Annotated in this window: 223 protein-coding genes, 6 tRNA genes, 10 pseudogenes and 1 riboswitch (2 of these 240 cut by a window edge); of the genes and pseudogenes, 92 read left to right on the top strand and 147 right to left on the bottom strand. The window is 68.9% G+C overall.

From position 1 onward, the window contains the following. From ntrX to dusB, 5 genes are all read right to left on the bottom strand, one after another. A protein-coding gene (gene ntrX, locus LV780_RS06690) for a nitrogen assimilation response regulator NtrX (protein ID WP_011908515.1) crosses the window boundary here: on the bottom strand, nucleotides 1-89 show its beginning. Its footprint begins 1,342 nt before the window's first position; only the first 89 of its 1,431 coding nucleotides appear in the window; its start codon is at nucleotides 87-89; its stop codon lies off the left edge, out of view. Beyond that, nucleotides 86-2,347, bottom strand: coding sequence for a sensor histidine kinase NtrY-like (locus LV780_RS06685; protein ID WP_108220169.1), 2,262 nt, complete (start codon nucleotides 2,345-2,347; stop codon nucleotides 86-88). Before LV780_RS06685 ends, ntrX begins: the two co-directional genes overlap by 4 nt. 99 nt (nucleotides 2,348-2,446) lie before the next feature. Continuing rightward, nucleotides 2,447-3,814, bottom strand: a complete 1,368-nt coding sequence (locus LV780_RS06680) for a response regulator (protein ID WP_011908513.1) — start codon at nucleotides 3,812-3,814, stop codon at nucleotides 2,447-2,449. Continuing rightward, nucleotides 3,814-4,920, bottom strand: coding sequence for a two-component system sensor histidine kinase NtrB (locus tag LV780_RS06675; RefSeq protein WP_101340678.1), 1,107 nt, complete (start codon nucleotides 4,918-4,920; stop codon nucleotides 3,814-3,816). Before LV780_RS06675 ends, LV780_RS06680 begins: the two co-directional genes overlap by 1 nt. Continuing rightward, the gene (dusB, locus tag LV780_RS06670; protein WP_101340679.1) at nucleotides 4,917-5,897 is read right to left on the bottom strand and encodes a tRNA dihydrouridine synthase DusB; all 981 of its coding nucleotides are present in this window, start codon (nucleotides 5,895-5,897) and stop codon (nucleotides 4,917-4,919) included. Before dusB ends, LV780_RS06675 begins: the two co-directional genes overlap by 4 nt. Nucleotides 5,898-6,110: 213 nt before the next feature. Between dusB and ispD the strand changes: the two genes are divergently transcribed. The 4 genes from ispD (at nucleotide 6,111) to LV780_RS06650 (ending at nucleotide 8,350) form a co-directional block, all read left to right on the top strand. Continuing rightward, nucleotides 6,111-6,788 (top strand): 2-C-methyl-D-erythritol 4-phosphate cytidylyltransferase, encoded by a 678-nt coding sequence (gene ispD, locus LV780_RS06665; protein ID WP_108220168.1) that lies wholly within the window; start codon nucleotides 6,111-6,113, stop codon nucleotides 6,786-6,788. Between the two features lie 118 nt (nucleotides 6,789-6,906). Beyond that, a complete protein-coding gene (ispF, locus tag LV780_RS06660) occupies nucleotides 6,907-7,386 on the top strand; it encodes a 2-C-methyl-D-erythritol 2,4-cyclodiphosphate synthase (RefSeq protein ID WP_011908509.1) in 480 nt (159 codons plus the stop codon). Continuing rightward, complete coding sequence (locus LV780_RS06655; protein ID WP_108220167.1) at nucleotides 7,383-7,880, top strand: phosphatidylglycerophosphatase A family protein; 498 nt, start codon at nucleotides 7,383-7,385, stop codon at nucleotides 7,878-7,880. Before ispF ends, LV780_RS06655 begins: the two co-directional genes overlap by 4 nt. After that, nucleotides 7,877-8,350 carry a CinA family protein gene (locus LV780_RS06650; RefSeq protein ID WP_108220166.1) on the top strand — a complete coding sequence of 158 codons (474 nt, stop codon included), beginning with the start codon at nucleotides 7,877-7,879 and terminating at the stop codon, nucleotides 8,348-8,350. Before LV780_RS06655 ends, LV780_RS06650 begins: the two co-directional genes overlap by 4 nt. Nucleotides 8,351-8,470: 120 nt before the next feature. Here the strand turns inward: LV780_RS06650 and LV780_RS06645 are convergent. The 3 genes from LV780_RS06645 to LV780_RS06635 form a co-directional block, all read right to left on the bottom strand. Then, nucleotides 8,471-8,545: transfer RNA gene (locus LV780_RS06645), tRNA-Thr, on the bottom strand. Between the two features lie 121 nt (nucleotides 8,546-8,666). Beyond that, nucleotides 8,667-10,340: an ABC transporter permease gene (locus LV780_RS06640; protein WP_108220165.1), complete on the bottom strand. Its 1,674-nt coding sequence runs from the start codon at nucleotides 10,338-10,340 to the stop codon at nucleotides 8,667-8,669. Between the two features lie 173 nt (nucleotides 10,341-10,513). Then, complete coding sequence (locus tag LV780_RS06635; RefSeq protein ID WP_011908505.1) at nucleotides 10,514-10,768, bottom strand: DUF2312 domain-containing protein; 255 nt, start codon at nucleotides 10,766-10,768, stop codon at nucleotides 10,514-10,516. A gap of 159 nt (nucleotides 10,769-10,927) precedes the next feature. On the opposite strand from LV780_RS06635, the gene LV780_RS06630 reads away from it, so the two are divergent. Then, complete coding sequence (locus tag LV780_RS06630; RefSeq protein ID WP_108220164.1) at nucleotides 10,928-11,143, top strand: hypothetical protein; 216 nt, start codon at nucleotides 10,928-10,930, stop codon at nucleotides 11,141-11,143. A gap of 78 nt (nucleotides 11,144-11,221) precedes the next feature. Here the strand turns inward: LV780_RS06630 and LV780_RS06625 are convergent, their stop codons facing one another. Then, complete coding sequence (locus tag LV780_RS06625; RefSeq protein WP_108220163.1) at nucleotides 11,222-11,410, bottom strand: hypothetical protein; 189 nt, start codon at nucleotides 11,408-11,410, stop codon at nucleotides 11,222-11,224. Between the two features lie 17 nt (nucleotides 11,411-11,427). After that, entirely contained in the window at nucleotides 11,428-11,745 is a 318-nt protein-coding gene (locus LV780_RS06620; RefSeq protein ID WP_011908502.1) for a TraR/DksA family transcriptional regulator, read from the bottom strand. 169 nt (nucleotides 11,746-11,914) lie between these two features. Here LV780_RS06620 and LV780_RS06615 point away from each other — a divergent pair, with 169 nt between their 5' ends. Beyond that, nucleotides 11,915-12,346, top strand: coding sequence for a TIGR01244 family sulfur transferase (locus tag LV780_RS06615; protein ID WP_101340685.1), 432 nt, complete (start codon nucleotides 11,915-11,917; stop codon nucleotides 12,344-12,346). A 10-nt stretch (nucleotides 12,347-12,356) separates the two neighbouring features. Here the strand turns inward: LV780_RS06615 and LV780_RS06610 are convergent, their stop codons facing one another. The 7 genes from LV780_RS06610 to LV780_RS06580 all read right to left on the bottom strand — a co-directional run bounded on the left by LV780_RS06610 (nucleotide 12,357) and on the right by LV780_RS06580 (nucleotide 19,833). Then, on the bottom strand, nucleotides 12,357-13,292 hold the full coding sequence (locus LV780_RS06610) for a FliM/FliN family flagellar motor switch protein (RefSeq protein WP_108220162.1): 936 nt from the start codon (nucleotides 13,290-13,292) through the stop codon (nucleotides 12,357-12,359). 69 nt (nucleotides 13,293-13,361) lie between these two features. Beyond that, nucleotides 13,362-16,046, bottom strand: a complete 2,685-nt coding sequence (locus LV780_RS06605) for a sodium:solute symporter family transporter (protein WP_011908499.1) — start codon at nucleotides 16,044-16,046, stop codon at nucleotides 13,362-13,364. Then, the gene (locus LV780_RS06600; protein WP_108220161.1) at nucleotides 16,046-16,336 is read right to left on the bottom strand and encodes a hypothetical protein; all 291 of its coding nucleotides are present in this window, start codon (nucleotides 16,334-16,336) and stop codon (nucleotides 16,046-16,048) included. Before LV780_RS06600 ends, LV780_RS06605 begins: the two co-directional genes overlap by 1 nt. Next, a complete protein-coding gene (locus LV780_RS06595) occupies nucleotides 16,333-16,701 on the bottom strand; it encodes a response regulator transcription factor (RefSeq protein WP_011908497.1) in 369 nt (122 codons plus the stop codon). The genes LV780_RS06600 and LV780_RS06595 overlap by 4 nt, the downstream gene beginning before the upstream one ends. Nucleotides 16,702-16,828: 127 nt before the next feature. Next, entirely contained in the window at nucleotides 16,829-18,115 is a 1,287-nt protein-coding gene (locus tag LV780_RS06590) for a helix-turn-helix domain-containing protein (RefSeq protein ID WP_108220160.1), read from the bottom strand. Nucleotides 18,116-18,234: 119 nt separating this feature from the next. Then, complete coding sequence (locus LV780_RS06585; RefSeq protein WP_108220159.1) at nucleotides 18,235-19,080, bottom strand: fumarylacetoacetate hydrolase family protein; 846 nt, start codon at nucleotides 19,078-19,080, stop codon at nucleotides 18,235-18,237. Between the two features lie 9 nt (nucleotides 19,081-19,089). Beyond that, nucleotides 19,090-19,833, bottom strand: a complete 744-nt coding sequence (locus LV780_RS06580; protein WP_108220289.1) for an SDR family oxidoreductase — start codon at nucleotides 19,831-19,833, stop codon at nucleotides 19,090-19,092. Nucleotides 19,834-20,048: 215 nt separating this feature from the next. Here LV780_RS06580 and LV780_RS06575 point away from each other — a divergent pair, with 215 nt between their 5' ends. After that, a complete protein-coding gene (locus tag LV780_RS06575; protein WP_117344960.1) occupies nucleotides 20,049-20,990 on the top strand; it encodes a 2-hydroxyacid dehydrogenase in 942 nt (313 codons plus the stop codon). Nucleotides 20,991-21,058: 68 nt separating this feature from the next. Here the strand turns inward: LV780_RS06575 and LV780_RS06570 are convergent, their stop codons facing one another. The 7 genes from LV780_RS06570 to LV780_RS06540 all read right to left on the bottom strand — a co-directional run bounded on the left by LV780_RS06570 (nucleotide 21,059) and on the right by LV780_RS06540 (nucleotide 29,338). Next, entirely contained in the window at nucleotides 21,059-22,840 is a 1,782-nt protein-coding gene (locus LV780_RS06570) for an IlvD/Edd family dehydratase (RefSeq protein ID WP_108220157.1), read from the bottom strand. Between the two features lie 133 nt (nucleotides 22,841-22,973). Continuing rightward, on the bottom strand, nucleotides 22,974-23,954 hold the full coding sequence (locus LV780_RS06565; protein WP_108220156.1) for an ABC transporter substrate-binding protein: 981 nt from the start codon (nucleotides 23,952-23,954) through the stop codon (nucleotides 22,974-22,976). A 28-nt stretch (nucleotides 23,955-23,982) separates the two neighbouring features. Further along, nucleotides 23,983-24,834, bottom strand: coding sequence for an ABC transporter permease (locus LV780_RS06560; protein WP_108220155.1), 852 nt, complete (start codon nucleotides 24,832-24,834; stop codon nucleotides 23,983-23,985). Further along, a complete protein-coding gene (locus tag LV780_RS06555) occupies nucleotides 24,831-25,694 on the bottom strand; it encodes an ABC transporter permease (RefSeq protein ID WP_108220154.1) in 864 nt (287 codons plus the stop codon). Before LV780_RS06555 ends, LV780_RS06560 begins: the two co-directional genes overlap by 4 nt. A 9-nt stretch (nucleotides 25,695-25,703) precedes the next feature. After that, a complete protein-coding gene (locus LV780_RS06550) occupies nucleotides 25,704-26,501 on the bottom strand; it encodes an ABC transporter ATP-binding protein (protein WP_101340695.1) in 798 nt (265 codons plus the stop codon). Continuing rightward, on the bottom strand, nucleotides 26,501-27,952 hold the full coding sequence (gene hydA / locus LV780_RS06545) for a dihydropyrimidinase (RefSeq protein WP_101340696.1): 1,452 nt from the start codon (nucleotides 27,950-27,952) through the stop codon (nucleotides 26,501-26,503). The genes LV780_RS06550 and hydA overlap by 1 nt, the downstream gene beginning before the upstream one ends. Nucleotides 27,953-28,078: 126 nt before the next feature. Continuing rightward, nucleotides 28,079-29,338 (bottom strand): Zn-dependent hydrolase, encoded by a 1,260-nt coding sequence (locus tag LV780_RS06540; protein WP_101340697.1) that lies wholly within the window; start codon nucleotides 29,336-29,338, stop codon nucleotides 28,079-28,081. Between the two features lie 137 nt (nucleotides 29,339-29,475). Here LV780_RS06540 and LV780_RS06535 point away from each other — a divergent pair, with 137 nt between their 5' ends. Together LV780_RS06535 and LV780_RS06530 are read left to right on the top strand one after the other, a co-directional pair. After that, a complete protein-coding gene (locus LV780_RS06535; protein WP_108220153.1) occupies nucleotides 29,476-30,108 on the top strand; it encodes a TetR/AcrR family transcriptional regulator in 633 nt (210 codons plus the stop codon). A gap of 165 nt (nucleotides 30,109-30,273) precedes the next feature. Further along, nucleotides 30,274-30,885 (top strand): TetR family transcriptional regulator C-terminal domain-containing protein, encoded by a 612-nt coding sequence (locus tag LV780_RS06530; RefSeq protein ID WP_011908484.1) that lies wholly within the window; start codon nucleotides 30,274-30,276, stop codon nucleotides 30,883-30,885. 12 nt (nucleotides 30,886-30,897) lie between these two features. On the opposite strand, the gene preA is transcribed toward LV780_RS06530, so the two are convergent. From preA to LV780_RS06515, 3 genes are all read right to left on the bottom strand, one after another. Next, entirely contained in the window at nucleotides 30,898-32,202 is a 1,305-nt protein-coding gene (preA, locus tag LV780_RS06525) for an NAD-dependent dihydropyrimidine dehydrogenase subunit PreA (protein ID WP_108220152.1), read from the bottom strand. Between the two features lie 72 nt (nucleotides 32,203-32,274). Beyond that, nucleotides 32,275-32,814: a DedA family protein gene (locus tag LV780_RS06520; protein ID WP_108220151.1), complete on the bottom strand. Its 540-nt coding sequence runs from the start codon at nucleotides 32,812-32,814 to the stop codon at nucleotides 32,275-32,277. A 63-nt stretch (nucleotides 32,815-32,877) separates the two neighbouring features. After that, nucleotides 32,878-34,209: an NAD(P)-dependent oxidoreductase gene (locus LV780_RS06515; RefSeq protein WP_181318443.1), complete on the bottom strand. Its 1,332-nt coding sequence runs from the start codon at nucleotides 34,207-34,209 to the stop codon at nucleotides 32,878-32,880. 276 nt (nucleotides 34,210-34,485) lie between these two features. Here LV780_RS06515 and accB point away from each other — a divergent pair, with 276 nt between their 5' ends. Genes accB through aat form a run of 3 tightly spaced genes read left to right on the top strand, consistent with a single transcriptional unit; the run spans nucleotide 34,486 to nucleotide 36,995 of the window. After that, nucleotides 34,486-34,977: an acetyl-CoA carboxylase biotin carboxyl carrier protein gene (gene accB, locus LV780_RS06510; protein ID WP_011908480.1), complete on the top strand. Its 492-nt coding sequence runs from the start codon at nucleotides 34,486-34,488 to the stop codon at nucleotides 34,975-34,977. Nucleotides 34,978-34,984: 7 nt separating this feature from the next. Beyond that, the gene (gene accC / locus LV780_RS06505; protein ID WP_108220149.1) at nucleotides 34,985-36,331 is read left to right on the top strand and encodes an acetyl-CoA carboxylase biotin carboxylase subunit; all 1,347 of its coding nucleotides are present in this window, start codon (nucleotides 34,985-34,987) and stop codon (nucleotides 36,329-36,331) included. A gap of 19 nt (nucleotides 36,332-36,350) precedes the next feature. Then, nucleotides 36,351-36,995, top strand: coding sequence for a leucyl/phenylalanyl-tRNA--protein transferase (gene aat / locus LV780_RS06500; protein WP_108220148.1), 645 nt, complete (start codon nucleotides 36,351-36,353; stop codon nucleotides 36,993-36,995). Here the strand turns inward: aat and LV780_RS06495 are convergent. From LV780_RS06495 to LV780_RS06470, 6 genes are all read right to left on the bottom strand, one after another. Next, nucleotides 36,944-37,315, bottom strand: coding sequence for a DUF2155 domain-containing protein (locus LV780_RS06495; protein WP_011908477.1), 372 nt, complete (start codon nucleotides 37,313-37,315; stop codon nucleotides 36,944-36,946). The two genes, aat and LV780_RS06495, sit on opposite strands and share 52 nt — an antisense overlap. Beyond that, nucleotides 37,312-37,782, bottom strand: a complete 471-nt coding sequence (mlaD, locus tag LV780_RS06490; RefSeq protein WP_011908476.1) for an outer membrane lipid asymmetry maintenance protein MlaD — start codon at nucleotides 37,780-37,782, stop codon at nucleotides 37,312-37,314. Before mlaD ends, LV780_RS06495 begins: the two co-directional genes overlap by 4 nt. Continuing rightward, nucleotides 37,782-38,156, bottom strand: coding sequence for an NADH:ubiquinone oxidoreductase subunit NDUFA12 (locus LV780_RS06485; RefSeq protein WP_011908475.1), 375 nt, complete (start codon nucleotides 38,154-38,156; stop codon nucleotides 37,782-37,784). Before LV780_RS06485 ends, mlaD begins: the two co-directional genes overlap by 1 nt. Nucleotides 38,157-38,281: 125 nt before the next feature. Continuing rightward, nucleotides 38,282-39,547, bottom strand: a complete 1,266-nt coding sequence (gene clpX, locus LV780_RS06480; protein WP_011908474.1) for an ATP-dependent Clp protease ATP-binding subunit ClpX — start codon at nucleotides 39,545-39,547, stop codon at nucleotides 38,282-38,284. 124 nt (nucleotides 39,548-39,671) lie between these two features. Next, nucleotides 39,672-40,304: an ATP-dependent Clp protease proteolytic subunit gene (locus tag LV780_RS06475; protein WP_011908473.1), complete on the bottom strand. Its 633-nt coding sequence runs from the start codon at nucleotides 40,302-40,304 to the stop codon at nucleotides 39,672-39,674. A gap of 143 nt (nucleotides 40,305-40,447) precedes the next feature. Beyond that, entirely contained in the window at nucleotides 40,448-41,056 is a 609-nt protein-coding gene (locus tag LV780_RS06470; protein WP_108220147.1) for a CDP-alcohol phosphatidyltransferase family protein, read from the bottom strand. Between the two features lie 113 nt (nucleotides 41,057-41,169). Between LV780_RS06470 and LV780_RS06465 the strand changes: the two genes are divergently transcribed. The 4 genes from LV780_RS06465 (at nucleotide 41,170) to LV780_RS06450 (ending at nucleotide 45,249) form a co-directional block, all read left to right on the top strand. After that, on the top strand, nucleotides 41,170-42,375 hold the full coding sequence (locus LV780_RS06465) for an ABC transporter substrate-binding protein (RefSeq protein WP_108220146.1): 1,206 nt from the start codon (nucleotides 41,170-41,172) through the stop codon (nucleotides 42,373-42,375). Beyond that, nucleotides 42,372-44,060 carry an ABC transporter permease gene (locus tag LV780_RS06460; protein WP_108220145.1) on the top strand — a complete coding sequence of 563 codons (1,689 nt, stop codon included), beginning with the start codon at nucleotides 42,372-42,374 and terminating at the stop codon, nucleotides 44,058-44,060. The genes LV780_RS06465 and LV780_RS06460 overlap by 4 nt, the downstream gene beginning before the upstream one ends. Continuing rightward, nucleotides 44,057-44,716 (top strand): ATP-binding cassette domain-containing protein, encoded by a 660-nt coding sequence (locus tag LV780_RS06455; protein ID WP_108220144.1) that lies wholly within the window; start codon nucleotides 44,057-44,059, stop codon nucleotides 44,714-44,716. Before LV780_RS06460 ends, LV780_RS06455 begins: the two co-directional genes overlap by 4 nt. 65 nt (nucleotides 44,717-44,781) lie before the next feature. Next, entirely contained in the window at nucleotides 44,782-45,249 is a 468-nt protein-coding gene (locus LV780_RS06450) for a CAP domain-containing protein (protein ID WP_044248024.1), read from the top strand. Nucleotides 45,250-45,334: 85 nt separating this feature from the next. Here the strand turns inward: LV780_RS06450 and LV780_RS06445 are convergent, their stop codons facing one another. After that, nucleotides 45,335-46,654 carry an ATP-binding protein gene (locus LV780_RS06445; protein WP_108220143.1) on the bottom strand — a complete coding sequence of 440 codons (1,320 nt, stop codon included), beginning with the start codon at nucleotides 46,652-46,654 and terminating at the stop codon, nucleotides 45,335-45,337. Between the two features lie 40 nt (nucleotides 46,655-46,694). Here LV780_RS06445 and LV780_RS06440 point away from each other — a divergent pair, with 40 nt between their 5' ends. Further along, nucleotides 46,695-47,636: an MBL fold metallo-hydrolase gene (locus tag LV780_RS06440; protein ID WP_108220142.1), complete on the top strand. Its 942-nt coding sequence runs from the start codon at nucleotides 46,695-46,697 to the stop codon at nucleotides 47,634-47,636. Nucleotides 47,637-47,684: 48 nt separating this feature from the next. On the opposite strand, the pseudogene LV780_RS06435 reads toward LV780_RS06440, so the two are convergent. Both LV780_RS06435 and LV780_RS06430 read right to left on the bottom strand, forming a co-directional pair. Beyond that, nucleotides 47,685-47,858, bottom strand: a pseudogene (locus LV780_RS06435) (IS5/IS1182 family transposase); the annotation flags it as partial. A gap of 124 nt (nucleotides 47,859-47,982) precedes the next feature. Further along, nucleotides 47,983-48,215 (bottom strand): annotated as a pseudogene (locus LV780_RS06430) (transposase); the annotation flags it as partial. Nucleotides 48,216-48,366: 151 nt separating this feature from the next. Between LV780_RS06430 and LV780_RS06425 the strand changes: the two are divergent. Further along, nucleotides 48,367-48,826, top strand: a pseudogene (locus LV780_RS06425) (transposase); the annotation flags it as partial. A 46-nt stretch (nucleotides 48,827-48,872) separates the two neighbouring features. Here the strand turns inward: LV780_RS06425 and LV780_RS06420 are convergent. Next, the gene (locus LV780_RS06420; protein WP_233863936.1) at nucleotides 48,873-49,379 is read right to left on the bottom strand and encodes a transposase; all 507 of its coding nucleotides are present in this window, start codon (nucleotides 49,377-49,379) and stop codon (nucleotides 48,873-48,875) included. 28 nt (nucleotides 49,380-49,407) lie between these two features. On the opposite strand from LV780_RS06420, the gene LV780_RS06415 reads away from it, so the two are divergent. Further along, entirely contained in the window at nucleotides 49,408-49,992 is a 585-nt protein-coding gene (locus LV780_RS06415; RefSeq protein ID WP_205029383.1) for a hypothetical protein, read from the top strand. A 221-nt stretch (nucleotides 49,993-50,213) separates the two neighbouring features. Here LV780_RS06415 and LV780_RS06410 read toward each other — a convergent pair. Then, a pseudogene (locus LV780_RS06410) lies at nucleotides 50,214-51,299 on the bottom strand (IS110 family RNA-guided transposase). Between the two features lie 686 nt (nucleotides 51,300-51,985). On the opposite strand from LV780_RS06410, the pseudogene LV780_RS06405 reads away from it, so the two are divergent. Continuing rightward, nucleotides 51,986-53,245: pseudogene (locus LV780_RS06405) on the top strand (transposase). Nucleotides 53,246-53,668: 423 nt separating this feature from the next. Here LV780_RS06405 and LV780_RS06400 read toward each other — a convergent pair. Then, nucleotides 53,669-55,157 (bottom strand): annotated as a pseudogene (locus LV780_RS06400) (IS3 family transposase); the annotation flags it as partial. A 168-nt stretch (nucleotides 55,158-55,325) separates the two neighbouring features. Here LV780_RS06400 and LV780_RS06395 point away from each other — a divergent pair. After that, nucleotides 55,326-56,413, top strand: a protein-coding gene (locus LV780_RS06395; protein WP_117345046.1) for an IS3 family transposase whose coding sequence is annotated in 2 segments (ribosomal slippage) — nucleotides 55,326-55,587 and nucleotides 55,587-56,413 — 1,089 coding nt in all. Because the reading frame shifts where the segments join, the coding sequence is not laid out codon by codon here. 447 nt (nucleotides 56,414-56,860) lie between these two features. On the opposite strand, the gene LV780_RS06390 is transcribed toward LV780_RS06395, so the two are convergent. Then, nucleotides 56,861-56,937: transfer RNA gene (locus LV780_RS06390), tRNA-Arg, on the bottom strand. A gap of 243 nt (nucleotides 56,938-57,180) precedes the next feature. Here LV780_RS06390 and LV780_RS06385 point away from each other — a divergent pair. After that, a pseudogene (locus LV780_RS06385) lies at nucleotides 57,181-57,309 on the top strand (IS5/IS1182 family transposase); the annotation flags it as partial. A 41-nt stretch (nucleotides 57,310-57,350) separates the two neighbouring features. On the opposite strand, the pseudogene LV780_RS06380 reads toward LV780_RS06385, so the two are convergent. The 7 genes and pseudogenes from LV780_RS06380 to LV780_RS06350 all read right to left on the bottom strand — a co-directional run bounded on the left by LV780_RS06380 (nucleotide 57,351) and on the right by LV780_RS06350 (nucleotide 63,679). Next, nucleotides 57,351-58,402 (bottom strand): annotated as a pseudogene (locus LV780_RS06380) (IS3 family transposase). Nucleotides 58,403-58,884: 482 nt separating this feature from the next. Then, nucleotides 58,885-60,120 carry an organoarsenical effux MFS transporter ArsJ gene (gene arsJ / locus LV780_RS06375; protein WP_044248683.1) on the bottom strand — a complete coding sequence of 412 codons (1,236 nt, stop codon included), beginning with the start codon at nucleotides 60,118-60,120 and terminating at the stop codon, nucleotides 58,885-58,887. A 109-nt stretch (nucleotides 60,121-60,229) separates the two neighbouring features. After that, the gene (locus LV780_RS06370) at nucleotides 60,230-61,237 is read right to left on the bottom strand and encodes an ArsJ-associated glyceraldehyde-3-phosphate dehydrogenase (protein ID WP_108222285.1); all 1,008 of its coding nucleotides are present in this window, start codon (nucleotides 61,235-61,237) and stop codon (nucleotides 60,230-60,232) included. Then, nucleotides 61,237-62,049 carry a metalloregulator ArsR/SmtB family transcription factor gene (locus tag LV780_RS06365; protein ID WP_101340047.1) on the bottom strand — a complete coding sequence of 271 codons (813 nt, stop codon included), beginning with the start codon at nucleotides 62,047-62,049 and terminating at the stop codon, nucleotides 61,237-61,239. The genes LV780_RS06370 and LV780_RS06365 overlap by 1 nt, the downstream gene beginning before the upstream one ends. Before the next feature lie 113 nt (nucleotides 62,050-62,162). Continuing rightward, complete coding sequence (locus LV780_RS06360) at nucleotides 62,163-62,390, bottom strand: thioredoxin family protein (protein ID WP_011908441.1); 228 nt, start codon at nucleotides 62,388-62,390, stop codon at nucleotides 62,163-62,165. A 15-nt stretch (nucleotides 62,391-62,405) separates the two neighbouring features. Then, the gene (locus LV780_RS06355) at nucleotides 62,406-63,404 is read right to left on the bottom strand and encodes a permease (protein ID WP_108222284.1); all 999 of its coding nucleotides are present in this window, start codon (nucleotides 63,402-63,404) and stop codon (nucleotides 62,406-62,408) included. After that, nucleotides 63,401-63,679: an ArsR/SmtB family transcription factor gene (locus LV780_RS06350; protein ID WP_108222283.1), complete on the bottom strand. Its 279-nt coding sequence runs from the start codon at nucleotides 63,677-63,679 to the stop codon at nucleotides 63,401-63,403. Before LV780_RS06350 ends, LV780_RS06355 begins: the two co-directional genes overlap by 4 nt. A 231-nt stretch (nucleotides 63,680-63,910) precedes the next feature. Here LV780_RS06350 and LV780_RS06345 point away from each other — a divergent pair, with 231 nt between their 5' ends. The 6 genes from LV780_RS06345 to LV780_RS06320 all read left to right on the top strand — a co-directional run bounded on the left by LV780_RS06345 (nucleotide 63,911) and on the right by LV780_RS06320 (nucleotide 68,584). Beyond that, a complete protein-coding gene (locus tag LV780_RS06345) occupies nucleotides 63,911-64,243 on the top strand; it encodes an ArsR/SmtB family transcription factor (protein WP_101340045.1) in 333 nt (110 codons plus the stop codon). Then, nucleotides 64,236-64,679, top strand: a complete 444-nt coding sequence (arsN2, locus tag LV780_RS06340; RefSeq protein ID WP_108222282.1) for an arsenic resistance N-acetyltransferase ArsN2 — start codon at nucleotides 64,236-64,238, stop codon at nucleotides 64,677-64,679. The genes LV780_RS06345 and arsN2 overlap by 8 nt, the downstream gene beginning before the upstream one ends. Then, nucleotides 64,679-65,716 carry an ACR3 family arsenite efflux transporter gene (gene arsB / locus LV780_RS06335; protein ID WP_011908436.1) on the top strand — a complete coding sequence of 346 codons (1,038 nt, stop codon included), beginning with the start codon at nucleotides 64,679-64,681 and terminating at the stop codon, nucleotides 65,714-65,716. The genes arsN2 and arsB overlap by 1 nt, the downstream gene beginning before the upstream one ends. Then, nucleotides 65,713-66,426 (top strand): arsenical resistance protein ArsH, encoded by a 714-nt coding sequence (arsH, locus tag LV780_RS06330; protein WP_108222281.1) that lies wholly within the window; start codon nucleotides 65,713-65,715, stop codon nucleotides 66,424-66,426. The genes arsB and arsH overlap by 4 nt, the downstream gene beginning before the upstream one ends. Continuing rightward, the gene (locus LV780_RS06325) at nucleotides 66,423-67,586 is read left to right on the top strand and encodes an MFS transporter (protein ID WP_108222280.1); all 1,164 of its coding nucleotides are present in this window, start codon (nucleotides 66,423-66,425) and stop codon (nucleotides 67,584-67,586) included. Before arsH ends, LV780_RS06325 begins: the two co-directional genes overlap by 4 nt. Before the next feature lie 425 nt (nucleotides 67,587-68,011). Beyond that, nucleotides 68,012-68,584: a YceI family protein gene (locus tag LV780_RS06320; protein ID WP_011908433.1), complete on the top strand. Its 573-nt coding sequence runs from the start codon at nucleotides 68,012-68,014 to the stop codon at nucleotides 68,582-68,584. A gap of 113 nt (nucleotides 68,585-68,697) precedes the next feature. On the opposite strand, the gene LV780_RS06315 is transcribed toward LV780_RS06320, so the two are convergent. The 7 genes from LV780_RS06315 to LV780_RS06285 form a co-directional block, all read right to left on the bottom strand. Continuing rightward, entirely contained in the window at nucleotides 68,698-69,891 is a 1,194-nt protein-coding gene (locus tag LV780_RS06315; protein WP_108222279.1) for a cytochrome b/b6 domain-containing protein, read from the bottom strand. A 112-nt stretch (nucleotides 69,892-70,003) separates the two neighbouring features. Next, nucleotides 70,004-70,225, bottom strand: coding sequence for a hypothetical protein (locus LV780_RS06310; protein WP_044248009.1), 222 nt, complete (start codon nucleotides 70,223-70,225; stop codon nucleotides 70,004-70,006). A gap of 183 nt (nucleotides 70,226-70,408) precedes the next feature. Next, nucleotides 70,409-71,395: a ChuX/HutX family heme-like substrate-binding protein gene (locus LV780_RS06305; protein WP_108222278.1), complete on the bottom strand. Its 987-nt coding sequence runs from the start codon at nucleotides 71,393-71,395 to the stop codon at nucleotides 70,409-70,411. Between the two features lie 123 nt (nucleotides 71,396-71,518). After that, nucleotides 71,519-73,363, bottom strand: a complete 1,845-nt coding sequence (locus LV780_RS06300) for a M10 family metallopeptidase (RefSeq protein WP_108222277.1) — start codon at nucleotides 73,361-73,363, stop codon at nucleotides 71,519-71,521. A gap of 19 nt (nucleotides 73,364-73,382) precedes the next feature. Then, nucleotides 73,383-73,790 (bottom strand): hypothetical protein, encoded by a 408-nt coding sequence (locus tag LV780_RS06295; RefSeq protein ID WP_108222276.1) that lies wholly within the window; start codon nucleotides 73,788-73,790, stop codon nucleotides 73,383-73,385. Nucleotides 73,791-73,994: 204 nt separating this feature from the next. Beyond that, a complete protein-coding gene (locus LV780_RS06290; protein ID WP_101340037.1) occupies nucleotides 73,995-75,098 on the bottom strand; it encodes an OmpA family protein in 1,104 nt (367 codons plus the stop codon). 7 nt (nucleotides 75,099-75,105) lie between these two features. After that, nucleotides 75,106-75,867, bottom strand: a complete 762-nt coding sequence (locus LV780_RS06285; RefSeq protein WP_011908426.1) for a motility protein A — start codon at nucleotides 75,865-75,867, stop codon at nucleotides 75,106-75,108. Nucleotides 75,868-76,106: 239 nt separating this feature from the next. Here LV780_RS06285 and LV780_RS06280 point away from each other — a divergent pair, with 239 nt between their 5' ends. Then, nucleotides 76,107-76,262 (top strand): DUF1127 domain-containing protein, encoded by a 156-nt coding sequence (locus LV780_RS06280; RefSeq protein WP_011908425.1) that lies wholly within the window; start codon nucleotides 76,107-76,109, stop codon nucleotides 76,260-76,262. Between the two features lie 85 nt (nucleotides 76,263-76,347). On the opposite strand, the gene coaD is transcribed toward LV780_RS06280, so the two are convergent. From coaD to LV780_RS06265, 3 genes are all read right to left on the bottom strand, one after another. Then, on the bottom strand, nucleotides 76,348-76,836 hold the full coding sequence (coaD, locus tag LV780_RS06275; RefSeq protein WP_011908424.1) for a pantetheine-phosphate adenylyltransferase: 489 nt from the start codon (nucleotides 76,834-76,836) through the stop codon (nucleotides 76,348-76,350). 69 nt (nucleotides 76,837-76,905) lie between these two features. After that, on the bottom strand, nucleotides 76,906-77,340 hold the full coding sequence (locus LV780_RS06270; RefSeq protein WP_011908423.1) for a CBS domain-containing protein: 435 nt from the start codon (nucleotides 77,338-77,340) through the stop codon (nucleotides 76,906-76,908). A 50-nt stretch (nucleotides 77,341-77,390) separates the two neighbouring features. After that, complete coding sequence (locus tag LV780_RS06265) at nucleotides 77,391-78,284, bottom strand: LysR family transcriptional regulator (RefSeq protein ID WP_108222275.1); 894 nt, start codon at nucleotides 78,282-78,284, stop codon at nucleotides 77,391-77,393. A 102-nt stretch (nucleotides 78,285-78,386) separates the two neighbouring features. Here LV780_RS06265 and LV780_RS06260 point away from each other — a divergent pair, with 102 nt between their 5' ends. Continuing rightward, a complete protein-coding gene (locus LV780_RS06260; RefSeq protein ID WP_108222274.1) occupies nucleotides 78,387-79,886 on the top strand; it encodes a CoA-acylating methylmalonate-semialdehyde dehydrogenase in 1,500 nt (499 codons plus the stop codon). 119 nt (nucleotides 79,887-80,005) lie between these two features. Further along, nucleotides 80,006-80,137: pseudogene (locus LV780_RS06255) on the top strand (IS110 family transposase); the annotation flags it as partial. Nucleotides 80,138-80,355: 218 nt separating this feature from the next. Here the strand turns inward: LV780_RS06255 and LV780_RS06250 are convergent. After that, nucleotides 80,356-81,327 (bottom strand): DUF808 domain-containing protein, encoded by a 972-nt coding sequence (locus LV780_RS06250; protein WP_108222287.1) that lies wholly within the window; start codon nucleotides 81,325-81,327, stop codon nucleotides 80,356-80,358. Between the two features lie 353 nt (nucleotides 81,328-81,680). On the opposite strand from LV780_RS06250, the gene gap reads away from it, so the two are divergent. Continuing rightward, complete coding sequence (gene gap, locus LV780_RS06245) at nucleotides 81,681-82,682, top strand: type I glyceraldehyde-3-phosphate dehydrogenase (RefSeq protein ID WP_101340036.1); 1,002 nt, start codon at nucleotides 81,681-81,683, stop codon at nucleotides 82,680-82,682. A 66-nt stretch (nucleotides 82,683-82,748) separates the two neighbouring features. On the opposite strand, the gene LV780_RS06240 is transcribed toward gap, so the two are convergent. From LV780_RS06240 to LV780_RS06220, 5 genes are read right to left on the bottom strand one after another with little or no spacing between them, the layout of a single operon-like run. Beyond that, nucleotides 82,749-83,393, bottom strand: a complete 645-nt coding sequence (locus LV780_RS06240; protein ID WP_108222270.1) for an adenosylcobinamide amidohydrolase — start codon at nucleotides 83,391-83,393, stop codon at nucleotides 82,749-82,751. After that, nucleotides 83,390-84,142 (bottom strand): ABC transporter ATP-binding protein, encoded by a 753-nt coding sequence (locus LV780_RS06235; RefSeq protein WP_108222269.1) that lies wholly within the window; start codon nucleotides 84,140-84,142, stop codon nucleotides 83,390-83,392. The genes LV780_RS06240 and LV780_RS06235 overlap by 4 nt, the downstream gene beginning before the upstream one ends. After that, the gene (locus LV780_RS06230; protein WP_011908416.1) at nucleotides 84,139-85,128 is read right to left on the bottom strand and encodes a FecCD family ABC transporter permease; all 990 of its coding nucleotides are present in this window, start codon (nucleotides 85,126-85,128) and stop codon (nucleotides 84,139-84,141) included. The genes LV780_RS06235 and LV780_RS06230 overlap by 4 nt, the downstream gene beginning before the upstream one ends. Then, entirely contained in the window at nucleotides 85,125-85,997 is an 873-nt protein-coding gene (locus LV780_RS06225; RefSeq protein ID WP_108222267.1) for an ABC transporter substrate-binding protein, read from the bottom strand. The genes LV780_RS06230 and LV780_RS06225 overlap by 4 nt, the downstream gene beginning before the upstream one ends. Continuing rightward, complete coding sequence (locus LV780_RS06220; RefSeq protein ID WP_108222265.1) at nucleotides 85,972-87,849, bottom strand: TonB-dependent receptor plug domain-containing protein; 1,878 nt, start codon at nucleotides 87,847-87,849, stop codon at nucleotides 85,972-85,974. Before LV780_RS06220 ends, LV780_RS06225 begins: the two co-directional genes overlap by 26 nt. Nucleotides 87,850-87,977: 128 nt before the next feature. Further along, nucleotides 87,978-88,175, bottom strand: a riboswitch (cobalamin riboswitch). Nucleotides 88,176-88,440: 265 nt separating this feature from the next. Between LV780_RS06220 and LV780_RS06215 the strand changes: the two genes are divergently transcribed. From LV780_RS06215 to LV780_RS06200, 4 genes are read left to right on the top strand one after another with little or no spacing between them, the layout of a single operon-like run. Then, entirely contained in the window at nucleotides 88,441-89,505 is a 1,065-nt protein-coding gene (locus LV780_RS06215) for an ABC transporter ATP-binding protein (protein ID WP_108222263.1), read from the top strand. A gap of 1 nt (nucleotide 89,506) precedes the next feature. Next, a complete protein-coding gene (locus tag LV780_RS06210) occupies nucleotides 89,507-90,397 on the top strand; it encodes an ABC transporter permease (RefSeq protein ID WP_108222262.1) in 891 nt (296 codons plus the stop codon). Beyond that, nucleotides 90,390-91,190: an ABC transporter permease gene (locus tag LV780_RS06205; RefSeq protein ID WP_101340032.1), complete on the top strand. Its 801-nt coding sequence runs from the start codon at nucleotides 90,390-90,392 to the stop codon at nucleotides 91,188-91,190. The genes LV780_RS06210 and LV780_RS06205 overlap by 8 nt, the downstream gene beginning before the upstream one ends. Before the next feature lie 27 nt (nucleotides 91,191-91,217). Beyond that, entirely contained in the window at nucleotides 91,218-92,237 is a 1,020-nt protein-coding gene (locus tag LV780_RS06200) for an extracellular solute-binding protein (protein WP_108222261.1), read from the top strand. A gap of 102 nt (nucleotides 92,238-92,339) precedes the next feature. Here the strand turns inward: LV780_RS06200 and LV780_RS06195 are convergent, their stop codons facing one another. Beyond that, entirely contained in the window at nucleotides 92,340-93,383 is a 1,044-nt protein-coding gene (locus tag LV780_RS06195) for a cytochrome-c peroxidase (protein WP_108222259.1), read from the bottom strand. A gap of 169 nt (nucleotides 93,384-93,552) precedes the next feature. Between LV780_RS06195 and LV780_RS06190 the strand changes: the two genes are divergently transcribed. Then, entirely contained in the window at nucleotides 93,553-94,776 is a 1,224-nt protein-coding gene (locus tag LV780_RS06190) for a 3-deoxy-D-manno-octulosonic acid transferase (RefSeq protein ID WP_108222257.1), read from the top strand. Nucleotides 94,777-95,092: 316 nt separating this feature from the next. Here LV780_RS06190 and LV780_RS06185 read toward each other — a convergent pair. Continuing rightward, nucleotides 95,093-95,166, bottom strand: a tRNA-Cys gene (locus tag LV780_RS06185). A gap of 195 nt (nucleotides 95,167-95,361) precedes the next feature. Between LV780_RS06185 and rpsF the strand changes: the two genes are divergently transcribed. From rpsF to rplI, 3 genes are read left to right on the top strand one after another with little or no spacing between them, the layout of a single operon-like run. Next, nucleotides 95,362-95,760 (top strand): 30S ribosomal protein S6, encoded by a 399-nt coding sequence (gene rpsF / locus LV780_RS06180; protein ID WP_011908384.1) that lies wholly within the window; start codon nucleotides 95,362-95,364, stop codon nucleotides 95,758-95,760. Nucleotides 95,761-95,780: 20 nt separating this feature from the next. Beyond that, the gene (gene rpsR / locus LV780_RS06175; RefSeq protein ID WP_002720283.1) at nucleotides 95,781-96,008 is read left to right on the top strand and encodes a 30S ribosomal protein S18; all 228 of its coding nucleotides are present in this window, start codon (nucleotides 95,781-95,783) and stop codon (nucleotides 96,006-96,008) included. A gap of 10 nt (nucleotides 96,009-96,018) precedes the next feature. Beyond that, the gene (gene rplI, locus LV780_RS06170; RefSeq protein WP_011908383.1) at nucleotides 96,019-96,588 is read left to right on the top strand and encodes a 50S ribosomal protein L9; all 570 of its coding nucleotides are present in this window, start codon (nucleotides 96,019-96,021) and stop codon (nucleotides 96,586-96,588) included. 202 nt (nucleotides 96,589-96,790) lie between these two features. Here rplI and tig read toward each other — a convergent pair whose 3' ends face one another. Both tig and LV780_RS06160 read right to left on the bottom strand, forming a co-directional pair. Beyond that, nucleotides 96,791-98,125, bottom strand: coding sequence for a trigger factor (gene tig / locus LV780_RS06165; protein WP_011908382.1), 1,335 nt, complete (start codon nucleotides 98,123-98,125; stop codon nucleotides 96,791-96,793). 24 nt (nucleotides 98,126-98,149) lie between these two features. Next, a tRNA-Leu gene (locus LV780_RS06160) sits at nucleotides 98,150-98,234 on the bottom strand. 200 nt (nucleotides 98,235-98,434) lie between these two features. Between LV780_RS06160 and LV780_RS06155 the strand changes: the two genes are divergently transcribed. Then, entirely contained in the window at nucleotides 98,435-98,905 is a 471-nt protein-coding gene (locus LV780_RS06155) for a Hint domain-containing protein (protein WP_108222255.1), read from the top strand. Nucleotides 98,906-98,921: 16 nt separating this feature from the next. On the opposite strand, the gene LV780_RS06150 is transcribed toward LV780_RS06155, so the two are convergent. Both LV780_RS06150 and LV780_RS06145 read right to left on the bottom strand, forming a co-directional pair. Continuing rightward, nucleotides 98,922-99,749 carry an NAD(P)H-hydrate dehydratase gene (locus LV780_RS06150; RefSeq protein ID WP_108222253.1) on the bottom strand — a complete coding sequence of 276 codons (828 nt, stop codon included), beginning with the start codon at nucleotides 99,747-99,749 and terminating at the stop codon, nucleotides 98,922-98,924. Continuing rightward, entirely contained in the window at nucleotides 99,746-100,426 is a 681-nt protein-coding gene (locus LV780_RS06145; RefSeq protein ID WP_108222251.1) for an NAD(P)H-hydrate epimerase, read from the bottom strand. Before LV780_RS06145 ends, LV780_RS06150 begins: the two co-directional genes overlap by 4 nt. A 198-nt stretch (nucleotides 100,427-100,624) precedes the next feature. Here LV780_RS06145 and LV780_RS06140 point away from each other — a divergent pair, with 198 nt between their 5' ends. Together LV780_RS06140 and glnA are read left to right on the top strand one after the other, a co-directional pair. Further along, entirely contained in the window at nucleotides 100,625-100,963 is a 339-nt protein-coding gene (locus tag LV780_RS06140; RefSeq protein WP_011908380.1) for a P-II family nitrogen regulator, read from the top strand. A gap of 81 nt (nucleotides 100,964-101,044) precedes the next feature. Beyond that, entirely contained in the window at nucleotides 101,045-102,454 is a 1,410-nt protein-coding gene (gene glnA, locus LV780_RS06135; protein ID WP_011908379.1) for a type I glutamate--ammonia ligase, read from the top strand. Between the two features lie 82 nt (nucleotides 102,455-102,536). Here glnA and LV780_RS06130 read toward each other — a convergent pair whose 3' ends face one another. From LV780_RS06130 to LV780_RS06120, 3 genes are read right to left on the bottom strand one after another with little or no spacing between them, the layout of a single operon-like run. Further along, nucleotides 102,537-103,589, bottom strand: a complete 1,053-nt coding sequence (locus LV780_RS06130) for a sensor histidine kinase (RefSeq protein ID WP_101340301.1) — start codon at nucleotides 103,587-103,589, stop codon at nucleotides 102,537-102,539. Further along, the gene (locus LV780_RS06125) at nucleotides 103,586-104,023 is read right to left on the bottom strand and encodes a response regulator (RefSeq protein ID WP_011908377.1); all 438 of its coding nucleotides are present in this window, start codon (nucleotides 104,021-104,023) and stop codon (nucleotides 103,586-103,588) included. Before LV780_RS06125 ends, LV780_RS06130 begins: the two co-directional genes overlap by 4 nt. Beyond that, nucleotides 104,020-105,507 carry a sensor histidine kinase gene (locus LV780_RS06120; RefSeq protein ID WP_108222249.1) on the bottom strand — a complete coding sequence of 496 codons (1,488 nt, stop codon included), beginning with the start codon at nucleotides 105,505-105,507 and terminating at the stop codon, nucleotides 104,020-104,022. The genes LV780_RS06125 and LV780_RS06120 overlap by 4 nt, the downstream gene beginning before the upstream one ends. A gap of 310 nt (nucleotides 105,508-105,817) precedes the next feature. Between LV780_RS06120 and LV780_RS06115 the strand changes: the two genes are divergently transcribed. Together LV780_RS06115 and LV780_RS06110 are read left to right on the top strand one after the other, a co-directional pair. After that, nucleotides 105,818-106,936 carry an ATP-binding protein gene (locus LV780_RS06115; protein ID WP_011908375.1) on the top strand — a complete coding sequence of 373 codons (1,119 nt, stop codon included), beginning with the start codon at nucleotides 105,818-105,820 and terminating at the stop codon, nucleotides 106,934-106,936. After that, a complete protein-coding gene (locus LV780_RS06110; RefSeq protein WP_011908374.1) occupies nucleotides 106,933-108,243 on the top strand; it encodes a vWA domain-containing protein in 1,311 nt (436 codons plus the stop codon). The genes LV780_RS06115 and LV780_RS06110 overlap by 4 nt, the downstream gene beginning before the upstream one ends. Before the next feature lie 113 nt (nucleotides 108,244-108,356). Here LV780_RS06110 and LV780_RS06105 read toward each other — a convergent pair whose 3' ends face one another. The 9 genes from LV780_RS06105 to LV780_RS06065 form a co-directional block, all read right to left on the bottom strand. Beyond that, the gene (locus LV780_RS06105) at nucleotides 108,357-109,034 is read right to left on the bottom strand and encodes a hypothetical protein (RefSeq protein WP_011908373.1); all 678 of its coding nucleotides are present in this window, start codon (nucleotides 109,032-109,034) and stop codon (nucleotides 108,357-108,359) included. A gap of 187 nt (nucleotides 109,035-109,221) precedes the next feature. Beyond that, nucleotides 109,222-110,094: a 3-hydroxyisobutyrate dehydrogenase gene (gene mmsB, locus LV780_RS06100; protein ID WP_108222247.1), complete on the bottom strand. Its 873-nt coding sequence runs from the start codon at nucleotides 110,092-110,094 to the stop codon at nucleotides 109,222-109,224. Next, nucleotides 110,091-111,125, bottom strand: coding sequence for an enoyl-CoA hydratase/isomerase family protein (locus LV780_RS06095; protein ID WP_108222245.1), 1,035 nt, complete (start codon nucleotides 111,123-111,125; stop codon nucleotides 110,091-110,093). Before LV780_RS06095 ends, mmsB begins: the two co-directional genes overlap by 4 nt. Beyond that, on the bottom strand, nucleotides 111,122-112,261 hold the full coding sequence (locus LV780_RS06090; RefSeq protein WP_108222243.1) for an acyl-CoA dehydrogenase family protein: 1,140 nt from the start codon (nucleotides 112,259-112,261) through the stop codon (nucleotides 111,122-111,124). Before LV780_RS06090 ends, LV780_RS06095 begins: the two co-directional genes overlap by 4 nt. 101 nt (nucleotides 112,262-112,362) lie before the next feature. Beyond that, nucleotides 112,363-112,647, bottom strand: coding sequence for a hypothetical protein (locus tag LV780_RS06085; RefSeq protein ID WP_044247992.1), 285 nt, complete (start codon nucleotides 112,645-112,647; stop codon nucleotides 112,363-112,365). Between the two features lie 220 nt (nucleotides 112,648-112,867). Next, complete coding sequence (locus LV780_RS06080) at nucleotides 112,868-113,791, bottom strand: glycoside hydrolase family 26 protein (RefSeq protein ID WP_011908369.1); 924 nt, start codon at nucleotides 113,789-113,791, stop codon at nucleotides 112,868-112,870. Nucleotides 113,792-113,794: 3 nt separating this feature from the next. Then, the gene (locus LV780_RS06075) at nucleotides 113,795-115,678 is read right to left on the bottom strand and encodes a glycosyltransferase family 2 protein (RefSeq protein WP_108222241.1); all 1,884 of its coding nucleotides are present in this window, start codon (nucleotides 115,676-115,678) and stop codon (nucleotides 113,795-113,797) included. Beyond that, nucleotides 115,662-116,654 carry a UDP-glucose 4-epimerase GalE gene (gene galE / locus LV780_RS06070; protein ID WP_108222239.1) on the bottom strand — a complete coding sequence of 331 codons (993 nt, stop codon included), beginning with the start codon at nucleotides 116,652-116,654 and terminating at the stop codon, nucleotides 115,662-115,664. The genes LV780_RS06075 and galE overlap by 17 nt, the downstream gene beginning before the upstream one ends. Further along, on the bottom strand, nucleotides 116,647-117,684 hold the full coding sequence (locus LV780_RS06065; protein WP_108222236.1) for a UDP-glucuronic acid decarboxylase family protein: 1,038 nt from the start codon (nucleotides 117,682-117,684) through the stop codon (nucleotides 116,647-116,649). Before LV780_RS06065 ends, galE begins: the two co-directional genes overlap by 8 nt. A gap of 607 nt (nucleotides 117,685-118,291) precedes the next feature. Here LV780_RS06065 and LV780_RS06060 point away from each other — a divergent pair. Then, nucleotides 118,292-119,341, top strand: coding sequence for an ABC transporter substrate-binding protein (locus tag LV780_RS06060; RefSeq protein ID WP_044248662.1), 1,050 nt, complete (start codon nucleotides 118,292-118,294; stop codon nucleotides 119,339-119,341). 212 nt (nucleotides 119,342-119,553) lie between these two features. Beyond that, nucleotides 119,554-119,745 (top strand): hypothetical protein, encoded by a 192-nt coding sequence (locus tag LV780_RS06055; protein ID WP_011908364.1) that lies wholly within the window; start codon nucleotides 119,554-119,556, stop codon nucleotides 119,743-119,745. Between the two features lie 152 nt (nucleotides 119,746-119,897). On the opposite strand, the gene LV780_RS06050 is transcribed toward LV780_RS06055, so the two are convergent. From LV780_RS06050 to ku, 20 genes and pseudogenes are all read right to left on the bottom strand, one after another. Then, nucleotides 119,898-119,973 (bottom strand) — tRNA-Ala (locus LV780_RS06050). Nucleotides 119,974-120,333: 360 nt separating this feature from the next. Next, entirely contained in the window at nucleotides 120,334-121,281 is a 948-nt protein-coding gene (locus tag LV780_RS06045) for a 2-hydroxyacid dehydrogenase (RefSeq protein ID WP_101340310.1), read from the bottom strand. Next, the gene (locus tag LV780_RS06040) at nucleotides 121,278-121,610 is read right to left on the bottom strand and encodes a tRNA-binding protein (protein WP_117344959.1); all 333 of its coding nucleotides are present in this window, start codon (nucleotides 121,608-121,610) and stop codon (nucleotides 121,278-121,280) included. The genes LV780_RS06045 and LV780_RS06040 overlap by 4 nt, the downstream gene beginning before the upstream one ends. Next, a complete protein-coding gene (gene proC / locus LV780_RS06035) occupies nucleotides 121,607-122,428 on the bottom strand; it encodes a pyrroline-5-carboxylate reductase (protein ID WP_108222687.1) in 822 nt (273 codons plus the stop codon). Before proC ends, LV780_RS06040 begins: the two co-directional genes overlap by 4 nt. A gap of 27 nt (nucleotides 122,429-122,455) precedes the next feature. Then, nucleotides 122,456-122,959, bottom strand: a complete 504-nt coding sequence (locus LV780_RS06030; RefSeq protein WP_011908360.1) for a type III secretion system chaperone family protein — start codon at nucleotides 122,957-122,959, stop codon at nucleotides 122,456-122,458. 496 nt (nucleotides 122,960-123,455) lie between these two features. Then, complete coding sequence (locus LV780_RS06025; RefSeq protein WP_117344958.1) at nucleotides 123,456-123,773, bottom strand: hypothetical protein; 318 nt, start codon at nucleotides 123,771-123,773, stop codon at nucleotides 123,456-123,458. After that, the gene (locus LV780_RS06020; protein WP_117344957.1) at nucleotides 123,770-125,200 is read right to left on the bottom strand and encodes a hypothetical protein; all 1,431 of its coding nucleotides are present in this window, start codon (nucleotides 125,198-125,200) and stop codon (nucleotides 123,770-123,772) included. Before LV780_RS06020 ends, LV780_RS06025 begins: the two co-directional genes overlap by 4 nt. Nucleotides 125,201-125,212: 12 nt before the next feature. After that, on the bottom strand, nucleotides 125,213-125,602 hold the full coding sequence (locus tag LV780_RS06015; RefSeq protein WP_011908308.1) for a hypothetical protein: 390 nt from the start codon (nucleotides 125,600-125,602) through the stop codon (nucleotides 125,213-125,215). Between the two features lie 11 nt (nucleotides 125,603-125,613). Next, a complete protein-coding gene (locus LV780_RS06010) occupies nucleotides 125,614-125,994 on the bottom strand; it encodes a hypothetical protein (protein ID WP_117344956.1) in 381 nt (126 codons plus the stop codon). Then, complete coding sequence (locus LV780_RS06005) at nucleotides 125,991-126,644, bottom strand: hypothetical protein (RefSeq protein WP_117344955.1); 654 nt, start codon at nucleotides 126,642-126,644, stop codon at nucleotides 125,991-125,993. Before LV780_RS06005 ends, LV780_RS06010 begins: the two co-directional genes overlap by 4 nt. After that, nucleotides 126,641-128,704 (bottom strand): hypothetical protein, encoded by a 2,064-nt coding sequence (locus LV780_RS06000; RefSeq protein ID WP_233863922.1) that lies wholly within the window; start codon nucleotides 128,702-128,704, stop codon nucleotides 126,641-126,643. The genes LV780_RS06005 and LV780_RS06000 overlap by 4 nt, the downstream gene beginning before the upstream one ends. A gap of 755 nt (nucleotides 128,705-129,459) precedes the next feature. Further along, a tRNA-Ser gene (locus LV780_RS05995) sits at nucleotides 129,460-129,550 on the bottom strand. A 566-nt stretch (nucleotides 129,551-130,116) separates the two neighbouring features. Continuing rightward, nucleotides 130,117-131,148 carry an IS110 family RNA-guided transposase gene (locus LV780_RS05990; RefSeq protein ID WP_108222813.1) on the bottom strand — a complete coding sequence of 344 codons (1,032 nt, stop codon included), beginning with the start codon at nucleotides 131,146-131,148 and terminating at the stop codon, nucleotides 130,117-130,119. 86 nt (nucleotides 131,149-131,234) lie between these two features. Continuing rightward, complete coding sequence (gene tnpB, locus LV780_RS05985; RefSeq protein ID WP_233863920.1) at nucleotides 131,235-131,414, bottom strand: transposase; 180 nt, start codon at nucleotides 131,412-131,414, stop codon at nucleotides 131,235-131,237. A gap of 179 nt (nucleotides 131,415-131,593) precedes the next feature. Continuing rightward, nucleotides 131,594-131,773, bottom strand: a complete 180-nt coding sequence (locus LV780_RS05980) for a hypothetical protein (protein ID WP_152334765.1) — start codon at nucleotides 131,771-131,773, stop codon at nucleotides 131,594-131,596. A 512-nt stretch (nucleotides 131,774-132,285) separates the two neighbouring features. Next, the gene (locus LV780_RS05975) at nucleotides 132,286-132,771 is read right to left on the bottom strand and encodes a hypothetical protein (RefSeq protein WP_233863918.1); all 486 of its coding nucleotides are present in this window, start codon (nucleotides 132,769-132,771) and stop codon (nucleotides 132,286-132,288) included. 22 nt (nucleotides 132,772-132,793) lie between these two features. Further along, nucleotides 132,794-133,069: pseudogene (locus tag LV780_RS22075) on the bottom strand (DUF6950 family protein); the annotation flags it as partial. 38 nt (nucleotides 133,070-133,107) lie between these two features. Then, nucleotides 133,108-133,764 (bottom strand): hypothetical protein, encoded by a 657-nt coding sequence (locus LV780_RS05970; RefSeq protein WP_117344953.1) that lies wholly within the window; start codon nucleotides 133,762-133,764, stop codon nucleotides 133,108-133,110. A gap of 4 nt (nucleotides 133,765-133,768) precedes the next feature. Then, a complete protein-coding gene (locus tag LV780_RS05965) occupies nucleotides 133,769-134,203 on the bottom strand; it encodes a hypothetical protein (RefSeq protein ID WP_181969637.1) in 435 nt (144 codons plus the stop codon). 273 nt (nucleotides 134,204-134,476) lie between these two features. Beyond that, complete coding sequence (ku, locus tag LV780_RS05960; RefSeq protein WP_117344952.1) at nucleotides 134,477-135,280, bottom strand: non-homologous end joining protein Ku; 804 nt, start codon at nucleotides 135,278-135,280, stop codon at nucleotides 134,477-134,479. A 150-nt stretch (nucleotides 135,281-135,430) separates the two neighbouring features. Between ku and trhA the strand changes: the two genes are divergently transcribed. Both trhA and LV780_RS05950 read left to right on the top strand, forming a co-directional pair. Next, nucleotides 135,431-136,090 (top strand): PAQR family membrane homeostasis protein TrhA, encoded by a 660-nt coding sequence (gene trhA / locus LV780_RS05955; RefSeq protein WP_011908300.1) that lies wholly within the window; start codon nucleotides 135,431-135,433, stop codon nucleotides 136,088-136,090. 10 nt (nucleotides 136,091-136,100) lie between these two features. Then, nucleotides 136,101-136,532, top strand: a complete 432-nt coding sequence (locus tag LV780_RS05950; protein WP_101340824.1) for a DUF1810 domain-containing protein — start codon at nucleotides 136,101-136,103, stop codon at nucleotides 136,530-136,532. 7 nt (nucleotides 136,533-136,539) lie between these two features. On the opposite strand, the gene rpoN is transcribed toward LV780_RS05950, so the two are convergent. From rpoN to LV780_RS05835, 23 genes are all read right to left on the bottom strand, one after another. Then, a complete protein-coding gene (gene rpoN, locus LV780_RS05945; protein ID WP_101340825.1) occupies nucleotides 136,540-137,844 on the bottom strand; it encodes an RNA polymerase factor sigma-54 in 1,305 nt (434 codons plus the stop codon). Nucleotides 137,845-137,922: 78 nt separating this feature from the next. Continuing rightward, a complete protein-coding gene (gene nifW / locus LV780_RS05940; protein WP_011908297.1) occupies nucleotides 137,923-138,249 on the bottom strand; it encodes a nitrogenase stabilizing/protective protein NifW in 327 nt (108 codons plus the stop codon). 11 nt (nucleotides 138,250-138,260) lie between these two features. Next, the gene (nifV, locus tag LV780_RS05935; protein WP_108220740.1) at nucleotides 138,261-139,433 is read right to left on the bottom strand and encodes a homocitrate synthase; all 1,173 of its coding nucleotides are present in this window, start codon (nucleotides 139,431-139,433) and stop codon (nucleotides 138,261-138,263) included. After that, the gene (gene nifS, locus LV780_RS05930) at nucleotides 139,433-140,596 is read right to left on the bottom strand and encodes a cysteine desulfurase NifS (RefSeq protein ID WP_181318481.1); all 1,164 of its coding nucleotides are present in this window, start codon (nucleotides 140,594-140,596) and stop codon (nucleotides 139,433-139,435) included. The genes nifV and nifS overlap by 1 nt, the downstream gene beginning before the upstream one ends. Beyond that, nucleotides 140,596-141,321: an iron-sulfur cluster assembly scaffold protein gene (locus LV780_RS05925; RefSeq protein ID WP_108220742.1), complete on the bottom strand. Its 726-nt coding sequence runs from the start codon at nucleotides 141,319-141,321 to the stop codon at nucleotides 140,596-140,598. Before LV780_RS05925 ends, nifS begins: the two co-directional genes overlap by 1 nt. A 9-nt stretch (nucleotides 141,322-141,330) precedes the next feature. Next, complete coding sequence (locus LV780_RS05920) at nucleotides 141,331-141,651, bottom strand: HesB/IscA family protein (protein ID WP_011908293.1); 321 nt, start codon at nucleotides 141,649-141,651, stop codon at nucleotides 141,331-141,333. Between the two features lie 167 nt (nucleotides 141,652-141,818). Next, on the bottom strand, nucleotides 141,819-142,358 hold the full coding sequence (locus tag LV780_RS05915) for a nitrogen fixation protein NifQ (protein ID WP_108220743.1): 540 nt from the start codon (nucleotides 142,356-142,358) through the stop codon (nucleotides 141,819-141,821). Beyond that, the gene (gene fdxB, locus LV780_RS05910; RefSeq protein ID WP_011908291.1) at nucleotides 142,339-142,644 is read right to left on the bottom strand and encodes a ferredoxin III, nif-specific; all 306 of its coding nucleotides are present in this window, start codon (nucleotides 142,642-142,644) and stop codon (nucleotides 142,339-142,341) included. The genes LV780_RS05915 and fdxB overlap by 20 nt, the downstream gene beginning before the upstream one ends. A 78-nt stretch (nucleotides 142,645-142,722) precedes the next feature. After that, a complete protein-coding gene (locus LV780_RS05905) occupies nucleotides 142,723-143,193 on the bottom strand; it encodes a NifX-associated nitrogen fixation protein (RefSeq protein ID WP_108220744.1) in 471 nt (156 codons plus the stop codon). Next, nucleotides 143,193-143,624, bottom strand: a complete 432-nt coding sequence (gene nifX / locus LV780_RS05900) for a nitrogen fixation protein NifX (RefSeq protein WP_181318482.1) — start codon at nucleotides 143,622-143,624, stop codon at nucleotides 143,193-143,195. Before nifX ends, LV780_RS05905 begins: the two co-directional genes overlap by 1 nt. A 13-nt stretch (nucleotides 143,625-143,637) precedes the next feature. Then, a complete protein-coding gene (gene nifN, locus LV780_RS05895) occupies nucleotides 143,638-145,005 on the bottom strand; it encodes a nitrogenase iron-molybdenum cofactor biosynthesis protein NifN (RefSeq protein ID WP_101340831.1) in 1,368 nt (455 codons plus the stop codon). Then, a complete protein-coding gene (nifE, locus tag LV780_RS05890) occupies nucleotides 145,005-146,468 on the bottom strand; it encodes a nitrogenase iron-molybdenum cofactor biosynthesis protein NifE (RefSeq protein ID WP_108220746.1) in 1,464 nt (487 codons plus the stop codon). Before nifE ends, nifN begins: the two co-directional genes overlap by 1 nt. Nucleotides 146,469-146,733: 265 nt before the next feature. Then, nucleotides 146,734-148,254, bottom strand: a complete 1,521-nt coding sequence (nifK, locus tag LV780_RS05885; protein ID WP_117344951.1) for a nitrogenase molybdenum-iron protein subunit beta — start codon at nucleotides 148,252-148,254, stop codon at nucleotides 146,734-146,736. 99 nt (nucleotides 148,255-148,353) lie between these two features. Next, nucleotides 148,354-149,835: a nitrogenase molybdenum-iron protein alpha chain gene (gene nifD, locus LV780_RS05880; RefSeq protein WP_117344950.1), complete on the bottom strand. Its 1,482-nt coding sequence runs from the start codon at nucleotides 149,833-149,835 to the stop codon at nucleotides 148,354-148,356. A gap of 61 nt (nucleotides 149,836-149,896) precedes the next feature. Further along, nucleotides 149,897-150,772 (bottom strand): nitrogenase iron protein, encoded by an 876-nt coding sequence (nifH, locus tag LV780_RS05875; protein ID WP_044248637.1) that lies wholly within the window; start codon nucleotides 150,770-150,772, stop codon nucleotides 149,897-149,899. 474 nt (nucleotides 150,773-151,246) lie between these two features. Further along, on the bottom strand, nucleotides 151,247-152,080 hold the full coding sequence (locus tag LV780_RS05870) for an SIR2 family NAD-dependent protein deacylase (RefSeq protein WP_101340835.1): 834 nt from the start codon (nucleotides 152,078-152,080) through the stop codon (nucleotides 151,247-151,249). A 4-nt stretch (nucleotides 152,081-152,084) separates the two neighbouring features. Continuing rightward, nucleotides 152,085-152,300, bottom strand: a complete 216-nt coding sequence (nifT, locus tag LV780_RS05865; RefSeq protein WP_011908282.1) for a putative nitrogen fixation protein NifT — start codon at nucleotides 152,298-152,300, stop codon at nucleotides 152,085-152,087. Then, nucleotides 152,297-152,581, bottom strand: a complete 285-nt coding sequence (locus LV780_RS05860; RefSeq protein WP_011908281.1) for a nitrogen fixation protein NifZ — start codon at nucleotides 152,579-152,581, stop codon at nucleotides 152,297-152,299. Before LV780_RS05860 ends, nifT begins: the two co-directional genes overlap by 4 nt. Beyond that, nucleotides 152,574-153,335, bottom strand: coding sequence for a 4Fe4S-binding leucine-rich repeat protein (locus tag LV780_RS05855; RefSeq protein WP_108220748.1), 762 nt, complete (start codon nucleotides 153,333-153,335; stop codon nucleotides 152,574-152,576). Before LV780_RS05855 ends, LV780_RS05860 begins: the two co-directional genes overlap by 8 nt. After that, nucleotides 153,335-153,529: a 4Fe-4S binding protein gene (locus LV780_RS05850; protein ID WP_044247961.1), complete on the bottom strand. Its 195-nt coding sequence runs from the start codon at nucleotides 153,527-153,529 to the stop codon at nucleotides 153,335-153,337. The genes LV780_RS05855 and LV780_RS05850 overlap by 1 nt, the downstream gene beginning before the upstream one ends. Nucleotides 153,530-153,544: 15 nt before the next feature. Then, the gene (gene nifB / locus LV780_RS05845) at nucleotides 153,545-155,020 is read right to left on the bottom strand and encodes a nitrogenase cofactor biosynthesis protein NifB (RefSeq protein WP_108220749.1); all 1,476 of its coding nucleotides are present in this window, start codon (nucleotides 155,018-155,020) and stop codon (nucleotides 153,545-153,547) included. Nucleotides 155,021-155,214: 194 nt separating this feature from the next. Continuing rightward, nucleotides 155,215-156,963 (bottom strand): nif-specific transcriptional activator NifA, encoded by a 1,749-nt coding sequence (gene nifA / locus LV780_RS05840; protein WP_108220750.1) that lies wholly within the window; start codon nucleotides 156,961-156,963, stop codon nucleotides 155,215-155,217. 291 nt (nucleotides 156,964-157,254) lie between these two features. Continuing rightward, on the bottom strand, nucleotides 157,255-157,650 hold the full coding sequence (locus tag LV780_RS05835; protein WP_011908277.1) for a rhodanese-like domain-containing protein: 396 nt from the start codon (nucleotides 157,648-157,650) through the stop codon (nucleotides 157,255-157,257). 300 nt (nucleotides 157,651-157,950) lie between these two features. Here LV780_RS05835 and LV780_RS05830 point away from each other — a divergent pair, with 300 nt between their 5' ends. From LV780_RS05830 to tmk, 3 genes are read left to right on the top strand one after another with little or no spacing between them, the layout of a single operon-like run. Next, entirely contained in the window at nucleotides 157,951-158,733 is a 783-nt protein-coding gene (locus tag LV780_RS05830) for an SPOR domain-containing protein (protein WP_108220751.1), read from the top strand. Nucleotides 158,734-158,750: 17 nt separating this feature from the next. Then, nucleotides 158,751-159,920, top strand: coding sequence for a D-alanyl-D-alanine carboxypeptidase family protein (locus LV780_RS05825; RefSeq protein WP_108220752.1), 1,170 nt, complete (start codon nucleotides 158,751-158,753; stop codon nucleotides 159,918-159,920). Nucleotides 159,921-159,932: 12 nt separating this feature from the next. Then, on the top strand, nucleotides 159,933-160,586 hold the full coding sequence (tmk, locus tag LV780_RS05820) for a dTMP kinase (protein WP_108220753.1): 654 nt from the start codon (nucleotides 159,933-159,935) through the stop codon (nucleotides 160,584-160,586). A 12-nt stretch (nucleotides 160,587-160,598) separates the two neighbouring features. Here tmk and LV780_RS05815 read toward each other — a convergent pair whose 3' ends face one another. After that, nucleotides 160,599-161,213, bottom strand: a complete 615-nt coding sequence (locus LV780_RS05815; RefSeq protein ID WP_108220754.1) for a hypothetical protein — start codon at nucleotides 161,211-161,213, stop codon at nucleotides 160,599-160,601. A gap of 218 nt (nucleotides 161,214-161,431) precedes the next feature. Here LV780_RS05815 and LV780_RS05810 point away from each other — a divergent pair, with 218 nt between their 5' ends. Further along, entirely contained in the window at nucleotides 161,432-161,773 is a 342-nt protein-coding gene (locus LV780_RS05810; protein WP_101340717.1) for an SMR family transporter, read from the top strand. A gap of 21 nt (nucleotides 161,774-161,794) precedes the next feature. Here LV780_RS05810 and ruvB read toward each other — a convergent pair whose 3' ends face one another. From ruvB to ruvC, 4 genes are all read right to left on the bottom strand, one after another. Then, the gene (gene ruvB / locus LV780_RS05805) at nucleotides 161,795-162,820 is read right to left on the bottom strand and encodes a Holliday junction branch migration DNA helicase RuvB (protein ID WP_108220830.1); all 1,026 of its coding nucleotides are present in this window, start codon (nucleotides 162,818-162,820) and stop codon (nucleotides 161,795-161,797) included. A 73-nt stretch (nucleotides 162,821-162,893) separates the two neighbouring features. Beyond that, nucleotides 162,894-163,793: a zinc metalloprotease HtpX gene (htpX, locus tag LV780_RS05800; RefSeq protein ID WP_108220755.1), complete on the bottom strand. Its 900-nt coding sequence runs from the start codon at nucleotides 163,791-163,793 to the stop codon at nucleotides 162,894-162,896. A gap of 88 nt (nucleotides 163,794-163,881) precedes the next feature. Next, nucleotides 163,882-164,556 (bottom strand): Holliday junction branch migration protein RuvA, encoded by a 675-nt coding sequence (gene ruvA, locus LV780_RS05795; RefSeq protein WP_108220756.1) that lies wholly within the window; start codon nucleotides 164,554-164,556, stop codon nucleotides 163,882-163,884. Beyond that, nucleotides 164,553-165,059: a crossover junction endodeoxyribonuclease RuvC gene (ruvC, locus tag LV780_RS05790; protein WP_011908268.1), complete on the bottom strand. Its 507-nt coding sequence runs from the start codon at nucleotides 165,057-165,059 to the stop codon at nucleotides 164,553-164,555. The genes ruvA and ruvC overlap by 4 nt, the downstream gene beginning before the upstream one ends. A 307-nt stretch (nucleotides 165,060-165,366) precedes the next feature. Between ruvC and LV780_RS05785 the strand changes: the two genes are divergently transcribed. Continuing rightward, on the top strand, nucleotides 165,367-165,579 hold the full coding sequence (locus LV780_RS05785) for a DUF1127 domain-containing protein (protein ID WP_101340720.1): 213 nt from the start codon (nucleotides 165,367-165,369) through the stop codon (nucleotides 165,577-165,579). A gap of 129 nt (nucleotides 165,580-165,708) precedes the next feature. Here the strand turns inward: LV780_RS05785 and LV780_RS05780 are convergent, their stop codons facing one another. The 4 genes from LV780_RS05780 to LV780_RS05765 all read right to left on the bottom strand — a co-directional run bounded on the left by LV780_RS05780 (nucleotide 165,709) and on the right by LV780_RS05765 (nucleotide 170,099). Then, a complete protein-coding gene (locus LV780_RS05780; protein ID WP_011908266.1) occupies nucleotides 165,709-166,053 on the bottom strand; it encodes a hypothetical protein in 345 nt (114 codons plus the stop codon). A gap of 115 nt (nucleotides 166,054-166,168) precedes the next feature. Further along, the gene (locus tag LV780_RS05775; protein ID WP_108220757.1) at nucleotides 166,169-167,044 is read right to left on the bottom strand and encodes a 50S ribosomal protein L11 methyltransferase; all 876 of its coding nucleotides are present in this window, start codon (nucleotides 167,042-167,044) and stop codon (nucleotides 166,169-166,171) included. 63 nt (nucleotides 167,045-167,107) lie between these two features. Beyond that, nucleotides 167,108-167,782 (bottom strand): peptide-methionine (S)-S-oxide reductase MsrA, encoded by a 675-nt coding sequence (gene msrA / locus LV780_RS05770; protein WP_101340722.1) that lies wholly within the window; start codon nucleotides 167,780-167,782, stop codon nucleotides 167,108-167,110. Between the two features lie 124 nt (nucleotides 167,783-167,906). After that, nucleotides 167,907-170,099, bottom strand: a complete 2,193-nt coding sequence (locus LV780_RS05765) for a primosomal protein N' (protein ID WP_108220758.1) — start codon at nucleotides 170,097-170,099, stop codon at nucleotides 167,907-167,909. 95 nt (nucleotides 170,100-170,194) lie between these two features. On the opposite strand from LV780_RS05765, the gene fsa reads away from it, so the two are divergent. From fsa to LV780_RS05750, 3 genes are read left to right on the top strand one after another with little or no spacing between them, the layout of a single operon-like run. Further along, a complete protein-coding gene (fsa, locus tag LV780_RS05760) occupies nucleotides 170,195-170,854 on the top strand; it encodes a fructose-6-phosphate aldolase (protein ID WP_108220759.1) in 660 nt (219 codons plus the stop codon). 22 nt (nucleotides 170,855-170,876) lie between these two features. Next, a complete protein-coding gene (locus tag LV780_RS05755; protein WP_011908261.1) occupies nucleotides 170,877-171,566 on the top strand; it encodes a DUF484 family protein in 690 nt (229 codons plus the stop codon). Continuing rightward, a complete protein-coding gene (locus LV780_RS05750; RefSeq protein ID WP_108220760.1) occupies nucleotides 171,563-172,483 on the top strand; it encodes a tyrosine recombinase XerC in 921 nt (306 codons plus the stop codon). The genes LV780_RS05755 and LV780_RS05750 overlap by 4 nt, the downstream gene beginning before the upstream one ends. 107 nt (nucleotides 172,484-172,590) lie before the next feature. On the opposite strand, the gene fabD is transcribed toward LV780_RS05750, so the two are convergent. Then, entirely contained in the window at nucleotides 172,591-173,523 is a 933-nt protein-coding gene (fabD, locus tag LV780_RS05745) for an ACP S-malonyltransferase (RefSeq protein WP_011908259.1), read from the bottom strand. Nucleotides 173,524-173,831: 308 nt separating this feature from the next. Further along, nucleotides 173,832-174,335: a sigma-70 family RNA polymerase sigma factor gene (locus LV780_RS05740; RefSeq protein ID WP_011908258.1), complete on the bottom strand. Its 504-nt coding sequence runs from the start codon at nucleotides 174,333-174,335 to the stop codon at nucleotides 173,832-173,834. A 159-nt stretch (nucleotides 174,336-174,494) separates the two neighbouring features. Between LV780_RS05740 and LV780_RS05735 the strand changes: the two genes are divergently transcribed. Then, nucleotides 174,495-174,674, top strand: a complete 180-nt coding sequence (locus LV780_RS05735; protein ID WP_101340726.1) for a hypothetical protein — start codon at nucleotides 174,495-174,497, stop codon at nucleotides 174,672-174,674. Nucleotides 174,675-174,718: 44 nt separating this feature from the next. Here the strand turns inward: LV780_RS05735 and LV780_RS05730 are convergent, their stop codons facing one another. Further along, complete coding sequence (locus tag LV780_RS05730; RefSeq protein ID WP_143542816.1) at nucleotides 174,719-175,042, bottom strand: hypothetical protein; 324 nt, start codon at nucleotides 175,040-175,042, stop codon at nucleotides 174,719-174,721. 279 nt (nucleotides 175,043-175,321) lie between these two features. Here LV780_RS05730 and ligD point away from each other — a divergent pair, with 279 nt between their 5' ends. Continuing rightward, the gene (gene ligD / locus LV780_RS05725) at nucleotides 175,322-177,871 is read left to right on the top strand and encodes a DNA ligase D (RefSeq protein WP_108220761.1); all 2,550 of its coding nucleotides are present in this window, start codon (nucleotides 175,322-175,324) and stop codon (nucleotides 177,869-177,871) included. Then, entirely contained in the window at nucleotides 177,868-178,125 is a 258-nt protein-coding gene (locus tag LV780_RS05720) for a hypothetical protein (protein WP_108220762.1), read from the top strand. The genes ligD and LV780_RS05720 overlap by 4 nt, the downstream gene beginning before the upstream one ends. Nucleotides 178,126-178,144: 19 nt before the next feature. On the opposite strand, the gene LV780_RS05715 is transcribed toward LV780_RS05720, so the two are convergent. Further along, entirely contained in the window at nucleotides 178,145-178,897 is a 753-nt protein-coding gene (locus tag LV780_RS05715) for an MgtC/SapB family protein (RefSeq protein WP_108220831.1), read from the bottom strand. A 142-nt stretch (nucleotides 178,898-179,039) separates the two neighbouring features. Between LV780_RS05715 and LV780_RS05710 the strand changes: the two genes are divergently transcribed. The 5 genes from LV780_RS05710 to LV780_RS05690 all read left to right on the top strand — a co-directional run bounded on the left by LV780_RS05710 (nucleotide 179,040) and on the right by LV780_RS05690 (nucleotide 185,574). Next, nucleotides 179,040-179,414, top strand: a complete 375-nt coding sequence (locus tag LV780_RS05710) for a response regulator (RefSeq protein WP_108220763.1) — start codon at nucleotides 179,040-179,042, stop codon at nucleotides 179,412-179,414. 799 nt (nucleotides 179,415-180,213) lie between these two features. Then, nucleotides 180,214-181,161, top strand: coding sequence for a BON domain-containing protein (locus LV780_RS05705; RefSeq protein ID WP_108220764.1), 948 nt, complete (start codon nucleotides 180,214-180,216; stop codon nucleotides 181,159-181,161). 64 nt (nucleotides 181,162-181,225) lie between these two features. Next, nucleotides 181,226-182,053: a hypothetical protein gene (locus LV780_RS05700; RefSeq protein WP_108220765.1), complete on the top strand. Its 828-nt coding sequence runs from the start codon at nucleotides 181,226-181,228 to the stop codon at nucleotides 182,051-182,053. 420 nt (nucleotides 182,054-182,473) lie between these two features. Further along, on the top strand, nucleotides 182,474-183,088 hold the full coding sequence (locus tag LV780_RS05695; RefSeq protein WP_108220766.1) for a PRC-barrel domain-containing protein: 615 nt from the start codon (nucleotides 182,474-182,476) through the stop codon (nucleotides 183,086-183,088). A 152-nt stretch (nucleotides 183,089-183,240) separates the two neighbouring features. Then, a complete protein-coding gene (locus LV780_RS05690) occupies nucleotides 183,241-185,574 on the top strand; it encodes a glucose/quinate/shikimate family membrane-bound PQQ-dependent dehydrogenase (protein ID WP_108220767.1) in 2,334 nt (777 codons plus the stop codon). A 41-nt stretch (nucleotides 185,575-185,615) separates the two neighbouring features. Here LV780_RS05690 and LV780_RS05685 read toward each other — a convergent pair whose 3' ends face one another. After that, on the bottom strand, nucleotides 185,616-185,993 hold the full coding sequence (locus LV780_RS05685; RefSeq protein ID WP_117344949.1) for a hypothetical protein: 378 nt from the start codon (nucleotides 185,991-185,993) through the stop codon (nucleotides 185,616-185,618). A gap of 190 nt (nucleotides 185,994-186,183) precedes the next feature. Here LV780_RS05685 and LV780_RS05680 point away from each other — a divergent pair, with 190 nt between their 5' ends. The 11 genes from LV780_RS05680 (at nucleotide 186,184) to LV780_RS05630 (ending at nucleotide 197,389) form a co-directional block, all read left to right on the top strand. Next, nucleotides 186,184-186,459, top strand: a complete 276-nt coding sequence (locus LV780_RS05680) for a hypothetical protein (RefSeq protein WP_011908247.1) — start codon at nucleotides 186,184-186,186, stop codon at nucleotides 186,457-186,459. A gap of 146 nt (nucleotides 186,460-186,605) precedes the next feature. Beyond that, on the top strand, nucleotides 186,606-188,210 hold the full coding sequence (glpD, locus tag LV780_RS05675; protein ID WP_117344948.1) for a glycerol-3-phosphate dehydrogenase: 1,605 nt from the start codon (nucleotides 186,606-186,608) through the stop codon (nucleotides 188,208-188,210). A 121-nt stretch (nucleotides 188,211-188,331) separates the two neighbouring features. Then, complete coding sequence (locus LV780_RS05670; RefSeq protein WP_117344947.1) at nucleotides 188,332-189,420, top strand: ABC transporter ATP-binding protein; 1,089 nt, start codon at nucleotides 188,332-188,334, stop codon at nucleotides 189,418-189,420. Between the two features lie 10 nt (nucleotides 189,421-189,430). Continuing rightward, a complete protein-coding gene (locus LV780_RS05665) occupies nucleotides 189,431-190,516 on the top strand; it encodes an ABC transporter ATP-binding protein (RefSeq protein WP_011908244.1) in 1,086 nt (361 codons plus the stop codon). Next, complete coding sequence (locus LV780_RS05660; protein ID WP_108220770.1) at nucleotides 190,516-191,388, top strand: carbohydrate ABC transporter permease; 873 nt, start codon at nucleotides 190,516-190,518, stop codon at nucleotides 191,386-191,388. Before LV780_RS05665 ends, LV780_RS05660 begins: the two co-directional genes overlap by 1 nt. A gap of 37 nt (nucleotides 191,389-191,425) precedes the next feature. Beyond that, nucleotides 191,426-192,229, top strand: a complete 804-nt coding sequence (locus tag LV780_RS05655; protein ID WP_011908242.1) for a carbohydrate ABC transporter permease — start codon at nucleotides 191,426-191,428, stop codon at nucleotides 192,227-192,229. Further along, the gene (locus LV780_RS05650; RefSeq protein WP_011908241.1) at nucleotides 192,229-192,552 is read left to right on the top strand and encodes a hypothetical protein; all 324 of its coding nucleotides are present in this window, start codon (nucleotides 192,229-192,231) and stop codon (nucleotides 192,550-192,552) included. The genes LV780_RS05655 and LV780_RS05650 overlap by 1 nt, the downstream gene beginning before the upstream one ends. A 12-nt stretch (nucleotides 192,553-192,564) precedes the next feature. Next, complete coding sequence (locus LV780_RS05645) at nucleotides 192,565-192,837, top strand: DUF2160 domain-containing protein (RefSeq protein WP_108220772.1); 273 nt, start codon at nucleotides 192,565-192,567, stop codon at nucleotides 192,835-192,837. A 55-nt stretch (nucleotides 192,838-192,892) separates the two neighbouring features. After that, nucleotides 192,893-194,611: an ABC transporter substrate-binding protein gene (locus LV780_RS05640; protein WP_011908239.1), complete on the top strand. Its 1,719-nt coding sequence runs from the start codon at nucleotides 192,893-192,895 to the stop codon at nucleotides 194,609-194,611. Nucleotides 194,612-194,768: 157 nt separating this feature from the next. Then, a complete protein-coding gene (glpK, locus tag LV780_RS05635; RefSeq protein ID WP_108220773.1) occupies nucleotides 194,769-196,250 on the top strand; it encodes a glycerol kinase GlpK in 1,482 nt (493 codons plus the stop codon). Then, a complete protein-coding gene (locus tag LV780_RS05630) occupies nucleotides 196,247-197,389 on the top strand; it encodes an iron-containing alcohol dehydrogenase (RefSeq protein ID WP_108220774.1) in 1,143 nt (380 codons plus the stop codon). The genes glpK and LV780_RS05630 overlap by 4 nt, the downstream gene beginning before the upstream one ends. An 8-nt stretch (nucleotides 197,390-197,397) precedes the next feature. Here the strand turns inward: LV780_RS05630 and LV780_RS05625 are convergent, their stop codons facing one another. Both LV780_RS05625 and LV780_RS05620 read right to left on the bottom strand, forming a co-directional pair. After that, complete coding sequence (locus LV780_RS05625) at nucleotides 197,398-198,366, bottom strand: YihY/virulence factor BrkB family protein (protein ID WP_101341446.1); 969 nt, start codon at nucleotides 198,364-198,366, stop codon at nucleotides 197,398-197,400. Between the two features lie 105 nt (nucleotides 198,367-198,471). Further along, the gene (locus tag LV780_RS05620; RefSeq protein ID WP_101341447.1) at nucleotides 198,472-199,608 is read right to left on the bottom strand and encodes a deoxyguanosinetriphosphate triphosphohydrolase; all 1,137 of its coding nucleotides are present in this window, start codon (nucleotides 199,606-199,608) and stop codon (nucleotides 198,472-198,474) included. Between the two features lie 74 nt (nucleotides 199,609-199,682). On the opposite strand from LV780_RS05620, the gene erpA reads away from it, so the two are divergent. From erpA to LV780_RS05605, 3 genes are all read left to right on the top strand, one after another. Then, nucleotides 199,683-200,009 (top strand): iron-sulfur cluster insertion protein ErpA, encoded by a 327-nt coding sequence (gene erpA, locus LV780_RS05615; protein ID WP_011908234.1) that lies wholly within the window; start codon nucleotides 199,683-199,685, stop codon nucleotides 200,007-200,009. Nucleotides 200,010-200,081: 72 nt separating this feature from the next. Next, a complete protein-coding gene (gene xth / locus LV780_RS05610) occupies nucleotides 200,082-200,861 on the top strand; it encodes an exodeoxyribonuclease III (protein WP_108220775.1) in 780 nt (259 codons plus the stop codon). Nucleotides 200,862-200,998: 137 nt separating this feature from the next. Beyond that, a complete protein-coding gene (locus LV780_RS05605; protein WP_205025746.1) occupies nucleotides 200,999-201,397 on the top strand; it encodes a PaaI family thioesterase in 399 nt (132 codons plus the stop codon). Between the two features lie 12 nt (nucleotides 201,398-201,409). Here the strand turns inward: LV780_RS05605 and LV780_RS05600 are convergent, their stop codons facing one another. Both LV780_RS05600 and dksA read right to left on the bottom strand, forming a co-directional pair. Next, entirely contained in the window at nucleotides 201,410-202,582 is a 1,173-nt protein-coding gene (locus LV780_RS05600; protein WP_011908231.1) for an FAD-dependent monooxygenase, read from the bottom strand. 97 nt (nucleotides 202,583-202,679) lie between these two features. Beyond that, a complete protein-coding gene (gene dksA / locus LV780_RS05595; protein WP_044247956.1) occupies nucleotides 202,680-203,102 on the bottom strand; it encodes an RNA polymerase-binding protein DksA in 423 nt (140 codons plus the stop codon). A gap of 186 nt (nucleotides 203,103-203,288) precedes the next feature. On the opposite strand from dksA, the gene LV780_RS05590 reads away from it, so the two are divergent. The 7 genes from LV780_RS05590 to LV780_RS05560 all read left to right on the top strand — a co-directional run bounded on the left by LV780_RS05590 (nucleotide 203,289) and on the right by LV780_RS05560 (nucleotide 208,743). Continuing rightward, nucleotides 203,289-204,128, top strand: coding sequence for an AAA family ATPase (locus LV780_RS05590; RefSeq protein ID WP_011908229.1), 840 nt, complete (start codon nucleotides 203,289-203,291; stop codon nucleotides 204,126-204,128). Nucleotides 204,129-204,151: 23 nt separating this feature from the next. After that, on the top strand, nucleotides 204,152-204,604 hold the full coding sequence (locus LV780_RS05585) for a GNAT family N-acetyltransferase (protein ID WP_101341456.1): 453 nt from the start codon (nucleotides 204,152-204,154) through the stop codon (nucleotides 204,602-204,604). Next, the gene (locus LV780_RS05580) at nucleotides 204,604-205,998 is read left to right on the top strand and encodes a DUF2927 domain-containing protein (RefSeq protein ID WP_108220777.1); all 1,395 of its coding nucleotides are present in this window, start codon (nucleotides 204,604-204,606) and stop codon (nucleotides 205,996-205,998) included. Before LV780_RS05585 ends, LV780_RS05580 begins: the two co-directional genes overlap by 1 nt. After that, on the top strand, nucleotides 205,995-206,159 hold the full coding sequence (locus LV780_RS05575; RefSeq protein WP_011908226.1) for a hypothetical protein: 165 nt from the start codon (nucleotides 205,995-205,997) through the stop codon (nucleotides 206,157-206,159). Before LV780_RS05580 ends, LV780_RS05575 begins: the two co-directional genes overlap by 4 nt. A gap of 19 nt (nucleotides 206,160-206,178) precedes the next feature. Next, nucleotides 206,179-207,363, top strand: a complete 1,185-nt coding sequence (locus tag LV780_RS05570; protein ID WP_108220778.1) for a vWA domain-containing protein — start codon at nucleotides 206,179-206,181, stop codon at nucleotides 207,361-207,363. Between the two features lie 186 nt (nucleotides 207,364-207,549). Continuing rightward, nucleotides 207,550-207,948, top strand: a complete 399-nt coding sequence (locus LV780_RS05565) for a c-type cytochrome (protein WP_233863915.1) — start codon at nucleotides 207,550-207,552, stop codon at nucleotides 207,946-207,948. Between the two features lie 108 nt (nucleotides 207,949-208,056). Beyond that, nucleotides 208,057-208,743 (top strand): M48 family metalloprotease, encoded by a 687-nt coding sequence (locus LV780_RS05560; protein ID WP_011908223.1) that lies wholly within the window; start codon nucleotides 208,057-208,059, stop codon nucleotides 208,741-208,743. Between the two features lie 38 nt (nucleotides 208,744-208,781). Here LV780_RS05560 and LV780_RS05555 read toward each other — a convergent pair whose 3' ends face one another. The 3 genes from LV780_RS05555 to LV780_RS05545 form a co-directional block, all read right to left on the bottom strand. Further along, on the bottom strand, nucleotides 208,782-209,324 hold the full coding sequence (locus LV780_RS05555) for an RSP_2648 family PIN domain-containing protein (protein WP_108220779.1): 543 nt from the start codon (nucleotides 209,322-209,324) through the stop codon (nucleotides 208,782-208,784). Further along, complete coding sequence (locus LV780_RS05550; protein ID WP_108220780.1) at nucleotides 209,321-210,511, bottom strand: RSP_2647 family RNA methyltransferase; 1,191 nt, start codon at nucleotides 210,509-210,511, stop codon at nucleotides 209,321-209,323. Before LV780_RS05550 ends, LV780_RS05555 begins: the two co-directional genes overlap by 4 nt. A gap of 149 nt (nucleotides 210,512-210,660) precedes the next feature. Further along, nucleotides 210,661-210,834 carry an RSP_7527 family protein gene (locus LV780_RS05545; protein WP_085996557.1) on the bottom strand — a complete coding sequence of 58 codons (174 nt, stop codon included), beginning with the start codon at nucleotides 210,832-210,834 and terminating at the stop codon, nucleotides 210,661-210,663. Between the two features lie 282 nt (nucleotides 210,835-211,116). Between LV780_RS05545 and edd the strand changes: the two genes are divergently transcribed. Together edd and eda are read left to right on the top strand one after the other, a co-directional pair. Then, complete coding sequence (edd, locus tag LV780_RS05540) at nucleotides 211,117-212,922, top strand: phosphogluconate dehydratase (RefSeq protein ID WP_117344946.1); 1,806 nt, start codon at nucleotides 211,117-211,119, stop codon at nucleotides 212,920-212,922. A 258-nt stretch (nucleotides 212,923-213,180) separates the two neighbouring features. After that, nucleotides 213,181-213,819 (top strand): bifunctional 4-hydroxy-2-oxoglutarate aldolase/2-dehydro-3-deoxy-phosphogluconate aldolase, encoded by a 639-nt coding sequence (gene eda / locus LV780_RS05535; RefSeq protein ID WP_108220782.1) that lies wholly within the window; start codon nucleotides 213,181-213,183, stop codon nucleotides 213,817-213,819. A gap of 19 nt (nucleotides 213,820-213,838) precedes the next feature. Here the strand turns inward: eda and LV780_RS05530 are convergent, their stop codons facing one another. Beyond that, nucleotides 213,839-214,108: a hypothetical protein gene (locus tag LV780_RS05530; RefSeq protein WP_011908217.1), complete on the bottom strand. Its 270-nt coding sequence runs from the start codon at nucleotides 214,106-214,108 to the stop codon at nucleotides 213,839-213,841. Further along, nucleotides 214,095-216,908 (bottom strand): [protein-PII] uridylyltransferase family protein, encoded by a 2,814-nt coding sequence (locus tag LV780_RS05525; protein WP_456151798.1) that lies wholly within the window; start codon nucleotides 216,906-216,908, stop codon nucleotides 214,095-214,097. Before LV780_RS05525 ends, LV780_RS05530 begins: the two co-directional genes overlap by 14 nt. Nucleotides 216,909-217,147: 239 nt before the next feature. On the opposite strand from LV780_RS05525, the gene LV780_RS05520 reads away from it, so the two are divergent. From LV780_RS05520 to LV780_RS05505, 4 genes are all read left to right on the top strand, one after another. Further along, complete coding sequence (locus LV780_RS05520; protein WP_011908215.1) at nucleotides 217,148-217,558, top strand: DUF2852 domain-containing protein; 411 nt, start codon at nucleotides 217,148-217,150, stop codon at nucleotides 217,556-217,558. A 75-nt stretch (nucleotides 217,559-217,633) separates the two neighbouring features. Next, a complete protein-coding gene (locus LV780_RS05515; RefSeq protein ID WP_108220784.1) occupies nucleotides 217,634-218,086 on the top strand; it encodes an RDD family protein in 453 nt (150 codons plus the stop codon). 102 nt (nucleotides 218,087-218,188) lie between these two features. Next, a complete protein-coding gene (locus LV780_RS05510) occupies nucleotides 218,189-219,031 on the top strand; it encodes an arginyltransferase (RefSeq protein ID WP_011908213.1) in 843 nt (280 codons plus the stop codon). 230 nt (nucleotides 219,032-219,261) lie between these two features. Next, nucleotides 219,262-219,427 carry the 5' end (the start) of a calcium/sodium antiporter gene (locus LV780_RS05505; protein WP_011908212.1) on the top strand. Its footprint extends 749 nt past the window's final position, so the window shows 166 of its 915 coding nt (coding positions 1-166); it begins with the start codon at nucleotides 219,262-219,264; its stop codon lies beyond the right edge, outside the window.

Below are 219,427 nucleotides of genomic sequence, written 5' to 3'. Positions count from 1 at the left end.
AGGCGGATCTGGAAGCCCTCGTCGCGCAGGATATCCCCGACAAGTTCGCGGATGTCGCGCTCGTCATCGACGATCAGAATGCTGCTCATTTTTCCTCCAGTATCGCTTCGCTGGCCCTTGCGGCCCGCGCCCGGCTGCGCAGGATGCGGGGCAGCCGGATCTCCGCCATGGCCCCGCGGTGCCCGTCCTCGAAAAAGGCTTCGGCATCGGCAAGGGTCAGGATGCCGCCATGTTCCTCGATGATCTTCTTGACGATGGGCAGGCCGAGGCCCGTGCCCTTCTCGCGCGTCGTCACATAGGGCTCGAACAGCCGCGTCCGGTCGGGCGGCAGGCCCGTGCCATTGTCCGAGATGCGGATCAGGGCCTGATCCTCGTCCACCGCAAGGCTCACCCGGATTTCGCCCCGCCAGTCCGCTTGCTCATTTTCCGATCGTGCTTCAATGGCTTCTCCGGCGTTCTTCATCAGGTTTGTCAACGCCTGCCCGATCATGGTCGTGTCGATGTCGATCAGCCAGGCCTCGGCGGGCAGCGCGGCCCGGATCCGCACGCCGGGTTGGCCCGCCTCCTGCAACAGCACCGCGTCGCGGACCAGCTTCACCAGATCCGCCTCGCGCCGGTCCGGCTCGGGCATCCGCGCGAACTTCGAGAATTCGTCCACGATCCGCCGCAGATCGTTGGTCTGGCGGATGATCACATCGGCATACTGGTCGAGATCGCCCGCCTGCTCTCCGACCAGCGGGCGGAACTTGCGCTTGATCCGCTCGGCCGAGAGTTGGATCGGCGTCAGCGGGTTCTTGATCTCGTGCGCGATGCGCCGCGCCACGTCGCCCCAGGCCGCCATCCGCTGCGCCGAGACCAGATCGGTCACATCGTCAAAGGCCACCACATAGCCCTCGAGCCGCCCGCTCTCGGTGCGCCGCGGGCTCATGCGGACCAGAAGGCTCTCCATCCGGCCCTTGCGGATCAGGCGGATCTCTTCCTGCACGGCCGCCCCCGTCTCGCGCAGCCGCTCGAAGAGCGCGGCGAACTCGGGGACCGCGACCGAGAGCGGCAGGTTCCCCGCCTCGGGCAGCTCCAGCAGCCGCTCGGCCGCGCGGTTGATGAAATCGACCTGCCCCACGGCATCGAGCCCGATCACCCCCGCCGTCACCGACGAGAGCACCGAATCGAACAGCCGCCGCCTCCGCTCGGTCTGGCGGTTGTTGTCCATCAGCGCGTCGCGCTGGCCCTTGAGCTGCCGGGTCATCTGGTTGAAGAGCCGCCCCAGCATGGCGATCTCGTCGTCGCCCTCCTCCTCGACCACCTGCACGTCGAGATCCCCCGCCCCCACGCGCTGCGCGGCGCCGGCCAGCCGGCCCACCGGACGCGAGAGGCGCTCGGCGAACCACAGGCCCAGCCAGACCGCCGCGAGGATCAGGATCAGCGCGAACCCGAGGTAGAGCAGTCCGAACTCGAACAGCATCCGGCCGCGTTCGGCCTCGAGCTGGTGGTAGAGCACGACGGTCTCGCGCGTGTCGTCGAGAAGGCTCAGGATCGAGCCGTCCACCGTGCGCGAGACATAGAGGAAGCGGTCCGGGAAGGCCTCGAGATGCACCAGAGCGCGGAACTCGTTGTTGGCCCAGTCCTGGATCAGGGCGGTTTCGCCGGAACGGGCGCGTTCGATATCCTCGGCTGCGGGTTTCTCGAAGTCGAAGAGATAGCTGCGCTCGCCGCGCGTGCGCAGCTCGCCGCCGCCGTCGATCAGGAAGGCCTCGCGCAGGCCGCGCTGGATCCGGTCCTGGCCCTGCGACAGCAGCGGGCGCAACTGGTCGTCGCGCAGGAAGAAGGTCGATTGCTTGGCCACGTTGAGATAGGCCGCCAGCGCCTCGGCATCCTCGATCAGGTCGCGCCGGTGCTCTTCCTGATAGGCTTCGGCCGCGTTCAGCGACGCCCCCACCACCTGCCGCACCCGGTCCGAGAACCAGCCCTCGATGCCCACGTTCACCGTCAGCATGGCGAAGACCGCCACCAGCACCGTGGGCACCAGCGCCAGCACCGCGAAAGTTCCCACGAGCCGCAGATGCAGCCGCGACCCCGCCGACTGGCTGCGCCGGTCCGAGACCATGCGCGCGATCCGCGCGATCACCAGCGCCGCCACCACGAGCACATAGACGAGATCGGCCAGCAGCACGAACCGCAGGCCGGGCGAGTTCGCCCCCTGGTTCATCGGCCCCAGAGCAAGGAAGGTCGCCAACGCCAGAACCGGCCCCAGCATGACCAGCCCGAAGGCCGCCGCATTCTGGAAACGCCGCTGCCGGCGCCAGCGCGCCAGCTTGATCCAGGTGTTGCTGCGCGCAGCAGTCCGCACGGATGGTCTGTCCTGCCTCTCGGGGGGCGGTTGGGCCGCCCTCCCCGTTTCAGGCGCTGACCGGGTTCGTGCCCGCGTGCAACGCCGCCTGTTGCCGTTTTACATCAGCTTGCGGCGGCGTGTCACGCGAATATCGAGATCGGTGATCTTCTTGCGCAAGGTATTGCGGTTGATCCCCAGCAGATCGGCACATTTCGCCTGGTTGCCGGCCGTCGCATCCAACGCGATCTCGATCAGCGGCGCCTCGACCTCGCGCAGGATGCGCTGATAGACGCCGGGCGGCGGCAGCGCGCCTCCGTGCAGGTCGAAATAGCGCCGCAGATGCCGCGCGACCGAGGACGAGAGCTTCTCGCCCTCGCCGCCGCCCTTCAAGGGCTCCATCGCGGGCTGGTTGCCCAGCACCGCCTCGACCTCGATCCGGGTGATCTCGGCCTCGGCCGAGGTGACCATCAGCCGCCGGAGCGTGTTTTCCAGCTGTCGGACGTTGCCGGGCCAGCTGTAGGCGCGCACCAGGTCGCGCGCGTCGTTCGACAGACGCCGCGTCGTGCCCAGATCGCGCTCGCCGCGGGCCAGGAAGTGATCGGCCAGAAGCGGGATGTCGTCCACCCGCTCGCGCAGCGAGGGCACTTGGAGCGTGACCCCGCCCAGCCGGTAATAGAGATCCTGCCGGAACGACCCGCCCTCCAGCCGCGAGGCCAGATCCACCTGGCTCGTGGACATGATCCGGGGGGCATTGTCGCCCATCATGTCGAGCATCCGCACGATCCGGGCCTGCGTCTCCTCGTCGTAGTCGGCCACCTCGTCGAAGACCAGACTGCCGCCCTTGGCGCGGGCCAGCAGCGAGGCCGGCCCCTCGACCCCCTGCAGGTCCGCCGCCTGCGCCACCACGAAGGGCAGCGTCCGGCGGTCCGAGAAATCGTGGATCGCGCGCGCGATCAGCGACTTTCCGGTCCCCGACTCGCCGGTGATCAGCACCGGCAGGTCCGTATTCATCACCCGCGCCACGAGGCGGTAGAGCGCCTGCATCGCCTGCGTGCGGCCGACAAGCGGCAGGTCGTCGCCCGCCTCGCGCGGAGGGGCGGCTTTGTTGACCGGCGCACGGCGCTTCATGTCGAGCGCGCGGGCCGAACGTTTCATCAGGTCGGGCAGGTCGAAGGGCTTGGGCAGGTAGTCGTAGGCCTCGGCCTCGGCCGCCTGGATCGCCGTCATGATCGTGTTCTGCGCCGAGATCACGATCACCGGCAGGCCGGGGCGCAGCTTCGAGATCCGCGGCAGCGCCTCGAGCCCGTTGCCGTCGGGCATGACGACGTCCGAGATCACGAGGTCGCCCTTGCCCTCCTCGACCCAGCGCATCAGCGTCATGAGGCTGGAGGTCGCGTGCACCTTGCACCCCGCCCGCGTGAGCGCCTGCGTCAGCACCGTGCGGATCGTGCGATCGTCGTCCGCCACCAGAACAGTGCCGTCCATCACTTCACCTCCATGTCATTCAGCGCCGCTTCCCGGGGCGCGACCGGCAGCGAAACCCGGAAGACGGTGCGTCCGGGCGCTGAATCGACGGAAATCAGCCCGCCGTGATCCGATATGATCTTGTTGACCAGCGCGAGGCCCAGCCCCGTGCCATTCTCGCGCCCCGAAACGAAGGGCTCGAAGATCTCCTTGGCGATGTCGGGCGAGATGCCCGGCCCGTCGTCGATGATCTCGACCTGCAGGGGCAGCGCCCCGCCCGATCCGTCGCTCCGCCGCAGCCGGAGCGAGATGTCGTAGAAGGTGCGCAGCCGGATGCGGCCGCCCTGCGGGCCCGCCGCCTCGGATGCGTTCTTGATCAGGTTGAGAAAGACCTGCATCAGCTGGTCGGGATCGGCGTAGGTCGCGGGCAGCGAGGGGTCATATTCCTCGGTGATCCGCATCCGGGCCGCAAAGCCCACCGCCGCCGAACGCCGCGCGCGGTCGAGCGCGTCATGGATGTTCACCGGCCGCCGCTCGGGCGGACGCAGATTGCCGAACTGTTCCACCTGCTCCAGCAGCTTCACGATGCGGCGCGTCTCCTCGACGATCAGATCGGCCAGTTCCCGGTCCTCGGGGGCGAGGTTCATGGCGATCAGCTGCGCCGCGCCCGAAATGCCCGCCAGCGGGTTCTTGATCTCGTGCGCCAGCATCTCGGCCATGCCGATGGCGGATTTCGCCGCCGACTTGGCGGCCGTCGCCCGCCCCAGCCGGTCGGCGATCTCGCGCGGCGAGATGAGCAGCATGACGACCTCGGCATTGTCGTGCAACGGCGCGATCTGGATGTTGCACTGGACCGGCGGACGCTCGCCGGAGGTCACGTCCACGTCGTTGATGAAGATCGGCGACTGGTTGATCCGGGCCCGCGTGACCGCCTCTTCCACCGGCGCGTCGATCGTCAGCCGGTCGAAGGCGGGTTGGCCCTGCAGGCTTCGCGACGAGGCATTCAGGAAGGCCTCCGCCGCCGGGTTCGATTCGATAATCAGGCCCTCGGGATTGATCAGCACCGCCGGCAGCGGCAGGCTGGCCCAGATCACGCCGGGGACCGGATAGGGCGAACGAAAGCTCATGCGGCAACCCTTTCCTGCGCACCGAACGCCTGCCGCAGCAGCCGGACCACCTGCGCCGGGTCGGTGCCGGTCACGATGGGGCCGCGGTGCGCGGCGAGGCCCGCGGCCTCGAGATACCAGTTCAGATGCTTGCGCGCGACGCGCAGCCCGAGGTCACGGCCGTAGAAGGAGAGCATCTCCTCGTAATGGGCCACGACCAGATCGGCGAGCGCGGCCCCGAAGGGCGCATCGGGCAACGCCCGGCCCTCGAGCGCGGCCGCAATGCGGCCGAGCAGCCACGGACGGCCCTGCGCCCCGCGCCCGACCATGACCCCCGCCGCCTCCGAGGCCTCGAGCGCCGCCCGCGCCTCCTCCGGCCCGGTGATGTCGCCGTTGGCCACCACCGGCACCGAGACCGCCTCGACCACCGGGCGGATCGCGGCCCAGTCGGCGCGGCCGGTGTAGAACTGGCAGCGCGTGCGGCCGTGGATCGTGATCATCGCCACGCCCGCGGCTTCGGCCCGGCGCGCGATCTCGGGCGCGTTCAGCATCCCCTCGTCCCAGCCGAGCCGCATCTTGAGCGTGACCGGCACCGTCACCGCCGCCACCACCGCCTCGACCAGCGCGAGCGCCCGGTCCGGCTCGCGCATCAGCGCCGAGCCCGACCAGCCGTTCGTGACCCGTTTGGCCGGGCAGCCCATGTTGATGTCGATGATCCGCGCGCCCTGCGCCTCGACCAGCCGCGCGGCCTCGGCCATCCAGTGCGGATCGCAGCCCGCCAGCTGCACCGCCGTCCGGCCCTCGGCCGCGCCGATCTCGGCCCGCGCCCGCGCCTCGGTGCCCGCGCAGACCATCTCGCGGCTGGCCACCATCTCGGACACGACGAGCCCCGCGCCGAAGCGCACGGCCAGCCGCCGAAAGGGAAGATCCGTTATTCCCGCCATCGGCGCGAGGAGCACCGGCGGATCCACCGGAAGCTGAGCGATGCGAAGGGCCAATTGCCTATTCCTTGTGCGTCAGCCCTCAGTTACGGCCAGCTGAGGCAGAAGACAATTCGGCGCGTCGCGGGCCTGCCGGAAAAGCGTGCTTTGCATAATTTTTAGGCGTCTTTGATGAAACTGCTGACTCTCCGTAGCCGGGCCGCGACAGGAGGGTCGATTGTCTCGGGCGGCGCCTTCGCATAGAGGTTCGGGCAGAGGGATGACGGGATCATGACGACAGCCGCAATCATCGTGGCCGCCGGACGCGGCACAAGGGCGGGCGGAGACCTGCCCAAGCAGTGGCAGCTTCTGGCCGGGCAGCCCGTGGTGGCCCGCACGCTCGCGGCCTTTCGCGCCGCGCCGGGCGTGCACCGGACGCTTCTCGTGATCCACCCGGACGATCGCGCACGGGCCGAGGCCCTGCCCGACGTGGCCGAGGGGGCCGTCGAGCTGGTCGAGGGCGGCGCCTCGCGGGATGCCTCGGTGCGCAACGCGCTCGAGGCGCTGGCGGGCCGCGGCGTCAAACACGTGCTGATCCATGACGGCGCGCGCCCGCTGGTGGCACAGGCGCTCATCGCCCGGATGATCGAGGCGCTGGACGCCTCTCCCGGTGCGGCCCCCGCCGTGCCGGTGAGCGATGCGCTCTGGCGCGGTGAGGGCGGGCGCGTCGTGGGCACGCAGGACCGCACCGGCCTCTTCCGGGCCCAGACGCCGCAAGCCTTCCGCTTCGAGGCGATCCTTGCGGCCCACCGTGCCCATCCGGGCGGCGCGGCCGACGATGTCGAGGTGGCGCGCGCCGCAGGCCTCGAGGTCGCCATCGTCGAAGGCTGCGAGGACAATCTGAAAGTGACCTACCCCGGCGATTTCGCGCGGGCCGAGCGGCTGCTGACCGCGCGCCCGGCCCCCTGACGCCGCCGGACCTCCGGCCTTCGCGGGCGGAGGTCGGCCGAGACACCGCCGGCCCCGATGGGTCGGCCCATGACCCCGCCGGTCCGACCGGCGGCCCCAGACGAACGAGGAGACTGGAATGGACATCCGCACCGGCAATGGCTTTGACGTGCACGCCTTCGGCCCCGGCGACCATGTGTGGCTCTGCGGGGTGCGCGTGCCGCATCACCGTGGCCTGATCGGCCATTCGGACGCCGATGTGGGGATGCACGCGCTCACGGATGCGATCTATGGCGCGCTGGCCGAGGGCGACATCGGCGTTCATTTCCCGCCTTCGGATCCGCAATGGAAAGGCGCCGCCTCGCGCATCTTCCTCGAACATGCCATGGGCCGGATCGCGGCCCGCGGCTTCACGCTGGCCAACTGCGACGTGACGCTGATCTGCGAGCGCCCGAAGATCGGCCCGATGGCCCCCGCCATGCGCGAGGCCCTCGCCGCGATCATGGGGGTCGAGGTGGGCCGGATCTCGGTCAAGGCCACCACCTCGGAAAAGCTGGGCTTCACGGGCCGCGAGGAAGGCATTGCCTGCATCGCCACCGCCACGCTCCTGCAGGCATGAGGGTCTCGCACGCGATCTGCATCGGGGGCGGGATCGGCCTGCTGAAGCCCGCGCCCGGCACCTGGGCCGCCGCCCTCGCGGTGGCGGCGGGGCTGGTGCTGCACGGGCTCGGCAGCTTCCCCCTGCTGCTGGCCGCCACGCTCGCCGCCTGCGCGCTCGGTCTCTGGGCCGCGCGGCAAGAGCTGAAGCTGCGCCCCCACGCCGACCCGCCCGAGTTCGTCATCGACGAGATCGCGGGCCAGTGGATCGCGCTCTCGTTTCCCTCCTTCGGCTTCTGGCTGATGGGGCTCGACAGCTGGAACTTCCCCTATCCGGGGTGGCTGGCGGCCTTCCTGTTCTTCCGCCTCTTCGATATCTGGAAACCGGGCCCGATCGGGCGGCTCGACCGGCGCGAGGACTGGGTGGGGTTGATGGCCGACGACCTGCTGGCGGGCGTCTTCGCGGGCGTGGCGACCATGATCGCGGCCGGCATCGCCCATGGGGTGCTGATGTGAGCCCGGCCGAACTCCTCGCGCTCGCGCGGGCGAAGTCGGCCCGGATCGCCACCGCCGAGAGCTGCACGGGCGGCATGATCTCGGCCGCGCTGACCGATGTGGCAGGCTCGTCCGACGTGTTCGACCGGGGGTTCGTGACCTACTCCAACGCCGCGAAGGTGGCGATGCTGGGCGTGGCCCCCGAGACGCTCGCGCGCGTCGGCGCCGTATCCGAGGAGGTTGCGCGCGAGATGGCCGAGGGCGCGCTGGCGCGCTCGCAGGCCACGCTGGCGGTGGCGGTCACCGGCATCGCCGGCCCCGGCGGGTCCGAGTTCAAGCCCGAGGGGCGGGTCTGCTTCGGCCTCGCGCGTTGCGGCGGCCCGACCTTCGTGGAAACGGTGGAGTTCGGCCCCCTCGGACGGGCCGAGGTGCGGCGTGCGTCGGTCGAACGGGCGCTGGCCCTGCTCGCCACTGCGCTTGCCGAAGTCTGAGACGTCACCCTTGCCGGCGCACCAGCCGCGGCACGCAACCTCCGCAACGGATGCGCTGATCCGGCAACCGTAGTGCGAGACATCGGGCGACGCGAACCTGCCCTCTGGCAGAGAGGAGAATGGTGCCGGCGGAGGGGATCGAACCCCCGACCTTCGGTTTACAAAACCGCTGCACTACCGCTGTGCTACACCGGCCAAGGCGGATACCTCCGCTCGGACCGCGTGGCAGGAACGATCTGCCGGCCGCTGTCCGGCGCCACGGGCGAGCCCGCAGCACCCGCTTCCGATAGCGCGCCGCGGCGGGCGGCGCAAGACCTCACCGCACGCGGTTGGCCCGCGCCAGAAGCGCCACCGCGGCAATCCCCACCAGCATCACAAGCAACGCGGCCGGCGCAGCCTCGCCCAGCCGCTCGAGGCTCGCCTGCTCGTGCGCGCGCGTGGCGAGCGTGTTGTAGTTGAACGGCCGCAGAAGCAGCGTCGCGGGCAACTCCTTCACGCAATCGACGAAGACCACCAGCAGCGCCGTCGCCACCGAACCGCGCATCAGCGGCAGATAGACCCGGCCCAGCACCGCTCCCGGCCCCCGCCCGAGCGACCGCGCCGCCATCGGCAGGCTGGGCGAGATCCGGCCAAAGGCCGAATCCACCGCGCCCTGGGCCACCCCGAAGAAGCGCACCATGTAGGCCAGCACCAGCGCCGCCGCCGTCCCCGTCAGCAGAAGGCCCGGATCGCGGCCCGTCACCGCGGCCACCGCATCGGCAAGCCGGTGATCGAGGGCGGCCAGCGGGATCAGCAGGCCAAGGGCAAGCACGGCACCCGGCGCGGCGTAGCCCAGCAGCGTGAGCGGCAGCACCAGCCGCGGCAACCCCCGACGCGCGAGACGCACGCCATAGACGAGAAACACCGCCCCACCCACGGTCAGGACCGCGGCGACCCCTCCCACCGTCAGCGTGTTGGCCAGCGCGCGCGTCAGGCCCGGCGAGGTCCAGGCGTCCGGCTTGCGCAGCGCATGGTTCAGCATGACCCCCACCGGCAGCAGGAAGCCCATCGCCACCGGCAGGGCGCAGAGCGCAGAGGCCCCCCACCCGCGCACGCCCCGCAGGCGCACGGGCTGGATCGGACGCGCCCCCCGCGACATGCGGTGAAAGCGCGCGTTCCGGCGCCCGATCCGCTCGAGCGCCAGCAGCAGGAAGATCAGCACCAGCACCACGCCCGCGATCTGCGCCGCTCCGCCCGCGTTGCCGGCTGTCAACCAGACCGAGAAGATGCCGGTGGTCAGCGTCTGCACACCGAAATGCTCGACCGTGCCGAAGTCGGCGACGGTCTCCATCATGGCCAGCGCCACGCCCGCGGCGATGGCGGGCCGGGCCAGCGGCAGGCCCACGCGGAAGAAGAGCCCCCACGGGCCCTTGCCCAACGCCCGCGCCACCTCGTAGGAGGCGCCCGACTGCTCGCGGAAGGCCGCCCGCGCCAGGAGATAGACGTAAGGGTAAAGCGCCGAGGACAGGACGAGGATCGCGGCCCACCGCGACCGGACCTCGGGGAACCAGTAGTCGCGCGCCGACTGCCAGCCGGCCAGCCCGCGAAGCGTGGTCTGCAGCGCGCCCGAATAGTCGAAGAAATCCGCCAGCGCATAGGCGCCGATGTAGGCGGGAATGGCCAGCGGAAACAGCAGCGCATGATCCAGGACGCGCGCGCCGGGAAAGCGATACATGGTGACAAGCCAGGCCGCACCCGTTCCGACCGCCGCCGTCAGCGCCGCCACCCCCGTCATCAGCACGAGCGTGTTGGTCAGGTAGCGCGGCAGAACCGACGACAGCAGGTGCGGCCAGATGTTCTCGACCGGATGAAAGGCAATCCACACGATCGAGACGATCGGCATCAGCACGAGCGTCGCGATGACCAGCGCGCCCAGGGACCAACCGTCAGGCCGAGGCAGCCGCAGGCTCTTGCGCGGGGCGCGCAGATCCGAGGGGCGGGGGTCGATCATGCCTGCCGCATAGCCGAAAGCCGTTTTCCTGTCCAGAAAAGCCCGCGCGATTCCCGATCGTCTTCACGCGCAGCCGGTTGCGGATCCTGTCGCGATCTGCAACCCGGCCATGTCGCTTCGCTGCCCGGGGGCGCCTTGCTCGCCCGAGACGGGCGCACGGCCCCGCCGGCCGCTCAGGCCATCCCGAGGGCGTTCTTGTAGAGTTCAAGGATGGTCTCTTCCTCGGCGATGTCGTCGGGCTTGCGCTTGCGCAGCGCCACGACCTTCTTCATCACCTTGGTGTCGTAGCCGCGGCCCTTGGCCTCCGCCATCAGCTCCTTTTGCTGCTCGGTGACATCCTTCTTCTCGGCCTCGAGCTGCTCGTACCGCTCGATGAACTGGCGCAGTTCGTCGGCGGTGACGTTGTAGGAATCCAGCGGGTCGCTCATCTCTCTGCCTCTTGGTCTCGTTTGCGCCCCTCCTATCGCGGGCCGGGGTGCCGGATCAAGCGGCACAAGGACGGTGCCGGTCACGACCGCCGGGCGAGCACCCTTGCCAGCGGCCGTCCGCTCGGCTAGGCCCGCCTCGCAATCCAGCGGGAGACAGGCATGGAATGGATGATCTGGATCGGAGCCGCGATCTCGCTCGCCGGTGTCGGCGGGCTCGTCTGGTGCATCTGGCTGGCGCTGTCGGCGCGTCGCTCGGGCCTGCCCGATGCCGAGATGCGCGATCGTCTGCAGCGCGTCGTGGTGCTGAACCTCGCCGCGCTGGGGGTTTCGGCCATCGGCCTCATGTGTGTGGTCGTGGGCATCCTGCTCGGCTGACGGCCTGACGGCCGCCGCGAAGAGGCGGCCCGCATTCGGGCGAGAGTGCCTTTCGGGATCCCCCCGCAGGGCCCGCCGTCACACCGGCATGTTGTCGAAGCCGGCCTCGATTTCGGCGTCGGTGCGATCCACGGGCGGAAGCACAAGCGCCAGCCCCTGCATCTCGGCCAGCAGGTGGGCCAGCCCCTCCGTCGCGGTGTCGGCCGGATCGGCAGCGGGGGTCTCGGGCACGGGCTGAACCAGGGCCGGTTTTCTCGCGGTCAACATCTTTCCTCCTTCGCCGGTCATCCGGCGCAGTTGCGGCAGAACGGCGTGTAGGGCAGCACGTCCAGCCGGGCGTCGCCGATCGGGGCGCCGCACTTCATGCAGTAGCCATATTCATCCGCCTCGATGCGGGCGAGCGCCGCCATGATCGCGCGGATCTCCTGCTGTCCCGAGTTCCCCATGCTCTCGAGCACCTCCTCGGTCTCGCGCTCGGTGGCGAGTTCCTCCCAGTCGCGGGAGTTGTGCGAGTCGAGCTCGGCCTCGATCCCCTCAAGCCGCGCACCCAGATCGGCAAGCCGGGCCTCGAGTTGGCTCTTGCGTCTGGCGATGTCGATCATGGCGCACCTCCTGTGGTGGAGCGAGGTTAGGCGAAGGTCCGGGATGCCTCCTTGATGCAGGTCAATGATTTAAGCTCGGCGGGGCGCCCACGGCGCCACTCGCCGCCGACGGCTTTCCTCTTTCGGCGCCGGGCGCTATGGTCGCAGGCACCGTTTCGAGAGGATCTCCATGACGTTCCGCCCCCTCACCGATGGCTATGCCGTCGCGCCGCAGATCACGCCCGAGGATCTGGCCGCCCTCCGCGCCGCGGGCTTCACGACGATCATCGACAACCGGCCGGACGGCGAGATCCCGGCGGCCCTTCACGCCGCCGGGATGCGCCGGGCGGCCGAGGCGGAGGGGTTCACCTTCGTCGAGAACCCGGTGGTCGGCGGGGCGATCACGCTGGAAAACGTGCACCGGCAGCGTGAGGCCATCGACGCGGCCACGGGGCCCGTCCTGGCCTATTGCGCCTCGGGCAACCGTTCCTCGGTGGTCTGGGCGCTGGCGAATGCGGGCCGGATGCCGACCGACGATCTGATCGCCCTGCCGGCCCGGCACGGCTACCAGCTGGAAGGGTTCCGGCGCGAGATCGACCGGCTGGCCCAGCAAGGGACCTGATCACCGGGAGCTAATCGTCGGTTCCGGTCATGGCGAAGGGCACCACGCCTCCCGGCGAAGCGGCGGGCACGGACGCCGGGGCAAGGCGGATCGCCCGCATCCCGCGATGCTGGCCCAGCCGCCCCTCGGCCACCTGACGCCCGTCGAGAGCCACGAAGGCCACATCCTCGAGCGTGGCCTTGGAGAGGTCCACCACGTCCCCGACCTGCCAGCCCATCACCGTTCCGAGCGGGAGGGTGACGCGGGCCAGCACGGCGTCAAGCAGGCACTCGGCGCCCATCACCTGTTCAGCCAGCGCCAGGCCGAAGTCCGAGCCGGGGGTCCCGGTCTCCTCGGGCGCCTCGGGCCGGAGCGGCGGCTCACCGCGCCCCTCGGCCGGCAGCGCAAGAAGCAGCGGACCCGATTTGGCGCCGAGCGCCAGATCCACATTCACCGTCAGGACGCGGTAGGCACAATCCTCGAGCAGCAGCCCGAGCGGCCGTGGATCATCGAGAAACGAGGCGTAGCGGAAGCCGCCGGCCCAGATCCGGTCCTCATCCTCGGCCAGAAGGACCTCCAGTTCCGCAAGCGTCTGGTCGATGAAGCCCGACACCATGGCCGCATCCGTGCGCGTGGGCTTGCGGCTGGCCGGAGGCTGCGCGCTGACGCGGCCGATGGTCTGCACCTCGATCAGCGCCGACAGGACGGGCGGCGACAGGGCGACAAGGCCAAGGCCTTCCCCCGGCCCCTCGACGATGGCGTAGAGCGAGCGTTCTTCGGGCATCTCGAGCAGTTCGGCCAGCGACCGGCGCGCGGACGCAAGCCCCGCCACATCGAGCGCCAGCGCAAAGGCATCCCGCGCCGCCCGCGCCAGCGACAGGCGCAGGGCACGCTCGGCCCCCGCGGCCTGCGCCACCACCGGCCGAGCCTTTGCCTCGATCTTTCGCCTGAGCACGCCGTCCGTCACAGCCCTGTCCCGCAACCGCCTAAGTGCTTCTGGCATGGCAGGGTTGAGAAAGGGTTGACGTCCGCGCCCTCAGGCCGCGCGTTGCAGGCGCAGCGGCAGCGTCACGCGGAAGGCGGCCCCGCCCTGCCCCGGCAGGTAGGTGATCGTGCCGCCAAGGTTCGCCATCACCTCGCGGCAGATCGCAAGGCCGAGGCCCGCGCCCCCGGCCCGCGTCTGGTCCGACAGGCGGGCGAACTTCTCGAAGATCAGCTCCTGGCTCTCCTTCGAGATGCCCGAGCCGTTGTCGGCGAAATCCACCGTCACCCGCCCGCCCTTCTGGCGGACCGAGATCCGCAGCTCGGGATGGGCCGCGTCGCAATATTTGCGCGCGTTCGAGATCAGGTTGATGAAGACCTGCGCCAGCCGGTCGCTGTCGGTGTAGAGGAAGATGTTCTCGACGGCGGGATCGCGATGGATGGTGAAGCTGCGCTCGGGCCGTGTGTGGGCCGCGGATTGAAGCGCGCGGTCGATCATCTGCTGAAGATTGGCGAGCCCGAGGTTCAGTTGCACCGACCCGTTCTCGAGCACCGACAGGTCGAGCAGGTCGTCGAGCAGCCGGGTCAGACGGATCGCCTCCTCGTGGATGATCCGGGCGTGACGCGCGGCCATCTCGGGCGGAAGGTCGCCCTCCATCAGGATCTCGGAGAAGGCCCGGATCGAGGTCATGGGCGTGCGAAGCTCGTGGCTGATCTGGCTGAGGAAGGCGTCCTTCTGCACCGACAGGCGCGTGAGCTTGTCGTTGGCCTCGCGCAGCTGGCGCGCAGTGCGGGTCAGTTCCTCCTGCTGCGCCTCGAGGCGGGCGGAATATTCCATGATCTGGGCGGTCTCGTTGGCCACCGCCATCAGATCCTCGACCGACACCGCCGCACGGCCCGCCAGCTGGGCCAGCATCGCATGGGCCGTGGCCGCGCCGACCGACCCCGCAAGCCGCCGCTCGAGCCGCTCGACGAAGGCGGGGATCGGGTCGGGCAGGTAGCCCTCCTTGCCCTGCAACCGCGCCTCGGACTGAAAGAGCGCCAGCGCCTCCTCCTCGCCGAGGATGCGCTGGGCCATCACCAGCAGCTCCTCGGCCTCGGCCTTGCCCTCCGCCCAGCCCTGCGGGCCGCGGTTTCCGGTCTCGAAGACATTGACGAAGGCCGCGCCCTGCAACCGCTCGAGCGGGCGCGGAAAGCTCACCAGCGAGGCGGCGCAGAAGACGGTGCCGTTCAGCACAAGCGACCAGAACATCGCATGGATCAGCGGATCCATCCCCTCGACCCCGAACAGCGCCTGCGGCCGCAGCCACGCGATGCCGAACGGGCCCTCGAGCAGCATCCGCGCAGGGATCACGGCGTCGGGTCCGAAGGAAGGCAGGAAGAGCGTATAGGCCCAGACCGCAAAGCCCAGCGTCAGCCCCCAGAGGGCGCCGGTGCGGGTGGCGCCGCGCCAGAAGATCCCGCCGAGCATCGCGGGCAGCATCTGCGCCACCCCCACGAAGGAGATCAGCCCGATGGTGGCCAGCGCGCTCGACCCGCCCGAGAGGCGGTAATAGCCATAGCCCAGCCCCAGCACGCCCGCGATCGAGATCCGCCGGGCGAGCAGCACGATGCCGCGCACGTCCCCCGCCACCCCCGGCGTCGCCCGGAGCGACAGCCACAGCGGCATGACGATGTGGTTCGACACCATCGTCGCCAGCGCCACCGCGGCCACGATCACCATGGCCGTGGCCGAGGAGAAGCCGCCGAGGAAGGCCAGCATGGCCAGCCCGCCCTGCCCCTGATCGAGCGGCACCGTCAGCACGAAGAGGTCGGGGTTCGCCCCCTCGGGCATGATCTCGAGCCCCACGACCGCGATCGGCACGACGAAGAGGCTCATGAGGAACATGTAGAGCGGGAAGGCCCAGCTTGCGGTGGCGAGGTGGCGCTCGTCTCGGGTCTCGACCACCAGCACCTGGAACATCCGCGGCAGGCAGATCACGGCCGCGGCGGAGAGCATGGTCAACCCGGCCCAGCGGGAGGGCACCAGATCCCAGTCGGCGATGACCGAGCGGTCGATGCGCGCGATCACGTCGGCCGGGCCGTCGGCCACGCCCCAGACCACGAAGGCCCCCACCGCCACCAGCGCCACGAGCTTGACGACGCCCTCGACCGCAATGGCGGTGACGATGCCGGTGTGCTGCTCGTTGGCATCGAGCTTGCGGGTGCCGAACAGGATGGTGAAGAGCGCCAGCCCCGCCGCCACCCAGATCGAGGTGCTGTCGTGGTCGGGCATCTGCCAGCCCTCGTGCGGGCCGCTGGCAAAGACGCTGAAGCTCAGCGTGACGGACTGGAGCTGAAGCGCGATGTAGGGCGTGGCCGCCACCACGCAGAGCAGCGTCACCAGAACCCCGAGCAGGTTCGACTTGCCATAGCGCGACGAGATCAGGTCGGCGATCGAGGTCACGCGCTGCTGTCGCCCGATCCGCACCAGCTTGCGCAGCACCCACCACCAGCCCACGAAGACCAGCGTCGGCCCGAGATAGATGGTCAGATATTCCAGCCCCGAGCGGGCGGCGTATCCGACCGCGCCGTAGAAGGTCCAGGCGGTGCAGTAGATCGAGAGCGAGAGCGTATAGACCAGGGGCGAGCGCAGCCAGGGCAGCGCCTCACCCACCGAGCGGCGCTCGACGAGGAAGGCCACGAGGAACAGAAGGATCACATAGCAGAGGCAGGCCAGGACGAGGATGTCAAACGGCATCAGTCCGCCCCGCCTCCGCCGACGCCCTCGTCGCCCGCGCCATCCTCGCGCGGCTCGGCCCGCAGGCCCGGCGCCATGACCGCGGCCGCCAGGATGAGCAGCGCCCAGATCACGAAGAGATAGATCCCGTCCGGCGCCGTGTCGCGGCGGTCGGTGGCGGCGGGCTCCCACAGGATCGGCAGCAGGAACAGGAAGGCGCCCAGCACCGGCAGCATCCGCGCCGCATCCCGCAGCCGCCGCTTGCGGTAGGATCGCCGCGCCAGAAAGAGCGGCGAGCGCCGGCGGCTCATCGCGGCACCAGGGCCCGGACCGACGCCAGCATCTCGGTGTTGGAAAAGGGCTTCGACATGAAGGCATCCACCCCGGCCCGTTCGGCGGCGGCCCGGTCGCGCACCTGCCCCTTGGCCGTCAGCATCAGCACCGGCAGATCCTCGGTCTGGGGATCGGCCCGCAGCGCCGAGAGGATGTCAAAGCCGCTCATGCCGGGCAGCATCAGGTCGAGGATCAGAAGGTCGGGCTGCGTGCTTCGCACCGCTTCGATCGCATCGGCGCCGCTAGAGTGGGTCGAGACCTTCAACCCGTCGCGCATCAGGATGAACCGGATCGCTTCGGCAATGTTCGGCTCGTCCTCGATCAGCAGCACATGCGCCGTCATGCAACATTCCCCCCGCAACCCGCACCCGGAGCCTCCCCGCCCCGTGTCAACTTACGATGCAAGACGCGTTGCTGTCAAAGCGGGAGGTCGCCGATCACGCCCCCTGCGCCGCCGGAAACGGCTGCCGTCACGAGCCTTCCAGCAGGATCGAGGGCTCGCGCCGGGCGGGGCATCCCGCGCGCGGACAGATCCGGCACGAGGTTCCCACGGGGCGCGGCTCGAAGGACGGGTCGGGCACCGCCGGCTCGATCAGCATTCCCGCCTCGCGCAGTTCGGGCCCGGAAAAGCCCGCCGGATGGCGCGGCTCGCAGAAGGCTCGGGCGCGGTAGGAGCGGCGGGCGCGGGCCGCAGGCTCGATCACCGCCTCGACCGGGCTCATCGGATGGGCCAGCGCCTCGAAGAGCGGCCAGAGCGGACAGGCGGCGCCGAACCGCGGCAGCAGGAACCCCTCGGGCGGCTTGCGGAAGACCAGCGTCCCCGACCCGTCGCAGATCACGAGGCCCGCAAGCGCGCCCGGCAGCGTCGCCATCCGCCGGAAGACGGCGAGAACCCCCACGCCGAACCGGCGGGCCACCAGCAGCGGATCGCCTTCGGCCCGGATCGCGGCGCGGAAGGCATCGAGCGGCATCACCGCCGCATCCGCCTCGGCCCGCAGGATCCAGTCGCGCGCCATCGCCCGGCCCGCCGCCGACGCCAGACCCTCGAGTTCCGGCTCGAGCAGCGCCCGCCCGCCCGGCTCCTCCAGTTCGGCCAGATGCCAGCCGCGGGCGGCAAGCCAGCCCTCCACCTCCTCCTGCGGCGCGGCGAGGCCCTGCTCCTCGTCCTCGGCGGCCGCGTCGAGATAGGCCACCAGCGCCTCGGCCCCCACCGCCAGCCGCTCGCTGTCGGTGTGGATGTTGGCATGGAAGCGCGCCCGCCAGTCCGGGTCGATGTCCTCGGTTTCGGCCAGGATCGCCGCGGTCGAGCGCACCGCGCTCACCGCCGAAAGCACCTCGTGCAGCGCCTGGCTGAGATGGGTGTCGTGGGTCAGGCGGTCGTTCAGCGCGGTGACGGTGCGTTCGAGCAGGCCCAGCCTTCGATGCTGCGCGGCCAGCATCCGCGCCCAGCCCGGAAAGCGGCCGACGAAATCCTCGACCCGGTCCAGTTCGGGCTGCTCGTCGCCGCCCGACGCGGCCGCGGCGCGCAGATCCTCGACCAGCACCCACTCGGCCCCGGCCGAGAGCGTCTGGGCCTCGATCTTCAGCGCGCGCGCCAGCCGTCCCAGCACCTCGTCGCCGATCCGGCGGCGGTTGTGCTCGATCAGGTTGAGATACGAGGCCGAGATCCCCGCCGACCGCGCGAGATCGGCCTGCCGGAGCCCCAGCTGCAGGCGCCGCTCGCGCACCCGGCTGCCCGTGAGCGCCGTCATCGGCATGGTTCATCCCTCCCGGCTTTACAGGATCATCCTGCATTATCCGGGGGAAGCACAGGGCTTTTCAACCCCGCCTCGCACCGCCGTCGAGGCCGGACATTGCCGGCCCCGATGCGGCGCGCTCAGGCGTCGGCGATCACGTCCTGCCGCTGCCGGCCCAGCCCCTCGACACCCAGCTCGACCACGTCCCCGGCCTTCAGGAACCGGGGCGGCTTCATCCCCAGCCCCACCCCCGGAGGCGTCCCGGTCGAGATCACGTCGCCCGGATGCAGCGTCATGAACTGCGAGAGGTAGCTGACCAGAAAGGCCACGCCATAGACCATCGTCCGCGTCGTGCCGTCCTGCATCTTCTGCCCGTTCACCGACAGCCAGAGCGACAGGTCCTGCGGATCGGCCACCTCGTCCCGGGTCACGAGCCAGGGCCCGAGCTGGCCGAAGTTGTCGCAGCTCTTGCCCTTGGTCCACTGGCCCGACCGTTCGGCCTGGAAGGCCCGCTCGGAGACATCGTTGGCCACCGCATAGCCCGCGACATGGGTCAGCGCCTCGGCCTCAGAGACATACTTGGCCTTCCGGCCGATGATCACGGCCAGTTCCACCTCCCAGTCGGTCTTGACCGACCCGCGCGGAATGATGATCGGATCGTTCGGGCCGCAGATCGCCGAATTGGCCTTCATGAAGATGATCGGCTCGGGCGGGACCTGCGCGCCGGTCTCGGCCGCATGGTCGGAATAGTTCAGGCCGATGCAGATGAACTTGCCGATCCCGCCCACGCAGGGGCCGAGGCGCGCATCCTCGGCCACGACCGGCAGGCCCGCCCCGTCGATCTCGCGCAGCCTGGCCAGACCCTCGTCCGACAGCGCGTCGCCCCCCACGTCCGGCAGGATGCCCGAGAGGTCGCGGATGGTGCCGTCGGTCCAGACGAGCCCGGGTCGTTCGGCCCCGGCGGGCCCATGGCGCAGCAGTTTCATGGTCTCTCCTCAGATATTGGACCAGCCCCCGTCGATGACATGGGCGACCCCGGTGGTGTAGGCGGATTCGTCCGAGGCGAGATAGACGACGAGCGCCGCGATCTCCTCGGGGCGGCCGATGCGGCCGATGGGCTGGCGCGCCACGAAGGCGCGCCGCGCGGCCTCGTAGTCGCCGGTCGCGCGGAGTCGCTCTTCGAGCGAGGGGCTCTCGACCGTGCCGGGGCAGATCGCGTTGCAGCGGATGCCCTGCCCGATGAAGTCGGCCGCGATGGATTTGGTCAGCCCCACGACGCCCGCCTTGGTGGTGCCATAGACGAAGCGGTTCGGCGCGGCGATGGCCGCCGAGACGACCGAGGCCATGTTGACGATCGACCCGCCGCCGCCCGCGATCATGCCGGGCAGGAAGGCGCGGCACATGCGGTACATGCCCGTCAGGTTCAGCCCGACCGAGACCTCCCAGCTCTCCTCGTCGCAGTCGAGGATCGTGCCGGAGGCGACGAATCCCGCGCAATTGAAGAGCACATCGAGCGGCCCCGCCGCCTCGACGGCATCGGCGATCGAGGCCGGATCGCGCACGTCCAGACGGCGCACCTCCAGCCCCTCGGCGGCGAGGCTTTCGAGTGCGGCCGCGTTCACATCGGTCGCCAGCACCCGCGCCCCTTCGCGCGCCATGGCGAGAGCCGAGGCCCTGCCGATCCCCTGACCCGCCGCCGTCACCAGCGCGCGCTTTCCGGTCAGCCGGCCTGAGCCCATGGTCTCCTCCGCTCGCAGTTCCGCCTCAGCAAAGAGCATTCCCGATGCAAGAACAAGCCTTGCCGGCGCAAAAGGGCCGGCTGATCGAAGGGCGCGCAAGAGGAACTTCTGGCTGAGACGGGATGATGCTCGGCAGGCTGGCCGATCCGTTCGTGATATGCCAGCCTTTCGCCGCGGCCCCCGGGGCCGCAGGCAACGGACCGAAAGGAGACGGGATGAAACGGCAACGGGTGATCGCAGTGGGCTCCTACCCCGAATGGGACAATGAGGCGATGACGCAGAGCTTTTCCCTCACCACGGTCGCGCGGCTTGCGGATCTGGCCGACCTCGATCCCTCTCTCCGGCACGAGACCATCGCGGTGGCCTACAAGGGCGGCGCGGCTTTCGGGGCCGAGACGATGGACCTGTTGCCCGCCCTCGGGGTGATCGCGAACTTTGGCGTGGGCTACGATGCGATCGACGTTGACGCCGCCCGCGCCCGCGGCATCCGCGTGACCAACACGCCCGATGTTCTGAACGACGACGTGGCCGATACGGCGCTGGCCATGATGCTCGCCCTCTGCCGCCGCATCCCGGACGGAGACCGCTTCGTGCGCGAAGGGCGGTGGCCAAAGGAGGACTTTCCGCTGAACCGCAAGTTCTCGGGCGGGCGGGCGGGCATCATGGGACTGGGGCGCATCGGGCGGGCCATCGCCGACCGCCTCGTGGGCTTCGGCATGGAGATCCACTACCATTCGCGCAGCGCCAAGGAGGTGCCCGCCGGCTGGATCTTCCACGCGACCCCCGAGGGGCTGGCGGCCGAGGTGGACTGGCTGGTGGTGGCCCTGGTCGGCGGAGCGGCCACCGAACGCTATGTCTCGGCCGAGGTCATCGCCTGCATGCCGCAGGACGCCGTCCTGGTGAACATCTCGCGCGGCACGACGGTGGACGAGGCCGCCCTCATCGAGGCGCTCGAGGCCGGGCGGATCGGGGCGGCGCTCGACGTCTTCCGCAACGAGCCCGACATCGACCCGCGGTTCCTGTCGCTGCCCAACGTGCTGCTGCAACCGCACCAGGGCTCGGGCACGGTCGAGACGCGCCGCGCGATGGGAGAGCTGCAACGCGCCAACATCCGCGCCTTCCTGACGGGCGAGCCGCTGCTGACCCCCGTCGCCTGAACGCGGGGTTCGTGGCATGCAGGGCGAGGCTCATGCAGAACATGAACCTCGCCGTGTAACCCGATGTTTCAATGGTTGTCCCGCGGAAGATCTCGCGCCACACGGCGGTAAGTGGTGGCCAGCTCGATGCACCCCCCGTCGGCCAGCTGGCCCGAGAGGCGGCGATAGATTTCCTGCCACGGGGTCTGGTTGTGAAGCTCGGGCGGCTGCCATGCGGCCCGCCGCGCCTCCCATTCGGCCTCGTCCACCAGCGCATCGAGCCGGCAGCGGTTGAGGTCGAGCCGCACCCGGTCCCCGGTCTGCAGAAACGCAAGACCCCCGCCGGCCACCGCCTCGGGCGAGGCGTTGAGGATCGAGGGGCTTTCCGACGTGCCCGACTGCCGCCCGTCGCCCACCGTCGGCAGATGCGTGACGCCCTCGCGCAGCAGCGCGTCGGGCGGCTGCATGTTCACCACCTCGGCCGATCCGGGGTAGCCGATGCAGCCCACACCGCGGATGAAGAGGATCGTCGTCTCGTCGATGCCGAGCGCGGGGTCGTTGATGCGGGCGTGATAATCCTCGGGCCCCTCGAAGACCACGGCGCGGGCCTCGTGGATGCCCTCCTGTCCCGGCCGCGCGAGGAAGCGGTGCCGGAACTCGGCCGAGATCACCGAGGTCTTCATCAGAGCCGAGTCGAAGAGATTGCCCGAAAGCACGAGAAATCCAGCCTTTTCGCGCAGCGGCTCATCAACCGGGCGGATCACGCGCCGGTCGCGGCTGCGCTCGCCCTGAAGGTTGTGGCCCACGCTTTGGCCGGTGACCGTCAGCGCATCCTCATGCAGAAGCCCCGCAGCGATCAGTTCGCCCATCACGGCCGGAACCCCGCCCGCGCGAAAGAAGCTCTCGCCCAGATACTCGCCCGCGGGCTGCATGTTCACCAGCAGCGGCACGTCGAACCCCACCTCCTGCCAGTCCTGCACCGCAAGCTCGACCCCGACATGGCGCGCGATCGCCTGCAGATGCGGCGGCGCGTTGGTCGAGCCACCGATCGCCGAATTGACCCGGATGGCGTTCTCGAAGGCCTTGCGGGTGAGGATGTCCGACGGCTTGAGATCCTCGAGCACCATCTCGACGATCCGTCGCCCCGTGGCATAGGCCATGTTCATCCGCTCGCGGAACGGCGCGGGAATGGCCGAACAGCCCGGCAGCGACATGCCGAGCGCCTCGGCCAGCGCGTTCAGCGTCGAGGCGGTGCCCATCGTGTTGCAATGGCCGAGCGAGGGCGCCGAGGCGCAGGCGCGCTCCATGAACTCGGCATAGTCGATCTCGCCCTCGGCCAGAAGCCGGCGGCTCTCCCAGATGATCGTGCCCGACCCGGCGAGCTTGCCCTCCCACCAGCCATCCAGCATCGGGCCGCCCGAGAGGACGATCGAGGGAAGGTCCACCGTCGCCGCCGCCATCAGCTGCGCCGGAGTGGTCTTGTCGCAGCCCGTGGTCAGCACCACGCCGTCGATCGGATAGCCGTGCAGCACCTCGACCAGACCCAGATAGGCCAGGTTGCGGTCGAGCGCCGCCGTCGGGCGCCGCCCGGTCTCCTGGATCGGATGGACGGGAAACTCCATCGGCACCCCGCCCGCGTCGCGGATCCCCGCCTTGATCCGGTCGGCCAGGAACAGGTGGATCTTGTTGCAGGGCGCGAGGTCCGATCCCGACTGCGCGATGCCGATGATCGGCCGATCGCCCTGCAATTCGCGCCGCGTGAATCCCTGGTTCTGGTATCGCTCGACATAGAGCGCGGTCATGCCGGGGTTGTCGGGATTGTCGAACCACTCCTGCGAGCGGAACCGCCTTCTGTCCCGGGTGTCGGTCATCGTTCTGAGGCCTCCTGTCGCGAACCTTCAGCTTGGGCGCTGGGGCCGCCGAGGACAAGGCCCCGCTCCCGCCCTTCGCGACGCGGGAACGGAGCAGGAGGGTGCGGCAGGGGCGCCCCCCCCCGGGATGCCGTCAGTTCAGCGCCTTGCCGCTCACCTCGTGGGTCCAGGCGCCCTCGGGCTCCTTCGAGATCACCGGGTCCGAGCCGCCCCCGAGCAGCGCCTCGACGGTGCGCTGGTAGTCGGCCACGTCCAGCGCGCCGTTCGAGCCCGCCGTGAGCTTGGCGATCTCGCCCATCATCCGCTTCTGGTGCTCTTCGGTCTGCGCGCCGGTGTCGTCATTTTCCAGCACGATCATCGCGGCTTCGTCGGGGTTCTCCTCGGCCCATTTCCAGCCCTTCATCGAGGCGCGAACGAACTTGGCCATCGTCTCGACGAAGGCCGGATCCTGCAGCTTCGGCGCCATGACGTAAAGCCCGTCCTCGAGCGTCGCCACGCCCTGATCCTCGTACTTGAAGGTCACGAGGTCGTCGGGCGAAAGGCCCGCGTCGATCACCTGCCAGTATTCGTTGTAGGTCATGGTGGAGATGCAGGCCGCCTGCTTCTGCAAGAGCGGATCGACGTTGAAGCCCTGCTTCAGCACCGTCACCCCCTCGGGCGAGCCGTCGGTGGGCAGGCCCAGCTTCGACATCCAGTTCAGGAACGGATATTCGTTGCCGCCGAACCAGACGCCCAGCGTCTTGCCCTTGAAGTCCTCGGGGCTCGCCACGCCCCATTCCTTGAGGCAGGTCAGCATCATGCCCGAAGACTTGAAGGGCTGGGCGATGTTGACGATGTCGGCGCCCTGCTCGCGCGCGGCCAGCGCCGAGGGCATCCAGTCCACCATCACGTCGGCGCCGCCGCCCAGCAGCACCTGCACCGGCGCGATGTCGGGCCCGCCCGGCTTGATCGTGACGTTCAGCCCCTCTTCCTCGTAGAAGCCCTGGTCCTTGGCGACGTAGTAGCCCGCGAACTGGGCCTGCGTCACCCATTTCAGCTGCAGCGTCACATCCTCGGCCGAGGCCGTTCCCGCGGCGAGCGCGAGAAGCGCCGCTCCGGTCAGAAGTCCTTTCATCCTTACCTCCGTGTTGAGCCCGTTCGGGCTATCGTTGACGTCTCTGGGACGGGTGCCAGAAGGTCACCCCCCGCTCGACCAGCGCCACCACTCCATAGAAGGCCGAGCCCGCCAGTGCGGCAACCGTTATCTCGGCCCAGACCATGTCGAGGCCGAGCCGGCCCACCTCGGTCGAGATGCGAAAGCCCATGCCGCGGATGGGGCTGCCGAAAAACTCGGCAACGATGGCGCCGATCAGCGCGAGCGTGGTGGCGATCTTCAGCCCGTTGAAGATGAAGGGCATCGCCGCCGGCAGCCGCAGCTTCAGAAGCGTCTGGGCGTAGCTGGCGGAATAGGTCTTCATCAGGTCGCGCTGCATGGCCTCGGTCGCGGCCAGGCCCGCCACCGTGTTCACCAGCACCGGGAAGAAGACCATCACCACCACCACCGCCGCCTTCGACTGCCAGTCAAAGCCGAACCACATCACCAGGATCGGCGCGATCCCCACGATCGGCAGCGCGGCCACGAAATTGCCCACCGGCATGAGGCCCCGCTGCAGGAAGGGCGAGCGGTCGATGGCGATGGCGGTCAGCACCGCCGCGCCGCAGCCGATCAGCCAGCCGGTCAGCGCGCCCTTGACGAAGGTCTGGACGAAGTCGCCCCAAAGCACCGGCAGGCTTGTCGAGATCCGCGCCCCGATGGCGGTCGGCGGCGGCAGGATGATGGGCGAGACCTGAAGGCCGCGCACCATCAGCTCCCACACGACCAGCACGGTCAGGCCGAAGATCGCCGGCACCACCAGCCGCCCGGCCCGCGTCTCGGAAAAGCGCGAATGCGAAATGCGGATGTTCAGCGCCAGCGTGGCGACCCAGAAGACCAGCGCGAGAAGGACGAGGTTCATCGCGCCATCCCCATCCGCTTCAGCACCACGGCCTGCACCGCCCCCACGATCCCCACCAGCGCCGCGGCGACGATGGCGGCGGTGAAGAGCGCGGCCCAGATCTGGATGGTCTGTCCGTAATAGCTGCCCTGCAGGAGCCGCGCGCCGAGGCCCGCGACCGCGCCCGTGGGAAGCTCGCCGACGATGGCGCCGACGAGGCTGGCCGCGATCCCCACCTTCAGCGAGGCGAAGAGGTAGGGCATCGAGGCCGGCAGCCGCAGCTTCCAGAAGGTCTGGCTGCGGCTGGCGTTGTAGGTGGACAGCAGGTCCAGCTGCATCCGGTCGGGGCTGCGCAGGCCCGTCACCATGCCGACCACGACCGGGAAGAAGCTGAGATAGGCCGAGATGATCGCCTTCGGCAGCAGCCCCGAGACGCCGATGGAATTCATCACCACGATGATCATCGGCGCGATGGCGAGGATCGGGATGGTCTGGCTGGCGATGGCCCAGGGCATCACGCTCTGGTCCATCGCGCGGTTGTGGATGATGCCCACCGCCAGCAGAATGCCCAGCCCGGTGCCGATGCCAAAGCCCACCAGCGTCGCCGAGAGCGTGATCCAGGCGTGATAGACAAGGCTGCGCCGCGAGGTGACGGCCTGCCCGGCCCACCCGTCCCACAGGCCCTTGGCCACCTGATGCGGGGCAGGCAACACCGGGCGATCCTGCGCCAGTGTGCGGGGGACAAGCTCCTGAAAGCTGACCTCTGTGCCCGCGCGCGCCGCCTGATCGCGCACCCATGTCGCGTTCATCGCAACCGCCGCGGCATACCAGAGCGCCACGATCACCGCGACGACCGTCAGGACCGGCAGGATGGACCTCATGGGCGCCTCTCAGTCGTCATAGGAATGGCCAGCGCGCAGGCCCTCGCGGACGCGGTGGGCGATGGCGATGAACTCGGCGCTGTCGCGGATGTCCAGCGGACGCTCGCGCGGCAGGGGGCTTTCGATCACGTCGGTGATCCGGCCCGGGCGGGGCGACATGACCACGATCTTCGTGGACAGATAGACCGCCTCGGGGATCGAATGGGTCACGAAGCCGATGGTCTTGCCGGTCTGCGCCCAGAGCTTCAGAAGCGCCTCGTTCAGACGGTCGCGCACGATCTCGTCCAGAGCGCCGAAGGGCTCGTCCATCAAGAGGATGTCGGCGTCAAAAGCCAGGGCCCGCGCGATCGAGGCGCGCTGCTGCATCCCCCCCGACAGCTGCCAAGGGTATTTCTTGCCGAACCCTTCCAGTTCAACCAGTTGCAGAACGTCCTTCACACGCCGATCCTGCTCGGGCTTCGGGAAGCCCATGATCTCCAGCGGCAGGCGGATGTTGCCCGCGATGGTGCGCCACGGATAAAGCCCCGCGGCCTGGAAGACATAGCCGTAAGCCCTTCGCTTCCTTGCTTCATCCGGCGTCATGCCATTGACGCGCAGGTCGCCTTCGGTGGGATGCTCCAGCGCCGCGATGGCGCGCAGGAAGGTGGTCTTGCCGCAGCCCGAGGGGCCGATGAAGGACACGAAGTCGCCCTTCATCACCGAGAGATTAACGTCCTTCAGCGCATGGACCGGGCCGTCCGCCGTCTGGAAAGTCAGGCCCACCTTCCGCGCGTCGATCACGGGCCGGCCGGTCGCAGCGTCCGACATCACACCCCCGTCGCCGGGATGCCCGACCGCTCGACCGGCCGAGGCGCCGTCAGTTCCTTCCAGGCCGAAAGCGCGCGGTTCACCGCCGGCCGCGGCTCGCGGGCGACGAACTGGCCGTGGCCTTCCTGCGTGCGGATTTCGCCATCCGCCACTGCCACTTGCCCGCGGGTCAGCGTGTAGCGTGGCAGGCCCTTGACCTCCTTGCCCTCGAACACGTTGTAGTCGATCGCCGACTGCTGCGAGCCGGCCGAGATCACCTTGGTCTTCTCGGGGTCCCAGACCACCAGATCGGCATCCGCCCCCACCAGAACTGCGCCCTTCTTCGGGTAGCAGTTCAGGATCTTCGCGATATTCGTTGAGGTTACGGCCACAAATTCATTCGGCGTGAGACGCCCGGTGTTCACCCCATGCGTCCAGAGCATCGGCATCCGGTCCTCGAGCCCGCCGGTGCCGTTCGGGATCCTGGTAAAATCATTCATTCCGAAGCGTTTCTGATCCGTCGTGAAGGCGCAGTGATCGGTCGCCACCACCGACAGCGAGCCCGACTGCAACCCCGCCCAGAGCGAGTCCTGGTGCTGCTTGTTGCGGAACGGCGGGCTCATCACCCGGCGCGCGGCATGGTCCCAGTCGGGATGGAGATACTCGCTCTCGTCCAGCGTCAGGTGCTGGATCAAGGGCTCGCCCCAGACGCGCTTGCCCAGCATCCGGGCGCGCCGGATCGCCTCGTGCGCCTCCTCGCAGGAGGTATGGACGACATAGAGCGGCACCGCCGCCATGTCGGCGATCATGATAGCGCGGTTCGTGGCCTCGCCCTCGACCTGCGGCGGACGGGAATAGGCGTGCGCCTCCGGCCCGCAGTTGCCTTCGGCCAGAAGGCGGGCCGACAGTTCGGCCACCACGTCGCCGTTCTCGGCATGGACCATCGCCAGCGCCCCCAGATCGGCGCAGCGGCGGAAGCTGGCAAACAGCTCGTCGTCGTTCACCATCAGGGCGCCCTTGTAGGCCATGAAATGCTTGAACGAGGTGATGCCCTGATCGACCACCGCCTTCATCTCGTCGAAGACCTGCTCGCCCCACCAGGTGATCGCCATGTGGTAGGAATAGTCGCAGTTCGCCCGGCCCGACTTGTTGTGCCACATGGAAAGCGCATCGAGCAGCCCCTGACCCGGCGCGGGGAGCGCGAAATCCACCACCATCGTCGTGCCGCCCGCCAGCGCCGCCCGCGTGCCGCTCTCGAAATCGTCCGAGGAATAGGTGCCCATGAAGGGCATTTCGAGATGGGTGTGCGGGTCGATGCCCCCCGGCATGACATAACAGCCGGTGGCGTCCAGCACCTCGTCGCCCCTCAGGTCCGGCCCGATGGCGGTGATGACGCCGCCTTCAATCAGCACATCCGCCTGATAGGTCAGGTCCGCCGTGACGATCGTTCCGTTCTTGATGACTGTGCTCATGATCCCTCTCCTTGGCCCGCGGCCGTCGGCTCCGGCCTCCGGCAATCGGCGCCACCTCCCGCCGGTCGCCCTTTCACTCTGCCCAAATATCCTCGGGGGGTCCGGGGGGCAGACAGCCCCCCGGCGTCAGCCCACCACACCCGCCGTTTCCAGCACGGCGTGAAACAGCACGTTCGTCCCGGCGGTGGCCCATTCCGGCGAAATCTCCTCGGCCTCGTTGTGCGAGAGCCCGCCCACGCAGGGGCACATGACCATCGTGGCGGGCGCGATCCGTGCCGCCCAGCAGGCATCGTGACCGGCGCCCGAGATCAGGTCCATGTGGCTCAGCCCCAGCTTCTCGGCCGCGGCCCGGACGTGGGCCACCAGCTCGGGCGCGAAGGTGACGGGGTCGAAATGGCCCACCGGCTCGACCGAGCAGCCCACGCCCAGCTCGGCGCAGATGTCGGCCGCGCGGGCCTCGATCTCGGCGCGCATCCCGTCGAGCTTGCCCTGATCGGGCGAGCGGATGTCCACGGTGAAGACCACCTTGCCCGGCAGAACGTTGCGCGAGTTGGGCGAGAAGGTCACCTGCCCCACGCCGCCCACGGCGCCGGGCTGGGCGGCCATCGCCACCTCCTGCACCATCTCGAAGATCCGCGCCATGGCGAGGCCCGCGTTCGTGCGCATCGTCATGGGGGTGGAGCCGGTGTGCGCCTCGCGCCCCGTCAGGGTGAACTCGAGCCACCAGAGACCCTGGCAATGGGTCACGACGCCGATCTGCCGGCCCTCGGCCTCGAGGATGGGACCCTGCTCGATGTGCAACTCGTAATAGGCGTGCATCTTTCGCGCACCCACCGGCTCCTCGCCCTTCCAGCCGATCCGCGCCAGCTCCTCGCCGAAGCTGCGCCCTTCCAGATCGCGGCGGGCATAGGCGTAGTCGAGCGTATGGACCCCCGCGAAGACGCCCGAGGCCAGCATCGCCGGGGCGAAACGCGCACCCTCCTCGTTGGTCCAGTTGGTCACGACGATCGGATGTTTCGTGCGGATGCCCAGGTCGTTCATCGACCGCACCACCTCAAGCGCGCCCAGAACCCCCAGAACGCCGTCGAACTTGCCGCCCGTGGGCTGGGTGTCGAGGTGGCTTCCGACATAGACCGGCAGCGCCTCGGAGTCGGTGCCGGCGCGGGTTGCGAACATCGTGCCCATCCCGTCCACGCCCAGGGTGCAGCCCGCCTCCTCGCACCAGCGGGCGAAGAGCGCGCGCCCCTCGGCATCGGCGTCGGTCAGCGTCTGGCGATTGTTGCCCCCCGCGACGCCGGGTCCGATCTTCGCCATCTCCATCAGGCTGTCCCACAGACGCTCGCCATTGATGCGCAGGTTCTCACCCGCGGCCACCGTGTCGGCCATGCCGTTCTCCCTGTCCGGGGTCGCGGCAGGAACTCCGGCGCGCGCGCCCCGACTCTTCTGTTGCTCTTTCTTCGACCATCCGGTCAGATCGAAGCGCACCATAACCTGACCAACCGGTCAATGAATATCTCGGAGCCATGCCCGAAACCGCCCGTCCCTCGAAACGCGAGGAAACCCGCCGCGAGACCGAGCGGGCGATCCTGATCGCCGCCGAAAAAGTCTTTGCCGAGGCCGGGTTTGGTGGCGCGACCATGCAGCTCATCGCCGATATGGCGGGGCTGCCGAAGGCCAATCTGCACTATTACTTCCCCACCAAGGAGGCGCTCTACCGACGCGTCGTCGAAGATATCTTCGAGATCTGGCTCCGGGCGGCAGAGGCCCTTGATACGGCGGATTGCCCCGTGCGGGGCATCGGTGCCTATATCGACGCCAAGATGGAAATCTCGCGCCGCCATCCGTTCGGCTCGAAGGTCTGGGCCTCCGAGGTGATGCACGGCGCGCCGGTGATCCAGGACTACCTCGAGACCACGTTGCGCGAATGGACCGAAGGCCGCGCGCAGGCGATCCGCCGCTGGATCGCGGACGGGCGGATGCGGCCGGTCGATCCCCACCACCTGCTCTATATGCTCTGGGCCACGACCCAGCATTACGCGGACTTCGGGCATCAGATCGAGACCCTGAACGACGGGCGCCCCCTGTCGGACGAGGAGTGGGCCGCCGCCACCGAGAGCGTCAAGGAGATCATCCTGCGCGGCATCGGCGCGATCTGACGGCCTCGGCGCGCCGCCCGCGCCGTGTGGCGTCGCGATCATGCCACAGGTGCCCTGCGGATCTTCCGGCCGGGATGGAGATTTGACCAAACGGTCAAGGCCGGACTAGGATCCCGGCGAGAAGGAGTGCGCCCCCATGTCCCCTGCCCGCCGAGACCCCCGCCCATGACCAGCCCGCGGCAGACGCGCATCCAGCGGCGCAACTCCGAGGCGATCTTCGAGGCCGCGCTGGAGGTCTTTTCGGCCCACGGGTTCCGCGGGGCCACGCTCGACCAGATCGCCGAGGCCGCCGGCCTGTCGAAGCCGAACCTGCTCTATTACTTTCCGTCGAAGGAGGCGATCCATGTGGCCCTGCTGTCGCGGCTGCTCGCGACCTGGCTTGATCCGCTGAAGGCGATGAACCCCGCGGGCGACCCGGTGGCCGAGATCCTCGGCTATGTCCGGCGCAAGCTGGAGCTGTCGCGCGACTTTCCGCGCGAGAGCCGGCTGTTTGCCAACGAGATCCTGCAGGGCGCGCCGCGAATGCGCGCCGTGATCGAGACGGACCTCAAGGAACTGGTGGCGGACAAGGCCGCCGTCCTGACCCGCTGGATGGACGAGGGGCGGATCGCGCGCCTGCATCCGGTGCATCTGATCTTCTCGATCTGGGCCATGACGCAGCATTACGCCGATTTCGAGGTGCAGGTGCGGGCGGTGCTGGGAGAGGGCGAGCCCGACCCCTTCCCCGAGGCCGGGCTCTATCTCGAGACGCTGTTCAGGCGCCTTCTGGCCGTCTGAGGCCGGCGCCGGTCACTCGGCCGCTTCGCGCACCGACGGGTTGTTCGGATGGCTGAGCCAGTTGGCATAATCGCCCACCGTGCGGCCCGTGCGCGGATCGACCGCGCCTTTCGGCAGTTCCCGCATGGTGATGCAGTTCTCGACCGGGCAGACATCGACGCAGAGGTTGCAGGCCACGCATTCCTCGTCCTTCACGCTGAAGGTGCGGTCGGGCGACATGGCGATGGCCTGATGGCTCGTGTCCTCGCAGGCGGCGTAGCAGCGGCCGCACTTGATGCAGAGGTCCTGGTCGATCTGGGCCTTGGTGACGTAGTTGAGGTTCAGATACTGCCAGTCGGTGACGTTGGGCACCGCACGTCCCACCAGATCCGCGGTCGTCTCGAACCCCTTGGCGTCCATGTAGTCCGAGAGGCCCGAGATCATCTCCTCCACGATGCGGAAGCCGTAGGTCATCACCGCGGTGCAGACCTGCACGTTGCCCGCGCCGAGCAGCATGAACTCCACCGCGTCGCGCCAGGTGGTGACGCCGCCGATGCCCGAGATCGGCAGCCCGTGCGTCTCGGGGTTGCGGGCGATCTCGGCCACCATGTTCAGCGCGATGGGCTTCACCGCGGGGCCGCAATAGCCGCCGTGGGTGCCCTTGCCGTCGATCATGGGCATCGGCGCGAAGGCGTCGATATCCACGCCGGTGATCGAGTTGATCGTGTTGATCAGGCTGACCGCGTCCGCCCCGCCCCGCTTCGCGGCCTCGGCGGGCTTGCGGATGTCGGTGACGTTGGGCGTGAGTTTCACGATGCAGGGCATGCGCGAGTGCGTCTTCACCCAGCGCGTGACCATCTCGATATATTCCGGCACCTGCCCCACGGCCGAGCCCATGCCGCGCTCGGCCATGCCGTGCGGGCAGCCGAAGTTCAGCTCGACCCCGTCGGCCTCGGTGTCCTCGATCCGGGCGAGGATGTCCTTCCACGAGTCCTCGTCGCAGGGAACCATCAGCGAGATCACCAGCGCCCGGTCGGGATAGTCGCGCTTGACCGACTTGATCTCGCGCAGGTTCACCTCGAGCGGCCGGTCGGTGATGAGTTCGATGTTGTTCAGGCCCAGAAGCCGCCGGTCGGCGCCCCAGATCGCGCCGTAGCGGGGGCCGTTCACGTTGACGACCGGCGGGCCTTCGCTGCCCAGCGTCTTCCAGACCACACCGCCCCAGCCGGCCTCGAAGGCGCGGCGGACGTTGTATTCCTTGTCGGTGGGCGGCGCCGAGGCCAGCCAGAACGGGTTGGGCGACCGGATTCCGATGAAGTCGGACTGAAGATTGGCCATGGGATGCTCCTCAGAAACGGGGAACGGGCCGCGGTGCGGCCTGAACGGGTGCCATGGAACGGGCGGAAAGGGTCAGCCGCCCGTGACGAGGTTCCAGAGATAGCCCAGGACGTTGCCGCCGATCTCGCCGGACTTGGGCGTGGCCCAGGCCCAGGCGATGCAGCCCAGGATGTTGACCGGCGCGAATTTCCAGACGCTCAGGCGCGAGACACCGGCCAGCACGAAGACCACCGCCCGCAGCGGGCCGAAGAAATGGCCGATGAGCACCGCCAGCGTGCCCCACCGCGCGAAGGCGTCGGTCCCGCGATGGATCAGCGCGCGATGGTCGCGCATCGGCGGCATCTCCAGCGCCCGGGGCCCGAAGCGCCAGCCGAGCCAGAAGGAGAAGAACGACCCCAGCATGGCGCCGATGCTCGCCCCGATCCAGATCGGCGTGAAGTCGAGGCCCCCGGTCGCGACCAGCGCCCCCACCCCGAACAGGATCGCGGTGGAGGGGATGAGGATCGACAGGAAGGCCGTCGTCTCTGCCGCTGCGAAGATCATCGCGATCCAGAGCGCCCAGTCGCTGTTGTCGCGGATGAAGCCCACGATCGTCTCGACGATGCCGTCCATCCGCCTCTCCGCTTCTGACCGGCCGAAGGCCTAACCCGAAGCCCTGATGCTTGCAAGGCGCGCTCATGACCCGACCAGCTCGGCATGGATGTCCATGGCCGCGTCCCGGCCCTGCGCCACCGCGGTCACGGTGAGATCCTCGCCGCCCGTGGCGCAGTCGCCGCCCGCCCAGACGCCCTCGAGGCTCGTCCGCCCCGCGGCATCCACCGCGATCTTGCCGCCCTGAAGCGCGATCCCCTCGGGCACCTCGCCCAGCGTCTGGCCGATCGCCTTGAAGAGCTGGTCCGCCTTCAGCCGGAAGGTCTCGGACAGAAGCTTCAGCCCGCCGGGCCCGTCCTCGGTGTAGGCGAACTCCACCTCGCGCACCGCGCCGTTGCCATGCACCTTCACCGGCGCCGCGTTGCAGATGATGCGGACACCGTGGGAGGTGGCATGATCCTGTTCGTGGCGCGAGGCGCTCATCCTCTCCTGCCCGCGGCGATAGACGATGGTGACCGTCTCGGCCCCCAGCAGCTTCGACTGCACCGCCGCGTCGATGGCGGTCATGCCGCCGCCGATCACCACCACGTCGCGCCCGATGGGCAGGGCCGAGAGATCCTCGGCCTGGCGCAGCGCCGCGATGAAATCCACCGCCGGATGGACATTGTCGCGCTCCTCGCCCTCGGCCCGGAGCGCATTGACGCCCGAGAGCCCCATGCCGAGGAACACCGCGTCGAACCCGGCCCGCAGCCCCTCGAGGGTGATGTCGCGCCCGAGCGCCTGCCCGGTTCGGAGCGTGATTCCCCCGATCATCAGCAGCCAGTCCACCTCGGCCTGCGCGAAGTTGCCCGGCGTCTTGTAGCTGGCGATGCCATATTCGTTCAGGCCGCCGGGCTTGGGATGCGCGTCGAAGATCGTGACCTCATGGCCCAGCATCGCCAGCCGGTGCGCGGCGGCAAGACCCGCCGGCCCCGCGCCCACCACCGCAACCCGCTTGCCCGTGGGCGCGGCGCGCTGGAAGGGATGGACGTTCTTCGCCATCAGCGTGTCGGTGGCGTGGCGCTGGAGACGGGCGATCTCGACCGGCTTGCCCTCGGCCACCTCGCGCACGCAGACCTCCTCGCAGAGCTGCTCGGTCGGGCAGACGCGGGCGCACATGCCGCCCAGGATGTTCTGGTTGAAGATCGTCCGCGCCGCGGCCTCGGGCGTGCCGGTCGCGATCTGGCGGATGAAGAGCGGAATGTCGATCGCCGTCGGACAGGCGGTCACGCAGGGCGCGTCGTGGCAGAAGTAGCATCGGTCCGCCGCCACCTTCGCCTCGTGGCGGTCGAGCGGCGGCTCCACATCGGCGAAGTTCCGACAGTAGGCTTCCGCTGGCAGACGCCCCGGCACGACGCCGGGCGTAAGCTGGCTCATGGTCAAGGTCGCACCCTCCCCTGGGTTGTTGTTTGTGGAGCAAGGCTGACACGGCTCTTATTTTTTACCAAACGATAAATAATGCGGGGCGCCGCCCGACCGTCCGGCCGCGCGGGGAACCGCCGCGGACGCCCGAAAAAGCGGCACGGCCCCGCCTTCTCGCGACGAACTGGCGCTTTTCTCCTCCGCGCCCATTGCGTATAAGCCTGCGAAACCGCGCGCCGGTCAGGGCCGCGGGCCCTTCCCCATCCGGCAGCAAGCCAATCCGAGGACGTCATGAGCAAGAACAACACCGAGGCCGATGTCGCCTTCATCCAGGCCCTTGCCGAACTGCTGAACAGCAACGAGCTGACGGAACTCTCGGTGAAGCGGGAATATGGCGAGGATGACAGCCTCGAGGTTCGGGTGGTCAAGCAGGCCAACATCGTGACGACGCAGGTGGCGGCGGCTCCGATGATGGCCGCCCCCATGGCCGCCCCGATGATGTCCTCGGCGCCCGCCGCATCGCCCGCCATCGAGGATCCGGCCCAGCATCCGGGCGCCGTCACCTCGCCGATGGTGGGCACCGCCTATCTCGCGCCCGAGCCGGGCGCCACGCCCTTCGTCACCGTCGGCGCCACCGTGGCTGAGGGCCAGACGGTCCTGATCATCGAGGCGATGAAGACCATGAACCACATTCCGGCGCCGCGGGCGGGCACGGTCAAGCGCGTTCTCGTGTCGGACGGCACGGCCGTCGAATACGGCGCGCCCCTCATGATCATCGAGTGAGGCGGCGATGTTCGAGAAGATCCTGATCGCCAACCGCGGCGAGATCGCCTTGCGCGTGATCCGCGCCTGCCAGGAGATGGGGATCAAGTCGGTCGCCGTCCATTCCACCGCGGATGCCGACGCCATGCACGTCCGCATGGCCGATGAAAGCGTCTGCATCGGCCCGGCCTCGTCGGCGGAAAGCTATCTCAACAAGGCCTCGATCATCTCGGCCTGCGAGATCACCGGCGCCGAGGCGGTCCATCCCGGCTACGGCTTCCTCTCGGAGAACGCAGCCTTCGCCCAGGCCCTGCAGGACCACGGGATCGAATTCATCGGCCCGACCGCGGACCATATCCGCATCATGGGCGACAAGATCACCGCCAAGGACACGATGAAGGCGCTCGGCGTGCCCTGCGTGCCCGGTTCGGACGGCGGCGTGCCCGACTACGAGGCGGCGATCACCACGGCCCGTGCGATCGGCTTCCCGGTCATCATCAAGGCCACCGCCGGCGGCGGCGGGCGCGGGATGAAGGTGGCGCGGAACGAGGAAGAGCTGGAGGTCGCCTTCCGCACCGCCCGCTCCGAAGCCAAGGCCGCCTTCGGCAATGACGAAGTCTATATGGAGAAATACCTCCAGAAGCCGCGGCACATCGAGATCCAGGTCTTTGGCGACGGCAAGGGCCGCGCGGTCCATCTGGGCGAGCGCGACTGCTCGCTGCAGCGCCGCCACCAGAAGGTGTTCGAGGAGGCCCCCGGCCCCGTCATCACCCCCGAGATGCGCGCCCGGATCGGCAAGATCTGCGCCGAGGCGGTGGGCCGGATCAACTACATCGGCGCGGGAACGATCGAGTTCCTCTACGAGGACGGCGAGTTCTACTTCATCGAGATGAACACCCGCCTGCAGGTGGAGCATCCGGTGACCGAGGCGATCTTCGGCGTCGATCTGGTGCGCGAGCAGATCCGGGTGGCAGCCGGCCTGCCGATGTCCTTCGAGCAGGACGCGCTCGAGATCAACGGCCACGCGATCGAGGTACGGATCAACGCCGAAAAGCTGCCGAACTTCTCGCCCTGCCCCGGCAAGGTCCGCGTCTTTCACGCGCCCGGCGGCCTCGGCGTGCGGATGGATTCGGCGCTCTATGGCGGCTATTCGATCCCGCCCTATTACGACAGCCTGATCGGCAAGCTGATCGTGCACGGGCGCGACCGGCCCGAGGCGCTGGCTCGCCTCCACCGCGCGCTGGGCGAGCTGATCGTGGACGGAATCGACACGACCGTGCCGCTGTTCCACGCGCTGCTGGCCGAGCCCGACATCCAGCACGGCGATTACAACATCCACTGGCTGGAAAAATGGCTGGCCGCCCAGTTCGGCTGATGCCCGGTGCGGGCGGCCCATGACGCCGCCCGCGCTGACACCCCGGCTTCTGCTCCGCGCCTATGCGCTCGGCATCTTCCCGATGGCCGAGTCGCGCGACGATCCCGAGATCCACTGGGTGGATCCGCGGCGGCGGGGCATCTTCCCCCTCGACGGTTTCCATATCTCGCGCAGCCTCGCGCGGCGGATCCGCCGAATGGATTGGACGGTCACGGTCAACGAGGATTTCGCCGGCACCGTCCGGGCCTGCGCCGATCGCGAGGACACCTGGATCAACCCGACCATCTTCCGGCTCTATGTCGGGCTCCATGCCCTCGGACACGCCCATTCGCTGGAAGTGCGTGAGGGCGATGCTCTGGTCGGCGGGGTCTACGGGGTGACGCTCGGCCGGGCCTTCTTCGGCGAGAGCATGTTCTCGCGGCGCACCGACGCCTCGAAGGTCGCCCTCGCCTTCCTGATCGACAGGCTGCGCGCGGGCGGGTTCACGCTCTTTGATACACAGTTCCTGACCCCGCATCTCGCCTCGCTCGGCGCCATCGAGATCCCGCGCGCGGACTATCACCGCAGGCTCGGCGAGGCGCTTGCCGGCAAGGCCGAGTTCGCGCCCCCCGGCTACTCGCCGGATCCGGCCTCGGTCGTGCAGCGCAGCAGCCAGACGTCGTAGCGCGGATGATCGAGCGACGACAGAGCCGGGCTCGACGCAATCATCCAGCCATCGAAGACGGGTTCCGCCGCACGCGAGTCGCGGATCGTCAGGTGGGCGAAAGCGTCCGAGGCCGGGTCTCCGGCCGGATAGCGGCACTCGTCCAGTTCGATGGTCAGGTGCCCGCTGACCGCCGACTGGCCGCGCATCAGCTCGGCATCGGCGGTTTCGCCCGACATCTTGTCGAGCCAGCGCAGCAGCGCCCCGCTGCCCTCGGCCGTGCGGAGATCCTGCGCGAGGGCCGGCGCCGCCATCAGCAGAAGCGCCGCCAGGACCCTCATCCTTCCTCGCCCTGGATGGCGCTCTCGGCGCCCGAGCCGACGAACTTCATCAGAAGCGAGATCAGGCTGACCGAGCCCTGGGTGTCCTCGATCTCCTCGCCCGGAGCGAGGTTTTCCAGCGCGCCGCCCGGCATCAGCTCGACGTAGTTGCCGCCGAGGAGCCCCTCGGACGAGATCAGGATCGCCGAGTCGGTCGGCAGCTCGATCCCCTGCTTCACCGAGATCGTGGCGTCGGCAAAGAAGGTCTGCGGGTTGAGCGCGAGGGCGGTCACCGTGCCGACCTTGACGCCTGCAAGGCGCACGTCGGTGCCGACCGAGATTCCCTCGGCCGAGCGGAAGCTGGCCGTCAGCGGGTAGGATCCGCTGTCGCGCGTGATGCCGGCGGTTTGCCCAGCATAGACGAGGAAGCCGATGGCGGCTGCCAGAACCGCCGCTCCGGCCAGGATTTCCGAACGATTCTCGGCCATTATTCGGGCTGCCATGCCTCGTAGTCGCGCCGGGCGATCGGCTCGGCGCGCCGGATCGAGCCGGGTGGCGCATAGGCGCCCTCGGTCCCGGTCAGGTTCTCGACGTGGGGCTTCTCCCAGGGCTTGTGCGCGAGCGGCCGGGCCGTCGGCGGATCTTCCCAGGTTCTGTGCAGCCAGCCGTGCCAGTCCGGGCTGATGCGGCTCGCCTCGATCTCGCCGTTGTAGATCACCCAGCGCCGCTTGCCGTCCTTCGAGGTGTAGAAGGTGTTGCCCTGCTCATCCTCGCCCACCTTGACGCCTTGCCGCCAGGTGAAGAACTGGGTGCCGAGGGTCTGGCCGTCCCACCAGGTCACCGCGCGCTTGAGTATCGACATCCGCAAGCCTCCGAAAGCTGTTGCCCCGATATGGCAAATGCCGCAGCCGAGGTCCAGCGGGATCGGCGGAAAAGCGAAAGGCGGGCACCGGACCCGCCTTCACATTCTCGTCCGCGGCCGGCTCTTCAGCTTGCCGTCGCGTCCTTCTTCTTCGTGACCTCGGTGTAGATCAGAAGTGGCTTCGCGCCGGAATTGACCGCCTCCTCGTTCACGACGACCTCTTCCACGCCCTCGAGGCCCGGAAGCTCGAACATCGTGTCGAGCAGGATGTCTTCCATGATCGAACGCAGGCCCCGCGCGCCCGTCTTGCGCTTGATCGCCCGCTTGGCGATGGCGGTCAGCGCGTCGGCGGTGAAAGTCAGCTTCACGCCCTCGATCTCGAACAGGCGCTGGTACTGCTTGACGAGCGCGTTCTTCGGCTCGGTCAGGATCGTGACCAGGGCCGCCTCATCGAGGTCCGTCAGCGTCGCGATCACCGGCAGACGGCCGACGAACTCGGGGATCAGGCCGAACTTCAGCAGGTCCTCAGGCTCGAGTTCGGTGAAGAGCTCACCCACCCCACGCGAGTCCGGATCCTTGACCTCGGCGCCGAAACCGATGCCCGAGCCCTTGCCGCGCTGCGCGATGATCTTTTCCAGCCCCGCGAAGGCGCCGCCGCAGATGAACAGGATGTTCGTCGTGTCCACCTGCAGGAACTCCTGCTGCGGATGCTTGCGCCCGCCCTGCGGGGGCACGCTCGCCACCGTGCCTTCCATGATCTTCAGAAGCGCCTGCTGCACCCCCTCGCCCGAGACGTCCCGGGTGATCGAGGGATTGTCCGATTTGCGGGTGATCTTGTCGACCTCGTCGATATAGACGATGCCGCGCTGCGCCCGCTCGACATTGTATTCCGAGGCCTGAAGCAGTTTCAGGATGATGTTCTCGACATCCTCGCCGACATAGCCCGCTTCGGTGAGCGTCGTCGCATCCGCCATGGTGAAGGGCACGTCAAGGATGCGGGCCAGCGTCTGCGCGAGCAGCGTCTTGCCGCAGCCGGTCGGGCCGATCAGCAGGATGTTCGACTTCGACAGCTCGATGTCGTTCTTCGAGCTGTGGTTGAGCCGCTTGTAGTGGTTGTGCACCGCGACCGAGAGCACGCGCTTGGCATGCATCTGCCCGATCACGTAATCATCGAGAACCTTGCAGATCTCGCGCGGGGTGGGCACGCCATCGGCCGACTTGAGGCCGGTGGACTTGGTTTCCTCGCGGATGATGTCCATGCAGAGCTCGACGCACTCATCGCAGATGAACACGGTCGGCCCTGCGATCAGCTTGCGCACCTCATGCTGGCTCTTGCCGCAGAAAGAGCAGTAGAGCGTGTTCTTGCTGTCGCTGCCAGAATTGTTCGCCATCGTCGTCCTCTGCCGTGCGCCTTTGGGCCTGCCCTGCCGGCCTGAAGCGAAAGTCTAGGCCAAGCCCCCGACCTTCACAACGCCAAATCGCCCCTCGCCGGTCCGCCCGGCGAGGGGCCCGTTTTCACTTCGCCGTGTCGTCCGTCTTGCCGCGGCTTTCCAGGATCTCGTCGATCAGACCCCAGGCCTTGGCATCCTCGGCGGACATGAAATTGTCGCGTTCGAGCGCCGCCTCGACCGTATCGAGATCCTGGCCGGTGTGCTTGACATAGATCTCGTTCAGCCGGCGCTTGAGCTTTTCCGTCTCGCGCGCGTGGATCATGATGTCGGTCGCCTGGCCTTGGTAGCCGCCCGAGGGCTGGTGCACCATCACGCGGCTGTTCGGCAGCGAGAAGCGCATTCCCTTCTCGCCCGCCGTCAGCAGGAGCGAGCCCATCGAGGCCGCCTGCCCGATCACGAGGGTCGAGACCTTGGGACGGATGTACTGCATCGTGTCGTAGATCGAGAGACCGCTGGTCACCACGCCGCCGGGCGAGTTGATGTACATCGCGATTTCCTTCGAGGGGTTTTCCGCCTCGAGGAACAGCAGCTGCGCGCAGATCAGCGACGACATCCCGTCATGCACGGGGCCGGAGAGGAAGATGATCCGCTCCTTCAGCATGCGGCTGAAGATGTCATAGGCCCGTTCGCCACGGCTGGTCTGTTCGACCACCATCGGCACGAGCGTGTTCATGTAGAGATCGATAGGGTCTTTCATGTGCGCCTGCTGTCCCGTCACATTTGCAAGGATTATCGTCCAGCTGTTACCCGAGTCTTAGTGGCCAGCCCCGCCCCCCGCAAGGGCGGCCGGAAAAATGCGCGGCGGGATGACCCCGCGTGAGCGACAGGCCGGCCGAGCGGTCACTCGCGGAACAGGCGCCGCGCCAGCAGCACCCGGCTCGTGGCCGTCACGAAGCAGAGCGCGCCGAAAATCCAGGCGGCCGGCGCGAAAAGCTGCGGAAAGAGGCAGAGAAACAGGAAGAACAGGATGGTTTCGCTGCCCTCGAGCAATCCGGCGGTGAAATAGAGCGACTTCTCGCCGCGCGCGCGCGTCTCCATCCCGCGCCGTGCGGCAAGCACCGCAAAACCGAGAAATGTCGCGCCATTCACATAAAAGGAGGCCAGCAGGAACGCCCCGGCCGCGCCGACTTCGGGATCGCGCAGCACGAAGGCGAGCGGAAAGGCCGCGTAGAAGAGGAAATCGCAGGTGATGTCGAGATAGCCGCCGAAGTCCGTCCTGCGGGTGGCCCGTGCGATGGCCCCGTCGAGCCCGTCCGCGAACCGTCCCGCCAGAAGCGGCAGGATCGCCCAGACGGGCGGCAGGCCGAGCGCCACGATCCCCGCCGCCAGCAGCCCGAGGCCCAGCCCGGCCAGCGTCACCGCATCCGCGCTCCAGCCGCGCCGGGCGAGCGCGCGGCCCGCCCGGTCGAGCGGCGGGTCGATGAGGCGTCGCATCAGGCCGTCAAGCATGGAGGTCTCCCTTGCGCGCTGTGTGGCGCAAGCGGCGGCGCTCTGCAACGCCGGCGATTGCGGCGGGGCCACGCCTCACGCTAAGCGGAAGAGGTCACGGATGGGAGGGTCGGATGTTCGGACGGATCATGGGGACGGCGCTGGCCTGCCTCGCGGCACTGGCGCCGGCAGCGGGCGCCGAGGAGGCCTGGGATCGCGTGCTGGCCGAGGCCGAGGGCCAGACGGTCTATTGGCACGCCTGGGGCGGCGACTCGAAGATCAACGCCTTCATCGCCTGGGTGGGCGAGGAGGCGCAGGCCCGTCATGGCGTCCGGCTCGAACAGGTGAAGCTTGCCGACACGACGGACGCGGTGGCGCGGGTGCTGGCCGAGAAGCAGGCCGGACGCACGACGGGTGGCGCGGTCGATCTCATCTGGATCAACGGCGAGAACTTTGCGGCGATGAAGGCGCAGGGCCTTCTGTCGGGGCCCTTCGCCGAAAGCCTGCCCAACTGGCGCTACGTCGATGTGGCGGGCAAACCCGCGACCGTCACCGACTTCACCGAGCCCACAGAGGGGCTCGAAAGCCCCTGGGCGATGGCGCAACTCGTGTTCGAGCATGACAGCGCCCGCCTGCCCTCGCCGCCGCGCACGCTCGCGGGGCTGCTCGACTGGATCGAGGCCAACCCCGGACGGTTCACCTTCCCGCAGCCGCCGGACTATCTGGGCACGACCTTCCTCAAGCAGGTCCTGCATGGCGTGATCGAGGATCCGGCCCAGCTTCAGCGGCCGGTGGATCCCGCGACCTACGAGGCGGCGACGGCGCCGCTCTGGGACTGGCTCGACCGGGCCGAGCCGCATCTGTGGCGCGAGGGGCGCGCCTATCCGGCCAATGAGCCGGCGATGGGCCAGCTTTTTGCCGACGGCGAGATCGCGATCTCCTTCGCCTTCAATCCGGGCCGCGCCTCGGCCGCCATCGCGGCGGGCGAACTGGCCGAGACGGTGCGCACCTTCACGCTCGAGGGCGGCACCATCGGCAATGCAAGCTTCGTGGCGATCCCGTTCAATGCGGCCCATGCGGCCGGGGCACGGGTGATCGCGAATCTCCTTCTCGATCCGGCGGTTCAGGCGCGGGCGCAGGATCCGGCCGTGCTGGGCTTTCAGACGGTGCTCGATCTGGACCGACTGCCCGATGAGGACCGGGCGCGGTTCGAGGCGCTCGATCTGGGGGTGGCGACGCTCGCGCCGGAGGATCTCGGCCCCGCACTTCTCGAGCCGCACGCGAGCTGGATGGAGCGCATCGCCGAGGACTGGGTGCGCCGCTACGGAACCGCACCTTGAGGCAGCGCGCGGGCGGGCTTCTGCGGCAGGCGCCGAGGCTGACGCTCGCGCTCATGCTGGTGCCGGTGGCGGCGGGGCTTGCGGGCACCATTGCGCCGGCCTTCGGGCTCGGCGGGACGCCGGGGCTGCAGTCCTTCCGGGCGTTGGCCGACTGGCCGGGCCTCGGGGCGGCGGTGCGGCTGTCGCTGGTGACGGGGCTTGCCGCGACGGGTCTTTCGCTCGCGCTGACGCTGCTCATCCTGGCGCTGCTGCCGGGCGGACGGATCTTCGGGGCGGTGCTGAGACTGCTCTCGCCGCTCCTGGCGGTGCCCCATGCGGCCGTGGCCCTGGGGCTGGCCTTCCTGATCGCGCCCTCGGGCTGGATCGTGCGGGCCCTCTCGCCCTGGGCCACCGGCTGGGACACGCCCCCCGACCTGCTCACGCTGAACGATCCTGCGGGGCTCGCGCTGATCGCGGGGCTGGTCGCCAAGGAGGTGCCCTTCCTCCTGCTCATGTCGCTGGCCGCCCTGCCCCAGACCGACGCGCCGCGGCGGACCATGCTGGCGCAGACGCTGGGCTACGGACGCGCGGCCGGCTGGGCCTTTGCGGTCCTGCCCGCGCTCTATGCCCAGATCCGCCTGCCCTGCTACGCCGTGCTCGCCTATTCCATGACGGCGGTCGAGATGGCGATGATCCTCGGCCCGACGCGCCCGCCGACGCTGGCGGTGCAGATCGCCCTCTGGATGGCCGATCCCGCGCTGGCCGAGCGCGGCCGCGCCGCCGCCGCGGCCCTGCTGCAACTGACGCTGGTGCTGGGCGCGCTGGCCCTGTGGCGGACGGGAGAGCTGGTGGTGCGCAGGGTCCTTCTCGGCGCAGCCGCGCGGGGCTGGCGGGGCGCGCGGCTCGACCGGCTGCTTCGCCCGCTCACGCTGGCGGCCACGGCGCTGGTGCTGGCGGCCGTGGGCGTGGGGCTCGCCGGGCTGGCGCTCTGGTCGGTCGCGGGGCTCTGGAGCTTTCCCGACAGCCTGCCCCAGACCATGAGCCTGCGCATCTGGCGCGAGGCGGCCCCCGATCTGGCCCGGCACGCGGCCCTGACGCTCGGCCTCGGAGCCGCGGTGGCCGGAGTGGCGCTGATCCTCGCCCTCGCCTGTCTCGAGGCCGAGCAGCGCCACGCGCTCAGCCCCTCGTCCCGCGCGATGGCGGTGCTCTATCTGCCGCTGATCGTGCCGCAGGTGGCCTTCCTGCCGGGACTGCAGGTGGCGGCGCTGGGTCTCGGGCTCGACGGCACGCCGTTGGCGGTGGCGGCGGCCCATCTGATCTTCGTGCTGCCCTATGTGTTCCTGTCGCTCTCGGCGCCCTGGCGGGCGTGGGACGCGCGGATCGGCACGGTGGGCGCGGCCCTTGGCGCATCGCCCGGCCGGATCTTCTGGCGGCTCCGCCTGCCCATGTTGATGCGCCCCGTGCTGACCGCCTTTGCGGTGGGGCTCGCCGTCTCGGTCGGACAATATCTGCCGACGCTCCTGATCGGAGGCGGACGGGTGACGACCCTCACCACCGAGGCGGTGGCGCTGTCCTCGGGGGGAAACCGGCGGGTGGTGGGGGCCTACGCGCTGCTTCAGATGCTGCTGCCCGCCGCCGGTTTCGCCGCAGCCCTCGTGCTGCCGGCGCTGGTCTTTCGTCGCCGCCGCGGGATGAGGGCCGCATGAGGGGGCTGCGTCTGGACAGGCTGAGGGTGATGCGGGGCGGCACGCTGCTGGTCGATCTCGATCTCGATGTGGCTCCGGGCGAGGTGCTGACCATCATGGGCCCGTCGGGCTCGGGCAAATCCACGGCCCTCGCCGCCATCATGGGCACGCTCGGGCCGGGGGTCCGGCAGAGCGGGCGGATCTGGCTCGACGGGCGCGACGTGACCGGGCTGCCCACGCGCGAGCGGCGAATCGGCCTGCTGTTTCAGGAGGACGTGCTCTTTCCGCATCTGTCCGTGGCGGGCAACCTCGGCTTCGGCCTGCCCGCCGGTGTTCGCGGCGCCGAGCGTCGCGCGCGGATCGAGACGGCGCTGGAGCAGGCCGATCTTGCCGGCTTTGCCGACCGGGATCCGGCGACGCTCTCGGGCGGCCAGCGCGCCCGGGTGGCGCTGCTGCGGACGCTGCTGGCCGAGCCTGCGGCCCTGCTTCTGGACGAGCCCTTCTCGCGGCTGGACGCGACCCTCCGCGCCCAGATCCGCACCTTCGTGCTGGAGCGCGCACGGCAGAAGGGGCTGCCGGTGATCCTCGTGTCGCACGACCCCGAGGATGCCGCGGCGGCCGGTGGCCGCGTCGTCGCGCCGGCGGAAGGCCGCGGATCGACCCCGGAAGGAACATGATTGCGCCTCGAAGATTGCAACCGGAACGTGCAATACACCCAGACCACAACGAACAGATGAGTCCCATGCGCACAATCCTCGCAAGCCTCCTGCTGCTGATCGCGGCCCCGCTTCACGCCCAGCCCTGCGCCGCCCCGCAGGGGGCCGATCAGGCCCGGAGCGAGGTGATCCGCCTCGTGAGCGCGGAACGGCGCCAGAAGGGCCTGCCGCCGCTCGATTTCTCGGCCAGGCTTCAGCGTGCGGCACAGGTGCAGGCCTGCAGCAACGCCCGCCGCTCGGTCCTGTCGCACGAACTGCCCAACGGGGCGGGCCTCACCGAGCGGCTGCGCTCGGAGGGCTACCGCTACCGGACCGCCGCCGAGAACATCGCCCGCGGCCCCTCCAGCGCGCAGCGGGTGGTGGAACTCTGGATGAACTCCTCAGGGCATCGGAAGAACATCCTGATGCAGGGGGTGCGCGAGGCGGGCGTGGGGATCGCGCCGGGCACGGACGGGCGGGCCCAGTGGTCGCTGGTGCTCGGCGCCCGGAGGTGAGGGGACACGCGGGGCTCTGCCCCGCACCCCGGGATATTTACCCCAGAATGAAGGGGCGCCGGGCATGACGGCACCTTGAATGTTGTCAGCGGGCGAGCGTCAGTTCGGCCCGGAGACCGCCGAGGGTCGGGCTTTCGCCGAGACGCAGCGTGCCGCCGTGGTTGCGCGCGATGTCCATCGCGATCGTGAGGCCGAGGCCGACACCCCCGCCGCGGTTCTGGTTGCGCGCCTGGTCGAGCCGGGTGAAGGGGCGCAGCGCCTCGTCGCGCCGGTCCCGCGGAATGCCCGGCCCGTCATCCTCGACCGTGATGCGCAGCGCCCGCTCGCCGAGCGCAACCGAGACCTCGGCCCGGCTGCCGTAGCGCACCGCATTGCCGACGAGATTCTCGAGCGCCCGCCCGACCGCGGCCGGACGCAGCACCATCGTGCCTTCGCCGTCGGCCCGCACGAGCGTCACCTTCTGCCCTGCGCGCTGCGCATTCTCGACCACGCGCGCCACGAGGGCCAGCGGATCGACCTGCTCGGCCTCTTCGAGCGCATCGCCCCGCACGAAGGAGAGGAACTCGTCCACCAGCCGCTCCATGTCGGCCACGTCGCGCAGAAGCTCTTCGGCTTCCTCGGGGTCGGACAGCATCGACAGCCCCAGCCGCAGCCGCGTCAGCGGTGTGCGCAGGTCGTGGCTCACGCCCGACAGCATCAGCGTCCGCTGCTCGATCTGCCGCTCGATCCGGGCGCGCATCTCGAGGAAGGCCTGCCCCGCCGCCCGCACCTCGAGCGCCCCGCGCGGCCGATAGGCGATGTGCTGGCCCTTGCCGAACGCCTCGGCCGCGTCCGCCAGCCGCTTGATCGGCCGGAGCTGGTTGGACAGGAACAGGTAGGCGATCACCGTCATCAGGATCGAGGTCACGATCATCAGGACGAGCAGCTGGTGCGGATTGGAGGCGGAGACGCGCCGGCGCTCCACCGCCACGGACAAGGGCCCGGCCGCCGTTTCAAACAGAAGCCGCACCTCGTTGTCCGTGTTCACGAGATCGACGGCGGCAAGTTCCGGAAGACCCCCGTGCAGGGCCGGGATGAGCTGGCGGCCCGACAGGTCCCAGAAGTCCCTCCGGTCTCGCACCTCGCCCCACTCGGCCGGCAGCGCCACCCGGAACTCCAGCGCCTGCGCCACGGCCGCGGCGCGCGCCTCGGCCTCGGCCGGACTGGGTGCGCGGTTGACCACGTCGATCAGATGGCGAAGCTCGATCATCAGTCCGCGCGCCATCTGCCGGGTGACGCCCTCGTAATGGCGCTGGATGAAGGATATGGAAATCACGAGCTGGATCGTGACGATGGGCACGATCAGGATGAGGGCGGCGCGACCATAGAGGCTGCGCGGAACGACGGACTTGAGCGGCGCGAACATGAACCGAGCCTAGCCGCGCACCGGATGAGAGGAAAGAGCGATGGAGAGGCCCGAACCCGGCCGCTGCGTAACGCTGGAGCCAGGTCTCCGGCGCGTGCTGGCGCCGAACCCGTCGCCCATGACGCATTGGGGAACCAACAGCTACATCCTGGGCGAGGGAGAGGTCGCGCTGATCGACCCGGGCCCGGATCACGCGGCCCATCGCGAAGCCCTGCTCGCCGCCCTCGCCCCCGGCGAACGGATCACGACGATCTTCGTCACCCACGCCCATCGCGACCATTCCCCTCTCGCCCGTCCGCTCGCGACCCTGACCGGGGCCGAGATCCTGGCGTTCGGCACGGCGGTCGCTGGCCGCAGCCCGCTCATGAGCGCCTTTGCCGGGGAGCTGGGCGGCGGCGAAGGGGTGGACGACGGGTTCGTCCCGGATCGGTGCCTGGGCGATGGCGAGCGGATCGCGGGACCGGGGTGGGAGATCGAGGCGATCCACACGCCGGGCCATTTCGGCAATCACCTCTGCCTTGCATGGGGGGACCGGTGCTTCTCGGGAGATCACGTCATGGGTTGGGCAACGTCGCTGGTCTCGCCTCCCGACGGCGACATGGGGGCGTATCTGTCGTCTCTCGACCGCCTGGGCGCGCGTCCCTGGCGCATCTTCCATCCCGGTCACGGCGCTCCGGTGACACGGCCTGCGGACCGCATCGCCTGGCTGGCCGCGCACCGGCGGGAACGCGAGGCCTCGATCCTGCGGGAATTGTCGGCCGAGGCGGCGCATCTGTCGGCGTTGACGGCCCGGGTCTATCGCGACACGCCCCCCGCGCTTCATCCACAGGCGAGCCGGAACCTTCTCGCACATCTTCTCGATCTCTGGCACCGGGGCCTTGTGGTCGCCACCCCAGGCCCATCGCCGGAGGCTGTCTTCGCGATCGCGGGCCCCCTTGCCGGGGGAGTTGTCGCCCGCTCTGATCGTGGACCTTCATTCTGAGGCAGGCAGGCTCTGTCGCTCTGAGATGTCCCCATTCCCCGGACTGACTCAGCCCACGACGTCCGTGACGGGTATGCCGAGCGCGGTGAAGCCGTTCCGGACGGCCACACGGATCTGGAACCCGGCGACCTGACGGTTGAAGTCCCTTGCGCTCAGCCGCCAGCCCAGCCATTTCCGACAGTGCATCTTGGTTTCGATGCGGCTTCGGCGGAGGTAACCGCTCGGCTCTGTTGCACGAATCCTGTGAATGATACGTCGGCTGAATCCAGCCTGATAGCTGGGCCGCATGAACAGCCCCATACCGGCGACCTACAAGATCCGGACTCCGCTTGTCGTATCACATCGGCTTCCTGCGGGTCTTCCTGCCGGGATGCAGACCTTCATCCCCTTGTCTTTCGACGCATCTCGCAGCCAGTCCGCGTCGCAGCCCCGATCGGCCAGCAGCCAGTCGGCCTTCGGCAGGCTGCCCAGCAGGGCGGCTCCCCCGGTGTAGTCGCTGACCGGACCGGCCGAAATGAAGAACCCGATGGGCCGGCTGTTCGCATCGGCGACCGCGTGCAGCTTGGTGTTCATGCCGCCCGTTCTCAAGCGCGTGATCCGGACGCTGAAGGAGCAGTGCGTCCACCGCCATGCGCGAGTGACGTGCCGGGTGGTGGTGTAGCTGGCGTTGGCCATCGGGTTTCTCGGTAGGGTCGGGCTTCTGAGCCAACCTGAACCGAGAGATGCCCCGATGACCAAACCGATGATGGACCTGCGGGCGCTCGTCGAGAAGCGCGGCGATGCGGATTTGGTGCGCGCGAGATGATCGGCTTTGCCGCCGAACGGCTGATGGAGCTGGAGGTCGGCGCCAGGACCGGTGCCGAATATGGCGAGAAGAGCGGCGATCGGCGGCACAGCGCAACGGCTATCGCGAGCGGGACTGGCTGACCCGTGCAGGCAGCGTCGAGTTGCGGATCCCCCGCCTTCGGACCGGTTCCTGCTTTCCGTCCTTTCTCGAGCAGCGGCGCTCGGTCGAGAAGGCGCTGACGGCCGTCATACAGGAGGCCTGCGTTCATGGCGTCTCGACGCGATCGATGGATAACCTCGTGCAGGCGATGGGTGGCACCGGTATCTCCAAGAGCCAGGTCAGTCGGCTCTGCGAAGAGATCGATGAGCGGGTGGATGCCTTCCTGACCCGACCGATCGAGGGCGGCCGGTTGTGTCGGGTCAGTCGGCCCATCTTGGGCAAGGCGGCGTTTACTGGGACCCTCGGGCAGAGTCCTGCGGGCCCGGCGGAGTCCTCGGCGGTTGCGTCTTCCAGCGCGCCACGAACTGCTCGTAGCTTCGCTCGGCTTGCCGCGCCAGATCCGCTTCCCGCTCCCGCAGCTCCTTCACGTTGTAGGCGTAGGCCGGGCCGCGTCGGTTGCCCTTCTTCTGCGGCAGCCCGGCTCGGAGTTCCATGTCGCGGGTCTTCCTGGCCACCAGCGCCGGGCGCGCCCAGAGATAGTCCTGCTCCTTCGTGAGCAGATGCCAGCGCAGCACCGTCAGCTTGCGCGCCAGCGCGACCGCCGCGACCTGATGCCCGCGCCTCGCCCGGATGCGGACGAAGAAGGCATGCAGCGGCCCCGGCGCCTTCGCCGCGGCCCACGCCGCCTCGACCAGCATGGCGCGCGCGTGGCTGCGCCCGACCTTGCTGATGCGGCCATGATGCGCCGCACCCAGCCCCGACTGACGATCCCGGGGATCGAGGCCAAAGCAGCTCACCAGCTTCTGTGGGGTCTTGAAGCGGCGTATGTCGCCGATCCGCCATGAGGCCGGTGGCGACCGTCACGTTGACGCCGGTGATGGTCAGCAACCGACGCACCTCCGCGCTGTCCAGCGTGCCCTGTGCGATGGCGCGATCGAGCTCCTGCAGATCCTCGCCGAGCCGGTCGAGTTCACGGACATGCCGGTCGATGGCCGCCCGCTCGTCGTCCGGCAAAGGCTGGAGCGACAGCCAGTCCCGTCCGTGGCCATTGAACAGGTCGGCGTGCGGACACTTCGGGATCAGGTGGCTGTGAAGGATGGAATGCACCTCGTTCTTGATCCGGGTGAGATGGCGCACGACCTGACAGCGCCGCGCCACCAGGCGATGCATGCGTTCGGTCGCAGGATACGGTGTCCAGATCTTGGGCAGGAAGCCCGCGGCATGCAGGCTCGCCAGAGTGCCCGCGTCCACCTTGTCCGTCTTCACATGGGCATGGGCGATCGCGCTCGCCATTGTCCTCGGACCATGTATGGATGGCTCCCGCGTGACGAGGGGGTCGGCGTCTTCGGCAACTGGTCGGGTGCGGCCATGTATTCGGCGTCTCGATTGCGGCTTGCCCGCGCGCCCTGATGAAGTGAACGCCGGTCCGCGAAGCGGCAAACTGTCCGGTGGACAGTTTGAGGCGGGAACGGGCGGAGCCCTTGCGTGAAGATTGGGTCCCTGTCAATGGCGCGCGCTTGGTGCGCTTCGGTCCGAACGGGGTATCCCTCCTCGTTTCCGTCAGTGTGCCATCATCTCACCTTGCCCTCGCCAGTTCGATCAGGCCGCTATCGGCCCGGGCTTCCCTGCCCTCAGGCCGCCCGCCAGGCTTCGCCTGTTCTCAGCATTGCCCAGACCTGTCGCGCCATGCGGTTGGCCAATGCGATGGCCACGACCTTCAGCGGCTTCTTCGCCAGCATGCGCCCCAGCCAATCCTCGCCGGGATCGGTGCGTTTGCGGGTTGAGATCACCCCATGGCCCCGAGGGAGAGCAGCCGTCGGATATATCGATTGCCCATCTTCGAGATCGCCCCCAGCCGTTCCTTGCCGCCGCTCGAATGCGGTTTCGGCGTCAGCCCGAGCCAGGCAGGCAGATCGCGGGCCGAGCGGAAGGCCGACACGTCCGGCAGTGTGGCCGCCAGAACGCTGGCCGTGATGGGGCCAATGCCCGGCATTGCCTGCAGCCGCCGCGCGGTCTCGTCCGCCTCCGCCGTGCGGCGGAGATCGGCGGTGATGGCATCGATGCGCGTCTTGGTATCGCGGAACTGCTGCGCAAGCAGGTCAAGCGGCACGCGGGCTTCAGCCGGCAGATCGGCGGCCTCGGCTTCGGTGACAAGGCGGTTCGTTCGTCGGGAAAACGATCCCCCGGATCGTTTTCTGGCCCGCCTCACTGTGGACGCCCTTCGGCACGACCAGGCCGAATTCGCCGAGATGGGCGCGGATCGCATTTGCAAGCTGGGTCAACTGGCGGACTAGGAAGTCCCGCGCCCGATGGCTCATCAGCACCGCCTGTTGCGCCGCGGTCTTGACCGAAACGAAACGCATGGTGGCTGGGTCACGGCCGTGCAGATGGCCTCGGCATCGTTCGTCGGCTTACGCGGCGCCACTGGCGCCACGGTCCTCCTCACCATCCGTCTTGCCGCGCCGGACGAAGGGCTTGACGTAGGACGGCGGGATCAGCCGGACATCATGACCGAACTTGGCCAGTTCGCGCGCCCAATAATGCGCTCCGGCGCAGGCCTCCATGCCGATCAGACAGGGCCGCAGCCGTGAAAAGAACAGCAAAACCTGCGCCCGCCTCACCTGGCGCCGCACCACCACCGCGCCCTCCGCATCGACGCCGTGAACCTGAAAGACGTTCTTGGCCAGGTCCAGCCCGACCGTGGTAATCTCCTTCATGGATGGCTCCCTTCATGGGTCCGTGTGACAGCACCCAATGTGGCACATCGCGATGCCGGGAGCGGGAGCCATCCACTCCATCAATGGCGCAAAATGGCGACCCTGGAGCGGATTGGCGATCACCACGCGGGCCAAGAAGGGCGACAGCACCCGCGCTACCGCCATGCAGTTGCCGTTCGGCGGGCGGGCCGTCCACCGGACGCCTCGCTGTCCGCCTCACCCTCCACGACCACCTCGTCCGTCGCAAGAAGGGTTTTTTCCAAACCCCTCCAGCCCCGTGCGGGTCATGTCGACCCGTCCGGCGTGCCGCAGCACGCCATTCTCCCAAATCACCACCTCCCCGAAGGTCCGGTGGATGTCGATGCCGATCCCGCGTCGCATGCTCACCTCCGTCGCGCCTCAGGATGGGAGCGGCGGGGGCGACACGACACCTCTCATGAGCGGATGTGATTTCCCCGGCACGACAAGATTATCCCGCTGCCGCTGGTTGGGTCAATGATGGCGCCTGTGCAGGCGCTGAAGACGGCGGCCGGAATCGATGATTGTCATACTCTCATCCGCGGTTGGTTACCGCCTGACCCTGTCCGATGCGGGCTCGCCTCTCTCTAACAGGTTGCTGAAAAACCCGGCCTCGACGCGGGTTCAGAACGTGATTCACCCTTCCGGGAAGCACGGGGGGTCTCTTGATGCGCGGGACGGACGAGACGAGCGGGTCGCTCTTCAGCTACGTCGACCTTGAGGAGCGCATTCCGGCCCGTCACCCGCTTCGCAAGATACGCCGCGTCGTGAACGACGCGCTGGTCAGCATGAACGCCGAATTCGACCGGCTCTACGCCTCCGACGGCCGCCCCTCGATCGCACCCGAGCGTCTGCTGCGCGCCAGCCTGATCCAGATCCTGTTTTCCGTCCGGTCCGAGCGGCAGCTGATGGAGCAGATGCAGTACAACCTGCTGTTCCGCTGGTTCGTCGGGCTGGGCATCGACGATGCCGGTCTGGGTGGCCACGGTGTTCAGCAAGAACCGCGACCGGCTGCTGACGACGGATATCGCGCAGAAGTTCCTGGCCGCGATCCTCGCTCATCGCGAGATCGCGCCGCTCCTGTCGGAGAGCATTTCTCGGTCGATGGGACCCTGATCAAGGCCTGGGCGTCGATGAAGAGCTTCCAGCCGAAGCCGGAGCAGGAAGCGACAGAGCCCGGTGACGGCGGTCCCCATGATCCGCCAGCCCCTCCGCCCTCCGCCGAAGCTGACCCCACCGAGACGCAGCCCGAGCCCGCCCCGATGACCCCGCCGAAACCCAGAACCCGAAATGCCGAGGTCGACTTCCGGGGCCAGAAGCGCTCGAACGCCACTCACGCTTCGGTCACCGATCCGGAGGCCCGGCTTTACAAGAAATCTCCCGGCGCCGGCGCGGTCCTGTGTTTCATGGGAGGAGGATAAGGAGACCGTCCAGTGGACCGTTTTCCCGACGCAAGCCCGATGGAGAACCGGCACGGTTTCGTGGTGCAGGCCGAGGTCACGCAGGCGGACGGTCATGCCGAGCGGAAGGCCGCGCTCGACATGGTCCACCGCCACTCGCGCGGCTCGACGAAACGGCTGACGCTCGGCGCCGACAAGGCCTATGACGCCGAGGAGTTCGTCCAGGACCTGCGGCAGGCCTGCGTCACGCCTCATGTCGCGCAAAAGGCGCGCTTCTCGGCGATCAACGGCCGGACCACCCGGCACGAGGGATACGCCCTCTCGCAGCGCTGCCGGAAGAAGATCGACTTGCGTCGGGGCAACGATCCACTGGATCGTTGCCTGATCCTCCTCACCTTCGGCTGGGCCAAGACCGTGGGGCCGATGGAGCAGACCATGCTGCGCGGCGTCAAGCGCGTCGGTGCGCAGTTCACCTTCACGATGGCGGCCTGCAACCTCGCCCGGCTGCCGAGATTGCTTGCCGCTTGACGACAGGCGGCGGAATGGCGCGCGATACCTTGGGCCAGCCCCGCCTTCGACCGGTGTGCCCAAGAACAATATTCCGGGCGGTCGACTATTTCAGCGGCCTGCTACATGACCCAAGCCGACATCGCCGCGTTCCACCTGCGCTTTGCAACCACGACCACGCTGGAGGTCGAGCGTGGAGAGCACAGGAAGACGATCCTGGCAAGCCTGACCTCGGCCGGCATCGCGCCATACCGGCCAGATGAGCAGGGCTATGGCCCGATTTACCTCCGCGATGACATCAAGTGCGCGCTCCGCGGTGTTCGTCAAGCTAGTTGTCCCGGTCTCTCGTTTTCAGGCTGCCTGTACGGCCGACCCGGCCATGGGTCCGCCGCCGCCAGCTTGATGGGGGAGCGCGGCGGCGAACCCATGGCCTCCGCGCCCGGCATCGGGCCGTTCCGGGTTCAGCCAGACCGGGCCGATGGGCTGCCAGTTGCGGATCTGGCCTGACCAGCGTTCGGGGTGTGCGGCGCGGGCCAGCTGGTAGACGCGGTGGCGCTCGGCCAGCAGCGCCTTGTCCTCGCCGCGGTGGCGCTGGTCGGGGGTGACGAAGCGGATCGCGCTGTGACGGTGCTCGAGATTGTACCAACGCACGAAGCTCTGGACCCAGGTCCGCGCCTCCTCGATCGTGGCGAAGCCCCGGGTCGGCCAGCGGGGCGTGTACTTGCAGGTGCGGAACAGCGCCTCGGAGAAGGCATTGTCGTTGCTGACGCGGGGCCGGCTGAAGGAGGCGATGACGCCCAGCCGCTCCATCGTCACCTTCATCGTCGCGCCCTTCATCGGGCTGCCATTGTCCGCATGGAGTACGAGCGGGCTGGTCAGGCACCGCTCCGACCAGACGGCGCGCCTGAGCACCTCGGCCGCGAACTCCGAGGTCTCGCGGTCGTGGACCTCCCAGCCGACAATCTTCCGGCTGAAGATGTCGACGATGAGGTAGAGGTAGAAGAAGGTCCCCGCGATCGACCCTGGAAGCCACGTTATATCCCAACTCCACACCTGGCACGGCCCCTTCGCCTCGAAGCTCGTCGGTGGTTTCCGGCGCGCAGCGGGGCGGGCGCGGCCACGGCGATGGTTCTGCCCGCGCTCGCGCAACACCCTGTAGAAGCTGGATTCCGAGGCGATCCAGATGTTTCGGTCGGCCAGCCGGGGCACGATCTGGCTCGGCGGAAGGCTCGCGAATTCCGGCGTGGCGCAGGTCGCCACGATCCGGTCGCCCTCCTCCTCGGTGAGCTTGTTGGCCGGCGCCGGGCGGTCGGCAGAGGGGCGGCGATCCTCGCGGATCCCGCCGTCGGGGCCCTGCCAGCGGCGCAGGGTGCGCGGGCTGAGGCCCGCTGCGGCGCAGGCGGCCGAGGGCCGGGCCCCGGCCTCCGTGGCGGCAGCGACGAGGGCGGCAATCTCCTGGCGATCCGGGGCTGAGGTCATTCGTCCTCGCCCTCCCTGCGGTCCCAGATCGCCTCGACCTTTTTTCGCAGGATCATCAGCGCGGCCGCCTCGGCCAGCGCCTTCTCCTTGCGCGCCAACTCACGCTCCAGCTGCTGGATCCGTTTCTTGTCGTCGCGCGTCTCGCGGGCGATCCGGCTCGCGGCTGCCCGCTCCCAGTCGTTGGCGCGCGCGCAGGCTTCGCGCCAGACAGCGAGTGCTCGGGGTAGATGCCACGGCGGCGGCAGTACTCAGCCAGCTCCGCCTCGTTCATCGAAGCGGTCTCGATCACCGCCGCCAGCTTGTCCTGGGAGGTCCAGCCCTCAGGCCCGGCGTTCGCATCCGGCAGGAGCTGGCCCTTCGCCCGAGCCTCCGCCCGCCACTTAGCGAGCGTCGCGACACTGATCCCTTCCTCCTTGGCCAACTGGCCCAGGGGCATGTTGTTCGGCGGCAGCATCTTCGTAAGAACCGCCGCCTTTCGTTCCGGTGAGTAAGCCAAACCCGTCGTCCTGTCCCGCCCGCCTCAGGATACACTTCCAGATCCAGAACCGGTGACAACTACCCTGACGGGGCGGGAGGGATGCGGAAGTAGAATTTTCTCGGCAGGATGGACGAGGAGATTCCGATGAAGAAGAGCCGTTTCACCGAAGCCCAGATCATGGGCGTGCTGCGTCAGGCGGAGGGCGGTTTGGCCGTGGCCGAACTGTGCCGCGAGCATGGGATCAGCACTGCGACGTTCTACAAGTGGCGGGCGAAGTATGGCGGCATGGACGCGTCCATGATGAGCCAGATGAAGGCCCTCGAGGACGAGAACCGGCGGCTGAAGCGCATGTTCGCCGACCTGAGTATGCAGGCCGACCTGCTTCGCGAGGCCCTTGGAAAAAAGTGACGCGGCCAGCTCAGCGCCGCGAGCTGGCCGAGAAGGCGGTGGCGACGAAGGGTGTGAGCATCGCGCTGGCCTGCCGGGCGTTTGGCGTCAGCGAGACCTGTTTCCGCTACAGCCCGAAGCGCGACGAAGAGAACGAGATGATCGCAGACCTGCTGGTCGGGCTGACCAATGTCCACAAGACCTGGGGGTTCGGGCTGTGTTTCCTGCACCTGCGGAACGTCAAAGGGCACGTCTGGAACCACAAGCGGGTCCATCGGATCTACTGCGAACTGGAACTGAACCTGCGCATCAAGCCGCGGCGACGGCTGAAGCGGGAGAAGCCCGAGGAACTGGCCGTGCCCGAGGCGCCGAACCTGGTCTGGTCGATGGATTTCATGGCCGATCGGCTGGCGGATGGGCGGCAGTTCCGGCTGTTGAACGTGCTGGACGACTTCAACCGCGAAGGTCTGGGTATCGAGGTCGACTTCTCGCTGCCCGCCGAGCGGGTCGTCCGGTCGCTGAACCAGATCATCGAGTGGCGCGGCAAGCCCTTGGCGATCAGGGTGGACAACGGCCCGGAATACGTCAGTTCCACGCTGATGACCTGGGCTTCGAAGCAGGGCATCGCCCTGACCTACATCCAGCCCGGCAAGCCGCAGCAGAACGCTTACGTCGAGCGCTACAACCGGACGGTCCGGCATGAATGGCTGGACCTCTACATCTTTGAAACCATCGAGGAAGTGCAGCAGATCGCCACCGAATGGCTCTGGAACTACAACAACGAACGCCCCAACATGGGCATCGGCGGGGTCACACCTGCCATGAAGCTGAAGATGGCCGCGTGAATTCTACGGCCGGATCCCGCTAAAACCGGGAGGATTACCCAGGGGCATGTTGTTCGGCGGCAGCATCTTCGTAAGAACCGCCGCCTTTCGTTCCGGTGAGTAAGCCAAACCCGTCGTCCTGTCCCGCCCGCCTCAGGATACACTTCCAGATCCAGAACCGGTGACAACTACCCTGACGGGGGGGTCCGCCTGAAGCAGAAGCTTCCATCGGCATTTCCACCTTGACCTATGTGCGGCCGAGTCGTAGGTGACGACCGTTTGCGGCCCGCGCCTGAAGGCCCGGGGCAACGGACGAGGATCTCAAGCTCTTGGACCCGGCCACAGCAGTACCCATCTCACCCAAAGCATTCGGATGCCCCAGTATTCGCTGCCAGCGCGCTCAGGACGCCGGCTTTTCTCGAAAAGTCGGTGTTTGGATGTCGAACTTTAGCAATAAAAACAATATTTTGGCGACCCCGCCGCGACTCGAACGCGGAACCTGCGGTTTAGAAGACCGCTGCACTATCCAGTTGTGCTACGGGGCCGCGAAAGCGGTTCGGAAAACGGTTCGCCGCGAGCAGCTAAGCGCATTTCCTATTTTGTTTCAACACCATATCACCGCTTGACAAGATGCTTAGAAGTCAGGTGCTCTATCCAGTTGAGCTACGGAGCTATGATCCTTCTGATAACGGTTAAAACAGCGGCTCGCAAGGGATCCATTTCTAGGCTCCAGTTCCATTGATTTCGGGCAGTTGGGGTGATTCAGGGCTCGCAAGGAGACCTGACCGATGAGCAACCTCTACTGCCTGTCAGAGGCGCAAGTGGATCGCCTGAAGCCGTTCTTTCGAAAGAGCCATGACAAGCCGCGCGTCGACGATCGGCGCGTGCTGAGGTTAACGCCGAGAAGCTGGTGTGACTTGGTAATCCTCCCCACTTTAACGGGGCGCGACCGTAGAACTCACGCGGCCATTTTCAGCTTCATGGCGGGTGTGACCCCGCCGATGCCCATGTTGGGGCGTTCGTTGTTATAGGTCCATAGCCATTCGGTGGCGGTCCGCTGCACCTCCTCGATGGTTTCGAAGATGTAGAGGTCCAGCCATTCGTGCCGGACCGTCCGGTTGTAGCGCTCGACATAGGCGTTCTGCTGCGGCTTGCCGGGCTGGATGTAGGTCAGCGCGATGCCCTGCCTCTCGGCCCAGGTCATCAGTGTGGAACTGACATATTCGGGGCCATTGTCGACCCTGATCGCAAAGGGCTTGCCGCGCCACTCGATGATCTGGTTCAGCGACCGGACGACCCGCTCGGCGGGCAGCGAGAAGTCGGCCTCGATCCCCAGGCCCTCACGGTTGAAATCGTCCAGCACGTTCAGAAGCCGGAACTGGCGCGTCGGCCAGGCGATCGGCCATGAAGTCCATGGACCAGACCAGGTTCGGGGCTTCAGGAACCGCCAGTTCCTCAGGCCTCTCGCGCTTGAGCCTGCGTCGAGGCTTGATGCGCAGGTTCAGCTCCAGCGCGCAGTAGATCCGGTGGACCCGCTTGTGGGTCCAGACATGCCCCTTCACGTTGCGCAGGTGCAGGAAACACAGCCCGAAGCCCCAGGTCTTGTGGACATTCCTCAGCCCGACCAGCAGATCGGCGATCATCTCGTTCTCGTCGTCGCGCTTCGGGCAGTAACGGAAACAGGTCTCGCTGACCCCGAACGCCCGGCAGGCGAGCGCGATGCTGACCCCCTTCGTCGCCACCGCCTTCTCGGCCAACTCTCGGCGCTGAGCTGGCCGCGTCACTTTTTCCAAGCGCCTCTCGCAGCAGATCGGCCTGCATGCTCAGGTCCGCGAACATGCGCTTCAGGCGCCGGTTCTCGTCCTCCAAGGCCTTCATCTGGCTCATCATGGACGCGTCCATGCCGCCATACCTGGCCCGCCACTTGTAGAACGTCGCGCTGCTGATCCCATGCTCGCGGCATAGCTCGGGCACGGGTATCCCGCCCTCAGCCTGACGCAGCACGCTCATGATCTGGGCCTCGGTGATCCCCAGGACGTCGGCACGCCGCTTCACTTCCTTGTTCAGCCGTTCGATGGGATTGCTAACCGGTATGAGACGATCGGGGCTCCGTTCCGGCTGGCGGCCTTTCTTGCTGACGGCGTATGCTGCGAGCATCCGGGACAGAGGCTCCGGGAGCACGAAGGTGCGGGCAGGCCGATGCACAGGATGAGCTTCGAGCTCGCGTTAGTAGCTGGCCGCCTCTGCGACTCGCCCGGTTGCGCCGCGCGGGCGGATCCGTAGACCCGATGAGCGGCGTCGGCCCTTTGGTCATGTGGTTTCCTTGGCGAAGACATTCGAGACATACGCAGCGATTGACGCGACACGCAGAGTGCGACCGCCAAAGGTCGAGGCCGCTCGAAGTGGACGACGTGCCACGTCGCAGCTTTCGCAAACTGGCCACCGATGCTCACCCAAGGAGCCTTGCCGCAGCATCGGAGCGGGGGCCGCCATCAGACGTCCCTCGACCCGATCCGCCGCGCGGCGAGCCAGCTCGCGGCGGCCATGGCTCCGGCGGTGGCGAGGCAGAGGGGCAGCCCGCCCCACTGGTAGCTGAGGCCCGAGAGCAGCGTGCCGACCAGCCGGCCGGCGGCGTTCGCCATGTAGTAGAAGCCCACGTCCATCGTCACCCGCTCGGCCTTCGAGAAGGCCAGAATCAGGTAGGAGTGCAGCGACGAGTTCACCGCGAACACGAAGCCGAAGAGCAGAAGCCCCGCGACCAGCGTCAGCGTCAGCCACATGGCCGGCTCTCCCGCCGCCACGGAGAGCGCCGCGAGCGCGAACGGGATCGGCGTGAGCCATCCGGCCCAGCGGCGGGCCTGGGCTGCGGCGTCGCCGCGGATCAGCCGCGGGGCCATGCCCTGAACCGCGCCGTAGCCGATGATCCAGAGGGCCATGAACCCGCCGATCAGGAAGAAGGCCTCGCGCCTTCCCTCGGCCGTGCCGTCCGACAGGACCGACTGGAAATAGACCGGGATGCCCACCACGAACCACACGTCGCGCGCGCCGAACAGGAACATCCGCGCCAGCGACAACCGGTTGATCGCCGGATCGCGCGACCAGACCGAGGCGATCTTCGTGCCCTTCACCCCGCGCGGCAGGCCCTCGGGCATCCAGAGCACCACGGCCAGCAGGATCAGCGCCAGCACCGCCGCCATCCCCCAGACGGCGGCCTGGAACCCCGCCAGCGCCAAGAGCGCCGCGCCGAGGAAGAAGCCCGCCCCCTTCACCGCGTTCTTCGATCCGGTGAGCAGCGCCACCCAGCGGAAGAGCCCGTCGCCCGCCGGCGCGAGGATCTTCACCGCGCTCTTCGAGGACATCTTGGCGAGATCCTTCGCCACGCCCGAGACCCCCTGCACCGCCATGACGAAGGCGACCGAGGCCGGGATGCTCCACGCCGGATCCAGCATGGCCAGCGCGCCGAGCGCGCCGATCTGCAACCCGAGGCCTGCGTAAAGCGTCGAGGTCAGCCCGAAACGCGCGGCAAGCCAGCCCGCCGAGAGGTTGGTCACGATCCCCGCCAGCTCGTAGAGCAGGAACAGCCAGGCCAGTTGCACCGGCGAGAAGCCCAGCCCGTTGAAATGCAGCAGCACCAGCATCCGCAGCGCGCCATCGCTGAGCATGAAGGCCCAGTAGGCGGCGGTGACGGCGGCATAGGCGCGGAGACCCGAGGGGGCGGCGACGCTCACGGCCGGGCCCCGTCGCCGCGCAGGCTGCGGGTCATCGGATGCCTCCGCCGAACGCCGCTGCAACCCCTGGCGCAGCGGGAGCAGGAACACAACTTACGCCCCCGCACAGTCATGCCGGACTCTCCGCCACCATCCGGGTGATGTCGGCCAGCCGGCAGACATAGCCCCATTCGTTGTCATACCAGGCGTAGAGCTTCACCTGCGTCCCTCCGATGACCATCGTCGAGGCCGCATCCACCACCGCCGAGCGCGGATCGTTCAGGAAATCCGACGAGACCAGTGGCCGTTCCTCATATCCCAGGATCCCCCGCAGCGGACCCGCTGCGGCCCTGGCGAGAAGCCCGTTGACCTCTTCCGCCGTCGTGGGCCGCGCGACCTCGAAGACGCAATCGGTCAGCGAGGCGTTCAGAAGCGGCACCCGCACCGCATGGCCGTTCAGCCGCCCCTTCAGTTCCGGGTAAATCAGCCCGATCGCGGTGGCCGAGCCGGTCGTGGTCGGGATCAGGTTCATCAGCGCCGAGCGCGCCCGGCGCATGTCCTTGGCGGGGCGGTCCACGATGGTTTGCGTGTTCGTCACGTCATGGATCGTGGTGATCGAGCCATGCCGGATGCCGATTGCCTCATGGAGCACCTTCACCACCGGGGCGAGGCAGTTCGTCGTGCAGGAGGCCGCCGTCACCAGCCGCTGGCTGCCGTCGTAGAGGTGATGGTTGATGCCATAGACGAGGTTCAGCGCGCCGCCGTCCTTGACCGGCGCCGAGACCACCACCTTGCCCACCGCCTCGAAATAGGGCGCGATCTTCGCCGCCGTCTTGAAGACCCCGGTGCAATCGACCACCAGATCGACGCCCAGATCGGCAAGCGGCAGGTCCTCGATCCGCCGGGCGCGCCTCAGGGGCACGCGGTGGCCAGCCAGCGTCAGGCTCTCGGCATCATGGGCCACCGGCGTCGGCCAGCGGCCGTGAACGCTGTCGAACTCCAGCAGCAGCGCGTGCTGCGCCGGATCACCCTCGGCGTCGTTCAAGAGCACGATGTCACCGCCCATGCCACGGTCGATCAGTTCACGCAGCAGAAGCTTGCCCATCCGGCCGAGGCCGTTGATCGCGATGCGCGCCATCAGGCCTCTCCCAGCCGGTCGAGGTGCTGCTGCAGCGCCAGCCGCTCCAGCTGGTCGAAGGGCAGCTGGGTGAAGGCCGAGATCCGGCGGTGCAACTCGCCGAAGGCCTTGGCGAAGGCGAGGCCCTTTTCGGCATCCGTCCCCTCGACCTTCGCCGGGTCCGGCATCCCCCAATGCGCGGTCAGCGGCTGCCCCGGCCAGGGCGCGCATTCGTCCGACGCCGCCTGCGCGCAGACGGTGAAGACGAAATCCATCTTCGGCGCGTCCGGCCCCTCGAACTCGGCGACATGCTTCGAGCGCAGGCCCGACGTGTCGAGACCGTTGCGATCCAGCACCTCGAGCGCGAAGGGGTTCAGCCGGCTGTTCGGTCGCGTGCCGGCCGAGAAGGCGCGGAAACGCTGGCCGGGGGCGGCGTTCAGGATCGCCTCGGCGAAGATGGACCGGGCCGAGTTGCCCGAGCAGATGAAGAGCACGTTGAAGGGGTGGTCCATGGCGATCTCCGTTGGATGCGTGGGCATCAGGTCGGGGCGACCCCGGCCGCAATCCTGGCCGAGGTAGGCAATGAGCGCCGCCACTTCGGGCAGCCGCACGCTGTAGAACAGCGACCGCCCCTCGCGCGTCGAACCGATCAGCCCCGCCACCTCCAGTTCGGCCAGATGGTGCGAAAGCGTGTTCGGCCTCATCCCGAGCGTCGCCGCGATCTCGGTCGGCCGCACGCCCCGCGGCGCGTGCCGCAGAAGCAGGCGAACGACGGCAAGGCGGCCGGGATGGCCAAGGGCTGCAAAATGACGGACGGCGGCTTCATGTTCCATAATTCGGGATTTATGGAATCTAAAGGCCGCGCGTCAAGCGAAGCTTTTGTGACAGCCGGCTTTGCGGCCAACATCGGGCCCGATCCCGCGCCGGCAGGATCCGCGGCCGTCGCTCAAAGCAGCTTGGCGATCTCCTCCGCCGTGAGCACCTTGCCCGAGGAGACGAGCTTTCCGTCCACGACGAGCGCCGGGGTGGACATCACCCCGTAGGCCGCGATCTCGGCGAGGTCCGTCACCTTGACGATCTCGGCCGGCTTGCCGGCAGCGGCCGCCGCGGCGCGGGCGTTCTCGGCCAGCGTCACGCATTTCCTGCAGCCCGAACCGAGGATGCTGATGATCATGGGCGTCTCCCTTCGTCAGATGAACCAGTCGGAAATCGCGTTGAAGACGAGGCCGATCGACAGGATGCCGACCGTGACGACGCCGGTGAAGGTGACGAGCAGCGGCAGCTTCACCACCCGCCGCAGCAGGATCAGCGACGGCAGCGACAGGGCCGTGACGGCCATCATGAACGCAAGCACCGTGCCCAGTCCCACGCCCTTGCCCACCAGCGCCTCGGCGATCGGCAGCGTGCCGAAGATGTCGGCGTACATCGGAATCCCCACCAGCACCGCCACCGGGACGGACCACCACTTGTCCTGCCCGATCAGGGCCGAGATCACCTCGGCGGGGATCCAGTTGTGGATCGCGGCCCCGATGCCCACGCCGATCAGCACATAGGGCCAGACCCGGCGGAGGATCTCGGCCAGCTGATCGCGCGCATAGGCCAGCCGTTCGCGCTGCGTGAGCGTCGCGGCCTCGCCCGAGACCGGGACCGTCCGCACGAAGGCCGCCACCTGATCCTCCATCCCCAGCCGGCCGATCACCGTGCCGCCGACGACCGCCACCACCAGCCCGACCGCGACATAGGCGAGCGCGATCGGCCAGTTGAAGATCGAGGCCAGCAGGATCACGGATGCAAGGTCCACCAGCGGCGACGAGATCAGGAAGGAGAAGGTGACCGAGAGCGGCAGGCCAGCAGCCGTGAAGCCGATGAAGAGCGGGATCGACGAGCAGGAACAGAAGGGCGTCAACGTGCCCAGGAGCGCGGCCATCGTGTTTGCGTCAAGCCCCGAGCGGCCGCCCAGCATCGCGCGGGTGCGCTCAGGCGGGAAATGGCTCTGGACCCAGGAGATGACGAAGATCAGCACCGACAGCAGCGCGAAGATCTTGATCACGTCATAGAGGAAGAACTGGATCGACCCACCCAGCCGCGAGGCCGGGTCGAGGCCCACGGCCCGCACCCCCTCCCCCACGAGATCGTTCAGCCAGTCCATCCGCAGGATCTGATCGTTCATCCAGCCGAAGACGCTCATGCCGGGACCTCCTCCGCCGACAGCGCGGCATCGAGCAGCCGGGACAGCGGGGGCGGAAGGTCGGGGTTGATCCGGTAGCGCACCCATTGCGCATCCCGGCGATCGACCACGAGGCCCGCCTGCTTCAGCACCTGCATGTGCCGCGACATCCGGCTTTGCGTCGCGCCGAGCTTGCGCATGAGTTCACAGACGCAATGCCCCGACCCATCGGCCAGAAGGCGCATCGCCCCAAGGCGGGTCGGTTCGGCAAGGGCCGAGAGGACGGTCACGATCATCAGCTTGCTCCCCAATATGCGCATTGGCGCATGTGTGGGGTGGAGCGCCCTGATCTGTGTCAAGATGGGCGGCGAAGTCGCGGCCTGTCCGACCGCCACACGGGCTCGGCGGCCATTCATCCGCAGGCGGGCGCGCATTGCTCGCGTGCGCGCGGTGGGTCTCTTGCCGTCAGGCTTGACCCTCGGGTGACGCCGGGGGTAACGTTGCAACCATTCTTGAGATGTTGAGATATGGACGACCGAACCGCCCTGACCGCCTTTGCCGGCCTCTCGCAGGAGACGCGGCTGCAGATCGTGCGGCTTCTGGTGCGCGCCGGCCCGGAGGGTTTGCCGGCCGGCGAGATCGGCGCAGCGATCGGGGCGAGTTCCTCCCGCCTCTCGTTCCATCTCGCGCACCTCGAACAGGCGCGCCTCGTCACCTCGCGCCGCGAGGGGCGCTTCGTGATCTATGCGGCAGCCTATCCGGTGCTGTCGGATCTCGTGGCCTTCCTGATGCGCGACTGCTGCGACGGGCGGCCCGAGATCTGCGCGCCGTCACCGCAGGCCGAGACGCGCCATGGCTGAGACCCGCCGCCTCGACGCCCGCCCGGTGGCCGGCAACGACCCGGCGCTGATCGCCGCTCTGACGGCCGCCGGCCTGCCCACGGACGACCTGACCGAGCCGGGCCGCGGCTTCTTCGCCTATCGCAGCGGGGACCGGCCGGCGGGCTTCGGCGGGATCGAGCGGCACGGAGCCCATGCGCTGCTGCGCTCGATCGTGGTGCCCGAAGGGCGGCGTGGCGAAGGTCTGGGCGGGGCCATCCTTTCCCATCTGATGACCGAGGCGGCGGGAGCCGCGGCGGTCTGGCTCCTAACCACGACCGCCGCCCCGTTCTTCGCCCGCCACGGCTTCCACACCGTGCCGCGCGGCAACGCGCCGGCCGAAATCCTTGCCACCCGGCAGGCCGCGGCGATCTGCCCGGCCTCGGCCACCCTGATGACCTGCGGACCGGAGATCTGATGCACCGTCTTTCCTTCCTTGACCGCTGGCTCACGCTCTGGATCTTCGCCGCCATGGCGCTGGGGCTGCTGCTGGGCCGGATCTTCCCCAGCCTTCCCGGCGCGCTCGACGCGGCCTCGGTCGGCACCACCAACCTGCCGATCGCGGCGGGGCTGATCCTGATGATGTATCCCCCGCTCGCCCGCGTCCGCTACGAGGAGCTTCCGCGCGTCTTCCGCGACGGGAGGGTGCTTGCATTGTCGCTGGTGCAAAACTGGCTGATCGGGCCGGTGCTCATGTTCGCGCTGGCGGTGATCTTCCTGCACGACCATCCCGACTACATGACCGGCGTGATCCTGATCGGGCTTGCCCGCTGCATCGCCATGGTGCTGGTCTGGAACCAGCTGGCGGAGGGAGACAACCAGTATGTCGCGGGCCTCGTGGCCTTCAACTCGATCTTCCAGATCCTGTTCTTCCCACTTTACGCCTGGATCTTCCTCGGGCTGCTGCCGCCGTTGTTCGGGATTGAGGGCAGCGTGATCGACGTGAGCTTCGCGACCATCGCGCAGGCGGTGCTGATCTATCTGGGCATCCCCTTCGCCGCCGGTTTCCTGACGCGGCGGGTGCTGATCACGCGGAAAGGCGCGGGCTGGTACGAGGAGAAGTTCCTGCCGCGGATCGGGCCGCTGACGCTGGCGGCGCTTCTCTTCACCATCGTCGCCATGTTCAGCCTGAAGGGTGGCGAGATCCTGCGTCTGCCCGCGGATGCCGTGCGGATCGCGCTGCCGCTCGCGCTCTACTTCGCGATCATGTTCGGGGTGAGCTTCGTCCTCGGCCGGCTGATCGCCCGCGACTATCCCCGCACCACGGCCATCGCCTTCACCGCCGCCGGCAACAATTTCGAACTCGCCATCGCGGTCGCCATCGCGGCCTTCGGCCTCGCCTCGCCGGTGGCTTTTGCCACGGTCATCGGCCCGCTGGTCGAGGTGCCGGTGCTGGTTCTGCTGGTGCATGTGGCGCTGCGGCTCCGGTCGCGCTGGTTCGAGGTGCGGGCATGAGCGACCTGCCGAACCTCGATGCCGGGTCGGTGCGGTTTCCCGATCCGACGGCGCTGGCCGGGCCGCGCTCCACCCATCCGCCGCGCATCCTGCTGCTCTACGGATCTCTGCGCGAACGGAGTTACAGCCGCTTCCTGACGCTCGAGGCGGAGCGCCTGCTGCGCCTCTTTGGCTGCGAGACGCGGATCTTTCACGCGGATGGCCTGCCTCTCCCCGATGATGCCGAGGCGAGCCATCCCAAGGTCGCCGAACTGCGCGAGGCCTGCCTCTGGTCGGAGGGGCAGGTCTGGTGCTCGCCCGAGCGGCATGGCGCGATGACCGGGGTGATGAAGGCGCAGATCGACTGGATTCCGCTGAGCATGGGCGCGATCCGGCCGACGCAGGGGCGGACGCTGGCGCTGATGCAGGTCTCGGGCGGCTCGCAGAGCTTCAACGCGCTGAATCAGATGCGGGTGCTGGGGCGCTGGATGCGGATGGTGACGATCCCGAACCAGTCCTCGGTCCCGAAGGCCTTCGCCGAGTTCGACGAGGCGGGGCGGATGCGGGCCTCGCCGCTCTACGACCGGGTGGTGGACGTGATGGAGGAGCTGGTGAAGTTCACGCTTCTCACCCGCGATGTCTCGGCCCACCTCACCGACCGCTACTCCGAGCGGAAGGAGGCGGCGAAGGCGCTGGAGGCGCGGGTGAACCTCTCGGCGGCCGTGCGGTGAGTTCGCAGGCGAGGCTCGCGGCGGCGCTGGGGGTGGTTCAGATCCTCGCCTGGGGCAGCAGCTACTACCTGATGGCGGTGCTGGCCACGCCGATCGCTGCGGACACGGGCTGGCCGCTGCCCTGGGTGGTGGGATCGCTCTCGGTCGGGCTGCTGGTCGCGGGGCTCGCCTCGCCGCTGGTCGGCCGCACCATTGCGCGCCATGGCGGGCGGCCGGTTCTGGTGGCGGGTTGTCTGGCGATCTCGGCCGGCCTGATGATGCTGGCGCTGGCGCCGAACCTCGCGGTGTTCGTCGCCGGCTGGATGCTCATGGGAGCGGGCATGGCCGCGGGGCTCTACGATCCCGCCTTCGCCACGCTGGGCCAGATCTACGGGCGCGAGGCGCGGCGGGCGATCACGCTGCTGACGCTCTGGGGCGGGTTTGCGAGCACGGTCTGCTGGCCGCTCTCGGCGCTGATGCTGGAGAGCGTCGGCTGGCGCGGGACGACCGCCGCCTATGCGGGGCTGCATCTGGCGATCTCGGTACCGCTGCTGCTGCGAGCGACCCCGAAGGCGCCGAGGCTTGAGGCGCGCGACCATGTTCCGCCGGCCGAGCTGGCGGGCGACGAGCGCGCGGCCTTCCGCATCATGGCGGCGATCCAGACGCTCGCGGGCCTCGCGGTCACCATCATCGCGGTGCATCTGATCGGGCTGCTGGGCGCGCGGGGGCTGCCGCTGGCGGCGGCGGTGGCACTTGGCGCGCTGATCGGCCCGGCGCAGGTCGGCGGGCGGCTGGTCGAGATGGCGGGCGGCACCCGCCATCACCCGGTCTGGACGCTGCTCGCTGCGGTGAGTGCCACCGCGGCCGGGCTGGTCCTGCTGGCGGCGTCGGAGTGGCCGGCGCTGGCGCTGATCCTCTATGGCGCGGGCAACGGCGTCTATTCGATCGCCCGCGGCGCGCTGCCGATGGCGCTGTTCGGCCCCGAGCGCTATCCGAGCGTGATGGGTCGTCTGGCCCGGCCGTCGCTCGTGGCGCAGGCCGCGGCACCGCTGGTGGGCGCGGGGCTGATCGCCCTTGTCGGCGCGGAAGGCACGCTCGCCGTGCTGGCGGGGATCGCCGCCACCAATCTTGCGCTGGCCGCGGTCCTGTTCCGCCGGACGGCGACCCTGCGGGTGACGTGACGGCATGCCTTCGGCGGCACGCGGCCCGGACGGAACCGGGCCGAGGCGGATCAGCCGGGTTCGACCTCCTGCGACTTGAACGTCAGGTGGCGGACGGAAGCCGGCGGGTCCGATATCTTGCGGATGCTGGCCCAGGTCTGCTTGTGGTTCGGCAGCACACCGCGGACTGGCAGGACGACCTTGGACCGCTGGCAGCGCCGTAACCTCGGCGCGCCGCTCTGTCTACGTCCGGGCCAACGGCGTCCCCCCCGGGATGCGCTTCATGCGACGGGCTCGCCACGGACCATGCGGCCTGTCGATGGTCGTCTCGCGCTGCAGCGGCCACCTCCCATGTTCCTCCATGCACATCGGTTGTTGATGGCTGTGCATTGTGATCCCGGCATCGGCGGGCGACTGTCCTGCATCATCCAGAAAGGAAAATCCGAATGAAGCACATCGCCCTTGCAACCGCCCTCGCCTTCTCCGCCTCGGCCGCCGTCGCCGCCCCCGAGGCCTATGTCCTCGATCCGAGCCACAGCCAGATCGTCTTCAGCTACAACCACCTCGGCTTCTCGACCGGAAGCGGCATGTTCTCGGGCTTCGAGGGCGAGATCGCGTTCGACCAGGACGATCCGGCCGCCTCGTCGGTCACGGTCTCCTTCCCGGTTCGGTCGATGCTGACCGGCTGGGAAGCGCGGTTCGAACATTTCATGTCGGCCGACTTCTTCGATGCGAGCGAGGACGAGATGGTGACCTTCACCTCCACCGACATCGAGGTGACCGGCGAGAAGACGGCGAAGATCACCGGCGACCTGACGCTGAACGGCGTGACGAAGCCCGTGGTGCTCGACGCGACGCTGAACCAGGCCGGAATGCACCCGATGGAGAACAAGCCCTGGGCCGGGTTCGACGCCACCACCACGGTCCTGCGGTCGGACTTCGAGCTTGGCAAGTTCGCGCCCTTCGTGTCCGACGAGGTGCAGATCCAGATCTCGATCGAGGCGATGAAGGCCGAGTGAGGCGCATCGGTTCGCGTCGGGCGGCACGTTTGCCCTTGGCGCGATGGAATCAAAGGAAGGGCCGCCATTGGCGGCCCTTTTCGCATCGCATCCCGTCGCCCGCGCGGCCCGGATCACTCCACCGCGGCTGCGCGCCGCGCCGTCAGCGCCACATCAACGCGCACGTCATGGCCGACGGTCGCTTCGTCCGCGTAGCTCTGTCCGATCGCAAAGTCGCGACGGTCCAACGTGACCGAGCCCTTCATCCGCGCCGTCTCGCCGTCGATCTCGAGGTCAAAGGGCAGATCGACCGGCACCTCGACCCCCCGCAGATCGAGCACGCCCCGCGCGACATGGCCAGCGCCCTCCGGCAGGATGTCGGCGGCGAAGACGGCCTCGGGATGGCCAGCCACGTTGAAGAACTCCTCCTCCTGCGCCTGGCTGGTCACCGAGCCGATGGTCACGCTCGGCATTGCGATCGTCACCCGGACATCGCCGTTCCGTCCTGCAACCGGCTCCTGCTCGAAGCGGATGGCGGCGGTCCACTCGCCAAAGGAGCCGGTGACCTCGCTGCCCATCTGGCGCACCGTGAAGGTCAGAGCCCCCTCCTCGACCACCCAATCCGATGCGACTTCGGCCAGCCTCGGCGGCGAAGCGGGCCTGTCGGAGGGCATCAGGGCCAGCGCGGCGCCCGCAGCGACCGCATAGACGGCAAGCGCGGCAAGGGCCGGGCCCCGGTGGCGGGCAGCCTGCCCCCGCCCTCCCTCGACGCCCCGGACCATCCGCGCGAGCGTCGCGTCTCGGTCCACCAGCGCATGTTTGACGACGCCCGCCAGATGGAGCCCGATGGCCCCGATCAGGCCCCATGCGAAGGTCACATGCAGCGTGGCGGCCACCTCGGCCACCGCGGGCGACTTGGGCACCAGCGGCAGCGATTGCCCCAACGGCCAGAGGATCGGCGCGAAGCCGTCGGTCGCGGCATGCTCCACCCACCCCGCGAGGGGCACCAGCACCAGCGAGAGATAGAGGAACCCGTGCACCCAACCCGCCAGTGCCGTCTCGAGCCGCCGCTCGGGATGAAGCGGCGCGGGCCGCGGCTGGATCGCCACCCAGACGAGACGGGCCAGCGCCAGCAGGAAGATCGTGACCCCGAGGGTCTTGTGCAGCGAGAAGAGCAGCGCCTTTCGCGCCACCGCCTCGGCTGTGTCATGGGGAAGCCCTTCGGCCAGAATGCCGAGGGGCGCAACGCTCAGGATCATGAGCGCCATCAGCCAGTGGAAGGTGCGCTCAACCGTTCCGTAGCTGCGGGGTGTGTTGCCGAGGGCCATTGGGGATCTCCTTTCGCGCCGAGAGCTAGAGGAAATCCCGCAGGGCGGAAACGAGAAGACACGCACAGGCGCTGTGCAGAAGGTGCGGACCCCGGCACCCGTGCGCGCGGGCTCAGCCGCCTTGCACCAGGCGGAACTGGTCCTCGGGCCGGAGCCTGTATTCGCCCATCATCATGTAGACCGGGCGGCCCCGGCGAAGGTGGCGCAGCAAAGCGGCCTCGTCGGGAAATTCGTCATCGTTCGTGGCGAGGAGCGCCGCGAGTCGCGTCTCGTCGAGCGGCACCTCGCTGGCCGGACAGCCACGGATGGAACGGACGATGATGGCAGGGCGCATGACAGTCTCCGTGGTGCGCGAACGACGAGCGGCGGCCGCGGGCGCCCACCGGGTCAGAGCCGCAGCGTCTGCTGATGGCCTAGCGCGCGCGGCGGGGCTGCGTCCACGTCTCAAACGGCCGCAACCCCCTCCGAAGGAGAGCGCGCCATGCGCCTGAGCCCGTCGCGGGGCCGATCCCGCGGGTCAGGGCACGGCCGAAAGCCCGTGGGCCACCAGATCCCATCCCTCCTCGCCCGTGACGGCAAGGATCAGGCTGCCGGCCGCATCATAGGCCTCGACCGTCAGGCCGCCCGCAGGGCCCCGGTCGGTCAGATACACCGAGGCGAGGTGGTCGGTGCGCAGATGCAGGTTGTAGCCGGGATCCATGACGTTGATCCAGTAGCCGGCCGGCAGGATACGCTCCACCCGGCCGCGGAAGATCTGCAGGCACCCGGGGTTGCCTCCGCGGATCTCCAGCGGCACTCCGCCCGCGGCCGCCCGCTCAAGCAGTTCGGTCATCGCGACAGGCCGAAGCGGCCGGGCCCTCGGCGCCCCCAGTTCCTTGAGGACATCGGGCGGCGAGATCCCCGCGGCTGCCAACCGGGGGCCAAGGGCCTCCGGCGAGGGCGATTCATCCCACAGCTGCGTCAGGCCGGCGTCGGCCGGGCTGCCCGACGGGGCGGCCGGGCCCGCGGGAACGAGCGGAAGATCGTCGCTCTGCTTCGCCAGCCGCAGTTCCTCGATCAGGCGCCCGAAGGCCGCCACGTCGCTGGTCCCGGTCAGGTGGATCTTGTGCACCGCCTCGCCGGCCGCGTCGAAGACCTGGATCGAGCGTTTGGCCCCTTTCGCCGTTTCCTCGGTCACGGCAAAGGCATGAACCCAATGCCGCGGATCGATCTGCAGCTCGATCCCGTCGCCCGTCAGGGTCCATCCCTCGCCGGGGGGCGCAAGCGGGCCATAGCGGCCCTCGCGCTCCTGCACGGCCGAGGCGTTGCGGGTCAGGGCCAGGCTCTCGCCCAGCTGGCGCACAGGCGGCAGTAGCCTCTCGGGCCCGGCCTCCACCGCCACGACCCCCTTCCCTGTGAAGGCCGCGACCAGTGCCGCCTCGGCAAGACCGTGGCTGTCGGCAAAGTCGCGGGCACGGGCGCGGTGATTGGCGGCGCGGGCCTTGCGGATCTCGGCAGGGGTCATCGGCTCATCTCCTCTCGGTGGCCAGTCCGGCGGGCGGCCCTGCATGGGTGCCACGACCTGCCGCCCGTCCGAAAGGCGCAATTTGCCGCCACGGCCGCCCCGCAGGCAGCCATCGCTCGCCCCTCAGATGACGAGGAAGTCCGCCGCCGTGACGGAGAGGCCCGGCGCAAGCACGGCGAACCGGATCGGCGCCGCGCCGCCCGTGCCGTCCGCGTCGTACCAGAGCGAGCCGGTGTCGGTTTCGTAGATGATCCGGTCGGTCGCATCCTTCGCCCGGCCGGCCGCGTTCGCGCTGAAGGCAGAGCCTGCGAGGCGCCCCGGTGCAAGGGCCCGGAAGATCGCGTCGTCCAGCCGGATCGTGTCATCGACCACGTTGAAATCCGTGATCCGGTCCACATTGCCGCCGCCGAGGGCGGTGGAGAAGACAAAGCTGTCGGCCCCTCCCCGCCCGGTGAGCACATTGGCCGCGCCATTGCCAACGATCACATTGGCCAGATCGTTCCCCGTGCCGTTGATCGCGCGGTTCCCCGTCAGCGTCAGGTTCTCGACATGCGCGCCAAGCTGGAAGCTCGCGCTCGAGATCACGCGGTCGATGCCGTTGCCCGCAAGCTCGATCACGCGGTCGCCTCCGTCCACGCGGTAGATGTCATTGCCCGCCCCGCCGCGCAGCGTGTCCGAGCCGCCCCCGCCGCTCAGGTCGTTGTGGGCCGAATTCCCGATGATGACGTCATTGCCCTTGCCGCCCCGCGCCACCTCGATCACCGTTCCCTGCGCGATGGAGAGGTTGCCCACGGCGCCATAGACGTTCGAGACGCTGCCCGGCCGGAGGTCGATCACCTGCGCCGCCGTCGCGGACCGCAGGTCGAGGATGTCGCGGCCGCCCTGATCATAGATGGTCCAGGCGACCTCGCGCCCCGGCAGGCTCGCGATCCGGTCATACATGCCGCCGGCGTTCGAGTTGTCGCCGTAGGTGGTGTTTCCCGCGCGGAGGCCGCTGGGCGTGCCGTAGATCATCTGGACCGCCACGATGTCCGCGATCATCGGCGTGACGACGAAGGCCCGGTCGGCCTTGATGGTGGTGTTCTCGGTCTGGCTGAAATAGGACATGACCGTGGCCTGCCAGCTGTCGTTGAGGAACAGGTTGTCGGTGCCGTAGTTGGCCCAGCCGTTGTAGTTCCCCGGATGGCCCAGACCCAGCGCGTGGCCAAGTTCGTGAATGTAGGTCTGCAGCGAATAGCTGTTGACGTCGGTCCCGTAGTCCGAGAGCCATTTCGTGCCGATGTTGACATGGGATTTCAGGATCTTGCTGCCCATGTACGTCGTGGACGTGCTTGCCCCGGGTTCGACATCATCCATCGTGATATGGACCGTCGCCAGCCGCGCCGGGTTGGTGTTGAAGCGGATGCCGGTCACGTCCGACCAGCTCTGCAGCGCAAGGGTCGCGAGACGCTTGCCGTCGGCGGTGAGGCCCGAGAAGTCCACGTTGAGCGTGTCGCCCGGCTTCACGTCGTAAGCGCGAGCCGGCGCGCCTTTCCACTGCCAGTAACCGCTCACGAGCTGCGTCGCGATCTGCTGCACGGAGCCGAAGGATGGCGCGAACGACGTGCCGGACGTTGCCGACGGACCGAGCGTGAAGGCGAAGGCCTCGTCCCGCTGGACCGAGATTGCCGCAGGCTCACTGTCTGGGGATGCGGAAGCCTCATCCGCAGGCCCGCTGAACAGGCCCCGGTCAAAAACCCTCGCCTCGTGCGAGCGGCCTTCCGGGCCGTCCTCCTCGGGTCCGGGCGCGGCCACCGCCTTGAGGTCAGGACCGCCCCGGTCCCCTGCCCGATCGGGTTTTCCGGCTGGCCAGAGAAGCTCCGGCCCCTCATCGGCTGAGGGCACCAGATACCGCGAGACGGTCGCGGCCACGGCCTTCGGCCAATCGGCAGGTCCGACCGCCCACGGGAACAGGGATGACAGGTTCATGGGGCGGTTCCTTCTTCGGTCATTCGTTTGGCCGGTTAGCCGGAGGAAGCGGAGGGTCCACAAGCTCCACAAGGCTTCTCAGGAAGCCCGGCAGGGCGGATGCGGGGATGGCATCACTGTCTTCGACCGTCAGGTCGAGAACCGGACTTTCACCGCCGGCGTCGCCCGAGGACCAGTGCAACTGCGCCGAGAGCGCCGTCGGCCGCGACGCGACCAGCCGGAGGTGCAGGGCGACCGGCGCCGCCTCGTCCCCCAGCGGGTCGAGCCCGTGGCGATCCCGAACCACCTCCTCCAGCGTCCGGCAGAGCTGTTCGACCATGTCTTCCGCGCCGGCCGGCCCCTCGCAGGAGAGGCTGGCCTGCCCGCCCGCCGTCGCCGCTGTCGCAACCCACAGCGTCAGTATGCCGGTTCTCAGATCGGGAGGCACGGGCCCATCCTATGTCAAACGGCGTATGGTTACCCGAAGGCACGGCATTGCGGCAAGCGTCACATCCGGCGGATTGAACATGTTGGGCCTGGTGCGCTTCTGCGGGCGCCCTTACGGCGCCGCTTCGGGCCTGGCCGTTCCTAAACACCGTGCCCGAGGCCCGGCGCCGCGCCTGTGCCTCGGGCAAGTCACTTTCATCCCACGCTAGTCGTCATAGGTGATCTCGATCTCGATCCGGCGATTCTGGGTGCGGCCGGCCTCTGTCGCATTGTCCGCGACCGGATCGAACTCGCCCCGGCTCACGGCCGTGATGCGGCCGGGATCGACCCCGCCCGTGGCCACCAGCTCGCGCACCACGCTCGCCGCCCGGCCCGCCGCGAGCGCGATGTTGTCCCGGAAGGCGCCGCCCGCGACCGGCACGTTGTCGGTGTGCCCGGTGACGGTGATCGTCCGCTCGGGATGCTGCGTCGCCTCGGCGATCCTCGACATGACCGCCCGCGCGTCCTCGGACAGCACGTCGGAGCCCGAGGTGAAGGAGCCGCCCGCGCCGAGGCTGACGAAGACCTTGCCATCCATCTGCTCGACCTTCACCAGCCCCTCGGCCACCTCGCGGTCAAGCGCATTGCGCAGCCGCAGCGTGTCCAGCTCGGCCCGCACCGACTTGCGCAGCGCCGCCCCGTCCTCTCCGCCCATCGGCGGACCGGCCGGCGCGCCTGTGCCCTCTCCCGGACCGGCAGGGCCCGCCTGAGGCTCCGGCCGCGGCTGGGCCGTGGTCTGCGGCTCGGGCAAGGGGCCGGTTCCGACACCCGCGGCCTCGGCCAGCGCCTGCGCGAGCGCCTGCGCCGCCTGCTTGCCCGGCAGTTCGATCACGACCGAACCATCTTCCGACCGGACCTGCAGCTCGCCCTGCTCGAGCGCCTCGCGCAGCGCCTCGGCCACCCGCTCGGGCGCATCGCCCCCCGGCTCTTCGCTGCCGCCCATGTCCGACCGTTCGTCGGGATGCAGCCCGTCAGGGTCCGCCGGCGGCATACCCAGCTCGATCACCGTGTTGCCCGAGGTCGCGTCGCGGATCGAGTGGAAGCCGAAGGTCTCGCGCATCGCCCCCGCCATCTTGCTGAAGGAGGGCTCGTCGAACTTGGCAAATCCCAGGATCAGCACGAAGAAGGCCATGAGGTTCGTCGCGATGTCGGCGAAGGTCGCAAGCCAGGCCGGCGCCCCCGGAGGCGGGCATTTCGGGCATTCGTCGCCGTCCTCGTCATCGTCGGGAACCGGAGGCTGAAATCGGACGACCTTGGGTTTGGCTGCCATGACGTCCTCAGGCGGCCTTGCGCTTCAGCTGCTGCTTGCGGTCGAGGGCGCAGACCATCTGATCCTCGATCACCCGCGCGGACTCGCCGCGCGCGATCCCGCGCAGCCCCTCGATCACCAGCTCGCGGTAGGTCACCTCATCGGCCGAGTAGCCCTCGAGCTTGTTGAGGATCGGCGCGAAGATCACATTGGCCATCAGCGCGCCGTAAAGCGTCGTCAGCAGCGCGACGGCCATGGCGGGGCCGATGGACTTCGGGTCGGTCATGTTGCCCAGCATCAGCACGAGCCCGATCAGCGTCCCCACCATCCCCATCGCGGGGCCGATGTCGATCCAGGCCTTGACCGCGCCCTGATAGGCCTCGTGCCGGACCTTCATCGCCTTGATCTCGTACTTGAGCTGCTTGACGAGCTTGGCCTCGTCCGTGCCGTCCACCAGAAGCTGCAGGCCCTTCTCGAAGAAGGGATCGGGCACCGCCTTGCCCTCGAGCGCCATGATCCCGTCCTTGCGCGCGGTGTTGGACAGTTCGACCATGATCGAGATCACCTCGTTCGTGTCGAAGCGCGTCGGCTTGAACACCTTCGACATCGCCTTGAAATGACCGAGAAAGACCGGAAACGGCTTCATGGCGAGGACGATGAAGGCCGTGCCCACCACCACGATGAAGAAGGACGGAATGTCCACGAAGGGCGTTACGCCGCCCGCATAGATCATCGAGCCCACGACCATGACGACGGCCCCGATCAGTCCGATGATTGCTGCGATGTCCATGCCGGCCCTCTGGTCCCACCATCTGCGGCAGGAGCGGCAAGAAACATGCCAGCCAGAGACGCCCTTTGATGCTTCCGCGCGCGATCACGAGAGCGTGCGCGGATGCGCCTCCCGGCGGCGTCGGTTTCGCGCCTTGCGCATGCTGCATGGCAGCACGGCGATAACGGCCGTTGTTAGCGCCAACATTCGACGCCAATTAGAGCGCGAGGAGGAAAGGAACTCTCGAAGGACACATGACAATGAAAACCCTGATCCAACCGATTTTCGCCGCGCTGCGCGACCATGCCCGCTATCGGCGCACCCGCGCCGAACTGGCCCGCCTGCCGATCGACACCCGGCTCGACCTCGACATCTACGACGTGGACGCCTTTGCCCGGCGCGCCGTCTGGGGCTGACGCAGGATACGGCCGTCCATCCGCCGCGATGCGGGCTGTGCATCCGCCAGCCCCTCCGGCGGCCGGGCCGCCGGGCCCGCCGATTTCAGCGATACTTGGCCATCAGCGCCGCGCCCACATCGGGCGTGACGAAACTCGACACATCCCCGCCGAGCCGGGCGATCTCCTTGACCAGCTTCGAGGCAATGGCCTGACGGCGGGCGTCGGCCATCAGGAACACGGTCTCGATGCCCGCATCGAGCGCCCGGTTCATGCCGACCATCTGGAACTCGTATTCGAAATCGGCCACCGCGCGCAGTCCGCGCAGGATCACCGAGGCCCCCACGTCGCGGGCGCAGTCGATCAGCAGATTCTCGAACGGATGCACCACGATCTCGCCACCGTTGGCGGCGATGGCGCGGCACTCGCTCTCGACCATGCGCACGCGCTCTTCGAGCGAGAACAGCGGCCCCTTGTCCCGGTTGATGGCGACGCCGATCACCAGACGGTCCACCAGCGCCATGGCCCGCTGGATGATGTCGAGATGGCCGAGCGTCAGCGGATCGAAGGTGCCGGGATATAGACCGATGCGCATGATGCCTCCCACTTGGTCGGAAGGCACGCAAACGCATCGCGAAGCGGGATGCAAGCCCGAAACGCCGCGTCAGAATCCCTTGATCATCCCTTCCAGCGCATCCTTCTCCATCGACAGCTCCGACAGGCGCGCCTTCACGACGTCTCCGATCGAGATCAGCCCGACCATCTCGCCCTCGGCCATCACCGGCAGGTGGCGGAAGCGGCCCTCGGTCATGATCTGCATGATCCCGTCCGCCTCGTCCGAACAGGCGCAGGTCACGATCTTCGAGGTCATGATCGATTCGACCGTGTCCGAGAGGCAGCCGGGCCCGCGCCGCCCCAGCTCGCGCACGATGTCGCGCTCGGAGAGCATCCCGTCCGGCCGCTTGCCGTCGCGCGACACCACGACCGCGCCGATCCGGCGCGAAGACAGCACCTCGGCCGCCTGCGCGACGCTCGACCCCGGCGGCACCGTCACCACACCATCATCGGACTTGGTCTTCAGTATCTGCTGAACGAGCATCTTGCGGGCCTCCTCCCGAATTCTCCATCCGAGAATCAGTCTAACGCAATTTACGGGCGAGTCATGTCCTCCAGTCGTAGGACTTCCCGCTTCAGCCCCTGCGCCAGCGCGTCGGCGAACCTGTTCAGCCGCTCGAGCCGGGCATCGTCCTGATGCCGGATGAGCCAGAAGCTGCGGCGGAGGCTGAGCGCCTCCGGCAGGATCTTCACCAGTTCGGGGGCCGAAGGCATGGCGAAATCATGCACGATCCCCACCCCGGCCCCGGCCCGGAGCCAGTTGAGCTGCACCGACACCGAGTTCGAGGCGAAGGGCACCGCCCCCGAGCCGAGCCCCGTCAGGTAATCCAGCTCCTTGTCGAAGATCATGTCGGGGATGTAGCCCACCATCCGGTGCGCCACGAGATCCTCGAGCGTGGCGATCGGCGGGTGGCGCGCCAGATAGTCCCGGCTGGCCGCCAGATGCAGATGGTAGTCGGCCAGCTTCTGCACCCGCAGCCGCCCGGCCTCGGGCCGGCTCACCCCGATCGCCATGTCGGCTTCGCGCTTCGAGAGGTTGAAGACCCGCGGAAGGGCCACGATCTGCACCTCGAGCCCGGGGTTCCCGTCGCAGATCGCAGCCAGCACCTGCGGCAGCAGGTAGTTCGCGCAGCCATCCGGCGCCCCGATGCGGATCTGCCCCGAGAGCCCTGCGGCGCCCTGAAGATCCTCGGCCGCCTCGGTCACCGCCTGCTCGGCCCGCTCGGCATGGGCCAGCAGGCGCTGCCCCGCCTCGGTCAGCGCGTAGCCCTGCGGGCTCTTGGCGAAGAGCGGCGCCCCCAGCGCCTCCTCGAGCCGCGCCACGCGGCGGCCCACCGTCGCCGGATCCAGCCTCAGGCCGCGACCCGCCCCCGACAGGCTCTCGACGCGCGCCACGGCAAGGAAGATGCGCAGGTCGTCCCAGTCCAAAGCGGCCTCCGTTCGGGCATTTCTGCAAGACGCTTTTGAAGTCTTGCCGCTTTCTCACCGGGAATTGCAAGCTATCCTGCCGCCCAACCAAGGGAGGATTCCATGGTAGAACTGAGCCACTGGATCGACGGCAAGCACGTCAAGGGCAGCTCGGGCCGCTTTGCCGATGTCTTCAACCCCGCCACCGGCGAGGTGCAGGCCCGGGTGCCGCTCGCCTCGAAGGCCGAGCTGGACGCCGCCGTGGCCTCGGCCGCCGAGGCGCAGGTGAAATGGGGCGCCACCAATCCGCAGCGCCGCGCCCGCGTGATGATGGAGGTGGTGCGCCTTCTGAACCGCGACATGGACAAGCTGGCCGAGGCGCTGAGCCGCGAGCACGGCAAGACCCTGCCCGACGCCAAGGGCGACGTGCAGCGCGGGCTTGAGGTGATCGAGTTCTGCATCGGCGCGCCGCACCTTCTGAAGGGCGAGTTCACCGACAGCGCGGGCCCCGGCATCGACATGTATTCGATGCGCCAGCCGCTGGGCGTGGCCGCGGGCATCACGCCGTTCAACTTCCCGGCCATGATCCCGCTCTGGAAGATGGGCCCGGCGCTGGCCGCGGGCAACGCCTTCATCCTGAAGCCCTCCGAGCGCGACCCCTCGGTTCCCCTGATGCTGGCCGAGATCTTCCAGGAGGCCGGCCTGCCCGACGGCGTCCTGCAGGTGGTGAACGGCGACAAGGAGGCGGTGGACGCCATCCTCGACAATCCCACGATCGCCGCCGTGGGCTTCGTCGGCTCGACCCCGATTGCGGAATACATCTATTCCCGCGGCTGCGCGAACGGCAAGCGCGTGCAGTGCTTCGGCGGCGCCAAGAACCACATGATCATCATGCCGGACGCCGACCTGGATCAGGCGGCCGATGCGCTGGTGGGCGCGGGCTATGGCGCGGCCGGCGAACGCTGCATGGCGATCTCGGTCGCGGTGCCGGTGGGCGACGACACCGCCGACGCGCTGATCGAGCGGCTGATCCCGCGGATCGAGAAGCTGAAGGTCGGCCCCTATACGGGCGGCAACGACGTGGACTACGGCCCGGTGGTCACCGCGGCGGCGAAGGAGAACATTCTGCGCCTCGTGAACTCGGGCATCGAGCAGGGCGCGAAGCTGGTGGTGGACGGGCGCAACTTCGCGCTCCAGGGCTACGAGAGCGGCTTCTTCGTCGGCCCGCATCTCTTCGACCACGTCACGCCCGAGATGGACATCTACCGCAAGGAGATCTTCGGCCCGGTGCTTTCGACCGTCCGCGCGGCCTCCTACGAAGAGGCGTTGAGCCTTGCGATGCACCACGAGTACGGCAACGGCACGGCGATCTTCACGCGCGACGGCGACGCGGCGCGCGACTTCGCCAACCGGGTGAATGTGGGGATGATCGGGATCAACGTGCCGATCCCGGTGCCGCTGGCCTATCACACCTTTGGCGGCTGGAAGAAATCGGCCTTCGGCGACCTGAACCAGCACGGGCCGGACGCCTTCCGCTTCTACACCCGCACCAAGACCATCACCTCGCGCTGGCCGAGCGGGATCAAGGAAGGCTCGGCCTTCAACTTCAAGGCGATGGACTGAAACGGCGACGGGGGACGGGGTCGGCTGACGCATCCGACACGGCTCTGATGATGTGACCGCTCCGCGACGGCATTGATGTGTCAGGGTGGGTCTGCGAGGATCCACAGAGGGGAGCGGTCATGTCGGAGACCGTCACGGTCGGGTTCGACCTGCCGAAGACTGTGTTTCACGCGCATGGCTCGACCGCCTCGGGGCGGACGGCTCTGCGCAAGACGCTGAGACGGGATCAGGCGCTGGCGTTCTTCGGGCAGCAGCTCACACGGCAAGTGCGCCATGGTCGAGCACTTCCACTACGACAGCCCCGATCAACTGCAAACCACGTCGCGGATGTCATGGCAGAGCACGACTTCGCCCGGCGGCTCAAGACCCTCAGGGACCTCACAGCCTACGAATAGACCTGCTAGGTCCGGACCTCGGAGCCAGATGGATTGGTCCTCGACCCGATCCACCAGATGCCGGGCCTGAACAGCTACCGGTGCGGCCTGGCTCGGGGCCGGAGGCGGGCGACGAGCCTCCAGGCGGGCGCGATGATCCGGGTTGCCACCGGAATCAGCGCGAGGCCGAGGGCCAGCCCGAAAAGCCCGTCGAAGAAGGCCGTAACGATCCATTCCACCAGGCCCGGCGCCTGTGGAACCCGTGCGGCCACGGCCACCGCAATGTCGTGGATGTGGTGGTGCAGCCAGCCCCAACCCAGCTCGTAGAGCCCGTGGATCACGATGGCCCCGCCGACCCAGATCATCGCGGCCGTGCCGACCGCGGCCAGGAGCTTCAGGAAGCGCGGCATGCCGTGCACGATCCCGCGCCCGAGGGCGCGCGTCACGGCAAGCCGGCCGCGCAGGCTCATCAGCACGCCCAGGTCATCGGCCTTCACGATGGCCGCAACCCCGCCATAGACCAGCACCGTGATGCCGGAGCCCGCCGCAGCCAGCGAGGCCGCCTTCATGACAATCCCGCCCGGCGGCAGGGCCGCCAGCACGATGGTCATGATCTCGGCCGAGAGGATGAAGTCGGTCTTGATCGCCCCCGCAACCTTCTGCTCCTCGAGATGGGTGGGATCGCCCGAGGCCGCCTCGTCCGCCTCGTGGTGGCCGCCGAACAGATGGGCCACCTTCTCGGCCCCTTCAAAACAGAGGTAGGCGCCGCCGAGCATCAGCAGCGGCGGGATCGCCCAGGGCGCGAAGGCCGACAGCAGGAGCGCCGCGGGCAACAGGATCACCAGCTTGTTGAAGAACGAGCCCTTGGCGATGCGCCACACGATCGGGATCTCGCGGGAGGCGTCGAAGCCCTGCACATATTTCGGCGTCACGGCCGCATCGTCGATGACGGCGCCCGCGGCCTTGGCACCCGCCTTGGCGGCCTGCCCGATCACATCGTCCACCGATGCCGCGGCGACCTTGGCGATCGAGGCCACATCGTCCAGCAAGGCCAGCAAGCCGCTCATGGTCATCCCTCTGGCTGTTCACGCCGCACAGTTGTGGCAGAAGCCGCGAGCCGCCGGAAGGGCCGTGGCTGCGGCCGGCTTGCGCCGGTCGCCCTGCCCGCTCGACGGGCCCGACCGCATCCCCCGTTCCCGACGATCCCGCTTGCGCTCTCCCCCGACCTCTGGCTCAACGGGGCCGCCGCGATCCTGGTTCTGCCGCGCAAACTCTTCCGTCTGGTAAATCTTCCCGTCCTCTGGCGCTGGTTTCCTCGTTTCTTAGGTTGAATTGCGTTCGGATCTGGGGTCGTTAGCCTGAAGACCATCCGCGTGCGCGCGACTCGTCGCTTGCGCCCGCCAAATGCTGGGAGAGCTCTATGACCGTGAAAGTGGCAATCAACGGCTTCGGCCGCATCGGGCGCAACGTGCTTCGCGCCATCATCGAATCGGGCCGGACCGACATCGAGGTGGTGGCGATCAACGATCTCGGCCCGGTCGAGACGAACGCGCACCTGCTGCGCTTTGACAGCGTGCATGGCCGCTTCCCTGCCACCGTCACCACGACCGCGGACTCGATCGACGTGGGCCGCGGCCCGATGCAGGTCACCGCGATCCGCAACCCGGCGGAACTGCCCTGGGGCCATGTCGACATCGTCATGGAATGCACCGGCATCTTCACCGACAAGGAGAAGGCCAAGATCCACCTCGAGAACGGCGCCAAGCGCGTGCTGGTCTCGGCCCCCTCGACGGGCGCCGACAAGACCATCGTCTATGGCGTGAACCACGAGACGCTGACCGGGGAGGATCTCGTCGTCTCGAACGCCTCCTGCACGACGAACTGCCTGTCGCCGGTGGCCAAGGTGCTGAACGACACGATCGGCATCACCAAGGGCTTCATGACCACGATCCACTCCTACACCGGCGACCAGCCGACGCTCGACACGATGCACAAGGATCTCTATCGCGCCCGCGCCGCGGCGCTCAGCATGATCCCGACCTCGACGGGCGCGGCCAAGGCCGTGGGGCTCGTGCTGCCGGAACTGAAGGGCAAGCTCGACGGCGTGGCGATCCGCGTGCCGACCCCGAACGTCTCGGTGGTGGACCTCGTGTTCGAAGCGAGCCGCGCGACCAGCGTCGAGGAAGTGAACGCCGCGATCCGCGAGGCCGCCGACGGCACGCTGAAGGGCATCCTCGGCTATACCGACCAGCCGAACGTCTCGATGGACTTCAACCACGATCCGCATTCGTCGATCTTCCACCTCGACCAGACCAAGGTCATGGAAGGCAACATGGTGCGCATCCTGACCTGGTATGACAACGAATGGGGCTTCTCGAACCGCATGGCCGACACGGCCGTGGCGATGGGCAAGCTGATCTGAACCGGGCGGGATCGCCTGTCGGGGCCGACCTTCGGGTCGGCCCTTTCCTTTGCGCAAGCGGCGGTCTCAGCCGCCGTCGCGCTCGGCGAGCCACTGGCGCGCGCCGCCGAGAACCGCCTCGCGCACCGCCGCCCCCACGGCTTCGCCCACCGCGGTGTGAAGCCCGGCATACCGCCCCTCGCCCGGCTGGCAGGCCATGACCAGACAGTCGGTCCCGGTGCCGGTGGCAAGCCCGGTCGGCAGGACCAGACCCGCCTCCAGCAACGCGGCCGTCCGGGCCTCGACCGCGATCGACAGCGCCTCGAGCTGTGCCGCCTCGGTCAGTCCGGTCTCGGCCACGACCAGCAGGTTGATGGTTCCCGCCACCCGCTCGGACACAAGCCGCCGGCCCACCGCCTCGGCATTGCCAAGCCCGACGGTGGCCAGACAGGCGGCCCGCACCCCCTCGACCGCGGCCGACGCAGAATGGTGCCGGCGGACATCGCGCGAGGTCAGCATCCCGACCGCAAGGCCAAGCCCCCGCGCGGACATCTGCTCTCCGAGCCACAGCTCGGCATCGAGACCCGGCCCCAGATCCCGGTCGCGCACCTCCCGCCAGACCACCCGATCGGCCGTAACCCAGCCCGGACGGTGGGGCGCCCAACTCAGCAGGCGCATCGGGACCGGCAGCCGGGCGATCAACCAGGGCCGATCGAGCGCGACCTCGATCACCGCGTGACGCCCAGCGGCTGGAACACCGGCCCGTCCGGCGTGTCGGCGAAGAAGGCGCGGACCCCGAACACGTCCGAGAGATTGGCCGCCGTCAGCACGAGCCCCGGAGAGCCGTCCGCCACGATGCGCCCCCGCGCCATCAGAAGAAGCCGCGTGCAGTGCCGCGCCGCAAGCCCCAGATCATGGATCGAGGCCACCACCGCCCGCCCCTCGGCGGCCAGGTCGCCGAAGACCTGCATGGCGCGGATCTGGCTCTCGGGATCGAGGCCCGCCACCGGCTCGTCCGCCAGGAGCAGCGGCGCCTCCTGCGCCAGCGCACGGGCGATCAGCACCCGCGCCTGCTCCCCTCCCGAAAGGGCCGTGGCGATGCGCTCACGGTAGCCCGAAAGTCCCATCCGTCCCAGCGCACGCGTCACCGCCTCGCGGTCGGCCGGCGTCAGCTTGCGCCCCATGTGGGGCACGCGGCCCAGCGTCACCAGCGTCTCGACATCGACGGGCCAGGCGATCTCGCGCGCCTGCGGCAGGAAGGCGGCCGCCCGCGCGCGCGCCCGTGGCGGAAGGGCCGCGAGGCTGCTGTCGCCCGAAGCCGGCAGAAGGCCCATCGCCGCGCGCAGAAGCGTGGTCTTGCCGGCCCCGTTCGGGCCGATGAGCCCGACGAACTCACCCGGCGCGACCAGCAGCGTCACATGATCCACCACCGGACATTCGCCGCGCCGCACCGTCAGGTCCGTCAGGGAAAGCAGGCTCATGCCTCGACCCTCCGCATCCGCCAGATCAGATGCAGGAAGAACGGGGACCCCACGATCGCCGTCAGCACCCCGAGCTTGAGATCCCGGTCCGGCGCGATCACCCGAACGGCGATGTCGGCGGCCAGCAGCATGGCCGCCCCGCCCAGGGCCGCAGCCGGCAGCAGCCGCGAGGGCCGCGCCCCCACGAGCGGCCGCAGGATATGGGGCACCACGAGGCCCACGAAGCCCACCGCCCCCGCCACGGCCACCGCCGCGCCGACCGACAGCGCCGTGCCGAGGATCAGCGTCAGCCGCAGCCGCCCGAGCCGCACCCCCAGCGCCTCGGCGGCATCCTCGCCCAGCGTCAGCGCGTCAAGCCCGCGCCCGAGCGTCAGCAGCAGCACGGTCCCCGCGATCATGAACGGCAGGGCCAGCGCGACGTGGCTCATGGATCGGTCCGCGAGCGAGCCCATCATCCAGAAGACGATCTCCATCGCGGCGAACGGGTTGGGCGAGAGATTGAGGATCAGCGCGACCCCCGCCGCCGCCAGCGCCGAGATCGCGACCCCCGCAAGGATCAGCGCCAGCGCGCCGCCGCGCGGTCCGGCCAGCCCCAGGATGAGCAGCACCGACAGCGCCGCCCCCGCCAGCGCCGACAGCGGCAGCGCCAGCGTGAAGGCCGCCGCAAGCCCGGTCTGAAGCGCGATCACCGCCCCAAGAGCGGCGGATGAGGAAACGCCGACAAGACCAGGTTCTGCCAAGGGATTTCTCAGGAATCCTTGCAGCGCCGCGCCCGAGATGCCCAGCACCGCGCCCACCGCCAGCCCGAGGATTGCCCGCGGCAGCCGGATCTCGCGCATCACGAGAACGACGGCCTCGCCGCGCCCGGCCAGCAGGGCCTGCAGCGACTCGCCCAGGCCGAGCGCCGCAGGCCCGACCAGCAGCGACACCGTGAAAAGAAGCGCCACCACGAGGGCCAGCGCGCCGAGAAGAAGGGGATATCTCACCGGGTTCCGTCCCACTGGGTCAGGCGCTCGCTCTCGAGCCCCCGGCGCGACTCGGCCATGGTGCGCAGCGCGGGCAGGATCGCCGGCGTGCCGCAGATCCAGTCGGCATCCGATACCTCGGCCGCGCCCGCGTCGCTCTGCACCGCGCGCAGGGCGGGATGGGCCAGAAGCTCCTCGGCCCGCGAGGCGCCGGGATAGGCGGCCGAGGTCACGATCATGTCCGGCGCGGCCATCACCAGCCGCTCGAGAGGCAGGTTCCCACCCCCGTCGAGCCCCAGTTCGGCCGCCACGTTGGAAAAGCCCGCGTGGCGCAGGATCGCGTCGGCCAACGTGCCCGAGCCGGTCGTGTAGCCTGACGGGTAATACATCGCGGCCCGCGCAGGCGGCAGGTCCGACCGCAGCCGCTCGAGCCCCGCCTCATAGTCCCGCACCAGCCCTTCCGCCTGAGCCTCGCGGCCGAGCGCGCGGCCCACGATGCGCAGATGCTCGCTGACGTCGGCCAGCCCATTGGCGGGTGGAAGTTCGACCACCTCGACCCCCAGCCGGCGGAGAAGATCGACGCTCGACCGGGCGGTGAAGGTGCCGGCCAGCACGAGGTCGGGCTGCAAGAGGAACACCTGCTCGGCCTGGCCCCGGTTGGCCGGATAGGCCCGCGCCTCCTCGACCATGGCGGACGTCTGAGGCTCGCTTGCCAGGTGCGAGACCGACAGGAGCTGTCCGGGCGCCGCCAGCAGCATGGCGAGCTGATCGGTGCAGAGATTGATCGACACCACCCGCCGTGGCCCCTCGGCCACGGCGGGTGCGGCGGCGGTCATCCCCGCCACCAACGCCAGCGCAAGCCGCCTAGAAGCTCTTGCGCAAGCCGACATAGACCGCACGCTCGGATGTGCCATAGCCGGCAACCTCCTGATAGCTCTTGTCGAGCAGGTTCTCGAGGCGCAGCGTCACGCTTGTGTCGAGCGCCAGGTCCCAAGCGAGTGCCGCATTGACCACAGTGAAGCTGTCACCGTCGCCTGTCGGACGACCAGATATATGCGTCAGCCCCAGTTGCCCGCTCACGTCCTCGACGAGTGCCGCCTGAAGCGTGAGCGAAGCATCATGGTAGGGCACGCGGCTCCGGCGGTTGCCCGAGGGATCACGGGCATCCGTATAGGTGTAGGATCCGGCAAGGCTGAGCCTCTCGGTTAGAGGAACTGATGCCTCCAGCTCGACCCCGCGATTTCGAGACAGGCCTTCCCGGTTCTCGTAGCGGTTGGTGAAGCCGTCGGGCAATTCCGAGTCGCAGGTCAGCGAGGTGAATTTGCCACAATAGGTGATCGCATTGTCGATCTCGAGCTGGAAGAACGTCAATCCGACGGACGCCCCTGAAGCGAGATCCAGATCCGCACCCAACTCGTAGCTCAGGCTCCGTTCCGGATCGAGATCGGACGCAGGTGCAATGCCCCATTCCGCGGCGCCCGCACGCTGGTAGAAGGACGGCGCGAGAAAACCACGTGCCACGGCACCTCTCAGGGCCAACGTCTCGGTGGGGCGCCACACGCCCGACAGGCGACCGCTGGCAAAGTTGCCAAACTCGCTGTTGTGATCGCCACGCACTGCCAGCGACAGATCGAGATCCGAGGTAGCGGCCCACTGAGCTTGGCCGTAGAGGCCTGTGGTACGCGCATCCATCCCGTCGACCATGCCGGCAGTCCTGCCGGTCTCCCGCATGCTGTCCACGCCGTAGACAAACTGCAGCCGCGTGCCAACATCGGTTACGCCCTTGTAACCAAATGTGGTGCGGGTTGAATGGTAGAAGTCGGCGCCCGGCGCGCCTTCGAACAGGTCGCGGTCCAGCTCGTAGCGACTGACCTCGAACGTATGGACGCTCGCGCCATGCGCCCATTCAGCATAAAGGCGCGCGCCGGCTTCGTGCCGCTTCTGCACTGCATCTTCCTGCCACCATCCATCATAGTCCGCGGTGGTTCGTTGGCCGAAGGCATCAAGGCCGACAACCATCTCATCGGTCAGGTCATAGCGCAGCCCGAACCCAAGCCGGTTTGCCTCGATCCCGTCAGAATCGAGCGACGGGTCTCGGGGCAACGTGTCGACAGCCGAGAACCCGTCACTCTTGACATGGCCGAGAGAGAGGCGCGCCTCCAACCTGTCAGAGAGATAGCCAAGGTCATAAGCGAGCCGTCGCGTATTGTAGCTCCCACCCTCAACCTGGATCCTTTGGCTGAAGCCCTCGCTCACGGGGCGCAGGCTCTGAACACTGACGATGCCCGCAACCGCAGATCCACCATAAAGGGCTGATTGCGTTCCACGCAGCACCTCGACGCGCCCCACCCCGACACCGGTCAGGCTGCCGAAGTCGAAGGAGGGCGCGATGTTGGTCGGATCGTCCACCCGTATGCCATCGACGAACACCGCAACGTAGCGCGGCGCGGCCCCTCGGATGCGAACCTCGGTCGCAGACCCTGCCGGCCCACTGGCCGTCGTGCTGACGCCGGGAAGGCGCGAAAGTTGATCGGCCAGAAGAAGGTCACCGCCGGCATCGAGATCCTCCGAGGTCAGCACAGCAACCGCGGACCCTACGCGGTTGGCGCTGGTCTCGGTGCGGTTGGCGGTGACGATGATACGGTCAAGCGGGATCACCGTCTCGTCCTCGGCCGGCTCGGCCACCGTCTGGATCGGTATCGCCGCAACCAGCGCGATCATTGAAATGCCGGTCTTCCTCATTTTGTCTTCATTCCTTCCCGGCAGCACGCTGCCTCTGTCGCAATGTCGTGGGAAGGAGGCCCCTCCGCCGACGGTGAAAGCGTCACCTGAAGCGGCTGGACCGCCTCCCGCACGCGCCCCGCGCGCAGGAAAGGGTGATCGCTCCGGCAGGTCTCCTGACTCGCGGGTCTTCGCTCGGACCGGCCTTCCCGGGGAACCCCAGTGGCGTGATCGGTCGTCGCTCGCCGCCTACAGTTGCGGGGGCAGCCGCGGATTTGGAGGGGCACCCCTCACCGCGTTCCCTTTTCATCCGGCATGACGCCGGAACCGAAGCCGTTTCTCAATAGGACAAGTGTCGCCGCTGTCAAGCGCGCCATGTGCAGCGGCCGCAGGCCAATCCTCGCCGCTCCGTATCGACGCGGGCACCTCCGGCTGCGGTCCGGTGCGCCCCGAAGGCCACGGGAGCGTCGCTCACACGCTGCGCAGAAAGCGTGCGCGCGGCGGCCCGGCCGAGGCAGCTTCCTGCCCCTTTGGTCGATTTCCGAGCACGACGGTTGCTTTCGCGCCGAGCCGCCGCCTAACCTCGCAGGAAGACCTGCACGGAGGCCCTCCTTGACCGCACCCACAGCCGTCGAAGCGCGCAATGTCGTCAAGGCCTTCGGGCAGGGAGAGGTGGCCGTTCGCGCATTGGACGATGTGTCGGTCGGGATCCGCAGGGGCGAGTTCTTCACCCTGCTCGGGCCCTCGGGCTGCGGCAAGACCACGCTTCTGCGCCTGATCGCGGGCTTCGAGGCGCCCACCTCGGGCACGATCCTGCTCGACGGGCGCGACATCACGGCCGATCCGCCGAACCGCCGCCCGATCAACACCGTCTTCCAGAGCTACGCGCTCTTTCCGCACCTGACGGTGGCCGAGAACGTGGGCTTCGGGCTCAGGATGCAGGGCAAGCCGCGGGCCGAGATCGGGAATGTCACCGCGCGGATGCTGGCGCTTGTGCGCCTCGAGGCGCTGGCGGGGCGGAGGGTGGCGCAACTGTCGGGCGGGCAGCAGCAGCGCGTGGCGCTGGCGCGCGCGCTGGCGCCGCAGCCGCGGGTTCTGTTGCTGGACGAGCCGCTCTCGGCGCTCGATCTCAAGCTGCGCAAGGAGATGCAGATCGAGCTGAAGCGGCTCCAGCACGAGACGGGCATCACCTTCGTCTTCGTGACCCACGATCAGGAGGAGGCGCTGACCATGTCGGACCGGATCGGGGTGATGAGTGCGGGCCGGATCCTCCAGATCGGCCCCCCGCGCGAGATCTACACGCGGCCCGCCAACCGCTTCGTGGCCAGCTTCATCGGCGAGACGAACTTCCTGCCCGCGCGTCACGCGGGAGGGCGCGTCACGCTCGAGGCGGGGGGCGAACTCGCGGTCGAGGGCGGGCCCGAAGGGCAGGTGACGGTCGCGGTGCGCCCCGAACAGGTGCGTCTCGTGCCGCCGGACGAGCCGGGCGCCCTGCGCGCCACGATCCGCAATCTGGTCTATTTCGGCACCGACACCCATTGCCACCTTGCGCTGGCCGACGGAACCGAGGTGGTGGCGCGGCTGCAGAGCAGCGCCTCGGACGATCCGGGGCTTGAGCCCGGCCAGCCCGCGGGCCTGCGCTTTGCGCCGGGCGCCGTGCAGCTTCTGGGGGACTGAGATGGCCCGCCGCGACAGCGCGCGCAGCGGCTGGCTCCTTTCGGCGCCCGCGCTTGCGATCCTCTTCCTCGCGGCCTCAGGGCCTCTTCTGGTGGTGCTGATCTACAGCTTCCTCGTGAAGGGCCAGTATGGCGGCGTGATCTGGGAGTTCTCGTCCGACGCCTGGTTCGAGGTGTTCTTCACCCGCGACATCTTCTCGGATGAGGTCAGCCTTGCGGACGCCCATCTCGCGATCTTCTGGCGCTCGGTGAAGCTGTCCTTGATGACGACGGCCATCACCTTCGCCGTGGGCTTCCCCACCGCCTGGTTCATCGCGACGCGCCCGCCAAACCGGCGGGCGCTCTGGCTCTTCCTCATCACCATTCCGTTCTGGACCAACCTGCTGATCCGCACCTTCGCCATCAACGAGGTGATCCGCAACGAGGGCATCCTGAACACGCTGCTGATCCGCGCGGGCCTGATCGGGCGGCCGATCCAGATCCTCTACACCGACACGGCGGTGCTGATCGGCATGACCTACGTCTATCTGCCGCTGATGGTGCTGCCGCTTTTCGCCGCGATCGACCGGTTTGACATGCGGCTGCTGGAGGCGGCCTACGACCTCTATGCCAGCCGCTGGCAGGTGCTGCGCCGGATCATCCTGCCGCTGGTCAGGCCCGGCATCGTCGCGGGCTCGATCCTGGTCTTCGTGCCCTCGCTCGGCGCCTATGTCACGCCGCGGGTGCTGGGCGGCGGCAAGAACATGATGATCGGCAACTTCATCGAGCTGCAGTTCGGGCAGGGCCGCAACTGGCCGCTGGGGGCCGCGCTCTCGATGCTGCTGCTGGCCATCGTGATGGTGGCGCTTCTGATCTATGTCCGCGCCGCAAGCCGGGAGAGCGGCCATGGGTAGGAGCTTCGACGTGACCAGCCTGCCCGGCGTGACATTCGTGGCCGGGCTCGCCTTCCTCGCGCTCTATGCGCCGATCGTCACGCTGGTGGCCTATTCCTTCAACGACGCGAACGCGATCTCGGTCTGGGGCGGCTTCTCCTTCCGCTGGTACGAGGCGGCCTGGGCCAACCGCGAGGTGCAGTCGGCCACCGCCCGCTCGCTGGTGATCGCCTCGGCGGCTTCGGTCATCGCGACGTCGGTCGCCACGATGGCGGCCCTCGGCACCACCCGAAGGGCCGCCTTCCGCGGGCAGACCTTCATCTATGTCGCGATCAACCAGCCGCTGATGGTGCCCGAGATCGTCACCGCCGTGGCGCTGCTGATCGTCTTCGCCAGCGTGAAGGTCGCGACGGGCTATGCGGGGCTCGGCTACCTGATCCTCGCCCATTCCGCCTTCTGCATCCCCTTCGCCTACCTGCCGATCCGGGCCCGGCTCGAGGGGATGGATCTCAGCCTCGAGACGGCGGCGGCGGATCTCTATGCGAACCCCTGGCAGACGTTCCGCCATGTCACCCTGCCCCTGCTGGCGCCGGGGATCGTGGCGGGCGCGATGCTCGCCTTCGTCATCTCGCTCGATGATGTCGTCATCACCGAGTTCGTGAAATCGGCCGGGCAGGATACATTGCCGACCTACATGCTGGGCCAGATGCGCCGGGCCATCACACCCGAAGTCAATGCGATCTCGACCGCGCTTCTCGGGCTGACCGTGGCGCTGCTGACCGTCTTCTTCCTGCTCACCCGAAAGCGGGGGTGAACCCGCCGACCCAACAAGGAGAGACCGATGACACATCTCGCAGCCACAGCCCTGCTCCTCGCCTCGACCGGCCTCGCGGGGGCGGCCGAGTTGAACCTCTACAACTGGGGCAACTACACGAGCGCCGAGTTGCTGGCGAAGTTCGAGCAGGAGACCGGCATCAAGGTCACGGTGACCGACTACGACAGCAACGACACGGCGCTGGCCAAGATCGAGGCGGGCGGGCACGGGTTCGACCTCGTGGTGCCCTCGGCCAACTATGTGGGCATCTTCCGCGACAAGGGCCTCCTGACCGAGCTGGACCTGTCGAGGATCCCGAACCACGCCAACATCGCCCCCGAATGGAAGGATGTGGAGTGGGATCCGGGCCGCACCCATACGGTGCCATGGCAGTGGGGCACCACCGCAATCTCGGTCAATACCGCCGTCTACAAGGGCGACATCCACACGTCGGCGGTCTGGCTCGAGGTGCCGGACGAGCTGAAGGGCAAGGTCAATGTCGTGCCCGAGATGAACGATGTGGTGGCGCTGGCCACGATGTATGCCGGCGGCGAGCCCTGCACCGAGGATCTCGAGGTGCTCAAGAAGGCGCGCGACCTGCTGCTTGCCGCCAAGCCGCACTGGATCTCGATGGATTACGGCGCCACCGAAAAGCTCTCGAACAACGACTGGGCGGCCTCGGTGAACTGGTCCGGCTCGTCGATGCGCGCGCGGCTCGCCAATCCCGAGGTGGCCTATGGCTATCCCCGGGAGGGCTTCATCACCTTCATGGACTCGGCGGCGCTGCTGCGCGATGCCCGCAATGTCGAAGAGGCTTACCAGTTCCTGAACTTCATCCTCGAGCCGGAGAATGCGGCGCTGATCTCGGCCTTTGCGCGCTATTCGCCCGGTGTCAGCGGGGCCGAAGAGTTCCTGCCCGAGGACATGAAGACGGCGCCCGAAGTGGTGATCCCGGACGAGTTCGCCGACAAGGGCGTGTTCCTGCCGGCCTGCGGGCCGAAGGCGCAGGAATACATCACCGCGATCTGGACCGAGCTTCAGAAATAGGCCCGCCCAGTCGCGGCGCTGGAAACCGCGGAAACAAGAGAGGGCGGCCCCAAGGCCGCCCCCCGTTCCGTGTGACCGGCTGGACGCCCGCCCGGCGCGCCGTCAATCCACCTTCACTTCCGCGGTCGGGCGCGGCGTGCTGGCGGTTTCCGGCGGCAGCACGGGGGTCGTCACGGTCGGCATGGTGCCGGTCAGGCTGTCAAGGAAGGCCACGACATGACCGACTTCCTCATCCGTCATGGTCTCGCCAAGCTGGCTCTCGGCCATGATCGTGACGGCCGTCTTCAGATCCCAGACCTTGCCCGAGTGGAAGTAGGGGGCGGTCACCCCTACGTTGCGCAGCGGAGCGGCACGGAAGACATATTCGTCATCCACCGTCGCCGTGACGGCAAAGCGGCCCTTGTCGCCTTCGGGCAGAATGTCGGCGCCGGGCTTCTCGATCAGGCCGAACGGATAGTAGCCATGCCCGCCCACGTTCACGCCCGAGTGACAGGTCGAGCAACCCTTGTCGATGAAAAGCTCGAGCCCTGCGCGTTGTTCGGCCGTCAGTGCCTCGTCGTCGCCGTTCAGGAAGGCATCGAACGGCGCCGGCGTGATCAGCGTCGCTTCAAAGGCCTCGATCGCCATGGCCATGTTGTCGAAGTTGGTCGGCTCGGCTTCGTCGGGGAAGGCTCCGCTGAACCACTCCACATATTGCGGCATCGAGCGGAGCGTCCGTTCGACCTGCTCCGGCGTGTTGGCCATCTCGACACCCGCCTGCACAGGGCCCTTGGCCTGCGCCTTCAGGTCCTCGGCGCGGCCGTCCCAGAATTGCGCCTCGTTCAGCACCGCGTTGAGCACGGTGGGCGAGTTCCGCGGGCCCTTCTGCCAGCCGTGGCCGACCGAGGTTTCCATGTTGTCGTCGCCGCCCGTCGTCAGGTTGTGGCAGGAGTAGCAGGAGAACACACCCGAAGCCGAGAGCCGCGGATCGAAGAAGAGCGCCTTGCCGAGCTCGATCTTCTCGGGGGTGATCCGGTTGCCCTTCACGGCCGGGACCGTCGAGGGCAGCGGGGCGAAATATTCCAGCGCCTTGTCCCGGAGGACGTCGGCCTGTGCCGCGCCGGCAAGCGCCGTGGTCGCGATCAGTGCGGTGAGGATCAGGCGCATGGGGGTCTCCTGTGCAATCGTTTACGCGCTGATCGCAGGCTAACCGGAGCAAGCGAGCTTTCCTTGATTTAGATCAATTCTAATATGCCAGTGTCGTACGACTTCGGATGTGCCGCTTGCTTCCGGATGGGTCCGGGGCCACAAGGCGCGGCAAGGAAAGGGCTCCCGCGTGACCTTCTACCGTCTCATCCTGATGCTGCTCCTGCCGTTCCTGCTGATGGGCGCGGGCTGGCGACGGCTGCGCGGAAGGGCCGTCGGGGGCGAGATCGCGGAGCGGCTCGCGCTGCGCGGCGGCAGCCGGGACCGGCCGCTCTGGCTGCACGGCGCCAGCAATGGCGAGATCACCTCGGCACGCTGGCTGGTCGAGGAGATCCTGGCGCGCGACCCGTCGCTCAGGATACTGATTTCCTGCAACAATCCGACAGCCCGGCAGATGGTCCGGGGCTGGGGCATCCCGCGAACCGAGGCCGTTCTCGCTCCCTGGGACACGCTGGGCGCCACCCGGCGCTTTCTGGCGCGGTGGCAGCCACGCGCGCTCCTCGTGCTCGAGAACGAGCTCTGGCCCGAGCGGATCGCAAGCTGCGCCGCCGGTGGCATCCCGGTGCTGGCCATCGGGGCGCGTCTGTCGGAGGGTTCGGCGCGCAACTGGCGGCGCGTGGCCCCCGCCCTCCTGCGGCGGACGCTCGCCCGGATCGACTGGCTCTCGGCACAGGACGAGGAGTCGGAGCGACGGTTCGTCGCGGCGGGCCTGCCGCGCGAGCGGTTGGGGCCGCGGCTCGTGCTCAAGGCCGGCGTGCGCCCCGCCGCGGTCGAGCCCCCCTTTCCCGCGCCGCCGCGCGCGCGCTGCCTGCTGGCCGCCTCGACCCACGAGGGCGAGGACGAGCCGGTGCTCGACGCCTTTCTCGCCGCCCGCCACCTCTTCGATCTGCTCGTGATCGCGCCCCGGCACCCCCGGAGAGGCCCCGAGATCGCCGGGCTCGCCTCCGCCCGTGGCCTGCGGGCCAGCCTCCGCTCGCGCGGCGAGCCCCCGGATGCGCCGGTCTATGTCGCGGACACGCTGGGCGAGATGGCGCTCTGGTATCGGCTCTGTGGAACGACCTTCATCGGCGGCACACTGGCCCCCCGCGGAGGCCACACGCCCTTCGAGCCGATGGAGGCGGGCTCCGCCCTCATCCACGGCCCGTCCGTCCACAATTTTGCCGAGATCTTCGCCACCCTCGACAGGATGGGTGCGGCCCTCTTCGTCGCCGGTCCGGTCGAGCTTGCAGCGACGCTCGCCGACCTCGGGCCCGAGCAGCAGGAGGCCCTGACCGCGGCCGCCCGTCGGCTGCCACGCTCGGCCGATCCCGAACCGATCCTCTCGGCCCTCGCCCGCCTCACGTCGAGGCCGTAGAACTGGTAGTTTCGGCGCTCGAGGCCGTGGGCGCAGTGTGAGAGACGGCCGAGCATCCCGTTCCCACCGGAAACCGCCCCCGGCCGCGGATGCCTGTGTTCGCCGCCAACTCCACCGGCCGCAGGGCTGGCTCGGCCGGGGGGGGCCTGTCGGAATTCTGAAGATCGCCTTGGGACCACGGCTGACGGGACGGACCAGTCTCGTAGGTTCCCGTCGTGCTTCGTGCACCTCGCCCGCCCGATCCCGGCCGCGGATCAGCAGGATGGGCGGCATGTGCCCCACTCACAATCCCGTGACTGCGCGGCAGGAAATATCATGGAGGCGGGTACCGGAATCGAACCGGTCTTCACGGATTTGCAATCCGCTGCGTAACCTCTCCGCCAACCCGCCGGAGCGCGTTTCGTGTAGTGGCTTGCGCCGGGGAGGTCAAGGGGCTCTGTGCAGCCTTGGCGCTTGCGTCCGGCGCAAAGACCGCTATAAGGCCGCATCCTTCCGCACTCATGCGAACCGGCGCAGACTCTCGTGGACGGGCCGCGGAAGGCAAGGCTCGACCTATGAAATGCGCCCGACAGAACTGGAGACCGCATGCCTCTCTACGAGCATGTCTTCATCTCGCGTCAGGATCTTTCCAACGCGCAGGCCGAAGGCCTCATCGAACATTTCTCGACGGTCCTCGCGGACAACGGCGGCAAGGTCGTGGATCGCGAATACTGGGGCGTCAAGACGATGGCCTACAAGATCAACAAGAACCGCAAGGGCCACTATGCCTTCCTGAAGTCGGACGCCCCCTCGGCGGCCGTGCAGGAGATGGAGCGCCTGATGCGCCTCCATGACGACGTGATGCGCGTCCTCACCATCAAGGTGGACAAGCACGCCGAGGGCCCCTCGATCCAGATGCAGAAGCGCGACGAGCGCGAGCGCGGCGACCGGGGCGACCGTCCCGACCGCGGTGACCGCGGCGAGCGCGGCGGCTTCCGTCGCTGATCGGGCAGAGGAGAGATCACATGGCCAACAAACCCTTCTTCCGTCGCCGCAAAGTCTGCCCCTTCTCGGGCGACAATGCTCCCGCGATCGACTACAAGGACACCCGTCTGCTGCAGCGCTACATTTCCGAGCGCGGCAAGATCGTGCCCTCGCGCATCACCGCCGTCTCGGCCAAGAAGCAGCGTGAACTCGCCGCCGCCATCAAGCGTGCGCGTTTCCTCGCCCTGCTCCCCTACGCCGTGAAGTGAGGAGCTGAACATGCAAGTCATCCTTCTCCAGCGTGTGGCCAAGCTTGGCCAGATGGGCGAGGTCGTGAACGTCAAGGACGGTTACGCCCGCAACTACCTGCTGCCGCAGGGCAAGGCGCTGCGCGCCAACGAGTCGAACATCAAGTCGTTCGAGGCCCGCAAGGCCCAGCTCGAAGCGCAGAACCTCGAGACCAAGAAAGAGGCCGCCGCCGTCGCCGAGAAACTCGACGGCCAGAGCTTCGTCGTGATCCGCTCGGCCTCGGACGCCGGCGCGCTTTACGGCTCGGTCACCACCCGTGACGCGGCCGATGCCGCCACCGAGGCCGGCTTCACCGTGGACCGCGGCCAGGTCGTCCTCGATCGTCCGATCAAGGAACTGGGCCTGCACACCGTCACCGTGACGCTGCACCCGGAAGTCGCGGTCAAGATCACGCTGAACGTGGCTCGCTCGCCGGAAGAAGCCGAGCTGCAGGCGTCGGGCAAGTCGATCCAGGAGCTTGCCGCCGAGGCGGAAGCCGCGGCCGACTTCGAGATCGCCGAACTGTTCGACGAGATCGGCGCCGCCTCGCAGGACGAGTAATCGGGTCACATCGCCCTAGGAAAGCCGCGCCTTCGGGCGCGGCTTTTTTCATGCGCCAAGGCAACGGGCTGGGCCCGCCACCACACCGGATCGTCGCCGAGCGCAGACCCATTCCTCGAACGGCGTCGCCGGAGCCGGTTCAGGCGCCCACGAAAAAGGCCGCCCCCGAAGGAGCGGCCCGGTGCCTCGCGGTGGCGAGGGATCACATCTCGTCGAGCGCCTCGATGGCCTTCTGCAGGTCGTCCTTGCCGACCTCCTTCTCGGTCACGGTCGCGCCCTCGAGGATCAGGTCCACGACCTTGTCCTCGAAGATCGGAGCGCGAAGCTGCTGCTGGATCTGCGGGTTCTTCTGGACGAACTCGAAATAGGCCCGCTCCTGCCCCGGATACTGGCGGGCCTGGGCGAGCACCGCCTGGGTCATCTCGGCATCCGTCACGGTCACTTCGGCCTTGCGGCCGATCTCGGCCAGCAGCAGCCCGAGGCGCACGCGACGCTCGGCCAGCGCCTTGTGCTCGTCGGTGGGCTCGATGGTGCCGTGGTTGTGGCCATGCTCTTCGGGGTGCTCCTCGTGCCAGAGCTGGTGCGCGATCTGATGCGCCTCGGCCTCGACGAGCTTCGAGGGCAGCTCGAAGCTGACCATCGTGTCGAGCTGGTCAAGCAGGGCGCGCTTGAGCACCGCGCGCGAGGCGCCCTTGTATTCGGCCTCGAGCCGCTCGGCGATCTGCGCCTTGAGCGCGGCGAGATCCTCGGCGCCGTATTTCTTCGCCAGCTCGTCGTCGATCTCGGCGGGCTTCGGCGCCTTGACCGCCTTCACGGTGCAGGCAAACTCCGCTTCCTTGCCGGCAAGGTGCTTCGCGCCGTATTCGGTCGGGAAGGTCACCTTCACCGTCACCTCGTCCTCGACCTTGGCGCCGACGAGCTGCTCCTCGAAGCCGGGAATGAACGAGCCCGAGCCCAGCACCAGCGGATAATCCTCGGCCGAGCCGCCCTCGAACAGCTCGCCATCGACGGAGCCCTTGAAGTCGATCACGATCTGGTCGCCGTCCTTGGCCTTCGAGCCCTTGCGGCGGTCGTCGAAGTTCTGGGCCGACTCGGCCAGGTTCTTCAGCGCCTCGTCAACGGCGGCCTCGTCGGCCTTCACCACCAGACGCTCGAGCGTGACTTTCGAGGTCTCGATCTCGGGGATCTCGGGCAGCGCCTCGTATTTCATCTCGACGACGACGTCGGTGCCTTCCTGCCAGGTCTCGCCATCGACCATGCGGACTTCCGGCTGCATCGCCGGACGGTCGCCCGAGGTCTCGAGATGGTCGCGCATGGCGCCATCGATGGCGTCCTGCATGGCATCGCCGAGAAGGCGCGGCCCGAACTGCTTCCTGAGCATCGCGAGCGGAACCTTACCCTTGCGGAAGCCCTTCATCTCGATGTCGGGCTGCGCCTCGACGAGCTTTTCCTGGACCTTCGCGTCCAGTTCGGCGGCGGTCACCGTGATGGTGTACGCGCGCTTCAGACCTTCCTTCAGGGTCTCGGTGACCTGCATGTCTTTCCGTCCTCTTTGTTCCTCTGGTGCGGGTGAAGGGATTTGAACCCCCACGCCTCTCGGCGCCAGAACCTAAATCTGGTGCGTCTACCAGTTTCGCCACACCCGCCTTCGGGGGTCGCGCCAGAGGCACGCCCCGAAAATCCGCGCCCTTCTAGCAAAGGGGCCGCGCCGATGCGAGAGGAAAAGCGAGCATCGGCGGGCCGAGGTGCCCTCTCTTCGCCCCAAACTTCCGCCTCCCTGCCTTAGAAATGCTCCATCCTCCGTGATTCATCGCCGACGCGACCGAAACGGTGGAAAGGAACGACCATGGGCGCCACTCCTCGCGGCGAGACCGCACTTCGGCATCTTGTGCGGCTTGCCGCCGGAACAGCCGTCCACACCCTGCGCGGCACCCTGCCGGTCGAGGCGCTGCGCGAGGGAGACCGGGTGATCGCGCGCTCGGGGGCCATCCGGCTGGAGCGCGTGTGGCTCGAGGCGCCGCGGGATGTCGAGGTGGTGCATGTGGGGGCCGGCACGGTGGCGCATGGCCGACCGGAAGGGGCGCAACGGATACCGGCGGACCAGCCGCTGCTTCTGCGGGGCGAGCGGGCGGATCTCGTCTATGGCCGCAGTCCCGTCACGGTGCCCGCCCGGCGGATCGTGGACGGGCGGCTGACGCGGCTCCTTCGCGTGCCGGACCTGCGGCTGGTGACGCTTGCCTTCGCCGCACCGGCCGCGATCCAGGCGGGCGATCTCGAGCCGGTGACCTGCCCCGAGAGTGCCGCCGCAAGCGCGTGACTTTGACGCTGCCGCCTCAGAGCCCGAGGCTTCGGAAGACGGCGGGAAGCGCCTCGGGCAGATCCTCTGCGATCAGGCCCGGACCCACGCGGCGCGCAGCCTCGGCGTGAAGCCAGACGCCCGTCTCGGCCGCCTCCTGCGGTGGCAGGCCACGGGCGAGCAACCCGGCGATGAGGCCCGCGAGCACGTCGCCCGCGCCGGCGGTTGCAAGCCACGGGGCGGAGGCCGCCCCCGTGGCCGCGTGCAGCGCCAGCCCGTCCGGCCCCGCGATCAGCGTCTCGGCCCCCTTCAGCAGCACCACGCAGCCCGAACGGGTCGCGGCCGCCACCACGGCATCGGGGCGTGGCACCGACGCGAGGTCCGGGAAGAGCCTCTGGAACTCGCCCCCGTGCGGGGTCAGGACGCAGGAGGGGTGGAGATGGGCGGCAAGGCACGGGTCGCGCGCCAGAAGTGTCAGCGCATCGGCATCGAGCACCGCCGGACGCCCCGAGGCCAGAGTTGCGGCCACCAGTTCGGCCCGCACCGGCTCGAGCCCCAGCCCCGGCCCGAGACAGATCGCGTTCAGGCGCCGGTCCTCGAGCAGCCGCTCGAGATCCTCGGCCGCATCGACCGCACGCAGCATCACCGCATCGAGCCGCGCCGCATTCTCACCCACCGCCGCGCGGGGACAGCCGAGCGTGACAAGCCCCGCCCCCACCCGGAGCGCCGCCCGCGCCGCCAGCCGCGCCGCACCGCCATGACCGGGCGGGCCGGACAGCACCAGCGCATGGCCGTGGTCATACTTGTGCTGCCCCTCGTGCTTGGCGAGGCGCTGCGGATCGGGGGCGCGGACCGCGCGGATCATGCCGGCAGGCCGATGTCGGCCACGACGATGCGCACGCCCCCGGCCCGGAGCCGGGCGTGAACGGGCTTTTCCGCATGGAAGGTCACGACAAGGTCGGGTTCGAACGGACGCTGGCCCAGCGGCTCGCCCGTGTCGCAATCACAGCCCGTCGGCACGTCCACGCTGACCCTGCGGATCTCGGTCCCGCTCTCGCTCTCGCTCCAGCGACCCCACGCCGTCCAGAACGGGCGCAGCAGATCGTCCGCCGGGCGGGTCTGCCCGATCCCAAGGAGGGCATCGACCACCAGAAGCCGCTCGGGCACGTCGCGCGCCCTATCGGGCAAGCTCTCGAGGGGAAGACAGCGCCCCCCAAGGTCGCGCCAGCGCCGCGCGTTGGTCCAGGCATCGCCGCCGGAACGGGCCGCCGGTTCGCGCGCCACGTCATCGGGCGGAAAAAGCGCCTCCCACCCCTTGGCACAGACCGTGACCTTCCAGCCGCGCGCCCGGAGCAGCCGCGCCACGACAAAGCCGTCACCCCCGTTGTTGCCGGGTCCGCAGAGCACGAGTGCCTCGGCCGCATGGTCAAGATGCGGCCATTGCGCGAGAACAGCCTGCACGACGCCCTCGCCCGCCCTCTCCATCAGTTGCAGCCCGGTGACCGTCCCTGCCTCCATAGCAGCCGCTTCGATGGCGCGCATTTGGGCAGATGTGACAGTTTGAACCGTTTTGCGCTCCGCCGCGTTCTTATCCTGCATATCGCCTGATCGCCTTGCTGCATTTTTGTGCGTTGCCGCCAGATTCCCCGGCCTTCCTGTCGCTGCCCGATCCTAGCCAATTGTTCCTGTCGGCGAGAAGTGGTCAGTGGCTCTCGGACCAGGCAAAGGGGGAGTCGAGCCGTGAAGAAGATCGAGGCGATCATCAAGCCGTTCAAGCTCGACGAAGTGAAAGAGGCGCTGCAGGCCGCCGGCGTGCAGGGGCTTTCCGTCACCGAGGTCAAGGGCTTCGGACGGCAGAAGGGCCACACCGAGCTCTATCGCGGGGCGGAGTATGTCGTCGATTTCCTGCCGAAGGTGAAGATCGAGGTCGTCCTCGCCGACGACATGGTCGAGACCGCCGTCGAGGCGATCGTCTCGGCCGCCCGCACCGACAAGATCGGTGACGGCAAGATCTTCATCAGCCCCGTCGAGCAGGCCATCCGCATCCGCACCGGCGAGACCGGCGAGGACGCGGTCTGACCCCGAACGGGGCCCCAAGGAACAGCGGCCGGCGCGGCAGAACCGGCCCATCGACAGCGATCCTTCAGCAAAGGGAAGACTATGAGCAAAGTAGCTGATGCTCTCAAACTGATGAAAGACGAGGAGGTCGAATATGTCGACATCCGCTTCACCGATCCGCGCGGCAAGCTCCAGCATGTGACGCTGGTGGCCGACCTCGTCGATGAGGACTTCTTCGAGGAAGGCTTCATGTTCGACGGCTCGTCCATCGCCGGCTGGAAGTCGATCGACCAGTCGGACATGAAGCTGATCCCGGACGCGGGCTCGGTCTATATCGACCCGTTCTATGCGGAAAAGACGCTCTGCGTGCATTGCAACGTCGTCGAGCCGGACACGGGCGAAGCCTACAGCCGCGACCCGCGCGGCACGGCCGTCAAGGCCGAGGCCTACCTGAAGGCGTCGGGCATCGGTGACGTGGCCTACTTCGGGCCGGAAGCCGAGTTCTTCATCTTCGACGACGTGCGCTATTCGGTGACGCCGGCGAAGGTCGCCTATCAGATCGACGCCGATGCGGCGGCCTGGAACACCGACTCGGAATACGAGATGGGCAACCTCGCCCACCGCGCCGGCCACAAGGGCGGCTACTTCCCGGTGAACCCGATCGACGAGGCCCAGGACCTGCGCGGCGAGATGCTCTCGACCATGAAGCGCATGGGCATGAAGGTCGACAAGCACCACCACGAAGTGGCGACCTGCCAGCATGAACTCGGGCTGATCTTCGGCGGGCTCACCGAGCAGGCCGACAACATCCTGAAGTACAAGTATGTCATCCAGAACGTCGCGGCCGCCTATGGCAAGACCGTGACCTTCATGCCGAAGCCCATGAAGGGCGACAACGGCTCGGGCATGCACGTCAACATGTCGATCTGGAAGGACGGCAAGCCGCTCTTCGCCGGCGACAAGTACGCCGACCTCTCGCAAGAGGCCCTGTGGTTCATCGGCGGCATCCTGAAGCACGCCAAGGCGCTGAACGCGCTGACGAACCCGGCGACCAACAGCTACAAGCGCCTGATCCCGGGCTTCGAGGCCCCGGTTCTGCGCGCCTACTCGGCCCGCAACCGCTCGGGCTGCGTCCGTATTCCGTGGACCGAATCGCCGAAGGCCAAGCGCGTCGAAGCCCGCTTCCCCGATCCGTCGGCGAACCCGTATCTCGCCTTTGCCGCGCTGCTGATGGCCGGCCTCGACGGGATCAAGAACAAGATCGACCCGGGCCCGGCTTCGGACAAGGACCTCTACGACCTGCCGCCGGAAGAACTGGCCGCCATCCCGACCGTCTGCGGCTCGCTCCGCGAGGCGCTCGAGGAGCTGGAGAAGGACCACGACTTCCTGCTCGCCGGCGACGTCTTCACCAAGGACCAGCTCGAGGGCTACATGGCCCTCAAGTGGGAAGAGGTCTATGCCTACGAGCACACGCCGCACCCGGTGGAATATCAGATGTACTACAGCTGCTGATCAAGGCGGCGAGGGACAGGAAGGGCGCCTCCGGGCGCCCTTTTTCCATGCCACGCTGCGCTTGAGGCGGGCGGACCGTTGGTCAGTCCGCCGTCTCGCTCTCGGCCTCGAAATCGATGACGACGCAGGTGCCCGCGGCCGTTGCCGGCTGCTCCACCGTGCCGCCCAGCTGATCCACCATCGCGCGCATGAGACGCCGGCCAAGGCCCGTCCCGCGGCTCTCGGTGAGAGGCGAGGATCCGATGCCGTCGTCGCACACCTCGAGCCGCCCGCGGCCCGGTTCGCTGACCGCCAGCCGCACCGACAGCTGGCCGCCATTCCCCGACGGCCAGGCGTATTTGGCCGCGTTGGTCACAAGCTCGGACACCACGACCCCCAGGCAGACCGCACGATCCGCGCCGACATGCACGGTCTCGGTGGAGACATCGAGCTGCACGCCCGGCGGCAGTGTGGCGGTGAAATCGTCGAGCATCGTGCGCAGGTAGGTGCCCAGCTCGACCTGCCGCCCCTCGTTGCCGAGATAGAGGCTGCGGTGGACCGCCGCGACCGCGCCGATCCGGCCCTGGGCCTCGGCCAGCGCGGTCTTCACCTCGTCCGAGCCCGAAGCCTGGGCCTGCAGGCGCAACAGCGATTGCACCATGGCGAGGCTGTTGGCGACGCGGTGATGCACCTCCGAGAGCAGCATCTCGGCCCGCGCCCGCGCGGCGCGGGTCTCGGCATCGGCGCGCGCCTTGGCCTGCTCCAGCTCGACCTTGGCAATGGCCTGGCGGATCGAGCGTTGCAGCAGCGGCAGGAACTCGTCCGTCGCGCTCTTGATGACATAGTCATCCGCACCCGCCTTCAGCGCCGCCACCGCGATCGTCGCCTCGCTCGAGCCCGTCACATAGATGGCGGGAACGCGGCTTCCCCCCGCGCGCATCCGCCCGAGGATCTCGAGCCCCGTGCCGCTCGGCAGGTAGTGGTCGAGCACCACGGCATGAAAAGGTTCGGCCGCGAGAAGCCGATTGGCCTCGTCCGCGTCGGGCGCATGGATCACCTCCATGCCCGCACGGGCCAGAGCCTTCTGAATCAGGCGCGCAAGGACCGGGTCATCATCGATGTAGAGGATCCGCGGCCGTTCCGGCGCGTCGTTCATGGGACCTGGATCACCGAGAAGAACAGGCCGAGCTGGCGGATCGCATTGGCGAAGCTCTCGTATTCCACGGGCTTCGTGATATAGACGTTGGCTCCCAGATCGTAGCATCGCTTGATCTCGCGCTCGTCGTCGGTTGTGGTGAGGATCACGACCGGCAGGTGCTTGACGTTCGGGTTGGTCTTGATCTTCTCGAGGATGTCGATGCCGGTCATGTCCGGCAGGTTCAGGTCGAGCAGGACCAGAAGATAGCGGTCGCTCATGCCGTCGCCAGTGTGGTCCGGGCCGAGAATGTAGTCGAGCGCCGCACCGCCATAGACGAACGGCACGATCTCGTTGTGCACCCCTGCCCTTCGGATGTTCTTCTCGATCAGCCGGGCGTGGCCCTCGTCATCCTCGACCATCACGATGGTCACTTCGCGACCGAGCGCCTTCATGCCTTCACCTCATCCAGAACCCGGCGCAGATCGGTCGGAACATGCAGGGTGAAGGTCGCTCCCTGACCCTCGACCGACCGCAAGGTGATCTCGCCGCCGATATTTCGCATCAGTGTGCGGACATGCGCAAGGCCAATTCCCTCTCCGGGCTTGTCCTGGGCGCCCGACCGGCGAAAGAGGTCGAACACGCGGTCATGATCCTCGGCCCGGATGCCACGCCCGTTGTCCTCGACCTCGATGGCGATCATCCGCGGGCCTTCGGACGTCACGCGCACCGACAGACGCAGCGGCCGGCCGGGCTTCGCATATTTCACGGCGTTGTCGAACAGATTTCCAAGCGCCTGTTCAAGCGCGAGACGGTCCGAGACGATGCCGGGCGCGCGCACCGACATGGAGGCCTCGCCCCCGGTCTCGGCAATCTGGTGCTGCACGCTGTCAAGCGACTGACGGATCAGGTCCTCGAGATCGACCGGCACCGGACGCAGCTCGCGCCGGCCATCGCGCGAGATCTTCAGGATGGCGTTGATCAGCCCGTCCATCTTGCGCGTGGACGAGCGGATGAACTCCAGCGCCTCGGGCAGATCCTCGGCCGCGGCGGTGCGCGCATCGCGGATGTCGCTTTCGCTGACCGGGGCTCCGTCGGCCAGCACATAGGCCTGCAACGGCTTCAGCGCGGCTTCCAGTTCGCTCGTGAAGCCCATGATGTTCACGAGCGGCGCGCGCAGGTCGTGCGTGACGATGTAGGCGAATCGTTGCACCTCCTGGTTGGCGGCGATCAGGTCGATGGTGCGCTGCTGCACACGTTCCTCGAGGCTGGCGTTTAGCCGGCGCATGTCCTCGTCGGCCCGGCGAAGCGCCGCGATCTGGCGCCGCAGCACGAGCACCGCGGCCCCGATCACCCCGATCGCGGCAAGCCCGCCCGCCACCGACAGGATCTGGAGGATCACGTTCAGCCGGTGCTGCGCCGCGATGGCTGCGGCGTTGCGCGCATCCGAGGCCTCGATCATTCCGCTGAGGATGGCGCGGATCCTGTCCATCGTCGCGCGCCCCTCACCGGCCGCAACGATGGCCCGCCCCGCCTCCGCGTTGCCGGCACGGGCGGCCGCAACGGTCTCGGCCGCGATCTCGAGGCGGCGCCCGACCAGCGCGCGAAGCTCCCCATCCAGTTCGCCGGCGACGCGCGGAATATCCTCCGCCAGCGCCTCGAGTTCGACCGGCACACGTGCCAGCGCATCCTCGTAGGGCTCCAGGTACGACGGGTCGAGCGTGATGAGAAAGCCGCGCTGGCCGATCTCGACGTCCTGAAGGACGGACAGCAGATCCGCCGCATGCCGGCGCATGGCGCGTTCATCGACGATGTCCTGAAAGGTCTGCTCGGCCCGGATGCTGATGAACGTGGCCAGGGATGCCAAAACCGCGATCAGCACCGCCCCCAACAGAAAGAGCCAGGTGGTCGTGCCGTCGCGTCCTGTCCTTGCGGTCAATTGAAAGGTCCTGTCCGTGTTCTAGATGGCAAGGAGGCTAGCGCCAAATCGCGCCCTGCCAATGGGGGAAGCAGAAGATGATGCCTCCGTGCAGGAAACGCCTGTCGTCCGGGCGCTCGCCCCTCCGTTGGCCCATTTTCCGCTCATAGCTCGTCGCCATTGTCAATGCGTCAAAAGCGCACATGACAAGGGAACCTTTTGCACCATCTGATCTTGTGGATCTGAATGGCCCTGTGGCTCCGGCAGCCGGGTCGCACTCCCCCGGCGTTGCCGTGGCGGTCCCTGTGCTTCGGAAGTGAAAGGAATAGTAATGACCGTCAATACCCTGGAAGTCTCGGCAGGTCAGGCGCAGCAGGTGCTTCGCGAGGGGTGGGCCGCCCAGCGGGCAGGCGCCCTCACCACCTCCTGGATGCTGCATGGCCGCCCCGGCGTGGGGAAGACCGAGATCGTCCGCCAGCTTGCCGCCGAACAGGAGGCGCATTTCTTCGACCTGCGACTCACCACCATCGAGAGCCAGGACCTGCGGGGCCTGCCCTACTACGACCACGAGACCCGAAAGACCCAGTGGTATCGGCCCGAGGATCTGCCCGACGATCCGGTTCGTCCCTCGCTTCTGTTTCTCGACGAGCTGACGGCGGCGCCGCCCCACCTTCATCCCGCCGTCTATGGCCTGTTGCTGGAACGGCGTGTGGGTCCGCATCACTTGCCCGACAATGTCTTCGTGGTGGCGGCCGGCAACATGATCGAGGACGGCGCCGTGGCTTACGAGATGGGCACCGCCCTGTCTGACCGGCTGGTGCATCTGCAGGTCCGGGCGACCGCGAAGGACTGGCTGGAAAACTATGCCATTCCCCGCACGCTCCATCCCGCGGTGCTGGCCTTCATCCGCATGCGCCCCGATCTGCTCGAGACCACCGCCGAGGCGCTCGATCGCGGGTTGATGATCTCGACGACACCGCGCAGCTGGGAGAGGGTGAGCCGGATCATGGCCGCCGTGCGCGACCGCGAGCTTCGCCGCATCATGGTGGCGGGCACCGTGGGCGAGGCGGTGGCGGCCGAGTTCATGCTGGTGGCGGACGACATCGAGGCCTCGGTCTCGGTCGAGCGGCTGCTGAATGCCGCGCCGAGCGAGCGGATCATGCTCTACCCCGATTCCATGCACGGGCTGCATGCGCTGATCTACGGCCTCGTCGGCGCGCTTGGCCCGCAGACGGCGGCTCCGGTGATCGACGTGATGGCCGGCATCCGCACCCTCGACGTTCACCGCACCGACAGCAGCTTTGCGCGCATGCCGCTGGCCGAGCTGTGCACCCACGGGTTCGAGATGGCGATCCGCCGCGGGCTCGAGCAGGGTCTGGCCGAGGACTTCCTCGGGCATCCGGCCTATGCCGCCTACGCCAGCGAACGCCAGGCGATGGGTCTCGAATGAGCGCGCGCCATTCCCGGCGCGCCGGGGCGGCGCTGCGACGGCTGTCGGAAGAGGATCCGGCCCTGGGGGCGCTGGCGCTGTGGTGCCCCCACCGCGACAGCGACGAACGTGCGCAGGCGGCCTGGACCGACGGCCGGTCGATCTTCTACGGACGTGGGTTCGAGGATCTGGCGCCCCACGAACAGGTGGGGCTTGCCGGGCATCAGGTGCTGCATCTGGCGCTTCGCCACGGCCCGCGCGCGCAGGAGATGCGCTCGCGCTTCGGCGATCGTTATGACGACGAGCTGTTCAACATCGCCTGCGACGCGATCCTCAACCAGACGCTGGTCGAGGCCGGCCATTGCATTCCCCGCCCCGCCATCCTGCTGCCGGATCTGCTGAAGGCGGCCCTGCCGGAAGAGACGCGGACCTGTCAGTGGGATGCCGAGGGGCTCTACATCCGGTTGCAGTCCGACTCCTCGCGCGCCGGCAAGGGCAAGGGGGGCGGCGACGGCAAGGGCAAGGGATCGGACGACAGTGAGAACGCCCGCCCGGACGCCGCCGAGGCGGCGAAGGAGTTTGCCCGCCAGAAGGGCTTTGACGCCGATCTGGAGCCCTGCCCCGGCCCGGTCGAGGGCGACGAGGATGAATGTCCCGATGCCTCGGACTGGCAGGACCGCATCACGCGCGCGATGGAGGCCGGACGCTCGGCCGGCCGCGGCATCGGCACCCTGTCGCACAAACTCCTCGACTTGCCGCAGGTGGGCCTTCCCCACTGGGAGCGGCTGCTGCGCCGGATGATCTCGAAGGCGGTGACGCAGGTACCGCGGCCCGACTGGGGCGTGCCTGCCCGCCGTTGGCTCGCCGCCGACAGCGTCGCCCGCGCCGAGGGACGGTATCAGCCGCCCTTCCAGCCCTCGCGTCGCCCCGAACGCAACCGCATCCGCGTCGCGATCGGCGTGGACACCTCCACCTCGATCGACGACGCCCGCCTCTCGCTCTTTGCCGCACAGGTGGCCGGGATCGGGCGCCGCACCGGGGCTGAGGTTCATGTGCTGGCCTTCGACACCGTGGTGAGCGGCCACACGAAGATGCAGGGCATGGCTTGGGAAAGCGAGATCCAGCGGGTGAGTTTCGCGCGGGGTGGTGGCACGGACTTCCGCCCTGTGATCCAGAGCGCGCTGGAACTCGACCCGTCGGTGATCGTGATGCTGACCGATCTCGATGGCCCCTGCGGGCCCGCCCCGAAGGTGCCGGTGATCTGGGCCGTGCCGCAGGATGATGCGCCCGAACCGCCCTTCGGCCGGGTGATCAGCCTCGCCCGCTGACAGGCTTGCCCCCTTGATACGGACCCGATCCAGGACCGGCCCTTGCCGGTCCTGGATTCTTCCATGAAAAAAGCGCCCGTTTCGCGGGCGCCTTCAGGCAGGTGGTCCGACAGTCAGGCTTTGGCGACCGTCCGGGCCATCGCCGCAAGCCGCGAGTGGGCCGAAACGCTGTGCGCCTCGAGCGACACCTCACGCATGGGCTTCTTCTCGACCAGGTTGACGCGGAGAAGCGCCGATTCCGCGAGCCCGTCTGTAAAAAGCGTTTCACGTACCATCTGCTGTTCCTCGGCGCTCAGGTCCAGCACGCGCCCGTCGGCCGAGCTCTGGATCGAGACCAGCGTGATCGGGGGCAGACGGGCGAGCGTGGATTGCTCGATCACCAGCGTGAGCCGGCCCTTCAGGATGCCGCGCTCGGCCGCGATCCGGGTAAGCACGCTGCGGCCCCGCAGCCGCAACAGATCGAGCACGCGCGCCACCTCGTCCTCGTCGCCGGTCCGGGGGCGGACGGGCACGAGATGCCCCTCGGCAAAGAGCAGAAGGAAGAGCAGGATCGGCGACAGGGCGAGCGACGCCGTGACGAGATCGGGCGCGACCAGCACCGCCGCCGGAATGGGCGCGACGACGGCCCCGTTGCGGAGCATGGCCGACTCGGCCGCCATCCGCCAGAAGGCGGTCGAGAGCATCAGCCGGCGCGGAAGAGGCCGCTGCGGCTCGGCGAAGCGACCCGGAAAGCGGCGCGCCTTGAGGGTTCTGCGATTGAAGGTGGTGGAGGGAGCGAGAACGAAAATCATGTTTGTCACCTGCCTTTGACCCTCAATGCTGACAGGGCCCCGAGGTTCCCGGCCGCCGTTGGATGAGCCTGTCACTGATACGGGATCGGCAGAAGTTGGATCATCGGTCGCGCGCGGGTGCACGCGCCCGTGACCGGATCCCGTCAGGGGCGCAGGCGCGCCCCCGACGGCTGCGGTCGCTCGGGCGTCAGCTCCGCCCGCGGCCCTCGAACCGGGGCAGCATGGCCGAGAAGTCCCGCCCTCGCCCGCCCTCCTCCTCGACGAAGCGGGCATAGAGATCGGCCGCGAGGCGGCCCATCGGCGTGTCGGCATCCGCGCCTTCGGCGGCCTGCTGCGACAGGCGCAGGTCCTTCAGCATCAGCTCGGCCGCGAATCCGGGCTTGTAGCCGTTGTCCGCCGGGCTCTGCGGACCGACGCCGGGGGCCGGGCAGTAGGCGTTCATCGACCAGCTGTAGCCCGACGAGGTCGAGACCACATCGAACATCTTCTGCCGGTCGAGCCCCAGCTTGTCGGCCAGCGCAAAGGCTTCGCAGGTGGCGATCATGGTCACGCCGAGGATCATGTTGTTGCAGATCTTGGCCGCCTGCCCCGCGCCCGGCCCGCCGCAATGGACGGCCTTCTGGCCCATGATCTCGAACAGGGGCCGCACGGTGACGAAGGCCGCGTCGCTGCCGCCCACCATGAAGGTCAGCGTGCCCGCCGCAGCCCCGCCGACGCCGCCCGACACCGGCGCATCGAGCGCGCCAAGCCCGGCCGCCTCGGCCTGCGCCGCCACTTCGCGGGCGCTTTGGACATCGACGGTCGAGCAGTCGCAGAGAACGGCGCCCGCGGCCATCGCCGGCACCAGCTCATCGGCGACGGTGCGGAGGATCTGGCCGTTCGGCAGCATGGTGAAGACCACCTCGGCGCCCGCCGCCGCATCGGCGGCCGAGGGGGCCATCGTCACGCCCTCGGGCGCAGGCGCCGCCGTATCGAATCCCGTGACCTTGTGCCCGGCGGCGGCCAGGTTGCGGGCCATCGGCGCGCCCATGTTGCCCAGCCCGATGAATGCGATTTTCATGTTCTCTCCTCCTCGAAGGTCAGGGCGTGCGGGCCGAGCGGCTCGAGCAGGGCCGCGACCTCGTCCGGGCGCACGGCCGCCGCATGATCGTGACGCCAGCGCGGCGAGCGGTCCTTGTCGATGATCGCCGCGCGGATCCCCTCCAGAAAGTCCGCCTGCCCCTGCGCGCGCCAGGTGAAACGATATTCCAGAGCGAGCGCCTGCCGGATCGTCGGCTGGGGCCCCAGCCGGCGCAGGATCTCGAGCGTCACCGCCATCGCGAGGGGCGAACTGCGCCGGATCGCCTTGAGCGCCTCCTCCGCAAGTCCGGTTCCGGCCTGCTCCAGACGGCCGATGATATCCGCAAGCGCGAAGCCCTCGAACAGGCGGTCGATCTCCGCCTGCGCCTCCGGCAGGCGGCCTGCGGGCGGCTCGTGCGCGGGGATCGCTTCCGTTCCGGATTCCAGACGGGCGATCAACTCCGGCCACTCGGCTTCGGGCACGAAATGGTCGGCAAAGCCCGCGCGGATCGCGTCGCCGGGCCCCATGCGGCTGCCGGTGAGACCGAGCCACACCCCGACCCTTCCGGGCGCATGGGCCAGAAGATGCGTGCCGCCGACGTCCGGCACGAGGCCGATGGCGCATTCCGGCATCGCGATCTGGCTGCTTTCGCCCACGATCCGATGGCTCGCATGGCAACCGAGCCCCACGCCGCCGCCCATGGTGAACCCCTGCATAAGACTCACCACCGGCTTCGGATATTCCGCGATCCGCGCGTTCATCCGGTATTCGTCGCGCCAGAAGCCCTGCCCGAAGGCATGATCCCCCGCGGTGCCACGGGCGTGAAGCTCGGCGATGTCGCCCCCCGCGCAGAAGGCTCGCGGCCCATTGGCATCCATCACCACCCGGTCGATCTCCGGGTCCTGCGCCCAGTCGCGCAGCGCCGCGTCGATCCCAAGACACATGTCGTAGCTCAGCGCATTCAGCGCCGCCGGACGGTTCAGTGTGATGCGGCCCGCGCGTCCGGCCTTGCGGATCAGCACGTCGCTCATGCCGTACCCAGGGACCGGGCGATGATCACCCGCATGATCTCATTGGTGCCCTCGAGGATCTGATGCACCCGCAGGTCGCGCACGATCTTCTCGATCCCGTAATCGGCGAGGTAGCCGTAGCCGCCGTGCAGCTGGAGGCACTGGTTCGCCACCTCGAAGGCGGCGTCGGTCACCGACAGCTTCGCCATCGCGCAGAACCGGGTGGCGTCGGGCGCGCCCTGGTCGAGCTTCCACGCCGCCTGCCGCAGGAAGATGCGCGCCTGCTGCAGCTTGACCTCCATCTCGGCAAGGCGGAACTGCAGCGCCTGGAACTCGTCGAGGCGCCGGCCGAAGGCTCGCCGTTCGCTCATGTAGGACAGGGTCGCGTCGAAGGCCGCCTGCGCCCCCCCCAGCGCGGTGGCCGCGATGTTGAGCCGCCCGCCATCGAGGCCGGCCATCGCATAGCTGAAGCCGCGTCCCTCCTCACCCACCAGATTTTCCGCCGGCACGGCGCAGTCGTCGAACTGGACCTGCCGCGTCTCCTGCGCGCGCCAGCCCATCTTGTCCTCGAGCCCGCCAAAGCTCAGGCCCGGTGTCCCGGCCGGAACGAGCAGTGTCGAGATGCCCTTGGGACCCTCGGCGCCGGTGCGGCACATGGTGAGGTAGGCATCCGAATAGCCGCCGCCCGAAATGAAGGCCTTGGTCCCGCTCAGGCGGTAGCCTTCAGGGCCGGCCACTGCCCGCGTTCGCAGGGCGGCGGCGTCCGACCCTGCGCCGGGTTCGGTCAGGCAGTAGGAGACGAGCGTCGTCAGGTTGCACATCCCCGGCAGCCAGCGCGCCTTCAGCGCCTCCGAGCCGTAGCGGTCGATCATGCCGCCGCACATGTTGTGGATCGACAGGAAGGCCGCCACCGACGGGCAGGCCATCGCCAGCGCCTCGAAGACGAGCGTCGCATCGAGCCGGCCGAGGCCCGATCCGCCATGCTCTTCCGAGACATAGATCCCGCCGAGCCCAAGCTCGGCCACCTTGGGCCAGAGCGCCCGCGGGATGGTTCCCGCCTCCTCCCAGGCCCGCGCGTTGGGCGCGATCTCTGCCGCGCCAAACTCGCGCGCCATGTCGAAGATCGCCTGTTGCTCCTCGCTCAGCGCGAAATCCATGCTGCCTCCCCTCCTGTCCCGGCGGCGAGGTTAGAGCAGCCGCCGCGGGACTGTAAAGCGAGCGGGACGCTACGTCATTTCGCGCCGGCAGGGGGCACGCCTCAGTTCGCGTAGCAGGTCGAGCCGCGGCCGAAGCCTGCCGGAGAGCAGATCCACGAGCCGCGGCCGATCTGGCGTCGGACACGGGTCGCGGGGGCCTCGGACGAGGCGCGGACCACGACGGCCGGCCTGGAGAGCCAGTCGAACGTGCCGGCCGTGCGCGTCTGGACGACGCCGCGCACAGGCTGGCTGTTTCTGGTGGTGTCGTTGGACGCCAAGGTGGCCTGCGGGGCGCCAAGAACGAGCGCCACGCCGAAAGCAACGAGAAAACCGCGAGCGGGTACCATGGTCTGATCTCCTTCGCTGGACACGAAGGAAATGGGGCGGGTTGAGCCGATGGCATCCCCCACAACCCACATCATTCATGCCGGTAACAAACACTACCGGCAGTTCTGGCGAGGGATCACGCCAGCAGATGGGCCCGAAAATGGCCTCTTTCGGGCAGGATCCCTCGAAAGATGGCACCCGTTTGGAGGGGCGCACCCCCTCCGACTCAGGTTTTCAGGGTCAGTCGGTCACGCGGAAATCGAGCCGCCAGTCCGGCAGGCCGAAGCCGTTCGGCCAGGCATAGACCTCCTTCTGATCGAAATAGACGACGCCGACGAGGTCGGAATAGCCCGGGCCCGGCTGGCGCACGGCATTCTCCCAGGAGGCCACATAATCCGCGCTTCCCGACACGCCGAGTTCCGCCACGACGACCGGCTTGCCGAACTGCGCCGCGCGCTGGTAGCGGGGGCCCATGACATCGACGAAGCTGCGGTCCCGGTTCACCTCGAACCGGTCGTAGGCCTGCAGGCCGAAGACCGAGATCCCGACCAGATCCACGAACTCGTCGCCGGGATAGTAGGCTTCGAGCCCCTCCTCTCCGGCCGGTGACCACATGATGCGCACCCCGGGCGCCGCCTCGCGGCAAAGCGATGTCATGCGCCGGAAGGCCTCGATGTAGTCCTGCGGGTTCCAGCCCGACCAGATGAACTGTCCGGCCGAGTTCTCCATCTCGTGCGCCCATCGCAGCGTCACAGGGCTCTGGAGCACGGCCAGCACGTCGCAGACCGCCTTCATGTTGGCGTCATAGGATCCGCGGCGGATGCCGTCGCGCAGCGCCTCTGCCGTGTTCCGCTCGGACCGGGTCCAGGTCCAGGGCTCCAGCGTCACCATGAGCGCGCGGTTGCGCTGACGCGCATAGGCGTCGGCATCCACCAGCGAGGGCAGATAGACGTCCTCCCACGGCAGGAAGAGATGTTCGATCACCAGATCCCTGTCGTTGCGATAATCGCCGCCGGGATCGTAGGCCCCGTAGGGCAGCGTTCCCGGGGGCGCCGCAAGCGCGCCGCCCACACCCGCACCGCACAGGCCGACCGCAGCGACGAGTGCCGCGGCCGTCTTCCGCATCTTCGGACTTCCGGTCAGCACCATGATCTTGCTCCTCATACCTCAGCCCCCGAGTAACGGGCTCGATTTCCACGCCGGCGCGAAGCGGAAGTGCATCCTGGGCTGGATGCCGCTTCCGGCGCCGGAGACGACATATTCGACACGCGTGATCTGAAGCGGCTCGAGGCCGAAGGCCAGCGCCGTCAGGCTCTCGGCCCCGCGGGTGAAACCGCCCAGCAGGATCAGCGCGAACAAGCCGGTGACCGCAGCGCCCTGAAGCGCAAGGTCCCCCAGCTGTTCGCGCCAATAGGCGCCCAGCTGGCGGAGATGGTGCCAGACCATCACCAGCACGAGCCCGCCGTAAAGGACCGCATTCACCAGGGCGAGCAGCAGGAAGCCGCGCGCCTGGCCGAGTTCCTCGGCCAGGAAGACGGGCACCACGCAGCCCGCCGCCAGCGCCACATAGATCGCGGTGATCTTCGGCGGGATCCGGCGGCTCGCGGCCGAGCCCTTGGGCGTGATGCGGAAATCGACGAAGCGGCCCGTCAGGCGGTCGCGCACCGCCATGGTGCAGCCCCACAGCACCCAGGGCCATTGCAGCGCGGGAAAGAGCGCCTTCTCCCACGAGATGACGGGCGCCTCCACCGGCCGGTTGAACCCGTCGCGCCGGAGCAGCCAGGCCAGCCCCGTGAGGGCCAGGACCGCAGGCGCGGAATGGAGGATGAAGCCCGGATAGGTCACATCGGCAAAGCGGATGTCGAGCAGAAGCGCAAGCGCGGGCGCGACATACATCATCAGCATCACCAGCGCGAAGAGCGGATACCAGAGCTGGCAGAGCACGAACAGGAACCGCAGCCGCCCCGGCAGCCGGCCGAGATAGCGCGGCGTGTGCGACAGCAGCAGCGTGAGCAGGCTGCGCGACCACTGGAACTCCTGCGTGGCGAGGTCGGCCACGTTGGCGGGCCCGTCGCCGAAGGCGATCGCATCGACGGCGTGAACCCCGCGCCAGCCGCCCGCGGCCATCAGCATCGAGGTGGAATGATCCTCCGCCAGCTCTGGCCCAAGGCCGCCGATCTCCTTCAGCGCCCGCGTGCGCACCGCGTAGTGCGAGCCGATGCACATGGGCGTCAGCACGCCGGAATAGCCCGTCTGCAGCGCGCCGTGAAAGGCGGCCTCGGCATGAAGACGGGTGCGGGCGGCCCAGCTCTCGCGGGCATTGGCCGAACAGATGCTGGGGGCGCTCACATAGCCCACGGCAGGATCGGCGAAGGGGCGCAGGATCTCGCGCAGGTAGCCCGGCTGGGGCACATGGTCGGCGTCGAGCTGCGAGACGATGTCATAGTCCCGGTAGCCCCAGTGATCGTGGAAGAAGGCGAGGTTGCCCTCCTTGCAGCGCGTGCGGCGCGGCCAGACCGGGCGGTGGTAGTCCTCGCGGCCCTTGCGGCACGAGATCCTGACCCCGTGCGCGGCGCACCAGGCCGCGGTCTCGGGCGAGGGATCCTCGTCGGCAAGCCAGGTGTCATGCGGATAATCCTGCGCGAGCATCGCCTCGAGCGTGCGCCGCACGACGTCGAAGGGCTCGGACGGCGTCTTGGTCACGATCATGGCCACCCGCCAGCGCCCCGGCACGGGGTCCGGCGAGGCCGGGCGACGGGCCCGGAACAGGACAAGGACGAAATAGAGCTGCAGCGCGCTCAGCCACAGGAGCGGGACGGTCACCAGCAGGAAGCCGCCCCAGCCGATGAAATGCGCCGGATCGAGCCACCAGGACCAGAAGAAGACCAGCGCAGCCCCCCAGAGCCCGGCGGCGATCCTGTACCGCCGGCGCTGCGCCGGCGACATGAGCGGCACGGAATGGACCTCGGACCGGGCGTTCCGTCTCTCGCGCAGCCGCTCTTGCCGCTTCAGCCGGGCCCGCGCGCGCTTGGCATCATGCCGCTTGGACATGGCCAGCTTCCAGTCCGAACCAGGGCGCGGCGTGGCGCACGATCGTGCCGATGTCCGAGCATTCGGTGCGGAAACCCAGCTCGGCCACCGCCCGGCCGGGATCGGCCACCAGTTCCGGCGGATCGCCCGGCCGCCGCGGCTCCAGCCGCACCGGCACCGCACGGCCCGTCACCGCCTCGATCGCGGCCACGATCTCGCGCACCGAATGGCCGCGCCCCGTGCCGAGGTTCAGCGCAAGGCTCTCTCCGCCCTCCCGCAGCCGCGCAAGGGCCAGCACATGGGCGCGCGCCAGATCGGCCACATGGATGTAGTCGCGGATGCAGGTGCCGTCGGGCGTCGGATAGTCGGTGCCGAAGATCGCGAGAGGCCTGCCCTGCCCCGACGCGGCTTTCAGCGCGAGCGGCAGCAGATGCGTCTCGGGATCGTGGTGCTCGCCCAGCTCGCCTTCGGGATCGGCCCCTGCGGCGTTGAAATAGCGCAGCGCCACATGCCGCATCCCCTCGACGGACAGGTCGCGCAGGATCTCTTCGCCGATGAGCTTGGTGCGCCCGTAGGGATTGATCGGCCGCTGGGGGGTGGTCTCGCGGATCGGCAGGCTCTCGGGCACGCCGTAGGTGGCGCAGCTCGACGAGAAGACGATGCGCTTGACGCCCGCCGCCCGGCAACCCTGCACGAGCCCGATCATGCCGCCCACGTTGTTGTCGTAATAGCGGGCCGGATCGGCCATCGACTCGCCCACATAGGCCGAGGCCGCAAAATGGATCACCGCCCGAGCGTCATGCGCGCGCAGCGCCGCCTCCACCGCGGCCGCGTCGCGCACGTCCCCCTGCACCAGCGGCCCGTAGCGCACCGCATGGGCGTGGCCCGTCGAGAGATTGTCGAAGCTGACCGGCCGCAGCCCCGCGTGGTGCAGCGCCTTGCAGGCGTGCGAGCCGATGAAGCCCGCCCCGCCCGTCACGAGGATCGCGTCAGACATGATGCAGCAGCGCCTCGCACGGGTCGGACACCTGAAGCTCGCCGGCGAAATGGCGGATCGTGCGGGCGATCCCCTCTTCGAGAGGGACGGTCGGAGCCCAGCCCAGCCGAGCCGCGGCCCGCGAGATATCGGGCCGGCGCTGGCGCGGATCGTCCACCGGCAGCGGGCACTGCACCAGACGCGAGCGCGAGTCCGTCTGGCGCAACACCATGTCGGCCAGTTCGCGCATCGTGAACTCGCCGGGATTGCCGAGGTTCACCGGGTCGCTGGTCTCCGAAGCCATCAGCGCCTTCAGCCCGGCCACGAGGTCATCCACATAGCAGAAGGAGCGCGTCTGCATCCCGTCGCCATAGATCGTGATGTCCGCCCCCGTCAGCGCCTGCACGATGAAGTTCGACACCACGCGCCCGTCCTCGGGGCTCATGCGCGGTCCGTAGGTGTTGAAGATGCGCGCGATCCGCACCTCGACGCCCATGTGGGTGCCGAACTCCCAGAACAGGGTCTCGGCGGCGCGCTTGCCCTCGTCGTAACAGGCACGCGGTCCGACCGTGTTCACGCAGCCCCGGTAGCCTTCGTGCTGCAAGGTGATCTCGGGATCGCCATAGACCTCCGAGGTCGAGGCCTGAAGGATGCGCGCACCTGTCGCCTTGGCGAGTCCCAGAAGGTTCAGCACACCTTCCGTGCAGGTGCGGAACGTGTGGATCGGGTCACGCTGGTAGAGTGGCGGCGACGCCGGGCAGGCGAGGTTGTAGATCTCGTCCAGAGGCCCCTGCCAGTTCAGGCGATCGAGAATGTCCTGCTCGATGAACCGGAATTGCGGGTGGGCTTGCAGGGCGGAGATATTCTGAATGCGGCCGGTCTGGAGATTGTCCAGGCAGACAACCGAATGGCCTTCGGAAATTAATGTCTCACAAAGATGCGAACCGACAAATCCGGCTCCGCCCGCCACAAGAACAACCTTCCTGCGACGAAAGCGCGCCATGAAATCTTCACAACCGGTCGCAACGACCGGAACCAGGCTTCCGTCCATTTCTGTGATACTCCGGTCAGGCAAGGACGGCGCAATAGCCGACCTTTATGCCAGCGAGGGCATGTTTGATTTCAATGACTTGCACCCCGTCGATGCCATCCGCGACCAAGGGTGAAGCGTCGCCTTCTCTCCGTTCTATCGAATTCTCGTCTTATCCTATTCTTAAGAATGTGGTCAAACGGTGTCAATATGATGCCATGATCCATTTGGATAGGATCCGCAGAAAAAGATACTCCCGAATGTGGCGTTTTTAAATCTCAGGTTGACAAATAAGGGGGCAGAAATACCGGCGGGAGAAACCTCCTTTGGTCCGCGCCAATTCGCGAGACGGTGCGATGCCTTTTCATCGAGAGGAAATGCCCGGCCAGTGATTCTCGCGCCGGGGCGCCTTTCCGCAAACGCCGCAATTGCCGGCACGTCGCGGTCCGGCATCCGGCACGTCACGGCGCGGCCACCTGGACAGAGCGGCGGGCGATTGACTCGCGCGGAGGCTCGCCCGTAGCCTCCCCCTGTCCGGCCACCAACGGCCGAGGCCTTTCGCGGGAACGAACCCGCAAGACGATCAACACGGGAGAAACTGGTGAAGCGATTCATCCTTCTGACCACGATGCTCGGGGGCTTCGCCCTCCCCGCCGCGGCAGACCAGATTGCCGTCCTCGGATGGGGCGGGGCCTACACGACCAGCCAGGTCGAGGCCTACCACAAGCCCTTTACGGCCAAGACGGGCGTGACGGTGGTCTCGGTCGATACCGACAACCCGGCCACGCCGATCAAGGCCCAGGTCGAATCCGGCAATGTGACGACCGACGTGGCGAGCGTGGAATATGCCGACGCGGTGCGGCTCTGCGACGAGGGGCTGCTCGAGGAGATCGACCCCTCGATCCTGCTGGCGGCCCCCGATGGCACGCCCGCGGAAGAGGACTTCCTGCCCGGCTCGCTGGCCGAGTGCTTCGTGGCGACCGATGTGTTCTCGACCGTGCTGGCCTATGACGCCTCGAAATTCGCCGAGGGCGCGGCGCCGGAGGCCCTCGCCGACTTCTTCGATCTGGAGCAGTTTCCCGGCAAGCGCGGGATGCGCAAGTCGGCCAAGGTCAATCTCGAGATGGCCCTGATGGCCGATGGCGTGCCGGCCGCCGAGGTCTATGACCTGCTGCGGACCGATGAGGGCGTCGAGCGTGCCTTTGCCAAGCTTGACGCGATCAAGAACCAGATCGTCTGGTGGGAGGCCGGTGCCCAGCCCCCGCAACTCCTCGCCGATGGGGAGGTCGCGATGACGATCGCCTACAACGGCCGCATCTTCAACGCCGCCATCACCGAGAACAAGCCGTTCAACATCGTGTGGGATGGCCAGGTCTATGAGGTCGAGGGCTGGGTGATCCCGAAAGGCGCGCCGAACCTCGAGCTTGCCAAGGACTTCGTGGCCTTCTCGACCGGGGCCGAGCCGTTGGCCAAGGCCGCGGAGTGGATCAGCTACGGCCCGCCGCGCAAGTCCTCGGCCCCGCTCGTCGGCACCTTCATGGATGGCAAGACCGAGATGGCGCCGCACCTGCCGACCAGCCCCGAGAACATGACGAACGCGCTGGCCTCGGACTACGAATTCTGGGTGGACCACGACACCGAGCTGAACGAGCGCTTCAACGCCTGGCTCGCCGGCTGATCCCGCGCCCGCCCGGACCCCGGTCCGGGCGGCTTCCGCCTCCGGCCTGCATCGCGAGCGGCCTCACACCGCACGATGTCTGTCGTCCACGCCGGCACGCCCCGAGACCTCGGACACGGGTCCAGCCCTGCGCGGGGCGGGCAAAGGTCGCACCCTCCACGGCTTGACCGGAGCGGGACGCAGGGTTCGAATGCCGGGGTGGAGGAACGGCCATGGAACAGGAAGACATCCGCACGCGATTTGTCCTCGCCTGGGTCAACAGTCAGGACAAGCTCGAGTTCGACCGTCACTATCCCGACGGCAGTCCGCTCGAGTTCGACAGCGAGGAAGAGGCCATCGCGGCCATCCCGCACGAAGCCACCCGCCTCATCCTGAAATCGGTTACCCGGCACCGCGCCGACTGAAGAGAGCAACTCCGGCAGGTCGGCCGGCAAGGACAGCAGCGTGCGTCCCGCAGCCGGCACGACCAGCATGGATCTGATGCGCCAAACCCGGCTCCGGGAACAGCGGCACCCTGAGGGCTTTGACCTGGAAAGGCAAGATTTTCGGTTTGATCTGGTGGAGCCGAGGGGGATCGAACCCCTGACCTCGTCATTGCGAACGACGCGCTCTCCCAACTGAGCTACGACCCCAACGAGGCGCTATCTCGCTCATGCCGAGGGGGAAGTCAAGGCCGGTTCAGCGGATTTTTTTGCGCACCGCCCGTCGCCTCGCGCATCGACAAGGGCGCGGTGAACCGGGCCAGATCCTCGGCACAGGAACGGGCAACGAAAGCGGGCTCCGGCCGCTGGAATGGCCGCGCCCCCCCCGCCGGGACGGCAGGGCCGGGCGTCCGCGGGACGTGCGAGAGCCGGACCAAGGTGAACCGCGATCATCGCGGGAGGATCCGGGCCCGCACCGGGCGGAGGTGCCTCCCGAGGGGGCATCGAACCCCCTCGGGAGGCTTTGGCGCCCTGTCAGGCGTCACGGCGAGGCTGCCGTGCGGGGCCGCGTCAGACCGGGTTGGGCAAGGGCCGGCCTTCGGAGAACGCCAGCAGGTTCTCGACCGCCATCAGGCCCATCGACTCGCGAACTTCGAGCGCCGCGGTGCCAAGATGCGGCAGGAGCGTCACGTTCTCCAGGACGAGAAGCGCCTCGGGCACCTTCGGCTCGAACTCGTAGACGTCGAGCCCGGCGCCCGCGATCCGCCCCTCGGACAGGGCCGAGATCAAAGCGGCCTCATCCACGATGTCGCCCCGCGCGATGTTCACCAGAATCGCGCCCGGCCGCATGCGCGCCAGCGCGCGCGCGTTGATCAGATGATGGGTTTCGGGCGTCGCCGGCACCGCCACCACCACCACATCGGCCCCAAGGGCCTCTTCGAAGGGCACCTGCCGGGCGGGCACGCCGGGATCGGCCACGGCCGAGCGGTTGAAGAACGTGACCTCCATGCCGAAGCCATGGTGGCAACGCCGCGCGATCGCCCGGCCGATCCGGCCCATCCCGATGATGCCGAGCCGCTTGCCCGTCACATGAAGCCCCAGCATCTGCGTCGGATGCCAGCCCTCCCAGGTGCCCCGTCGCACCAGGCGCTCCCCCTCGCCCGCCCGGCGCGCGGTCATCAGGATGAGCGTCAGGGCAATGTCGGCCGTCGCATCGGTGACCGCGCCGGGCGTGTTCGTCACCTCGAGCCCCGCCGCCCGCGCGGCCGCCACGTCGAGATGGTTCGTGCCGACGCCGAAATTGGCCAGGATCCGCGCCCGTGGCCGCGGCACGTCGGCAAAGACCTCGGCGCGGAAGAGATCGCCCAGCGTCGGCAGAACCGCATCATGCTCGACCAGTGCGCGCCGCAGTTCCTCGGGCGAAAGCGGGCGCGTGCTCTCGCGCAGCGTGACGTCAAAGCGGGCCCGCGCGGCCGCCAGGACCTTCTCGGGCAAGGGGCGGGTGATCAGCAGCTTCAATAGAGCCTCCCGCCCAAGGGCACCGTCTGGTCCGGCCCGATCAGCACCACCTCGCCCTCGGCGTCGGGCACGCCCAGCACCAGCACCTCCGAGAGGACATTGCCGATCTGGCGCGGCGGGAAGTTCACCACCGCGAGCACCTGACGGCCCACCAGCGCCTCGGGCGCGTAGTGCCGCGTGATCTGTGCGGAGGAGCGTTTCTCGCCAATCTCCCCGCCGAAGTCGACCCAGAGCTTCAGCGCAGGCTTGCGCGCCTCGGGGAAGGGTTCGGCGCGGGTGATGCGGCCGACGCGGATCTCGACCTTGGCGAAGTCGTCGTAGGAGATCATCGGCCAAGCTCCCGCCCGCGGTCGGCCGCCGCCTTGACCGCCCGGCGAAGCACCGCGGGGAAGCCGGTCCCGGGATCCATCAGGACGGCAAGGGCCGCCGCCGTGGTTCCGCCCGGCGAGGTCACGTTGATGCGCAGCTGGCTCGCGCTCTCGGACGAGCGATGGGCAAGCTCGCCCGCTCCCGTCACGGTGGCCCGTGCGAGCGTCATCGCCAGCTCGGGGCTGAGGCCCTCGGCCTCGCCCGCGGCGGCCAGCGCCTCAATCAGGTGGAAGACATAGGCCGGGCCCGACCCCGAGACCGCCGTCACCGCATCCATCTGCGCCTCGCCCTCGAGCCGGACCACCTGCCCCACCGCCGACAGCAGATCCTCGGCCAGCGCCATCTGCTCTTCGCTCGCCGCCCCGTTGCCGATGATCGCGGTGATCCCCCGCCCCACGGCCGCGGGCGTGTTGGGCATGGCCCGGATGACCGGCGTGCCGGCCCCGAGAGTCCGCTCGTAAAAGGCGATGGGCGTGCCCGCCGCCACGGTCAGGAACAATGTCCGCCCGTTCCCCAGCGCCGCCAGCCCCGGCAGCGCCTCGGCCATCATCTGCGGCTTCACCGCGACCAGCACGACCGCAGGTTCCGCCGGCAGGTCCTCGTTCAGATGGAGCCCCCTCACGGCCAGTGTCCTGAGCCAGTCGGACGGTTGCGGGTCCGTCACCCAGACCGCCGAGAGCGCGAGCCCCCGGCCGAGCCATCCCTCGAGCATCGCCGATCCCATCTTGCCGCAGCCGAGCAGCACCAGGCCCCGGCGGCCAAGATCCGATAGATCCATCTTTTCCCCCGTCATTGCGGGGAAAGACTAGGCGCGGCCGTAGGCCTCTGCAATGGCGACATTGATCGCCTCGCAGGGCGGATGCTCGGCCCAGGAGACCATCTGGAAGGCCGGGTAGAAGCGCTCGCTGGCCGAGACCGCCGAGGCGATCAGCCGATCGATCTGTTCCGCCGTTGCCGTCTGCCCGCCCGAGAGCAGCAGCCCGTAGCGCCAGACCATCAGCTTCTGCTCGCTCCAGTAGGTGAAGGCGCCGGTCCAGACCAGATCGTTGCAGCGGTTGAGCAGGTCGTGCAGCTCGGCCATCCGATGCCGGGGCGGCTCCATCTCGAAGGTGCAGATCAGCCGGAGCGTTTCATCCTGCGGGGACCATGCGAGGGTGAGCGAATAGGTGCGCCACTGCCCCTCGACCGCCATGGCGATCTGGTCCTCGGTCACCCGGTCGAACTCCCACTCGTGGCGCTCGGCGAGCGTCTCGACGATATCGATCGGGTGGATCTCATCGGAGTAGAGACAGGTTTCGGCAAGCGACATGTGCCCGGGCCTCGTTATTGAGCCGCCTGAAGGAAACCAACCCACAAGAAGCGGGACGATCGGCAAGGGACGGCGTTACCTGCCACCAATCTTACTAGATATGGTGTTCCCAAAGCGAGAGGCTGTAAAGGGCCTTGTGGAAACTCTTCTGTGGAAAAGTGAACTGCTGTAGCGGGTGTAGCGGGACAGCAGATCTTGCAGGACGGGACAGCAGAAGTTGCAGCAGAAGGGTTTTCGTCCGGCGCATCTTCGCAGCCCGCAGCGGCCGCCCTTCCCTATCCGCTCCTGAAGCTGGTTGGAACACCCCTCGCTCGGCGGCCTTAAAGGGGTGTTTAAACCCTCGTTGCATGCCGGGCGCGATCTGCCGCAGTGCGATGGGCCACTCCGACCGCTATCCCAAGCCCGTCTGCCGCGGGCCTCATAACTTCGCGACAGCATCCGCGGGACCACTCGCTTCGGTCCCGCGGACCCCACCTGCCCTCCCAGGTTCACAGCGCTAGAGAAGCGGTGCGGTCAGGATCGTGCCGCGGGCGAGGACGGCCGCGCCTGCGGCCTCGGCCACGCGGATGGCAAAGGGCCAGCGGCCGGCGCCGGCGGGCAGGCTCGAGACCGGGAACAGGAAGACACCCTGCCCATCGCCCCGCGCCACGCCGGGAATCGCCTGCATCGCCCCGGCGGCCCCGACCAGCAGCTCGACCTGGGCCGCATCGCCGACGGCAACCTCACCCCCATCCGTCAGCATCGCCAGCCGCACCAGCAGGGGAACCGTGTCGCCGTCGGTCCGGTGGATCGTGTGCCCCGAGGCTGACTTCATCGCTGCATCTCCAGTGTCATGACCAGCGGCCGTGCATCGGCCGTCATCGGAATGGCCCGAGCATCGCCCGTCATGGAAATGGCCCGCGCATCGGCCACGAACGTCGCCAGCCCCCGCGCCGCGATCAGCGCCTCCCAGTCGTAGGTGCCCGACCTCAGCTCAGGCCGGTCGATCCCGGCCGCGCCCGCCGCCAGATCGGCCGCCGCGAGGGCGTGGCGCTGGCCCATGAGCGCCGCCCCCAGAGACACCGGGCCCCCGGCCAAGCCCTCGGCCCGCAGGTCGGCGGAGCCCGCCAACGACGGCTGCCCGAGGCTCGCGCCGGCCGTCCCGAGGCCGAGCGCCGTCACCAGGTGACGCTGGCCGAGCGGCACCGGACCGAGACTGGCCGGGCCAGCCCCAAGCGAAGCCGCCAGCAGCCCTCCGCCGACCGTGACCGCCGGCTGCCCGAGGCCCGCGCCGGTCGTGGCCAGGCCGGCCGCCGCAAGCTCATGCCGCTGGCCGATGACCGCGAGGCCGAGACTGGCCGCACCACCCGCAAGGGGCGTGGCCGCGGCGGCGTGCCTCTGGCCCACCTGGGGCGCCCCGAGAGCCGCAGCCCCCGTCCCGAGATCCTCGGCCGTCAGGCTGGCGCGGCCGCTCAGGACGGGCTGCCCCAGAGCCGCCGCACCGGCCTGGAGGCTCGTGCCCACCAGCCCATGCATCTGGGCCAGAGTCACCGGCCCCAGCCCGGCCGCCTGCGTCGAGAGGCCCTCGGCCGTCAGGGTCGTGGCGTCCGGCTCCTCGGTCGCCGCTGCCGGCGCGAAGACCGCGATGTAACCCACGCGCTCATCCGCGATCTGCTCATATGCCACGTCTGTGGACTGAGGCGACCCATCCTCGACAATCCGCGAGCCGATTATCAGCGGCGGGCAGCCCGGATTGATGCCCGTGCGCACGTCGTGGATGATCCCGAAGCCGCCCGAGAACGTCACCCAGTCGGCAATGCTCGACATGCTGTCCACGGTGATCATGGCGAGGGCCAGATGCGGGGTGGGCGGGAAGCTGCCCGTCGGGCCTATCGAGAAACGCTTGGTCTGGACGTTGTCCGCGGTAACCGCCGTCGCCGCGGGCTGCGCCGTGTCCCATGGCCCCTCAAACTCCAGCACCGAGAACTGCCACAGCAGGGACGTGCCCATCCCCATCGTGATCGGGCCGGTCTCGGTGCCGTCCGAGATCCGCCAGAACACCGCGAGGTTGGAGCCCGTCAGCGACCGCGTCGCGAGCAGCGTCGCCCACCCTGACGGCGGCGCGACGAACGAATGCGCCTTGTCGCCACCGCCCGCCGCAAGGAGCAGGCTGCCCGCCGTTGGCACAAACGATGGTGTGACCGATGGCGCGTTGCCGTTGCCGGTGGCGGCCGTCGCGTTGATGAGGTCGCCGAAGGCCATCCGTCGCGCCCGTCAGCCGTCCAGCCCGGCCAGCCAGATGTCGAAGGCCGCAATCCGGAAGGTGTTGTCTGCCGTCATGTACTGCGCGGTCGTCAGTGGACCCGCCGCCAGCAGGCGGCTGTTGACGGTGTCCGTGATCGCCCAGAACTCGGCATCGGTGGCGGAGCTGGTGCTGGTGCCGGTCACCGTGCCATCCTCGAAGGCCGCCACGGTGACCTTGCGCCCCGAGGGCGTGCGCGCGGCCGGTGCGCCGACGCTGAGGCCCGCCTTGTGACCGAGGCTGTAGGTGCCCGTGGCCTGCGCGTAGGTCGCAGGCTCGGTGTGGCAGATGTCGAGCCGGTTGGCCTCGGTGGTCAGGACAGTGAGGCCGAGGTCGAGGATGCGGTCGTTGAGATAGCCCATGTGAGCCCCTTTCAGTTGCGGGAAGAACAAGCGAGGCGGCGCCAGACGCCCGCCCCGAGGACCGGCGCCCATGCCGCGAAGCCGGCAACGGCGCCCCAGAATCCGAAGGCCAGGGCGCCCGCGATGATCGCCGCCCCCAGGGCGACATGGACGGCATCCACGAGGCTGTCGGCGACATCCTGCCCCTTCTGGATCAGCCGCTCCCAGCCAAGGAAATAGATGAGTGCCACGGCCAGCGGCGTCAGGGCGAGCGACAGGCCCAGACCGTGCAGCGCCAGCGCCGCGGGCATCCCGACGAGGACGCCATGCCCGGCGGCGGTGGTGAGGCCCCCGTACCAGTCCCGCGGCTGGCTGTCGGCCTCAAGCAGGGTGTCGAGGATGCGGTCGATCATGCGGGTTGCTCCGGTGTGGGGTTGGAGATTGCGGCGATCTGCGCGCAGGCCGCGGCCACGATCGCGTGGATGGTCTCGGCATCCTCGGCCACCTCGATCTGGGCAATGGCGCCCAGCCGGGCGGTTTCGAGGGGTGCTGCCAGCGAGATCCAGACGGCCGAGAGACCGAGATAGACCTGCGCCACATGCCAGGCCTCCGGGGCGGTGATGCCCACCTCGGCCATGATCAGCGGGTAGTAGGCGGGAGCGGGATCGGGGTCGGCCAGATAGGCGCGGGCCTCGGCCTCCTTGCGCAGGTAGAGCATCTCCTGCCCGGCGATCATCGTGACGTATCGTCGGCGCACGGCGTCGGCGGCGCTGTTCACGCACCCGATGCCCGCGCGACGCGCCTCCTGCAGCTCGGCCGCCAGATCGTCCGGCGTCCGCGGGTCCGCCCACTCTTCGGCGGCATGGTCAAACACCGACCACGGACCGGGTTTTGTCGGGTAGGGAAGAGCTACGCCGTCGCGAACGTAGAAGGCATCGGCCGGGTAAGCCCCCTCGATCAGGTCCTCGCCATCCACGACGTTGAGCAGGGCAATGTCCTCTGAGGTGCTCTCGATCAGACGCAGTATCCGGCCTTCCTGGTTGTGCACCGAGTAGGTCTTCATTTCATGACCGCCATGAGGGTGATTGTTGCGTTGGCAACCGATGTCCACGAGGAGCCGCTGATGCCTGCAAAGGCCAAGGTGAGTGATTGGGTACCGGAGACGCCGGGGATCACGCCCATGATGGCACCGGAGTTGTAGCTATCCCCGGTGTGGGAATCCAAGACGGTCCGGTGCGCCCACCCGTTGTATTGAGAGGTCTGGGCGTTACGGAATATGGCCGCTACCACGTCCCCGGCCGTAGCCGAGATCCAGAAGTAGAGGTCATAGGTGTAGGGTGCCGATATGGTTGCCGTGAGATAATCCGCGTATCCGCTGCGGGTCTCGTCCACAGGGCCGGGCCTCCCGGATGGGATGGCGTTGGGGGGATATTGCCGGTTCCATTTCCCAAGTCCTGTGCCTGGCGCCACTACCTCGCTGGATGCGACCGAGACCATCCTGCTGATGGCGTTGGGGGCAAGGATAGGGGTGTTGACGGACAGGTGTGGGATCTTCAGACCCCCGGCCTTGGTGAGCTGCCATCCGGTGCCTGTGGCAGCGTTGAAGTCGTCCGACCGCAGCTCCCCACCGAAGACGGCAAGGCCAGCGGCGCTGAAGCTGTCGGTGTTGACAAGCTCTGTCGTCAGGCTGTTCGGCGTGACCAGGGTCTGCCCCGACCTCTGCTTCACCACCTCCATGTTGGTGAGGAACCCGAAGCCGGATCCTCCCCCGATCCGTACCGCGCGCAGGACGCATTTGGCGGCTCCGGCCGGGGCGGTGGCGGCGGGGGTGGTGACGCTCTGCCAGGCGACCGTCGTGACGGTCGTATATCGTCCGGTGTTGGCAACGACCGCCCCATCCGCGTCGAACCAGACATACTGGATGCCGATCTGCGCGTTGGACCCGCTGTTCCCGGCGCAGGAGTAGCTCGCCACGAACCGCTCCCCGGCCGAACAGTCGAAGCGACCGATCTCGACCACCTGGGGAGCCGCGTCGGTGGCCAGCCTCAGTATGTAGCCCGTGGGCGCGGTCTGCAGGACCGCCGCCGTGCTGGCCGGGTCCCGAGCCACGACGGCGAAGGACGCCGGGAGCGGGCCCCATCCGCGCGTGTCGCCGTAGGGGATCGCGCCGTTGTTCACGAGGTTGCCGCTGAAGTCGGTGACGACGAGTTGCCGCGCCGCCACCGAACCGTCGAGCAGGATGTCGGTGGCGGCCACCCGGAACACGGAGACGGGCCCGTTCGGGTTGTCGGCCGCGACGAGTTCGAGGAGTGCGCTGGCGCCGCCGGCCTTGGCGCGAAGCACATAGGAGGCGCTGGCATTGCCCTGCAGCGTCGCAAGGGCGGTCCCTTGCGCCGAGATGGACGCCGACTGCGACCCCACCGTGCTCTGCAGGTTCGTCAGCGTGGTCGCCAGCGCGCTCGACGGGCTGATCGTGAGACCGAGGATGCTGTTGATGTTCGACTGGAGAGCCGTGTCGCCACTGTTGATCTGACCCGAAAGGCTGGTCTGCACCGCGGCGATGGCCGCGTTCGTCTGTGCCGATGTGAGGTAGTTGTTCGACAGGTTGGCGGCCACCTCGGCGGCCCCGGTGATGTCCACCACCTCGATCGACTGGATGTCGATGCTCATGGACGCGGAGGTCCGGGACCCCGAGACGTAGGCGAAGGGCAGGATATAGGGGGCAGCACTGGCTCCGTCGCTGGTCCATTCGACCTGGAAGGTTCGGATGCTGTTCGGCGCAGGGAACGTCAGGGCCGCAGCCCTGATGTCAGCGACGGAGGCGAAGTCCTTGTCATATTTGCGAACCAAATAAATCAGAGCGTTCGCACTGTCCCCAACGAAGGCGGAGTTGTGCCGGGCCTTGATCGTGGCTCGGTAGGTCTTGCCTGCCACGTTCGGCAGGTAGTTCATGGGGGCGATATGGAAGTTGCCCGTGATGCTGCCGGGGATCCTGACAACGCGGCCCATGTAAGGGTCGGTGGGGAATGTCGCCTGGCCGCCGAGGGGGGACTTGTTCTCCACAGGCCCGGAGATCGAGTAGGTCCCCGACGGCTTCCACGACGGCCCGCTGCCGGCCAGCAAGACCAGCCTGCTCGACGTCATCGAGGATGTCGGCACGAAGACGATCCACTACATCTACGACTTCGGCGACAACTGGCAGGCCCGCCGCCATTGCGTCAGCAACGCCCGCGAGATCCCGTGGCGGCGCGCGACCACCGAGCCCTTCCTGCTGACGGAATGAAAGGGGGAGCCCCGGCGGGAGACCGGAACGCGGTTCGTTATGTCATGTATGGGGGGTAATTGACGGGGGCCGTTGGCGGGCCTGTCGCGGTGCCGAAAGTCGCAGGCGATCAGCGGGCACCCCGAGGGCAACCTTAGCCTGGCTCAGGGATGGGGCCGATGGTGTGGACTTCGTCGATGAGACCCCATCAAGGAGGCCATGCCGAACATGGAGCCTTCAACAGGCAGGCCGTAGGTTCACCTGACCAATGTCAGGACATTGCTACGGGTCGAGGCTGAACGAGGGACGGGAGGTGGAGAACTTCTCCATGGTCTCCATCAAGAAGGAGAACACCGTGAGCATCAGCTTACAGGCTCTCAGCTAGTAGGGTCCAGCATCATCACGCGGAGCGCGTGAGGGCCGAAGTGGAAGGTGGCCGTCTCGGGCGTAGCCTCGGCGGCGGCTTCGGGCTGCACCGCTTCGGGGGCCGGGAGGGGGTCGCCTGAGTGAAGGCCGGGAGGGTGGCAACGATTGGTCTGAAGCGTTGGTCTGAGGCCATCAGCCTCTTTCCCTTAACCTTCGGAAATCGTAGGAGAAATCGGCCCACAGGAGGGTATGGCGGAGACGAAGGGATTCGAACCCTCGAGACCCTTTAGAGGTCTGCACCCTTAGCAGGGGTGTGCCTTCGACCACTCGGCCACGTCTCCGCCAACTCGTCTAGCAGGTCAAGCCTTGGAGATACAAGCGAAATTTCGCGGACCGCAAATTTGCCAAAGTGGAGGCCTCAACTGCCTGAAATGGCATGGAAAGGCACCGTCCGGAGCAGCTTTTGGGCAAGATTTGGTTATCTGATTTTCTGCGCCAACTGCCGCAAGTTGCGGCCGGAATCGCCCGGACTCGGGTGGATTCGGAGCGAAATGCACAGGCAGTCTCGGTGTTCCCTGCGTGGCCAGATGTCGTCAGTCCATCGGCCCACCGCCAGGAATTTCTGCGACTTCAGCAACGCACCGATCTCTTGCGGATGGTGTCCCACTTCGTTCTCTAATCGCCTTGGTCAGGCGCTGATCTCTCTGCCGTTGATCCTGGGTGCCGGGCTCTGAGGTTCTCTCCGTGGTCACCGCGCGGGAGCCACATGTTGGCGTTCAGGGTCGGGTGGATCGAAGTGGTGTGCGCGGTCGGTACCGCATACCCGGGAGCGATCTCACCCTCGCCGCGCGTCCCGGCTGGACGCATTCCGTTACGCTGGCTGTCAGCGTCGTTCCGTTCGTTTTCCTTATGCCACCGCGGCCTCCCGGAAGGGCGTGTTGGTGCGCCACATGGCGTGCAGCGTCACCGCCAGCTTCCGGGCCAGCGCCACCTTTGCCTTGCGCGGCCCGGTCCTCTCGGCAATCGCCTTGGCCCAATCCCGCAGGCGTGGGCCACCCAGGTTCCGGCAGAAGATTGCGTTCGCGGCTTCAAACAGGCACTTCCTCGTGAAGGCATCTCCCCGTTTGGACACCCGCCCGTTCCGGCTGATCTCTCCGGACTCGTAGCGCCTGGGCGTCAGCCCAAGATAAGCGCCCGCGCTGGAGGATCGGCGGAAGCGGGAGGCATCATCGAAGGCCGCGACAACCGCCATTGCCGTGATCGGTCCCACGCCGGGCGCAGTCATCAGCAGGCGGACCGTCGCATGACGCCTGGCAACCGCCCTGATCCGACTATCGAGCGCGGCGATGCGGGCGAGGATGTCCCGCCTGGCCTGCATGAGCGCCTCGAAGATCGGCACGAGGTCCGGGACAACGGTCAGCTCGTCCCGGATGATCTCCTCGGCGCGGCGCTTGAACCCGCCGACCCGCTTGCCGAACATGATGCCGAAGGTCTTCAGCAGCCCCCGGATCTCGTTCTCCAGCCTGACGCGCATGCCAACCAGCGCCTCCCGCGCGGTCAGCATCGCCCGGTTGACATAGGCATCGTGGCTCTTGATCTGCGCGGCCTCGAACCACCCGGTGCGGACGATCTGCGCGAGCCCGCGGGCATCATGCCGGTCGGTCTTATTCGGCATCATCTTCAGCACGCCATTGGCGTGGCGCGCATCAATGCAGATGATCGGGACCTGCCTTTCCGTAAGGGCGTTCCAGAGCCAGACCGCCAGAGGCCCGGTCTCCATGCCGACCCGCTCGAGACCGCTGGCGCGTTCGGCCAGCCAGCCGGTGATCGCATCCGGGCAGGTCGGAACCTTCGTCTCGGCTACGAGCACCCCGTCCTGCCCCACCACGCAGATCGCTGTCTCTTCCTGGGACACGTCCAACGCCGCAAACACTCCCATCGCATCCTCCTTGCTCAAGCCCCGGCGAAGTGCCGGAGCGACAGACCCATCCTGCAACGGCGACGACCGCGGGTGGGACGTGGCGATTACGCTAAGTGGTGTAGCTGGCGGCGAGCCTCGCGCTCTCGGCCCGCCGCCGGGCTTGCATCGATCACGTCCGCCGGAAGCTCGGCCTTCGGCCAGGGAAAACGCCCGCGCTCGAGCACCTTGTAATAGAGGCAGAACCCCTGGCCATCCCAAGAAAGGTGCTTGATCCTGTCACCCACCTGCTCGGCCCAGCGGCGCAGATCCTGCGCAAGCGACGGCAGCGCCCGGTAGGATTCGGCCAGCGCCGGTCGTGCTCGGCGCGGCGGATGTCGTCCCAGCGCGCGGTGGGCACGAGGTTCCCGAGCCGGAGCCGGAAGGCCGCGACCCGGGAAACGGCCGGCGGAAGATGGCCGCGAGATCAGGCACCGGCATCCTCCGCCGCCGCACGCCCCCCGGCATGGGCGGCCATCATCGCCTGCGCCATCACATTGGCCAGGTCGCCCGCGTCGATCCCGGGAAAGCCCGCGAGCAGCATCTCGCGGAACTCGGCCAGCGAGCCCGCCGCCGCCGCCAGCATCGCCTCCACCCGCTCGATCATCGCGCCCACCGCCGGCGCCGCCTCGGCCGCCAGCCGGTCCGCCAGCAGCGCCGCCGGATCGTCACTCGCTGGGAGGGCCGCTGGAGCCGCTTCCGCCTGCAGGGCTGTCTCGGGTGCGCGCCGGGGGCTCAGGGGCCTGTCTGACGACTTCCTGCCAGACTTGCGCCGCCGCCCGCTTTCACGGCGCGCACCCGCCAACGCATTGATTTCCCGCGCTGATCCGCCTTCTTCCGAGGTCGTCCGGGGACTTCCGGGTTCCTGCAGGTTGTACTGTCCCCTTACAGGGTGTGTAGCGGGACAGCAGATCTTGCAGGACGGGACAGCAGAAGTTGCAGCAGGCGCATTTTCGCCCGGTTGCCTCGCGGACATGGATGAGCCTTGCCAGTTCGCCTCCTTCTGCAGCTCGGCTGCTCGACCCTGCCAAGGGCCTTTAAAGCGCATTTAAAGAGGCAACCCGCACCGCGCTCCGGGTCCGGACCGTCGTCGCAGGACGACGGTCCGATGGATGCCGATCAGGAGTCCGGTTCGAGCGTCCAGTTCGAGACCAGCAGCTCCGGTCTGGGGGTGGCGTTGCCTCCCGCGTGGCCGCTGATCGAATAGGTGGTGTTCACCTGCGCCATCCTGAACCGGCCGAAGATCTCGCGCACCTCGGGCACGTCATTGATCGAGAGGAGGATGGTCTCGGCATCCTCGGCCACCTCGATCTGCGCGATGGCGCCCAGCCGAGCGGTCTCGAGGGGTGCGGCGAGAGAGATCCAGACCCCGGAGAGCCCGAGATAGACCTGCGCCACATGCCAGGCCTCCGGGGCGGTGATGCCCACCTCGGCCATGATCAGCGGGTAGTCGGCGGGATCGGGATCGGGATCGGCCAGATAGGCGCGGGCCTCCGCCTCCTTGCGCAGGTAGAGCATCTCCTGCCCGGCGATCATCGTGACGTATCGTCGGCGCACGGCGTCGGCGGCGCTGTTCACGCACCCGACCCCCGAGCTGCAGGACATAGATCCCCTCCCCCTGCACGATCCCGAGCGCCGGCTGCCCCCCGTCGCCCTCGACCACGGCGATGTCACCGACCTGCGCCATCAGCGGCGGGATCTCGGGGAAGCGGGCGGCATACCAGCCGACGTGATCCTCGAAGCCCACGCGGCGGACCAGCAAAAGCCCCCGTTCAAAGGAGGTGTAACGCCCCCTCCAGCCGGCCGCGGGATCCTCGCCCGTCATCGCCTCCACCGCCCCGCCCACGAAGAGCCCGCAGTCGTGCTGTCCCCATGCGAAGGGTCGGCGGGCGGCCTCGGCCACGAAGCTCACGAGGCGCGGGCGCCAGTCGGGAAGCCGGGTCAATTGGGGTCCCTCCCTCGGGGAATGGAGCCGAAGCCAGGAAAGCTCCTGGCCGCTCCCGCCTTCTTCTCGCCCCAGTAGACCGGCACCGAGCCCGAGACGTCGGCGTAGCGGAACATCCGGTCGCCCGAACGCAGCTGCATGGAAGCGTCGCTGTAGCGCGTCGGCAGCGCCCGGGTCAGCGCCCGCGCGGTGCTCGCCAGCGTCAGGCTCACGGTGCCCTCGCTGCCCGCCGCCGGCGTCGGCAGCTCCACCCCGTCCACCGTGCCCTTGAACACGCGGTGCGGGGGCGAGACCGGCGCCCCGGCCGCATCGAAGAGGCCCCGGTGGATCTCGACCGGCGCGAGGCGGACGTCATAGCCCATGATCGCCTGCAGCACCTCGGGGGCCGCGGGCGACAGGCTCACGCGGTGGGTGCGGACATGCACCCCCACCTGCGTGACGACCGGCTCGATCGCGAGCAGCCCGCCCGCGCCGTAGTAGGTCCGGGCCGCGCCCTCGATTGTCAGCACCGCATGGTCCTCGCCGTTCCAGAGCCCCAGCGTCTCGGTGGTTCCGGTCGCCCGGTTGCGCGCCGCAATCCAGACGAGCAGCCGGGCCCGGATGCCGGCCCGGGTGGCGAGAAGCGTGGCGACGGCCGTGCCGAGATCCCTCATCCGATCACCTCAGGGTCTGCATGAACTGAAAGCCCACGCCCTCGACCAGCCCGCGCCGGGGCGTGCCGGGCTGGTAGCTGCCGGGCACGATCACCGCCTTGCAGGAGGGCTTCACCAGCGTGACGGCCGCATCCGCGACCGCGCCCGGCCGGATCGGGGGCACCACCTCGACGAGCCCGGTGACCCCGGAGGCGCTCGCGGTGACCGGCGCCACCAGCTCGTGGAGCGCGTAGCGCACCGGCGAGGAGCCGTAGCCGAAGCGCAGCAGATCACCGGCCGAGAGCGCATAGTTCGCGGGCAGGCCCTTCAGCGCGATCTCGCGGGCGTTCGCCGCGACCGACGCGATCTTCACGGCCGCCGCGCCGAGGACCAGCCCCTTCGGATCGAGGCGCGGCCCCGGCCGCGAGAGGTCGCGCGCGAGCCGGATCGCCGCGGGCACGACGCACGCGCAGCCGCACACCATCGCACGACGCAAGCGGTACGAACCGGTCGGTTACCAGAAGACCACCAGGATCATGGTCTTCACCCCTGTCAGGGAGGCTTCGACGACGTGGCGCAGGCTGAACGGCGCGAACCCGTTGCCCGGCTTCATCATGGGCGCCAAGTTCACCGAGGGCGTTGCCCGAACGCGACGCAACCGAGAGCCGTACCGCCCCACGGAATCGGGCCGCGAAGATCAGCCATAGCTCATCAGAGCCTCCTGGCGCCCCTGTCAGCCAGTCTTGCGGCGCCTCGGCCGTTCGGAGGCGGCGACGCTGTCGCGCAAGGCCGCCATGAGATCCTCCGGCTGCCCCGCTTTCTTCGGCGCCGCCTTGCGCCTGGGCTTCCGCCCCTCGAGCTTGGCCTTCACCAGATCGGCCAGCGCCGCATCATAGCGGTCATCGTAGGCGGCGGGATCGAACCGGCCCGCCTTGGTCGCGATGATATGTTTCGCCAGTTCCAGCATCTCGCCCTTGACCGACAGGCGGGGCATGTCGGCGAAGGCCTCCTCGGACGACCGCACCTCATAGTCGAAGTTCAGCGTGTTGGCGATCAGGCCCGCGCCGTGCGGGCGCACCAGCACCGTCCGCAAGCGCCGGAACAGCACGGTTCGGGCCAGCGCCGCCGCCTTCTTCGCCTTCAGCCCGTCACGGATGAGCCCGAAGGCCTCTTCGGCGGCCTCTCCGCCCGGGGTGAGATAGTAGGGCTTGTCGAAATAGGCGCCGTCCACCTCGCGGCAGGGCACGAAACAGTCGATGCGCAGGCACTTGTCGCTTTCGGGGACAGCGGCCGTGATCTCTTCGGGATCGAGCTGCACGAACTCGTTCGGTGCCACCTCGTAGCCCTTGACCTGATCCTCGCGCGGGACGGGCTTGCCGCTGGCCGAATCGACGAACTCCCGCCGGACGCGGTTGCCGGTCTGCCGGTTCACCGTATGGAAGCTCACCCGGTCGGACGTCGAGGCCGCGGCATGAAGCGCCACGGCGCAGCTCACCTGCCCCACCGCCAGCCAGCCCTTCCAGATCGCTCTGGGCATTCGAAACCTCCCTTGACCCGGCGCTGGACCGTCCCGTGCCGGACCGGCACCCGAAGGAAGTCTTCAACCTTCACGATGGTTCCGCAGGGGAAGGCGCTCCGTCACGCAGATTCGAGTCGAACGCGCCCCGGCCCGTGCTAGATTTGCGAGATGATCACGCGCTTTGCCCCCCGCTCCGAATACAGCCGCGCCGAGAGACTCTCGGATGCCGCCGTCCATGTCTCAGGCATCGCGGCGGCGCTGTGTGGCGTGCCCGTCCTCATCGCGCTGACGGTCCTGTGGCGCGGCGACGGCATGGCCGTGGCGGGTGCCGCGATCTACGGCGTGACGCTCCTGCTGATGATCTTCTGCTCCGCCATCTACCACATGGTCCCGCACCCGGACTGGACCGCCCTCCTGCGTCGGCTCGACCATTCGGCGATCTATTGCAAGATTGCCGGCACCTATTCGGCCTTTACCCTGATCTCGGGCACGGGCCTGTCGCTCCTCGCCGGGATCTGGGTCGCCGCCCTCTGCGGCACGGCGCTGAAGCTCCACTCGCCCGAGAAGTACCGCTGGGCGGCGCTGGCGCTCTATCTCGGCATGGGCTGGGTGGGCGTGCTGCTGGGCTGGCCGATCTTTGCCGCGCTGACCATGCCGGTTCTGGTCCTCATGGCGGTGGGCGGGATTCTTTATACCGTGGGGGTCTTCTTCTTCCTGTTCGAACGCTTGCCCTTCCACAACACGATCTGGCATCTCTTCGTCCTGACCGCGAGCATCCTCTTCTACGCCGCGGTCTTCACCCATGTCGCCGGAACGGCGGCCGCCTGAGAGGACGAGAATGCAGGACGACCCCCATGAGCTGAAGCGGTTCCTCGCCGCGCAGATGCCCGTGTTCGACACGGTGGTGAAGGAATTGCGCAACGGCCGAAAGGAAAGCCACTGGATGTGGTTCATCTTTCCGCAGTTGAGGGGTCTCGGCCAGTCCGAGACGGCGATCCGCTACGGGATCGGCTCGCTCGACGAGGCGCGGGCCTATCTTGCCCATCCCGTTCTCGGCAAGCGGCTTGAGTTTGCGACCGAGCTGGTTCTCTCGGCCGATCCGGCCTCGGTCCGCGACCTGTTCGGCACGCCGGACGATCTGAAGTTCCATTCGTGCATGAGCCTCTTCGACGCCGCCGACGGCAGCGCCCATTCCGTCTTCCGCTCGGCGCTCGGGCGCTGGTTCGCGGGCCGGCCCGACAGCGGCACGGCACGGCTGCTCGGCCTGTGAGGACCGCTCAGGCGGCCGCCCCGGCGCGCTTGCGGTCGTAGGACGACGGGATCCCCAGCGCCTCGCGGTATTTCGTGACCGTGCGGCGCGCCAGCACGGCGCCCATCAGCTTCGCCTGCTTGACGATCGCATCGTCCGAGAGTGGCCGGCTGCGGTCCTCGCGCGCGACGATCTCGCCCACCAAGGCCATCAGCGCATCCTGCGACTGCGGCGCGGCCGGCCCGTCCGACGCCACCGAGCGGCTGAAGAACGAGCGCAGCGGGACCAGCCCGCGGGGCGTCTCGATCAGGCGGGTGGCGGTGGCACGGCTGATGGTCGAGGGATGCAGCTCGAGTTCAAGGGCCACCTCCTCCATCGACAGGGGCTTCAACGCCCGCGGCCCCTGCTCGAGGAAGGCGGACTGGTGCCGCACGAGGCAGGCCGCCGTGCGCAAGAGCGTGGCCTGCCGCCGCTCAACCGCGCGCATCAACCAGCGCGCCTGCGACTGCGCCCGCGTGAGCCAGGCATCGGTCGCCGCATCCCCGGTGGAACCCGCCTCTGCCACCGTAATGCGCGGCAGCTGCGCGCGGGTCAGCTCGACCTCCCACCCGTCCTCGCCGCGCAGCACGCGCACATCGGGCGGCTGAATGGGGGTCCGATCCTGCGCAAAGGCCTCGCCGGGCTTGGGCTTGAGGCTGCGGATCAGCGCGAGATTCTCCCGCACATGCTCGATCTCGCAGTCGCAGCGGCGGGCGAGGTCGGCCAGCTTGCCCTCGGCGACCAGATGCAGATGGTCGAGCATGGTCCGCAGCTCCCACGTCAGCAGACCCAGATCGGCCAGTTGCAGGGCCAGGCACTCGGCCAGCGAGCGGGCGAAAAGGCCCGCGGGCTCGAAGGCCTGCAGCCGTTCGAGGATCACGCGCGCCTCGTCCTCTTCCACCCCGGCCGCCGCGGCGACCTCGGCCACCGGCGCGCCAAGCCAGCCCGAAGGCTCCAGCGCCTCGGCGAAGGCCAGCGCGATCCGCCGGTCTCCGGGGTCGAAGAAGGCCAGATCGATCTGCGCCTCGACATGGGCCAGAAGGCTCGGCGGCTGGCCTTCGACGGTGGCGAAGGCATCGCGGTCCACCGCCGCCTGGATCCCGCGCGAGGGCAGCGGCGGTGCGACCGAGGCCCCCTCGGGCACGCGCACCTCGAGGCAGGGATTCTCCAGCGCCTGCGCGGCGAGATAGTCGCCGAGATCGGCGTTGCTCATCTGCAGGATGCGGAGCGACTCCTGCATCCGCTGGGTCATGGCCAGCTGGGTCGTCTGACGCTGGAATTGCATCATGTCCATGTGCACATCCTAGCACAGCTTCCTCGGTCCGGGCCGCGCATCGGGTCGCAGCCCTGCTTCGTCCGTCGTCGGCGGCCGCTAGTCCTCGACGATCGAGAGGCCCGTCAGCGGCACGAAGGCCCGCGAGGGCTTGGCAAAGACCTTGAACACCTTCTGCTCCAGGGGCGAGCTGTCCACGAAATCCGTGTAGGCCCGCGAGAGCGCGTCGCGGGCCGCGGCGCGGGCATCCGCCGCGCCGAGCGGCGTGAAGTCGATGGCGGCGAGATACTGGCCGAACCGTTTCATGATATGGAGGCGCGAGACATTCACCACCTCCGGCCGGTAGGGATGTTCGAGCGCGTCGAAGATCTCTTCGGCCGCGGACAGCCTGCGCAACTCTTCGAGAACGGCGGTTCCGGTGGTCATCCTGGTCTCCATCAGGTGGTTTCCGTGAGGCTGGCGAGCAGCGCCGCCAGATCGTCGGCCGTGGCCGCGCGCTTGGCCTCGGCCGCCCAGTCGCGCAGCGCGGGCAAGAGCGCGCCGAGCGTCGCCGCGTCCGCGGGCAGGCCCGCATCCGCGAGAGCCCGCGCAAGGCCCGACACCGAGGAATGCTTGCCGATGGCGATCCGGTGACTGCGGCCGAACCGCTCGGGGCGCAGGGCCGCGCTTTCGTAGATGGCGCGGTCCTTCAACAGCCCATCGACATGGATGCCGCTCTCGTGGGTGAAGACCCCCTCGCCCACGATCGGCTTCTGCAGCGGCACGGGCCGGCCCGAGGCACGGGCGACAAGGTCCGAGAGCCCGCAGAGCTGGCCGAGCGCGATCCCCGTGGCCCGGCCCGACGCCTCGAGCGCGGCCGCCACCTCCTCAAGCGCGGCGTTGCCGGCCCGCTCGCCCAGACCGTTCACCGTCACCGACAGATGCGTGGCCCCCGCGCGGGCGGCCGCGAGGCTGTTGGCCGTGGCCATGCCCAGATCGTTGTGGCCGTGGAACTCGACCGGCAGCGGACAGCGCGTCACCACCCGGCTCACGAGATCATGGGTCGCGAACGGGTCGAGCACGCCCAGCGTGTCCGAGATGCGGAAGCGGATGGCGCCGGCCTCGGCCGCGACATGGGCGATCTCGGCCAGGAAGAACGGATCGGCGCGCGAGGCATCCTCGGCGCCCACCGAGACCTTGTGCCCGGCCCAGGAAGCGGCGCGGACCAGCTTTTCCACCTTGTCGCGCACCCAGGCCGCGTCCTTGCCAAGCTTGGCCGTGATCTGCCGCTCGGAGGTCGGCACGCCGATATGGAGCCGCACGACCCCCGTGCGCTGCGCGGCGGCCAGATCCTCGGCGCGCAGCCGGCACCAGACCACGGGCGCCGCCCCCTTGAGCACCGCCGCCACCGCGCGGATGTCGGCCCGCTCGTCCTCGCCCATCGCGGGCACGCCCAGCTCGATCTCGGCCACGCCGGCGGCCTGCAGCGCCTCGGCGATCGCGCGCTTTTCGGCGCGGGAGAAGGCCACGCCCGCCGTCTGCTCGCCGTCGCGCAGGGTGGTGTCGCAGAGCGCGACCGGGGCCAGCGGGCTCTGGGTCAGGAAGCTGGCCGCGGACTGTTGTCGCGACATCACCGCACCTCCTCGGCCGTGAAGGGAGAGAGCGCGCGCAGCTGCGCCACGATCGGCGGCAGCGCCTCGAGGACGCGGTCAATCTCGGCCGCCGTCGTCCCGCGCGAGAGCGAGAAGCGGATCGCCCCGTGGGCGGCCGTGAAGGGCACCTTCATCGCGCGGATGACATGGCTCGGCTCCATCGCGCCCGAGGCGCAGGCCGCCCCCGACGAGACGCAGATCCCTGCGCGGTCCAGCAGCATCAGGATCGCCTCGCCCTCGGCCAGCTCGAAGGCAAGGCACGAGGTGTTGGGCAGACGATCCAGCGGGTCGCCCAGCACGCGCACCTTCGGGATGCGGGCGAGGATCCCCTGCTCCAGCCGGTCGCGCAGCAGACGCATTCCGCCGTGGTCCACCGACTGCGCCAGCTCGGCCGCGCGGCCAAGGCCCACGATGCCGGGGATGTTCTCGGTCCCGGCCCGACGCCCGCGCTCCTGCTTGCCGCCGCGGATCAGGGGCTGGAACGGCACGCCCTTGCGCAGCCAGAGCGCGCCCACGCCCTTGGGCCCGTGGAACTTGTGCGCGCTGATCGAGAGCATGTCGATATCGGTCCCGCGCAGCGCGACCGGCACCTTGCCCGCGGCCTGCACCGCATCGGTGTGAAAGAGCGCCCCCTCCCGATGCGCCAGCTCGGCCAGCCCCTCGACCGGAAAGACGGTGCCGGTCTCGTTGTTGGCCCACATGAGCGTGACCAGCGCCACCCGCGGCGACAGCGCCGCGCGATAGGCGTCGATGTCGAGCCGGCCGTCACCATCCACCGGAATGCGGTGGACGGTGACGCCCTCATGCCGTTCGAGCTGCTCGCAGAGCGCGAGCACGGCGGCATGTTCGACCGTCGAGGCCACGATCTCGCGCCGGGCCGGATCGGCGGCCAGCGCCGAGCGGATCGCGGTCGTGTCGGCCTCGGTGCCGCCGGAGGTGAAGAGGATCTCGCTCTCGACCTCGGCCCCCACCAGCTCCTGCACCGCGCGCCGCGCCGCCGACAGGGCGCGCGCGGGCCCACGCCCCAGCGCGTGAAGCGACGAAGGATTGCCGAACTCGTCGGTCAGGAAGGGCAGCATCGCCTCGAGCACCTCGGGCGCAAGCCGCGTGGTCGCGTTGTTGTCGAGGTAGATCCGCTCCATCACCGCGCCCCCGCGATGGCGACCAGCGCGCGTTTCTCTTCGGGGATCACCCGGATCGGGCGGCCGAGCGCATCGGCCAGGCGCTTCTGCAGCCCGCCCAGCGTGAGCGCCGCCAGCTGGCAGCCCGAACAGGCGCCCGTCAGATGGACCCGCACCTTCGATCCGTCGACCGCAAGCAGCGTCACATCGCCTCCGTCTGCCCGCAGCCGCGGGCGGACGGTCTCAATCACCTCCGCGATCAGCCGGGCCTCCTCGTCGGGCGACAGCGGCACGTCCCGGACCGTGCGCGGCTTGGATTCATGCCGGGGCGCCAGAAGCTTCACCGCCGCCGCTGGGGCCGGAGCGGCTTGGGGCGGCTCGAAGCTCCGCCCCTCGAACTGGCAGAGCGCCATCTGCAGCGCCGTCCAGGCAAGCTCCGCCGCCCGCCGCCGTGCCCCCAGCCCGCCCAAAGCCGCGTCGAGGGCATCGACGCTCAGCCCCCGCGCCGCCTCGAGGCCAAGCCCCGTCACCATCACCGTCAGGGCCGAACAGCAGACGATCTCTTCCCCGCCGAACGCCTGAAAGCGGGCCTCGGCCACCACGCCGGCCTCGATCCGCAGCATCAGCCGGATCGCGTCGCCGCCCTCCAGCGAGCCCGCGCTTCCCACGGCATTGGCCGCCTCGAGCGGACCTGCGTTGCGCGGATTGTAGAAATGGTCGAGCGCCTTTTCCGAAAAGTCGAGCATCCCATCACCTCAGCAGAAGGACTTGCCGCAACCGCAGCCACCCTGGGCGTTGGGATTGTCGAACACGAAGCCCGTGCCCTCGATCGAGGTCACGAAGTCGATGGTGGCGCCCTTGAGATACTCGCCGCTCTGCGGGTCGATCAGCACCCGCACCCCCTCGGCCTCGACCACGAGATCGTCCTCGGCCTCCTTCAGCTCCAGCGACATGCCGTATTTCAGTCCGGCACATCCACCGGATTGCACCATGAGTCGAAGGCCGATGACGGGCTGGCCAGAGCCTTCGATGGCTCCCCTGATGGCGGCTTGGGCGGCGGGGGTAATCTGGATCATCCGAACTCTCCTGCATGTCGCGAGGCTCCCGACCAGGTAGAAGCACGCACCATGCCAAGTCTGGAAACGCCCTTCCGTCAGAGACTTGCCGCACCACCCCGGCACGAAGAGGTCCTGATCGGAACGCGACAATGACGGGTTTGCGACAGAGGTTAAGCCGGCCGGCGTCAGTCGGTGTCAGGGCCGAAGCAGAGGGGTTTTTCCGCGCAGTCGTCGCAATGCGGCGCAAGGCACATCGCACCGCCATTGTCGCTGCAGATCTGGCGGTAGAAGAAGCGTTTCCACCGCATGTTGCGGGTGTTGGCGGCATGGAGACGCGGGAAATGCCGCGCGATCAGCCCCCCCAGATGGGCGCGCGACGGCAGGCCCAGATCCTCCCACAGGTGGCTCGGCTCCAGCGACCGCCGGGCGAGGATCGCCGCCAGCCAGCGCGCCTCGTCGCCCCCGCGCCCCCCGCGCCACAGCAGCAGCGTCGCAATGTCCGCCTGCTCGAGCGGGACGGGCGACAACGGCAACAGCGACGGCAGCGCAAGGCCGGGGCACCAGCGCGCGACCAGAGCCTGCAGCGCGGCAGGCTCGAGCCCCAGAAGGTCGGTCAGCTCACCCCGGCCCCGCGCATGATCGCGCAGGGCATGGGCGAGGATCGCGGCGAAATCCGCCCGGTCGGCGTCGTGGTCCTCGAAGAGGTCAGCGCTCCACTGGTTCATGGGTCTGGCAATCCTTGGGGCAGACCCGGTTGCAGGCGCCGCAGCCGACACAGGCATCCGGGTTGACCATGATCATCACCTTGCGGAGGATCTCGTCGTCATCGTCATCCTCGTCGTCCGAACATTCGACCAGATCGCCGTCCTCGTTGACGCCGCGGAGCGTCATCACGTCCCGGCCGCAGACCTTGTAGCAGCGGCCGCAGCCGATGCATTTCTCGATGTCGATGGCGGTCAGGAACCTGGGCGTGTATTCGACCCCGCCCCGGGTGTAAGCGGTAATGAACAAGGTTGTCTCCTGTCTGGGCGCGGTCTGGGCGCCGGGATGGGTTCGAGGCCGTGCGGGCCGGAACGGCAGGCGGGCCGTTCAGTCGCGGGCGGCCTCGGGATGGGTTTCGATCTTCCTCACGGCATCGGCCGTCAGCTTCTCGCCCGCCTCGGCCAGCTTTTCGTAGGTGGCAAAGCCGAAGCGATGCACGTCGCGCATGTGCTTCGAGATCAGCACGAGGCTGCCGCCGATCAGCACCACCCGGCCAAAGCCCTCGTGGTGGAACTTCGCCATCTGGCCGGCCATGACGCCCGTGCGCTTTTCCACCAGGAGGCCCACGGCGTCATAGAACTTCTCGATCCGGGCGATGGTCTCGGGTTCGGGGTCGCTGATGATCGGCATCTCGCGGCGTTCCTCGGGGGTGAGGATGTAGTCCGCCAGCAGCTCGGCGTCGCTCTTGCCGTCCCAGTGGCCGTAGCTGTCCTGCGCCCGGACGATCGAGGCGAGCTGGTCGAGATAGTCGCTCGCCGGATAGAGGCCCCCGCGCGGAAGGGTTGCGGTCTCGGTCATCAGACATCCTCCCCGATGAAGCTGGCGGCGGGTCGGCCGAGCACCTTGCGCAGGAAGGGCGGGATGTTGCCGTTCAGCATGGTCTGGACCTGCCCGATCACGTCGGTGATCGGCTCGGGGTCCTTGCGCTTGATCGGGTGGACGCCGGCGCGCACCACCTTGGCCGCCGCCGGCCCGCCGATGGCCAGCACGAACAGCAGCGCGCAGCCCGCCAACGCCTCCACCTTCGGCGTGATGCGGTCGGCGCTGTCGTCATGCTTGCCGCCCTGATCGGTGGTGGCGTCGAACTCGATCGCTTCCACAAAACGGGCGCTTTTCGCGGAAACTTCCCAGATCGCGAAACTCCGGCACGAGCCGAAATGCGCGTCGAGATGTTCGAGGTCGTTCGAGGCGATGGCGATCCTGAGGGGCGTGTCGGCCGGGTCGGTCATGGTGGGCTCCGGTTCAATGATGCGAAGGCGGCGGGGTGGCATGGTCGAACTCCGGGGAGATGCGGGCGGCGCCGAAATCCTCCGGGCGCGGCCGGTGCGGGTGCGAAAGGACGGCGTTGGCCACCTCGAACAGGAAGGCGCGGGTGCCGCGATAGCCGGTCCGGCAGGCATCCATCGCCCCCAGCCGGTCGAAGATCGGAAAGCCCGCGCGGACATGCGGCAGGCCGAGCCGCTCGGCCATCATGCGGCCGTGGGCGTGCGTGAGCAGAAGTTGACAGCCGTCACGCTCGGCCGCCCGCTCCAGATCGCCCAGATCGCCCACCGCCACCTCGGCCACCGGCAGCCTCTCGGCCGCGGCGGTGGCGGTGGTGGTGACGCAGGTCAGTTCGGCCCCCATCGCGGCCAGCGTCGTGCCGAGGGCGAAGCCGAGGTCGGGCTCCAGCCCCATGGCGACCCTGAGGCCGCCGATGTGGAAATGCGCGTCCAGCATCGCGTCCGACAGCCGCGCCCGGTCGCGCCGAAGGCTGGCCGGAACCTCGGCCCCCGAGAGCCGCATCAGGGTCGCCACGAAGGCATCCACGGCCTTGAGGCCGGTGAGCGAGGGAAAGACATGCGCCGGCACGCCCAAGGCCGCGAGCCTGTCCGCCGCCGGGCGCATCGCCTCGCCGATGGCCAGCGTCGCGACCGAGCCGCCCATCGTGGCGATGTCGGCCAGCCGCGTGCCGCCCAGCGAATGGCCGCGCCAGTCCTCGGCCAGATGGCCGTCGAGCGACAGGGACAGGTCGGGCAGGATCACCGGCGTCAGGCCGAAGGCGCGGATCATGCCCGCCACCTCCTCGATGTCGGCGGCGGTCATGTTCGCGCCCGGCAGCAGGTTCACCTGCCGCACGCGCCGCGGCACCTCGACCACCAGCGCGTCGATGATCGCCTCGACCGCGCGGGCCCAGCCCTCCTCGAGCCCGCCGGCGAAGTCGGGCGTCGCGGCATAGACCACCGCCGTATCGGCAAAGTCGGTCCGCCGGCGCAGCATCTCGCGCAGTTCGCCCGCCACGTCCTCGCCCCGCGTCTCGACCAGCGCGGTCGAGGCGATGCCGATGAAGGCGGGCTTCGCGCGCTTGCGGATGTTCTCGATCGCCTCCTCGATCTGCTCGCCGCCGCCGAGGATCGCGGAGACCTCGTTCATCGCGGTGGTCTGAAGCGGGATCGCCTCCTTGAAGTGGCGGACCATGTGGACCATGGCAAAGGCCGTGCAGCCCTGCGCGCCGTGAAAGAGCGGGATGGCGCCCTCGATGCCGAGGTAGGCCATTGCCGCGCCCAGCGGGGCCGAGACCTTCAACGGGTTGGTGGAGAGCGCGCGGTCGGGGTGGATCAGGCGGGCCATCAGCAATCCTCGAAATCGGCTTTCGAGCCGGGCACGGAGGCCAGCACGAAAGGTGCGTCGGGAGCCTCGCAGGCCGGCACCTCCCACGGCGCGGGCTCCCGCAGGTCGGCCCACATCGGGTTGTTCACCGCGCGGTCGATGGCGCGGACCAGTTCGACCATGCCCATGTAACCGGCGTAGGGTTCGTGCTTTTCCTGGTTCACGTCGATCCAGGGCACGCGCGCCTTCAGCGCCACGAACTGCGACCGCCCGCCCGACATCAGCACGTCGGCCCGCGCCTCGCGCAGCAGGCGATACATCTCGGCCGGCGCCATGTTCTCATACATGTGGGCGTCGGTGCCCATGATCTCGGTGACGCGCCCGCGGTCGCCGTCGGTCGCCTTGCGCATCGAGGTGCCGACCACCTCGATCCCCAGTTCCTGCAGGGCCGAGACCACCGACCAGGTCTTGTGCCCGCCGGTGTAGAGAAGCACGCGGCGCCCCCCGACCCGCGGGCGGAGGGGAGCAAGCTCCGCCCGGGTCCGCGCCTCTTCCTCGGCGATGAGGGCCTCGCAGCGGGGAAGAAGGTCTGCGGGGGCGCCGCGCTCCACCAGCATCCGGCACAGGGTGCGCAGCGCGGCGGAGGTGTCGGAGATGCCGTAGAAGCTGCCCTCGAACCACGGGATGCCGTGGCGTTCCTCCAGCTTGCGGGCGATGGCCATGAAGGCGTGCGAGCAGACCAGCATCGTCACCCGCGCGCGGTGCATCATCGCCACCTGCGCATAGCGCGCATCGCCCGAGATCGAGCCAAGGATGCGGATGCCCAGCCGGTCGAGCAGCGGCTTCACCTGCCAGAGCTCGCCCGACAGGTTGAAGTCGCCGATGATGTTGATGTCGGTCAGGCCCGGCTCGGCGGGCTCCATCGTGCCCACCACATGCTCGACCAGCGCATCCACGCCCAGCTTGTTGCCGAGGTTCTTCGAGCCGACATAGCCCGGCACGTTGACCGGGATCACCGGCCGCCCGAACCGTTCGGTGGCGGCCTTGCAGACGGCGCCGATGTCATCCCCGATCAGCGCGGTCACGCAGGTGGCATAGACGAAGACCGCGGCCGGGTTCTCCTGCGCGATCACCTCGCGGATGGCGCGGTAGAGCTTCTTCTCGCCGTTGCCCATCACGATGTCGAGTTCGGTCAGGTCGGTGGTGAAGCCCTTGCGATACAGCTCCGACCCCGACGAGGCCGAGCCGCGGTTGTCCCAGCCGTTGCCCCAGCAGGCGAGCGGGGCATGGACCAGATGCGCCACGTCGGTGATCGGCTGCAGCGCGATCATCGCGCCGTCGAAGGCGCAGCCGCCCGCCGCGGCGCCGGGGGTGAGCTGCTTGGCGCAGCCCTTCTTGCGCTCGGCCTCGGGCTTGGCGGCGTTGGTCGCGCAGCCGGGCTCGTGAAAGGCGTCCTGGATCTTCTGCTTCAAGGCTTCCGACATGCGCGGCTCCTGTCCCGTCACCGAAGGGGAAAGCACGCAGCGTGCCAGGTTGCGGAAACGGCAGGAGGGCGCTGGACGGGAAGGGAAATCCCGCGCTGCGGCGAGAACCACCGATGCGAAAGCAGCGTCCTGCGCCACGGCTTGTCCCCTGCCGGACACGCATGTCGCATCCCGGACACGACCCCGGAACAGAAACGGCCGGTGCGGGGCACCGGCCGGTCTGCGCCTGGCTGGCACGGGCACCCGAAGGCGCGCCGCGCGGGGCTCAGCGGGTCAGGTCGAACGAGATGTCCGATTCCGTGTCGAGCTTGTCGAAGATCGTGTCGAGGATCTTCACCAGCACCCCGATCGCGCCCTGATAGCCGAAGGTCGGGAAGCGGTGGTGGTGGTGACGGTCGAAGATCGGGAAGGTCAGGCGGATCAGCGGGATGTTGCAGTCCTTCTCCAGATACTTGCCATAGCTGTTGCCGATCAGCAGGTCCGCAGGCTCGGTCGCAAGGATCGAGCGCAGGTGCCACAGGTCCTTGCCCGCCCAGACCTGGCAGCCTTCGCCGAAGGGCGACGAGGCCAGCAGCGCCGTCATTTGCGCTTCCCAGTCCTTGCCGCCGTTGGTGGCGAGGCAGTGCTTCGGCTCGCCGCCCATCTCAATCACAAAACGGGCCATCGCATAGACGAAGTCCGGGTCGCCGTAGATCGCGTAGGTCTTGCCGTGCAGATAAGCCTGGCTGTCGGCCATGGCGTCGATCAGACGGCCACGCTCCAGCCGCAGCTGTTCCGGGATTTCCTTGCCGGTCAGCTCGGCGACCTTCATCAGGAACTCGTCGGTGGCCTGCACACCCATCGGATAGTGGAACGAGGCGGTCTGCTGCCCGACTTCCTCGCAGAAGGCGAGCGTCTTGCGGGTGCAATATTCCTGCAGCGAAATGGTGGCCTTGGCGTTCAGGCCCGCCTTGATCTCCTCCTGCGTGGTGCCGCCGGCATACATGCGGAACTCGCCGTCCGAGGGCGTGTCATAGACATCCGAGGCATCGCCCAGAACGGTCGCCTCGACGCCCATCAGGCCCAGCATCCGCTTCATCTCGCGGATGTTGCCGACCACATAGCCATCGAAGCCGGGGATGATGTTGATCCCCTCGCCGGCGGTGCGGGGCGCGTCCTTCCAGAAGCAGGACAGGATGCCCTTCTGCATGTTGTCGTAGCCATCGACGTGGCTGCCCACGAAGGCCGGGGTGTGGGCGAAGGGCACCGGGAAGTCGGCCGGGACGCTTTCCTTTTCCTTCGACTTCAGGATGAAGGAGTTCAGGTCGTCGCCAATGACTTCGGCCATGCAGGTGGTGGACACCGCGATCATCTTCGGGCTGTAGAGCGCGTAGGTGTTGGCCAGGCCCTCGATCATGTTGTTCAGGCCGCCGAACACCGCCGCATCCTCGGTCATCGAGGACGAGACCGCCGACGAGGGCTCCTTGAAGTGGCGGGCGAGGTGCGAGCGGTAGTAGGCCACGCATCCCTGCGAGCCGTGCACGAAGCTCATGGTGCTGTCATAGCCCGCGGCGGCGAAGACGGCGCCGAGCGGCTGGCAGGCCTTGGCCGGGTTGATCGTGACGCAGGAGCGGGCGAGGTTCTTCTCGCGGTAGTCCCAGGACTTCGTCCAGTCGGCGACTTCCTCGACCTTCTCGGCCGGGGTCGCGTTCTCGTAGGTGGCGCGCTTCTTCTCCAGCATCGCCTGGTATTCGGGTTCCTTGAACAGATCCTTGTGATCGAGAATGTTCTCGGCGGATTGGGGCATGGGAAGTGTCCTTCTGCTGGCCGTCCTCATTCCGGGACGCACCGCGAGCTGAGAATGGGAGGGGGTCCGGGGGGCGGGAGCAGGCCCCCCGGCTTCGGCTCAGGCCGACTTCTTCCAGGGCGCGTCGAACATGCCCCAGACCGGGTTGTTGATCGCAAGATCCATGTCGCGCGCGAAGATCGCGTAGCCGTCGTAGCCGTGGTAGGGGCCGGAGTAGTCCCACGAGTGCATCTGACGGAACGGGATGCCCATCTTCTGCGTGTTGTACTTCTCCTTGATGCCCGAGCCGACCAGATCCGGGCGGATCGCCTCGACGAACTTCTCCAGCTCGTAGCCCGAGACGTCGTCGTAGATCAGCGTGCCTTCCTTGATGTAGTGGCCGGTGCGCTTGTAGTCGTCGTTGTGGGCGAACTCGTAGCCGGTGCCGACGATCTCCATGCCGAGGTCGTGGTAGGCATCGACGACGTGGCGCGGACGCAGGCCGCCGACATAGAGCATCACCTTCTTGCCTTCGAGGCGCGGCTTGTATTTCGCGTTCACCGCATCGACGAGCGGCTGGTATTTCGCGATCACCGCCTCGGCATTGGCCTGGATGGTGGCGTCGAACTTCGCCGCGATGGCGCGCAGGGACGCGGCGATCTGGCTCGGCCCGAAGAAGTTGTACTCCATCCACGGAACGCCGTGCTTCTCTTCCATGTGCCGGCAGATGTAGCTCATGGAGCGGTAGCAGTGGATCAGGTTCAGCTTGGCCGCCGGCGCCCGCTCCATCTCGGCAATCGTGGCGTCGCCCGACCATTGCGCGATGACGTTCAGGCCGATCTCTTCCAGGAGGATCCGGCTCGACCAGGCGTCGCCGCCGATGTTGTAGTCGCCGATGATGTTGACATCATAGGGGCCGGCCTCGAAACCCGCCCGCGCGCCCTCGCCCGCCTCGAGCACCCAGTCGCGGATCATGTCGTTCGCGATATGGTGGCCGAGCGACTGCGACACGCCGCGGAAGCCCTCGCAGCGCACCGGGATCACGCGCTTGCCGATGTCCTTGGCCTTCTTCTTCGACACCGCCTCGATGTCGTCGCCGATCAGGCCGATCGGGCATTCGGACTGGATCGAGATGCCCTTGTTCAGCGGGAAGAGCGTGTTCAGCTCGTCGATGGTCTTTTCCAGCTTCTTGTCACCGCCGAAGACGATGTCGTTTTCCTGGAAGTCGGTGGTGACCTGCATGGTCACGAAGCTGTCGATGCCCGTGGTGCCGGTGTAGTAGTTGCGGCGCTGGGACCAGCTGTAGTGGCCGCAGCCCACCGGACCGTGGCTGATGTGCAGCATGTCCTTGACCGGCCCCCAGACCACGCCTTTCGAGCCGGCGTAGGCGCAGCCACGGATGGTCATCACGCCGGGAACCGACTTGATGTTCGACTTCACGGTGTCGCATTTCGACTGGATGCCGGGCTCGGCATCGGCAATCGTCTCGGCGACGCCAAGGTGCTTGGCGCGTTTCTTCTTGGCCTTGTCGGGATAGGCGGCAAGCACCTCCTCGATCAGCTTCATGTTGGCTTCCGCAGAATCTGCAATGTCTTTCGCCATGGGGCGGGCTCCATTCGGCAGGGAGGGGAAGGGACCGGGCAGCGCCCGGCCCCCGATCGGATCAGGCCTCGGCGGCGGCGATGGCGGCGAGCCGGTCTTCCTCGGACTGCATGATGCCGAAATCCATCAGCATCTCTTCCAGCTCTTCCATGGTGATCGGGGTCGGGATCACGCCCTTGCCCGAGTTCTCGTGGATCTTGCGGGCCAGTTCGCGGTATTCGTTGGCCTGCTTGCTCTCGGGCGCATACTGGATCACCGTCTCGCGGCGGAGTTCGGCGTGCTGCACGATATTGTCGCGCGGGACGAAGTGGATCATCTTGCAGCCGAGCTTGGCGGCCAGCGCCTCGGCCAGTTCCAGTTCGCGGTCGGTCTTGCGCTCGTTGCAGATCAGGCCGCCGAGACGGACACCGCCCGAGTTGGCGTATTTCAGGATGCCCTTGGCAATGTTGTTGGCGGCGTAGAGCGCCATCATCTCGCCCGACATGACGATGTAGATTTCCTGGGCCTTGTTCTCGCGGATCGGCATGGCGAAGCCGCCGCAGACCACGTCGCCCAGAACGTCGTAGGACACATAGTCCACGTCGTCATAGGCGCCGTTCTCTTCCAGGAAGTTGATGGCGGTGATCACGCCGCGGCCGGCGCAGCCGACGCCCGGCTCGGGGCCACCGGCCTCGGTGCATTTGATGCCCTTGTAGCCGATCTTGACCACATCCTCGAGTTCCAGATCCTCGACGGAGCCCGCTTCGGCCGCCAGATGCAGCACGGTGTCCTGGAGCTTGGTGTTCAGGATCAGGCGGGTGGAGTCAGCCTTGGGGTCGCAGCCGACGATGAGGATCTTCTGACCCATCTCGACCAGCGCCGCGAGCGTGTTCTGCGAGGTCGTCGACTTGCCGATCCCGCCCTTGCCGTAGAATGCGATCTGCCGGAGTTTTCCCATGTTCATGTCCTTCTTCGAAAGGGTGTCTCTGGTGAAGGCGGCGGTGCCCGCCGGTCTCGACATCGGAAAAGCAGCCGCCGTGCCAAGCGGGCGAAATCCGGTATTTGCTATTATTTTCCGAAGGTTGGCAAAGGAAGGCCGCGCAGGGGGGCGGCGGCTGCGCCTTGTGCGAAATCCGACAATTCCCCGACAATGGCGGATCCCCGGGGCTCGGGGGCAGGAGGGAAGGCGCAGCGCGAACGGAGGCGAAGCCGGGGGCTGCGCGCCCCCGGACCCCGCGGGATATTTGAGCCAGAATGAAAGAAGGGCATGGAGGGGGCCGACAGCGGGCGCGCGCGGCGCGGGGCCGGATGGCGGCTCGAGAGGCGCACGGGCCTCGGTTTTAGGGGGTGGTTGGCGTGTGCGGCGCGGGCCTTCCCGCGCGCGGGGGGACGGCCGTCGGGCGCGACCCGGGAAGGCCCGCGCCGCGGCGGTTCAGGCGGCGGGCGCGCCCAGGGTCTTCAACTCCTCGACCACGGCCTCGAGCGGCAGGTCGATGCGCTCGATGGCGAGTTCCTCGAGGAACAGCCGCTCCATGCGGGTGAGCGGGCCCTCGATCACCGCCACATGCCCCTGTCCGGAGCGTTTCGCGATCTGGCGGGCGTAGGTGCGCAGGAGCTGGTCGTCGAACCGGCAGCCGAGGAACAGGAAGCCGCGGCCGGTGCGGCGGCTCCGCACCTCCTCGGGGATCGGGCTCTGGATGTCGATCTCGGTCAGGACCTCGACATAGTCGCTGTCGGAGACGAGGAAGGAATGTCCGGGAACCGCCACGCCGTGCGGCTTGTAGAGGAGCGTGCGCCAGCCCGGATCGGCCCCCTGGGGGAGCGGGCTGTCGTCGGGGCCGTAGGTGCGATGCCAGATCTCGGCCCATTCTCCGTTGCGGCTGACTCCGTGGACGAGGCCCCAGTCGGCGGGGCCCTCGCGGAAGCGGCGGACGAGGCCCGGATCATACCAGGCGTCGATCACCATCGGCGGGCGCACGAGGGCGAGCCAGTCGTGGATCGGGTTCGTCCCGGGAGGCGGAGCGAAGGCCGCGACCACCATCTTTTCGAGCGTGGCGCGGAAGCGGCGCGTCTCGACGAACTGCGCCGCGGCCCAGAGGTTGCCCTGCGCCCGTTTCGGCACCCGCACCTCCGCCTCGATCCGGGCCGAGAGCGCCGCGGGCGAGGCGAGAGCCCCGCCGAGTGCCGCGACCCCGGCGCCGAGATAGGGCACGACCCGCCCCTGCCCCACCGCCTCGAGAGCGACCCGCAGCATCTCGCGCGTCATGGGCTCAGTCCTCCATGTCCGTGAGGCGACGCGCCTCGACCGTGATCGGCAGCGCGGGGGGCGTGTCGTAGGCGGGCATCTGGAAGATCCAGCCGTTGCCGAGCCTCGCCCAGCCGCCCCACATGCCGGGCTTCTCCGTCGCCACCACCGGCTCCTCGAGGTCCTTCCTGGCCACATAGGCCACGAAGCCCTTCGCGCCTTCGCTGATCATCACCTTCATCGGGATCCCTCCTGCTGGATGTCGAGGCCGATCAGCTCGCGCCCGCGCATGCCCACGATGCGTTGGCGTCCGACAAACTCGACCGCATAGATGTAGTAGCGTTGCAGGTAGGTGCCGATGTCGCGCACATAGCCCACGTCGCCCTTGTGGACGACGACCTCGCCCAGTTCGGCGTCCCACATGGTGCCGTCGTTCTTGACGGTGAAGCGCGACTGCACCTTCTCGCCGGGCTCGAACAGCGGGGGCGCGTAGATCTCGACGGTATCGTCCGGTTCAGGCATCGCTTTCCTCGCGCAGCTGGGCGAGCCGCAGGAGCGCGGTCTCGCGGATCAGGGGGTCTTCGTCCTCGGCCAGGCGGAGCGCGACGGGCCGGGGCGCACGTTCGGCCACCGCATGACGCACCCGCAGGTCGGGATCGCTCGCAAAGGCGCCGAGATGGGCGGGCTCGATCCGTTCGGCGGCGGCGCGGCGCACCAGCGGCTCGGGGTCGCCGCTGAAGTGGATGAGCCAGGCGGGATCCACGCGCCGCGCCACGGCCCGGCGGATCTCGGGATCGGGATCATGGGCGAGAACGGGCAGCGTCCCCGCCTCGGCGCGCCGGACGATCACGAGCCGCACGGCCGGATCCTCGTCGCGCATCATCAGATGCAGGTCGGCCGGCGGCAGCCGATGGGCCACCGCGATCCGCACCGCCCGGTCGGGATCGGCGATCAGCCGGCGGGCCTGCGCCGGCGGCAGCCGCAGGATCGCCACGGCCCGGACGGACGGATCGGGATCCTCGAGCAGGTGCGGCAGCCGGAACAGGTTCGCGCGCCGCGCGGCCTGCGCCCGGACCTCGAAATAGGGATGGGTCAGGAAGGCGTCGGCCAGCTCGGGGCCGAGCAGGAAGAACCGCTCGATCCGCCGCGCGTAGCGGTCGTTCACGCAGGCCCATGCCGGGCCGCAGAGGCCCTGCGGCAGGCGCGCGGCGTGGCGGCAGGCGCCGCAGTCGATCGCGGCACCCTGCCAGTCGAGGGGCTCGGGTCCCTCGGGCATCAGGCCGGCACGCAGGTCTGGGGCACCGGACAGACCGAGGCGCATTGCGGCGTCTCGAACCGTCCCGCGCATTCGGTGCAGAGGGCGGCGTCGATGCTGTAGGCCGCCCCCGTGAAGCCGATGGCCGAGCTGGGGCATTCGATCTCGCAGGCCCCGCAGGCGGTGCATTGCGGCGTGACGATCCGGTAGGACATGGGCGGCCTCTCTTCTCAGGCGATGAGCGCGCCCGCCTCGGGGGTGCGGTGACGCTCGGCATAGAGGTCGAGCAACGCGGTCTCGATGTAGTCCATCGCGCAGGCGTCGATGACCTCGATCCCGACCTCGGCCATCTTCGCGCGCGGCGCCTCACCGATGCGGGCGCAGAGCACGACCGGCACCCCCTCGAGCGTGCGGATGATCTCGGACAGCCGGTCGCCCTCGCCGTGGCCGCCGACGCAGTAGTTGTCGGCCCGGCGGTGGGTGACGAAGCGGACACCCGCAGCATCGACCTCGTAGATCTGGAACTCGGTCGCGTGGCCGAAATGCTGGTTGATGCGCCCGCCGCCCTTGGTGCAGACCCCGACGAGAAGCGGAGGCGCGGCCACGAAGGCGGCCTCGGCCTGAGCGGCCTCGGCCGCGGCCCGCCGGTCGGCGCGCTCGCGGGCGACCCAGTCGCGGTAGGCCGCGCGCTTTTCCTCGCCATCCTCGGCGATCGTCTCGGGCAGCTTGTCCAGCGTGAATTCCTGCCCGCGATCCTCGCCCAGCATCCCCACGGCGTCCGCGCGGCACTGGCGGCAGTGCTTCATCAGGTTGGCCCCGTCGCCGCACTGGTCCTGCACCGCCCGCAGCTCGGCCGCGGTCGGACCGCGCTGGCCGGTGAGGCCGAAATGGGTGCCGTGCGCCGGATCCGAGATCAGGGGCATGATGTTGTGCAGGAAGGCGCCCTTGGCCTTCACGATCCGGTTCAGCTCGACCATGCCCGCCTCGTTGATGCCGGGGATGAGGACGGAATTGACCTTCACCAGCACGCCGCGCGCGACCAGCATCTCGAGCGCCTCCATCTGGCGGGCGAGGAGGATCGCCGCCCCCTCCACCCCTTCGTGGCGCTTGCCGCGGAAGAAGACCCACGGATAGATCTTCGCCCCCACCTCGGGATCGAGCGTGTTGATCGTCAGCGTCACGTGATCGATGTTCATGGCCACGATCTCCTCGACATGGTCCGGCACGGCGAGACCGTTCGAGGAGAGGCAGAGCTTGATGTCGGGAAGCTGGGCCTGGACCAGATCGAAGGTGGCCTTCGTCTTCTTCCAGTCGTAGGCGGCATCGCCCGGCCCCGCGATCCCAAGAACCGAAAGCTGCGGAACCTCGGCGGCCACGGCCAGCACCTTGCGGGCGGCCTGCTCGGGCGTCAGACGTTCGGACACGACGCCGGGGCGGCTTTCGTTGGCGCAGTCATACTTGCGGTTGCAGTAGTTGCACTGGATGTTGCAGGCGGGGGCCACCGAGACATGCATCCGGGCGAAATAATGGTGCGCCTCTTCCGAGTAGCAGGGGTGATCCTTCACCTTGGCCCAGATCGCCGGGTCCATGTCCGCCGGTCCCGCCTTGGTCCCGCAGGAGGACGCGGTGCAGCCGCCCCCCATCGCCTGCCCAAGCTCGTCACGCGACGCGACCTGAAGTCCGCCCAGCGAGATGATGTTGGCCATGTTCCGCGCCTCCGCCTGTGCTGTGTCGGGATTCCGGGAAGCACGGGCCATGCCAAGCGCCCGAGATCAGGCATTTCAGGGGATCCCTGTCCGGCGCCGGCCCGCGAAGGTCGCAAAGCCGACACAGCCGGCGCACCGGATGGTCGGCTTCCACCGGGACGGAAGCCGACCTGTTCCGACGGCAGGCGGCCGTATCAGAACTTCTCGACGCGGATGTTGTGCTTCCTGAGCGCGTAGCCGATCTGGCGCGGGGTCATGCCGCGCAGCCGGGCGGCCTTGGCCTGCACCCATCCCGCGCGCTCCATCGCCTCGATCAACGCCTCGCGCTCGGCCGCCTCGCTGTCGAGCGGTGCAGGCCGCGCGGGCGACGCGGGCGGAGCGGCGGCCCCTTCCGGCGCCGCGGGCGCAGGCGGCCGGCTGCCCAGCACCGGCAATTCCAGCGGCCCCTGTGCGAGCCCGCCCACCGGCGAGGCGCCGCCCGTCTGCAGCCGCCAGAGATCGGCCGAGAGGCAGTGGTCGTGGTGGCAGGCCAGATCGTCGGCGTGGATCACCGACTCGGGCGAGAGGGCGGCCACGCGGGCGATGCAGTTTTCCAGCTCGCGGACGTTGCCGGGAAAGTTGCACTCGGCCAGCGCCGAGATCGCCGAGGGATGCAGCCGCTTCTTCATGCCGTTGCGCTTGTTGAACCGCTCGAGCAGCCCTTGGGCCAGCGGCCCGATGTCCTCCTTGCGCTCGCGCAGCGGCGGCAGGACGATCGGCACGACGCAGATGCGGAAATAGAGGTCGGCGCGGAAGGTGCCGTTGGCCACCGCCCGTTCCAGATCCTTGTTGGTGGCGGTCACAAGCCGCACGTCCACCTTCAGCGTGCGCGAGCCGCCCACCCGCTCGAACTCGCCCTCCTGCAGGATGCGCAGGAGCTTGGCCTGGAATTCGAGGCTGATCTCGCCGATCTCGTCGAGAAAGAGCGTGCCGCCGTCGGCCAGCTCGAACCGGCCCTTCTTCTGCTGCACCGCCCCGGTGAACGAGCCCTTCTCGTGGCCGAACAGCTCGGATTCCAGCAGCGACTGGCTCAGCGCCGCGCAGTTGACCTTGATGAAGGGCCGGTCGCGCCGGTCCGACAGGGCGTGGAGGGCGCGGGCAAAGACCTCCTTGCCGGTGCCGCTCTCGCCCCGCAGCAGGACGGGCGTGTGGGTGCCCGCAACCTTGCGGATCTGGCCGATCACCCGCTGGATCGCGGCCGAGGAGCCGATCACCCCATCCAGTTCGGCCGCCGGCAGTTCGGCGGGCGCGGCCGATGTGGCTTCGGCCGCCGCGCGGATCGCCTCGCGCGCCTCCTGCACGATCCGGTCGCGATCGCGCGCCACCAGCCTGCGGAAGCGGATCGACTGCTCGAGCACGGCCGCGACCATGTTCAGCACCCGAAGATCGGTGTCGAGAAACCGCGCGCCATTGTCCCGGAGGCCGCGGTAGGCGCAGAGCACACCCAGCACGAAGGGCGAATTGGCCTGGTCCCGGATCGGCACGGCGATCAGCGCCTGATACTTGTCCTCGAGGCCGGGCGGAAGGGCGTCGGCCCCGAACTCATCGACGATGTCGCAGGACACGAGCGAGACGCCGTTGCGAAAGACATGCCGCGCCGCCTGCGCCGGGATGGCGCGGCAGTCCGCGGACACGGGCCCTCCGCTGGCCGTGGCCGCCACGACATAGGGGTTGATGTGGCGCGCGTTGCGGGACGATTCGCCCGGCGCCCCTTCCTGCAGCAGCGCAAGCGCCCCGTGCTTCAGCCCCATGAAAGAGGCGAGCACGCCGAAGACCGCGGGCATGTGGGCGATCGGGTCGCTGGCGCCGGTCAGAAGCTTGGCGATCTCGCACAGGGCGTCGAGGGTGAGATACTCCTCGCCGCGCTCGGCCGCTGCGTCGGAACCTTCCGCGGAAATGTCCATGACCAGACCTCCGTCTTCATCGTACTGTCACAATTCATGTTCGCCCCTTTGGGGCCGCAAGTCCAATCTGCTTGCCGACCCGCTTCGCACAAAGGGCGAGCCCGCACAATCGCCCGGCGAAATGGCCGCAGGGAACGCCCTGCTGGTGAATAAATGCTCAGCCGGAAGTCCGCTTTTGCGGGCAGCGTGCGAATCGCGAAGCGTGAAATGCACGGGCTTGCGCGGGCCGGCGCGCGGCACCCCGCGGCGGCGGCTGGCGCCAACCGCAGGGCGCGGCGGCCCGCCCCTGTCCTACATGCCGGGGTCGATCGCGCCGTCCACCGCGCCGCCGCCCTCGATCCAGTCCTTGAGGCCGCCGAGGTTGTAAACCTCGGAAAAGCCCATGTCCTTCAGAAGTTTGCCTGCCAGAGCGGCCCTGCCGCCCGAGGCGCAGTGCAGCACGATCGGCCGATCCTTGCGCAGCTCGGCGTCATGGTAGGGCGAGTCCGGGTCGGCGCGGAACTCCAGCATCCCGCGCGGGATGTGGTGCGATCCCTGCGCGCGTCCGGTCTTCTCGATCTCGGGCGCGTCGCGGATATCGAGCAGCAGGGCCCCTTTCTCCGCGACAAGCGCCCGCGCCCGCTCGGCATCGATGCGCTCCACCACCGCGTTGGCCGCGGCCATCATGTCCTTGAGAGTGCTCGTCATGGTCCGTCCGTCTCCTGAACCCTGGCCGGATCGCCCGGCCTTCTTCCGGCCCGAAGCCTAGATCGGCCCTCCCCCGCCTGTCCACGGGCACGACGCGCCCGGACCGGCGCCTGCCCCACGGGAAGGTGATGGCGGCGCCACGCCCGCCGTCCGGGCAGCCGGGGCCCGCACCCTTTCCAGCCCCGGCCATCGTGGCTATGATGCTGCGGCCGCGAGGGACAAGCGGCGGGGACATGAGACCGTCCGCAAGGCGGTCCGGCACGAGACGCGGACTGAACCCGCGCACGATGGGGGCGAGCAATGTCACATCCGGGCGTCCGGAACCTGATCTTCACCGCAGCCGCCGGGCTGGCGCTGATGGGCTGCGATACGATGCGGCAGGCGACCGGCATGGACGGCGGCGAGGGATCGCCCGCCGTCGCGGCGCCCGGCGTCCCCGTGGGGGCCGATGTCGAGGCGCCCCAGGCCTACCAGACCACCGACCGGGCCCTGTGGGACGGCCGGCCCTCGCTCGGCGGGATCTGGGTCGCCGCCTCGGACGTGAAGACGCCCGAGCGGGTGCTGATGGTCAATCCGGCGAACGGCCGCTCGGTCAAGGGCGCCCTCTTCCGGCGCGAGCGCGAGAATCCGGGGCCGAAGCTGCAGCTGTCCTCGGATGCGGCCGAGGCGCTGGGGCTGCTTGCGGGACAACCGGCCACGATCCGCGTCACCGCGCTCCGCCGCAAGGAGGCGCCCCCCGCCGGTGCCGCCGCGCCCGCGCCCGTGGCAACCCCGGCGGCCAGCGCACCGGCCGTCGCCGCGCCGGTGGCCGCACCGGCCGTCGCCGCGACGGTGACCGCACCGGCCCCCGTTTCCGGCGGCCGCACCATCCGCGTCGGAACCTTCAGCCAGCCGGACAATGCCCGACGGGCGTCCGACCGGCTGAACGAGGGCGGCGTGAACGCCCGCGTCGCCGAAGCCCGTCAGGGCGACCGGTCGTTCTGGACCGTGCTGGCCGGACCCGCGACCCCGGCCGATGCCCCGTCCCTGCTGGCCAAGGTCAAGGGCCTTGGCTTTCAGGACGCCTATCTTCTCGCCCGCTGACAGGAAAGGACGCACCCGTGTCGCTGCCCCGCCTCTTGCTCGCCCTGACATTCGGCCTGCTCACCGCTCTGCCCGCGCTGGCCTTCGACACGCGCGCCCGCGCCGCCTGGGTCTATGACGTGACCACCCGGACGGTCCTCCTTGACAAGAACGCGCACGAGCCCCTGCCGCCCGCGTCGATGTCCAAGCTCATGACGCTCAACATGCTGTTCGAGGCGCTGCGCGACGGCCGCGTGACGATGAACACGACCTTCGCCGTCTCGACCAAGGCCAAGCAGATGGGCGGCTCGAAGATGTTCGTCGAGGAACGCGACCGACCCACGGTGGAAGACCTGATCCACGGCATCGTGGTGAACTCCGGCAACGATGCCTGCGTGGTGGTCGCCGAAGGGCTCAACGGCACCGAGAGCGACTTCTCCCGCGCCATGAATGTCCGCGCCAAGGCGCTGGGAATGAACGATTCCACCTTCACGAACTCGTCGGGCTGGCCGGAGCCCGGCCACCGGATGAGCGTGCATGACCTCGGCATCCTTGCCGTGCGGCTGATCGAGGAATTCCCGAAATACTATCCCTATTTCGCCCACACCGAGTTCAACTACAAGGACCGCGTTCCCTCGAACGCGAACAACCGCAACCCGCTGCTGCGGCTCGGGCCCGATGGCGACTGGACAGCGGACGGGCTCAAGACCGGCCACACGCAGGAGGCGGGCTACGGGCTTGTCGGCTCGGCGGTGCAGAAGGACGGCCGCCGCATCGTCTTCGTGCTGACGGGCCTCGCGACCGAGGCGGATCGCGCGCAGGAAGGCGAGCAGATCGTGAACTGGGCCTTTCGCCAGTTCGTCCAGAAGACGCTGGTGAAGAAGGGCCAGCGGGTGGCCGAGGCCGATGTCTGGCTCGGCAACGCCTCGCGCGTGGGGCTGGTGCCGGCCGAGGACGTGACACTGCTGCTGCCGGCGTTGGTGCAGGAGGGGGTGACGGCCGAGGTGAGCTACACCAGCCCGCTGCGGGCCCCGATCGCGGCCGGGCAGGAACTGGCCGAACTGGTGATCCATGTCCCCGACCTTCCCGATGCGCGCGTGCCGCTGGTGGCCGAGGGCAGCGTCGGAAGCGGCGGGCTGCAGGTCCGGCTCATGACGGCCGCCAAGGTGCTCTACCGCCGCTTTCTGGAGGAGGCGCCGGCGAGCTGAGCGGGCGATCCGATGCGCGCGCAGGGCGGGCTCTTTCTGGCGGTCGAGGGGATCGACGGCTCTGGCAAGTCGGGGATCGTGCAGCATCTTGCGGCGCGTCTGAGGGCGCATGGCCGCGATGTGGTCGTCACGCGCGAGCCCGGCGGCACGCCCGAAGGCGAGGCGATCCGCGGCCTCGTCCTGGCGGGCGCCGACGAGGCGTGGGATCCGATGGCCGAGCTTCTGCTGATGACGGCGGCGCGGGTGCAGCATGTCCGGCGCGTGATCGCCCCGGCGCTCGAGGCGGGAAGCGTCGTGCTGTCCGACCGCTACGCCGGATCGACTCTGGCCTATCAGGGCACCGGCCGCGGCCTGTCCGAAAGCTTCATCCGCGCGCTTCATGCGGAAGCGACCGGCGATCTCTGGCCCGATCTCACGCTGATCCTCGATCTGGACGCCGCAACCGGCCTCGCCCGCAGCCGCCGCCGCCTGACCGGCTCCGCCATCGACGAGGGCCGGTTCGAGAGCCTCGACCTCGCCTTTCACGAGCGCATCCGCCAGTCGTTCCGGGCGCAGGCCGCGCGCGACCCCGCGCGTCACGCCGTCATCGACGCCTCGGGCACGCCCGAGCAGGTGCAGGCCCGCGCCCTTGCGGCGCTGGAGCCGCTGCTCGCCGCCGCGCGCTGATCCGACGACGCCTCAGCCGAGCCGCGCCGCCAGACGCAGCGCGTGGCTCGGATCGCTCGCCGCCGCCGGCAGGACCGGATCATAGGCCGCCCGGATCAGGACCGCGATCTCCGGCCGCAGGATCAGGTGCCCGTCCGCATCGGCAAGAGGAGAGCGGTCGGCGAAGGCGCGCTCCGACCAGAGCAGCATCGACTGCACCGCCTGCCCCAGCGCCAGCGCATCGTCCGGAACGGCCGACAGATGCTCGTCCATCCGCAGGAAGACGAAGCACGCGCGGATCGCGCCGGCCGGATCGAAGCGGAACAGCCGATACTGGTTGGCCCCGGCCGCCGCCAGCCGCGCACAGAGCGGCGCCAGATCCGGGATCATCCGGTCGAGGTTCGGCACCTGCGGCAGCTCCTCCCAGTCGCGAAAGAAGAAGATCATCAGGTTCACGCCCAGTTCGGGATCGGTCTCGGCCATCGGGTGACCGGCCAGCGTGACCACCGCCTCGATCGCGCCCTTGATCGTGGCGAGGCTCGTGTCCTCGACGCCGAAGACGACGGGCACGATGGGCCGGCCCCAGCGTGCGAAGCGGTAGCTGCCGTCGGCTGCGGCAAAGAGCGCCTCGATGTCGGCCGGTGTCATGGCTGCCCTCCCCTGCGGTCCGGCCGGGACATAGGCGGTTTGAGCGGCAGCGGCAACGGGGCCCGGGCGTGGGTACCGGCCTTTTCCGGGCATGGCCTCGCCGCGTGCGAGCGTATCCGGGAAACCCTTGGCGGCACCGCCGGCACGCGCGGTCGTCCTGCGCGATTGACAACGCGGCGGGCACGGACAGGATGGCGGCTTGCCCCTCGGAGACAGCCATGCCGCTTGCGACCACCTACGCCTTCCTTGTCTTCGCCATCTTCGCCGAGGTCGTGGCCACGACCGCGCTGGCGCGTTCGGACGGGTTCACCCGGCTCTGGCCCAGCGTCATCACCGTCGTCGGCTACAGCATCGCCTTTGCCTGCCTGTCGGTCACCCTGAAGGTGATGCCGACCGGCGTCGTCTATGCACTCTGGTCGGGGTTGGGCATCGTCTTCATCGCGGCCATCGGCTGGCTCGTCTATGACGAGCGGCTGGACCTGCCCGCCCTCATCGGGCTTGGGCTGATCCTTGCGGGCGTGCTGGTCGTGAACCTCTTCTCGAAGACCATCCCGCACTAGGGCCCCCACGGGCGCGCGCTCTCAGCCGAAGAGGTCCGCCTGCCCCGGCCCCTTCGGCGCCTCCAGCCCGAGGTGCCGCCAGGCCTTGTGGGCGAGCATCCGGCCGCGCGGCGTGCGCTGGATCAGACCCTGCTGGAGAAGGTAGGGCTCGATCACCTCCTCGACGGCGTCGCGGCTTTCCGACAGGGCTGCGGCAATGGTCTCGATCCCCACGGGCCCGCCGCCGTAATTCTCGGCGATCAGGCTCAGGTAGCGGCGGTCGCCCAGATCCAGCCCCAGATGATCCACCCCGAGCCGCGTCAGCGCACGGTCGGCGATCGCCTGCGTCAGCCGCCCGTCGCCCTCGACCAGCGCGAAATCGACCACCCGGCGCAGCAGGCGGCCCGCGATCCGCGGCGTCCCGCGCGCGCGCCGGGCGATCTCCTGCGTGCCTTCGGGATCGCTGTCCACGCCCATCATCCGCGCGCCCCGCGCCACGATCAGGGTCAACTCGGCCTCGGTGTAGAACTGGAGGCGCGTGGGGATGCCGAAACGGTCGCGCAGCGGCGTGGTCAGCAGGCCGAGCCGCGTCGTCGCCCCCACCAGCGTGAAGGGCTGCAACTCGATGCGCACCGTGCGCGCCGCCGGCCCCTCGCCGATCACCAGATCCAGCGCGAAATCCTCGAGCGCGGGATAGAGCACCTCCTCGACCACGGGCGAGAGGCGGTGGATCTCGTCGATGAAGAGCACATCGCGCGGCTCGAGGTTGGTCAGGATCGCCGCAAGGTCACCGGGCTTGGCCAGCACCGGCCCCGAGGTCATGCGGAAGCCCACCCCAAGCTCGCGCGCCATGATCTGCGCGAGCGTCGTCTTGCCGAGACCGGGCGGGCCGTGAAACAGCGTGTGGTCCATCGCCTCGCCCCGCATCCGGGCGCTCTCGATGAAGACGCGCAGGTTCGCCCGCGCCTCGGCCTGGCCCACGAACTCTTCAAGCGACTGCGGGCGCAGCGCGCGGTCCATGTCTTCGGGCAGCCGCTCGGGGCGGAGGGTCGGATCGGAACTGGTCATGCGCTCGCTCGGGCTTTGCCGGAACATTCCCCGAACGGGCCGGGGGATGCAAGCGCGAAGCGCAGGCCGGGCGTCAGCGCCAGGGACCGCGGCGCGGGACGCGCGGCATCGAGGACCGCTCAACACCCGCCCCCGCCATGGCCTGCAGGGCCGCGATGCGGTTCGCGGTGTTCGGATGGGTGGCAAAGAGCCGGTCGTGCGACATCGCATGAAGCGGGTTGATGATGAACATGTGGGCCGTCGCCGGGTTGCGCTCGGCGCGCGTGTTGTCGATGCGCTGCGCCAGACCCTCGATCTTGCCGAGCGCCGAGGCCAGCCAGAGCGGCCGGCCGCAGATCTCGGCCCCGATCCGGTCCGCCTCATATTCGCGCGATCGCGAGATCGCCATCTGCACGAGGCCCGCCGCCAGTGGCGCAAGGATCATCAGCGCAAGCGTGCCCACGATCCCCATGGGACGCTCGCCCTCCTGATTGGAGCCGCCGCCGAAGAAGAAGGCAAAGTTGGCCAGCATCGAGATCGCCCCTGCGAAGGTCGCGGTGACGGTCATCAGCAGCGTGTCGCGGTTCTTGATATGGGCCAGCTCATGCGCGACCACCCCCGCCACCTCCTCGGGCGAAAGCGCCCGCAGCAGGCCGCGCGTCACCGCCACCGCGGCGTTCTCGGGGTTGCGGCCGGTCGCGAAGGCGTTGGGCTGGTCGGTCTCGATCAGGTAGAGCCGCGGCATCGGCATGTTCGCGCGCTCGGCCAGCCCCCGCACCATGGTGTGAAGATCGGGCGCGGCGCGGGGATCGACCTCATGGGCGCCGTGCATGGACAGCACCGCCTTGTCCGAGTTCCAGAAGGTGAAGAGGTTCATCAGCGCCGCCACGATCAAGGCGATGATCGCGCCGCTCTGCCCCCCGATCAGGGCGCCGACGCCAAGAAACAGCGCCGTCATGACCGCCATGAGGATGCCGGTGCGAACGTAACCCATCCATGCTTCTCCCATTACCCGGAACGCGGGGGATATGGGCGCACGAGAGCCCCACCGCAAGATCGGCGGGCCGCCCGTGCGACGGCTGTCAGGATCTCGGGGCGAGCAGCTTCAGCGCGGCACGGATCAGCGCCGCAGCGTCGGCCTGCGGATTGTCGCCCGAGGCCTGCGCCACGGCCTGCGCCGCGTCCGACGGCTGGTAGCCGAGGTTGGTCAGCGCCGAGAGCGCATCCCCTGTGTGGTTCGCAGCCGGCGGGGGGGCGGCCCTGGTCGAGGGCTTGCGGCGCGGCGCAGGCTCTTGCGGCGTCTCCTCCACCACCGCAGCGGCGCGCGCCGGCGCGGCGCCCCCCATCACCATCAGCGCCGGCGCCTTGGACTTCAGCTCGAGCACCACGCGCTGCGCGATCTTGGGGCCGACTCCCGGCGCGGCCTGGATCGAGCGCGCGTCCCCCAGGCTGATCGCCCGCGCGACCCCCTCGGCCCCGAGCGCGCCGAGGATGGCCATGCCGGCCTTGGCGCCCACCCCCTGCACCGTCATAAGCATCCGGTGCCATTCCTTTTCTATCATGGTGGTAAAACCGAAAAGCTGGAGCAGATCCTCGCGCACCACGAGTTCGGTATAGAGCGCGACCCCCTCGCCCGGAGCGGGCATGGCGGCCAGTGTCCGGTCCGAGACATGGACGATGTAGCCCACGCCGCGCACGTCGATCAGCACATGGTCGGGCCCGCGGAAGTCGAGGATCCCCGAGATCTTGCCGATCATCGAGCCGCCCTCGCCAGTGCGGCCTCGAGCCGGCCCGAGGATTGCACATGATGCGCGTGGCAGATCGCGACCGCCAGCGCATCGGCCGCGTCGGCGCCCGCAAGCTCGACCCCCGGCAGATGCAGGCGAACCATGTGCTGGATCTGCTCCTTGGCGGCATGGCCGACGCCCACCACGGTCTTCTTCACCGCGTTAGGCGCATATTCCCCCACCGCGAGCCCGGCCTGCGCCGGAACGAGCAGCGCGATCCCCCGTGCCTGGCCCAGCTTCAGCGTGGCCACGCCATCCTTGTTGACGAACGTATGTTCGACCGCGGCCGTATCGGGGGCGAACCGGGCGAGGATGTCGGTCAATTGCCTGTGCAGGGACAAGAGCCTCTGGGCCAGGTCGCCCGAATCAGAGTGGCAGATCCCATTGGCCACATGGGCCAGACGGGTGCCCGAGACGTCGATCACCCCCCAGCCCATGTTCCGCAGACCGGGATCGATCCCCAGAACCCTCATGCCACCCCCTGCTTCCTGTTGCCGCAAGGGCTAGCACGAAGCGGGAACACCCGCCAGCACCTTCCGCCGATGTCCGGCCACGCCCCGCAGGCATGGCCAAAAAGCGACACTTCTCCAAGCCGATGCGACGGGGCGTGCGGGTTTCGCAAGCTCCCGGAAAACAAGACAGTTTCATGAAACCGAGCCTTGCGTTTTCTGCAATGCGGCAATGCTTCGGTGTCGATTGCCGACATGACGCTGCCGGATTATTTGCCACTCAGACGCAGCGATTGCTGTGATCTTCAGCAGAATGAAAAGGACAGACGCCATGGCCGCCTTCGAGACGACCCGCCCGGCGCCCTTCGGCGCCATCTCCACCTTCCACTTCGTCCAGCGCGTGAGCGACCTCGTCGCCACCGTCGTGGCCTGGAACGACGCGCGCGCCACCCGCGCCGCCCTGTCGAAGCTCAGCGACCGCGAGCTGGACGACATCGGTCTGTGCCGCGGTGACATCGATGCGATCTGCGCCCTCCGCCGCTGAGGACCAGCAGGGAACGGGACGCTCTCTCCCGGATCACCTGCGAAAGGCCGCTCCCCACCGGGATGCGGCCTTTTTGTTTGCATCGGAACAGGCCCCGCCAACGCGCCCCGGTGACGGAGCGCCACGGTCTCAGCGGGAGGCGAGGAATTCCTCAAGGCTTTTCGCCACGAACCGCGACCCGGGATCGGGTCGGAGCAGGGCGCTGCCGATCCGGTCGAAGCCTTCTCCCGCGGCCAGCCGGGCCACGCGCGCCTCGTAAGGGCCCGCGCCGATCTGCCAGAGCAGCGCGCCTTTCAGCCCCAGCCCGCACAGGATGACGACGAGAAGCGGCCCGATGAGCCGCGGCCGGCGACGTCGGGGCTTGACATAGTGGGAGCGGCCGAGCGTGCCCTGCGCCTCGAAGCCGAACCCGCGCGCATGGGCCGCCTCGATCCGGGCGATGCGCCGGCGGAAGTCGGCAAGATTCTGATCCATCGAAACGCCTGCACCCACGAACTTCGCCCCCCGGATCGAACGGGGCTACGCCCGGATCGTGGCAAAAGCGTGGCGTGCGGAAGGAGACGGCAGGGCTACGGACTGGGCGGCGCCCTCAGGGGCGCCGCATCACGAGGCAGCACCACTCGCCCAGATCCTCGCGCGCGGCAAGCTCGAAACCTTCGGCGAGATAGGCCTTGGTGATCGAGTCCGCCTGCACCACCAGCAGGCCCGAGAGGATGGCGAGCCCGCCCCCCGGCGCCACATGGGCCGCCATGTCCGGCGCAAGCTCGATCAGTGGGCCCTTGAGGATGTTGGCAAAGACCAGATCGAACGGGGCCTCGGCCGCCAGACGCGGATGATCGAAGCCCGCGGCCTCGAGGCAGGTGACGCGCCCGCCGAGCCCGTTGATCGCAACATTCGCCTCGGCCACCTCGACGGCCACCTCGTCGATGTCCGAGGCGATCACCAGAGCCTCGGGGAAGACGCTTGCGGCCGCCATGGCCAGGACGGCGGTCCCGCAGCCCACGTCGGCCACCTTGGCGGGCGCGAAGTCCGCATCCACCAGCCGGTCGAGGGCGCGCAGGCAGCCCAGCGTCGTGCCGTGGTGGCCGGTGCCGAAGGCCACCGTCGCCTCGATCTGCAGCGCGATCCGGCCTTCGGGCACCTTGTCGGCGTCGTGGCTGCCGTGGACGAAGAAGCGTCCCGCCTCGACCGGCGACAGCTCGCGGCGGACCTTGGCAACCCAGTCGATCTCGGGCAGCTCGGACAGGGCGAAGGGCCGGGCGCCGAACGCCGTCGCCAGCAGTTCGAGCACCGCCTCGGACGGTGCCTCGAGGAAATAGGCCCCGACCTCCCAGAGGCCCGAGCCATCCTCGATCTCGAACACGCCCACGCCGGTCGGCTCGGGCTCCATCTTCTCGAGCGCGTCCGCGAGGGCCTCGGCGGCCTCCTCGCCTTCAAGCGTGGTCAGGGCGGAATAGGTGGGCATGGGGCAGCCTCCGGTGCGGTCCGGGCGGGCCTAACCCCGCCCCTGCCCCGCGTCAAGCGCCCCTCAGCGTGCGGGCGCCGCCGCCCCGACCCCGGTCCCGATCGGGCAGGAGACCCCGGTGCCGCCAACGCCGCAATAGCCGGCCGGGTTCTTGGCCAAGTATTGCTGATGGTAGGCTTCGGCGAAATGGAAGGCGGGCGCCGGGCGGATCTCGGTGGTGATCCGGCCGCGGCCGGCCGCGGTCAGCGCCCCCTGATAGGCCGCAAGGCTCGCACGCGCCGCCTCGGCCTGCGCCTCGCCATAGGTGTAGATCGCCGAGCGATACTGCGTGCCCGTATCGTTGCCCTGCCGCATGCCCTGCGTCGGATCGTGGTTTTCCCAGAAGAGCTTGAGGAGCATCTCGTAGGAGACGACCGTGGGATCGTAGATCACGCGCACGACCTCGGTATGGCCGGTGCGGCCCGAGCAGACCTCCTCGTAGGTCGGGTTCGGCGTGTAGCCGCCGGCATAGCCCACCATCGTGAGCCAGACCCCCTCGGGCACCTGCCAGAACTTGCGCTCGACGCCCCAGAAACAGCCCATGCCGAAGACCGCCTCGGCCATGCCCGCAGGCACCGGCGACTTGAGCGGCAGGCCGGACAGGAAATGCGTCTCGGCGGTGGGGATCGGGTCGGGTCGGCCGGGCAGCGCCTCGGCGGGAGAGACCATCTCGGACTTCTTACGGTTGAGCAGGAACATGATGCGGCCTCCGGTTGACAGGCCTCGAATATAGGCCCGCCCGTCCGGCGGTGCGAGTCACGCTGGCGGCACCCGGAGGCCCCGGCGATCACGGTCGCGCCAGCGGCGCGCAGACCGGCGGCCTTCAGAGGAAGCTCTGCGGGTCGATGTCCACGGCGAGGCGCAGGTTTGCCGGCAGCTTCACCTGCCCGATCCACTCGGCCAGGGCCGCCTGCAGCGGCGCGCCCTTCTGCGCCTTGACCAGCAGGCGAACCCGGTGCCGCCCTCGCACGCGGGCGATGGGCGCGGGCGCGGGCCCGAAGACCTGTGCCCCGATCCGGCGCAGCGGCGCGTCGGCGCGCGCAAGCTCCGCGCCGATCTCGAACACCTGCCCCACGTCGGGCGACGACAGGATGATCCCCGCAAGGCGGCCGTAGGGCGGCATCCCGGCCACGCGCCGCTCCTCGGCCTCGGCACGCCAGAAGGCCTCTTCGTCGCCGCCGAGGATCGCCCGGATCACCGGATGTTCGGGCTGGTAGGTCTGCACCAGCGCCACGCCACGTTTGCCCGCCGCGCGCCCGGCCCGCCCCGCCACCTGCCGCACGAGCTGGAAGGTGCGCTCGGCCGCGCGCAGGTCCGAACCCTGCAGCCCGAGGTCCGCGTCGATCACGCCCACCAGCGTGAGCAGCGGGAAATTGTGCCCCTTGGCCACGATCTGCGTGCCGATGATGATCTCGGCGCCGCCCTCGGCGATGGCCGCGATCTGCTCCTTCAGCGCGCGCGCCGATCCGAACAGGTCCGACGACAGCACCGCCACCCGCGCCTGCGGAAAGCGCCCCGCCACCTCTTCGGCCAGCCGCTCGACCCCCGGCCCCACGGGCGCCATCCGCCCCTCGACCCCGCAGGAGGGGCAGGCCTCGGGCATGGGCTTGGTCGCGCCGCACTGATGGCAGACCAGCCGCTTCTGGAACCGGTGCTCGACCATCCGCGCATCGCAATGATCGCAGCCGATCTGGTGGCCGCAGGCGCGGCAGATCGTGACCGGCGCGTAGCCGCGGCGGTTCAGGAACAGGAGCGACTGTTCGCACCGCGCGATCCGCGCCTCGACCGAGCGTGCGAGCGGCTCCGAGATCCAGCGGTTCGCGGGCAGTTTCTCGGGGCGCATGTCGAGCGCGTGCATCTCGGGCAGTTCGGCCGCGCCGAAGCGGGCGCCGAGGTCGAGCCGGCCGTAGCGGCCCTGCGCGGCGTTCACCCAGCTTTCGAGCGAGGGCGTGGCCGAGGCCAGCACCGCCGGGCAGCCGCAGATCGAGGCGCGCAGCACGGCCATGTCGCGGGCGTTGTAAAGCGCGCCCTCCTCCTGCTTGTAGGAGGTGTCGTGCTCCTCATCGACGACGATCAGGCCGAGGTCGCGGAACGGCAGGAACAGCGCCGACCGCGCACCCGCCACGAACTGCGCCCCCCCTTCCGAGACCATCCGCCAGAGCCGCCGCCGCTCGGTCGCGGTCACGCCCGAGTGCCATTCCGCGGGGCGCGCGCCAAAGCGGGCCTCGACGCGGGCGAGGAACTCCGAGGTCAGCGCGATCTCGGGCAGCAGCACCAGCGCCTGCCGGCCGCGGCGCAGGCACTCGGCCACCGCCTCGAGATAGACCTCGGTCTTGCCCGATCCGGTCACGCCCTTCAGAAGCGTGGTGCTGTAGCGGTCGGCCGCCACCGCCGCGACGAGGGCCTCGGCCGCCGCCACCTGATCGCCCTCGAGCCGCACCGCCGCCGCGCCGGGATCGAGCGGCGGATAGGGCAGATCGCGCGGCGCCTCCTCCTCGAGGATCGCGCCCGCCTTCACCAGCCCCTTGACGACCGAGCCGGTCACGCCCGCCTCGGCCGACAGCTCGGCCAGCGTCACCGGCGCGCCGCCATAGGCCTCCAGCGCATCGAGCACCCGCTGGCGCGGCCCGGTCAGGCGCGCCGGCTCGTGACCCGAGGCGCGATAGACGCGGCGCACCGTCGGCGGATCGCCCAGCCCCGGAGCGCGGGTGGCCAGCCGCAGCATCGCGGGCAGCGGCGTCAGCGTGTAGTCGGCCGCACGGGCCAGGAAGACACGCATCTCCTCGCGCATCGGCGCGGCATCGAGCACCCGTTCCACGCCGCGCAGCTTCGCCGCGTCGAAACCGCCCTCGCCCGGCCCCCAGACCACGCCCATCACATGCCGGGGCCCCAGCGGCACCACCACATAATCGCCGGAGCCGCAGCCACCCTCGGGGGCGCGGTAGTCGAGCACCCGGCCCAGCGGTTCGGTCGTCAGAACCCCCACCCGTTCGCCCTCTGCAAAGCGCCCCGTCACGCCGGCTTCCCTTTTCCCTCGCGTCCCGATGCGCTATTACACCGCAGACGGCGGGGACGACACCCCCGCGGAACCCCGAGCCAAGGAAGATCCTCATGAAATTCTTCGTCGACTCCGCCGACGTCGCGGCGATTGCCGAACTCAATGCCCTCGGCATGGTGGACGGTGTCACGACGAACCCGTCGCTGATCCTGAAGTCGGGGCGCAACATCCTCGAGGTGACGCGCGAGATCTGCGAGCTGGTCGCGGGCCCCGTTTCGGCCGAGGTCGTGGCCGCCAAGGCGGACGACATGATCGAGGAAGGCCGCAAGCTGGCCGAGATCGCGCCGAACATCACCGTCAAGGTGCCGCTGACCTGGGACGGGCTGAAGGCCTGCAAGGTGCTGACGGACGAAGGCCGCATGGTCAATGTGACGCTCTGCTTCTCGGTCAACCAGGCGCTGCTGGCCGCCAAGGCGGGCGCGACCTTCATCTCGCCCTTCATCGGCCGGCTGGACGATATCAACCTCGACGGGCTCGAGCTGATCGCCGACATCCGTCAGGTCTATGACAATTACGACTTCCAGACCGAGGTGCTGGCCGCCTCGATCCGCACGCCGAACCATGTCGCGCAATGCGCCCGCATCGGCGCCGACGTGATCACCGCGCCGCCCGCGGTCATCAAGGGCCTCGCCAACCATGTCCTGACCGACAAGGGTCTCGAGATGTTCGACGCCGACTGGGCCAAGACCGGGCAGACCATCCTGTCCCTGTGACAGCGGCACCGGCGAGGGCGGCATGATCGAACAGGACCTGCGCGACAAGCTGATCGCGACCCCCGAGATGATCCTCGAGGACCGCGACCTGATGAAGGCCCTCATCGCGGCGAACGAGCGCGCGATGGGGGCCAATGTGATCGACCTGCGCGGCATCGCGATGGAGCGGCTCGAAGGGCGGCTGGACCGGCTCGAGGACACCCATCGCTCGGTCATCGCCGCGGCCTACGAGAACCTCGCCGGGACCAACCTGATCCACCGGGCGATCCTGCAGATGCTGGATCCGCTGGGTTTCGAGGAGTTCCTGCTCAACCTCTCGACCGAGGTGGCGCAGACCCTGCGGGTGGATTGCATCCGGCTCGTGCTCGAGACCGCGCAGCGCGACGCCGATCCCGCGCTCGGGCGGCTCGGCGAGGTGCTCCATGTGGCCGAGCCGGGCTTCGTCGCCGACTATGTGGCCGGGGGGCGCAACGTGCCGCTGCGCCCCGTCACGCTGCGGCGCACCCTGCCGGACACGGTGCTCTACGGCGAGGCTTCGCCCGGCATGGCCTCCGAGGCGCTCATGCGGCTCGACTTCGGGCGCGGGCGGCTGCCGGGGATGCTGGCCATGGGCTCGGCCGATGCCGACCATTTCAAGCCGACGCAGGGCACCGACCTCCTGGCCTTCTTCGCCGGCGTGTTCGAGCGGACGATGCGCCGCTGGCTCTCGTGAGCCTGGCGATCCCGCCGGCGGCGCGCGACGCGCTCGAGGCGTGGCTCACCCACCAGCGGGTGATCGAGGGCGCCTCGCCCCACACGATCCGGGCCTATGCGGCGGACGTCGCGGGCTGGCTTGCCTTTCTCGCCGGTCATCTGGGCGAAGGCTACGGTCTGCCGGCGCTGGCCTCGGTGCCCCATGCCGACCTGCGCGCCTGGATGGCGCACGAGCGCGCCCGCGGCCTCGGCGCCCGTTCGCTGGCGCGCTCGCTCTCGGCCGTGCGCCGGTTCACCGGCTGGCTGGCCGAGCGCGAGGGGGTGGACGCGACCGCCGTCCTCTCGGCGCGCGGACCCAAGTTCCGGCGCAAGCTGCCCCGCCCCCTCTCCGAGAGAGATGCGAAGGCGCTCCTCCTCACCGTGGCCGAGGACGGCGCGGAAGACTGGATCCGGGCGCGCGATCTTGCGGTGGTGACGCTGCTCTATGGCTGCGGCCTGCGGATCTCCGAGGCGTTGGGGCTGCCGGCCACCGCCCATCCCCTGCCCGAGGTGCTGCGCATCCTCGGCAAGGGCAGCAAGGAACGGCTGGTGCCCGCCATCCCTGCGGCGCGCGAGGCGGTGGCCCGCTACGCGGCCCTCTGCCCGTTCGATCTCACCTCCGGCCCGCTGTTCCGGGGCGCGCGCGGAGGGGCTCTCAATCCGCGGCTCGTGGCCAAGGTCATGGAGCGTGCCCGCGCGACGCTCGGCCTGCCGCCGACCGCGACGCCCCACGCGCTGCGCCACTCCTTCGCCACACATCTGCTGAACGCCGGAGGCGACCTCCGCGCGATCCAGGAGCTTCTGGGGCACGCGTCGCTCTCGACGACGCAGGTCTATACGGCGGTGGACGGCGCGCGGCTGATGGAAGTCTATGCAAGGGCCCATCCGCGGGCCTGAAGCGCGCGCCGCCCCTCCGCCGGTTGGCCGCAAGGGCCCCGCCAAAGGTCTCGTCCGCGGCAGCGCCGCCTGCGGGGGTTCGATGCCCCCGCGGGCGGCACCCCCGGTCAGACCGCCGCGGCGGCCGTCACATCGTCCGGCGTCCCGATGGCGCGCGTCGCAGCGCCCTTCGCGATCCGCTTGATCATCCCCGACAGCGCCTTGCCCGCGCCGATCTCCCAGAACTCGGTCACGCCCGCATTCTCCATCCACATCACGCTCTCGCGCCAGCGGACCGCCCCCGTGACCTGCGCCACCAGCAGCGCCCGGATCCGGTCGGGCTCGGACACGGCCTCGGCGCGGACGTTCACCACGACCGGACAGACCGGGGCCTCGATCACGACCGCCGCCAGCGCCTCGGACATGACGCTCGCCGCATGCTGCATCAGCGCGCAATGGAAGGGTGCGCTCACCGGCAGAAGGATGGCCCGCTTGGCGCCCCGGCCCTTGGCGATCTCGACGGCCCGCTCGACCGCGGCCTTGTGGCCCGAAACGACCACCTGCGCCGGATCGTTGTCATTGGCCGCCTGACAGACCTCGCCCTGCGCCGCCTCGTGCGCCACTTCGACCGCCGTCTCGTAGTCGAGACCGAGAAGCGCCGCCATCGCCCCCACGCCGACCGGCACCGCCTCCTGCATGGCCTGTCCGCGGATGCGCAGCAGCCGCGCCGTATCGGCCAGCTTCAGCGACCGCGCCGCACAGAGCGCCGAATATTCCCCCAGCGAATGGCCCGCCACGAACGAGGCCGTGGCGATCCCCAGCCCCTCGGCCTCCAGCGCCGCGAGCGCCGCCATCGACGTCGCCATCAGGGCCGGCTGGGCATTCTGGGTGAGCGTCAGCTCGTCGATCGACCCTTCCCAGATCAGCGCCGAGAGCTTCTCGCCAAGCGCCTCGTCCACTTCCTCGAACACCGCCCGGGCCGCCGGATAGGCCTCGGCGAGGGCGCGGCCCATCCCGATGGTCTGGGCGCCCTGCCCGGGAAACACGAATGCGCGGCTCATGGCTCGGTTCTCCTTTGCTCCTCGTGGCACGGCACATAGCCCGACCCCGAGGGGCACGCAATCGCCGCGCGGGGCGCTGCGCGCTTCGGCCTCAAACCGCCGCCCGCGCGCGTGCCGCGCCGGCTCCTTCGGCGGCACGGATGAGGCAGGAGATATAGGGGGTTCATGCCCTCGACACCGGCACCGGGAGGATGGCTTGCAGGGATGCGGCGGGATCCGAGAGGGGCCTTGATCGACGGCGCCGCGCCCTGCGAGGCTCCACTCCGGGATCGACAGTCTCCAGCGGCGGGCGCCGGCTCCGGGGCGGCTCAGGTCCCGCCGCCCTCGAGGTCGTTCATGACGAGCTGGCGGGCCCGGCTCACGCGGCTCTTGACCGTGCCGATGGCGCAATCGCAGATCCGGGCGGCTTCCTCGTAGCTCTCGCCCAGCATGACGACCAGGATCAGGATCTCGCGGTAGTGGGCGGGCAGCCGGTCGATGGCGGCCATCAACTCCTGGCCGCGCACCGTCCATTCCTGCGACGGCTGAACCGACATCTCGCCCGACACGCAGTCGGCCGTCCCCGTCCGCTCGCGCGCCGAGACCCGGATCCGGGTGTAGAAGGTGTTGCGCAGGATGGTGAACAGCCAGGCCCTGAGCCGCGTGCCCGGCTGGAACTTGTCAACGTTTGCAATGGCCTTGAGAAGGGTCTCCTGCACGAGATCGTCGGCATCCGCCTGGTTCCGGCTCAGCGATCGCGCATAGGCACGCAGCGCCGGAATGAGATCGACCACGTCGGGTATGATCGATCGCGGGGGGGTCTGGTCCGTCACGGGCGGCTCCCTGGCTCTTCACGGCTTCGTTTTCGGATTTCAACGCCGAGTTGCCGGGGCGGTTCCGTCTTTGACATTGCGCTTCGCGGCCGGTCGGCGCAAAACGAGGCGAGGGCAGGTGGGATGATGGTAAAGCCAAAGGAACACGAAGGTCCGCACATGGGACCGGACGAATTGAAAGACCTGAGCGAGGAATTGCTGCGCGCCATCGAGGCCGAGCCGGTGCCGGAGCCGATTCAGCTGCTGGCCCGCCGCCTCGCCTGCGCGCTGGGGTCCCAGATGGCCGGGAATCCGGTCCTGCTGGCACCGCGTGAATCCGTGAAGGAAAGCGATTCCTGAGCGAGAGGCGGCCCGTCGGGGCCGCCCCGTCCGATGCGCGAAGGTCAGGACTGACCCGACCGCACCTGTCTTTCCGAAATGCGCCGCAGCAGCGACGCAAACCGATCGTCGGTTGACTGATCGGCCGTTGACACGGTGTAGGTGCGTCGAAGATTGTCCTCGACATGTTTGTTGACCAGGTCTTCACCCTGGCTGTCCTGCATGAAAGGAAACATGGCCTCGGGTTCTTGTCTTGTGACTGTCGCATGACAAGAGCCCTGTCCGGCTTTTGTTCCGTCCGCCTGCAGCACATCCCGACATGAATCCCGCGCAGGTGACGCGGCGCTCAGGGCGGTGTCCGGATTGAGGGGATCCTCAGGCTGACGCACGGGCAGTCTCCCCTGTGCCGGAGCCTCGGTTCTGGTGGCGAGCCTCGGCAAGCCGCCCCAGACACTCCCTGTTGCATTCAACCATGTCACCCGCCCGAAGCCGCCCCTCGCTGTCGAGGGAACACGCGTCCTGCGCTTCGGGTTCCTCCGCTGCGCGGTTATTTTCCGAACGAACCGTGACCGCCACAAGACGCGGTGACGACAGGCGGAGGGGCGCGTCGCAGGAACTGTCACGGCCGCGCCACGTTTGGGCAGAGCCTTCAGCGGAGTCCGTCGCCCATGTCCGAAGCCGCGCGCCCCCAGGATCTCGAACGCTACCGGGCCAGGCGCGACTTCGCCCGCACGCCCGAGCCGGACGGACGCACGCCCGAGGATCGCGCGGGCGCGCTCCGCTTCGTGGTGCAGAAACACGCCGCCCGCCGCCTTCATTGGGACTTCCGGCTGGAATGGAACGGGGTGCTGCTCAGCTGGGCCGTCACGCGCGGGCCATCGGCCGACCCGTCCGCCCGCCGCCTGGCCGTCCGCACCGAGGATCACCCGATCGACTACGCCGGCTTCGAGGGCACCATCCCCAAGGGCGAATATGGCGGGGGCACCGTCATGCTCTGGGATCGCGGGACGTGGGAGGCGCTCGACGACGTCAACAAGGGGTTGAGCGAGGGCCGGCTCAAGTTCCGCCTCGAGGGCGAGCGGATGCGCGGCGGCTGGATGCTCGTGCGCCTCAAGCCACGCGCGGGCGACAAGGGCGAGAACTGGCTGCTGATCAAGGAGCATGACGCGCACGAACGGCCGGGGCCCGAGGGGCTGGTCGAGGCCCATGTGACCTCTGTCGAGAGCGGCCGTCGCATGGAGGAGATCGCCGAGGGGCGCAGGCCGCGCCAGCGCCGCAAGGCGGCCGCCCTGCCCCGGTTCCGGCCCCTCCAGCTTGCGCGCCTCGTGCCGGCCGCGCCGGACGGGCCGGACTGGCTGCACGAGACGAAGTTCGACGGCTATCGCTGCCTCGCCGCGCTCGCGGACGGCAAGGTGCGCCTCCACACCCGTTCGGGGCTGGACTGGACGGACAAGTTCGGCGCGCTGGTGCCCGACCTCGCGCGCCTCGCGGTCGGGCGGGCGCTGATCGACGGCGAGGTGATCGCCCCCGGAGAGGCGAGCGGCGCCTTCTCAGAACTGCAGGCGCGCCTCAAGACCAGGGGGGCGCTGGCCTTCATGGCCTTCGACCTGCTGGCCCTCGATGACGAGGATCTGACCGGCCTGCCCCTGCTGGAGCGCAAGGCACGGCTCGAGAGCCTTCTGGAGGGAGAGACGGGCGCGATCCACTACTCGACCCACATCCGGGGCCACGGCCCCGAGGTGCACGAGCGGATGTGCGCGGCCGGGCAGGAGGGGATCATCTCGAAGCGGGTCGAAGCCCCCTATTCCGGCACGCGGAACGGCGACTGGCTCAAGGTGAAATGCGTCCTCCGTCAGGAGTTCGTGATCTGCGGCTGGAAGGCGTCGGACAAGCCCGGCCGCCCCTTCGCCTCGCTCGTGATGGGCAGCTACGAGACGGGCCGCCTGACCTACAGGGGCGCGGTCGGCAGCGGCTTTGACGCGCGGATCTTCCGCGAACTGACGCCCCTGCTGGCCGGGCGCGCGCGCGCCACCTCTCCGTTCGGCCATGTACCTGAGGGGGCCGAGGGCGCGCGCTGGTTGCGCCCCGATCTGGTGGCCGAGGTGACCTTCACCGAATTGACGCGCGACGGGCACATCCGCCACGGCGTCTTTGCGGGCCTGCGCGACGACAAGCCTGCGCGCGACGTGCGGCTCGAGGCGCCGGAGGACGCCTTGGCCGACGATGCAGCCCCCCCGAAACCGCCGGCGCGTGCGCCCCGCGCGCCGCGCGAAGGCAGGACGAACGAGGATCCCATGCCCCAAGCCGACAACGAGGTGCGGGTGGCCGGCATCCGCATCAGCAATCCCGACCGCAGGATCTATGAGCGGCCCGCCGTGACCAAGCGCGAGGTGGCCGAGCATTACGAGGCGCTCGGCCCGCGGATGCTGCCGTTCCTGCGCGACAGGCCGGTGTCGCTGGTGCGCTGCCCGGACGGCGCGGCGGGCGAGTGTTTCTTCCAGAAGCACCGGACCCGCGGCATGCCCTCGGCGATCCGCACCGTGAAGGTCGAGACGAAGTCCGGGCCCGAGGATTACATCACTCTCCCCGATGTCCCGGCCCTCGTCGGGGCGGCGCAGATGGGCGCGCTCGAGTTCCACATCTGGGGATCGCGCAACCGCCGCCTCAAGCGGCCGGACCGGATGGTCTTCGACCTCGATCCCGACGAGGGCCTCGACTTCGCCCGCGTGCGCGAGGCGGCAGCAGAGCTGCGCGTGCGTCTCGACGATCTGGGCCTGCCCGCGGTGCCGATGCTGTCGGGGGGCAAGGGCGTGCATGTGATCGTGCCGCTGAAGCCCGCGGCCGAATGGGAGAGCGTGAAGTTCTTCACGCGCGCGCTCTCGACCCTGCTCGCGGAAGAGGCGCCCGATCGCTACACCGCCGCGATGGCGAAGGCCGGCCGCAAGGGCCGGATCTTCATCGACTGGCTGCGCAACGACCGCGGCTCGACCGCCGTCGCCCCCTACAGCCTGCGCGCGCGGCCCGGTGCAACGGTGGCGACCCCGATCACATGGGACGAACTCGCCCGCGCCCGCTCGGCCGGAGACTGGACGATCCGCTCGATCCGCGAGCGGCTCGAGGGCCCCTGCCCGCTGTCCGAGGCCCGCCCCGTGACACTCGGGCGGACGGTGATCGGCCGGCTTGAACGACTGGTGACGCAATCCAAGGAGGGGACATGACCGGGCTGACGACAGAGACGATCGAGGGCCGGCTGATCGCGCAGCGCAAGGTGCTGGCGCGGCTGGTGGCACTTGCGGGCAGCGACGAGCTGCGGGCCTGGCTCGATGAGCGCAGCGTCATGCAGGACAATCAGGAGGATCCGGGCGCCGTGCCCGCGCCGGGCGTGGGCATCGAGGTGGCGCTGGCCGAGGAGATCCGGTGCATCCGCGACGAGGCCGACCGGTTTGGCGGGGGGATCGCGCCGGGCCGGTGACGACGCGGGAGGCCCGGGGTCAGTCGCGCTCGGCCAGCGGATCGGGCAAGGGCCGGCCCGCGGGATCCTCGACCGGCATGATGTCGAAGGACAGCACATCCTCCTCGTCCGTCAACGCGCGGGCAAGCCGGTCCAGCGCCGCCTCGCGCCGGGCATGGGTGGCGGTCGAGAGCCGCAGCCGCTCGGAGGGGCGGCTGAGGCTCCGGCTGACCGGCCCGACCTCGAGCCCCTCGCTCCGAAGGATCTCGGTCAGGCGGCGCGCGTCGAACCGCGAGCCGAGCCGCACCGTCACCCGCAGGCGGACCTCGGTCCGCACCGGCAGAAGCGCATAGAACAGCCGCAGCGCCACCAGAACCACCAGCGTCGCGACCGTGGCGGCCACCGCCAGCCAGTACATGCCCACGCCATAGACGATCCCGATGGCGGACGTGACCCAGAGCGAGGCGGCCGTGGTCAGCCCGTGGACCGAGGCGCCCTCGCGGAAGATCACGCCGGCACCGAGAAAGCCGATGCCCGTCAGGATGCCGTGCGCCATGCGGGCAGGATCGGCGACGATCTGCGTGTCGCCCAGGAACGACACCGTCCATTCCGCCTGACGCGCCGCCGCAAGCGTGAGGACGGTCGCCGCGAAACAGACGAGGGCATGGGTTCTGAGACCTGCAGGCTTGCCCCGCATCTCGCGGTCAAACCCGATCAGGAGGCCCGTCAGCAGACTGCTGAACATGGGCAGCACAAGGTCCTGCGCGAGAAAATCCTGAAGCAGCTGCACCATGACGACCTGCCGAACAAAGCCCTTTCGAACGCGCGGCCCCCGCCCGTCGTTCCGCGCCGTCAGCCGGTTCCGCACAAAGAAGGCGCCATGACGGAACCCGAGGCGCCGGGCCGGTCTTGTCCGGCAGCACCGGAGGTTCCCCATGCCCCTAGCCGACAAGCTGCACCCGCCGCGCATCCTTCTTGCCGAGGATGATCTCGTGCTCGCCATGACGATGGTGGATGAGCTTCGCGCCTCGGGTTTCGAGATCGTGGGGCCGACCCGCTCGGCCGCCGAGGGCGCGCGTCTTGTCGAGCATCAGTCTGTGGACGCGGCCCTCCTCGACCTGCGGCTCAAGGACGGCCCCTGCTTCGGACTGGCCCGCGCCCTGCGGATCCGCGGCATCCCCTTCGCCTTCGTCACCGGCGAAACGCGCGAGGCCATCCCCGAGGATCTTGCGGATGTGGATGTGCTGGACAAGCCCGTGACGGCGGTGACGATTTCCACCATGCTCGAAAAGCTGCTGCAGGAGCCCTAGATCGCAGGAGCCTCACGGGTCATGCCGGCGCCCGCTGCGGTGCGCGCGCGCCGGAAGGTCGTGCCGAAGGCCCCGCGTCATCGCAGGGCCCGGTTACTCGCACCTGAAACTGGCAATCTGGTTACTGGTCCCCGGCCCCACGTCAGTTCACGGGCCGGTCACTCGCACGGGCATCGGCCGATCCGGCCTCAGCGCAAGCCGAGGAAGGACAGGATGGCGATGACGATGACCACGAGGCCCACGATATAGATGATGCTGTTCACTTCTGGCTCCTTGTCACGTTCTTCAGAGGCTGGTTCAGACCGGAACGGTCGGCGGGACGCCCGGACCTTCGCCCGGAAGGTCGGGCTCGGTCGGTGGCAGGTCCGGGCTTTCGCCCGGTGCCGGCAGCGGGCCCGGCGTCACATCCGGGTCCGTGAGTGGCTCGGGATTCTCGCCCGGCGGCGGCCGGGGAACTGACGACGTCATGGGCTGTCCTCTGGCTATGTCCGGGAAAGCGATGCGGCTGCTTCCTCTCCCTTCCCGCCGTCAATGCAGAGCGGTCGGGGAAGGTTCCCTTGTTCGTTCACCGCGAGGTGACCGGGCCGTGACCTGACCCCGCCCGGCAAAGGGGCGCCAGGGGACGAAGCGGCCGTGACACGGAGAGGCCGCAACCGCGGCAATGCAGGTTTCGTGCCCTGCTCGTGAAGGGCGCGGCTGCCGCTTGCGGGAACTTTCGCCGCAAGCGCCCGTTGCATGGACCGTCTGAAAACGCGGGAGACGTGCCTGTTCGCCCGCAAGGCTCGATGGAGGACCAGACATGGCACATTCGAGGTTCGACCCCCGCCAGCGCGGCTGGAGCGATGACGACACGCACCGCGGCTACCGGGAAGACCAAGGCGAGGAACAAAGGGGCGGCCGGAGGTCGGGGCGCGACGAGCGCGACCGTTTCCGCGACCGGTTCGACGCACGCTATCAGGATCGCGGCCAGGAGGATCAGGGCGGCGGCCGCGATCGCTGGCGTGAGGGGTCGGGGATGGATGCCGCCAGCGGCTACGGCTTTGGCGCGGCGGGCTTTGACCCGCGCGACCGCGGCCAGCGGCGCGGCGGCTATGGCGCGTCCGACCGCGACCATGACCGCGGCTACGATCCCTATTCCGAGCGCGGCTCGCAGGACGAACGCTCCTGGGGTTACGGTCCGCAGATGGGGCGCGAATGGGATGGGCGGGGCCGGTCCTCCAGCGAGCGCACCGGCCGCGGCGGCCCGCGCTTCCACGACTCGGCGGGCGAGCGCGGCTTCATGGAACGTGCCGCCGATGAGGTCATGTCGTGGGTGGGCGACGAGGACGCCAGCCACCGCCGAGAGGCCGATCACCGCGGGAAGGGCCCCCGTGGCTACCAGCGTTCGGACGAGCGGATTCACGGCGACGTCAACGACCGCCTGAGCGACGACCCGCGCGTGGACGCCTCGGACATCGAGGTGTTGGTGGCGAGCGGCGAAGTCACCCTGTCGGGCCACGTCAGCTCCAAGATCGAGAAGCGCCGGGCGGAAGATTGCGCCGACTCGGTGTCGGGCGTGCGGCATGTCCAGAACAACCTGCGCGTCCGCGACGCGATGGGCGGCTCGGGCACAGGGTCGGGCAGCGGTGCCGGCACCCTCGGCGGCGCGACGACCGGCCAGTCGGGAAGCGGCCTCTCGGGCCCCGGCGGCACTGACAGCGGCCTGAGCGACGATCGCCCCGGCGGTTCGCGCAACACGCAGGCCTGAACGGGGCGGCCGGCAGGCCGCCCTCCCCCGGATCAGCCCCCCAGTTCAGTAAGAGAGGACCAAGATGACCATTTTTCGCACCCCCTTCCTCGCCGGTGTGGCCGCCCTTCTGGCCACCAGCGCCGCCGCCCAGACAACCACCGCGCAAGGCACCACCATGGGACGCGACTGGGACGCGCCCATGGTGGACACGTTCTTCAATCCCGGCGGCTCGATGACGTTGCGCACGAACTCCGAGATCCGCTCGAGCTGGGACTCGCTGTCGGAACAGCAGAAGCAGCAGGTTCGGGATGACTGCGCCGCTTTCGGCACCCAAGGCGCCGGAGCCCCGCCCGCCGGCGGTGCGGGAGCCACGGACCCGGCGTCGGCCGACGCCGGCGCAAGCGCCACGACGGGCACCGGCGGGACGGGAGGAACCGACATGACGGCCACCGGCACCGCCGGTCCGGCGGACGGGGCCGAGCTGGAGAGCGGCGGCGCTGCAAGTCCGATCGGGCAACCCACGGGTGAACAGGCCGCCCAGGCGGATTCGACCCCGACCCATGACACGACGGGCCATCCCGATACCAAGGTCAGCACCGTCGGCGAAAGCGACGCGACCACGGACGACATGGGCACCACCGCCGGGCCCGGCACCTCGGACGAGCGGGTGACGGCGGTCGAGCAGGCCATGCGCGAGAACGCGCCCCAGACAACGGGCACCGGCGCAACCACCAACCCGCCCGCCGACGGCGCGACCGTGGGCTCTGGCGCGGGCAGCGTCAACGCCAGCAACACCGCCGACACCGGGGCGCAGGGATCGCCCGCGACGCCGGGCACGCAGGAGTTCGATTCGGCCTCGGTCTCGCTGACCTCCTGGACCCAGATCTGCCAGATGGTCGAGTCCTTCTGACGCCGCGTCACGCGCGCGCACCTCTGAAGCGGCATGCCCTCGGGTGTGCCGCTTTTTCCATCATCTGTGGGATGACATGAAAAAACTCCCGCCGGGGGATCGGCGGGAGTTGAGTCAAGGGAAGACATCGGCGAGACGACGGATGTGGGGACGCCGCTGCCGATCATCCCTCAACAGGGTCAGGGCCCGGCAGTTCCCACGCGACGACTGGAAATTTGTTCCATCACGTCAGCGTGATAGAGCGCGATGAGCGTTTTTTCGCTTACGATATTCGGCGTTTTGGGCGAATCTTCGCCTGCGGGCGAGTGTCTCCCGCATCGCCGTCGCCAAGGCGAAACCATACCCGCCGAGACCCGTTGGATCCGCAGCAGGCCTTAACGGCTCTGTCCAATTAGTCTTCCAAGGCGAAAGGATCGCACGATGAAAAAAGTCATTGCCCTCTCGGCACTTCTGGCTTCGACCACCGCTTATTCGGCACTGGCTCAGGACGCGACGACGCCCGACGCAGGCGCGACGACTCCGCCCGCAGCCACTGACACCACGACCCCCCCGGCGACCAACGACACGACGTCGCCGGCGACCGGCACCGAGACGGCACCGACGACCGATGGCGCCACCGGCACCGGCATGACCGGAACCGACACCACCGGCACCGGCATGACGGGCACCACCACGACCGACACCGGCATGACCGGAACCGGCGGTGCGATGATGGGCGACATGCAGGTTCCCGAGGGCTTCACGCTCTACTCGGGCGAACCGATGACCGCCGAGAACCTGCAGAATGCCAACGTCTATTCGATGAATGACGAGTCGGTTAGCAGCATCTCGGACTTCGTGGTGGCCGAGGACGGCAAGATCGAACAGGTGATCTTCGACGTGGGCGGTTTCCTCGGGATCGGCGCGCGCAACGTCGCCCTGCCCTTCGAGGACCTGCAGATCTACACCAACGAGGATCAGAGCGACGTCCGGGTCTATGTGCCCATGACGCGCGAGGAACTCGAGTCGCTGCCGGAATACACGGCTGTCGACTGATCCACCGGACGGACCATCTCTCGAGGCGCGCAGGGCAACCTGCGCGCCTTTTCCGTTCGGCGGGACGGAATCCTTCCTTTGGCGCAATGCGAGGAACCTAAGCCGGGCGTCTCCTGTTGCCCCAGCGACACCGCCACCGGAGGAGCCCGAACTTGACCGTCACGATCACCGCCATCGTCCTCGCCCTGGCGGGCCTGGGCCTCCTGATCCCGGGAGTATGGCTCGCCACCCTCGGCGGAAGCTGGTTCTACGCCGCGGCCGGTGCCGTCATGCTGCTGTCGGCCTGGCAGGTGCATCGGCGCTCGGCCGCCGCCGAATGGACCTATGGCGCGCTCATCCTCGGCGCGCTTCTCTGGTCGATCTGGGAGGTCGGATTCGACTGGTGGCAACTGGTCCCCCGCGGGGGCGTGATCGCGGTTCTGGGCATCTGGCTCTACCTGCCCTTCATGCGCCGCCAGCTTCTGACCGAGGACCACCACCCCGCGCCCGGCCTGCCGCTCGCGCTGCCGCTGCTGGCGGCGATCGGGGTGGCGATCTGGTCCTGGACCGGCGACGAGGCCAGTCGCAAGGGCGAACTTCCCACCGAGGTGGTCAGCGCCGAGCCCGATCTCGGGCCGACGGCGCCACCGGGCGAGTGGCACCAGTATGGCCGCACGCAATATGGCCAACGGTATTCGCCGCTCGATCAGATCAACATCCAGAATGTCGCCGAACTCGAGCAGGTCTGGCATTATCAGACCGGCGACGTGAAGCTGCCCGAGGACGTGACCGAAACAACCTATCAGGTCACGCCGCTCAAGGTGAACAACCGGCTCTACATCTGCACGCCGCACAATCTGGCCATTGCGCTCGATGCGGCCACCGGCAAGCAGGCGTGGCGCTTCGACGCCAACTCCGGGCTCGAGCCCGACCGCCAGCACCAGACCTGCCGGGGCGTCACCTACTGGCGCGATCCGGGCCGGGAAGAGGGCGAGCTGTGCGCGGCGCGCGTCTACATGCCGACGGCCGATGCGCGCCTCATCGCGCTCGACGCCAACTCGGGCGCGCTGTGCGACTTCTTCGCCGACAACGGGACGCTCCACCTCGAGCACGGGATGCCCTACACGCCGGCGGGCTTCTACTACTCGACCTCGCCGCCTGTCGCGGTGGGCGGGCGCATCATCATCGGCGGCGCGGTCAACGACAATTTCTCGATCTATTCCCAGTCGGGCGTGATCCGGGCCTTCGACGCCAACACGGGCGCGCTCCTGTGGAACTGGGACAGCGGCAATCCCGACAGCACCGCGCCCATCGATTGGATGAACGGCGAGACCTACACCCCGAACTCGCCGAACTCCTGGTCCGTGTTCTCGGTCGATGAAGAGCGCGGTCTCGTCTATATCCCGCTCGGAAACCAGGTGCCGGACCAGCTCGGGATGGGGCGGTCGGAGGCGGTCGAGGAACATGCGTCCTCCGTCGTGGCGCTCGACGTGGCGACGGGGCAGAAGGCGTGGGTGTTCCAGACCGTCCACCATGACCTCTGGGACATGGATGTGCCGGCGCAGCCCGTGCTGATCGACCTGGAGATCGAGGGCGAGACGGTGCCCGCGCTTGTCCAGCCGACCAAGCAGGGCGACATCTATGTGCTCAACCGCGAGACGGGCGAGCCGGTGCTGCCGGTGTCGGAAGAGCCCGCCCCGCAGGAGGGGGGCCTCGACGAGGAGACTCTCGCCCCCACGCAGCCCATCTCGTCCCTCAGCTTCGCACCCGATCCGCTGCGCGAACGGGACATGTGGGGCATCACGATCTATGACCAGCTCGCCTGCCGGATCCAGTATCACCGGCTGAACTATCAGGGCCGCTACACGCCTCCGTCGCTGAACGGCACGATCGTCTATCCCGGCAATTTCGGCACCTTCAACTGGGGCTCGGTCGCGGTCGATCCCGAGCGGCAGGTCATGTTCGGGATGCCGACCTACCTGCCCTTCACCGTCAAACTCGTCCCCGAGGAGGAGATCCCGCCGCCGGGCGCAAACGAGACCGCCAGCGAGCAGGGTCTCAACCGCAACGAGGGCGCGCCCTACGGCGTCATCATGGGCCCGTTCCTCGGGCCGCTGCAGGTGCCCTGCTCGGCGCCGCCATGGGGCTTCGTCGCGGGGACGGACCTGCGCACCGGCGAGATCGCCTACAAGCGCCGCAACGGCACGGTGCGGGACATGACCCCGCTGCCGCTGCCCTTCAAGGTGGGCGTGCCGGGGATCGGCGGGCCGATCATCACCCGGGGCGGCGTGGTCTTCCTCGGCGCGACGGTGGATGACTATCTGAGGGCCTATGACCTGACCACCGGCGATGAACTCTGGCGCGCGCGCCTTCCGGCCGGGGGGCAATCCACGCCCATGACCTACGAGCAGGACGGGCGGCAGTATCTCGTCATGGTGGCCGGCGGTCATGGCTCGGTGGGCACGAAGCCGGGCGATCATGTGATCGCCTACGCCCTTCCCGACTGAACCCGAGGGCCGGCAGGCGGCTGCCGGCCCCACCTCCCGCCTCAGAGGGCGAGCGCCACGATCACCACCAGCACCATGATGATGCCGAAGATCAGGATCGGCCGAAGCCCGCGGCGTGTCTCGTTGCCGGCCAGTTCGCCCACCGTCCGCGGACGGGCCGAGGCATTGGCCGTCCCGTGCGGGATGCGCCCCTCCATCGCGCGGGCGCGGGCGATCTGCTCGGGGCTGGGCGGCGTTCCCGCCGCCTCGTCATCGGTGCCCAGCGGCGCCGCGGCCGGGTCCATGAAGGGCACCTTGTCCCCGGTCGCGCCACGGTCGATGTCGGCGCGAAGGCGCGCGCTGGTGTCCTGCCCCGTCGCCGGAGCCTCGGGCGTGGTGCTGCTGCCGGATTCGGTCCGGTCCGGTCTCTCCTGAGCCATGAGACGTTCCTCTTGCTGATCCTCGGGCCGGAACCTGCGGCCGCCGGGCTTGTTCCAGCCCCCGGTTCACCCCCTGCCCGCTGCCGATCCGCACGCAGACGTGCGCATGCCGCCGGGGAACCTTGCGCGACGCCTCCGGTTGAGATCCGATTGCCGGCCGCACGGGCCGGCCCTGCCCGAGGAGCCGCGAATGTCCGCATCCGAAAACGACATCGACAAGCAGAAGCGTCGCCACCGGGGACCGCTGATCGGCATTGCCGTCGTGGTGATCTTCGCCCTGGGCTACCTCGTCTGGTGGTTCGGCTACGAGGTCGCCGAGGGCAATCCGCCCCAGGGCGCCGACGTGCAGATGGATGGCCGCACCGGCGAAACCGGAGCCGCACCGCAGGCCGGCAGCGTGGGCGGCAACAGCCCGGCCTCGGCCGACAATGCCCCCGCCCCTCCGGCGACGGCCCCGGCCGACTGAGACACAGCGGCCGCCCGCACGGGCGGCCGCACCCGGCCCGGAGCCGCCGATGTTCGGTTTCCTGCGTTTCGCACATTTTCGAAAATCTTCATTGACATAACGCCGCAGTCCGGGCTTCCTTCCTGCACGACAGCGGGAGCAAGCGCGTGGCCCAAGGACGAGCCGGAGAGGATCCGGTGGATCTCTTCATCATCGGCGGCGGCATCAACGGCTGCGGGATCGCCCGCGACGCCGCGGGCCGCGGGCTGAGCGTCACGCTCGCCGAGATGGGCGATCTGGCACAGGCGACCTCCTCGGCCTCGACCAAGCTCTTCCACGGCGGGCTGCGCTATCTCGAATATTTCGAGTTCCGCCTCGTGCGCGAGGCGCTGGAAGAGCGCGAGACGCTGCTCGTGGCCATGCCACACATCTCCTGGCCGATGCGCTTCGTCCTGCCCTGGCAGCCCGAGATGCGCTTTGCCGGCGACACGCCCACCGCGCGGCTGCTCGGCCGGCTGATGCCCTGGACCCGCGGACGCCGCCCGGCCTGGCTGATCCGCCTTGCGCTCGAGACCTACGACCGGCTTGGCGGGCGCAGGATCCTGCCCCCGGCCCGGCCCGTCGATCTGACGCGCGACCCGGCCGGCGCGCCGCTGCAACCGCGCTTCACACGGGGCTGGGAATATTCCGACTGCTGGGTGGAGGACTCGCGCCTCGTGGTGCTGAACGCCCGTGATGCCGAGAACCGCGGCGCCACGATCCTCACCCGGACCCGCGTGGTGGCCGCCGAGCGGCAGGGCGACGTGTGGCGCGTCACCACCGAGGGCGCCGAGGGGCGGCGCCAGCATGTCGCCCGCGCCCTCGTCAATGCCGGCGGCCCGTGGGTCGCGCGCATCATCCGCGAGACCCTGTCGCTGCCCTCGACCGAGGGGGTGCGCCTTGTCCGCGGCAGCCATATCGTGACGCGGCGGCTGTTCGACCACGACCGCTGCTATTTCTTTCAGGGCAAGGACGGGCGGATCATCTTCGCCATCCCCTACGAGACCGATTTCACCCTGATCGGCACGACGGATCAGGATCATCACGGCGCCCCCGACGAGGCGCGCTGCACCCCCGAGGAGCAGGACTATCTCTGCGCCTTCGCCTCGGACTACTTCCGCCAGCCGGTCACGCGCGCGGACATCGTCTGGACCTACTCTGGTGTCCGCCCCCTTTATGATGACGGGGCGCAGTCGGCCACGGCCGCCACGCGCGACTATGTCCTGTCGCTGGATAGGCAGGGGCCTCCGCTTCTCAGCGTCTTCGGCGGCAAGATCACCACCTACCGGCGGCTGGCCGAAAGCGCGATGGCGCGGCTTGCGCCGCACTTTCCGCAGGCCCGCGGCCCCTGGACCGCCCGCGTCCCCCTGCCGGGCGGGGATTTTCCCTGGGACGGCGCCCCGGCGCTGGCCGACGCGCTGCGGCGCGACTTTCCCTTCCTTGGCGAGCGTTGGGCGCTCCGGCTGGTGCGGGCCTACGGGACGGACGCGCGAAATCTGCTCGGTTCTGCGCGCAACGCGCTTGATCTGGGGCGGGAGTTCGGTGCTACGCTCACCGAGGCCGAGGTGCGCTGGCTGATGCAGCACGAATATGCCCGGCGGGCCGAGGATGTCGTCTGGCGGCGGAGCAAGCTCGGCCTGCGGATGACGGCCGGGGAGATCGCGGCGCTGGACGACTGGATGCGGCAGGCCGCGGGCGAGGACAGGGCGGCCGGGATGGCCGGCACAGGCTGAAGGTCCGCGGCGGGCCAGAAGGTTCGCAACGGGGCAGACGCAACCGGACGGGCGGCCCGAGGAGGGGCGGTCCGGGCGGCACCAGGATCCGGCGCAGCCGGGCGAGTGATCAGGGGGGAGAATGACGCTGGAACTCCAGGGGGTTTCGCGCGTGGTCGGCGGGCGGGTGCACATCCACCCCACCGACCTCGTGCTGGAAGGCGGCACGATGAACGTGCTGCTCGGCCCCACGCTGTCGGGCAAGACCAGCCTCATGCGGCTGATGGCGGGGCTCGATACTCCGGCCGAGGGCCGCATCCTCTGGGACGGGCGCGACGTGACGGGCGTGCGCGTGCAGGATCGCCGCGTGGCGATGGTCTATCAGCAGTTCATCAACTATCCCTCGATGAGCGTTTACGAGAACATCGCCTCGCCCCTGCGCCTGCAGGGCCGCAGCCGCGCCGAGATCGACCGCGACGTGCGCAGCGTGGCCGAGATGCTCAAGCTGACGCCCATGCTCAAGCGCAAGCCCCTGGAACTGTCGGGCGGGCAGCAGCAACGGTGCGCGCTGGCGCGGGCGCTGGTGAAGGGGGCGGGGCTCGTGCTGCTCGACGAGCCGCTGGCGAACCTCGACTACAAGCTGCGCGAAGAGCTGCGGCTGGAAATCCCAAGAATCTTCGAGGCTTCGGGCGCGATCTTCGTCTATGCCACCACCGAGCCCGAAGAGGCGCTGCTGCTTGGCGGCAACACGGCGACGCTCTGGCAGGGGCGCGTGACGCAGTTCGGCCCGACCCCGCAGGTCTATCGCCGGCCGGTCGATGCGACGACGGCGCGCGTCTTCAGCGATCCGCCGATGAACTTCCTGCCGGTCACCAAGACCGGCACGCGGCTGAGCTTCGGCCATCTCGCGAATGCCCCGGCCGAGGGCGCCTTTGCCCGCCTCGCCGACGGGCACTACCTCGCGGGCTTCCGGGCGAACCATCTGGCGCTCAACCGCCACTCCGGCCGGGCGGTGGCCTTTTCCTGCCGGCTTTCGGCGATCGAGATCACCGGGTCCGAGACCTTCCTGCATCTGGTGCACGGCTCCGACGGCTGGGTGGGGCTCGTGCCGGGGGTGCATGAGATCGCGCCGGGCAGCGAGGTCTCGGTCTGGCTCGATCCGGCGCATGTCTATCTCTTCGATGCCGAAGGCGCGCTCGCCGCACCTGCGGCCTATGCGCTCGCGGCCTGAGGAGGAACGGATGGCACGGATCACCCTCTCCAACCTCGCCCACAGCTACCTGCCGAAGCCCAGGGGCGAGGCCGATTTCGCCCTTAAGGAGATGGACCATGTCTGGCAGGACGGGGGCGCCTATGCGCTGCTCGGCGCCTCGGGCTGCGGCAAGACCACGCTTCTGAACATCATCTCGGGCCTCCTGCGCCCGAGCCGCGGCCGCGTGCTCTTTGGCGAGCGCGACGTGACCGACGCCCCCACCGCCGAGCGCAACATCGCGCAGGTGTTCCAGTTTCCCGTGGTGTACGACACGATGACGGTGCGCGAGAACCTGGCCTTCCCGCTGCGCAACCGCGGCCGGGATGCGGCCTATGTCGAGGCGCGGGTGGGCCAGATCGCCCGCATGATCGGCATGGAAGGCGCGCTCGACACCCGCGCCCGCGGACTTACCGCGGATGCCAAGCAGAAGATCAGCCTCGGCCGGGGCATGGTGCGCGAGGATGTGAACGCGATCCTCTTCGACGAGCCGCTGACGGTGATCGACCCGCACATGAAATGGGAGCTGCGCACCCAGCTCAAGCGGCTGCACCGCGAGTTCGGGCACACGATGATCTATGTCACGCACGATCAGACCGAGGCGCTGACCTTCGCCGACAAGGTGGTGGTGATGCACGAGGGGCGCGTGGTGCAGACCGGCACGCCGGAAGAGCTGTTCGAGACGCCGGGCCACACGTTCGTGGGCTATTTCATCGGCTCGCCCGGCATGAACCTCTTCGAGGCGGAGGTGTCGGGCGACATGGCCCGCGTCATGGGCCACCCTGTCCCGCTGGGCGCGACCTACCCTCCCACCGGCGGGCGGGTGCAGATCGGCGTCCGGCCGGAGTTCGTGTCGCTCGCCGACGCGGGCCTGCCGGTCACGATCCGCCGCATCGAGGATGTGGGCCGCCACCGGATCCTGCGCGGCGAGGTCTTCGGCCAGCCCGTGAACCTGCTGCTGCCCGAGGACCGACCCGCCGCCACCGGGAGCGCCTTCCTGCAACTCGCCCCCGAGAAGATCAACGTCTATTCCGACGACTGGCGCGTGCAGCCGGTCGGCGCCCGGAGGGCCGCCTGATGGACAAGAGCTGGAACAACCGCGCCTGGTTCCTCGTGCTGCCGGTGCTGCTGCTCGTGGCCTTCTCGGCCGTCATCCCGCTGATGACGGTTGTCAACTATTCGGTGCAGGACACGTTCGGAAACAACGAGTTCTTCTGGGCGGGGCTCGAATGGTTCGAGGAGACCATCACCTCCGAGCGCATCCATGCGGCGCTCGGCCGGCAGGTGCTGTTCACCGCGATCATCCTCGCCATCGAGGTGCCGCTGGGGATCTTCGTGGCCCTCAACATGCCCAAGAAGGGCTTCTGGGCCAGCCTCTGCCTGATCCTGATGGCGATGCCGCTCCTGATCCCGTTCAACGTGGTGGGCACGATCTGGCAGATCTTCGGCCGGGTGGACATCGGGCTTCTGGGCCGCACGCTGACCGCGATGGGGATCGACTACAACTACACCAGCGACTGGCTCGACGCTTGGGTCACGGTGATCGTGATGGATGTGTGGCACTGGACGTCGCTGGTGGCGCTCCTGTGCTACGCCGGGCTCCAGTCCATCCCTGAGGCCTATTACCAGGCGGCCAAGATCGACCAGGCGAGCCGCTGGGCCGTCTTCCGCTACATCGAGCTGCCCAAGATGCGGGGCGTGCTGCTGATCGCGGTGCTCTTGCGCTTCATGGACAGTTTCATGATCTACACCGAGCCTTTCGTGGTGACGGGCGGCGGGCCCGGCAACTCGACCACGTTCCTGTCGATCGACCTCGTGAAGATGGCCATCGGGCAGTTCGACCTCGGCCCCGCCGCCGCCTTCTCGATCATCTACTTCCTCGTCATCCTGCTGGTCTCGTGGGTGTTCTACACCGTGATGACCAATCTCGACCGCGAGGACCGGCCATGACCGCCCGTCCCGACCGCAACCCGTCGGAGGTCCGGCCATGAAGCGTCCCGGCTCGGCCCTCGTGATGGTGCTCTATCTGCTGTTCCTGCTGATCCCGATCTACTGGCTCGTGAACATGAGCCTGAAGACCAACGCCGAGATCACGCGCAGCTTCACCCTCTGGCCGCATGACCTGACATTCCAGAACTACCGGACGATCCTCACCGATCCGGCCTGGTACATGGGCTATGTGAACTCTCTGATCTATGTGGTCATGAACACCGCGATCTCGATCACGGTGGCCCTGCCCGCGGCCTATGCCTTCTCGCGCTACCGCTTTCTTGGCGACAAGCACCTGTTCTTCTGGCTGCTGACGAACCGCATGGCGCCGCCCGCGGTCTTCGCGCTGCCCTTCTTCCAGCTCTATTCCTCGGTCGGCCTCTTCGACACCCATATCGCGGTGGCGCTGGCCCATTGCCTCTTCAACGTGCCGCTGGCGGTCTGGATCCTCGAGGGCTTCATGCGCGGCGTGCCGAAGGAGATCGACGAGACCGCCTATATCGACGGCTATTCCTTTCCGCGCTTCTTCGTGAAGATCTTCATGCCGCTGATCGCGAGCGGAATCGGGGTGGCCGCCTTCTTCTGCTTCATGTTCAGCTGGGTGGAACTGCTCCTGTCGCGCACGCTGACCTCGGTGAACGCCAAGCCGATTGCCGCCACCATGACGCGGACGGTCTCGGCCTCGGGCCTCGACTGGGGCGTGCTGGCGGCGGCCGGAGTGCTGACGCTGATCCCGGGCGGCCTCGTGATCTGGTTCGTGAGAAACTACATCGCCAAGGGTTTTGCACTGGGGAGGGTGTGATGCTTCATAAAGTTCTGTGCGTGATCGTGGCCTGTGCGGCCCTGACGCCGGGCCTCGCCCCGGCCCAGGGGGCGGCCGAGCCGTGGGAGGGCGGCTGCCTCGTCCGAGGCCTCGATCCCAATGGCGACGGCTTCCTGTCCGTCCGCAGGGGACCGGGCTCGGAGAACGCCGAGATTGCGCGCGTCCGCAACGGCGACGCCCTGTTCCTCGACCATCGGAAGTGTCAGGGCAAGTGGTGCCTGGCCGAGGGCGGAGTGGTCGGGGGCCGGCAAACCGACATCCGTGGTTGGTTCTACACCGCCTGGTGCGAGTTCTATCCGTAGGGGAGGATCGACATGGCCTGGATGGCCTGGACATGGCCCACGGCGGCCTTCTTCGTCACCATCGCGGCGCTTCTGCTGCTGATGACCGCCCTGGCGGTGCTGCGGCCCGAGACGCCGCGGGTGGGCATCCTTCGGATCGAGACGACGCGGGGGGATCGGCTGTTCATCTCGCTTCTGGGCTCGGCCTTCCTGTGCCTTCTGTGGCTCGGCCTGATGGGACCGCCGCTCTGGGGGGCGCTCGCGCTCTGCCTGATCTACGCCGCAGCGGTCTTCCGCTGGGTGTGACGACCCTCGCCGGGGGGATGCCCGGCCAAAGTCCGTCTTTGGGAGGAGACCTGACATGAGATACGGCACGACAGCCATGGCGCTGGCGCTGATGGCGCTGGGGGCACCGGCCTTCGCCGACATCGAGGCTGCGCGGCAGTTCCTCGATGCCGAGATCGGCGACATGTCCTCGCTCACGCGCGAGGAGCAGGAAGCCGAGATGCAATGGTTCATCGACGCGGCGCAGCCCTTCGCCGGCATGGACATCAAGGTGGTCTCGGAGACCATCACCACGCATGAATATGAATCCAAGGTGCTGGCGCCCGCCTTCACCGCGATCACGGGCATCCGGGTCAGCCACGACCTGATCGGCGAAGGCGACGTGGTCGAGAAGCTGCAGACGCAGATGCAGTCGGGCGAGAACATCTATGACGCCTACATCAACGACAGCGACCTGATCGGCACCCACTGGCGCTACCAGCAGGCCCGCAGCCTGACCGACTGGATGGCGAACGAGGGCCAGGATGTCACCAACCCCGGCCTCGATCTCGACGATTACATCGGCCTGAAGTTCACCACCGCGCCGGATGGCGAGCTTTACCAGCTGCCCGACCAGCAGTTCGCCAACCTCTACTGGTTCCGCGCCGACTGGTTCGACGATCCAGAGACCAAGGCCGACTTCCAGGAGAAGTACGGCTACGAGCTGGGCGTGCCGCTGAACTGGTCGGCCTACGAGGACATCGCCGAGTTCTTCACCGGCCGCGACATGAGCGCGCTCGGCGGGCCGACGAGCGCCTATGGCAGCATGGATTACGGCAAGAAGGACCCAAGCCTCGGCTGGCGCTACACCGACGCCTGGATGTCGATGGCGGGCATGGGCGACAAGGGCGATCCGAACGGTCTGCCGGTCGATGAATGGGGCATCCGGGTGGACGAGAACTCGCGTCCCGTGGGCTCCTGCGTGGCGCGCGGCGGCGCGACCAACGACGCGGCGGCGGTCTATGCGATCACCAAAGCGATCGAATGGCTGCAGAAATACGCCCCGCCGCAGGCCGCCGGCATGACCTTCTCGGAATCCGGGCCGGTGCCCGCGCAGGGCGAGGTCGCCCAGCAGATCTTCTGGTACACCGCTTTCACCGCCGACATGGTCAAGGAGGGCCTGCCGGTGATGAACGAGGATGGCACGCCCAAGTGGCGCATGGCCCCCTCGCCGCATGGCGCCTACTGGACCGAAGGCACCAAGGTCGGCTACCAGGACGTGGGCTCGTGGACGCTGCTGAAATCCACCCCCGACGACCGCGCCAAGGCCGCGTGGCTCTACGCCCAGTTCGTCTCGTCGAAGACCGTGGACGTGAAGAAGAGCCACGTCGGCCTGACCTTCGTGCGCGAATCCACCATCCAGCACCAGAGCTTCACCGACCGCGCGCCCAATCTTGGCGGTCTGGTCGAGTTCTACCGCTCGCCCGCCCGCGTCCAGTGGTCGCCCACCGGGACGAACGTGCCGGATTACCCGAAGCTCGCGCAGCTCTGGTGGCAGAACATCGGCGATGCGATGTCGGGCGCCAAGTCGCCGCAGGAGGCGCTGGACGCGCTCTGCGCCGAGCAGGAGCGGGTGCTGGCGCGGCTGGAACGGGCCGGCGTGCAGGGTGATCTCGGGCCGAAGCTGAACGAGGAGAAAGACCCGCAGGAATGGCTCGACGCGCCCGGCGCGCCGGTGGGCAAGCTCGAGAACGAGAAACCCGCGGGTGAGACGATCCCCTACGACGAACTCATCAAGTCCTGGCAGCAGGGCTGACACGAGCGGGGGGCGGGCCGTCCCGCCCCCTGGCCGAGGCAAGACGCGAGGCGACCCGACAGGATTCCGGCTCGCCGTCTTCCCCGAGCCCTTCCGCCTCGTCGCAAGGCGCGGCAGCATCGGGAGGATTCGGGCAAGACGAACCGGGAAGAGACGCATGAGCCACATCCTCGCCATCGATCAGGGCACCACCTCCTCGCGCGCGATGGTCTTCGACGCGAGCCTCTCGCTGAAGTCGGTCGCGCAGGAGGAGTTTCCGCAGATCTACCCCCGCCCCGGCTGGGTCGAGCATGATCCGACCGACCTCTGGTCCAGCGTCGCCGCAACGGCGCGCGCCGCGGTCGAGCGGGCCGAGATCGACGGCAGCCTCGCCGCCATCGGCATCACCAACCAGCGCGAGACGGTGGTGATCTGGGAACGCGCCACCGGCCATCCGATCCACAATGCGATCGTCTGGCAGGACCGCCGCACCGCCGACCTCTGCCAGAGCCTGGCCGAAGCGGGGCAGGAACCCATGATCACCGAGCGGACGGGGCTGCTGCTCGACCCCTATTTCTCGGCCACCAAGGTCAAGTGGCTGCTCGACCATGTCGAGGGCGCGCGCGCGCGGGCCCGGCGGGGCGAGTTGCTGTTCGGGACGGTGGACAGCTACCTCATCTGGAAGCTGACGGGGGGGCGGTCCCATGTGACCGATGCCACCAACGCCGCGCGCACCATGCTCTTCGACATCCGCCGCGGCGAATGGGACGCCGAGATCTGCGGCCTGCTCGACATCCCGATGGAGATGCTGCCCGAGGTGAAGGACTGCGCCGCGCCCTTCGGCATGACGCGGCCGGACCTCTTCGGGCGCGAGATCCCGATCCTGGGCGTCGCGGGCGACCAGCAGGCCGCCACCTGCGGGCAGGCCTGCTTCCGCCCCGGCATGATGAAATCGACCTACGGGACGGGCTGCTTTGCGCTGCTCAACACGGGGGCGGAACGTGTGACGAGCCGCTCGCGCCTGCTCACCACCATCGCCTACCAACTGGGCGGGCAGCGGACCTATGCGCTCGAGGGCTCGATCTTCATCGCGGGCGCCGTCGTCCAGTGGCTGCGCGACGGGCTGAAGATCATCCGCGAGGCGGGCGAGACGCACGGGCTGGCCACGGCCTCGGACGCGGCGCAGGATCTGGTGATCGTGCCGGCCTTTACCGGCCTTGGCGCACCCTGGTGGAAGCCGGACAGCCGGGGCGCGGTCTTCGGCCTGACGCGCAACTCCGGCCCCGCCGAGTTCGCCCGCGCCGCGCTGGAGAGCGTGGGCTACCAGACGCGCGACCTGCTCGAGGCGATGCGGGCGGACTGGGCGGCGGGCGCCGAGGGGGTGCTGCGGGTGGACGGCGGCATGACCGCCTCGGACTGGTCGATGCAGTTTCTGGCCGACATCATCGGCGCGCCGGTGGACCGGCCGGTGGTGCGCGAGACGACGGCGCTCGGCGCGGCCTGGCTGGCCGGGATGCAGGCGGGCCTCTGCCCCGGCCCCGAGGAGTTCGCGGCCGGATGGGCGCTGGAGCGGCGCTTCGAGCCGAGGATGGAGGCGGCGACGCGCGACGCGAAATACGCCCGCTGGGGACGGGCCGTGCGCGCGGTGATGGCGGTATGACCCCCTTCGGCATCGCGGCGCCCGGCCGCATCCTCTTCGGGCGGGGCGAGGCGCGGCGCGCGGCCGGCCTGATCGCGGGTTTTGGACGGCGGGTGCTGCTGGTGCATGGCCGCGACCCGGCGCGGGCGGACTGGCTCGTTGCGGCGCTCGGGGCCGAGGGGGTCGAGGTTCTGGCGGTACCCTGCCCCTGCGAGCCGGATCTGGCGCTCCTCGAGGAGACGCTCGCGCGGGCGCGGCCCTTTGAACCGGAGGCGGTGGCGGGCCTTGGCGGCGGGGCGGCGCTCGATCTGGCCAAGGCGCTCGCGGCGCTGGTGCCCGCGCCGGACGGGCCGATGGAACATCTGGAAGTGGTCGGGCGGGGCCGGCCGCTGGTGGCCCCGCCCCTGCCCTTCGTGGCGCTGCCCACCACCTCGGGCACCGGCAGCGAGGTCACGAAGAACGCGGTGATCGGCGTGCCCGAGCACCGCCGCAAGGTCTCGCTCCGCGACGACCGGATGCTTGCGCGGATCGCGCTGGCCGATCCGGCCCTCACCGACGGCTGCCCGCGCACGGTGACACTGGCCTCGGGGCTGGATGCGGTGACGCAGGTGATCGAGCCCTTCGTCTCGGCGCGCGCGACGCCCTTCACCGACGCGATCACGCGCCCGGCCATCGCGGAAGGGATGGGCGCGCTGATGCGCCTGATGAAGGGCGAGGACGCGACGGCCCGCGACGGCATCGCCTGGGTGAGCCTCTGCGGCGGGCTGGCGCTGGCAAACGGCGGGCTCGGCGCGGTGCATGGTCTGGCGGGCGTGATCGGCGGCGTCACCGGGGCTGCGCACGGGGCGATCTGCGGCACGCTTCTGGCGCCGGTGCTGCGGGCGAACCTGACCGCCTCGGCCCCCGGCAGCACCGCCCGCGCGCGGCTGGCCGAGGTCTGCGCGGTGCTGGGCCGGACGCTGGCCGCCCCGCCCGCCGAGGCGCCCGAGGCGCTGGCGGCCTGGGTCCGCAAGGCCGGCCTGCCGCGGCTGGCCGATCTCGGTCTGCAAGCGGGGGATCTTGCCCGCGTGGCGGACGCCTCGCTGGCCTCCTCGTCGATGAAGGGCAATCCGGTGGGCCTGTCGCCCTCGGCGCTGGTCGCGGCGATGCGGCAGGGCTGAAAGGCCCGCTAGTCCGACCGCTCGCCCAGCGTGTCCGCCATCACCGCCCCGCGCTGACCCATCGGACGGTTCGGCCCGACGGTGCTGTCCCGCGCGGTCTGATGCTCCATCTCGGAGTTGATCTCGGCCCCGATGATCAGGATCATCACCGCGATCCAGATCCAGAGCAGCAGGCCCACCAGCGCCCCGAGCGAGCCGTAGGTGGCCGAGTAGTTGGCGAAATTCTCGAGGTAGATGGTGAAGGCGATCGAGGCCACCAGCCAGACCACCGTGGCGATGCCGCTGCCCCATGTCACCCAGCGCCATTCCGGCGCCTTGCGCGAGGGCGCCCAGCGGTAGAGGGCGGCCATCGCCCCCGCCACCACCAGCAGCAAGAGCGGCCACCGCACGAGCCAGACCAGCACGGACGCCACCGAGCCGAGATCGAAGATGGCCAGCACCGCCGGAACCACCGCGACCGCGGTGATCATCAGGATGGACAGCGTCATCGCCCCCAGCGTCAGCGCAAAGGAGAGCAGCGTGAGCTTGAGGAACGAGCGTTTCTCGCGCTCGTCGTGGGCGATGTTCATCGCCTCGATCAGCGCCTTCATGCCGGAATTCGCACTCCAGAAGGCGATGAGGAAGGAGATGGCGAACCCCACGGTCAGGGACGCGCTCTGGCCACCGGCGAGGGTTCGCAGCTGCGCGGTCACAAGCTCGATCCCCTCGGCCGGAAGCACACCGCGCAGCGACTCCACCTGATCGGCGATGACAGCAGGATCGGCAAAGAGACCATAGAGCGAGACGAAGGCCGCAAGCGTCGGGAAGAGCGCCAGCAGAAGGTAGAAGGTCACCCCCGCCGCCACGAGCATGACGCGGTCCTCGTCGATCGAGCGCCAGACGCGCAGGGCGATGTCCTTCCAGCCCTTGGCCGGAATGTCGCGCGGGCGCCGGGCCCCGCGGCCGCGGTCGGGATCGGAGGGCGAGGCATCGGTCATGGCAAACTCCTTCGAATGCCAAATCGCCTCACGCGGCCCGAGGTTCCCGCGCCGATACAGAAGGATCGCCCGCGCCCGGCCCGAAGAGCGCCCTGCCCCCGCCTCTCAGCCGAAGAGGCGGGCATGTTCCTGCAGGGCGAAGCGGTCGGTCATGCCGGCGACGTAATCGGCGACGATCCGGGCGAGCGTCGTCTCGTCCTCGGCCGCCTCGACATCGCGCCGCCATTCCTGCGGCAGAAGTTCGGGCTGGCGCATGAACAGCGGAAAGAGATCGTTCACCACCGCCGTCACCTTCGCGCGTTCCTTCATCACCGAGGGCGCGCGATACATCCGGTGGAACAGGAAGCTGCGGATCACCTTCAGCTCCTGATAGAGAGGTTTCGAAAAGCGGATCACGGTCGCGCCCATCTGGCGGATCTCCTCGACCGACTTCGGCTGCGCGGCCTCGAGCCGCCCCTGCGCCACGGCGATCACATCCTCGACCATGCGGCCGAAGACGCGCCGCAGCGCCTCGTGCCGCCGGCGCATCGGCTCCAGCCCCGGATAGAGCGCATCGACCTCGGCAAAGGCGGGCGCGGTGACGGGCAGCTCCATCAGGTCGTCCTCGGTGAACAGGCCCGAGCGCAGCCCGTCGTGCAGGTCGTGGTGCGAATAGGCCACGTCGTCGGCGATCGCCGCCACCTGCGCCTCGGCCGAGGCGTAGGTGTGCAGTTCCAGATCCCACTGCGCGTTGGCCTCGGCCAGCGCATAGGGCAAGGGCCCCTCGACCGGGCCGTTGTGCTTGGCGATGCCTTCCAGCGACTCCCATGTGAGGTTCAGTCCGTCGAACTCGGCGTAATGGCGTTCCAGCCGGGTCACGATCCGCATGGCCTGAGCGTTGTGGTCGAACCCGCCGTAGGGCTCCATCAGCTTCGCCAGCGCATCCTCGCCGGTGTGGCCGAAGGGCGTGTGGCCGAGATCGTGGGCCAGCGCGATGCACTCGGCCAGATCGGTGTTCAGCCCCAGCACGCCCGAGATGGTCCGCGCGACCTGCGCCACTTCGATCGAATGGGTGAGCCGCGTGCGGTAGTAGTCGCCCTCATGTTCCACGAAGACCTGAGTCTTGTGCTTCAGCCGCCGGAAGGCCGAGGAATGGATGATCCGGTCTCGATCCCGCTGGAACGGCGAGCGGAAGGTGGACATGCTCTCGGGCTGTTGCCGGCCGCGGCTTTCGCCGGGCTGGCAGGCATAGGGCGCCAGCATCAATCTGCCTGTTCTTGTGACCTGTTTTGCCCCATCCTATATGGGTGGATGACCGATTTGACACGGGGTTTCTGATGAACCTACCGCCGCGGGTGACCGACCGGGCCTTTGCCCGCCTTGCCGAAATCGCCGAAGCCTCGGGCGAGACGCGCGCGTTGCGCGTCGCGGTCGAGGGCGGCGGCTGTTCGGGCTTTCAGTATGAGATCAAGCTCGACGATCCGGGATCGGACGATCTGGTGATCGAGAAGGACGGCCAGAAGGTGCTGATCGATCAGGTCTCGCTGCCGTTCCTCGCCAACGCCGAGATCGACTATGCCGACGAGCTGATCGGCTCGCGCTTCGTGATCAACAATCCCAACGCCACCAGCTCCTGCGGCTGCGGGACCTCGTTCTCGATCTGAGGGCGAAGGCCCCTTCCCGTCCGTCCTGCCGCGCGCCGGCCCAAGGACCCGATCCGCCCCGAGGAGCGCGCCATGAAGATCGCCACCTACAACATCAACGGCATCAAGGCCCGGATTGAGGCGCTTCTGGCCTGGCTCGAGGCGGCCAGCCCCGATGTCGTGCTGCTGCAGGAGATCAAGTCGGTCGATGAGACCTTTCCACGCGCGGTCGTCGAGGACCGAGGCTGGCATCTCGAGACGCACGGGCAGAAGGGCTTCAACGGGGTGGCGATCCTCTCGCGCCTGCCGCTCGAGGATGTGGTGCGCGGCCTGCCGGGCGACGCCGAGGATGTGCAGGCCCGCTGGATCGAGGCCACCGTCGTGGGCCAGCGCGCGGTGCGGGTCTGCGGGCTCTACCTGCCGAACGGCAACCCGGCGCCGGGGCCGAAATACGACTACAAGCTGGCCTGGATGGCCCGGATGAAGCAGCGCGCGGCCGAGCTGCTCGAGACCGAGGACCCCGTGGTGCTGGCGGGCGACTACAACGTGATCCCCCAGGCCGAGGATGCGGCGCGCCCCGAGGCCTGGGTCACCGATGCGCTCTTCCTGCCGGAAAGCCGGGCCGCCTTCCGGCGGATCCTGAACCTCGGCTACACCGAGGCCTTCCGCGCCCGCAGCTTTGGCCCGGGGCACTATTCCTTCTGGGACTATCAGGCCGGCGCCTGGGAGAAGAACAACGGCATCCGCATCGACCATCTGCTGCTCTCGCCGCAGGCGGCCGACCTGATGACCGATGTCCGCATCGACCGCGAGGTGCGGGCGGGCGAGAAGCCATCGGATCATGTGCCGGTCTGGGTGGAGCTGGCGGCCTGACCGGCCGCCCGTGACGCCACGTCGGACGGGGGCCGCGTTGACGCGGAAGGCCGGCGCGCCTTAGCCTTCCGCCCATGGCCGAGCCGTCCTCATCCGCCCTTGATCGCGTCCGCGCCAGCTTTGCCCGGCAGGCTGCGATGGATCTCATCCGCGCCACCCTTCCGCTGGTGGAGCCGGGGCGGACCGAGATCCACCTGCCGCACTGGGACGGGATCGAGCAGCAGCACGGCTTCATCCACGGGGGCGTGGTCGGCATGATCGCGGACTCGGCCGCGGGCTATGCGGCCATGACGCTGGTGCCGGCCGATGCCTCGGTCCTGACGGTGGAATACAAGATGAACCTGATGGCGCCGGCCGATGGCCACGGGCTGATCGCGCGGGGCGAGGTGGTGCGCGCGGGCCGGACGCTGATCGTGACGCGGGCCGAGGTGGTCGCGTTGCGCGATGGGGCCGAACAGGCCTGCGCCCTCATGCAGCAGACGATCATGGTGATGCGCCATCGGGGCGAGAAGCGGGAGTCCGGCGCCGCCGGCTGACCCCGCCGCCTCTCAGGCCGCGGTCACGTCGTAGCCATAGAGCCAGTCGAACCGGCGCAGCGTGGGGCCCGGCAGCAGCCGCGAGCCGAGGCGCAGGCCGAGATGCGCGATCTCGCGGATGGGGCTGCGCAGGTGATAGGCCCAGGCGTTGTTGTTGGCCGCCTGCACCACGCGGCAGCAGCGCGGCACGCGGCGCGCCTGATACTCGGCCAGCCCGCCCATGACGTTCGAATGGCGGGACAGGCATTCGGCCAGCACCCAGGCATCCTCGAGCGCCATGTTCGCCCCCTGCGCGAGGAAGGGCAGCGTCGGATGGGCCGCGTCGCCCAGGATGGTGGCATGACCGCGATACCAGGTGTGGGCCACCGGATGGCGGAAGAGCCCCCAGAGCCAGACGTCCGGCACCTGCTCGAGCCAGTGGCGCACGCGCCCGTTGAAGCTGGCAAAGGCCAGCCGCAGGTCCACCGGATCGTCACGGAGGTTCCAGCCCTCCTGCACCCAGCGCTTGCGTTCCTCGACCGCCACGATGTTGCGCATCGTGCCGCCGCGCATCGGATAGCTGACGAGGTGGCGCCCCTCGCCCATATGGACCTCGGCCACCACCGGCTCGCCCGGAGTGGCCGGGATCACGGTCCGCCAGGCCACCTGGTTGGTGAAGAAGGGCTGCGCCGGCCCGTTGAGTTCGGCGCGCACCAGCGAATGAAGCCCGTCCGCCCCGATCAGCAGGTTGGGCGTGTATTCGGCCCCCTGCGCCGTCACCAGCCGCGGCTTCGGACCGCCGAGATCCACCGCCTCAATCTTCTGCAGGAGCCGGATCTGCACGCCCGCATCGCGGGCCCCGGTGGCGAGAAGGTCGATCAGGTCGGCCCGGTGCATCAGGTGATAGCCCTGCCCCGGCCGCAGCCGCGCCAGATCCAGCTTCAGCACCAGATCGCCGCCCACGCCGTTGCGCAGTTCGACCGCCTGCGCGCGCATCGACGCCGCCTCGAGCGCGTCGCCCATCCCCAGCGCGCGCAGCACGGCCGCCCCGTTGGGCGAGATCTGCAGGCCCGCCCCCACTTCGCGAATCGCCTCGGCCTGCTCCAGCACGGTGACGTCGGCCCCGCGGAGCGCGAGCGCCCGGGCCACCGCCAGACCGGCAACGCCGGCCCCGAGGACGGTGACCTCGGCATCCTTCAGGCTCATCGGGATCCTCCACATGCGAACGCCGGACCGCAGAATGGTCCGGCGTCAGTTTTTGCGCCCGGAGGGCCGAAGGGCAAGGCGTGAGGCGCGGATGCGCCTACTCGTCGCGGTGGACCCGCTCGCGCCGCTCGTGCCGCTCCTGCGCCTCGAGGGTCATGGTCGCGATCGGACGCGCGTCGAGACGCCGGAGCGAGATGGGCTCGCCCGTGACCTCGCAATAGCCGTATTCGCCGGCCTCGATCCGCCGCAGCGCGGCGTCGATCTTGGCCACCAGCTTGCGCTGCCGGTCACGGGTGCGAAGTTCGAGCGCGCGGTCGGTTTCCTCGCTCGCGCGGTCGGCGATGTCGGGGACGTTGCGGCCGGATTCCTGAAGCCCCTCGATGGTCTCGGCGCTCTGGTCCAGCAGTTCCTGTTTCCAGTTGAGAAGTTTGCGGCGAAAATACTCCAGTTGCCGCTCATTCATGAAAGGTTCGTTTTCGGCGGGGCGATAATCGTCAGGCAGAAAGATCTCTGCTTTCATGGCTGCTGCTCTCTCTTGCAGGCCGGCAGGCTCCGAAATGTGGTTCACAGTCATCCGGCGCTCCCTTCAATGCGGCTCATCTAGCGCAAGCGGGGGCCTTTGTCACTAGCTGCCTCGCCGCCCTTGCGACGGATTCAACCTGTGCTATCCTGTCTCAGCAATTTCCCACAAGGTGACGTGACGTAAATGAAATTTTCATCCACCTCCTCCTACGTCGCGACCGAGGATCTTGCCGTTGCCGTCAATGCGGCCGTCACGCTCCAGCGGCCGCTTCTGGTCAAGGGCGAGCCCGGCACCGGCAAGACCGAGCTTGCGCGGCAGGTGGCCGGGTCGCTGGCCATGCCCCTCATCGAATGGCATGTGAAGAGCACCACCCGGGCGCAGCAGGGGCTCTACGAATATGACGCGGTCAGCCGCCTGCGCGACAGCCAGCTCGGCGACGCGCGCGTGCATGATGTGAAAAACTATATCCGAAAGGGCAAGCTCTGGCAGGCGTTCGAGGCTCCCGGCAGGGTTGTGCTGCTGATCGACGAGATCGACAAGGCCGACATCGAGTTTCCCAACGACCTTCTGCAGGAACTCGACCGGATGGAGTTCCACGTCTATGAGACGGGCGAGACCGTGCGGGCGCAGCATCGGCCGGTGGTCATCATCACCTCGAACAACGAGAAGGAACTGCCCGACGCCTTCCTGCGCCGCTGCTTCTTTCACTACATCCGCTTTCCCGATCTCGAGACGATGCGCGCCATCGTGGCCGTGCACTTCCCCGACCTCAAGGAGCAGCTTCTGACCGCGGCCCTGACCCAGTTCTACGAACTGCGCGAGGTGCCGGGGCTGAAGAAGAAACCCTCCACCTCCGAGGTGCTCGACTGGCTGAAGCTGCTGCTGGCCGAGGATCTCTCGGCCGAGGATCTCCGGCGCGACGGCCGGACCCTGCTGCCGCGGCTGCACGGGGCGCTGCTCAAGAACGAGCAGGACGTGCATCTCTTCGAGCGTCTGGCCTTCATGGCGCGGCGGCAGGGGTGAGCGGCCCTCAACACGGGATGGACATGTCCGACACACTCGTCCTGCGCCCCATTTCTGCCGAGGACGAGGCCGCCTGGCGCCCCGTCTGGCAGGGCTATCTGCGGTTCTACGACACCGAGCTGCCCGAGGAGGTGCTGGCCTCGACCTTCACGCGCCTCACCTCGGGCGAGCCGTCCGAACCACGCGGCATCCTCGCCTGGAAGGGCGGCGTGGCGGTGGGGCTCGTCCATTACCTCTTTCACCGCCACTGCTGGCGGGTCGAGAATGTCTGCTATCTTCAGGATCTGTTCACCACACCCGAAGCGCGGGGGCATGGCGTCGGCCGCGCGCTGATCTCGGCCGTCTATGACGCCGCCGATGCCGCAGGGTCGCCGGCGGTCTACTGGCTCACGGCCGAGAACAACGCCCGCGCCCGCGCGCTCTACGACCGGATCGGACGCAAGTCGCCCTTCATCCGCTACAACCGGGTGCTCTGATGCGGCGGCTTCTCCTCGCGGCGGGCCTCGTCCTCTCGGCCTGCGGCGCGGTGCCCGAGGCCGAGGTCGCGATGCACCGGCCGCACTGGCTGGTCATCGACCCGCTTCCCGACATGAAAATGTTTACTGGCTCAGCCGCGTCGCGCCCGCTGCGCCCGAACGCCGAGCTTGCGCGCGACTTCCTCGAACTGACCTTCCAGATGGAGAGTGGCCGCGCCATCGAGAGGATGTCGCGCTTCGAGGCACCGATCACCGTGTCGATGACGGGCCTTGTTCCTCCCTCGGCGCCGGGTGACCTGACGCGGCTGCTCGCGCGGCTGCGCGACGAGGCGCGGATCGACATCCGCGAGACCGCCGCACCGGCCATGGTCGCCATCGAATTCATCGAGCGGCGGCGGATGCAGGCGCTGGTGCCGACGGCGGCCTGCTTCGTGGTGCCGCGCGTGACCTCGTTCGAGGACTACCGGCGGGTCCGGCGCAAGGCGCAGGTGGATTGGGCCAGCCTCGAGACGCGCGAGCAGGTGGCGATCTTCATCCCGGCCGACACCAGCCCGCAGGAGGTGCGCGATTGCCTGCATGAAGAGCTGGCGCAGGCCATCGGCCCGCTGAACGACCTCTACCGCCTGTCGGACAGCGTCTTCAACGACGACAACTTTCACACGGTCCTCACCGGCTTCGACATGCTGATGCTGCGGGTGACCTACGCGCCCGAGATGCGGTCGGGCATGACGCGCGACGAGGCGGCGGCGGCCCTGCCGAAGGTGCTGGCGCGGCTCAATCCCAAGGGTGGCCGCCTGTCCCAACCTGCGGCCGACGACCCCACGCCGCGTGCCTGGATCGCCGCGATCGAGGAGGCGCTCGGCCCCACGGGCAGCGACCGCAAGCGGCGAGCCGCGGCGCTCCGGGCGCTGGCCCTCGCGGCGGACGCGGGCTGGCGGGATGCGCGGATGGCCTTCAGCCTGTTCGGGGTGGCGCGGCTCGGCATGGCCGACGAGATGGAGATTTCGGTTGCAGCCTTCGTCGAGGCGGCCCGGATCTACCGCAGCCTGCCCGGGGGCGCGATCCACGCCGCCCATATCGACATGCAAATGGCGGCTCTGGCCCTGTCGTCGGGGGAGGCGGCGGACGCGATCCTCCTGTGCGACCGGGCGATCCCGATCGTGAGGCGCGCCGAGAATGCCGCGCTGCTGGCCACGCTGCTCATGATCCGGTCCGAGGCGCTGCGCCTCGAGGGCCGGGCGGCCGAGGCGCGGGCCTCGCGCCTCGACAGCCTCGCATGGGCGCGCTATGGCTTTGGCGACGAGGCCGAGGTGCGCACCCGGATGAGCGAGATCGCGGCCCTGACACCCGGCCGGCTCGCGCTGGCCTCCACAGACGGCGGAGACAGCGAATGATCGTTCTGGCAGGCGCGGTTCTCGGAGCCTTCATGGGTGCTGCCACCGCCCGCCGGCACGGGGGGCAGCGTCTCGACATGCTGCAGTATGGCGCGGGCTTCGCCATCGCCTTCGCCCTGATCGGCCTGTTCCTGACCATCCTGATCGAGCGTCTGCTCTGATGCGCAGCGGGGGCTGCTGATGTTCCTGCCCTTCTTCGAGACGCTCCGCAGGACCGGCGTGCCGGTGTCGCTCCGCGAATATCTGGGCTTTCTCGAAGGCATGGCGGCCGGTCTCGTGACCTACGACGTGACAGGCTTCTACCATCTCGCCCGCACGACCATGGTCAAGGACGAGCGCCACCTCGACCGCTTCGACCGCGCCTTCGCCGAGAGCTTCCGCGGGCTCGAGACGATCCCCGTCGAGGCGGTGCTCGAGGCGGTGAACCTGCCCCGCGAATGGCTGGAGAAACTGGCGGAGAAGCACCTGACGCCGGAAGAGCGGGCCGCGGTCGAGGCGCTCGGCGGCTTCGACAAGCTGATGGACACGCTGCGCGAACGCCTGCGCGAGCAGCGGGGCCGGCATCAGGGCGGCAACAGGTGGATCGGCACCGCCGGCACCTCGCCCTTCGGCGCCTACGGCTACAATCCCGAGGGCGTCCGCATCGGCCAGCACGAGAGCCGCCACCGCCGCGCGGTCAAGGTCTGGGACAAGCGCGAGTTCCGCAATCTCGACGACACGGTGGAACTGGGCACCCGCAACATCAAGGTGGCTCTCCGGCGCCTCCGCCGCTGGGCGCGCGAGGGCGCCGCGCAGGAGTTCGACCTCGACGGCACGATCCGGGCCACGGCCGAGCACGGCTATCTCGACGTCAAGACCCGGCCAGAGCGGCACAATGCGGTGAAGGTGCTGCTGCTTCTGGATATCGGCGGCTCGATGGACGACCATGTGCGGGTGGTGGAAGAACTGTTCTCGGCCGCCCGCGCCGAATTCAAGCATTTCGAGCATTTCTACTTTCACAACTGCCTCTATGAGGGCGTGTGGCGCGACAACCGCCGCCGCTGGGACGAGCAGACCCCGACCGAGCAGGTGATCCGCACCTACGGGCCCGATTACAAGTGCATCTTCGTGGGCGACGCCTCGATGAGCCCCTACGAGATCCTGCACCCCGGCGGCGCGAACGAGCACTGGAACGCCGAGGCCGGCGAGGTCTGGTTGCGCCGCGCGCGGGCGCAGTGGCCCTCGAACCTCTGGATCAACCCGGTCCCCGAGCCGCACTGGGGCTACACCCAGTCGATCCGCATGATCCGCGAGATCTTCGAGGGCCGGATGGTGCCCATGACGCTGGAAGGACTTGCCAGCGGCGTCAAAGAACTCTCGCGCTGAGCCTCTCTGCCGCGGCCTGACTGTCGTCAATGACAGCCGCCGGTGCCCCCTGCACCCTCACCCCTGTCCTGCGTCCAGGTGGCAGGACGGCGGGAGTTCCCGCCAGCCCGGACTTCCCGGCGGCGCTCGCTTGCGGCCCGTGCGCCCGTCCGGCCAGTGCGTCACGGCCGCGGGAGGGAACGCGAGATGAAGGCAAGGATGATGGCCGCAACCTGTTTCGTCGCCCTGTCGGGTGCGGCGCTTGCGGCGGACGGGGAAGAGGCCGGGCGCAACGAATACAGGGCGGCCTGCGCGGGATGCCACGGCGAAAGCGCGAAAGGCGACGGCCCGGTGGGCCCGATCCTGAACATCGAGATGCCCGATCTTACCAAGCTGTCGGCCGCGAATGACGGGGAGTTCCCGTTCCAGAAGACCTTCATGATCGTGGATGGCCGCGCGGGTGTCCGCGCTCATGGCGATCCCATGCCGATCTGGGGCGACCGCTTCAAGGCCGAGGCCGCGGTCACGGGCGGCTACGCCGCCGAGATCATGGCGCGCGGACGGCTGCTGGCACTGGTCCAGTATCTCGAGTCGATCCAGGAATAGGGACGCTCGGCCCCATCTTCCCGCGCGGGCCGTGGGGCCGATGCCCTTCCGGCGTCAAGCGGTGGAACGGCCCTTCCTCCGGCGTGCGGGACGCCCCATATTCCTCCCATGCTCAAACTGACACCGCTTCTCCTTGCCATCGCCTACGGCTTCCTGATGTATCAGTTCTCCGCCTGGAGGACGAAGCGGATGCTCGACGCCCAGTCGCGCCCGCTCGATGAGCCCGAGATCCTGGAGCTCGCCCGCCGGATGGCCGTGGCGCTCGACCTGCCGACGGTAAAGGTGTCGGTCTTCGAGGTGGACCCCGTCAATGGCCTCGCCGCGCCGGACGGACGGATCTTCCTCACCCGCGGCTTCCTGCGCAAATACCGCTCGGGCGAGGTGACGGCGGCCGAGCTGGCCTCGGTCATCGCGCATGAACTGGGCCATGTGGCGCTGGGGCATTCGCGGCGCCGGATGATCGACTTCACCGGGCAGAATGCGGTGATGATGATGCTGGGCGCAGTGCTCAACCGCTTCCTGCCCTTCGTCGGCATCTGGCTGGCGAACATGCTGGCCTCGGCGCTGGCCGCCCGCCTCTCGCGGCGCGACGAGCACGAGGCGGATGCCTACGCCTCGGCCCTGCTGGTCAAGGCGGGGATCGGCACCGAACCGCAGAAATCGCTCTTCCGCAAGCTCCACCGCTGGTCGGGGATGAACGGGGCGGCGGTGCCCGCCTGGCTGATGAGCCACCCCGCCCTCGACGAGCGCATCCGGCGGATCGAGGAGCGCGAGGCGCGCTGGATCGAGGGCTGAGACCGCAGCCATTCGCGCAGCGCGAACGGCGCCCCGCCTCAGGCCTGCAGCGCCTTGGCCAGCCGCGGCAGGCGCGCGCGCTTGAGCAGCCCCTTCAGCGCCACCGGCGCGCACGAGATCGCCTCGGCGCGGGCGCGTGTCTCCTCCACCGCCTCCGCCACCGCCTCGGGATGGAAGGACCAGAGTTCCCACAGGAAGCCGTCCGGGTCGCGCCGCGCGAGCCCCTCGGCCGCAAGGGTTCCGCGGGGGAAATCGGCGGCGTTGAAGGTCAGGATGGCGTCGGCATGGCCGCCGATCGCCACCGCGAGCACATGGATGTCGCCCTCATCCGGCAGGTGAAGCCGCGACTCGAGCCCCGGCTGGGGCGGGACCGTGGCGGCGGGAAAGGCCGCCCGCACCGCCGCCACCTCGCTGCGCGCCTGCATCTCGGCCAGCGGCCCGAGGCGCCGCGTGGCGCGCGCCCATTCCTCGAGGATCCGCTCGGACCAGAGCGGCACGAACAGCCCCCGCGCTGCGCAGCCCAGCAGGATCTCGCGCAGCACCGTCGGGAACAGCACGCAGGCGTCGAGGACGACCCTCACCCGTCGAGCCGGAAGAACAGCGACTTGAGATAGCCGGACTCGGCCAGTTGCGGAAGGATCGGGTGGTCGGGCCCGGCAAAGCCCGTGTGGATCAACTGCGCCCGCCGCCCGCCGCGCCCGATGCCGCGGGCCGAGGCGTTGCGGAAGGCCGCAAGATCGGCCGCGTGCGAGCAGGAGCAGAGGACGAGATAGCCCCCCGGCGCCACCAGCGGCGCGGCCAGCCGCGCCAGCCGTTCGTAGGCGCGCAGCCCCGCCTCGAGCGCGGGTTTGGCCGGTGCGAAGGCCGGCGGATCGCAGATCACCAGATCGAACCGCGCCCCGTCCGCGCCAAGCGCCTCGAGCACCTGGAAGGCGTCGCCCTGCCGCGTCTCGAACCGCTCGCCCAGCCCTGCGAGCTTTGCCCCGGCCTCGGCCAGCGCGAGCGCGGGGCCCGAGGCGTCCACCGCCAGCGCCCGCTCGGCGCCACCGGCCAGCGCGGCGAGCGCGAAGCCTCCGACATGGGTGAAGACATCGAGGACCGAGCCGCCGCAGCACAGACGCGCCGCAAAGGCATGGTTCGGCCGCTGGTCGTAGAAGAGCCCGGTCTTCTGCCCGCCCGTGAGATCGGCCATGTAGGTGGCGCCGTTCATCGGCACCGGAACCGGCGCCGAGAGGCCGCCGCGCAGCACGACCGTCTCTTCGGGCAGACCTTCGAGGCCCCTCGACCGCCCGGTGCCGTTCTTCACCACCGTCGTGACGCCCGTGACGCGGACGAGCGCCTCCTCGAGCGCCGGCAGATGCGCCTCGGCCCAGGCCGCGTTGGGCTGGATCACCGCCGCCTCGCCGAACCGGTCGATGACGATGCCGGGCAACCCGTCCGCCTCGGCATGAACGAGCCGGTAGAAGGGCTGGTCGAACAGCCGCTCACGCAGCGCGAGCGCCCGGCCGAGCCGTGCGGCGAACCAGTCCGCATCGACCTCCGCCTCGGGATCGCGGTCGAGCATCCGCGCGATGATCTTCGAGCCGACATTGACCGTGACGAGACCCAGCACCCGCCGCTCGGAATCCTCGAGCACGGCCAGCGTTCCGGGCGTCAGCGCCTGCGTGCGGCGGTCGGTCACAAGCTCGTCGGCATAGACCCAGGGAAAGCCGTGGCGGATGGCGCGGGCCTCGGCCTTGGGGCGCAGGCGAACGGTGGGTCGGGTCATCGGGGGCTTCCGCTGTTGGGGTTGCCCCTCCTCTAACGGCTTTGGGGCCGAGGGAAAAGGCTCGGGCCAAAGAAGAAGGGCCCGGGTTTGCACCCGAGCCCCTCCGGCCCCTGCGAGACTCTGCCCGCCCGTCGCGCGCTGCGCGATCGTCAGTGCGCCCGCGCCATGCGGCGGCCAAAGCCCGCGAGCCGCCGGCGCAGGCCGCTGCCGAGGGCGTGAAGCCCCTCGCGGATCGCCTCGTTGCGCAGCCGGCGCGCGTGGTATTCGATCGCCACGTGATCGATCACATAATCCTGCATGTCGTATCCGTTCATCCGGGTCATGGAGCCACTCCTTCGGTCCAGCCCTCCCCTGCAGCCAACCTAACCTGTCCGGCCCGCACACACATCCTCCCGTTGAGAAGATCCGTCATGCGCCCCATGCAGATCGGGCAGCCGTGCTGACCCATCTTGTCGCAGGCCATCCGGTCGCAAGGAATGGAGGGCTGGGCCCTTCCCCTCGGCGGGGGATTGAGCTAGTTAGCGCTAACAACACCAGCCCTTCCGCACGCAGCCACGGCCGGCCGCGGTTCACCGCGCCGTCGTCTCAGCCATCGAGGCCGCCGCATGACCCTGAACGCCACCGTCGCCCGCGTCACCGACCGCATCCGCGCCCGCTCGCAGGCCACCCGCAGCGCCTATCTCGAGCGTATGGCCAAAGCGGCCGAGGAAGGCCCCGTCAGGGCGCATCTGACCTGCGGCAACCAGGCCCATGCCTATGCGGCGATGGGCGAGGACAAGGAGGCGCTCGCCGCCGGCCGCGCGCCGAACCTCGGGATCGTGACCGCCTACAACGACATGCTGTCCGCCCACCAGCCCTACGAGGATTACCCCCGGCTCATCCGGGCCGCCGCGCGGCGCGCCGGGGCCACGGCCCAGGTGGCGGGCGGCGTGCCGGCCATGTGCGACGGCGTCACGCAGGGCCAGCCGGGCATGGAACTCTCGCTCTTCTCGCGCGACGTCATCGCGCTGGCGGCCGGCGTCTCGCTCTCGCACAACTGCTACGATGCGGCGCTCTTCCTCGGGATCTGCGACAAGATCGTGCCCGGCCTCGTGATGGCGGCGGCGACCTTCGGCCATATGCCGGCGGTCTTCGTGCCGGGCGGCCCCATGACCTCGGGCCTGCCCAACGACGAGAAGTCGCGGGTGCGCAACCGGTTCGCCACCGGTGAGGTGGGGCGCGACGAGCTGATGGCGGCCGAGATGGCCTCCTATCACGGCCCCGGCACCTGCACCTTCTACGGCACGGCCAACACCAACCAGATGCTGATGGAATTCATGGGGCTGCACCTGCCCGGGGCAAGCTTCGTCAATCCCGGCACGCCGCTCCGCGAGGCGCTGACGGTGGCGGCGGTTGAACGGGCCGCCGGGATCACGGCGCTCGGCAACGATTACCGCCCGGTGGCGCAGATCCTCGATGAGCGCGCCTTCGTGAACGGGCTGGTGGGGCTGATGGCGACGGGGGGATCGACCAACCTCGTGCTGCACCTGCCCGCCATGGCGCGAGCGGCGGGCGTGATCCTCGATCTGGAGGATTTCGCCGACATCTCCGAGGTGGTGCCGCTGATGGCCAAGGTCTATCCGAACGGCATGGCGGACGTGAACCATTTCCACGCGGCGGGCGGCCTGCCCTACATGATCGGCCAGCTCCTCGATGCAGGGCTCCTGCACGAGGACGTGCAGACGGTCGCGGGCGACGGTCTCTCGCACTACCGCCAGGAGCCCGTGCTCGGCGAGGAGGGCCTCGTCTGGCGCGCGGGCCCCGCGGCCTCGCAGAACGACCGCATCCTGCGCCCCGCGACTGATCCGTTCCAGCCCTCGGGCGGGTTGCGCCAGCTGTCGGGCAACCTCGGACGCGGGGTGATGAAGGTCTCGGCCGTGGCCCCCGACCGGCGGGCGATCGAGGCGCCCGCGCGCATCTTCCATGATCAGGAGGCCGTCAAGGCCGCCTTCAAGGCGGGCGAATTCGCCTCCGACGTAGTGGTGGTGGTCCGCTTCCAGGGCCCGCGCGCGAACGGAATGCCCGAGCTTCATTCGCTCACGCCCGTGCTCTCGGTCCTGCAGGACCGGGGCCTGCGCGTGGCGCTGGTCACCGACGGGCGCATGTCGGGCGCCTCGGGCAAGGTGCCGTCCGCGATCCATGTCTCGCCCGAGGCCGCGATGGGAGGTCCCCTCGCCAGGCTCCGGGACGGAGACCGGGTGCGCGTCGATGCCGCCACCGGTCGGCTCGACGTGCTGACGGAAGGGTTTGAGGACCGCACGCCCGCGGCCGCGGACCTCGCCGCCTCGGCCCACGGGATCGGACGGGAACTCTTCGCCGCCTTCCGCGCCACCGTCGGCTCCTCGATCGAGGGGGCGGCCGTGGTCGTCTGACCGGCCGCCCGGATCCCCTGTCGGAGCCTCCGGCGGGGATATTTTAACCAGAATGAAAGGAAGTCCCGGCATTCTGCAGAAGCGGTACAGGCGGGGACGCCGATGACCGCGCAGAGTGAAAGCGCCTCGCTTCCCCGGCTCTGCCGCCCGAGGCGGGGCGCCGCTCTCCCTCCTCTCCTTGCCGTTTCATTCTGGCTCAAATATCCCCGCCGGAGGCTCCTCCGCCTGCCATCAGAGCCTCCGCCGAAAGGAAGTGACATGACGCCCGCCGAACAAAGCCGCCACGCCCTCGAGATCTGCCGCCGCGCCGCGGTGGTCCCGGTGCTGGTGATCGAGGACCTTTCCCATGCCCGGCCGCTGGCGGAGGCTCTGGTCGCGGGCGGCCTGCCCGCGCTCGAGGTGACGCTGCGCACGCCGGTCGCGCTCGAGGCGATCCGCGTCATGGCCGAGGTCGAGGGCGGCATCGTCGGCGCGGGCACGCTGCTCACGCCGGCCGACGTGGCCGCCGCCAAAGCCGCGGGCGCGCGCTTCGGCGTCTCGCCGGGCGCCACGGATCGTCTGCTCGACGCCTGCGCGGCCGAGGGGCTGCCGCTCCTTCCCGGGGCTGCGACGGCGACCGAGGTGATGGCGCTGTTCGAGCGCGGCTACAGCATGCAGAAGTTCTTCCCGGCCGAGACATCGGGCGGTGCTCCGGCGATCAGGGCGTTCGGCGGCCCGCTCTCTCAGGTCAGCTTCTGCCCCACGGGCGGCATCGGCCTCGGCAATGCGCGCGACTATCTGGCGCTTGGCAATGTCGTCTGCGTCGGCGGCAGCTGGGTGGCGCCGAAGGCGATGATGGCCAGCGGCGACTGGGCCGGCATCACCCGGCTCGCGCGGGAGGCGGCCGGCCTGCGCTGACCTCCCCCTGCGGATCGGATCAGCCCTCGGCCAGTCGCGCGGCGCGGCCTCCGCGGCGCTGCGGGCGTGGGGCGGCGGCCAGGCCGGCCGAGAGCACCTCGCTCATCGGGTGGTCGGGCCGCCCGGCCGCATAGGCCTCAAGCAGTGTCCGCAGGGCCTCTTGCACCTGGTTCGAGGGCAGGCTCAGCGCCCAGTCCACGAAGATCGAGCGGCATTCGCCCATGCTGATGCCCTCGATCGCATAGCTCTCGCGCACGAGGCCCTTGGGGTCGGCTTCATCCAGCTGCACGGTCGCCCTCTCCTTCCTGGTTGGTTCCGTCCGATCCGAGCCGCGCGTCGATCCGCAGCGCCGCCTCGGCCACATGTGTCTGAAGCCGCGCCAGCAGCGCCTCGGCCGAGGGCGCCTCCACCTCGCGCAGCAGGAAGGCCCGTCCGCCCTCGCCCAGCGCGCCGAAATCCACCGGCGCCTCGGACAGAAGCCGCGAGCCGGCCTGAAGCCGCCAGCACAGACGGTAGGCGGCAAGGAGCGCGCTCTCGTCGGCCGCCGAGAGGAAGCCGCTCCGCACCCCCGCCCGCAGTTGCTGTTCCACGCGCCGGGCGGGATCCCCTGCCAGAAGCGCCGCCGTCTGGGCGAGCAGTTCGATGTCCATGATCCGGCCGGGGCCGTTCTTGGCCTCCCAGGGGCCGCTCGGCGGCTTGGCGTCCGCAAGCCGCCGCCGCATGTCGGCCACGTCGGGCAGGACCCGTGACGGAACCGCCTTCTCGGCCAGGATCTCGCGCCGGAGCGCCTCGATCTCGCCCATGAGCCCCGGATCGCCGGCCAGCGTCCGCGCGCGGGTCAGGGCCAGATGCTCCCATGTCCAGGCCTCGTCGCGCTGGTAGCTGCGAAACGACTCGAGCGCCGTCGCCACCGGACCCTGACGGCCGGAGGGGCGCAGGCGCATGTCCACCTCATAGAGACGGCCCTCGGCCATGGGCGCGGTCAGCGCCGTCACGAGGGCCTGCGTCAGGCGCGCGAAATAGGGCCGCGCGCCGAGCGGCCGTGGGCCGGTGCTCTCCTCCTGCCCCTGCGCGTCGTGGATCACGATCAGGTCGAGATCCGAGCCGGCGTTGAGCCGCCCTGCCCCGAGGCTGCCCATCCCGAGCACCACCGCGCCGCGTCCCGGCGCCGGCCCGTGCTTGCGGGCGAATTCCTCGGAGACGATCGGCCAGAGCGCCACCACCACCGCCTCGGCCAGATCGGCATATTGCTTGGCCGCCTCGAAGGCGTCGATCAGACCGCGCAGGTGATGCACGCCGACGCGGAAATGCCACTCCTTCATCCACCGCCGGGCCGCATCGAGCCGCCGTTCGTAATCCGGCACCGCCGCGAGTTTGTCGGCCAGTTCCCGCGCGAGGCTCTGCGTACCGGGCCAGTGGGTGAAGAACCCCCCGCCGATCACCGCATCCAGCACCGCCGCGTTGCGCGACAGGTAGCGGGCGAGCTTTGGAGACGTGGCGCAGATGTCGGCGATCAGGTCCACGAGCGGGGGGTTCGCGTCGAAGAGCGCGAAGATCTGAACGCCCGCCGGCAATCCGCCCAGGAAGCCGTCAAAGGCGGCCAGGGCCTCGTCGGAGTTGGCCGCACGGCCGAGGCTTTTGAGGATCTGTGGACGGAGCCGGTTGAAGATCGCCACCGCGCGCTGCGATCGGAGGGCTGGATAGCTGGCCCAGCCCTCGACGATCTCGCGCGCATGGGCCGACAGCTCGGGCCCGTCCTCGGCCTGTCCCGGCGCGAAGAAGCCTTCGGTCAGCCGGTCCACCCGCTCGAGCCGATCGCGCAGCGCGGCGCGGAACGCCTCGGGCGCAAGGCCGCAGAAGGCGGCGATCCGGTCCACGCCCTCCGACGTGGCGGGCATCGTGTGGGTCTGGGCGTCCTGCACCATCTGCAGCCGGTGCTCGACCTCGCGGTGGGCGCGGTAATGATCGGTCAGCTCTTCGGCCACGTCGGACGGGATCCATCCCGCGGCCGAAAGGGCCCGCAGTCCGCCCACCGTCGTCCGGTCGCGCAGGCTCGGGTCGCGGCCGCCGGCGATCAGCTGGCGGGTCTGGGTGAAGAACTCGATTTCGCGGATGCCGCCGACCCCGAGCTTCATGTCGTGCCCCTCGATCACCACCGGCCCATGCAGGCCGCGGTGGTCGCGGATGCGCAGCCGCATGTCATGGGCATCCTGGATGGCCACGAAATCGAGATGCTTGCGCCAGACGAAGGGCACCAGCGCCTTTAGGAACCGATCTCCCGCGGCAAGATCCCCGCCGCAGGGACGCGCCTTGATATAGGCCGCCCGCTCCCAGGTGCGGCCGACGCTTTCGTAGTAGCTCTCGGCGGCGGCCATCGAGAGGCAGACGGGCGTCACCGCCGCATCGGGGCGCAGGCGCAGGTCGGTGCGGAAGACGTAACCCTCGGCCGTGAGGTCCGACAGCAGCGCCGTCATCCGGCGCGTGACGCGGATGAAGGAGGCCCGCGCCTCCTGCTCCTCGCCCGGATAGCGGGTCTCGTCGAACAGGCAGACGAGGTCGATGTCCGAGGAATAGTTCAGCTCGCCCGCGCCCATCTTGCCCATCGCAAGCGCCACCATGCCCCCGGCCGTCCCGGCATCCTCGGGGCGCGCGCCCGGCAGCTTGCCGCGGCGGATCTCGTCCGCCACCAGCCGCCGGATCGCCAGATCGGTCGCCCGGTCCGCCAGCCGGGTGAGTGCGCCCGTCACCTTTTCCAGCGGCCAGACGCCCCCGAGGTCGGCCAGCGCCGTCAGAAGCGCGGTGCGGCGCTTGGCAATGCGGAGCCCGTCGCCGAGCCCCGCCATGGGCAGATCCTCGAGCGGATCGAGAATCGCGTCGAGCGCGGCCTCGGGTGGCTGCGAGAGCGCGGGGCGCAGCCAGTCGGCCTCGCGCACCATCAGCCCTCGCAGGAAGGGGCTGCATCCCGCCGTGGCGGAGAGAAGGCCGGCCAGCTCCGGCCCCAGATCGGCGAAGCTGCGGGCGATGTCGGCCGCGGGCTCGGGCTCGTAGGGCAAGGGCTGGCGGGTGATGCGCGTGGTGAAATCTGTCATGGCGGCGAGCATGGCGGGCGCCCGGTGCGGGGTCAACGGCCCCGCGCGCCGCAAAGGTCGCAGGAGGCGCGCTGCGGCATGGCGGCCCGCTCTCCATGGGTGGCCGAGAGGCCCGCCCGCCGGGGCGGACATGTGAAAACCCTTAACATCGCCCCTTGCGCGGGGGCGTCGAGCCCCCATCTCTAGCCATGTGAAAGAGCTTCACATCCACCGCCACCCTGTGCTGACGGAGACTGCCCATGATACCCGCCACCGCCCGCGCCGGCATCGGCTCCTGGCCTGCCCGCGCCGAAGCCTGGCTTGACGAACGGGGCCGCCCGGCCTGGATCGCCGCCATGGTCCTGGGCTTCATCGCCTTCTGGCCCGTAGGCCTGGCCCTTCTCGCCTACATGATCTGGAGCAAACGCATGTTCAGCCGGTCCTGCGGCGCGCGCAGCGCCATGTCCCGCCACGTCGCCTGGAACAGCAGCGGCAACGCCGCGTTCGACGCCTACAAGGCCGACACGCTCCGGCGGCTCGAGGAAGAGCAGATCGCCTTCGAATCCTTCCTCCAGCGCCTGCGCGAGGCCAAGGACAAGCAGGAGTTCGACGCCTTCATGGAAGAGCGGTCCCGCACCGCCTCGAGGCCCGCGGCCGACGCTGACGCCTGAGGCGGGCACCCGGCCCGAGACGACATCGGAACGGCCTCCCACGGGGGGCCGCTCCTGCCACGAGAGGACGCCTTGATGAGCCACAGCTGGACCGATCCCCTGCCCGATCCCGACCGCCACGCCGAGTTCTACGCCGACGTGCCACTCAAGCGCGGGCTGGCGTGGGTCGTGGACATGTTCCTGATCGCCCTGATTACGGCGCTGATCGTGCCCTTCACGGCCTTCACGGCGCTGTTCTACCTGCCTGTCCTGTTCCTCTGCGTGGGCTTTGCCTATCGGACCGTCACGCTGGCGCGCAGTTCGGCCACGCCCGGCATGCGGCTGATGGCGATCGGTCTTCGCACCCACCGGGGCGAGCCGCTGGGCCTGTCCGAGGCCTTCCTGCACACGCTGGGCTATACGGTCTCGGTCAGCATGGTCCTGCCCCAGATCGTCTCGGTCGTGCTGATGCTGACGACGGCGCGGGCGCAGGGTCTGACCGATCATCTGCTGGGCACGGTTGCCCTCAACCGGGCGGCGGGAGACTGACGGCGGGCGATCGCGCATTCGCGCGCGCGGGGCGACAAGAGGGATCTTGGCTCGGCCCGGCCACCTTGCTAACGTATCCGGCAGTCCAGCGAAGAGCCGCCCATGCGCCACACGCTCCCCATCGCGCCGCAGTTCTATGTGACGGCTCCGCAATCCTGCCCCTATCTCGAGGGCAGGCTTGAGCGCAAGCTGTTCACCGCACTGCAGGGCGAACATGCGCAGAAGCTGAACGATACCCTGTCCAAGCAGGGATTCCGCCGGTCGCAGAACGTGCTTTACCGCCCGTCCTGCGCGGAATGTTCGGCCTGCCTCTCCGCCCGCATCCGCGTGGCGGATTTCGAGCCGTCGCGCACGCAGCGCCGGGTGCTGAAGCGCAACGCGGACCTGCGCCGCAATGCCACCAGCCCCTGGGCGACCGAGGACCAGTATGCGCTGTTCCGGCGCTATCTCGACGACCGGCACGCGGACGGCGGGATGGCCGACATGGACATCTTCGAGTTCGCGGCGATGATCGAGGAGACGCCGATCCGCTCGCGCGTCATCGAATATTCGCGCCCCGGCGAAGAGGGCCGGCCCCGGCCGCTGTCGGCCGTGTGCCTGACCGACATCTTCGACGACGGGCTGAGCATGGTCTATTCCTTCTACGACCCCGACATGGCGGACAGGTCGCTGGGAACCCATGTGATCCTCGACCATATCGAGATCGCCCGCGAGGCGGGGCTCCCCTATGTCTATCTCGGCTACTGGGTGCCGGGCAGCCGCAAGATGGGCTACAAGGCCAATTTCGCGGCGCTCGAGATCTACAAGGGCGGGCGCTGGCAGGACATCGGCCAGCCCTCGGACCATCGGGCCGAGCTTCATCCGCTGTCGGTCGATCCGATCGCCGAGCAGGTGGCCCGGATCAGCCTGCCCGAGGCCCGATCGGGCGACCGCACCCGCGACTGAGGCCAGGCGCGCCGCGCCAAAAACGCCGGGCGCCGACGGGTGGACACCGGAGACGGCACCGAACAGCGGAGACCGCGGCGCCCTCCTCCTCGGGTTGCCCTTTGCATCCTTGCGGTTTCGCATGGACCGGACGAGCCCGCGATCACGCGACGTTCTGAAGTGTTCCGGCTTGTTTCCCCTTGCAAATGTCCCCGCCACTCCCAATTCGGGCCGGAGCGGAGGAGTGCATCTTGGTCTATATCCTGTTTGTCCTGGGCCTGCTGGGCCTCTTCTTTGGTGGCGAATATCTTGTCAGGGGGGCGGCGAATGTGGCCCGGGCTTACCGGATCAGCCCCATGGTGATCGGCCTGACGATCGTGGGCTTTGGCACCTCGACCCCGGAACTGCTCGTGTCGC

It is taken from the genome of Cereibacter azotoformans (assembly GCF_021391315.1).
GTDB classification, from domain to species: Bacteria; Pseudomonadota; Alphaproteobacteria; order Rhodobacterales; family Rhodobacteraceae; genus Cereibacter_A; species Cereibacter_A azotoformans.
Note: the sequence above shows the minus strand (reverse complement) of the source record. Positions and strands in the feature narration are given on the sequence as shown.

Bases quoted from the DNA above. Each gene is read 5' to 3' on its own strand.
- LV780_RS06680 (WP_011908513.1), bottom strand. From the start codon at position 3,814: ATGGACGGCACTGTTCTGGTGGCGGACGACGATCGCACGATCCGCACG.
- LV780_RS06675 (WP_101340678.1), bottom strand. From the start codon at position 4,920: ATGAGCTTTCGTTCGCCCTATCCGGTCCCCGGCGTGATCTGGGCCAGC.
- ispD (WP_108220168.1), top strand. From the start codon at position 6,111: ATGACGACAGCCGCAATCATCGTGGCCGCCGGACGCGGCACAAGGGCG.
- ispF (WP_011908509.1), top strand. From the start codon at position 6,907: ATGGACATCCGCACCGGCAATGGCTTTGACGTGCACGCCTTCGGCCCC.
- LV780_RS06655 (WP_108220167.1), top strand. From the start codon at position 7,383: ATGAGGGTCTCGCACGCGATCTGCATCGGGGGCGGGATCGGCCTGCTG.
- LV780_RS06640 (WP_108220165.1), bottom strand. From the start codon at position 10,340: ATGATCGACCCCCGCCCCTCGGATCTGCGCGCCCCGCGCAAGAGCCTG.
- LV780_RS06635 (WP_011908505.1), bottom strand. From the start codon at position 10,768: ATGAGCGACCCGCTGGATTCCTACAACGTCACCGCCGACGAACTGCGC.
- LV780_RS06630 (WP_108220164.1), top strand. From the start codon at position 10,928: ATGGAATGGATGATCTGGATCGGAGCCGCGATCTCGCTCGCCGGTGTC.
- LV780_RS06625 (WP_108220163.1), bottom strand. From the start codon at position 11,410: ATGTTGACCGCGAGAAAACCGGCCCTGGTTCAGCCCGTGCCCGAGACC.
- LV780_RS06620 (WP_011908502.1), bottom strand. From the start codon at position 11,745: ATGATCGACATCGCCAGACGCAAGAGCCAACTCGAGGCCCGGCTTGCC.
- LV780_RS06615 (WP_101340685.1), top strand. From the start codon at position 11,915: ATGACGTTCCGCCCCCTCACCGATGGCTATGCCGTCGCGCCGCAGATC.
- LV780_RS06605 (WP_011908499.1), bottom strand. From the start codon at position 16,046: ATGCCGTTTGACATCCTCGTCCTGGCCTGCCTCTGCTATGTGATCCTT.
- LV780_RS06600 (WP_108220161.1), bottom strand. From the start codon at position 16,336: ATGAGCCGCCGGCGCTCGCCGCTCTTTCTGGCGCGGCGATCCTACCGC.
- LV780_RS06595 (WP_011908497.1), bottom strand. From the start codon at position 16,701: ATGACGGCGCATGTGCTGCTGATCGAGGACGAGCCGAACATTGCCGAA.
- LV780_RS06590 (WP_108220160.1), bottom strand. From the start codon at position 18,115: ATGCCGATGACGGCGCTCACGGGCAGCCGGGTGCGCGAGCGGCGCCTG.
- LV780_RS06585 (WP_108220159.1), bottom strand. From the start codon at position 19,080: ATGAAACTGCTGCGCCATGGGCCCGCCGGGGCCGAACGACCCGGGCTC.
- LV780_RS06580 (WP_108220289.1), bottom strand. From the start codon at position 19,833: ATGGGCTCAGGCCGGCTGACCGGAAAGCGCGCGCTGGTGACGGCGGCG.
- LV780_RS06575 (WP_117344960.1), top strand. From the start codon at position 20,049: ATGAAACGGCAACGGGTGATCGCAGTGGGCTCCTACCCCGAATGGGAC.
- LV780_RS06570 (WP_108220157.1), bottom strand. From the start codon at position 22,840: ATGACCGACACCCGGGACAGAAGGCGGTTCCGCTCGCAGGAGTGGTTC.
- LV780_RS06565 (WP_108220156.1), bottom strand. From the start codon at position 23,954: ATGAAAGGACTTCTGACCGGAGCGGCGCTTCTCGCGCTCGCCGCGGGA.
- LV780_RS06560 (WP_108220155.1), bottom strand. From the start codon at position 24,834: ATGAACCTCGTCCTTCTCGCGCTGGTCTTCTGGGTCGCCACGCTGGCG.
- LV780_RS06555 (WP_108220154.1), bottom strand. From the start codon at position 25,694: ATGAGGTCCATCCTGCCGGTCCTGACGGTCGTCGCGGTGATCGTGGCG.
- LV780_RS06550 (WP_101340695.1), bottom strand. From the start codon at position 26,501: ATGTCGGACGCTGCGACCGGCCGGCCCGTGATCGACGCGCGGAAGGTG.
- hydA (WP_101340696.1), bottom strand. From the start codon at position 27,952: ATGAGCACAGTCATCAAGAACGGAACGATCGTCACGGCGGACCTGACC.
- LV780_RS06540 (WP_101340697.1), bottom strand. From the start codon at position 29,338: ATGGCCGACACGGTGGCCGCGGGTGAGAACCTGCGCATCAATGGCGAG.
- LV780_RS06535 (WP_108220153.1), top strand. From the start codon at position 29,476: ATGCCCGAAACCGCCCGTCCCTCGAAACGCGAGGAAACCCGCCGCGAG.
- LV780_RS06530 (WP_011908484.1), top strand. From the start codon at position 30,274: ATGACCAGCCCGCGGCAGACGCGCATCCAGCGGCGCAACTCCGAGGCG.
- preA (WP_108220152.1), bottom strand. From the start codon at position 32,202: ATGGCCAATCTTCAGTCCGACTTCATCGGAATCCGGTCGCCCAACCCG.
- LV780_RS06520 (WP_108220151.1), bottom strand. From the start codon at position 32,814: ATGGACGGCATCGTCGAGACGATCGTGGGCTTCATCCGCGACAACAGC.
- LV780_RS06515 (WP_181318443.1), bottom strand. From the start codon at position 34,209: ATGAGCCAGCTTACGCCCGGCGTCGTGCCGGGGCGTCTGCCAGCGGAA.
- accB (WP_011908480.1), top strand. From the start codon at position 34,486: ATGAGCAAGAACAACACCGAGGCCGATGTCGCCTTCATCCAGGCCCTT.
- accC (WP_108220149.1), top strand. From the start codon at position 34,985: ATGTTCGAGAAGATCCTGATCGCCAACCGCGGCGAGATCGCCTTGCGC.
- aat (WP_108220148.1), top strand. From the start codon at position 36,351: ATGACGCCGCCCGCGCTGACACCCCGGCTTCTGCTCCGCGCCTATGCG.
- LV780_RS06495 (WP_011908477.1), bottom strand. From the start codon at position 37,315: ATGAGGGTCCTGGCGGCGCTTCTGCTGATGGCGGCGCCGGCCCTCGCG.
- mlaD (WP_011908476.1), bottom strand. From the start codon at position 37,782: ATGGCCGAGAATCGTTCGGAAATCCTGGCCGGAGCGGCGGTTCTGGCA.
- LV780_RS06485 (WP_011908475.1), bottom strand. From the start codon at position 38,156: ATGTCGATACTCAAGCGCGCGGTGACCTGGTGGGACGGCCAGACCCTC.
- clpX (WP_011908474.1), bottom strand. From the start codon at position 39,547: ATGGCGAACAATTCTGGCAGCGACAGCAAGAACACGCTCTACTGCTCT.
- LV780_RS06475 (WP_011908473.1), bottom strand. From the start codon at position 40,304: ATGAAAGACCCTATCGATCTCTACATGAACACGCTCGTGCCGATGGTG.
- LV780_RS06470 (WP_108220147.1), bottom strand. From the start codon at position 41,056: ATGCTTGACGGCCTGATGCGACGCCTCATCGACCCGCCGCTCGACCGG.
- LV780_RS06465 (WP_108220146.1), top strand. From the start codon at position 41,170: ATGTTCGGACGGATCATGGGGACGGCGCTGGCCTGCCTCGCGGCACTG.
- LV780_RS06455 (WP_108220144.1), top strand. From the start codon at position 44,057: ATGAGGGGGCTGCGTCTGGACAGGCTGAGGGTGATGCGGGGCGGCACG.
- LV780_RS06450 (WP_044248024.1), top strand. From the start codon at position 44,782: ATGCGCACAATCCTCGCAAGCCTCCTGCTGCTGATCGCGGCCCCGCTT.
- LV780_RS06445 (WP_108220143.1), bottom strand. From the start codon at position 46,654: ATGTTCGCGCCGCTCAAGTCCGTCGTTCCGCGCAGCCTCTATGGTCGC.
- LV780_RS06440 (WP_108220142.1), top strand. From the start codon at position 46,695: ATGGAGAGGCCCGAACCCGGCCGCTGCGTAACGCTGGAGCCAGGTCTC.
- LV780_RS06415 (WP_205029383.1), top strand. From the start codon at position 49,408: ATGTCGCCGATCCGCCATGAGGCCGGTGGCGACCGTCACGTTGACGCC.
- LV780_RS06370 (WP_108222285.1), bottom strand. From the start codon at position 61,237: ATGGCGCGCATCGCGATCAACGGCCTCGGCCGGATGGGCAAGCTTCTG.
- LV780_RS06365 (WP_101340047.1), bottom strand. From the start codon at position 62,049: ATGGAACATGAAGCCGCCGTCCGTCATTTTGCAGCCCTTGGCCATCCC.
- LV780_RS06360 (WP_011908441.1), bottom strand. From the start codon at position 62,390: ATGATCATCAGCATCCTCGGTTCGGGCTGCAGGAAATGCGTGACGCTG.
- LV780_RS06355 (WP_108222284.1), bottom strand. From the start codon at position 63,404: ATGAGCGTCTTCGGCTGGATGAACGATCAGATCCTGCGGATGGACTGG.
- LV780_RS06350 (WP_108222283.1), bottom strand. From the start codon at position 63,679: ATGATCGTGACCGTCCTCTCGGCCCTTGCCGAACCGACCCGCCTTGGG.
- LV780_RS06345 (WP_101340045.1), top strand. From the start codon at position 63,911: ATGGACGACCGAACCGCCCTGACCGCCTTTGCCGGCCTCTCGCAGGAG.
- arsN2 (WP_108222282.1), top strand. From the start codon at position 64,236: ATGGCTGAGACCCGCCGCCTCGACGCCCGCCCGGTGGCCGGCAACGAC.
- arsB (WP_011908436.1), top strand. From the start codon at position 64,679: ATGCACCGTCTTTCCTTCCTTGACCGCTGGCTCACGCTCTGGATCTTC.
- arsH (WP_108222281.1), top strand. From the start codon at position 65,713: ATGAGCGACCTGCCGAACCTCGATGCCGGGTCGGTGCGGTTTCCCGAT.
- LV780_RS06320 (WP_011908433.1), top strand. From the start codon at position 68,012: ATGAAGCACATCGCCCTTGCAACCGCCCTCGCCTTCTCCGCCTCGGCC.
- LV780_RS06315 (WP_108222279.1), bottom strand. From the start codon at position 69,891: ATGGCCCTCGGCAACACACCCCGCAGCTACGGAACGGTTGAGCGCACC.
- LV780_RS06310 (WP_044248009.1), bottom strand. From the start codon at position 70,225: ATGCGCCCTGCCATCATCGTCCGTTCCATCCGTGGCTGTCCGGCCAGC.
- LV780_RS06305 (WP_108222278.1), bottom strand. From the start codon at position 71,395: ATGACCCCTGCCGAGATCCGCAAGGCCCGCGCCGCCAATCACCGCGCC.
- LV780_RS06300 (WP_108222277.1), bottom strand. From the start codon at position 73,363: ATGAACCTGTCATCCCTGTTCCCGTGGGCGGTCGGACCTGCCGATTGG.
- LV780_RS06290 (WP_101340037.1), bottom strand. From the start codon at position 75,098: ATGGCAGCCAAACCCAAGGTCGTCCGATTTCAGCCTCCGGTTCCCGAC.
- LV780_RS06285 (WP_011908426.1), bottom strand. From the start codon at position 75,867: ATGGACATCGCAGCAATCATCGGACTGATCGGGGCCGTCGTCATGGTC.
- LV780_RS06280 (WP_011908425.1), top strand. From the start codon at position 76,107: ATGAAAACCCTGATCCAACCGATTTTCGCCGCGCTGCGCGACCATGCC.
- coaD (WP_011908424.1), bottom strand. From the start codon at position 76,836: ATGCGCATCGGTCTATATCCCGGCACCTTCGATCCGCTGACGCTCGGC.
- LV780_RS06270 (WP_011908423.1), bottom strand. From the start codon at position 77,340: ATGCTCGTTCAGCAGATACTGAAGACCAAGTCCGATGATGGTGTGGTG.
- LV780_RS06260 (WP_108222274.1), top strand. From the start codon at position 78,387: ATGGTAGAACTGAGCCACTGGATCGACGGCAAGCACGTCAAGGGCAGC.
- LV780_RS06250 (WP_108222287.1), bottom strand. From the start codon at position 81,327: ATGAGCGGCTTGCTGGCCTTGCTGGACGATGTGGCCTCGATCGCCAAG.
- gap (WP_101340036.1), top strand. From the start codon at position 81,681: ATGACCGTGAAAGTGGCAATCAACGGCTTCGGCCGCATCGGGCGCAAC.
- LV780_RS06235 (WP_108222269.1), bottom strand. From the start codon at position 84,142: ATGAGCCTGCTTTCCCTGACGGACCTGACGGTGCGGCGCGGCGAATGT.
- LV780_RS06225 (WP_108222267.1), bottom strand. From the start codon at position 85,997: ATGTCGGCTTGCGCAAGAGCTTCTAGGCGGCTTGCGCTGGCGTTGGTG.
- LV780_RS06220 (WP_108222265.1), bottom strand. From the start codon at position 87,849: ATGAGGAAGACCGGCATTTCAATGATCGCGCTGGTTGCGGCGATACCG.
- LV780_RS06210 (WP_108222262.1), top strand. From the start codon at position 89,507: ATGGCCCGCCGCGACAGCGCGCGCAGCGGCTGGCTCCTTTCGGCGCCC.
- LV780_RS06205 (WP_101340032.1), top strand. From the start codon at position 90,390: ATGGGTAGGAGCTTCGACGTGACCAGCCTGCCCGGCGTGACATTCGTG.
- LV780_RS06200 (WP_108222261.1), top strand. From the start codon at position 91,218: ATGACACATCTCGCAGCCACAGCCCTGCTCCTCGCCTCGACCGGCCTC.
- LV780_RS06195 (WP_108222259.1), bottom strand. From the start codon at position 93,383: ATGCGCCTGATCCTCACCGCACTGATCGCGACCACGGCGCTTGCCGGC.
- rpsF (WP_011908384.1), top strand. From the start codon at position 95,362: ATGCCTCTCTACGAGCATGTCTTCATCTCGCGTCAGGATCTTTCCAAC.
- rpsR (WP_002720283.1), top strand. From the start codon at position 95,781: ATGGCCAACAAACCCTTCTTCCGTCGCCGCAAAGTCTGCCCCTTCTCG.
- rplI (WP_011908383.1), top strand. From the start codon at position 96,019: ATGCAAGTCATCCTTCTCCAGCGTGTGGCCAAGCTTGGCCAGATGGGC.
- tig (WP_011908382.1), bottom strand. From the start codon at position 98,125: ATGCAGGTCACCGAGACCCTGAAGGAAGGTCTGAAGCGCGCGTACACC.
- LV780_RS06155 (WP_108222255.1), top strand. From the start codon at position 98,435: ATGGGCGCCACTCCTCGCGGCGAGACCGCACTTCGGCATCTTGTGCGG.
- LV780_RS06150 (WP_108222253.1), bottom strand. From the start codon at position 99,749: ATGATCCGCGCGGTCCGCGCCCCCGATCCGCAGCGCCTCGCCAAGCAC.
- LV780_RS06145 (WP_108222251.1), bottom strand. From the start codon at position 100,426: ATGCGCGCCATCGAAGCGGCTGCTATGGAGGCAGGGACGGTCACCGGG.
- glnA (WP_011908379.1), top strand. From the start codon at position 101,045: ATGAGCAAAGTAGCTGATGCTCTCAAACTGATGAAAGACGAGGAGGTC.
- LV780_RS06130 (WP_101340301.1), bottom strand. From the start codon at position 103,589: ATGAACGACGCGCCGGAACGGCCGCGGATCCTCTACATCGATGATGAC.
- LV780_RS06125 (WP_011908377.1), bottom strand. From the start codon at position 104,023: ATGAAGGCGCTCGGTCGCGAAGTGACCATCGTGATGGTCGAGGATGAC.
- LV780_RS06115 (WP_011908375.1), top strand. From the start codon at position 105,818: ATGACCGTCAATACCCTGGAAGTCTCGGCAGGTCAGGCGCAGCAGGTG.
- LV780_RS06110 (WP_011908374.1), top strand. From the start codon at position 106,933: ATGAGCGCGCGCCATTCCCGGCGCGCCGGGGCGGCGCTGCGACGGCTG.
- LV780_RS06105 (WP_011908373.1), bottom strand. From the start codon at position 109,034: ATGATTTTCGTTCTCGCTCCCTCCACCACCTTCAATCGCAGAACCCTC.
- mmsB (WP_108222247.1), bottom strand. From the start codon at position 110,094: ATGAAAATCGCATTCATCGGGCTGGGCAACATGGGCGCGCCGATGGCC.
- LV780_RS06095 (WP_108222245.1), bottom strand. From the start codon at position 111,125: ATGAGCGACGTGCTGATCCGCAAGGCCGGACGCGCGGGCCGCATCACA.
- LV780_RS06090 (WP_108222243.1), bottom strand. From the start codon at position 112,261: ATGGATTTCGCGCTGAGCGAGGAGCAACAGGCGATCTTCGACATGGCG.
- LV780_RS06085 (WP_044247992.1), bottom strand. From the start codon at position 112,647: ATGGTACCCGCTCGCGGTTTTCTCGTTGCTTTCGGCGTGGCGCTCGTT.
- LV780_RS06080 (WP_011908369.1), bottom strand. From the start codon at position 113,791: ATGAGGAGCAAGATCATGGTGCTGACCGGAAGTCCGAAGATGCGGAAG.
- LV780_RS06075 (WP_108222241.1), bottom strand. From the start codon at position 115,678: ATGTCCAAGCGGCATGATGCCAAGCGCGCGCGGGCCCGGCTGAAGCGG.
- galE (WP_108222239.1), bottom strand. From the start codon at position 116,654: ATGTCTGACGCGATCCTCGTGACGGGCGGGGCGGGCTTCATCGGCTCG.
- LV780_RS06065 (WP_108222236.1), bottom strand. From the start codon at position 117,684: ATGGACGGAAGCCTGGTTCCGGTCGTTGCGACCGGTTGTGAAGATTTC.
- LV780_RS06060 (WP_044248662.1), top strand. From the start codon at position 118,292: ATGCTCGGGGGCTTCGCCCTCCCCGCCGCGGCAGACCAGATTGCCGTC.
- LV780_RS06055 (WP_011908364.1), top strand. From the start codon at position 119,554: ATGGAACAGGAAGACATCCGCACGCGATTTGTCCTCGCCTGGGTCAAC.
- LV780_RS06040 (WP_117344959.1), bottom strand. From the start codon at position 121,610: ATGATCTCCTACGACGACTTCGCCAAGGTCGAGATCCGCGTCGGCCGC.
- proC (WP_108222687.1), bottom strand. From the start codon at position 122,428: ATGGATCTATCGGATCTTGGCCGCCGGGGCCTGGTGCTGCTCGGCTGC.
- LV780_RS06030 (WP_011908360.1), bottom strand. From the start codon at position 122,959: ATGTCGCTTGCCGAAACCTGTCTCTACTCCGATGAGATCCACCCGATC.
- LV780_RS06025 (WP_117344958.1), bottom strand. From the start codon at position 123,773: ATGAAGTCAGCCTCGGGGCACACGATCCACCGGACCGACGGCGACACG.
- LV780_RS06020 (WP_117344957.1), bottom strand. From the start codon at position 125,200: ATGGCCTTCGGCGACCTCATCAACGCGACGGCCGCCACCGGCAACGGC.
- LV780_RS06015 (WP_011908308.1), bottom strand. From the start codon at position 125,602: ATGGGCTATCTCAACGACCGCATCCTCGACCTCGGCCTCACTGTCCTG.
- LV780_RS06010 (WP_117344956.1), bottom strand. From the start codon at position 125,994: ATGATCGACCGCATCCTCGACACCCTGCTTGAGGCCGACAGCCAGCCG.
- LV780_RS06005 (WP_117344955.1), bottom strand. From the start codon at position 126,644: ATGAAGACCTACTCGGTGCACAACCAGGAAGGCCGGATACTGCGTCTG.
- LV780_RS05990 (WP_108222813.1), bottom strand. From the start codon at position 131,148: ATGGGAGTGTTTGCGGCGTTGGACGTGTCCCAGGAAGAGACAGCGATC.
- LV780_RS05980 (WP_152334765.1), bottom strand. From the start codon at position 131,773: ATGATCGAGCGGGTGGAGGCGATGCTGGCGGCGGCGGCGGGCTCGCTG.
- LV780_RS05975 (WP_233863918.1), bottom strand. From the start codon at position 132,771: ATGTCCTGCAGCTCGGGGGTCGGGTGCGTGAACAGCGCCGCCGACGCC.
- LV780_RS05970 (WP_117344953.1), bottom strand. From the start codon at position 133,764: ATGAGGGATCTCGGCACGGCCGTCGCCACGCTTCTCGCCACCCGGGCC.
- ku (WP_117344952.1), bottom strand. From the start codon at position 135,280: ATGCCCAGAGCGATCTGGAAGGGCTGGCTGGCGGTGGGGCAGGTGAGC.
- trhA (WP_011908300.1), top strand. From the start codon at position 135,431: ATGATCACGCGCTTTGCCCCCCGCTCCGAATACAGCCGCGCCGAGAGA.
- LV780_RS05950 (WP_101340824.1), top strand. From the start codon at position 136,101: ATGCAGGACGACCCCCATGAGCTGAAGCGGTTCCTCGCCGCGCAGATG.
- rpoN (WP_101340825.1), bottom strand. From the start codon at position 137,844: ATGGACATGATGCAATTCCAGCGTCAGACGACCCAGCTGGCCATGACC.
- nifW (WP_011908297.1), bottom strand. From the start codon at position 138,249: ATGACCACCGGAACCGCCGTTCTCGAAGAGTTGCGCAGGCTGTCCGCG.
- nifV (WP_108220740.1), bottom strand. From the start codon at position 139,433: ATGTCGCGACAACAGTCCGCGGCCAGCTTCCTGACCCAGAGCCCGCTG.
- nifS (WP_181318481.1), bottom strand. From the start codon at position 140,596: ATGGAGCGGATCTACCTCGACAACAACGCGACCACGCGGCTTGCGCCC.
- LV780_RS05925 (WP_108220742.1), bottom strand. From the start codon at position 141,321: ATGCTCGACTTTTCGGAAAAGGCGCTCGACCATTTCTACAATCCGCGC.
- LV780_RS05920 (WP_011908293.1), bottom strand. From the start codon at position 141,651: ATGATCCAGATTACCCCCGCCGCCCAAGCCGCCATCAGGGGAGCCATC.
- LV780_RS05915 (WP_108220743.1), bottom strand. From the start codon at position 142,358: ATGAACCAGTGGAGCGCTGACCTCTTCGAGGACCACGACGCCGACCGG.
- LV780_RS05905 (WP_108220744.1), bottom strand. From the start codon at position 143,193: ATGACCGAGACCGCAACCCTTCCGCGCGGGGGCCTCTATCCGGCGAGC.
- nifX (WP_181318482.1), bottom strand. From the start codon at position 143,624: ATGACCGACCCGGCCGACACGCCCCTCAGGATCGCCATCGCCTCGAAC.
- nifN (WP_101340831.1), bottom strand. From the start codon at position 145,005: ATGGCCCGCCTGATCCACCCCGACCGCGCGCTCTCCACCAACCCGTTG.
- nifE (WP_108220746.1), bottom strand. From the start codon at position 146,468: ATGTCGGAAGCCTTGAAGCAGAAGATCCAGGACGCCTTTCACGAGCCC.
- nifK (WP_117344951.1), bottom strand. From the start codon at position 148,254: ATGCCCCAATCCGCCGAGAACATTCTCGATCACAAGGATCTGTTCAAG.
- nifD (WP_117344950.1), bottom strand. From the start codon at position 149,835: ATGGCGAAAGACATTGCAGATTCTGCGGAAGCCAACATGAAGCTGATC.
- nifH (WP_044248637.1), bottom strand. From the start codon at position 150,772: ATGGGAAAACTCCGGCAGATCGCATTCTACGGCAAGGGCGGGATCGGC.
- LV780_RS05870 (WP_101340835.1), bottom strand. From the start codon at position 152,080: ATGACGCGCGAGATGCTGCGGGTCGCTCTCGAGGCGGTGGGGCAGGGG.
- nifT (WP_011908282.1), bottom strand. From the start codon at position 152,300: ATGAAGGTGATGATCAGCGAAGGCGCGAAGGGCTTCGTGGCCTATGTG.
- LV780_RS05860 (WP_011908281.1), bottom strand. From the start codon at position 152,581: ATGCCTGAACCGGACGATACCGTCGAGATCTACGCGCCCCCGCTGTTC.
- LV780_RS05855 (WP_108220748.1), bottom strand. From the start codon at position 153,335: ATGCCCGAGGGACCCGAGCCCCTCGACTGGCAGGGTGCCGCGATCGAC.
- LV780_RS05850 (WP_044247961.1), bottom strand. From the start codon at position 153,529: ATGTCCTACCGGATCGTCACGCCGCAATGCACCGCCTGCGGGGCCTGC.
- nifB (WP_108220749.1), bottom strand. From the start codon at position 155,020: ATGGCCAACATCATCTCGCTGGGCGGACTTCAGGTCGCGTCGCGTGAC.
- nifA (WP_108220750.1), bottom strand. From the start codon at position 156,963: ATGGACATTTCCGCGGAAGGTTCCGACGCAGCGGCCGAGCGCGGCGAG.
- LV780_RS05835 (WP_011908277.1), bottom strand. From the start codon at position 157,650: ATGACGAGCACTCTCAAGGACATGATGGCCGCGGCCAACGCGGTGGTG.
- LV780_RS05830 (WP_108220751.1), top strand. From the start codon at position 157,951: ATGTCACATCCGGGCGTCCGGAACCTGATCTTCACCGCAGCCGCCGGG.
- tmk (WP_108220753.1), top strand. From the start codon at position 159,933: ATGCGCGCGCAGGGCGGGCTCTTTCTGGCGGTCGAGGGGATCGACGGC.
- LV780_RS05815 (WP_108220754.1), bottom strand. From the start codon at position 161,213: ATGACACCGGCCGACATCGAGGCGCTCTTTGCCGCAGCCGACGGCAGC.
- LV780_RS05810 (WP_101340717.1), top strand. From the start codon at position 161,432: ATGCCGCTTGCGACCACCTACGCCTTCCTTGTCTTCGCCATCTTCGCC.
- ruvB (WP_108220830.1), bottom strand. From the start codon at position 162,820: ATGACCAGTTCCGATCCGACCCTCCGCCCCGAGCGGCTGCCCGAAGAC.
- htpX (WP_108220755.1), bottom strand. From the start codon at position 163,793: ATGGGTTACGTTCGCACCGGCATCCTCATGGCGGTCATGACGGCGCTG.
- ruvA (WP_108220756.1), bottom strand. From the start codon at position 164,556: ATGATCGGCAAGATCTCGGGGATCCTCGACTTCCGCGGGCCCGACCAT.
- ruvC (WP_011908268.1), bottom strand. From the start codon at position 165,059: ATGAGGGTTCTGGGGATCGATCCCGGTCTGCGGAACATGGGCTGGGGG.
- LV780_RS05785 (WP_101340720.1), top strand. From the start codon at position 165,367: ATGGCCGCCTTCGAGACGACCCGCCCGGCGCCCTTCGGCGCCATCTCC.
- LV780_RS05780 (WP_011908266.1), bottom strand. From the start codon at position 166,053: ATGGATCAGAATCTTGCCGACTTCCGCCGGCGCATCGCCCGGATCGAG.
- LV780_RS05775 (WP_108220757.1), bottom strand. From the start codon at position 167,044: ATGCCCACCTATTCCGCCCTGACCACGCTTGAAGGCGAGGAGGCCGCC.
- msrA (WP_101340722.1), bottom strand. From the start codon at position 167,782: ATGTTCCTGCTCAACCGTAAGAAGTCCGAGATGGTCTCTCCCGCCGAG.
- fsa (WP_108220759.1), top strand. From the start codon at position 170,195: ATGAAATTCTTCGTCGACTCCGCCGACGTCGCGGCGATTGCCGAACTC.
- LV780_RS05755 (WP_011908261.1), top strand. From the start codon at position 170,877: ATGATCGAACAGGACCTGCGCGACAAGCTGATCGCGACCCCCGAGATG.
- fabD (WP_011908259.1), bottom strand. From the start codon at position 173,523: ATGAGCCGCGCATTCGTGTTTCCCGGGCAGGGCGCCCAGACCATCGGG.
- LV780_RS05735 (WP_101340726.1), top strand. From the start codon at position 174,495: ATGGGACCGGACGAATTGAAAGACCTGAGCGAGGAATTGCTGCGCGCC.
- ligD (WP_108220761.1), top strand. From the start codon at position 175,322: ATGTCCGAAGCCGCGCGCCCCCAGGATCTCGAACGCTACCGGGCCAGG.
- LV780_RS05720 (WP_108220762.1), top strand. From the start codon at position 177,868: ATGACCGGGCTGACGACAGAGACGATCGAGGGCCGGCTGATCGCGCAG.
- LV780_RS05715 (WP_108220831.1), bottom strand. From the start codon at position 178,897: ATGGTGCAGCTGCTTCAGGATTTTCTCGCGCAGGACCTTGTGCTGCCC.
- LV780_RS05710 (WP_108220763.1), top strand. From the start codon at position 179,040: ATGCCCCTAGCCGACAAGCTGCACCCGCCGCGCATCCTTCTTGCCGAG.
- LV780_RS05705 (WP_108220764.1), top strand. From the start codon at position 180,214: ATGGCACATTCGAGGTTCGACCCCCGCCAGCGCGGCTGGAGCGATGAC.
- LV780_RS05700 (WP_108220765.1), top strand. From the start codon at position 181,226: ATGACCATTTTTCGCACCCCCTTCCTCGCCGGTGTGGCCGCCCTTCTG.
- LV780_RS05695 (WP_108220766.1), top strand. From the start codon at position 182,474: ATGAAAAAAGTCATTGCCCTCTCGGCACTTCTGGCTTCGACCACCGCT.
- LV780_RS05685 (WP_117344949.1), bottom strand. From the start codon at position 185,993: ATGGCTCAGGAGAGACCGGACCGGACCGAATCCGGCAGCAGCACCACG.
- LV780_RS05680 (WP_011908247.1), top strand. From the start codon at position 186,184: ATGTCCGCATCCGAAAACGACATCGACAAGCAGAAGCGTCGCCACCGG.
- LV780_RS05670 (WP_117344947.1), top strand. From the start codon at position 188,332: ATGACGCTGGAACTCCAGGGGGTTTCGCGCGTGGTCGGCGGGCGGGTG.
- LV780_RS05665 (WP_011908244.1), top strand. From the start codon at position 189,431: ATGGCACGGATCACCCTCTCCAACCTCGCCCACAGCTACCTGCCGAAG.
- LV780_RS05660 (WP_108220770.1), top strand. From the start codon at position 190,516: ATGGACAAGAGCTGGAACAACCGCGCCTGGTTCCTCGTGCTGCCGGTG.
- LV780_RS05655 (WP_011908242.1), top strand. From the start codon at position 191,426: ATGAAGCGTCCCGGCTCGGCCCTCGTGATGGTGCTCTATCTGCTGTTC.
- LV780_RS05650 (WP_011908241.1), top strand. From the start codon at position 192,229: ATGCTTCATAAAGTTCTGTGCGTGATCGTGGCCTGTGCGGCCCTGACG.
- LV780_RS05645 (WP_108220772.1), top strand. From the start codon at position 192,565: ATGGCCTGGATGGCCTGGACATGGCCCACGGCGGCCTTCTTCGTCACC.
- LV780_RS05640 (WP_011908239.1), top strand. From the start codon at position 192,893: ATGAGATACGGCACGACAGCCATGGCGCTGGCGCTGATGGCGCTGGGG.
- glpK (WP_108220773.1), top strand. From the start codon at position 194,769: ATGAGCCACATCCTCGCCATCGATCAGGGCACCACCTCCTCGCGCGCG.
- LV780_RS05630 (WP_108220774.1), top strand. From the start codon at position 196,247: ATGACCCCCTTCGGCATCGCGGCGCCCGGCCGCATCCTCTTCGGGCGG.
- LV780_RS05625 (WP_101341446.1), bottom strand. From the start codon at position 198,366: ATGACCGATGCCTCGCCCTCCGATCCCGACCGCGGCCGCGGGGCCCGG.
- LV780_RS05620 (WP_101341447.1), bottom strand. From the start codon at position 199,608: ATGCTGGCGCCCTATGCCTGCCAGCCCGGCGAAAGCCGCGGCCGGCAA.
- erpA (WP_011908234.1), top strand. From the start codon at position 199,683: ATGAACCTACCGCCGCGGGTGACCGACCGGGCCTTTGCCCGCCTTGCC.
- xth (WP_108220775.1), top strand. From the start codon at position 200,082: ATGAAGATCGCCACCTACAACATCAACGGCATCAAGGCCCGGATTGAG.
- LV780_RS05605 (WP_205025746.1), top strand. From the start codon at position 200,999: ATGGATCTCATCCGCGCCACCCTTCCGCTGGTGGAGCCGGGGCGGACC.
- LV780_RS05600 (WP_011908231.1), bottom strand. From the start codon at position 202,582: ATGAGCCTGAAGGATGCCGAGGTCACCGTCCTCGGGGCCGGCGTTGCC.
- dksA (WP_044247956.1), bottom strand. From the start codon at position 203,102: ATGAAAGCAGAGATCTTTCTGCCTGACGATTATCGCCCCGCCGAAAAC.
- LV780_RS05590 (WP_011908229.1), top strand. From the start codon at position 203,289: ATGAAATTTTCATCCACCTCCTCCTACGTCGCGACCGAGGATCTTGCC.
- LV780_RS05585 (WP_101341456.1), top strand. From the start codon at position 204,152: ATGTCCGACACACTCGTCCTGCGCCCCATTTCTGCCGAGGACGAGGCC.
- LV780_RS05580 (WP_108220777.1), top strand. From the start codon at position 204,604: ATGCGGCGGCTTCTCCTCGCGGCGGGCCTCGTCCTCTCGGCCTGCGGC.
- LV780_RS05575 (WP_011908226.1), top strand. From the start codon at position 205,995: ATGATCGTTCTGGCAGGCGCGGTTCTCGGAGCCTTCATGGGTGCTGCC.
- LV780_RS05570 (WP_108220778.1), top strand. From the start codon at position 206,179: ATGTTCCTGCCCTTCTTCGAGACGCTCCGCAGGACCGGCGTGCCGGTG.
- LV780_RS05565 (WP_233863915.1), top strand. From the start codon at position 207,550: ATGAAGGCAAGGATGATGGCCGCAACCTGTTTCGTCGCCCTGTCGGGT.
- LV780_RS05560 (WP_011908223.1), top strand. From the start codon at position 208,057: ATGCTCAAACTGACACCGCTTCTCCTTGCCATCGCCTACGGCTTCCTG.
- LV780_RS05550 (WP_108220780.1), bottom strand. From the start codon at position 210,511: ATGACCCGACCCACCGTTCGCCTGCGCCCCAAGGCCGAGGCCCGCGCC.
- LV780_RS05545 (WP_085996557.1), bottom strand. From the start codon at position 210,834: ATGACCCGGATGAACGGATACGACATGCAGGATTATGTGATCGATCAC.
- edd (WP_117344946.1), top strand. From the start codon at position 211,117: ATGACCCTGAACGCCACCGTCGCCCGCGTCACCGACCGCATCCGCGCC.
- eda (WP_108220782.1), top strand. From the start codon at position 213,181: ATGACGCCCGCCGAACAAAGCCGCCACGCCCTCGAGATCTGCCGCCGC.
- LV780_RS05525 (WP_456151798.1), bottom strand. From the start codon at position 216,908: ATGACAGATTTCACCACGCGCATCACCCGCCAGCCCTTGCCCTACGAG.
- LV780_RS05520 (WP_011908215.1), top strand. From the start codon at position 217,148: ATGATACCCGCCACCGCCCGCGCCGGCATCGGCTCCTGGCCTGCCCGC.
- LV780_RS05515 (WP_108220784.1), top strand. From the start codon at position 217,634: ATGAGCCACAGCTGGACCGATCCCCTGCCCGATCCCGACCGCCACGCC.
- LV780_RS05510 (WP_011908213.1), top strand. From the start codon at position 218,189: ATGCGCCACACGCTCCCCATCGCGCCGCAGTTCTATGTGACGGCTCCG.